220 protein-coding genes and 1 riboswitch (1 of these 221 only partly in view) are annotated in these 224,079 nt (G+C 69.5%); of the genes, 141 read left to right on the top strand and 79 right to left on the bottom strand.

Features of this window, described 5'->3' with window-relative positions:
* The 3 genes in view from ACIQLK_RS01100 to ACIQLK_RS01090 are tightly spaced (at most 36 nt apart) and all read left to right on the top strand, a layout consistent with a single transcriptional unit that may run on beyond the window.
* Positions 1-1,201, top strand: the 3' portion of a protein-coding gene (locus ACIQLK_RS01100) for a M13 family metallopeptidase (RefSeq protein ID WP_400362200.1). 782 nt of this gene lie to the left of the window's left edge; 1,201 of the gene's 1,983 nt are visible here — the last part of the coding sequence; its start codon lies beyond the left edge, outside the window; it ends in the stop codon at positions 1,199-1,201.
* 5 nt (positions 1,202-1,206) lie between these two features.
* Positions 1,207-1,728, top strand: a complete 522-nt coding sequence (locus tag ACIQLK_RS01095) for a 2'-5' RNA ligase family protein (protein WP_400363835.1) — start codon at positions 1,207-1,209, stop codon at positions 1,726-1,728.
* A 36-nt stretch (positions 1,729-1,764) separates the two neighbouring features.
* The gene (locus tag ACIQLK_RS01090) at positions 1,765-2,568 is read left to right on the top strand and encodes a MerR family transcriptional regulator (RefSeq protein WP_400362198.1); all 804 of its coding nucleotides are present in this window, start codon (positions 1,765-1,767) and stop codon (positions 2,566-2,568) included.
* Between the two features lie 78 nt (positions 2,569-2,646).
* On the opposite strand, the gene ACIQLK_RS01085 is transcribed toward ACIQLK_RS01090, so the two are convergent.
* Complete coding sequence (locus tag ACIQLK_RS01085) at positions 2,647-3,129, bottom strand: MarR family winged helix-turn-helix transcriptional regulator (RefSeq protein WP_400362196.1); 483 nt, start codon at positions 3,127-3,129, stop codon at positions 2,647-2,649.
* Between the two features lie 79 nt (positions 3,130-3,208).
* On the opposite strand from ACIQLK_RS01085, the gene ACIQLK_RS01080 reads away from it, so the two are divergent.
* Positions 3,209-3,988 carry an SDR family NAD(P)-dependent oxidoreductase gene (locus tag ACIQLK_RS01080; RefSeq protein WP_400362195.1) on the top strand — a complete coding sequence of 260 codons (780 nt, stop codon included), beginning with the start codon at positions 3,209-3,211 and terminating at the stop codon, positions 3,986-3,988.
* Positions 3,989-4,159: 171 nt separating this feature from the next.
* On the opposite strand, the gene purU is transcribed toward ACIQLK_RS01080, so the two are convergent.
* The 3 genes from purU to ACIQLK_RS01065 all read right to left on the bottom strand — a co-directional run bounded on the left by purU (position 4,160) and on the right by ACIQLK_RS01065 (position 8,361).
* A complete protein-coding gene (purU, locus tag ACIQLK_RS01075; RefSeq protein ID WP_400362193.1) occupies positions 4,160-5,038 on the bottom strand; it encodes a formyltetrahydrofolate deformylase in 879 nt (292 codons plus the stop codon).
* Between the two features lie 56 nt (positions 5,039-5,094).
* Positions 5,095-6,579 (bottom strand): peptide MFS transporter, encoded by a 1,485-nt coding sequence (locus ACIQLK_RS01070; protein ID WP_400362191.1) that lies wholly within the window; start codon positions 6,577-6,579, stop codon positions 5,095-5,097.
* Positions 6,580-6,645: 66 nt separating this feature from the next.
* Positions 6,646-8,361 (bottom strand): long-chain-fatty-acid--CoA ligase, encoded by a 1,716-nt coding sequence (locus ACIQLK_RS01065; protein ID WP_400362190.1) that lies wholly within the window; start codon positions 8,359-8,361, stop codon positions 6,646-6,648.
* Between the two features lie 106 nt (positions 8,362-8,467).
* Here ACIQLK_RS01065 and ACIQLK_RS01060 point away from each other — a divergent pair, with 106 nt between their 5' ends.
* Both ACIQLK_RS01060 and ACIQLK_RS01055 read left to right on the top strand, forming a co-directional pair.
* Positions 8,468-9,361 (top strand): WcbI family polysaccharide biosynthesis putative acetyltransferase, encoded by an 894-nt coding sequence (locus ACIQLK_RS01060; RefSeq protein ID WP_400362188.1) that lies wholly within the window; start codon positions 8,468-8,470, stop codon positions 9,359-9,361.
* Between the two features lie 18 nt (positions 9,362-9,379).
* Positions 9,380-10,075 (top strand): GNAT family N-acetyltransferase, encoded by a 696-nt coding sequence (locus tag ACIQLK_RS01055; RefSeq protein WP_400362186.1) that lies wholly within the window; start codon positions 9,380-9,382, stop codon positions 10,073-10,075.
* A 39-nt stretch (positions 10,076-10,114) separates the two neighbouring features.
* On the opposite strand, the gene ACIQLK_RS01050 is transcribed toward ACIQLK_RS01055, so the two are convergent.
* Complete coding sequence (locus tag ACIQLK_RS01050) at positions 10,115-11,296, bottom strand: cobalamin-independent methionine synthase II family protein (protein WP_400362185.1); 1,182 nt, start codon at positions 11,294-11,296, stop codon at positions 10,115-10,117.
* Between the two features lie 65 nt (positions 11,297-11,361).
* Between ACIQLK_RS01050 and menC the strand changes: the two genes are divergently transcribed.
* Positions 11,362-12,495, top strand: coding sequence for an o-succinylbenzoate synthase (gene menC / locus ACIQLK_RS01045; protein WP_400362184.1), 1,134 nt, complete (start codon positions 11,362-11,364; stop codon positions 12,493-12,495).
* A gap of 6 nt (positions 12,496-12,501) precedes the next feature.
* Here the strand turns inward: menC and ACIQLK_RS01040 are convergent, their stop codons facing one another.
* The 5 genes from ACIQLK_RS01040 to ACIQLK_RS01020 form a co-directional block, all read right to left on the bottom strand.
* Positions 12,502-12,771, bottom strand: a complete 270-nt coding sequence (locus ACIQLK_RS01040) for a hypothetical protein (RefSeq protein ID WP_400362183.1) — start codon at positions 12,769-12,771, stop codon at positions 12,502-12,504.
* A gap of 73 nt (positions 12,772-12,844) precedes the next feature.
* A complete protein-coding gene (locus ACIQLK_RS01035) occupies positions 12,845-14,245 on the bottom strand; it encodes an MFS transporter (protein ID WP_400362181.1) in 1,401 nt (466 codons plus the stop codon).
* 71 nt (positions 14,246-14,316) lie between these two features.
* Positions 14,317-15,117 carry an SDR family oxidoreductase gene (locus tag ACIQLK_RS01030; RefSeq protein ID WP_400362179.1) on the bottom strand — a complete coding sequence of 267 codons (801 nt, stop codon included), beginning with the start codon at positions 15,115-15,117 and terminating at the stop codon, positions 14,317-14,319.
* 83 nt (positions 15,118-15,200) lie between these two features.
* On the bottom strand, positions 15,201-15,692 hold the full coding sequence (locus ACIQLK_RS01025; protein ID WP_400362177.1) for a hypothetical protein: 492 nt from the start codon (positions 15,690-15,692) through the stop codon (positions 15,201-15,203).
* The gene (locus ACIQLK_RS01020; protein WP_400362175.1) at positions 15,689-17,167 is read right to left on the bottom strand and encodes an SPFH domain-containing protein; all 1,479 of its coding nucleotides are present in this window, start codon (positions 17,165-17,167) and stop codon (positions 15,689-15,691) included. Before ACIQLK_RS01020 ends, ACIQLK_RS01025 begins: the two co-directional genes overlap by 4 nt.
* 123 nt (positions 17,168-17,290) lie before the next feature.
* Here ACIQLK_RS01020 and ACIQLK_RS01015 point away from each other — a divergent pair, with 123 nt between their 5' ends.
* From ACIQLK_RS01015 to ACIQLK_RS01005, 3 genes are all read left to right on the top strand, one after another.
* Positions 17,291-17,659, top strand: coding sequence for a DUF4870 domain-containing protein (locus ACIQLK_RS01015; RefSeq protein ID WP_400362174.1), 369 nt, complete (start codon positions 17,291-17,293; stop codon positions 17,657-17,659).
* Between the two features lie 116 nt (positions 17,660-17,775).
* The gene (locus tag ACIQLK_RS01010) at positions 17,776-19,164 is read left to right on the top strand and encodes a glycine--tRNA ligase (RefSeq protein WP_400363834.1); all 1,389 of its coding nucleotides are present in this window, start codon (positions 17,776-17,778) and stop codon (positions 19,162-19,164) included.
* 4 nt (positions 19,165-19,168) lie between these two features.
* On the top strand, positions 19,169-19,465 hold the full coding sequence (locus ACIQLK_RS01005) for a hypothetical protein (protein WP_400362172.1): 297 nt from the start codon (positions 19,169-19,171) through the stop codon (positions 19,463-19,465).
* An 8-nt stretch (positions 19,466-19,473) separates the two neighbouring features.
* Here the strand turns inward: ACIQLK_RS01005 and ACIQLK_RS01000 are convergent, their stop codons facing one another.
* Positions 19,474-20,049 carry an HhH-GPD-type base excision DNA repair protein gene (locus ACIQLK_RS01000; protein ID WP_400362170.1) on the bottom strand — a complete coding sequence of 192 codons (576 nt, stop codon included), beginning with the start codon at positions 20,047-20,049 and terminating at the stop codon, positions 19,474-19,476.
* Positions 20,050-20,099: 50 nt separating this feature from the next.
* Between ACIQLK_RS01000 and hemG the strand changes: the two genes are divergently transcribed.
* The 8 genes from hemG to ACIQLK_RS00960 all read left to right on the top strand — a co-directional run bounded on the left by hemG (position 20,100) and on the right by ACIQLK_RS00960 (position 26,284).
* Complete coding sequence (hemG, locus tag ACIQLK_RS00995; protein WP_400362169.1) at positions 20,100-21,521, top strand: protoporphyrinogen oxidase; 1,422 nt, start codon at positions 20,100-20,102, stop codon at positions 21,519-21,521.
* 88 nt (positions 21,522-21,609) lie between these two features.
* The gene (locus tag ACIQLK_RS00990) at positions 21,610-22,035 is read left to right on the top strand and encodes a hypothetical protein (protein WP_400362167.1); all 426 of its coding nucleotides are present in this window, start codon (positions 21,610-21,612) and stop codon (positions 22,033-22,035) included.
* The gene (locus ACIQLK_RS00985; RefSeq protein ID WP_400362165.1) at positions 22,032-22,442 is read left to right on the top strand and encodes a phage holin family protein; all 411 of its coding nucleotides are present in this window, start codon (positions 22,032-22,034) and stop codon (positions 22,440-22,442) included. Before ACIQLK_RS00990 ends, ACIQLK_RS00985 begins: the two co-directional genes overlap by 4 nt.
* The gene (locus ACIQLK_RS00980; RefSeq protein ID WP_400362163.1) at positions 22,432-22,698 is read left to right on the top strand and encodes a hypothetical protein; all 267 of its coding nucleotides are present in this window, start codon (positions 22,432-22,434) and stop codon (positions 22,696-22,698) included. Before ACIQLK_RS00985 ends, ACIQLK_RS00980 begins: the two co-directional genes overlap by 11 nt.
* A gap of 167 nt (positions 22,699-22,865) precedes the next feature.
* Positions 22,866-23,693, top strand: coding sequence for a uroporphyrinogen-III synthase (locus ACIQLK_RS00975; protein ID WP_400362161.1), 828 nt, complete (start codon positions 22,866-22,868; stop codon positions 23,691-23,693).
* Positions 23,694-23,765: 72 nt separating this feature from the next.
* Complete coding sequence (locus tag ACIQLK_RS00970; RefSeq protein ID WP_400362159.1) at positions 23,766-24,242, top strand: hypothetical protein; 477 nt, start codon at positions 23,766-23,768, stop codon at positions 24,240-24,242.
* Positions 24,243-24,288: 46 nt separating this feature from the next.
* On the top strand, positions 24,289-25,350 hold the full coding sequence (locus tag ACIQLK_RS00965; protein WP_400362157.1) for an enoyl-CoA hydratase/isomerase family protein: 1,062 nt from the start codon (positions 24,289-24,291) through the stop codon (positions 25,348-25,350).
* Position 25,351: 1 nt separating this feature from the next.
* On the top strand, positions 25,352-26,284 hold the full coding sequence (locus tag ACIQLK_RS00960; RefSeq protein WP_400362155.1) for a DnaJ domain-containing protein: 933 nt from the start codon (positions 25,352-25,354) through the stop codon (positions 26,282-26,284).
* A gap of 24 nt (positions 26,285-26,308) precedes the next feature.
* On the opposite strand, the gene ACIQLK_RS00955 is transcribed toward ACIQLK_RS00960, so the two are convergent.
* Positions 26,309-27,664 (bottom strand): D-alanyl-D-alanine carboxypeptidase family protein, encoded by a 1,356-nt coding sequence (locus ACIQLK_RS00955; RefSeq protein ID WP_400362153.1) that lies wholly within the window; start codon positions 27,662-27,664, stop codon positions 26,309-26,311.
* 38 nt (positions 27,665-27,702) lie between these two features.
* Positions 27,703-27,812, top strand: a riboswitch (TPP riboswitch).
* On the opposite strand from ACIQLK_RS00955, the gene ACIQLK_RS00950 reads away from it, so the two are divergent.
* From ACIQLK_RS00950 to ACIQLK_RS00940, 3 genes are all read left to right on the top strand, one after another.
* The gene (locus ACIQLK_RS00950; protein ID WP_400362151.1) at positions 27,805-28,443 is read left to right on the top strand and encodes an ECF transporter S component; all 639 of its coding nucleotides are present in this window, start codon (positions 27,805-27,807) and stop codon (positions 28,441-28,443) included. It overlaps the preceding riboswitch by 8 nt.
* A 3-nt stretch (positions 28,444-28,446) precedes the next feature.
* Positions 28,447-29,901: an ABC transporter ATP-binding protein gene (locus ACIQLK_RS00945; protein WP_400362150.1), complete on the top strand. Its 1,455-nt coding sequence runs from the start codon at positions 28,447-28,449 to the stop codon at positions 29,899-29,901.
* Positions 29,898-30,686 carry an energy-coupling factor transporter transmembrane component T family protein gene (locus ACIQLK_RS00940; RefSeq protein WP_400362148.1) on the top strand — a complete coding sequence of 263 codons (789 nt, stop codon included), beginning with the start codon at positions 29,898-29,900 and terminating at the stop codon, positions 30,684-30,686. The genes ACIQLK_RS00945 and ACIQLK_RS00940 overlap by 4 nt, the downstream gene beginning before the upstream one ends.
* Before the next feature lie 15 nt (positions 30,687-30,701).
* On the opposite strand, the gene ACIQLK_RS00935 is transcribed toward ACIQLK_RS00940, so the two are convergent.
* Together ACIQLK_RS00935 and ACIQLK_RS00930 are read right to left on the bottom strand one after the other, a co-directional pair.
* Positions 30,702-31,205 (bottom strand): GNAT family N-acetyltransferase, encoded by a 504-nt coding sequence (locus ACIQLK_RS00935; RefSeq protein WP_400362147.1) that lies wholly within the window; start codon positions 31,203-31,205, stop codon positions 30,702-30,704.
* A 9-nt stretch (positions 31,206-31,214) separates the two neighbouring features.
* On the bottom strand, positions 31,215-31,619 hold the full coding sequence (locus tag ACIQLK_RS00930) for an MmcQ/YjbR family DNA-binding protein (RefSeq protein WP_400362146.1): 405 nt from the start codon (positions 31,617-31,619) through the stop codon (positions 31,215-31,217).
* Positions 31,620-31,672: 53 nt separating this feature from the next.
* Between ACIQLK_RS00930 and ACIQLK_RS00925 the strand changes: the two genes are divergently transcribed.
* Positions 31,673-32,020 (top strand): hypothetical protein, encoded by a 348-nt coding sequence (locus ACIQLK_RS00925; RefSeq protein ID WP_400362144.1) that lies wholly within the window; start codon positions 31,673-31,675, stop codon positions 32,018-32,020.
* Between the two features lie 9 nt (positions 32,021-32,029).
* Here ACIQLK_RS00925 and ACIQLK_RS00920 read toward each other — a convergent pair whose 3' ends face one another.
* On the bottom strand, positions 32,030-32,755 hold the full coding sequence (locus ACIQLK_RS00920; protein WP_400362142.1) for a phosphotransferase: 726 nt from the start codon (positions 32,753-32,755) through the stop codon (positions 32,030-32,032).
* A gap of 128 nt (positions 32,756-32,883) precedes the next feature.
* On the opposite strand from ACIQLK_RS00920, the gene ACIQLK_RS00915 reads away from it, so the two are divergent.
* From ACIQLK_RS00915 to ACIQLK_RS00905, 3 genes are read left to right on the top strand one after another with little or no spacing between them, the layout of a single operon-like run.
* On the top strand, positions 32,884-33,645 hold the full coding sequence (locus ACIQLK_RS00915; protein WP_400362140.1) for an SDR family NAD(P)-dependent oxidoreductase: 762 nt from the start codon (positions 32,884-32,886) through the stop codon (positions 33,643-33,645).
* 11 nt (positions 33,646-33,656) lie between these two features.
* Positions 33,657-34,427, top strand: coding sequence for an enoyl-CoA hydratase/isomerase family protein (locus ACIQLK_RS00910; RefSeq protein WP_400362138.1), 771 nt, complete (start codon positions 33,657-33,659; stop codon positions 34,425-34,427).
* Positions 34,428-34,442: 15 nt separating this feature from the next.
* Positions 34,443-35,273: an SDR family oxidoreductase gene (locus ACIQLK_RS00905; protein ID WP_400362136.1), complete on the top strand. Its 831-nt coding sequence runs from the start codon at positions 34,443-34,445 to the stop codon at positions 35,271-35,273.
* A gap of 161 nt (positions 35,274-35,434) precedes the next feature.
* Here the strand turns inward: ACIQLK_RS00905 and ACIQLK_RS00900 are convergent, their stop codons facing one another.
* Together ACIQLK_RS00900 and ACIQLK_RS00895 are read right to left on the bottom strand one after the other, a co-directional pair.
* A complete protein-coding gene (locus ACIQLK_RS00900; protein ID WP_400362135.1) occupies positions 35,435-36,283 on the bottom strand; it encodes a Cof-type HAD-IIB family hydrolase in 849 nt (282 codons plus the stop codon).
* A gap of 35 nt (positions 36,284-36,318) precedes the next feature.
* Entirely contained in the window at positions 36,319-36,786 is a 468-nt protein-coding gene (locus ACIQLK_RS00895; protein WP_400362134.1) for a GNAT family N-acetyltransferase, read from the bottom strand.
* A gap of 56 nt (positions 36,787-36,842) precedes the next feature.
* Between ACIQLK_RS00895 and mmuM the strand changes: the two genes are divergently transcribed.
* Positions 36,843-37,760, top strand: a complete 918-nt coding sequence (mmuM, locus tag ACIQLK_RS00890) for a homocysteine S-methyltransferase (RefSeq protein ID WP_400362132.1) — start codon at positions 36,843-36,845, stop codon at positions 37,758-37,760.
* A 29-nt stretch (positions 37,761-37,789) separates the two neighbouring features.
* Complete coding sequence (gene rlmN / locus ACIQLK_RS00885; protein WP_400363832.1) at positions 37,790-39,013, top strand: 23S rRNA (adenine(2503)-C(2))-methyltransferase RlmN; 1,224 nt, start codon at positions 37,790-37,792, stop codon at positions 39,011-39,013.
* 35 nt (positions 39,014-39,048) lie between these two features.
* Here rlmN and ACIQLK_RS00880 read toward each other — a convergent pair whose 3' ends face one another.
* The 3 genes from ACIQLK_RS00880 to ACIQLK_RS00870 are packed head-to-tail and all read right to left on the bottom strand — an operon-like array spanning position 39,049 to position 41,899.
* Positions 39,049-39,810, bottom strand: coding sequence for an ABC transporter ATP-binding protein (locus ACIQLK_RS00880; RefSeq protein WP_400362130.1), 762 nt, complete (start codon positions 39,808-39,810; stop codon positions 39,049-39,051).
* A complete protein-coding gene (locus ACIQLK_RS00875) occupies positions 39,807-40,883 on the bottom strand; it encodes a FecCD family ABC transporter permease (RefSeq protein ID WP_400363830.1) in 1,077 nt (358 codons plus the stop codon). Before ACIQLK_RS00875 ends, ACIQLK_RS00880 begins: the two co-directional genes overlap by 4 nt.
* The gene (locus ACIQLK_RS00870; RefSeq protein ID WP_400362129.1) at positions 40,856-41,899 is read right to left on the bottom strand and encodes an ABC transporter substrate-binding protein; all 1,044 of its coding nucleotides are present in this window, start codon (positions 41,897-41,899) and stop codon (positions 40,856-40,858) included. The genes ACIQLK_RS00875 and ACIQLK_RS00870 overlap by 28 nt, the downstream gene beginning before the upstream one ends.
* A gap of 159 nt (positions 41,900-42,058) precedes the next feature.
* Here ACIQLK_RS00870 and ACIQLK_RS00865 point away from each other — a divergent pair, with 159 nt between their 5' ends.
* Both ACIQLK_RS00865 and ACIQLK_RS00860 read left to right on the top strand, forming a co-directional pair.
* Positions 42,059-43,072, top strand: coding sequence for an aldo/keto reductase family protein (locus ACIQLK_RS00865; RefSeq protein ID WP_400362128.1), 1,014 nt, complete (start codon positions 42,059-42,061; stop codon positions 43,070-43,072).
* Positions 43,073-43,088: 16 nt separating this feature from the next.
* A complete protein-coding gene (locus tag ACIQLK_RS00860) occupies positions 43,089-43,565 on the top strand; it encodes an NUDIX domain-containing protein (protein WP_400362127.1) in 477 nt (158 codons plus the stop codon).
* 1 nt (position 43,566) lies between these two features.
* On the opposite strand, the gene ACIQLK_RS00855 is transcribed toward ACIQLK_RS00860, so the two are convergent.
* The 3 genes from ACIQLK_RS00855 to ACIQLK_RS00845 all read right to left on the bottom strand — a co-directional run bounded on the left by ACIQLK_RS00855 (position 43,567) and on the right by ACIQLK_RS00845 (position 45,649).
* The gene (locus ACIQLK_RS00855; RefSeq protein WP_400362125.1) at positions 43,567-44,100 is read right to left on the bottom strand and encodes a ribonuclease H; all 534 of its coding nucleotides are present in this window, start codon (positions 44,098-44,100) and stop codon (positions 43,567-43,569) included.
* A gap of 95 nt (positions 44,101-44,195) precedes the next feature.
* Entirely contained in the window at positions 44,196-44,426 is a 231-nt protein-coding gene (locus ACIQLK_RS00850; RefSeq protein WP_400362123.1) for a hypothetical protein, read from the bottom strand.
* 245 nt (positions 44,427-44,671) lie between these two features.
* Positions 44,672-45,649, bottom strand: a complete 978-nt coding sequence (locus ACIQLK_RS00845) for a zinc-binding dehydrogenase (RefSeq protein WP_400362122.1) — start codon at positions 45,647-45,649, stop codon at positions 44,672-44,674.
* A gap of 66 nt (positions 45,650-45,715) precedes the next feature.
* Between ACIQLK_RS00845 and ACIQLK_RS00840 the strand changes: the two genes are divergently transcribed.
* The 11 genes from ACIQLK_RS00840 (at position 45,716) to ACIQLK_RS00790 (ending at position 56,897) form a co-directional block, all read left to right on the top strand.
* A complete protein-coding gene (locus ACIQLK_RS00840) occupies positions 45,716-46,324 on the top strand; it encodes a TetR/AcrR family transcriptional regulator (RefSeq protein ID WP_400362120.1) in 609 nt (202 codons plus the stop codon).
* A gap of 57 nt (positions 46,325-46,381) precedes the next feature.
* The gene (locus ACIQLK_RS00835; protein ID WP_400362118.1) at positions 46,382-47,053 is read left to right on the top strand and encodes a GntR family transcriptional regulator; all 672 of its coding nucleotides are present in this window, start codon (positions 46,382-46,384) and stop codon (positions 47,051-47,053) included.
* A complete protein-coding gene (locus ACIQLK_RS00830) occupies positions 47,050-48,576 on the top strand; it encodes an MmgE/PrpD family protein (protein WP_400362116.1) in 1,527 nt (508 codons plus the stop codon). Before ACIQLK_RS00835 ends, ACIQLK_RS00830 begins: the two co-directional genes overlap by 4 nt.
* 160 nt (positions 48,577-48,736) lie before the next feature.
* Complete coding sequence (prpB, locus tag ACIQLK_RS00825; RefSeq protein ID WP_400362114.1) at positions 48,737-49,636, top strand: methylisocitrate lyase; 900 nt, start codon at positions 48,737-48,739, stop codon at positions 49,634-49,636.
* Positions 49,637-49,658: 22 nt separating this feature from the next.
* Positions 49,659-50,849: a bifunctional 2-methylcitrate synthase/citrate synthase gene (locus ACIQLK_RS00820; protein WP_400362112.1), complete on the top strand. Its 1,191-nt coding sequence runs from the start codon at positions 49,659-49,661 to the stop codon at positions 50,847-50,849.
* Complete coding sequence (locus ACIQLK_RS00815; protein ID WP_400362111.1) at positions 50,846-52,033, top strand: thiolase family protein; 1,188 nt, start codon at positions 50,846-50,848, stop codon at positions 52,031-52,033. The genes ACIQLK_RS00820 and ACIQLK_RS00815 overlap by 4 nt, the downstream gene beginning before the upstream one ends.
* A 29-nt stretch (positions 52,034-52,062) precedes the next feature.
* Entirely contained in the window at positions 52,063-52,839 is a 777-nt protein-coding gene (locus tag ACIQLK_RS00810) for an enoyl-CoA hydratase-related protein (RefSeq protein ID WP_400362110.1), read from the top strand.
* Positions 52,836-53,240 carry a RidA family protein gene (locus ACIQLK_RS00805; protein ID WP_400362109.1) on the top strand — a complete coding sequence of 135 codons (405 nt, stop codon included), beginning with the start codon at positions 52,836-52,838 and terminating at the stop codon, positions 53,238-53,240. The genes ACIQLK_RS00810 and ACIQLK_RS00805 overlap by 4 nt, the downstream gene beginning before the upstream one ends.
* Positions 53,241-53,315: 75 nt before the next feature.
* Entirely contained in the window at positions 53,316-54,092 is a 777-nt protein-coding gene (locus ACIQLK_RS00800; protein ID WP_400362107.1) for an electron transfer flavoprotein subunit beta/FixA family protein, read from the top strand.
* Positions 54,093-54,110: 18 nt separating this feature from the next.
* Positions 54,111-55,100 (top strand): electron transfer flavoprotein subunit alpha/FixB family protein, encoded by a 990-nt coding sequence (locus ACIQLK_RS00795; protein ID WP_400362105.1) that lies wholly within the window; start codon positions 54,111-54,113, stop codon positions 55,098-55,100.
* A 6-nt stretch (positions 55,101-55,106) separates the two neighbouring features.
* A complete protein-coding gene (locus tag ACIQLK_RS00790; RefSeq protein WP_400362103.1) occupies positions 55,107-56,897 on the top strand; it encodes a cytochrome b/b6 domain-containing protein in 1,791 nt (596 codons plus the stop codon).
* Between the two features lie 206 nt (positions 56,898-57,103).
* Here the strand turns inward: ACIQLK_RS00790 and ACIQLK_RS00785 are convergent, their stop codons facing one another.
* Positions 57,104-57,613: a GNAT family N-acetyltransferase gene (locus ACIQLK_RS00785; protein WP_400362101.1), complete on the bottom strand. Its 510-nt coding sequence runs from the start codon at positions 57,611-57,613 to the stop codon at positions 57,104-57,106.
* A gap of 132 nt (positions 57,614-57,745) precedes the next feature.
* Here ACIQLK_RS00785 and ACIQLK_RS00780 point away from each other — a divergent pair, with 132 nt between their 5' ends.
* Positions 57,746-58,306 (top strand): acyl-CoA thioesterase, encoded by a 561-nt coding sequence (locus ACIQLK_RS00780; RefSeq protein WP_400362099.1) that lies wholly within the window; start codon positions 57,746-57,748, stop codon positions 58,304-58,306.
* Positions 58,307-58,363: 57 nt separating this feature from the next.
* The gene (locus ACIQLK_RS00775) at positions 58,364-62,086 is read left to right on the top strand and encodes a proline dehydrogenase family protein (RefSeq protein WP_400362097.1); all 3,723 of its coding nucleotides are present in this window, start codon (positions 58,364-58,366) and stop codon (positions 62,084-62,086) included.
* Positions 62,087-62,275: 189 nt separating this feature from the next.
* Here the strand turns inward: ACIQLK_RS00775 and ACIQLK_RS00770 are convergent, their stop codons facing one another.
* Complete coding sequence (locus ACIQLK_RS00770) at positions 62,276-63,025, bottom strand: hypothetical protein (protein ID WP_400362095.1); 750 nt, start codon at positions 63,023-63,025, stop codon at positions 62,276-62,278.
* A gap of 163 nt (positions 63,026-63,188) precedes the next feature.
* Between ACIQLK_RS00770 and ddaH the strand changes: the two genes are divergently transcribed.
* From ddaH to ACIQLK_RS00745, 5 genes are read left to right on the top strand one after another with little or no spacing between them, the layout of a single operon-like run.
* Positions 63,189-64,052, top strand: coding sequence for a dimethylargininase (ddaH, locus tag ACIQLK_RS00765; RefSeq protein ID WP_400362094.1), 864 nt, complete (start codon positions 63,189-63,191; stop codon positions 64,050-64,052).
* Complete coding sequence (rocD, locus tag ACIQLK_RS00760; protein ID WP_400362092.1) at positions 64,049-65,266, top strand: ornithine--oxo-acid transaminase; 1,218 nt, start codon at positions 64,049-64,051, stop codon at positions 65,264-65,266. The genes ddaH and rocD overlap by 4 nt, the downstream gene beginning before the upstream one ends.
* Positions 65,267-65,314: 48 nt before the next feature.
* Positions 65,315-67,000 (top strand): circularly permuted type 2 ATP-grasp protein, encoded by a 1,686-nt coding sequence (locus ACIQLK_RS00755; protein WP_400362090.1) that lies wholly within the window; start codon positions 65,315-65,317, stop codon positions 66,998-67,000.
* Entirely contained in the window at positions 66,994-67,926 is a 933-nt protein-coding gene (locus ACIQLK_RS00750) for an alpha-E domain-containing protein (RefSeq protein ID WP_091356892.1), read from the top strand. The genes ACIQLK_RS00755 and ACIQLK_RS00750 overlap by 7 nt, the downstream gene beginning before the upstream one ends.
* A complete protein-coding gene (locus ACIQLK_RS00745; protein WP_091356888.1) occupies positions 67,923-68,768 on the top strand; it encodes a transglutaminase family protein in 846 nt (281 codons plus the stop codon). Before ACIQLK_RS00750 ends, ACIQLK_RS00745 begins: the two co-directional genes overlap by 4 nt.
* Positions 68,769-68,777: 9 nt before the next feature.
* On the opposite strand, the gene ACIQLK_RS00740 is transcribed toward ACIQLK_RS00745, so the two are convergent.
* The 8 genes from ACIQLK_RS00740 to ACIQLK_RS00705 all read right to left on the bottom strand — a co-directional run bounded on the left by ACIQLK_RS00740 (position 68,778) and on the right by ACIQLK_RS00705 (position 76,117).
* Positions 68,778-68,915 (bottom strand): hypothetical protein, encoded by a 138-nt coding sequence (locus ACIQLK_RS00740; protein ID WP_400362088.1) that lies wholly within the window; start codon positions 68,913-68,915, stop codon positions 68,778-68,780.
* A gap of 77 nt (positions 68,916-68,992) precedes the next feature.
* On the bottom strand, positions 68,993-70,708 hold the full coding sequence (locus ACIQLK_RS00735; protein ID WP_400362086.1) for a hypothetical protein: 1,716 nt from the start codon (positions 70,706-70,708) through the stop codon (positions 68,993-68,995).
* 1 nt (position 70,709) lies between these two features.
* On the bottom strand, positions 70,710-71,465 hold the full coding sequence (locus ACIQLK_RS00730) for an SDR family NAD(P)-dependent oxidoreductase (protein WP_400362085.1): 756 nt from the start codon (positions 71,463-71,465) through the stop codon (positions 70,710-70,712).
* Positions 71,466-71,481: 16 nt separating this feature from the next.
* Complete coding sequence (locus ACIQLK_RS00725) at positions 71,482-72,330, bottom strand: phosphogluconate dehydrogenase C-terminal domain-containing protein (RefSeq protein ID WP_400362083.1); 849 nt, start codon at positions 72,328-72,330, stop codon at positions 71,482-71,484.
* Complete coding sequence (locus ACIQLK_RS00720) at positions 72,327-73,121, bottom strand: sugar phosphate isomerase/epimerase family protein (protein WP_400362081.1); 795 nt, start codon at positions 73,119-73,121, stop codon at positions 72,327-72,329. Before ACIQLK_RS00720 ends, ACIQLK_RS00725 begins: the two co-directional genes overlap by 4 nt.
* A complete protein-coding gene (locus ACIQLK_RS00715) occupies positions 73,118-73,888 on the bottom strand; it encodes a triose-phosphate isomerase family protein (RefSeq protein ID WP_400362079.1) in 771 nt (256 codons plus the stop codon). The genes ACIQLK_RS00720 and ACIQLK_RS00715 overlap by 4 nt, the downstream gene beginning before the upstream one ends.
* Entirely contained in the window at positions 73,888-74,358 is a 471-nt protein-coding gene (locus ACIQLK_RS00710) for a ribose-5-phosphate isomerase (protein ID WP_091356869.1), read from the bottom strand. The genes ACIQLK_RS00715 and ACIQLK_RS00710 overlap by 1 nt, the downstream gene beginning before the upstream one ends.
* A gap of 1 nt (position 74,359) precedes the next feature.
* The gene (locus ACIQLK_RS00705) at positions 74,360-76,117 is read right to left on the bottom strand and encodes a dihydroxyacetone kinase family protein (protein ID WP_400362077.1); all 1,758 of its coding nucleotides are present in this window, start codon (positions 76,115-76,117) and stop codon (positions 74,360-74,362) included.
* A gap of 120 nt (positions 76,118-76,237) precedes the next feature.
* Here ACIQLK_RS00705 and ACIQLK_RS00700 point away from each other — a divergent pair, with 120 nt between their 5' ends.
* The 3 genes from ACIQLK_RS00700 to ACIQLK_RS00690 all read left to right on the top strand — a co-directional run bounded on the left by ACIQLK_RS00700 (position 76,238) and on the right by ACIQLK_RS00690 (position 79,680).
* Positions 76,238-76,975 (top strand): FadR/GntR family transcriptional regulator, encoded by a 738-nt coding sequence (locus tag ACIQLK_RS00700; RefSeq protein ID WP_400362075.1) that lies wholly within the window; start codon positions 76,238-76,240, stop codon positions 76,973-76,975.
* 262 nt (positions 76,976-77,237) lie between these two features.
* The gene (locus ACIQLK_RS00695; protein WP_400362073.1) at positions 77,238-79,103 is read left to right on the top strand and encodes a glycoside hydrolase family 3 protein; all 1,866 of its coding nucleotides are present in this window, start codon (positions 77,238-77,240) and stop codon (positions 79,101-79,103) included.
* A complete protein-coding gene (locus ACIQLK_RS00690; RefSeq protein ID WP_091356853.1) occupies positions 79,096-79,680 on the top strand; it encodes a TetR/AcrR family transcriptional regulator in 585 nt (194 codons plus the stop codon). The genes ACIQLK_RS00695 and ACIQLK_RS00690 overlap by 8 nt, the downstream gene beginning before the upstream one ends.
* A gap of 1 nt (position 79,681) precedes the next feature.
* Here ACIQLK_RS00690 and ACIQLK_RS00685 read toward each other — a convergent pair whose 3' ends face one another.
* The 9 genes from ACIQLK_RS00685 to ACIQLK_RS00645 form a co-directional block, all read right to left on the bottom strand.
* A complete protein-coding gene (locus ACIQLK_RS00685; protein WP_157681093.1) occupies positions 79,682-80,050 on the bottom strand; it encodes a nuclear transport factor 2 family protein in 369 nt (122 codons plus the stop codon).
* A gap of 79 nt (positions 80,051-80,129) precedes the next feature.
* Positions 80,130-81,902 carry a DUF5605 domain-containing protein gene (locus ACIQLK_RS00680; RefSeq protein ID WP_400362071.1) on the bottom strand — a complete coding sequence of 591 codons (1,773 nt, stop codon included), beginning with the start codon at positions 81,900-81,902 and terminating at the stop codon, positions 80,130-80,132.
* A 19-nt stretch (positions 81,903-81,921) separates the two neighbouring features.
* Complete coding sequence (locus ACIQLK_RS00675; protein ID WP_400362069.1) at positions 81,922-84,699, bottom strand: family 78 glycoside hydrolase catalytic domain; 2,778 nt, start codon at positions 84,697-84,699, stop codon at positions 81,922-81,924.
* A gap of 15 nt (positions 84,700-84,714) precedes the next feature.
* On the bottom strand, positions 84,715-85,824 hold the full coding sequence (locus ACIQLK_RS00670; protein ID WP_400363829.1) for a serine hydrolase domain-containing protein: 1,110 nt from the start codon (positions 85,822-85,824) through the stop codon (positions 84,715-84,717).
* Positions 85,824-88,232: a beta-glucosidase H gene (locus tag ACIQLK_RS00665; RefSeq protein WP_400362067.1), complete on the bottom strand. Its 2,409-nt coding sequence runs from the start codon at positions 88,230-88,232 to the stop codon at positions 85,824-85,826. The genes ACIQLK_RS00670 and ACIQLK_RS00665 overlap by 1 nt, the downstream gene beginning before the upstream one ends.
* Before the next feature lie 75 nt (positions 88,233-88,307).
* Complete coding sequence (locus tag ACIQLK_RS00660; RefSeq protein ID WP_091356835.1) at positions 88,308-89,165, bottom strand: ATP-binding cassette domain-containing protein; 858 nt, start codon at positions 89,163-89,165, stop codon at positions 88,308-88,310.
* On the bottom strand, positions 89,162-91,045 hold the full coding sequence (locus ACIQLK_RS00655) for a dipeptide/oligopeptide/nickel ABC transporter permease/ATP-binding protein (protein ID WP_307462905.1): 1,884 nt from the start codon (positions 91,043-91,045) through the stop codon (positions 89,162-89,164). Before ACIQLK_RS00655 ends, ACIQLK_RS00660 begins: the two co-directional genes overlap by 4 nt.
* Complete coding sequence (locus tag ACIQLK_RS00650; RefSeq protein ID WP_091359750.1) at positions 91,042-91,983, bottom strand: ABC transporter permease; 942 nt, start codon at positions 91,981-91,983, stop codon at positions 91,042-91,044. The genes ACIQLK_RS00655 and ACIQLK_RS00650 overlap by 4 nt, the downstream gene beginning before the upstream one ends.
* A gap of 60 nt (positions 91,984-92,043) precedes the next feature.
* Positions 92,044-93,576 carry an ABC transporter substrate-binding protein gene (locus ACIQLK_RS00645; RefSeq protein ID WP_400362064.1) on the bottom strand — a complete coding sequence of 511 codons (1,533 nt, stop codon included), beginning with the start codon at positions 93,574-93,576 and terminating at the stop codon, positions 92,044-92,046.
* A gap of 181 nt (positions 93,577-93,757) precedes the next feature.
* On the opposite strand from ACIQLK_RS00645, the gene ACIQLK_RS00640 reads away from it, so the two are divergent.
* Positions 93,758-94,426: a TetR/AcrR family transcriptional regulator gene (locus ACIQLK_RS00640; protein ID WP_400362062.1), complete on the top strand. Its 669-nt coding sequence runs from the start codon at positions 93,758-93,760 to the stop codon at positions 94,424-94,426.
* Positions 94,423-96,834, top strand: coding sequence for a glycoside hydrolase family 2 TIM barrel-domain containing protein (locus ACIQLK_RS00635; RefSeq protein WP_400362060.1), 2,412 nt, complete (start codon positions 94,423-94,425; stop codon positions 96,832-96,834). Before ACIQLK_RS00640 ends, ACIQLK_RS00635 begins: the two co-directional genes overlap by 4 nt.
* Before the next feature lie 184 nt (positions 96,835-97,018).
* Here the strand turns inward: ACIQLK_RS00635 and ACIQLK_RS00630 are convergent, their stop codons facing one another.
* On the bottom strand, positions 97,019-98,383 hold the full coding sequence (locus ACIQLK_RS00630) for an MFS transporter (protein ID WP_091356824.1): 1,365 nt from the start codon (positions 98,381-98,383) through the stop codon (positions 97,019-97,021).
* Entirely contained in the window at positions 98,380-98,826 is a 447-nt protein-coding gene (locus ACIQLK_RS00625) for a MarR family winged helix-turn-helix transcriptional regulator (RefSeq protein WP_400362057.1), read from the bottom strand. Before ACIQLK_RS00625 ends, ACIQLK_RS00630 begins: the two co-directional genes overlap by 4 nt.
* An 83-nt stretch (positions 98,827-98,909) precedes the next feature.
* On the opposite strand from ACIQLK_RS00625, the gene ACIQLK_RS00620 reads away from it, so the two are divergent.
* The 3 genes from ACIQLK_RS00620 to ACIQLK_RS00610 are packed head-to-tail and all read left to right on the top strand — an operon-like array spanning position 98,910 to position 101,795.
* Positions 98,910-99,812, top strand: coding sequence for an alpha/beta fold hydrolase (locus tag ACIQLK_RS00620; protein ID WP_400362055.1), 903 nt, complete (start codon positions 98,910-98,912; stop codon positions 99,810-99,812).
* Positions 99,813-99,816: 4 nt separating this feature from the next.
* Complete coding sequence (locus tag ACIQLK_RS00615; protein WP_091356814.1) at positions 99,817-100,866, top strand: biotin/lipoate A/B protein ligase family protein; 1,050 nt, start codon at positions 99,817-99,819, stop codon at positions 100,864-100,866.
* Positions 100,863-101,795, top strand: coding sequence for a DNA-methyltransferase (locus ACIQLK_RS00610; protein ID WP_400362053.1), 933 nt, complete (start codon positions 100,863-100,865; stop codon positions 101,793-101,795). The genes ACIQLK_RS00615 and ACIQLK_RS00610 overlap by 4 nt, the downstream gene beginning before the upstream one ends.
* Before the next feature lie 94 nt (positions 101,796-101,889).
* Here ACIQLK_RS00610 and ACIQLK_RS00605 read toward each other — a convergent pair whose 3' ends face one another.
* Positions 101,890-102,726, bottom strand: a complete 837-nt coding sequence (locus ACIQLK_RS00605) for an alpha/beta fold hydrolase (RefSeq protein WP_400362051.1) — start codon at positions 102,724-102,726, stop codon at positions 101,890-101,892.
* Positions 102,727-102,856: 130 nt separating this feature from the next.
* Here ACIQLK_RS00605 and ACIQLK_RS00600 point away from each other — a divergent pair, with 130 nt between their 5' ends.
* From ACIQLK_RS00600 to ACIQLK_RS00575, 6 genes are all read left to right on the top strand, one after another.
* Positions 102,857-103,612, top strand: coding sequence for a 5-oxoprolinase subunit PxpA (locus tag ACIQLK_RS00600; RefSeq protein WP_400362049.1), 756 nt, complete (start codon positions 102,857-102,859; stop codon positions 103,610-103,612).
* The gene (locus tag ACIQLK_RS00595) at positions 103,606-105,156 is read left to right on the top strand and encodes a 5-oxoprolinase/urea amidolyase family protein (RefSeq protein ID WP_400362047.1); all 1,551 of its coding nucleotides are present in this window, start codon (positions 103,606-103,608) and stop codon (positions 105,154-105,156) included. Before ACIQLK_RS00600 ends, ACIQLK_RS00595 begins: the two co-directional genes overlap by 7 nt.
* A 26-nt stretch (positions 105,157-105,182) precedes the next feature.
* Entirely contained in the window at positions 105,183-105,770 is a 588-nt protein-coding gene (locus ACIQLK_RS00590) for a hypothetical protein (protein ID WP_400362044.1), read from the top strand.
* A 234-nt stretch (positions 105,771-106,004) separates the two neighbouring features.
* A complete protein-coding gene (locus ACIQLK_RS00585; protein WP_400362042.1) occupies positions 106,005-109,502 on the top strand; it encodes a DNA-directed RNA polymerase subunit beta in 3,498 nt (1,165 codons plus the stop codon).
* Positions 109,503-109,543: 41 nt separating this feature from the next.
* Entirely contained in the window at positions 109,544-113,419 is a 3,876-nt protein-coding gene (gene rpoC / locus ACIQLK_RS00580) for a DNA-directed RNA polymerase subunit beta' (protein ID WP_400362040.1), read from the top strand.
* 182 nt (positions 113,420-113,601) lie between these two features.
* Positions 113,602-114,213 carry a hypothetical protein gene (locus tag ACIQLK_RS00575; RefSeq protein ID WP_400362038.1) on the top strand — a complete coding sequence of 204 codons (612 nt, stop codon included), beginning with the start codon at positions 113,602-113,604 and terminating at the stop codon, positions 114,211-114,213.
* A 4-nt stretch (positions 114,214-114,217) separates the two neighbouring features.
* Here ACIQLK_RS00575 and ACIQLK_RS00570 read toward each other — a convergent pair whose 3' ends face one another.
* Positions 114,218-114,823, bottom strand: a complete 606-nt coding sequence (locus ACIQLK_RS00570) for a hypothetical protein (protein ID WP_400362036.1) — start codon at positions 114,821-114,823, stop codon at positions 114,218-114,220.
* Positions 114,824-114,954: 131 nt separating this feature from the next.
* Between ACIQLK_RS00570 and ACIQLK_RS00565 the strand changes: the two genes are divergently transcribed.
* The 39 genes from ACIQLK_RS00565 (at position 114,955) to rplQ (ending at position 140,335) form a co-directional block, all read left to right on the top strand.
* Positions 114,955-116,013: an ABC transporter gene (locus ACIQLK_RS00565; protein WP_400362034.1), complete on the top strand. Its 1,059-nt coding sequence runs from the start codon at positions 114,955-114,957 to the stop codon at positions 116,011-116,013.
* A gap of 16 nt (positions 116,014-116,029) precedes the next feature.
* Positions 116,030-116,497, top strand: coding sequence for a DUF6121 family protein (locus ACIQLK_RS00560; RefSeq protein ID WP_400362032.1), 468 nt, complete (start codon positions 116,030-116,032; stop codon positions 116,495-116,497).
* 66 nt (positions 116,498-116,563) lie between these two features.
* Entirely contained in the window at positions 116,564-117,223 is a 660-nt protein-coding gene (locus ACIQLK_RS00555; RefSeq protein WP_400362030.1) for a spermidine/putrescine ABC transporter substrate-binding protein, read from the top strand.
* Positions 117,224-117,261: 38 nt separating this feature from the next.
* Entirely contained in the window at positions 117,262-118,569 is a 1,308-nt protein-coding gene (locus ACIQLK_RS00550) for a DUF5684 domain-containing protein (protein WP_400362029.1), read from the top strand.
* A gap of 305 nt (positions 118,570-118,874) precedes the next feature.
* Positions 118,875-119,243 carry a 30S ribosomal protein S12 gene (gene rpsL, locus ACIQLK_RS00545; RefSeq protein ID WP_018171438.1) on the top strand — a complete coding sequence of 123 codons (369 nt, stop codon included), beginning with the start codon at positions 118,875-118,877 and terminating at the stop codon, positions 119,241-119,243.
* A 5-nt stretch (positions 119,244-119,248) separates the two neighbouring features.
* Positions 119,249-119,719, top strand: a complete 471-nt coding sequence (gene rpsG / locus ACIQLK_RS00540; protein WP_018187368.1) for a 30S ribosomal protein S7 — start codon at positions 119,249-119,251, stop codon at positions 119,717-119,719.
* A 77-nt stretch (positions 119,720-119,796) separates the two neighbouring features.
* Positions 119,797-121,911, top strand: a complete 2,115-nt coding sequence (gene fusA / locus ACIQLK_RS00535; RefSeq protein WP_400362027.1) for an elongation factor G — start codon at positions 119,797-119,799, stop codon at positions 121,909-121,911.
* A 147-nt stretch (positions 121,912-122,058) separates the two neighbouring features.
* A complete protein-coding gene (gene tuf, locus ACIQLK_RS00530; RefSeq protein ID WP_184215322.1) occupies positions 122,059-123,249 on the top strand; it encodes an elongation factor Tu in 1,191 nt (396 codons plus the stop codon).
* 142 nt (positions 123,250-123,391) lie between these two features.
* On the top strand, positions 123,392-123,607 hold the full coding sequence (locus ACIQLK_RS00525; RefSeq protein ID WP_400362024.1) for an Rv0909 family putative TA system antitoxin: 216 nt from the start codon (positions 123,392-123,394) through the stop codon (positions 123,605-123,607).
* A 410-nt stretch (positions 123,608-124,017) separates the two neighbouring features.
* Complete coding sequence (gene rpsJ / locus ACIQLK_RS00520) at positions 124,018-124,326, top strand: 30S ribosomal protein S10 (RefSeq protein WP_040162964.1); 309 nt, start codon at positions 124,018-124,020, stop codon at positions 124,324-124,326.
* An 11-nt stretch (positions 124,327-124,337) separates the two neighbouring features.
* Complete coding sequence (gene rplC / locus ACIQLK_RS00515) at positions 124,338-124,997, top strand: 50S ribosomal protein L3 (RefSeq protein WP_065570948.1); 660 nt, start codon at positions 124,338-124,340, stop codon at positions 124,995-124,997.
* A gap of 2 nt (positions 124,998-124,999) precedes the next feature.
* Positions 125,000-125,662, top strand: coding sequence for a 50S ribosomal protein L4 (gene rplD, locus ACIQLK_RS00510; protein WP_064003331.1), 663 nt, complete (start codon positions 125,000-125,002; stop codon positions 125,660-125,662).
* Positions 125,659-125,958 (top strand): 50S ribosomal protein L23, encoded by a 300-nt coding sequence (gene rplW / locus ACIQLK_RS00505; RefSeq protein WP_064003330.1) that lies wholly within the window; start codon positions 125,659-125,661, stop codon positions 125,956-125,958. The genes rplD and rplW overlap by 4 nt, the downstream gene beginning before the upstream one ends.
* 24 nt (positions 125,959-125,982) lie before the next feature.
* Positions 125,983-126,822, top strand: a complete 840-nt coding sequence (gene rplB, locus ACIQLK_RS00500; RefSeq protein WP_036309862.1) for a 50S ribosomal protein L2 — start codon at positions 125,983-125,985, stop codon at positions 126,820-126,822.
* Between the two features lie 12 nt (positions 126,823-126,834).
* A complete protein-coding gene (rpsS, locus tag ACIQLK_RS00495; RefSeq protein WP_018187348.1) occupies positions 126,835-127,116 on the top strand; it encodes a 30S ribosomal protein S19 in 282 nt (93 codons plus the stop codon).
* A gap of 40 nt (positions 127,117-127,156) precedes the next feature.
* Entirely contained in the window at positions 127,157-127,552 is a 396-nt protein-coding gene (gene rplV, locus ACIQLK_RS00490; RefSeq protein ID WP_065570946.1) for a 50S ribosomal protein L22, read from the top strand.
* Positions 127,552-128,307 carry a 30S ribosomal protein S3 gene (gene rpsC, locus ACIQLK_RS00485; RefSeq protein ID WP_018187346.1) on the top strand — a complete coding sequence of 252 codons (756 nt, stop codon included), beginning with the start codon at positions 127,552-127,554 and terminating at the stop codon, positions 128,305-128,307. Before rplV ends, rpsC begins: the two co-directional genes overlap by 1 nt.
* Positions 128,307-128,726: a 50S ribosomal protein L16 gene (gene rplP / locus ACIQLK_RS00480; RefSeq protein ID WP_217528404.1), complete on the top strand. Its 420-nt coding sequence runs from the start codon at positions 128,307-128,309 to the stop codon at positions 128,724-128,726. Before rpsC ends, rplP begins: the two co-directional genes overlap by 1 nt.
* Positions 128,726-129,040 carry a 50S ribosomal protein L29 gene (gene rpmC, locus ACIQLK_RS00475; protein WP_018187344.1) on the top strand — a complete coding sequence of 105 codons (315 nt, stop codon included), beginning with the start codon at positions 128,726-128,728 and terminating at the stop codon, positions 129,038-129,040. The genes rplP and rpmC overlap by 1 nt, the downstream gene beginning before the upstream one ends.
* Positions 129,040-129,372: a 30S ribosomal protein S17 gene (gene rpsQ / locus ACIQLK_RS00470; RefSeq protein ID WP_400362020.1), complete on the top strand. Its 333-nt coding sequence runs from the start codon at positions 129,040-129,042 to the stop codon at positions 129,370-129,372. Before rpmC ends, rpsQ begins: the two co-directional genes overlap by 1 nt.
* A 3-nt stretch (positions 129,373-129,375) precedes the next feature.
* Positions 129,376-129,744, top strand: coding sequence for a 50S ribosomal protein L14 (gene rplN / locus ACIQLK_RS00465; protein ID WP_064003326.1), 369 nt, complete (start codon positions 129,376-129,378; stop codon positions 129,742-129,744).
* Positions 129,745-129,746: 2 nt separating this feature from the next.
* Positions 129,747-130,106 (top strand): 50S ribosomal protein L24, encoded by a 360-nt coding sequence (gene rplX, locus ACIQLK_RS00460; RefSeq protein ID WP_065570944.1) that lies wholly within the window; start codon positions 129,747-129,749, stop codon positions 130,104-130,106.
* A 2-nt stretch (positions 130,107-130,108) separates the two neighbouring features.
* The gene (rplE, locus tag ACIQLK_RS00455; protein WP_400362017.1) at positions 130,109-130,699 is read left to right on the top strand and encodes a 50S ribosomal protein L5; all 591 of its coding nucleotides are present in this window, start codon (positions 130,109-130,111) and stop codon (positions 130,697-130,699) included.
* Positions 130,700-130,833: 134 nt separating this feature from the next.
* Entirely contained in the window at positions 130,834-131,232 is a 399-nt protein-coding gene (gene rpsH / locus ACIQLK_RS00450; RefSeq protein ID WP_018187339.1) for a 30S ribosomal protein S8, read from the top strand.
* A 6-nt stretch (positions 131,233-131,238) separates the two neighbouring features.
* Positions 131,239-131,775 carry a 50S ribosomal protein L6 gene (gene rplF / locus ACIQLK_RS00445; RefSeq protein WP_400362016.1) on the top strand — a complete coding sequence of 179 codons (537 nt, stop codon included), beginning with the start codon at positions 131,239-131,241 and terminating at the stop codon, positions 131,773-131,775.
* 2 nt (positions 131,776-131,777) lie between these two features.
* Positions 131,778-132,137 (top strand): 50S ribosomal protein L18, encoded by a 360-nt coding sequence (gene rplR, locus ACIQLK_RS00440; protein ID WP_065570942.1) that lies wholly within the window; start codon positions 131,778-131,780, stop codon positions 132,135-132,137.
* Complete coding sequence (gene rpsE, locus ACIQLK_RS00435) at positions 132,134-132,820, top strand: 30S ribosomal protein S5 (RefSeq protein ID WP_065570941.1); 687 nt, start codon at positions 132,134-132,136, stop codon at positions 132,818-132,820. Before rplR ends, rpsE begins: the two co-directional genes overlap by 4 nt.
* The gene (gene rpmD, locus ACIQLK_RS00430; protein WP_020098644.1) at positions 132,820-133,005 is read left to right on the top strand and encodes a 50S ribosomal protein L30; all 186 of its coding nucleotides are present in this window, start codon (positions 132,820-132,822) and stop codon (positions 133,003-133,005) included. Before rpsE ends, rpmD begins: the two co-directional genes overlap by 1 nt.
* Positions 133,005-133,565: a 50S ribosomal protein L15 gene (gene rplO, locus ACIQLK_RS00425; protein ID WP_400362013.1), complete on the top strand. Its 561-nt coding sequence runs from the start codon at positions 133,005-133,007 to the stop codon at positions 133,563-133,565. Before rpmD ends, rplO begins: the two co-directional genes overlap by 1 nt.
* 100 nt (positions 133,566-133,665) lie before the next feature.
* Positions 133,666-134,991 carry a preprotein translocase subunit SecY gene (secY, locus tag ACIQLK_RS00420; RefSeq protein WP_065570939.1) on the top strand — a complete coding sequence of 442 codons (1,326 nt, stop codon included), beginning with the start codon at positions 133,666-133,668 and terminating at the stop codon, positions 134,989-134,991.
* Positions 134,988-135,581, top strand: a complete 594-nt coding sequence (locus tag ACIQLK_RS00415) for an adenylate kinase (protein WP_400362011.1) — start codon at positions 134,988-134,990, stop codon at positions 135,579-135,581. The genes secY and ACIQLK_RS00415 overlap by 4 nt, the downstream gene beginning before the upstream one ends.
* Positions 135,581-136,414 (top strand): type I methionyl aminopeptidase, encoded by an 834-nt coding sequence (gene map, locus ACIQLK_RS00410; RefSeq protein WP_400362009.1) that lies wholly within the window; start codon positions 135,581-135,583, stop codon positions 136,412-136,414. The genes ACIQLK_RS00415 and map overlap by 1 nt, the downstream gene beginning before the upstream one ends.
* 12 nt (positions 136,415-136,426) lie before the next feature.
* A complete protein-coding gene (locus tag ACIQLK_RS00405; protein WP_400362008.1) occupies positions 136,427-137,104 on the top strand; it encodes a DsbA family protein in 678 nt (225 codons plus the stop codon).
* A gap of 137 nt (positions 137,105-137,241) precedes the next feature.
* A complete protein-coding gene (infA, locus tag ACIQLK_RS00400; protein ID WP_017201569.1) occupies positions 137,242-137,463 on the top strand; it encodes a translation initiation factor IF-1 in 222 nt (73 codons plus the stop codon).
* Positions 137,464-137,528: 65 nt separating this feature from the next.
* A complete protein-coding gene (gene rpmJ, locus ACIQLK_RS00395) occupies positions 137,529-137,645 on the top strand; it encodes a 50S ribosomal protein L36 (RefSeq protein WP_005050492.1) in 117 nt (38 codons plus the stop codon).
* A gap of 146 nt (positions 137,646-137,791) precedes the next feature.
* The gene (rpsM, locus tag ACIQLK_RS00390; RefSeq protein WP_036309878.1) at positions 137,792-138,166 is read left to right on the top strand and encodes a 30S ribosomal protein S13; all 375 of its coding nucleotides are present in this window, start codon (positions 137,792-137,794) and stop codon (positions 138,164-138,166) included.
* A gap of 34 nt (positions 138,167-138,200) precedes the next feature.
* Positions 138,201-138,599, top strand: coding sequence for a 30S ribosomal protein S11 (rpsK, locus tag ACIQLK_RS00385; protein WP_018171470.1), 399 nt, complete (start codon positions 138,201-138,203; stop codon positions 138,597-138,599).
* A gap of 116 nt (positions 138,600-138,715) precedes the next feature.
* On the top strand, positions 138,716-139,705 hold the full coding sequence (locus tag ACIQLK_RS00380) for a DNA-directed RNA polymerase subunit alpha (protein ID WP_400362006.1): 990 nt from the start codon (positions 138,716-138,718) through the stop codon (positions 139,703-139,705).
* A gap of 57 nt (positions 139,706-139,762) precedes the next feature.
* Positions 139,763-140,335, top strand: coding sequence for a 50S ribosomal protein L17 (gene rplQ / locus ACIQLK_RS00375; RefSeq protein WP_400362004.1), 573 nt, complete (start codon positions 139,763-139,765; stop codon positions 140,333-140,335).
* A gap of 368 nt (positions 140,336-140,703) precedes the next feature.
* On the opposite strand, the gene ACIQLK_RS00370 is transcribed toward rplQ, so the two are convergent.
* Complete coding sequence (locus ACIQLK_RS00370; RefSeq protein ID WP_400362002.1) at positions 140,704-142,644, bottom strand: acyltransferase family protein; 1,941 nt, start codon at positions 142,642-142,644, stop codon at positions 140,704-140,706.
* Between the two features lie 196 nt (positions 142,645-142,840).
* Here ACIQLK_RS00370 and ACIQLK_RS00365 point away from each other — a divergent pair, with 196 nt between their 5' ends.
* The 3 genes from ACIQLK_RS00365 to truA are packed head-to-tail and all read left to right on the top strand — an operon-like array spanning position 142,841 to position 145,484.
* A complete protein-coding gene (locus ACIQLK_RS00365; protein ID WP_400362001.1) occupies positions 142,841-143,683 on the top strand; it encodes a universal stress protein in 843 nt (280 codons plus the stop codon).
* Positions 143,684-143,725: 42 nt separating this feature from the next.
* Positions 143,726-144,631, top strand: coding sequence for a PfkB family carbohydrate kinase (locus tag ACIQLK_RS00360; RefSeq protein WP_400361999.1), 906 nt, complete (start codon positions 143,726-143,728; stop codon positions 144,629-144,631).
* Between the two features lie 22 nt (positions 144,632-144,653).
* Positions 144,654-145,484, top strand: coding sequence for a tRNA pseudouridine(38-40) synthase TruA (gene truA / locus ACIQLK_RS00355; RefSeq protein WP_400361998.1), 831 nt, complete (start codon positions 144,654-144,656; stop codon positions 145,482-145,484).
* A 73-nt stretch (positions 145,485-145,557) separates the two neighbouring features.
* On the opposite strand, the gene ACIQLK_RS00350 is transcribed toward truA, so the two are convergent.
* Positions 145,558-146,118 (bottom strand): hypothetical protein, encoded by a 561-nt coding sequence (locus ACIQLK_RS00350; protein WP_400361996.1) that lies wholly within the window; start codon positions 146,116-146,118, stop codon positions 145,558-145,560.
* A gap of 230 nt (positions 146,119-146,348) precedes the next feature.
* Here ACIQLK_RS00350 and ACIQLK_RS00345 point away from each other — a divergent pair, with 230 nt between their 5' ends.
* From ACIQLK_RS00345 to ACIQLK_RS00335, 3 genes are all read left to right on the top strand, one after another.
* A complete protein-coding gene (locus ACIQLK_RS00345) occupies positions 146,349-146,972 on the top strand; it encodes a hypothetical protein (RefSeq protein ID WP_400361994.1) in 624 nt (207 codons plus the stop codon).
* Between the two features lie 171 nt (positions 146,973-147,143).
* On the top strand, positions 147,144-147,977 hold the full coding sequence (locus tag ACIQLK_RS00340) for a fructose 1,6-bisphosphatase (protein ID WP_400361992.1): 834 nt from the start codon (positions 147,144-147,146) through the stop codon (positions 147,975-147,977).
* A gap of 20 nt (positions 147,978-147,997) precedes the next feature.
* Positions 147,998-149,671, top strand: coding sequence for a glycosyltransferase (locus ACIQLK_RS00335; protein ID WP_400361990.1), 1,674 nt, complete (start codon positions 147,998-148,000; stop codon positions 149,669-149,671).
* Positions 149,672-149,837: 166 nt separating this feature from the next.
* Here ACIQLK_RS00335 and ACIQLK_RS00330 read toward each other — a convergent pair whose 3' ends face one another.
* Both ACIQLK_RS00330 and ACIQLK_RS00325 read right to left on the bottom strand, forming a co-directional pair.
* Entirely contained in the window at positions 149,838-150,926 is a 1,089-nt protein-coding gene (locus ACIQLK_RS00330; RefSeq protein ID WP_400361988.1) for a response regulator, read from the bottom strand.
* A gap of 53 nt (positions 150,927-150,979) precedes the next feature.
* The gene (locus tag ACIQLK_RS00325; RefSeq protein WP_400361986.1) at positions 150,980-151,987 is read right to left on the bottom strand and encodes a glycoside hydrolase family 6 protein; all 1,008 of its coding nucleotides are present in this window, start codon (positions 151,985-151,987) and stop codon (positions 150,980-150,982) included.
* A gap of 31 nt (positions 151,988-152,018) precedes the next feature.
* On the opposite strand from ACIQLK_RS00325, the gene ACIQLK_RS00320 reads away from it, so the two are divergent.
* Positions 152,019-152,714, top strand: coding sequence for an endonuclease/exonuclease/phosphatase family protein (locus tag ACIQLK_RS00320; protein WP_400361984.1), 696 nt, complete (start codon positions 152,019-152,021; stop codon positions 152,712-152,714).
* Between the two features lie 42 nt (positions 152,715-152,756).
* On the opposite strand, the gene ACIQLK_RS00315 is transcribed toward ACIQLK_RS00320, so the two are convergent.
* From ACIQLK_RS00315 to ACIQLK_RS00290, 6 genes are all read right to left on the bottom strand, one after another.
* The gene (locus ACIQLK_RS00315; RefSeq protein ID WP_400361983.1) at positions 152,757-153,314 is read right to left on the bottom strand and encodes a cell wall protein; all 558 of its coding nucleotides are present in this window, start codon (positions 153,312-153,314) and stop codon (positions 152,757-152,759) included.
* Positions 153,315-153,403: 89 nt separating this feature from the next.
* Positions 153,404-155,200: a DUF4012 domain-containing protein gene (locus tag ACIQLK_RS00310; protein ID WP_400361981.1), complete on the bottom strand. Its 1,797-nt coding sequence runs from the start codon at positions 155,198-155,200 to the stop codon at positions 153,404-153,406.
* Positions 155,201-155,248: 48 nt separating this feature from the next.
* Positions 155,249-156,379 (bottom strand): hypothetical protein, encoded by a 1,131-nt coding sequence (locus ACIQLK_RS00305; RefSeq protein WP_400361979.1) that lies wholly within the window; start codon positions 156,377-156,379, stop codon positions 155,249-155,251.
* Positions 156,379-158,046 (bottom strand): ATP-binding protein, encoded by a 1,668-nt coding sequence (locus ACIQLK_RS00300; RefSeq protein ID WP_400361977.1) that lies wholly within the window; start codon positions 158,044-158,046, stop codon positions 156,379-156,381. The genes ACIQLK_RS00305 and ACIQLK_RS00300 overlap by 1 nt, the downstream gene beginning before the upstream one ends.
* Before the next feature lie 40 nt (positions 158,047-158,086).
* Positions 158,087-159,595, bottom strand: a complete 1,509-nt coding sequence (locus ACIQLK_RS00295) for a sugar transferase (RefSeq protein ID WP_400361975.1) — start codon at positions 159,593-159,595, stop codon at positions 158,087-158,089.
* Positions 159,596-159,677: 82 nt separating this feature from the next.
* Positions 159,678-161,321, bottom strand: a complete 1,644-nt coding sequence (locus ACIQLK_RS00290; RefSeq protein ID WP_400361974.1) for an ATP-binding protein — start codon at positions 161,319-161,321, stop codon at positions 159,678-159,680.
* An 89-nt stretch (positions 161,322-161,410) separates the two neighbouring features.
* Between ACIQLK_RS00290 and ACIQLK_RS00285 the strand changes: the two genes are divergently transcribed.
* Positions 161,411-161,779, top strand: coding sequence for a response regulator transcription factor (locus tag ACIQLK_RS00285; protein ID WP_400361972.1), 369 nt, complete (start codon positions 161,411-161,413; stop codon positions 161,777-161,779).
* 1 nt (position 161,780) lies between these two features.
* Here ACIQLK_RS00285 and ACIQLK_RS00280 read toward each other — a convergent pair whose 3' ends face one another.
* From ACIQLK_RS00280 to ACIQLK_RS00235, 10 genes are all read right to left on the bottom strand, one after another.
* Positions 161,781-163,481 carry a hypothetical protein gene (locus ACIQLK_RS00280; RefSeq protein WP_400363828.1) on the bottom strand — a complete coding sequence of 567 codons (1,701 nt, stop codon included), beginning with the start codon at positions 163,479-163,481 and terminating at the stop codon, positions 161,781-161,783.
* Positions 163,481-164,353, bottom strand: a complete 873-nt coding sequence (locus tag ACIQLK_RS00275; RefSeq protein WP_400361970.1) for a hypothetical protein — start codon at positions 164,351-164,353, stop codon at positions 163,481-163,483. The genes ACIQLK_RS00280 and ACIQLK_RS00275 overlap by 1 nt, the downstream gene beginning before the upstream one ends.
* Before the next feature lie 3 nt (positions 164,354-164,356).
* Complete coding sequence (locus tag ACIQLK_RS00270) at positions 164,357-165,856, bottom strand: polysaccharide biosynthesis tyrosine autokinase (RefSeq protein ID WP_400361968.1); 1,500 nt, start codon at positions 165,854-165,856, stop codon at positions 164,357-164,359.
* A 115-nt stretch (positions 165,857-165,971) separates the two neighbouring features.
* Complete coding sequence (locus ACIQLK_RS00265; protein ID WP_400361966.1) at positions 165,972-167,120, bottom strand: O-antigen ligase family protein; 1,149 nt, start codon at positions 167,118-167,120, stop codon at positions 165,972-165,974.
* 155 nt (positions 167,121-167,275) lie between these two features.
* Complete coding sequence (locus tag ACIQLK_RS00260) at positions 167,276-168,559, bottom strand: oligosaccharide flippase family protein (RefSeq protein ID WP_400361964.1); 1,284 nt, start codon at positions 168,557-168,559, stop codon at positions 167,276-167,278.
* Positions 168,556-168,915, bottom strand: coding sequence for a DapH/DapD/GlmU-related protein (locus ACIQLK_RS00255; protein ID WP_400361962.1), 360 nt, complete (start codon positions 168,913-168,915; stop codon positions 168,556-168,558). The genes ACIQLK_RS00260 and ACIQLK_RS00255 overlap by 4 nt, the downstream gene beginning before the upstream one ends.
* A gap of 88 nt (positions 168,916-169,003) precedes the next feature.
* Entirely contained in the window at positions 169,004-170,092 is a 1,089-nt protein-coding gene (locus ACIQLK_RS00250; RefSeq protein ID WP_400361960.1) for a glycosyltransferase family 4 protein, read from the bottom strand.
* On the bottom strand, positions 170,089-171,027 hold the full coding sequence (locus ACIQLK_RS00245; RefSeq protein WP_400361958.1) for a hypothetical protein: 939 nt from the start codon (positions 171,025-171,027) through the stop codon (positions 170,089-170,091). Before ACIQLK_RS00245 ends, ACIQLK_RS00250 begins: the two co-directional genes overlap by 4 nt.
* Before the next feature lie 98 nt (positions 171,028-171,125).
* The gene (locus tag ACIQLK_RS00240; protein WP_400361956.1) at positions 171,126-172,103 is read right to left on the bottom strand and encodes a glycosyltransferase family 4 protein; all 978 of its coding nucleotides are present in this window, start codon (positions 172,101-172,103) and stop codon (positions 171,126-171,128) included.
* A complete protein-coding gene (locus tag ACIQLK_RS00235; RefSeq protein ID WP_400361954.1) occupies positions 172,067-173,188 on the bottom strand; it encodes a glycosyltransferase in 1,122 nt (373 codons plus the stop codon). Before ACIQLK_RS00235 ends, ACIQLK_RS00240 begins: the two co-directional genes overlap by 37 nt.
* A 164-nt stretch (positions 173,189-173,352) precedes the next feature.
* On the opposite strand from ACIQLK_RS00235, the gene ACIQLK_RS00230 reads away from it, so the two are divergent.
* From ACIQLK_RS00230 to ACIQLK_RS00195, 8 genes are all read left to right on the top strand, one after another.
* Positions 173,353-174,423: an acyltransferase family protein gene (locus tag ACIQLK_RS00230; protein WP_400361952.1), complete on the top strand. Its 1,071-nt coding sequence runs from the start codon at positions 173,353-173,355 to the stop codon at positions 174,421-174,423.
* Between the two features lie 165 nt (positions 174,424-174,588).
* Positions 174,589-175,035, top strand: a complete 447-nt coding sequence (gene rplM, locus ACIQLK_RS00225; RefSeq protein WP_064003290.1) for a 50S ribosomal protein L13 — start codon at positions 174,589-174,591, stop codon at positions 175,033-175,035.
* A 29-nt stretch (positions 175,036-175,064) separates the two neighbouring features.
* Positions 175,065-175,550, top strand: coding sequence for a 30S ribosomal protein S9 (gene rpsI / locus ACIQLK_RS00220; protein WP_020098671.1), 486 nt, complete (start codon positions 175,065-175,067; stop codon positions 175,548-175,550).
* Between the two features lie 7 nt (positions 175,551-175,557).
* The gene (gene glmM / locus ACIQLK_RS00215) at positions 175,558-176,901 is read left to right on the top strand and encodes a phosphoglucosamine mutase (RefSeq protein ID WP_400361949.1); all 1,344 of its coding nucleotides are present in this window, start codon (positions 175,558-175,560) and stop codon (positions 176,899-176,901) included.
* Between the two features lie 143 nt (positions 176,902-177,044).
* A complete protein-coding gene (rfbA, locus tag ACIQLK_RS00210; RefSeq protein ID WP_400363827.1) occupies positions 177,045-177,914 on the top strand; it encodes a glucose-1-phosphate thymidylyltransferase RfbA in 870 nt (289 codons plus the stop codon).
* Complete coding sequence (gene rfbB, locus ACIQLK_RS00205; RefSeq protein WP_400361947.1) at positions 177,914-178,912, top strand: dTDP-glucose 4,6-dehydratase; 999 nt, start codon at positions 177,914-177,916, stop codon at positions 178,910-178,912. Before rfbA ends, rfbB begins: the two co-directional genes overlap by 1 nt.
* 2 nt (positions 178,913-178,914) lie before the next feature.
* Positions 178,915-180,312, top strand: a complete 1,398-nt coding sequence (gene rfbD / locus ACIQLK_RS00200; protein ID WP_400363826.1) for a dTDP-4-dehydrorhamnose reductase — start codon at positions 178,915-178,917, stop codon at positions 180,310-180,312.
* Between the two features lie 125 nt (positions 180,313-180,437).
* Positions 180,438-180,608: a CsbD family protein gene (locus ACIQLK_RS00195; RefSeq protein WP_065570902.1), complete on the top strand. Its 171-nt coding sequence runs from the start codon at positions 180,438-180,440 to the stop codon at positions 180,606-180,608.
* 63 nt (positions 180,609-180,671) lie between these two features.
* Here the strand turns inward: ACIQLK_RS00195 and ACIQLK_RS00190 are convergent, their stop codons facing one another.
* Together ACIQLK_RS00190 and ACIQLK_RS00185 are read right to left on the bottom strand one after the other, a co-directional pair.
* Positions 180,672-182,135 carry a glutamate--cysteine ligase gene (locus tag ACIQLK_RS00190; protein ID WP_400361944.1) on the bottom strand — a complete coding sequence of 488 codons (1,464 nt, stop codon included), beginning with the start codon at positions 182,133-182,135 and terminating at the stop codon, positions 180,672-180,674.
* Positions 182,136-182,213: 78 nt separating this feature from the next.
* Positions 182,214-182,963, bottom strand: coding sequence for a GntR family transcriptional regulator (locus ACIQLK_RS00185; protein WP_400361942.1), 750 nt, complete (start codon positions 182,961-182,963; stop codon positions 182,214-182,216).
* Between the two features lie 184 nt (positions 182,964-183,147).
* Between ACIQLK_RS00185 and ACIQLK_RS00180 the strand changes: the two genes are divergently transcribed.
* From ACIQLK_RS00180 to ACIQLK_RS00140, 9 genes are all read left to right on the top strand, one after another.
* On the top strand, positions 183,148-184,230 hold the full coding sequence (locus ACIQLK_RS00180; protein WP_400361940.1) for a substrate-binding domain-containing protein: 1,083 nt from the start codon (positions 183,148-183,150) through the stop codon (positions 184,228-184,230).
* A 33-nt stretch (positions 184,231-184,263) separates the two neighbouring features.
* Positions 184,264-185,751, top strand: a complete 1,488-nt coding sequence (locus ACIQLK_RS00175) for a sugar ABC transporter ATP-binding protein (protein ID WP_400361939.1) — start codon at positions 184,264-184,266, stop codon at positions 185,749-185,751.
* Entirely contained in the window at positions 185,751-186,737 is a 987-nt protein-coding gene (locus ACIQLK_RS00170; protein ID WP_400363825.1) for an ABC transporter permease, read from the top strand. Before ACIQLK_RS00175 ends, ACIQLK_RS00170 begins: the two co-directional genes overlap by 1 nt.
* Positions 186,734-187,789: an ABC transporter permease gene (locus tag ACIQLK_RS00165; RefSeq protein ID WP_400361938.1), complete on the top strand. Its 1,056-nt coding sequence runs from the start codon at positions 186,734-186,736 to the stop codon at positions 187,787-187,789. Before ACIQLK_RS00170 ends, ACIQLK_RS00165 begins: the two co-directional genes overlap by 4 nt.
* On the top strand, positions 187,782-188,654 hold the full coding sequence (gene lsrF, locus ACIQLK_RS00160) for a 3-hydroxy-5-phosphonooxypentane-2,4-dione thiolase (RefSeq protein WP_400361936.1): 873 nt from the start codon (positions 187,782-187,784) through the stop codon (positions 188,652-188,654). Before ACIQLK_RS00165 ends, lsrF begins: the two co-directional genes overlap by 8 nt.
* 67 nt (positions 188,655-188,721) lie before the next feature.
* A complete protein-coding gene (locus ACIQLK_RS00155) occupies positions 188,722-190,386 on the top strand; it encodes an FAD-dependent oxidoreductase (protein WP_400361935.1) in 1,665 nt (554 codons plus the stop codon).
* Between the two features lie 31 nt (positions 190,387-190,417).
* Positions 190,418-191,896, top strand: a complete 1,479-nt coding sequence (locus tag ACIQLK_RS00150) for an FGGY-family carbohydrate kinase (protein ID WP_400361933.1) — start codon at positions 190,418-190,420, stop codon at positions 191,894-191,896.
* The gene (locus ACIQLK_RS00145) at positions 191,893-193,821 is read left to right on the top strand and encodes an SDR family oxidoreductase (protein ID WP_400361931.1); all 1,929 of its coding nucleotides are present in this window, start codon (positions 191,893-191,895) and stop codon (positions 193,819-193,821) included. Before ACIQLK_RS00150 ends, ACIQLK_RS00145 begins: the two co-directional genes overlap by 4 nt.
* A 95-nt stretch (positions 193,822-193,916) precedes the next feature.
* A complete protein-coding gene (locus ACIQLK_RS00140; RefSeq protein WP_400361929.1) occupies positions 193,917-195,752 on the top strand; it encodes a hypothetical protein in 1,836 nt (611 codons plus the stop codon).
* A gap of 37 nt (positions 195,753-195,789) precedes the next feature.
* Here ACIQLK_RS00140 and ACIQLK_RS00135 read toward each other — a convergent pair whose 3' ends face one another.
* A complete protein-coding gene (locus ACIQLK_RS00135; protein WP_400361927.1) occupies positions 195,790-197,340 on the bottom strand; it encodes a GMC family oxidoreductase in 1,551 nt (516 codons plus the stop codon).
* Positions 197,341-197,357: 17 nt separating this feature from the next.
* A complete protein-coding gene (locus tag ACIQLK_RS00130; protein ID WP_400361926.1) occupies positions 197,358-198,734 on the bottom strand; it encodes an alpha/beta fold hydrolase in 1,377 nt (458 codons plus the stop codon).
* A 144-nt stretch (positions 198,735-198,878) separates the two neighbouring features.
* Here ACIQLK_RS00130 and ACIQLK_RS00125 point away from each other — a divergent pair, with 144 nt between their 5' ends.
* On the top strand, positions 198,879-199,772 hold the full coding sequence (locus ACIQLK_RS00125; RefSeq protein ID WP_400361924.1) for an SDR family oxidoreductase: 894 nt from the start codon (positions 198,879-198,881) through the stop codon (positions 199,770-199,772).
* A gap of 3 nt (positions 199,773-199,775) precedes the next feature.
* Here ACIQLK_RS00125 and ACIQLK_RS00120 read toward each other — a convergent pair whose 3' ends face one another.
* Positions 199,776-201,347 carry a cellulase family glycosylhydrolase gene (locus ACIQLK_RS00120; protein WP_400361922.1) on the bottom strand — a complete coding sequence of 524 codons (1,572 nt, stop codon included), beginning with the start codon at positions 201,345-201,347 and terminating at the stop codon, positions 199,776-199,778.
* Positions 201,348-201,482: 135 nt separating this feature from the next.
* On the opposite strand from ACIQLK_RS00120, the gene coaA reads away from it, so the two are divergent.
* A complete protein-coding gene (gene coaA / locus ACIQLK_RS00115; RefSeq protein ID WP_400361920.1) occupies positions 201,483-202,430 on the top strand; it encodes a type I pantothenate kinase in 948 nt (315 codons plus the stop codon).
* Between the two features lie 22 nt (positions 202,431-202,452).
* Here coaA and ACIQLK_RS00110 read toward each other — a convergent pair whose 3' ends face one another.
* Both ACIQLK_RS00110 and ACIQLK_RS00105 read right to left on the bottom strand, forming a co-directional pair.
* Positions 202,453-202,917, bottom strand: coding sequence for a VanZ family protein (locus ACIQLK_RS00110; RefSeq protein WP_400361919.1), 465 nt, complete (start codon positions 202,915-202,917; stop codon positions 202,453-202,455).
* 73 nt (positions 202,918-202,990) lie between these two features.
* Complete coding sequence (locus tag ACIQLK_RS00105; RefSeq protein WP_400361917.1) at positions 202,991-203,488, bottom strand: CAP domain-containing protein; 498 nt, start codon at positions 203,486-203,488, stop codon at positions 202,991-202,993.
* 154 nt (positions 203,489-203,642) lie between these two features.
* Here ACIQLK_RS00105 and glmS point away from each other — a divergent pair, with 154 nt between their 5' ends.
* Positions 203,643-205,493, top strand: a complete 1,851-nt coding sequence (gene glmS, locus ACIQLK_RS00100; RefSeq protein WP_400361915.1) for a glutamine--fructose-6-phosphate transaminase (isomerizing) — start codon at positions 203,643-203,645, stop codon at positions 205,491-205,493.
* A 145-nt stretch (positions 205,494-205,638) separates the two neighbouring features.
* On the top strand, positions 205,639-206,949 hold the full coding sequence (locus tag ACIQLK_RS00095) for a UDP-glucose dehydrogenase family protein (RefSeq protein WP_400361913.1): 1,311 nt from the start codon (positions 205,639-205,641) through the stop codon (positions 206,947-206,949).
* 39 nt (positions 206,950-206,988) lie between these two features.
* On the opposite strand, the gene ACIQLK_RS00090 is transcribed toward ACIQLK_RS00095, so the two are convergent.
* The gene (locus ACIQLK_RS00090) at positions 206,989-207,780 is read right to left on the bottom strand and encodes a lysostaphin resistance A-like protein (RefSeq protein ID WP_400361912.1); all 792 of its coding nucleotides are present in this window, start codon (positions 207,778-207,780) and stop codon (positions 206,989-206,991) included.
* A gap of 16 nt (positions 207,781-207,796) precedes the next feature.
* Here ACIQLK_RS00090 and ACIQLK_RS00085 point away from each other — a divergent pair, with 16 nt between their 5' ends.
* The 8 genes from ACIQLK_RS00085 (at position 207,797) to ACIQLK_RS00050 (ending at position 213,384) form a co-directional block, all read left to right on the top strand.
* The gene (locus ACIQLK_RS00085) at positions 207,797-208,486 is read left to right on the top strand and encodes a low molecular weight phosphatase family protein (RefSeq protein WP_400361910.1); all 690 of its coding nucleotides are present in this window, start codon (positions 207,797-207,799) and stop codon (positions 208,484-208,486) included.
* Between the two features lie 53 nt (positions 208,487-208,539).
* A complete protein-coding gene (locus ACIQLK_RS00080) occupies positions 208,540-208,896 on the top strand; it encodes a holo-ACP synthase (protein WP_400361908.1) in 357 nt (118 codons plus the stop codon).
* An 83-nt stretch (positions 208,897-208,979) separates the two neighbouring features.
* Positions 208,980-210,095, top strand: a complete 1,116-nt coding sequence (gene alr, locus ACIQLK_RS00075) for an alanine racemase (RefSeq protein ID WP_400363824.1) — start codon at positions 208,980-208,982, stop codon at positions 210,093-210,095.
* Positions 210,092-210,595 carry a tRNA (adenosine(37)-N6)-threonylcarbamoyltransferase complex ATPase subunit type 1 TsaE gene (gene tsaE, locus ACIQLK_RS00070; protein WP_400361907.1) on the top strand — a complete coding sequence of 168 codons (504 nt, stop codon included), beginning with the start codon at positions 210,092-210,094 and terminating at the stop codon, positions 210,593-210,595. The genes alr and tsaE overlap by 4 nt, the downstream gene beginning before the upstream one ends.
* A 39-nt stretch (positions 210,596-210,634) precedes the next feature.
* Entirely contained in the window at positions 210,635-211,303 is a 669-nt protein-coding gene (gene tsaB, locus ACIQLK_RS00065; protein WP_400361906.1) for a tRNA (adenosine(37)-N6)-threonylcarbamoyltransferase complex dimerization subunit type 1 TsaB, read from the top strand.
* On the top strand, positions 211,300-211,797 hold the full coding sequence (rimI, locus tag ACIQLK_RS00060; RefSeq protein WP_400361904.1) for a ribosomal protein S18-alanine N-acetyltransferase: 498 nt from the start codon (positions 211,300-211,302) through the stop codon (positions 211,795-211,797). Before tsaB ends, rimI begins: the two co-directional genes overlap by 4 nt.
* A gap of 1 nt (position 211,798) precedes the next feature.
* A complete protein-coding gene (gene tsaD, locus ACIQLK_RS00055) occupies positions 211,799-212,872 on the top strand; it encodes a tRNA (adenosine(37)-N6)-threonylcarbamoyltransferase complex transferase subunit TsaD (protein WP_400361902.1) in 1,074 nt (357 codons plus the stop codon).
* Positions 212,869-213,384 (top strand): hypothetical protein, encoded by a 516-nt coding sequence (locus ACIQLK_RS00050; RefSeq protein ID WP_400361900.1) that lies wholly within the window; start codon positions 212,869-212,871, stop codon positions 213,382-213,384. The genes tsaD and ACIQLK_RS00050 overlap by 4 nt, the downstream gene beginning before the upstream one ends.
* A gap of 1 nt (position 213,385) precedes the next feature.
* On the opposite strand, the gene ACIQLK_RS00045 is transcribed toward ACIQLK_RS00050, so the two are convergent.
* The gene (locus tag ACIQLK_RS00045) at positions 213,386-214,585 is read right to left on the bottom strand and encodes an SAM-dependent methyltransferase (protein ID WP_400361899.1); all 1,200 of its coding nucleotides are present in this window, start codon (positions 214,583-214,585) and stop codon (positions 213,386-213,388) included.
* 151 nt (positions 214,586-214,736) lie between these two features.
* On the opposite strand from ACIQLK_RS00045, the gene groES reads away from it, so the two are divergent.
* The 3 genes from groES to ACIQLK_RS00030 all read left to right on the top strand — a co-directional run bounded on the left by groES (position 214,737) and on the right by ACIQLK_RS00030 (position 217,636).
* A complete protein-coding gene (gene groES / locus ACIQLK_RS00040; RefSeq protein WP_017203655.1) occupies positions 214,737-215,033 on the top strand; it encodes a co-chaperone GroES in 297 nt (98 codons plus the stop codon).
* Between the two features lie 147 nt (positions 215,034-215,180).
* The gene (rarD, locus tag ACIQLK_RS00035) at positions 215,181-216,119 is read left to right on the top strand and encodes an EamA family transporter RarD (protein ID WP_400361897.1); all 939 of its coding nucleotides are present in this window, start codon (positions 215,181-215,183) and stop codon (positions 216,117-216,119) included.
* A gap of 155 nt (positions 216,120-216,274) precedes the next feature.
* Positions 216,275-217,636 carry an ABC transporter substrate-binding protein gene (locus tag ACIQLK_RS00030; protein WP_400361895.1) on the top strand — a complete coding sequence of 454 codons (1,362 nt, stop codon included), beginning with the start codon at positions 216,275-216,277 and terminating at the stop codon, positions 217,634-217,636.
* Between the two features lie 152 nt (positions 217,637-217,788).
* Here the strand turns inward: ACIQLK_RS00030 and ACIQLK_RS00025 are convergent, their stop codons facing one another.
* The 4 genes from ACIQLK_RS00025 to ACIQLK_RS00010 are packed head-to-tail and all read right to left on the bottom strand — an operon-like array spanning position 217,789 to position 221,856.
* Positions 217,789-218,553, bottom strand: a complete 765-nt coding sequence (locus ACIQLK_RS00025) for an ABC transporter ATP-binding protein (protein ID WP_400361893.1) — start codon at positions 218,551-218,553, stop codon at positions 217,789-217,791.
* Positions 218,550-219,611 (bottom strand): ABC transporter ATP-binding protein, encoded by a 1,062-nt coding sequence (locus ACIQLK_RS00020; protein WP_400361891.1) that lies wholly within the window; start codon positions 219,609-219,611, stop codon positions 218,550-218,552. Before ACIQLK_RS00020 ends, ACIQLK_RS00025 begins: the two co-directional genes overlap by 4 nt.
* Entirely contained in the window at positions 219,601-220,581 is a 981-nt protein-coding gene (locus ACIQLK_RS00015; RefSeq protein WP_400361890.1) for a branched-chain amino acid ABC transporter permease, read from the bottom strand. Before ACIQLK_RS00015 ends, ACIQLK_RS00020 begins: the two co-directional genes overlap by 11 nt.
* Positions 220,582-220,587: 6 nt before the next feature.
* Positions 220,588-221,856 (bottom strand): branched-chain amino acid ABC transporter permease, encoded by a 1,269-nt coding sequence (locus ACIQLK_RS00010; protein WP_400361888.1) that lies wholly within the window; start codon positions 221,854-221,856, stop codon positions 220,588-220,590.
* Between the two features lie 323 nt (positions 221,857-222,179).
* On the opposite strand from ACIQLK_RS00010, the gene guaB reads away from it, so the two are divergent.
* The gene (gene guaB, locus ACIQLK_RS00005) at positions 222,180-223,682 is read left to right on the top strand and encodes an IMP dehydrogenase (protein ID WP_400361886.1); all 1,503 of its coding nucleotides are present in this window, start codon (positions 222,180-222,182) and stop codon (positions 223,680-223,682) included.
* Positions 223,683-224,079: the final 397 nt, after the last annotated feature.

Raw genomic sequence — 224,079 nt, 5'->3', positions numbered from 1 at the left:
GAGTTTCTTCGAGGGCCTCGGGACGCTCCTCGTCGAGGACCGGCTCGAGGACTGGAAGGCGTGGCTGCGCCTGCAGGTGATCCGTTCGTCCGCCCCGTTCCTCTCGCAGGCGTTCGTCGACGCGAACTTCGCGTTCTACGGGACCGAGATGACCGGCGTGCCGGTGAACCGTGAGCGCTGGAAGCGCGGCGTCTCGCTCGTCGAGGCCGCTCTCGGCGAGGCGGTCGGCAAGGTCTACGTCGAGCGTCACTTCCCGCCCCGTGCGAAGGAGGAGATGGACGTCCTCGTCGACAACCTCATCGAAGCGTACCGGCAGTCGATCTCGTCGCTCGAATGGATGACGCCCGCCACGCGCGAGCGCGCGCTCGAGAAGCTCGAAGCGTTCACCCCCAAGGTCGGCTACCCGGTGACGTGGAAGGACTACTCGGACCTCGAGATCGAGGCATCCGACCTCATCGGCAACGTCCGCCGCTCGAACGCGTGGCAGCACGATCAGCAGATCGCCAAGCTCGGCGCGCCGATCGACCGCGACGAGTGGTTCATGACGCCGCAGACGGTCAACGCGTACTACAACCCGCTCATGAACGAGATCGTGTTCCCCGCCGCGATCCTGCAGCACCCGTTCTTCGACATGGAGCGCGACCCGGCCGCGAACTACGGCGGCATCGGGGCGGTCATCGGGCACGAGATCGGCCACGGCTTCGACGATCAGGGGAGTGCCTTCGACGGCACCGGTGCGCTCAACGACTGGTGGACCGACGAGGACCGCGCCGCCTTCACCGAGCGCACGAAGACGCTCATCGAGCAGTACAGCGCGCTCGTTCCGCAGGGCCTGTCGTCGGATCACACGGTCAACGGCGCGCTGACGATCGGCGAGAACATCGGAGACCTGGGCGGCCTCGGCATCGCGATCAAGGCGTACCGGCTGCACCTGAAGGCCTCGGGCTCGATGGACGTCGACGGGCCCGTCATCGACGGGCTCACCGGCATCCAGCGTCTGCTGCTGAGCTGGGGTCAGATCTGGCAGCAGAAGGGGCGGGATGCCGAGACGATCCGTCTGCTGACGATCGACCCGCACTCGCCGAACGAGTTCCGCTGCAACCAGATCGTCCGAAACATCGACGAGTTCTACGCCGCGTTCGATGTGACCGAGGCCGACGCGCTCTGGCTCGACGAGGACAAGCGCGTCACGATCTGGTGACCGCGATGCGCGGTGCGCCGGTCGTCAGCATCGAGCTCGAGTTGGATGCGGCGACCGAGCGCGCCGTGCGCGCGGAGTGGCAGGCGCTCGCCGACGCCGGGCTGTCGAGCCTCGCCGCGCATGTAGCGCCGTCGAACGCGCCGCACGTGACGCTGCTGGTGCGTTCGTCGGTTTCGCTGGCGTCGGTGCCGCTGCCCGCGGCGTTCCCGGTCACGCTGGGCGCCGTAGTGCTGTTCGGGGCAGGGGATCGGCGGGTGCTGGCCCGCTCGGTCGTCCCGTCGCCCGAGCTCCTCGGCCTGCACGACGCCGTGCACGAGGCCGCCGGCGCCGGTGACGATGCTCCGCACACCGCGCGGGGCGAGTGGATGCCGCACGTCACCCTCGCGCGGCGGCTCAAGGTCTCGGACCTCGAGCGCGCACTGCCGCTCCTGGGTCAGCCGATCGTCGGTGTCGCCCGCGGGCTGCGGCGGTGGGATGCGGCATCCGCCACCGTCACCCAGCTGGGGGAGTTCGGGGGCGGGGCTTGACCCTCACACGGTGTCAGACTGTGGCCTGGGATCACCATGTTGAGTATCGGAGAGTTCGCCCGCCTCGCCGGCGTCTCGGTGCGGATGCTGCGTCACTACGACCAGCTCGGTCTGCTGCGCCCGCAGCGGGTCGATCCCTTCTCGGGATACCGCTCCTACGCCGCGTCGCAGTTGGACCGCGCCAATCGGCTGGTCGCGCTGAAGGACCTCGGCTTCACGCTGGAGCAGGTCGGCGTCATGCTCGACGACGGTATGTCGTCGGATGCCGTCGCCCGCCTCCTCCGCGAGCGTCGAGGCGAGCTCGCGGCCCAGATCGACGCGGACCGGCAGCGACTCCGCGAGGTCGACACGAGGCTCCGATCGATCGCGAAGGAGAATCCCATGTCCGAGTACACCGAAGGTGCCCTGCCTGAGCTGACGATCGTGCAGCTGTCGGCGAAGGTCGACGAGATGTCGCAGATCGAGGAGGAGATCGGCGGCATGTTCGCGCGCGTCGGTGCTCTGATCGAGGCGGCCGGCGCGAGCCGCGTCGGTCCCGGCGTCGCCGTCTACACGACTGTCGAGGACGGCATGATCGCCGCTGCTGCCGAGCAGATCGGCCATGCGCCCGTGCCCGACGGTCTCGAGCGCGCGGTCGTGCCGCCGCATCCGCGTGCCGTCTCGACCCGCCTCGATGCCGATGATCTCAGCGGAATCCAGGCCGCGTGGCAGGCGCTCGTCGCCGAAATCGAGCGCCGCGGGCTGCGATTCGACGGCCCCTCGCGTGAGATCTACGAGCAGACACCCTACGACGGTCCCGGCTCGCGCTGGATCGTCGACCTGCAGCAGCCCGTCGCCTGACGAGCCGCTTCCCGGGACGCGATCTGCCGCCTGGCACCGCGCGCAGCGACCGTTCGCGTCCCCAGAACGCGCGCGGTGTCAGGCCTTCGCGGGGTTCCATCCCGGTTCGTCGCCGATGGCGGTGAGGATGCGGCCGGTGATCACGCCCAACTGACGCTGCTGCGCGACCGTCAGACGTTCGAGCACGAGTCGGTTCACGAGCTCGACATGACCTGGTCCGGCGGCTCGTCGCGCCACCGCGCCCTCGTCGGTCAGGATCGCCACGGTGTAGCGGCCGTCCTCCGGGTCCGTTTCGCGGCGAAGGTAGCCGCGCGCCTCGAGCCGAGTCGCCGCGCGCGACAGTCTCGACAGCGAACTGTGCGCATACCCGGCGAGCTTGCTCATGCGCAGGCGTCCATCGTCGGCATGGGACAGCGCGTAGAGGATGCCGTACTCAAAGTGCGTGAGACCGGCATCCCGCTGCAGCTGGGCGTCGAGGGCGGCGGGCAACCACTCGAGCAGCGTCGCCAGCGAAGACCACGTCGCGAGGGCATCGGGAGGGAGGTCGTCTGCAGCAGCCATCAATGCACCCTACCCGATGACTTGCTCAATCAAGTAAACGGGCGTACCTTCACTTGCTCAGTCAAGTGAAAGGACGATCATGGACCTGCAGCTGCGAGGCAAGCGCGCGCTCATCACCGGTTCGACCCAGGGCATCGGCTTCGCAATCGCCGAGGCGCTCGCCGCCGAGGGCGCCGCCGTCATCCTCAACGGAAGGTATGCCGACCGCACCCACGCCGCGGGTGAGCGACTCCGCGAGCAGGTGCCCGGAGCCGACGTCACGACGCTTCCCGGCGACGTCGCCGACCCTGCGGCGTTCAACGACCTGCCGGAGGTCGACATCCTCGTGAACAACGCCGGGGCGTTCGGGCTCAGTGACTTCGCCGCGACCGGCGACGACGAGTGGCAGCGGTACCTCGACGTGAATCTGGGCGCCGGTGTGCGGCTGTCCCGCCGCCTGCTGCCGGGCATGCTCGAGCGCGGGTGGGGACGCATCCTGTTCATCGCGAGCGAGTCGGGAGTCAACGTCCCGGCCGACATGATCCCGTACGGAGTGTCGAAGGCGGCGACGATCGCGCTCGCCAACGGCCTCGCGAAGCTCACGCGCGGCACCGAGGTGACGGTCAACAGCGTCCTGGGCGGGCCGACCTATTCGGACGGTGTCGCGACCGTGATCGAGTCGATCGCGGCGGCGCAGGGCGTGCCGGCCGACGCGGTCGCGGCATCCATCATCGGGTCCCTTCAGACGACGCTGCTCGAACGCTTCATCCGTCCCGACGAGATCGCGACGTTGGTCGCCTACCTCGCGAGCCCTCACGCGTCAGCGATCAACGGCGCCGCGGTGCGCGCAGATGGCGGCGTGCTGACCGGCATCCTCTGACCCGGCGCCGGCGAGAGCTTCGGGGGGCGCAACTGGTCGCTCGGGTGCTCGTCGAGCGACGATTCGCGTCCCCGGAGCCCGGCCTCGTCGCGCTCCGGGGACGCGATGTGTCTTCCGAGCCCGACGCGGGCGACGATTCGCGTCCCTTGAACCCGGCCGCGCCCGGCCGTGTCAGAAGACGATCGTGTGGTTCCCGTGGCGGATGACGCGGTCCTCGGCGTGCCAGCGCACTGCGCGCGAGAGCACCTGGCGCTCGACGTCGGCGCCGCGGCGGACGAGCTCGGCGGTGGTGTCGGCGTGGGTCACGCGGATCGTGTCCTGCTCGATGATCGGACCCTCGTCGAGGTCGCCGGTGACGTAGTGGCTCGTCGCGCCGATGAGCTTCACGCCGCGCTCCTTCGCCTTGCGGTACGGCTCGGCGCCGATGAAGGCGGGCAGGAACGAGTGGTGGATGTTGATGACCGGCACGCCGAGCTCCTCGAGGAACTCGGGGGACAGGATCTGCATGTACCGGGCGAGCACGACGAAGTCGACGTTGCCCTTCAGCAGCTCGAGGATCTTCGCCTCGGATGCGGACTTGTCGGGACCCGGTGTCGACGGCACGTGGAAGAACGGCACCCCGAAGGAGCGCACGTCGTCCGCCGAGGTCGTGTGGTTCGAGACCACCATCGGCACCGTGATGGGCAGCTCGCCCCGGCGGTTGCGCCACAGCAGGTCGAGCAGGCAGTGGTCCTGCTTCGACGACAGGATCGCCATGCGCTTGGGCACCGACTGATCCGTGAGCGACCACTCCAGGTCGAACGGGGCGAGCGTGTCGGCGATCTCGGTCTCGATCGCGGGGCGCTGCCCGGCGAAGCCGGGGCGGTGGAACACGACGCGCTGGAAGTAGGCGCCCCCGCGCGGGTCGTCCGAGTACTGGTCGAACTGGACGATGTTGCCACCGATCCGCGTGATCATCGCCGAGACCGCGGCGATGATGCCGGGGCTGTCCTTGCCGTGCACGATGAGGCAGGCGTGGTCGGGGTGGAGCTGCGACACGGACGAAGTCATCCCTCGATTCTGCCCTGTGCGCCGACGGATCCCGACCGCGTGACGTGCGGCATCCCTCAGCGCACGCCCTTCATGAGCGACAGCACCGGCTTCACGCACACGAGCAGAAGCACGCCCATCGCGATCGAGATCCCGCCGAGGGTCGCGAAGTACGGCACCTCGTTCGCGGGGTCGTACAGCGTCGCGAGCTGCCCGGCTATGGCGGTGCCGAGCGAGACCGACAGGAAGAACAGTGCGACCATCTGCGTCTGGAACCGCTCCGGCGCGAGCTTCGTCGCCGCCGACAGGCCGACCGGCGAGAGCATCAGCTCAGCGATGGTGAACACGAGGAGGATGCCGACGATCGCCAGCAGCGGCGTCGAATTCGCCCCGCCGCCCGCGAACGGCAGGAACAGCAGGAACGCGACGCCCATGACAGCGACTCCGAGCGCGAACTTCACCGGCGTCGAGGGCTGCCGCGAGCCGAGCTTCGACCAGACAGCCGTGAACACGCCCGCCAGCAGGATGATGAACACCGGGTTGATCGACTGCACCCACGGGATCGGCATCTCCCAGCCGAACAGGTTGCGGTCGAGGCGTTCGGCCGAGTACAGCGTCACGACCGTGAACTGCTGCTGGTAGAGCGACCAGAACACGACCGACGTGAGGAACAGGGGCAGGAAGCCCCACACGCGGCTGCGCTCCTGCGAGGTGATCTGGCGGCTGAGCAGGATGACGGCGAAGTACGCGATGGCCGCGAGGATCACCGCACCGATCACGATCAGCGCGAGGTTGTCGGCGCGGATGACGCCGGTCAGCACCAGGACGACGATGACCACCACGGCGGCCACGCCGATGCCCGCGAACAGCGGGTAGCGCCCGCGCGGCAGCGGGTTGGGAACGATGCGCGCCTCGGCGGGCAGGCTGCGACGTCCGAACGAGTACTGCGTGAGGCCCAGCGCCATCCCGAGGGCGGCGAGCCCGAAGCCCCAGTGGAATCCGAGGTTCGACTGCAGGAGCCCCGTCAGCAGCGGGCCCGCGAACGCGCCGAGGTTGATGCCGAGGTAGAACAGCGAGAAGCCGGCATCCCGTCGGGAGTCGTCGGCTGCGTAGAGAGTGCCGACGACGCTCGTGGCGGTGGCTTTCAGTCCGCCGGATCCGAACGCGACGAGGATGAGGCCGACGGTCACGCCCGCGAAACCGGGCAGGAGCGCCAGGGCGATGTGCCCGGCCATGATGACGATCGCGCTCGCGAAGAGGACGCGCTCCGCGCCGAGGATGCGGTCCGCGATCCACGCGCCGAGGACGGTCGACAGGTACACCGCGCCGCCGTAGGCGCCGACGATGCTCGCGGCGACCGTCTTGTCGACGCCGAGCCCGCCGTCGGCGACCGAGAAGTACAAGTACAGCAGCAGGATGCCCTGCATGCCGTAGAAGCTGAAGCGCTCCCACATCTCGACGCCGAACACGTGCGCGAGCGCGAACGGCTGGCCGAAGAATCGGGTGTCGCGCGCTGCGGTGTCGTCGGAGGACGGGAGGTCGACGGGAGGTACGTTCCGCATTCGTCCCAGGTTAGGCGCGTGTCCTGGACGGGACACCCAGGTTGTGCCGCACCCCGCGCGGGTGTATCAGTCGCCCTCGACGGCGCGGGTCGCGTGACGGTCGGCGATGAGCGTGTCGCGCACGCGCCGGCGGAGCACCTTGCCGATGAGGGACTTCGGCAGCTCTTCCCACACCGCGTAGGTGGTCGGCCGCTTGTACTCCGCGAGACGCTCACGGGCCAGCTCGCGCGCGGCGGGCTCGTCGAACGTCGCACCGTCCTCGAGGACGACGACCGCGGTGACGACCTCGGCGCCGCCGCCGCGGGGGATGCCGACGACCGCCGTCTCGGCGACGCCCGGCGCCGCGGTCACGACCTGCTCGACCTCCGACGGTGCGACGTTGAAGCCGCCCGTGATGATGAGCTCCTTCTTTCGGTCGACGACCGTGACGAAGCCGTCCTCGTCCTGCTGCACGAGGTCGCCGGTGCGCACCCATCCGCCCTCGATGAGCGTCGCCGCGGTCTCCTCGGGACGGTTCCAGTACCCCGCGAACACCTGCGGTCCGTGGATGAGCAGCTCGCCGGTCTCGCCCTGCGCCACCTCGCGGGTCGTCTCCTCCGGATCGATGACCTTGATGTCGGTCGACGGGAACGGGATGCCGATGGCACCGATACGGCGTGAGTCGTCGAACGGGTTCGCCAGGGCGATGGGACTCGTCTCGGTCAGGCCGTAGCCCTCGTTGAGCATGCTGCCGGCGAGCTTCTCCCAGCGCGAGACGACGGCGGGTGTGAGTGTCATCGCCCCCGAGATGGAGTACACGACGCGGCTGAGGTCGAGGTCGCCGTCGCGCGCGACCCGGGCCAGCCGGTCGAACATCGGCGGGACGGCGGGGATGAACGTCGGCGGGAATCGCTTCGCGGCATCCACCACCAGTTCAGGATCGAACGTGGGGAAGAGCACCGCGCGCGACCCGGTCTCGACGGAGTAGATGACCGACAGCAGCAGGCCGAACGAGTGGAACATGGGCAGCAGCCCGTAGATGCTCCCCTCGCCATGGCGGAACTGCGGCATCCACGCGGCGCCCATGCGGGCGTTCGCCCACAGATTGCCGTGCGTGATCATCGCGCCCTTCGGGTCGCCCGTCGTGCCCGAGGTGTACTGCAGGCAGGCGAGGTCGTCGCGGTTCGGCCGAGGGTGGCTCGCCGCCAGGGCGGAGGAGTTCTCGAGCCGGACGAACGGGATCGTGCCGGGCGCTGCGCCCGTGAGTTTGGCGCGCGACTCCCGGGCCTTCGCGACGGGGAGGCGCAGCAGCATCCGCATCTTCACCGGCATCGCTGTCGTCACGTCGACCGAGACGATGTCGCGGATGCCGAGCTCGGCCGGCAGCGAGTGGACGAGCGGCGCGACCTTGTCCCATGCGATCACCGTGCGGGCGCCATGGTCGCGGAACTGCACCTCGAGCTCGTCCCGCGTGTAGAGCGGGTTGTGCTCGACGACGACCGCCCCGAGTCGCAGCACCGCGTAGAACGCGATGACGTGCTGCGGCGCGTTCGGCATGATCAGTGCGACCCGGTCGCCGGCGCGGACGCCGAGCTTCCGCAGTCCCTCGGCGACGCGGACGACACGGGCACCGAGCTCGCCGTAGGTCACCGTCCGGCCGAAGAACGCGATCGCGTCGCGCTCGCCGTACTGGAGCACCCGCTGTTCGAGCAGGTCGACGAGCGACCCCGTGACGGGTTCGATGTCGATCGGCGTGCCGGCGGCGTAGAAGCGGTTCCAGGCGCGGGTCTCGTTCAGCTGCACGGCGACGATCCTAGGTCGCGCGGGTGTCGCGTGGGTGCCCCCTTGCTCGCGACGGGCCGCCGCGCAAGCGTTCGCGACAACGGATGCCGCCTGCGACGCTCGAGCGATGATCGCCGATCCGCATACCGCCCGCCGGGACCACTACGCCGACTTCTTCGGCGACCTGCCCCGCACGGGTTACGGCGTCGTCGTCGGCAACTGTCAGGCCGAATCGGTGCGGCTGGTCCTCGACACGGATGATCTGCCGCTCCTGAGGGTCCCTCCGGTGTACGAACTGGATGCCGCCGACACCGCGCGCCTGCACGAGGTCCTCGCAGGCGCCTCGGCGCTCATCGCGCAGCCGGTGAAGGACGACTACCACGGCCTTCCGCTCGGGACACGGCAGCTCGCGGCATCCCTTCCTCCCGCGGGCCGGGCGGTCACCTTCCCGATCGTGCGGTTCACGGGGCTCTATCCGTTCCAGGCCGCGCTCCACGTGCCGGGGACGGAGGAGGTGCCGCCGATCGTCGCCTACCACGACGTCCGCACCCTTGCCGAGGCGGGTGGCCTCCCCATTCGCGACACGATGGGCGCCGACGCTGTCCGAGCCGAGGCGGCCGACTCGATCGCGGAGCTCGAGCGGCGCGAGCAGCAGCTCGACGTCGGGGTCTCCGACCTGTTCGCCGCACCGGGCTTCGATCTCGTCCGCACCGTGAACCATCCGGGCAATGCCGTGATCCTCGAGATCGGGGGCCGGATCCTGCGCGCGCTCGGGCGACCCGGCGAGGCGACCGATCCCGGCCGGCCCCTGCTCGACGCCGTGCACGCGCCGCGCGAGGACTGGGTCATCGACGCCTGGGGCCTCGACACCGCGCCGCAGCCGATGTGGCGTGTGAACGGCGACGGCGTCGATCCGGGTGAGATCCGTGAGGCGCACCTCGAGTGGTACCGCCGGAACCCCGGCTTCGTCCGAGGCGCCCTGGAGCGGCTGCGCCCGACGTTCGAGCGCTGGCGGCGCTGACCGGCGTAGCGTGGCGTGATGGCTGACGCGCTCGACATCCGCGAACTGCACACGATCGACGAGATGGTCGCCGCGAGCGGCGTCTTCGAGGCGGTGTGGGGGTCCCCCGACGGCGGGATGCCGCCGAACCTCCTGCGGGCGCTGGGGCACTCCGGCAACTACGTCGTCGGCGTGTTCGACGGCGAGCGCATGGTCGCGGCATCCGCCGCCTTCTTCGGTCCCCCGTCATCCCGCAGCATGCACTCGCACGTGACGGGCGTCCTGCCCGACGCGCAGGCGCGGGGGATCGGCCGCGCGCTCAAGGCGCACCAGCGCGAGTGGGCGTTCGCGCACGACGTGGGCACCATCACGTGGACCTTCGACCCGCTCATCGCGCGGAACGCCCACTTCAACCTCGAGGTCCTCGGCGGGCGCGTCACCGATTACCTCGTCGACCATTACGGCGACATGGGCGACGCGATCAACAGCGGCGACGAGAGCGACCGGCTGCACGTGGCGTGGCACCTGGCGTCGCCGGCCCCGACGCCGAACGCCTCCGATGTGGTCGCGACGGTCGCGATCCCGACCGACATCGAGGCGCTCCGGAGGGCCGATCCGGATGCCGCTGCCCGCCTCCGCCGCGAGGTGCGCGACGCGTTCCGGGCGCAGCTCGACGTCGGCCTCGTGGTCGGCGGCTTCCGCACCGGCGAGGGCTACCTGTTCGTCCGGAGCTGAGGCGGGCGGGGCCCGACCGCTCGGGCCGAGGCGTGGCCCTCAGCCCGCCCGGCGCGCCCCCTCGCCGAGCGACTCGAGCTTCGCCCACGCGATGTCGGGGTGGATGCGACCGCCGAGGCCGCAGTCGGTCGAGGCGATGACGCGGTCGGTGCCGACGATGTCGGTGTAGCGACGGATGCGCTGCGCGACCAGGTCGGGGTGCTCGACGACGTTGGTGGCGTGGCTGACGACGCCCGGAACGAGGACGAGATCCTCGGGGATCCGCGCATCGGCCCAGATGGCGAACTCGTGTTCGTGGCGGACATTGCCGGCCTCGAACGAGATCGAGCCGACGTTCGCCTCGAGCACGACGTCGAGGATGTCCTTCAGCTCGACGTCGGTCGTGTGCGGTCCGTGCCACGAGCCCCAACAGAGGTGCAGACGCACCTGTTCCTTCGGGAGTCCGTCGATGGCGCGGTTGATCGCCTCGATCCGGATGCGGGTGAACGCCTGGTAGTCGGCGATCGACGGTTCCGGGTCGATCTGGTCGAAGTTCTCGGCCAGGGAGGGATCGTCGAGTTGCAGGATGAGCCCCGCGTCGGTGATGGCGCGGTACTCCTCGCGAAGGGCGTCGGCCCACGCGTCGATGTGCTCCTGCTCGGTCGCGTAGTAGTCGTTGTGGACGCGGGCGGCGGAGCCCGGGGCGATGGCCGTGAGGAAGCCCTGCTCACCCTCGCGGAGCGCCGCGGTGAGGTTCCGGATGTCGGCGGCCACCGCGTCGTGGCCGCGGTACGACAGCGGACCGGTCGTGGTCGGGAAGGCGGACGCGATGCGCCCCGTCTCGACCGCCTCGGAGTACACGGCGGGGAAGCGCTGTCGGTCGCGGCGGCCGAGGAAGCTCGTGAGACGGATGTCCCCGGGGGTCGAGAGGACCGGCGGCTCGGTGAACGCGTTGATCTCGGTCAGCGACAGTCCCGCCACGCGCTGGAAGGAGTAGCCCCACCACGCGCCGTAGTCGACCGGGTTCGTCATCGCCTTGCCGAACTCCCCGTCGCCGACGAGGGTGATGCCCGCGGCGCGCTGGCGCTCCACCACTTCGGTGACGGCCCGAGCGGTCAACTCCTCCGCTTCGGCGCTCGGCAGCAGGGTGAAGCCGTCGTCGGCGAACGCACGTGCGGCGTTCGCCTCGATGAGTGCGGTCGAGCGGGGCAGGCTTCCGGAGGTGGTGGTCGCGACAGACATGGGCCGAGTCTAGGAATCGACGGATGCCGCTGCACCCGCCCTGCAACGGCCCGTAACCTGACCCCATGCCGCTCGCTCAGCACGCCGCATCCGTCCGCCTCGACGAGATCGAGCTGCGGGTGCTGCAGATTCCGCTCGTCGCCCCGTTCACGACGTCGTTCGGGACCATGACCGACCGCGAGGTCATCGTCGTGCGCGCGAGGACCGACGCGGGCGAGGGGTGGGGCGAGATCGTCACGCAGAGCGCGCCGGTCTACTCGAGCGAGTACACGCACGGCGCGTGGGACGTCACGACCCGCTGGCTCGGTCCGGCTCTGCTGCAGCGCGGGACCCTCGCGCCCGAGGACGTCGCCGGTGTCGTCGATCCCTTCGTCGGTCACCGGATGGCGAAGGCGGGACTCGAGCTCGCGCTGCTCGATGCCGCCCTCCGCGGCGAGGGGCGGTCGTTCGCGTCGTACCTGGGCGGGACGGCGGCGACGATCCCGTCGGGGGTGAGCGTCGGCATCCAGTCCGATCCCGCGACCCTCGTCGAGACCGTCCGCGGCTACCTCGGCGAGGGGTACGTGCGGATCAAGATCAAGATCAAGCCCGGCCGCGACATCGCCGACACGGATGCCGTCCGCACGGCGTTCCCCGACATCCCGCTGCAGGTGGACGCGAACTCGGCCTATACGCTCGCTGACGCCGACACGCTTGCGCAGCTCGACCGCTTCGGGCTGCTGCTGATCGAACAGCCGCTGCAGGAGGACGACCTCGTCGACCACGCCGCGCTCGCGCAGCAGCTGAAGACCCCCGTCTGCCTCGACGAGTCGATCACCTCGGTCAAGGCCGCGCGCGACGCGCTCGCCCTCGGCGCGACGACGGTCATCAACGTCAAGGCGGGCCGCGTCGGCGGGTACCTCGAGGCGCTCCGCATCGCCGACCTGTGCGCGTCGGCCGGGATTCCGGTCTGGTGCGGCGGAATGCTCGAGACCGGGATCGGCCGCGCCGCGAACGCCGCGCTCGCCGCGCATCCCGCGTTCACGCTGCCGGGTGACGTCTCGGCATCCGCTCGGTTCTACGACCGCGACATCGTGACCGAGCCCGTGGTTCTGGAGGACGGACACGTCCGGGTGCCGACCGGTCCGGGGCTCGGCGTCGAGGTAGACCTCGACGCGGTCGAGGCGTTCACCGTCGCGCGCGAGACGCTGCGACGGTGACGCGCATCACCAGATGACGCCGCCGCCGATCGAGATGCCGCCCCACGTGAGCAGCACGAAGATCGCCGCGAAGACGACGGGCGCGATGCCCTTGCCGCTGCGGGCCAGGCCCTTGAACAGCGCGATGACCGCGAGGACCGCGGCGACGAGCGACAGCCCGCCGCCGACGACGAAGCCGATGAACAGCGGGATCGGCATGAGGATGAGGCCTGCGAGACCGACCCAGAAGGCAGCCCAGGCGGTCGGGTTGGAACGGCGTTCGGTGGCGTAGGACATGGGTCCATCCTGGCCGGGGAGGTCGGATGCCGCGACGGGGCTGTCCCGAAGCGCCCCGCGTGGTAGTGCGGCGTCAGCGCGGCATCGACGGTCGCGCCTCGTGCGGGTCGCGGCGCTGCGGAATGAAGAGAGCGACCCCGAGCGCGATCACGGCGGCGCCGAGTCCGAGTGCGAAGGAGAGCTGGAACGCGGCAGGGGTGGGAACGGCCACCCCGCCCCTGTCGACCGAGAGCGCGGCGAGCACCGCGCCGACGACGGCAGCCGCGATCGAGGTGCCGAGCGAACGGAAGAGGGCGTTCAGGCCGTTCGACGCGCCCGTCTCGTGCTGCGGGACCGATCGCATGATGAGCATCGGCATGCCGGCGTAGCCGAACCCGATGCCCACGCCGATGAGGAGGTTCGCCACGAGCAGGTGCCAGACCTCCGACGCCCACAGCAGCGAGTATCCGTAAGCCAGGATGAGCGCGCTCGCTCCCATGATCAGCAGCACCCGCGGTCCGATCGTGCGCGCCAGGCGGCCCGAGAACGGAGACAGCACCATCATCACGAGCCCCGCGGGCATGACGATGAAGCTGGCCTGAACGAGCGTGAGACCGAATCCGCCGACGGATGCCGGCAGCTCGAGCATCTGCGGGTACGACACGTTCGAGGCGAACAGCGAGAAGCCCATCGCCACCGAGGCGAGGTTGGTGAGCAGTACGGCGGGCCGCGCGGCGACCCGCAGGTCGAGGAGCGGTTCGCGGATGCGGAGCTCGAACCATCCCCACACGAGCAGGACGACGAGCCCGCCGAGTCCGAGGGCCAGGGTCGCGGGAGACGTCCAGCCCCACTCGTTGCCGCGCGAGACCGCGAGCAGCACGCCGGTGAGACCGATGGCCAGACCCGCGGCCCCGGCGAAGTCGAAGTGTCCCGCGGTCCGCAACACACTCGCCGGCACGACGAGGGCGACGAGGACGAAGACCACGGCGCCGAGGCCCGCCGCCATCCAGAAGAGCACGTGCCAATCGCTCGTCTCGGTGATGATCGCGCTGACCGGCATGCCGACGGCGCCGCCGACGCCGAGCGTCGCGGACATCAGGGCGATCGCGGCATCCACCCGGTCCTCGTGCAGCACGTCGCGCATGATCGAGATGCCGAGCGGGACGACTCCCGTCACAGCGCCTTGCAGAGCGCGCCCGACGATGATCCCGCCGATCGACAGGGAGAGGGCGGCGATCACGGACCCCGCCACCAGGAGCCCGAGGAGGACCAGGACGATACGCCGCTTGCCGTACATGTCGCCGAGGCGTCCGGCGATGGGCGTTGAGACCGCGGCCGCGAGGAGCGTGGCCGTGACGACCCAGGCGGTGTCCTCACGCGACGCGTTCAGCAGCTCGGGGAGCTTCGACTGGATCGGCACGACCAGGGTGAACATGAACGACGACGCGAGACCCGCGATCGCCAGAACCGCGACGATCGCTCCCTGTCGTGGCATCCGGGTGAGTCTGCGTCTGTCGTCCGAAGCCATCCCTCCAGGTTACCCCCGGGCGGCGGTGCCGGGCGTCGTCACCCGGCGGAGCGCCAGGCGTCCGACTCCATGTGCGAGCCGGCCTGCGGGCCCATCTGGAGCATGCCGCCGTCGACCACCCACGTCGCACCCGTCACGTACGACGACGCGGGGGAGGCGAGGAAGGCGACCACGTCGGCGATCTCCTCCGGCTTGCCGGGGCGGGGGATCGGGATGCCGGGGCGATGCGTGTTCTCGGCGTCCTCGGCCTCCATGTCGTTGATGGGGGTCGCGATCTCGCCCGGCGCGACCGAGTTCACGGTGATGCCCTTCGCCCCGAGCTCCTGCGCCATCGTCTTCACCAGGCCTTCGAGGCCGTGCTTCGAGGCGACGTAGGCAGCGGAACCGACGCGGGGCTGCGAGCCGTGGACGCTCGTGACCGCGATGATGCGACCCTCCTTGCCGGCGTCGGCCATCAGGGTCGCAGCCGTGTGCATACCGACGAACGCACCGTCGAGGTTGAGGCCGACGACCGTACGCCAGGCGTCGATGTCCATCTCCAGGAACGGGCCGCCCGTGCCTCCGCCGGCGTTGTTGACGAAGACGTCGAGGCCGCCGAGCTCGTCGGCGAGGTGTCGGATCGTCCCGGGCACGGACTCGAGGTCGGTCGCATCGAACTGCGCGACGACGGCCTTCCGGCCGCGGCGGCGGATCTCTTCGGCCGTGCCGTTCGCGCCCTCCTCGTCGGAGTGCCAGGTGACGCCGACATCCATCCCGGCGTCAGCCAGCGCGAGCGCCGTGGCCCGCCCGATCCCGGAGTCGGAGGCGGTCACGATGGCGCGGCGAGGAGTGAAGGTCATGGCTCGACGCTACGAATCGGAGCGGCGGACGGGCACCGGGTTGACACCCGCACGGCCCCGGACGTATCGGAGCCGCGCGGGCGTCACCGCGAGCAGACGGCGCGCAGGTGCGCGATATCCGCCTCGGACAGCAGAGCGCGGGGCATCACCGCGACCGGACCCAGACGCGATCCGACCTTGAGGAGGACCGCGTCACCGGCGGCATCCACTCGTCGGAATGCGGTGAACCGGATCTCGCTGGTGCCGAGAGCCGACGTGGCGATCAAGGAGTCGGCGGTCAGTGCTGCGGTCGGCTCCGAGCCGACGGGGTACGCGCGGTGGATCGACGAACGCACGGCGACCCACGATGCGATGACCGCGGCCGTGAGCAGGATCACCATGACGAGTCCGAGCCAGGCCGCCCCGTCGCTCCCGGTCAGGGTGAGCGCGATGCTGAGCGCGACGATCCCGGCAGTGACGGCCAGGAGCACGATCCAGGACGGTCGCGTCAGCTGCCAGCGAAGGAATCCGCGCGCCAGGCGGGGGGACAGTTGCTCGTCGACGACGAGCGACCGGCCTCCGTCCGGAGTGGTCACACGGCGTCCGGCGACGGCGCGTCGGCGGCGGGAGTCGCGGGCTCAGCCGCGGCTGCCGGGTCGGCCGCCCGGCGGCGCAGCGGCGCGGAACCATCGTCGTTCCGCAGACCCTGCGCGTTCTGAAGGCCCTGTTCGTTCTGCAGACCTTGGGCGATTCCGCGGCCGGTGGCCTGGCCCTGGATGATCCCGCGCAGATCGATCCCCGTCGCCGCCTGCACAGCGTCGAAGGTGGCGCGCATGCTCGACGCGCTCTCGCCGGCAATGTGGCTCGACGCGCCCTCGCCGCCGAGGACGGTGATCGAGCCGACCTTGTCGAACCCGCGGGCGAATTCGGTCATCAGCGGCACCAGCGCTTCGATGGCGCGCTGGGCGAGCAGTGCCTCCTGGTTCTGCGCGATGGCGGCCGCCTCGGCCTTGATCGCCTCGGCGCGCGCTTCACCTTCGACGCGGATCGCGTCGGCGTCGGCCTGAGCGCGCAGGCGGGTCGCCTCGGCCTCCTGGGCGGCGATCTGGGCGCGGGCCTCGGCGGCCTTCACCTGCGTGTACGCATCGGCGTCGGCCGAGCGCTGACGCTCGTAGAGCGACGCGTCGGCGACCTTCTTGACGTCGGCGTCGAGCTGGGCCTGACGGTTCTCGGCCTGCTGCAGGAGGACGGCCTGCTCGCGCTCGGCGCGGGCGAGGGCTTCGGCCTGCTCGGCTTCGGCGCGGGCGCGGCCGACCTCGGCGGACGCCTGTGCGGTGTTGCGGTCGTACGCGGTCTGCTCGATGAGGTTCGCCTCGTCGGTCGCGATCTGGCGGGCCTTGACCTCGCGCGCCGCGTTGATGCGGGCGACCTCGGCCTCGCGGCGCACGCGCTCGACCTCGGTGGCGCCGAGAGCGTCGATGTAGCCGTTCTTGTCGGTCACGCCCTGGATCTGGAACGAGTCGAGGATGAGGCCCTGCGCGAGCAGGTCGCTCTTGATGCCCTCGGCGATCTGGTCCGACAGCTTCTGTCGGTCCTTCATAAGCTGCTCGACGGTCAGGGTCGCGACGACGCCTCGCAGAGCACCCTCGAGCTGCTCGGTCGTGAACTGCTCGATCGCACCGTCCTGCGACAGGAAGCGCTCAGCGGCGCGGCGGACGAACTCGGGGTCGGAGCCGATCTTGACCAGTGCGACACCGCTCACGTTGACGGTGACGCCATTGGATGCCTGTGCCGTCGGCTCCATCTTGATCTGACGCGCGCGCAGCGAGATCATCTCGGCGCGCTGCGTCAGCGGGTTGACCAGTGCGCCGCCGCCGGTGATGACGGAGATGCGCGACGAGTCTCCCGAGGCGTTCTTCTGGTTGCGTCCGACGATCACGAGCGCCTGGTCGGCCTTGGCGACCTTGTACCAGGCGCGCAGCACGATCATGAAGATGACGATGAAGATGATGACGGCGACGACGATGACGGCGCCGATCACGAAGGCGCCTCCTGCGATGAGTGCGTCCATGTGTGTTCCCCCTGAGTAACGATGTCTCTTCGCGGCACGGTGCACGTGCCGACTACGAACGTATCGGTTAGTCCAGGCGCGTGACGAGAGTGGGAAACCGCTCCGGCGTTCTACGCTGGCGCCATGACGATGCCGCCTCCGCAGCCGCCCCATCCGGTCGCACCACCCCTGAGTCCGCAGGACGAGAAGCTCTGGGCAACACTGGCCCATCTCGCCGGCATCATCTTCTCCCCGTGGGGGGCGCTGATCATCTACCTGGTCTTCCGCGATCGTGGCCCCTTCGTGCGCGCCCACAGTGCCGCAGCGCTGAACTTCCAGCTGACGATGATCATCGCCTCGATCATCTGCATCCCGCTGATGTTCGTCTTCGTCGGCTTCGTCCTGCTCGCCGCGGTCGGCGTCTTCGCGCTCGTGATCGAGATCCTCGCCGCCGTCAAGGCGAACCAGGGGGAGTGGTACACCCCGCCGCTCACCATCCGCTTCGTCTCCTGACCGGCGCCGTCCGACCACGCCGGATCGGTGGGGACGCCCGGATAGACTGACGGATGCCGCGCTCTGCGGCATCCGCGCTGTCGCGCACCCTCTTCACAACGACCATTGGAGCCACCGTGGCCGAGCAGTCCCGTCTCGACAAAGTCATCGCCCTCGCCCGTCACCGCGGGTTCGTCTTCCAGGCGGGCGAGATCTACGGCGGGTCGCGGTCGGCGTGGGACTACGGTCCTCTCGGGACCGAGCTCAAAGAGAACATCCGGCGGCAGTGGTGGCAGACCTTCGTCCGCGGCCGCGGTGACATGGTGGGCCTCGACTCGTCGATCATCCTCCCCAAGCGCGTGTGGGAGGCCTCGGGTCACGTCGCGACCTTCACCGACCCCCTCGTCGAGTGCCTCCAGTGCCACAAGCGCTTCCGCGAGGACACCCTCATCGAGGACTTCGAAGCGCGCAAGGGGCGCACGGCCGAGAACGGTCTCGGCGACGTGCCCTGCCCGAACTGCGGTACGAAGGGCCAGTACACCGAGCCGAAGTCGTTCTCGGGCCTCGTGAAGACCTATCTCGGCGTCGTCGACGACGAGAGCGGCCTGCACTTCCTGCGTCCCGAGACCGCGCAGGGCATCTTCGTGAACTTCTCGAACGTGCTGACCGCGTCGCGCAAGAAGCCGCCCTTCGGCATCGGCCAGGTCGGCAAGGCGTTCCGCAACGAGATCACACCCGGAAACTTCATCTTCCGCACGCGCGAGTTCGAGCAGATGGAGATCGAGTTCTTCACACCTCCCGCCGAGGCGGGCGAGTGGTTCGACCACTGGGTGGAGGCGTGTTGGAACTGGTTCATCGACCTCGGCATCGACGCCCAGAACATGCGGCAGTTCGATGTGCCGAAGGAGGACCGCGCCCACTATTCGGCCGGCACGATCGACGTCGAATACCGGTTCGGGTTCGCGGGCAAGGAGTGGGGCGAGCTCATGGGCGTCGCCAACCGCACCGACTACGACCTGTCGAGCCACATCGAGGCGTCGGGCCAGAAGCTCGCGTACTTCGACCAGGCATCCGGCGAGACCTACGTCCCCTACGTCATCGAGCCGTCCTTCGGACTGACCCGCGCCATGATGGCGTTCCTCGTCGACGCGTACCGCGAGGAGGAGGTGCCGAACGCCAAGGGCGGCACCGACACCCGCACGGTCCTCGGCCTCGATCCGCGCCTGGCGCCGGTCAAGGTCGCCGTCCTGCCGCTGAGCCGCAACGAGCGTCTGTCGCCGTTGGCTCGCAAGGTGGCCGACGATCTGCGCGCGAACGGGTGGAACGTCGACTTCGACGACGCCGGCGCCATCGGCCGCCGCTACCGTCGCCAGGACGAGATCGGCACGCCGTTCTGCGTGACCGTCGACTTCGACTCGCTCGACGACGACGCCGTCACGATCCGCGACCGCGACTCGATGGCGCAGGAGCGCGTCGCCCTGTCCGAGCTGCACGCGTACCTCGCCCCGCGCCTGCGCGGCGCCTGAGCCGGTGGCGCGAGTCGTCGCGCACCTGATCGCGCTCTTATGCGCGGTCATCGCGATCGTGCTCGCGCTCCTGGTCGGCATCCCGGCCACCGCCGCCGTCGATCAGGATGCCGGTGGCACGCCGCGCGGCCAGGGGATCGCCGCACTCCTCGTCGTGCTCGGGCTCCGCGACGGCGAGGTCGTCGATGGCGGGGCGGCCTGGGTCGCGCGGGGGATGCTCGCGGCCAGCGTGCTGGTGCTCGCCGTGGCGTTGATCGTCGAACGCGCCGCCCGCCCGCGAACAGCCGGTCTTCAACGCTGAAGAAGGCCTCAGCTCTCCGCGGCCTTGGCCGCCGCCTTCGCGGCGCGCTTGTGCTCGCGGACCTTGGTGAGGGATTCCGGCGACACGATGTCGGCGACCGAGCGGAACGAGCCCTCGTCGCCGTAGGCGCCGGCGGCGTCCCGCCATCCGTCACCCGTGTACCCGTACTGCTTGCCGAGGAGGGCGAGAAAGATCCGTGCCTTCTGGTCACCGAAGCCGGGAAGTGCCTTCAGCCGCTTCAGAACGGTGCGGCCGTCGGGGTCGCCGCGAGTCCACAGCGCCGAGGCGTCCCCGCCCCAGTCGTCGACGAGCGCCTGACAGAGCGCCTGCACCCGTCCCGCCATCGACCCGGGGAAGCGGTGTACCGCAGGGGTCTGGCTGAAGGCGGCCGCGAACTCCTCGGGGTCGGCAGCGGCGATCTGTGCGGCATCCAGCCCTCCCGTGCGATCACGGATCTTCAGCGGGCCGGCGAAAGCGGTCTCCATGGCTATCTGCTGGTCGAGCAGCATCCCGATGAGCAGGGCGAGCGGTTCGTCGGTGAGGAGCGCGTCGGCGGCCTCGTCGCCGGTGATGTGAAGGGCCATGCCTCCATGTTCCCACCGTCCGACCCGCGGGCGTGGGGGAGGATGGGGACATGAGCTCCGATGCCGCCACCGACCTCATCTCGCAGGCGCGCAGCGCGCGCGTCGCCGTCGTCGGCGGCGGGATCGCCGGTCTCGTCGCGGCGCTGCAGTGCGCGAGGGTCGGCATCTCGGTGACGCTGTTCGAATCCGCCGACCGGCTCGGCGGTCTCGTCGCGTCGGTGGACCTCGACGGACGGATGACGGACGTCGCCGCCGACGGGTTCCGCGTCGCCCCGGGGGCCCTCTCCGACCTCGTCGACGAACTCGGTCTGCGGGATGCCGTGGTCCCCGCGCGGGATGCCGACACCTGGGTCGCTGGCCCGCACGGCGTCGCCCCTCTGCCGACGGCGTCGATCCTCGGCATCCCGGCCAATCCGTTCGACGCCCGAGCGACCCGGATCATCGGCGCTCGCGGATCCTGGCGGGCCTACGTCGACCGACTGCGGCCGCCGCTGACGATCGGAGCCGAGCGCAACCTCGGCACCCTGGTCCGTACGCGGATGGGGTCCCGGGTCCTCGATCGGATGGTCGCCCCGCTGACCCACGGCATCCACGGCGTTCCGCCCGAGCAGGTCGACGTCGACCGTGCCGCGCGCGGCCTCAATTCGGCGCTCACCCGCACGGGCTCCCTGTCGGGCGCCGTCGCGCAACAGCTCCCCGACCCGGATGCGGCTTCCGGCCCCTCCCGCGCGACGATCGCCGGAGGCATGTCGGTCTTCGTGAACGCGCTCGCCGACCGTCTCGGTGACCTGCAAGTCGACATCCGCACCGGCACCCAGGTGGACGGCCTCGAGCCCGCCGGCGACGGATGGTCGCTGACCTGGACCGCTGGTGACGAGAGCGGGGACCTCGAGGTCGACGCGGTGATCGTCGCGACCCCGGAAGGCGCCGCGCGGCGCCTCCTCGCCCCGCACATGGGCGGCCTCGACGGCGCACCCCTCTCTCCAGAGGACGTCGACGTCGTGACCCTCGTGCTCGATGACCCCGCCCTCGACGCCCGCCCGCGAGGTCACGCGGTCTACGCGGTCCCGGGCGAGGCGGCAGCCCTGGCGGTCGTGCACGCGACGGCGACCTGGCCGCGCGCGGTCGGCGATCCGCACGTCGTCCGAGTGACCCTGCCCGCGAGCGGGCATGCGGATGCCGAGGTGATCGGCTCGGCCACCGCGGCGGCGCGCGAGCTCCTCGGCGTCGTCGCTCCCACCGTCCGCGCCGTCCACCGCGCGCGGTGGCCGCGCGCTCTGCCCTCGTCGGCGCTGTCACCGGCGCGGGACGAGGTGAGACGCGCGATCCGCACGCATGAGCGCCTCGGCGTCACGGGCGCGTGGATCGACGGCACCGGCCTGGCGCGCGTCGCGGCCGACGCGAAGACCGAGGCGGAACGCGTCCGATCCGGTCTGCTGTGGCACGCCGACGGTGAGGGTGCCTCGACCTGAGCGCTCTGTCAAGGGTGGATGCCTCCAACGGAATGCGCCGATACGCTGAGTGCTCGGCACCACATCGCTTCGAACGTGAGGAATCGCCATGAAGGGCAAGATCGGAATCGTCGTCGGACTCACCGCCGGCTACGTCCTCGGGGCCCGCGCGGGCCGCCAGCGCTACGAGCAGATCAAGGACGCCTATCTGCGTGTCTACAACACGCCGGCCGTCCAGAAGCAGGTCGACAAGGTCGCCGAGTTCGGCAAGTCCGCCGCCTTCGCGCTGCCGAGCGTCCTGTGGAACGGTGCCGTCAAGGTCACGCGCGCCGCGACCACCTCGGGTACTCCGGGCCAGAAGCTCGACGCCGCTCTCGATGCGACCGAGGATGCGGCCGAAGACGTGAAGGATGCCGCGAAGACCACCGCTGACGCCGTCTCGAGTTCGGCGAAGAAGTCGACCGGCAGCGGCTCGTCCACCGGTGGCTCCGGCTCCACCGGCGGGTCCCGCAAGAAGTCCTCGTCCGCGTCATGAGCACCCCTCGCGGATTTCGGGATCGGCGAGACGAGAGCCTCCTCGGCCTCGTCGGCGAACTGCCCGAACTCGTCAAGAACCTGATCGTCGCCGAGATCACTGCAGCGAAGACCTGGGCGACGCGCACGGGGAAGGATGCCGGCGTCGTCGCCCTGTGGTTCGTCCTCGCCCTCTTCTTCCTCTTCTGGACGCTTCCGGCGCTCGGCGCGTTCACCGTCATCGGGCTCTCGTCGTGGATGGCGCCGTGGTTGGCATCCCTGATCCTCGTCGTGCTCGGACTGCTGCTCGTCGTGATCGCTGCGCTCCTCGGATTCCTGAGGGTCCGACGCATGAAGAACCGTGAGAACCCCGCGAAGGCCCTGTCGACCGACGCCCGAATCGTGAAGGAAGTGGCCGATGAGTTCTGATCTCCCCCGCACCGCCGTCCCGCTCGGGATCACCGACCCGGTGGAACGTGCCCGTGCCGAGCTCAAAGCGGCCCTGGTCGCCATCGAGGAGAAGGCGAACGTTCCCAAGCGTGCGGCTCGCGCGACGCGCCGTGCCAAGGTGTCGGCTCGCGAGTTCGCGGACCGCAACCCCTCGGGCGCGGCGATCGCAGCCGTGGGCGCAGCCGTGGCGGTCGGCCTCCTCGTCTGGGGCGCGGTCCGGCTGTACACCCGCTGACGCCCTCCGCGTCGACGGCGCCGACGCCGGGGGTATGCTCGGTTCAGGCAGCGGCGATGGCGCGATTGCTGCCGACGACACGGTCCCGAACGTGCGCGATCGCGCTTTTCTGCTGAGCGTCGGCCGTCTCGCGCAGGGGCGGCCACCGCCTACACGAGAGTCGAACCATGAACACATCCGCTGCGACAGCACCGAAGCCCCTCAAGGGGTGGCGTGTGCTGGTTCCGCGCGGAGGTCCGTGGGGCGACAGCGTTGCCGCCGCCCTGCGTGCGCAGGGAGCGACGCCGGTCATCGCGCCGCTCATCAACTTCGCTCCGTCCGAGGACCCCACCGACCTCGAGTCCGCATTGCGAGACCTGGCGGCCGGTGTTTTCGACTGGGTGACGCTCACGAGTTCGACCACCGTCGACGTCCTGCACGCGTACCGTGCTGTGATCCCTCACACGACCCGGGTCGCCGCAGTCGGCGAAACCACTGCTGCGGCTCTCGGTGCCGTCGGGTACCGGGTGGATCTGGTCCCCGACGACGACAACTCCGCCGCCGGCATGGCCGCTCAACTCATCGCGCTCGAGCCGGAGCCGATGCGCGTCCTGACGCTGCGCAGCGAACTGGCGAAGCCGGTGCTCACGCGTCTCCTCGAAGAGGCGGGTCACGACGTGCGCAGCGTCGTCGCGTACCGCACGGTCGGCGTCCCCGTGACCGAGAAGGTCGCGACCGACGTGCGCTCGGGCCGCATCAACGCCATCCTCGTCACCAGCGGTTCGGTCGCCGAACAGGTGCACGAGCAGTTCCCCGAGATCCCCGAGTCGACCGTGATCGCCGCGATCGGACCGCGCACCGCGAAGGATGCGCGTCGCGCGGGACTCGGGGTCAGCGTGACGGCCAAAGAGCAGACGGTCGCCGGTCTCATCTCCGCCGTAGGCCAGTTCCCGCTTCCCCACGCGGTAGACGAGCTCGCTCCTCCGACCGGTTCGTTCCCGCGCGTCCAGGGCTGACTTTCGTGGTCGAGACCGGATCGTTGCGGCCCCGGCATCCGTCTCCTCTGACCTGTTTGGCAGACTGAATCCATGGTGACGCTGCTGCTCGATTCGTCGCGACTGGAGGTCGCGCTCTCCGCCACAGAGCGCACGCTGGCATTCCGGAAGGATGCCGTCCGGGTCGAGCGCGCGCACATCGCCAAGGTTCAGCTCGTCGACGATCCCTGGACCTGGTTGCGGGGCGTCCCGAACCCCGGCACGGTCATCCCACGGACGGTCGCGATGGGGGTGTGGCGCTCGGCCGGCGGCGATGACTTCGTCCTGGTACGCAGACGTCGCCCGTCGGTCGTGATCGACCTCGAGGGTGACCCGGAGTTCCAGCGCCTGGTCCTCACCACGCGCCACGGCCTGGCGCTCGTGCAGGCGCTCCGGCTCGAGGGCGAGGACGAGCCCGTCAACGTCGTCCAGCTCGTCACGACCGAGATCCCGGTCCAGGGCGGGGATGCCGCGACTCCCTCGCCGGCGCGCACATCCCGACGGCGGGCGCCGCGACCGGCTCAGGCCTGATCCGTTCTCGGCCGGTCCTGGGGAGTCGCCCGGTAACGTTGCGCGGGTGAGTGAACCCCCGGCATCCCGTCTGCTCGTCCGCGCGGAGGGGAGCGTGGGTCGGATCACCCTCGATCGGCCCGAAGCGATCAACGCCGTCGACCACGGCATGATCCGGGGCATCGCCGACGCGCTCGACCGCTGGGAGCATCACCCCGACATCCGTCTCGTGCTCCTCGACGGCGCGGGTGATCGTGGGTTCTGCGCGGGGGGCGACGTCCGCACGCTCCGCGAGCAGATCCTGGCGGGGGATGCCGAGGCGGCGATGGGCTTCTTCCGAGACGAGTACGCGCTCAATGCCCGGATCGCCGAGTACCCGAAGCAGATCGTCGTCTTCGCCGACGGGGTCACGATGGGCGGCGGCATCGGACTCGCGGGTCACGCGTCGGTCCGCATCGTCACCGAGCGCTCGCGCCTGGCCATGCCCGAGACGCGGATCGGGTTCACTCCCGACGTCGGCGGCTCGTGGCTCCTCGCGCACGCGCCGGGTCGGATCGGCGAGTTCCTCGCACTGACGGGAGGGACCATGGATGCCGCCGACGCGATCTACGCGGGATTCGCCGATCACGTCGTGCCCGCCGATCGGCTGAACGACGTCCGTCACGCGCTCGTGACCCGCGCCGACCCCGACACCCCGACCGAGATCGCAATGCTGTTCGACGAGACCCCCGAGCCGTCCCGACTCGTCGCCGCACGCGAGTGGATCGACGACGCGTTCGCGGCCGACACCGTGGCGGAGATCATCGCGCGCCTGCGCGGCCGTTCGGAGCCGGATGCCGGTGCCACCGCCGACCTGCTCGAGACCCAGGCGCCGACGGCGCTCACGGTGACCCTTGCGGCCGTCCGATCGGCACGGGGGCTTCCGGACCTTCGTGCGGCACTCGCGCAGGAGTACGCGCTCGTCGAGTGGTTCGGGCGCACGCAGCCCGATCTCGTCGAGGGCATCCGCGCCCAGCTCGTCGACAAGGACCGCTCGCCGCGTTGGCAGCCGTCGACCCTTGCAGACGTCCCCGTCGACACCGCCGAGCGGGCGCTGTCGTTCACCCCTACCGCCCCGCTCTGGAGCTGACGTGTTCGACAGTCCCCTCTCCGCCTCGGCCTACGACGTGCTCGGCGTCTCGACGGATGCCGACGACGACGACCTCCGCAAGGCGTACCGACTGCGGCTCCGCCAGACGCATCCCGACACCGGCGGCGACGCCGCCGAGTTCGTCCGCGTGCAGCGCGCGTGGGAGCTCGTCGGGACGGCGGCCGCGCGAGCCGCATACGACCGCGGGCACGGATTCGCCGAGACGGTGTCGTACGCGCCCGACGAGCAGGCGCCCGAGTGGCGCCCGCGTGCCCGTCAGGCCGACACCCGGCCGCGCGCCAGATCGTTCGGCCAGCCTGGAGGGTGGCGCCGCGAGCGCTATCTCGACCTGATCCGCGAATGGGCGGGCCGAGGCGTCGACCTGCCCGACCCCTACGATCCAGCACTCGTGCGGAGCGCTCCGCACGAGGTGCGGCGTCTGCTTGCGGACGCGCTCGCCGAAGAGGCGACGGCTCGCATCGTCGCCGAGCTCGGCATGGGGTACACCGTATGGCACGACGTCGCCGCCGACCCGCGTGATCCGGACGTCAAGCTGGACCACATCGTGCTCGGACCGAGCGGACTCCACGCTGTGCTGTCCGAGGATTTCGGGGCGCCGGTGCGCACGCGCCGCGGCGAACTCGAGGGTGACGCCGTGGTCGGTTCGCCGGTCGCGCAACTCGTGCTCGCCGCGCGCGGACTCGGGCGCGGTGCGAAGGTGAAGTTCAGCTCGGCGATCGTCGTGCTTCCCGACGACGACGTCGCGACGGCCGTCGAAGAACTGGGCAAAGTCAAGGGCCTCCCCGTCGCAGTCGTCGCTCGCAGTGCGCTCGCCACGGTGCTGCGTCGCGGGGTCAGCGGGGCGCGCGAGATCGGCGGCAACGAGCTGTTCGACGTGCGGACCCGCCTGCAGCAGACCGTCCGCTTCGCCTGACAGCGCCCCGCCCGGCCCGCGTCATCAGTCGCTGAGCCCGGTCAGCTCGAGCGGGTGAGTGAGGCGCCACCAGGCGTCGGGGCCCGGCAGGGCCTTCTCGATCGTGACGGGTACCTCCACGGCGCCGGTCGGACCCGTCACCGTGAGCGTGCCCGCCTTCGACCGAGCCGCAGCCTCGGCGTCGACGTCGAACGACGTCGTGCCCTCCGCCGTGGCGCCGTTCCACAGCAGGAGGGACGCGTCCTCCTCCGTGAGGAGTCGGCTCGTCGCGCCCCAGGCCGTCGAGACCTCGCCGACGAGCGTTCCGGTCGGCAGTGTCGACGGAGTGGCGGCTTCCGCCGCGACGGCGTCGAGCAGGCGCTCCGTCTCGTCGCGGCGGGCGCTGCTGGTGGGCTGACCGGCAACGGCGGCGAAGACCGTCGTAGGGGTGCCGTCCACTTCGACCCGCTTCGCGGCGATCAAGTTGTTGTAGCCCGCGAAGCTCCCGGTCTTCAGTCCGACGATGCCATCGATACCGAGAAGGGCGTTCGTGTTCTCGAACACCCCCGCGCCGGGGAGCTCCGCGGTCTTCGTCGCGACGATCTCGGCGATGACGGGGTTCTCGAGCGCCTTCTCGGCGAGGGCGACCATGGCAGCGGGAGTAGCGACGTTGTCACGGCCGTAGCCGGAGGCATCCGTCACCGTGATGCCGTCGAGACCGTTCTTCGCGAGCCAGGCGTTCGCCGCCGAGGCGTACTCGTCGACGGAGCCGAACGCGTCGGTCGCCAGGCGGTTCGCGTAGTTGCTCGCGGAGGCCATGAGCATGCCCTGGAGCATCTGATACTCCGTCAGCGAGCCGTCGTCGGGAACGTTGAGCGCGGATTGGTTCTGGGAGACGTACCGCCAGTACTCCTGCCGGTCCGCGAACGCGAAGTCGTAGGCGGGGCCCTGCTCGCCCGCGGACAGCGGCTTCTGGTCGAGGATGACGAGGGCGGTGACGAGCTTGGCGGTGCTGGCCATCTGCACCGGGTCCTCCGAGGAGGTCGCCGAGCGGAACCCGTCGATACCGACGGCGGCCTCGCCCTCGGCCGGCCACGAGATCGAGCTGGGGGCGCCGGTGAGCCTCGGTGCGTCGACGGCTTTCGTCGTCACGTCGACGGACGACAGCGGCCACAGCAGCATCGCGCCGGAGTAGCCGCCGGCCAGGGCGAGCACGACGATGACCGAGATCCCGACCGCCCGGCCGCGGATGCGGCGACGCCGCCGCAACGGCGGCAGCAGCTCGTAGGCAGCGGTCGAGGGTGAAGCAGCGACGGTGGATCGACCGTCGGCATCCACCCACCCGAGAGCCACCGGGCCTCCCGTGGCGGGCGTGCGGGCAGCGGCGTCGTCCACGGTCACCGGACCACGGTAGCGCGCCCGGGCTGTGGCTATACTCGAGCCACAACCACGGGAGTCCGGTGAGCCGGGCTGAGAGGAAGCGATCCACGCTTCGACCGTCGAACCTGATCCGGATCATGCCGGCGCAGGGAGGAGAAACAATGCACGCTGTCGCGTCCGAAACCACCTCGACTGAGCGGGCCGCAACCCAGACTGGTCGCTTCCGCTGGCGGGTCATCGACATCGTCGTGGCCTCAGTTCTCGGCGTCGCGTCGGGCCTCATCTTCCTGCTGTGGAACATCGGCTACCTCGGGCCGAAGACGCTTCTCGAGCCGCTGCTCCCGGGCCTCCAGGGCCTCCTCGACGGGCCGTGGCTGTTCGCCGGGGTGCTCGGTGCGCTCATCATCCGCAAGCCGGGCGCCGCCATCTACACCGAGACCCTCGCGGCCGTCGTCTCGGCGCTCGTCGGCAACGCGTGGGGAGGGTTCCTCACGATCGAGGCAGGGCTCGTTCAGGGCCTCGGTGCCGAACTGATCGTGCTGCTCTTCCTCTACCGCCGATTCAGCCTTCCCGTCGCGATCCTCGCGGGTGCGGGAGCGGCGCTCGCCGGCGGCATCAACAACCTCGTCCTCTGGTACGCCGGTGCGGACGCCGCGTTCACCGCGGTCTACCTCGCCTCCACCGTCGTCTCGGGTGCCGTTGTCGCGGGAGCCCTCTCCTGGTTCCTCGCACGAGGGCTCGCGGCCACCGGCGCTCTCGACCGATTCGCCATCGGACGCGAAGCGCGCAGCCGTGTGTGAGGCATGACGCATCCCGCACGGGTCGAGGTCAGAGGTTGGGGCTGGCGTCATGCATCCCGCAGCGCGTGGGCCGTCCGCGGTGTGGACCTCACGATCGCACCGGGGGAACGCGTCCTCCTCCTCGGCGCATCCGGCGCCGGCAAGTCCACGCTCCTCCACGGCCTCGCCGGCGTTCTCGGGGGAGCTGACGAGGGCGAGGTCGAGGGCGAGATTCTGCTCGACGGCATCCGCGCCGCTGATCAGCGCGGCCGCGCCGGTCTCGTCCTGCAGGATCCAGATTCGCAGGTGATCCTCGCGCGGGTCGGCGATGACGTAGCGTTCGGGTGCGAGAACCTCGGCGTTCCGCGCGACCAGATCTGGCCCCGCGTCGAGATGGCGCTGGGCGCCGTGGGACTCGACGTCCCCCGGGATCGCCCGACGAAAGCACTGTCCGGTGGACAGAAGCAGCGGCTCGCTCTCGCGGGCGTGGTCGCGATGCAGCCCGGGCTGGTGCTCCTTGACGAGCCGACGGCCAACCTCGATCCCCGCGGTGTCGGAGAGGTTCGTGACGCGGTCGCGGCGATGCTGCAGGCGCATCCCGCGACCCTCGTCGTGATCGAGCACCGTGTCGACGTGTGGTTGCCGCTGGTGGACCGCGTCATCGTGCTCGGCGGGCACGATGCCGCAGGCGTGGTCGCCGACGGTACGCCGGCGGAAGTTCTCGGATCGCTCGGTGACAGCCTCGCGCAGGCAGGAGTGTGGGTGCCGGGGCATCCGCCTGTCGAGCCGGCTCCGCCCGCCGCCACGCCCGGTGAGACGCTGCTGACCACTCGTGGGCTGGCGGTCCAGCGCGTCGCCGGGCAGCCGGTCGCGACGGGCATCGACCTCGACGTGCGGGCAGGGGAGGTGCTCGCGGTGACCGGCCCGAACGGCGCGGGGAAGTCGACGCTCGGGTTGACGCTCGCCGGGCTCCTGCCGCCCGCTGCGGGTGTGGTCGCTGCCCAGGAGGTCCTCGCCGACGGCGCCGGCCCGCACCCGATCCGGTGGTCGTCCCGAGACCTCCTCACGCGCATCGGCACGGTCTTCCAGGATCCCGAGCATCAGTTCCTCGCTCGGACCGTGCGCGAGGAGCTGGAGATCGGCCCGAAGGCGCTGGGCCTGGCGGAGGAGGAGACGAGATCGATCGTTGACGACCTCCTCGAGAGGATGCGGCTGACGCGACTCGCGGCAGCGAACCCCTACACGTTGTCGGGCGGGGAGAAGCGTCGGCTCACGGTCGCCTCGATGCTGGCGACGGCGCCGCGGGTGCTCATCCTGGACGAGCCGACGTTCGGACAGGATGCGGTGACGTGGTCCCGTCTGATCGGCCTCCTCGCCGGTCTCCGCGACGCGGGGTCGGCGGTCGTCATCGTGACCCACGATCTGGACGCCGTCCGCGCGTTGCATGCCCGCGAGGTCCGGCTGGGCGGTGACCGGTGACCCTTCTCGACGGCCAAGCGAGGACCGGCACGGTCGCCCGCATCAATCCGGTGGCGAAGCTCGCGGCCAGTGGCCTCGTCGCGATCCCGCTCGTGTTCACGCTGGATTGGGTCTCGGCCGCCGTCGCGCTCGTCCTCGAGTGTCTCCTCATCCCGTTCGCCGGCCTGCGCTGGGGGGAGTTCTGGCGGCGGACCTGGCCGGTCTGGCTCGCAGCGCCGCTGACGGCCGTCACGATCGCTCTGTACGGAGAGGCCGGCGGTCGCGTCTACGTCGAGTGGCTGCTCATCCGCGTCAGTGACGGTTCGCTCGAACTCGCCGCCGCGACCCTTCTCCGCGTGCTCGCGGTGGCTCTGCCGTCCGTGGTCCTGTTCATCACCGTGGACCCCACCGACCTCGCCGACGGGCTGGCGCAGATCGTGCGTCTGCCTGCGCGATTCGTCCTCGGCGCCTTGGCCGGTCTCCGGATGATCGGTCTTTTCGTCGATGACTGGCGTTCGCTGGAGCTCGCCCGTCGGGCGCGCGGGGTCGCTGATCGGGGCCGGCTGAGGCGGTTCGCGGGGATGGCCTTCGCCCTCCTGGTGCTGTCGATCCGACGGGGCTCGAAGCTCGCGACGGCCATGGAGGCCCGCGGATTCGGTGCGCCCGGGCGCCGCACGTGGGCGCGCACGTCGACCTTCGGTGCTCGCGAGTGGGTGCTTGTCGGGACCGGTGCAGGCATCGCGGGGGTCGCGATCGTCGCCGCTGTCCTCGCGGGGACCTGGAACTTCATCCTCGGCCCGTCCTGACCGCGCGGGAGTGAATCAGAAGGCGTAGGCGAAGCAGATCGAGCGCGGCATCGTCTCGGCGTACGGCTCGTAGACGGGGATGCGGGTGAACCCCAGCGACTCGTACAGGGCGACCGATTCGGGCTGCGGGATGCCGGTCTGCAGGATGACGCGACCGGCGCCGCCCGTGCGGGCACGGTCCAGGGCGGCGCTCATGAGGGCACGCGCGATGCCGCGGCCCCGGGCCGCGGCGGTCACGACGAGGCGCTTGATCTCCCACTCGTCTCTGAGGCGCCGGAGGATGACGTGGCCGGTGGCAGTGCCGTCGGCATCCACCGCGATGAGGGTCGCGACGATCTCGTCGGGATGCATCGCGAGAGCGCGAGATCGTGCGGTGCGGCGTTCGACCGGTTCGTCGCCGTGGAACCCGTCGTAGCGAGCGCCGAGGTCGGCATCCAGCTCGTCGCGGAGCAGCTTGGCGCGCGGGTCGTCCCACGCGACCTCGAGAAGGCGGAACCCGGTGCTCGTCCGTTCACTCACCGGACGAGCCTAAGCGCCCCCCGGGTCGTCGAGGCGGCGAACGAGGCGCGAAGGCGCCGTCCGCCTATACGAGGCGTCGAGGAGTTCAGCGAGCTCGGTCTCGTCAAGGTCGGCGAGGTCGATCCCGAGCCACCCCGACGGTCCGAGGTACGCCGGGGTCCAGAAGCGCAGGTCCTGGCGCAGGGCCGGTTCGTCAGCGGCATCCGGCAGGACCATCACCGCGGTGTCGTGGCGTTCGAACTCGCCCGGGCCGCGGCGCACGGACCCGCCGAAGTACACGAAGACCTTCGTGGTGAAGAACGCCGGACGTCCGTGACTGACCTTCTCCTGCGCCTCGGGCAAGGCGAGCGCATGTCTGCGGACGACGGCCAGCAGGGGATCGTCGTCGCGGAACATCACCGGGTGCTCAGCCACGGCTTCATCATGGCGCGGAGGTCATGCGCGCCGCGACTGGTAGCGTCCGCCGTATGACCGTCGACGCCACGCCTCCGCGTCCGCGCCGCGTCGGGGCGGGCGCGGTCCTCGCCGTCGGCGTCCTCCAGGTTGTCGCGATCGTTGCGACCACCGTGCTCTGGTTCTTCCAGACCGTCTTCGCCGGCGGTGCCTGCGGGGAGGCATGCGACTGGGCGACGGCGGATGCCGCGGGCATGCTCTTCGTCGCGGTCATCGTCGCGAGCGTCGTCGTCACCGTGTCGGCGGCGATCGTCGCCCGTCGGACAGGCGGGGACCTCGCCTGGGTGCCGCTGGTTTCCACCGCGCTCGTCGTCGCGGGGTACCTGGGCGCGACGGCGCTGTTCGACAGCGCGGTGCGCTAGCCGCCGCCCTCATGTCGCGTTCCACAGGTCGCGATAGAAGGCGAGGCGCTCCTCGTCCGGCTCGACGCCGTACGCCTCGAGCAGCAGACCGTCCCAGCCGGGACCGTAGTTCCAGCCGGTGCTCATCGCCGCGACGGCGATGTCGCCCCAGCGGTCACCGAGGCCGAGCTGGCCCATGTCGACGTGCCCGCTCCATCGGCCGTCGTCGCTGATCAACGTGTTCGGCGCGCACGCGTCGCCGTGGCACACGACGAGCTGGTCCATCGCCGGTCCCTCCCGCAGTTCGGCGGGCACGACCACATCACGCTCCGCGGCGTTCGCCACTCGCGACGGCACGGTCCAGTCGAACGGGCAGGATGCCACGGGCAGGCTCTCGTGCAGGGCTCGCAGGCCCTCGCCGATCGCTCGGACCGCCTGCTCGGGGCGCGCCACCCAGTGGGGGTGCACCGCCGAGAGTCCGGCGATCGCTCTCGTGACGAGCCACTCCGTCTCGCCGTCATCGCCCTGCTCGACGACGGACGGCACGCGAAGGTACGGCGCCACCCACGCCAGCCGTTCCGCTTCGTCGGCCATCGAGGTCTCGAGGTGGACCGGTCCGATCTTGATGAAACGCTCGTCGTCGGTACGCAGCGTCATGCCGCCGAGCTTGTTCGTCCAGACCGGGGTGAGGGTGGCGCCGCGCGCGAGCCGGCGCGCGATCGGTGGCACCGGGGCGTCGTGCAACGGGATGGACATCGCTCCATCCTGCCGTCCGCGGCGCCGGAGTGTCGTGCCCGCGGCGCGGGACGGTTAGCCTGGAGGCATCCCGCCGTGGCACCCAGTCGCGCTACGCGTGGAACCCGATACCGTTCGAAGGAGAGCGCATGGACATCGCCGGAGCATCCGCCGTCGTCACCGGCGGGGCCAGCGGGCTCGGGCTCGCCACCGCCCGCCGCTTGGCCGCGCAGGGCGCCCACGTCGTGATCGTCGACCTGCCCTCGTCCGCCGGAGCCGACGTCGCGGCCGAGCTCGGCGGGACCTTCGCCGCCGCCGATGTGACGGATGCCGCCCAGGTCGAGGCCGCCGTGGTCGCGGCATCCGCCCTCGCCCCACTCCGGGTCGCCGTCAACTGCGCCGGCATCGCCCCTCCCGCCAAGGTCCTCGCGCGGGACGGGTCACCGAACCCCGTCGCCGACTTCGAGCGGATCATCCGCATCAACCTCATCGGCACGTACACCGTCATCGCGCACGCCGCGTCGGCGATGGCCGCGACGCAGCCCACGGCATCCGGAGATCGCGGCGTCATCGTGAACACGGCGTCGGTCGCGGCCTTCGACGGCCAGATCGGCCAGCCCGCCTACTCGGCCAGCAAGGGCGGCGTTCACGCGATGACCCTGCCGATCGCGCGCGAGCTGGCGCGCTCCGGCATCCGCGTCTGCACGATCGCGCCGGGCATCATGGAGACGCCGATGCTCGCCGGGCTCCCCGAGGCGGCGCAGGAGTCGCTCGGCCAGCAGGTGCCGTACCCGGCGCGGCTCGGCAAGCCCGACGAGTACGCCGCCCTCGTCCAGCACATCGTCGAGAACGGCTACCTCAACGGTGAGACGATCCGCCTCGACGGCTCGATCCGCATGGCCCCGAAGTGAGTGGAGACCCGATGAGCGACACGATCCTGCTGCAGCGCGACGGTGCGCTCGCCCGGCTGACCTTCAACCGTCCCGCATCGCTGAACGCGATGGACTTCGAGATGGGGACGCGCTGGCGCGACCTCGCGCACGAGCTCACGAGTGACGACACGGTGGGGGCGATCGTGCTGGATGCCGCGGGCCCCGCGTTCTGCGCGGGTGGAGACGTCGTGCAGATGGCGACCTCGGGTGGCAGCGGCGACACGATCACCGAGATGGCCGGAGTGATCCACGACGGCATCCGGACCTTCGTCGGGTCGTCGATCCCCATGGTCGCCTCGGTGCAGGGCGCCGTCGCCGGCGGCGGACTCGGACTGATGCTGACCGCCGACTACATCGTCGCGTCGGCGCGTGCGGTGTTCGTCAGCAAGTACGCGAACATCGGGCTGACCCCCGACCTCGGGGTCTCGACGCTGCTCCCCGCCGCGATCGGACAGCGGCGCGCACTGCAACTGCTGCTCACCGACACCACGATCGACGCACGAACAGCGCTCGAGTGGGGACTGATCGCCGAGGTCATCGATGAGCCCGGCGACCGTGCCGAGCAGGTCGCGCGCGCCTGGCTCGACGGCGCGACCGGCGCGTTCGGGCAGGCGAAGCGCCTCGTCCGCGCAGGTTTCCACCGCGCGTTCGCCGACAACCTCGACGACGAGGCCCGCACGATCGGCGCCGCATTCGACACCGACGACTCGAAGACCCGCGTCGCCGCGTTCGCCGCGGCATCCCGCTCCCGTCGATCCTGATCCCCTGGAGGACCCATGACCCTCGCCGGAAAGACCATCCTCATGTCGGGCGGCAGCCGCGGCATCGGCCTCGCGATCGCCCTTCGCGCCGCGCGCGACGGCGCGAACATCGCGCTGCTCGCGAAGACCGACACCCCGCATCCCAAGCTCGAGGGCACCGTCCACTCGGCAGCCGAGCAGATCCGAGAGGCCGGGGGTCGGGCGTTGCCGATCGTGGGCGACGTCCGCGACGACGGCGATATCACCGAGGCCGTCATGAAGACGCAGGGCGAGTTCGGAGCCATCGACATCGTCGTCAACAACGCGTCGGTCATCGACCTGTCGGGTTCACTCGAACTGGCAGCCAAGAAGTACGACCTGATGCAGGACGTCAACGTGCGCGGCACGTTCATGCTCTCGCGGGCGGCGCTGCCGATCCTGAAGGATGCCGAGAACCCCCACATCCTCTCGCTCTCGCCGCCGCTCAACCTGTCGCCGAAGTGGCTCGGCGCGCACACCGGGTACACGCTCGCCAAGTACGGCATGACGATGGCGACCCTCGGCATGGCGGCGGAGTTCGCGAAAGACGGCGTCGCCGCGAACACCCTCTGGCCGCAGACGACGATCGCGACAGCCGCCGTGCAGTTCGCCCTCGGCGGCGACCGGATGATGAAGGTCAGCCGCACCCCGGAGGTCTACGCCGACGCTGCCTACGAGGTACTCTGCACGCCCGCCCGGGAGTACACCGGGCAGACGCTCATCGTCGAGGACGTGCTTCGGGATGCCGGTGTCACCGACTTCTCGCGGTACGCCGCGACGCCCGGAACACCCGACCGCGAGCTGTTCCCCGACATCTTCCTCGACTGAGCCGTTCGCCGATGCAGGAGTCTCAACGCGCCACGTCCCGGCATCTGCCCTGTTCGCCGATGCAATAGATCCGAGCCGACACGCCGTTGATCACGAGCGGATGCCGGGGTGTCGCGCCCGATCCATTGCACCCGACACCGCGCACCCGCACGCGCCCCGCGTCAGACGAGGCCGAGCTTCACGAAGGCGTTCCACACGCCGTCGTCGAGCACGTCGGTCGTGACGGTGCCGGCGCGCTCCTTGAGGGCGGGGTCGGCGTTGCCCATCGCGACGGGCGAGCCGACGACGTCGAACATCTCGGCATCGTTCCAGCTGTCACCGATACCGATCGCGTCTGCGGCATCGAGCCCCAGGATGTCGAGCACCCGGAGGATCGCCGACCCCTTGTTGGTGCCGCGCAGGCCGATCTCGCCGTTGGATCCACCGGGGAGCGGGATGCTGCCGGGGATGACGTGGAACCTGTCGCCCAGGTCCGCCTGCGCCTTGTCGACGCTGTCGGAGCGCTTGCTGATGAAGGTGGTCTTCGCGATGGCGTCGAGGTCGGCCTCGCTGATGGGGCGGTAGGTGACGATCGGCTTCGGCTCGACGGCGTCGGGCTGCCCGAGCCGACGAGCGTCTTCGAGGTGGCGCTTGCGGCGCTCGGCGAAGTACTCGTCGAGCATGGCGCCGACGCCCTCGCTCGCGTAGACCGCCTCGTCGGACTGCAGGAAGAAGTCGATGTCCTGATCCTCGAAGTACGAGATCAGCCGGTCGGTGTCCTCGCGGGGCATCGGCTCGGCGAACAGCAGCTCGTCCCCGCGCACCGCGTAGGCGCCGCCGTTCGTGATCGCGCCGTCGTACCCGATCTCGCGGACCTTCTCGTGGATGTCGCCGGCGGCGCGCCCCGTGCAGAGATAGACGAGGTGGCCGTTCTCGCGCGCTTTCCGGATCGCGGTGATCGTCGAGTCGGCGATGGCCGTCCCGTGCTCGAGGATGGTTCCGTCCACGTCCAGGAAAGCGATGCGCGTCATGCCCCCATTCTCTCGGACGGAGGGGGACGGCTGGTTCAGAGCGGCTTGCGCAGGAAGACCTGCTCGGTGCCGTCGTCGCCCGGGACGCGCTCGCTCTCGATGTAGCCCTCGCGCTCGTAAAGACGGATGTTCGCCTCGCTGAGCGACCCGGTGAACAGTTCGGCCGTCGTCGCGCCTGCCTCGCGACCCCGCTCCTCGACGGCGGTGAGCAGGCTCGTGCCGAGACCCGATCCCTGCTGGTCGGGGGCGATCGCGATCCGGCCGATGAGCAGCAGGTCGCCGTCGACACGGGCGCGTACGCAGCCCACCATGCGCTCGCCGTCGAGGGCGACGCAGCCGAGGTTCTCGTCGAGCTCGCCGCGGACCTCGTCGAGGGTCTGCGTGAGCGGCGGCATGTCGACCGCGTCGTAGATGAGCGCCTCCTGCACGAAGGCGGCGCGCTGCAGGGTGAGCACCTCGCCGGCGTCGTCCACGGAGATCGGGCGGATGCGGGGAGTCGTCACATCATTCAGCGTAATGCGGCGGGGGAGAGCGGGGCCGGCGAGCCTAAAGTGACCGCATGCCCGATGTTCGCTCCGCGATCGCCGACCGTCCTCTCGTCCTGGACGGCGGACTCGGCACGATGCTCGAGGCCCGCGGGCACGACCTCTCCGGCGACCTGTGGTCGGCAGGTGTCCTCATCGATGCGCCGGACGACGTTCGCGACGTGCACGCCGAGTTCTCCGCTGCCGGTGCGGAGATCGTCACCACGGCCTCGTACCAGCTCGGCTACGACAACCTCGGTGCGGCCGGCCACGACGCGGCCGTCGTGGACCGGCTGCTGGCGGCATCGGTCGGACTCGCCCGCGAGGCGGCGGACGGGCGGGCGTGGGTCGCGGCATCCGTCGGTCCGTTCGGTGCGGTCCGTGCCGATGGCAGCGAGTACAGGGGCGACTACGGGGTGCCGGTCGCCGACCTCGCGCGGTGGCATCGTCGCCGCATCGATGTGCTCGCCGCCGCCGGCCCCGATCTGCTCGCGATCGAGACCATCGCCTCGCCCGCCGAGGCCGAGGCGATCGCCCTCGCGCTCGAGGGGATCGAGGTGCCCGCATGGATCTCGCTGTCCGCGGCGAGCACGGCGTTCGAGGGCGACGGCCTCGCAGCCGCGCTCGCCACGGCGGCCTCAGCGCCGAACGTCGTCGCGGTCGGCGCGAACTGCTGTCCGCCCGAGTTCATCCCCGCCGTCCTCGCGGCCGTGCCCGCCGGTGTCGCCGCCGTCGTGTACCCGAACAGCGGCGAGACGTGGGACGCGGCATCCCGATCCTGGCGCGGTGAGGCGGGAGCCGCCTTCGCCGAGGCGGAGGCGTGGGTGGATGCCGGTGCCCGCCTCATCGGCGGGTGCTGCCGCACGACGCCCGCCGACATCGCGGCGCTCGCCGCGCGGCTCGCAGGCGCCCGGCATCCGTCCAGCCCGTCGCCGGTAGCCTGGAGGGCATGACCGAGTCCACTTCCGCGCGCCCTGAGGGCATGTCCGCCGTGCGTACGACGACGCCCAAGCAGGTGCGGCCCGCGACCGAAGGGTGGACGCAGGCGAAGGATGCCGAGGGTCGCCCGCTCCTGCAGTTCGCGAGCCCCAAGCGCGGCAAGCCGCCGGTGCACCTCGCCGACCTCGATTACAATGCGCGCGTCGAGAAGCTGAAAGAGCTCGGGATGCCGGGGTTCCGCGCCGGGCAGCTCGAGAAGCACTACTTCCAGCACTACACGTCGAACCCCGCTCACATGACGGATCTGCCGGCGGCGAATCGCGACGAGCTCGTCGGCGGCCTGCTGCCGAACCTCATGACCGAGGTGCGCCGGCTCGAGACCGATGGCGGCGACACGATCAAGTTCCTGTGGCGTCTGCACGACGGCGCTCTCGTCGAGTCGGTGCTCATGCGCTACACCGGCCGCATCACGCTCTGCGTGTCGAGTCAGGCCGGTTGCGGCATGAACTGCCCGTTCTGCGCCACCGGACAGGCGGGGCTCACGCGCAACATGTCGGCGGCGGAGATCGTCGACCAGGTCGTCCGCGCCAACCGGCTGATCGCCGACGGCGGGCTGGGCGATCCCCGCAAGGTCGGCCACAAGGATGAACGCGTCACGAACATCGTCTTCATGGGCATGGGTGAGCCCCTCGCCAACTACGCGCGCGTCATGCAGGCCGTCCGCACGATGGTCGACAAGAAGCACGGGCTCGGCATGAGTGCCCGCGGCATCACGGTCTCGACCGTCGGTCTCGTTCCCGCCATCCGCAAACTGAGCAACGAGGACATCCCGGTCACGTTCGCGCTGTCGCTGCATGCGCCCGACGATCACCTGCGCGACGAGCTGATCCCGGTCAACTCCCGCTGGAAGGTCGACGAGGCCCTCGACGCCGCGCGCGAGTACTTCGAGAAGACCGGCCGTCGGGTCTCGATCGAGTACGCGCTCATCAAGGACATGAACGACCACGCGTGGCGCGCCGACCTGCTCGCCGAGAAGCTCAACCAGCGCGGCCGCGGCTGGGTGCACGTGAACCCCATCCCGCTGAACCCGACGCCCGGGTCGATCTGGACGTCGTCGGACGTCGACGTGCAGAACGAGTTCGTGCGCCGCCTCAACGAGGCCGGCATCCCGACGACCCTCCGCGACACCCGTGGCAAGGAGATCGACGGTGCGTGCGGTCAGCTCGTCGCCACCGAGGACGACCAAGTCGCTGCCGCATCGGTCTGACCCCGGTCAGGCCAGCCGCACCGGTCTGATCCGCCTCACGCGGGCGGAGCGAAGGCGATCGTCGGACGTCCCCCGTCGACCGTGACGCGGCAGCGGACGCCGTAGACCTCCTCGATGAGGCCGTCCGTGAGCACCTCGGCGGGTGGACCGGCCGTGACCGCGCGGCCGGCGGCCATGACGAGTACCTCGTCGCAGAACATCGCCGCGAGGTTGAGATCGTGCAGGGCGACGACGACGGTGACGGGCAGGCTGCGCACGAGGCCCAGCAGCTCGAGCTGATGGCGGATGTCGAGGTGGTTCGTCGGCTCGTCGAGGAGCAGCTCACGCGGCTCCTGCGCGAGGGCGCGGGCGATCTGCGCACGCTGCTGCTCACCGCCCGAGAGCGTGTGCCAGCGATCGTCCGCCTTCGTCGTCAGCCCCGCCTGTGCGAGGGCGGCGTCGACGACCTCGTCGTCACGGACCCGGTCCGGACCCCAGAGCGAGGCATGGGGAGTGCGACCCAGACGCACGACGTCGCGGACGGTCAGATCGACCTCCGTCGTCGCGTGCTGGGTCACGGCGGCGACGCTCCGCGCCACCTCGCGACGTCCGCGGTGCCGGATGTCGGAACCGTCGAGCAGGACGCGTCCCTCGTCGGGCTTCGCGATGCCCTGCAAGAGGCGCAGGAGCGACGACTTGCCCGACCCGTTCGGTCCGAGGAGGCCCACGACGGACCCCGGCGTCGGCGCGAGCGAGACGTCGTCGACCACGAGCGTGCCGCCGCGGCGCCACGACACGTGCTCTGCAGTGAGACTCATGCGCGCCTCCGACGCCGGACGAGGAGGGCGACGAAGACCGGCACCCCGATCAGCGCGGTGCCGACGCCCACGGGGAGCGGTGTCGGAGCGAACGCGACCCGGGACGCGGCATCCACCGCGATCATGAAGATCATGCCGAGCCCGATCGTCACGGGGATCACACGGGCGTGACGCGAGCCGACCAGCAGGCGCGCGGCGTGCGGCAGGACGAGTCCGACGAAGCCGATCGCACCGGCGACGCTGACGAGGGTCGCGGCGATCAGGGCGGTCAGGACGAGCAGCAGCATCCGGGTGCGGGCGACGTGGATGCCGAGGGATGCCGCGACCTCGTCCCCGAACGCGAAGGCGTCGAGCGGGCGCACCGACGCGAAGGCGACGACCGCGCCGACCAGGACGACGGCGGCGCAGAGGATGACGTCGTCCCAGCGGACGCCCTCGAGCGAGCCGAGGAGCCAGAACATCACGCCGCGCGTTTCGTCGGAATCGGCGAAGGCGAAGACCGCGAGCGAGGTGAGCGCGGAGAAGAACTGCGTCGCAGCGATGCCGGCGAGGATGAACGACGCGGTGCCGCCGCCGGTGAAGCGCGAGATGACCAGGACGAGCCCGAACGCGACCAGGGCGCCGAGAAACGCGCCGCCCGAGAGTGTCAGCACGCCGCCACCGATCCCGAAGACGCCGAACAGCACCGCGCCGGTCGAGGCGCCGGATGAGACACCGAGGACGAACGGATCCGCCAGAGGGTTGCGCAGGAGCGACTGCAGGATGACGCCGCAGAGGCCGAGCCCGGCACCGCTCGCGGCGGCGACCAGCGCCCGAGGGAGGCGCTCCTGCCAGACGATCGCGTCGGCGGCGACGCGCACGGGGATGTCGGTCAGACCGAGGTGGTTCGTCACGACGTCGCGGACGTTGACGAGCGAGACGTTCGCCGGTCCCAGCGTCAGCGCGACGGCGATCGTCAGGACGACGAGGCCCACCGACAGCGCGGTGGCGACGACGACCAGCGGGATGCGGCGGGCCCGACGCCGGGGCAGTGCCGCGGTGACGATCAGCGCCCCGCCTCGTTCTCGTCCCACCACGTGCGGATCTTCTCGAGACCGTCGACGAAGCGGATCGACGGGTTCATCTCGGCGCCGTGCAGCGCGATGAAACGCTCGTTCTTCACTGCATCGAGCGAGCGAGTGACGGGGTCGCTTTCGAGGAAGGCGATCTTGTCCTTCAGGCGATCGCCGGGGAAGCGGTCGCGCTGCAGGTCGCCGAGGACGATGACGTCGGGGTCGGCCTCGACGATCGCCTCCCACGAGGTGGCGGGCCAGTCATCCGTCTGATCGGGGAAGGCCCCGACCATGCCGGTCTCGCGTGCGAGGATCGCCGGGGCGCCGCGTCCTCCGGCGACGTACGGAGTGCGGGTGTCGGCGAACCAGAAGAGAACCTTCTCCCCGCCGAAATCGACACCCTCCACGGCGGCTGCGGCGCGCTTCTTCAGCGACGCGATGAGCGCGTCCCCGCGGGAGGGGACGTCGAAGATCTGGGAGAGTTCGCGGATCTCCCGGTACAGGTCGTCGATCGTGAGCGGTGTGGTTCGGGTACCGCCCCCGTTGACGCTCCGATCGTCGGAGCAGTCGGTGGGGGAGAGGTAGGACCCGATCCCGGTCTCGTCGAGCCGGTCGCGGGTGACGACACCGCCCTCGGCGTAGTGGCGACCGAACGAGGCGGTCACGAAGTCGGGATCCGCGCCGAGCACGACCTCGTAGGTCGGGGCGTTGTCTGCCAGCCGGGGGACCTTCACATTCGCCTCGGCGAGCGAAGGGAGCACAGGGTCCGTCCACGACGCGGTGCCGACGATACGGTCGGCGAGGCCGAGGGAGAGGAGGATCTCGGTCGAGTTCTGATCGAGCGAGACCACCCGCTGCGGGGCCTCGTCGATCTCGACGGAGCGACCGCAGTTCTCGATGGTGAGCGGGTACCGGGTCGATTCCTCGCCGGACGCGACGGCTTTCTGCGTCACGACTTCCGAGGCACCGCACCCGGACAGAGCGAGGGCGGCGGCGGTCAGTGTTGCCACCAGGGCGAAGCGGCGGGGGAAGGGCATCGATGGTCTCTCGTCGGGGGCCGGGGACGTCGATGATCGATCGTAGCAAGGTAAGCCTTACCTTCTCGAACCCGCCAACGGGTCTCCCGCATTCCGCTGTCGGCGTGACCGTGTCAAGGCCTCCGAGATCCGAACGGCGGCGGGAGTAGCGTCGAACGCATGGTCAACTATCGATTCCTGGGCAACAGCGGCCTCAAGATCACCGAACTCACTTACGGCAACTGGCTCACCCATGGGTCCCAGGTCGAGAACGACGCCGCGATCGCGACGGTCCACAAGGCCCTCGACCTCGGCATCAGCTCGTTCGACACCGCCGATGCGTACGCGAACACCGCGGCCGAGTCCGTCCTCGCCGAGGCGCTGAAGGGCCAGCGTCGCGAATCCCTCGAGATCTTCACGAAGGTCTACTGGCCGACCGGTCCCAAGGGGCCGAACGACCACGGTCTGTCCCGCAAGCACCTGCTCGAGGGCATCGACGGCTCGCTCAAGCGGCTGAACACCGACTACGTCGACCTCTACCAGGCGCACCGCTACGACTACGAGACCCCGCTCGAAGAGACGATGCAGGCGTTCGCCGACATCGTCCGCCAGGGCAAGGCCCTCTACATCGGCGTCAGCGAGTGGACCGCAGAGCAGCTCCGCGCCGGACACGCGCTCTCGAAGGAGCTGGGCTTCCAGCTCATCTCGAACCAGCCGCAGTACTCCGCGCTGTGGCGGGTCATCGAGGGCAAGGTCGTCCCGACCTCGGAGGAGCTCGGCATCTCGCAGATCGTCTGGTCGCCGCTCGCGCAGGGTGTTCTGACCGGCAAGTACAAGCCGGGTCAGCCGCTTCCCGAGGGGTCGCGCGCGACGGACGAGAAGGGTGGATCCGACATGATCAAGCGCTTCATGAAGGACGAGACCCTCACCGCCGTGCAGAAGCTGCAGCCGATCGCCGAAGGTGCGGGCATCACGATGCCGCAGCTCGCCCTCGCGTGGGTGCTGCACAACCCGAACATCGCTGCGGCGATCATCGGCGCGTCACGTCCGGAGCAGCTCGAGGACACCGTGAAGGCGTCGGGCATCGAGCTCGACGACGACACGTACGCCGCGATCAATGAGGCGCTCGCGCCGGTCGCGGTCACCGACCCCGAGGAGACGTACTCCGTCTCGCCGAAGTCCCGTCTGATCTGACGAGCGTCGCCCGTCCGTGGCCACGCACAGCGCCGGCATTCTGCTCTACCGTCTCGACGGTCGGGGCGGGGTGTCGGCGTTCGTCGCTCACATGGGCGGGCCCTACTGGGCGAACAAGGACCAGGGCGCCTGGTCGATCCCCAAGGGCGAGCTCGAGGACGGCGAGGATGCCCTGGATGCCGCGAAGCGGGAGTTCCGAGAAGAGCTCGGCATCGTGCCGCCCGAGGTCGACTACGCCGAGCTCGGCACGTTCGCGTATTCGTCGGGCAAGCGGGTGACGGTGTTCGTCGCCGACGGCGCGGGCTTCGACGCGAACGAGTTCACGTTCGGGGAGTTCGAGATGGAGTGGCCGCCGCGATCCGGGAAGACCGCATCCTTCCCCGAGGTCGACCGCGCCGAATGGATGCCGCTGGCCCGGGCTCGCGAACGCGTCGTGAAGGGGCAGCGGGCGGTGCTGGACCGGCTTGCGGAGCTGGTGGCTCGGGCGACCTGAATCAGCGCTTCTTCTTGGGTGCCTCGGTCACGTCGAGCTTCTCGTGCTTGCCGCCGAGCGACGACCATGCCGATTCCTTGCCGGATGCCGCGTGTTCGGCTCCGCGCACGGCGCGCTCATCGGCCCATTCGTTGAGGACGTGACCGCGGTGTCCGCGTACGTGCTCGAGCACGACGTCGGGAAGACCCGCAGCCCGACGAGCGTCGCGCGCCACGATCAGCTGCTCGAGCAGATCGACGTTCTTCGTCGGCGCACCGGTCGACGTCTTCCACCCGCGGCGGCGGTGACCGTCCATCCACTTCTCGTACGTGTCGATCGCATACTTCGAATCGGCCTGCACGACGAGTTCGCGGACGCCCGCGTGATCCTCGATCGCCTTCAGGAGTCCCAGCAGCTCGCCGACGTTGTTCGTGCCCTGGATGACGGAGCCGGCCGCCCAGTGGCCGTCCTCGCCGACCCAGGCCCAGCCCGTCGGTCCGGGATTGCCTTTGCAGGCGCCGTCGGTGGCCACGACATAGCGGGAGGTTTCGGTCACCGCTCCACGGTACCCGCGCAGCCGGCCCGCCCGATGCCCACTGGACTCTGCGGGCTCTTGCGGGAGATGCGGCTGCCGCTTTCGAGCCCGAGGGACTACGAGTACGTCAGGCCGAAGAAGGTGGACCCCAGCATGAGCGCCACCACGGCGACGACCGCGCTGGCGGCCCTCGTTCCGGTGGGACCGCGCCGGATAGCGACGACACCGGAGGCCAGAGCCGCGATCATCGTTGCGAAGCTCGCGTAGCGAATCGTCGTGGCTGGCGATCCCCACACCGTCGACAAAGCCGCGAAGATCAGCAGCGCCACGGCGAGTCCAGCAACCACGAAACGACTGGCGGAGCCCCGCCGCCTCGACGCGACAACTGCGTAGTCTCCCGAAGTGCTCATCACATCCCCCTGACGTCGCCCGAAACCGTCGAAGCCAGATTCGCACCTCGACAATGCCGCCGCAACGATTCGCGGGTTTCGTCGGGGATGCATCGAAGTTCAGGCTGGAAAGCGGCTCTCGGGAGGCGCGACGGAGGGGTGGGAGCGCTGAGCGCCACCACCCCTCCGTCGATGCCCGTCGCTTACGGGCGGAGGAGGACCTTGCCGACGCGGCCGGCGGTCAGGCTCGCTCGAGCGGCGTCGCGCGCCTGCTCGAGCGGGAAGGTCGCCGACACCGGCAGGGTCAGGACGCCGGACGAGAGGTGCTGAGCGAGTTCACCGAACAGCTGGCCGCGCTTGGCGGCATCCATCTCGGTGCTCACCTTGCTGCCCCAGAAGCCCTTGATCGTGATGTGGCGGAAGATGACCGGGCCCGAGGCGAGCTCCATGACCGGGGCGTCCATCGCACCGAAGACGACGAGGGTCGCGTTCTCGCCGAGGAGCGAGAGGACGTGGCCGCTCGACTCGCCGCCCACGGAGTCGACGCCGGCGATGACCGAGGCGCCGCCGGTGATCTCAGCGACCTTGTCGCGCCAGTCGTCGGTGTCGACGGCGACGATGCGGTCGATGCCCTGCTCGGCGAGCTCGGCGACGGCGGCGCTGCGGCGCACGAGGCCGACGACGTTCAGGCCGCGGGCGCGACCCATCTGGGCGACCATGCGGCCGACGGCGCCGTTGGCGGCGTTCTGGACGATCCAGTCGCCGGGCTTCAGGTCGAGGAAGTCGATGAGGCTGATGGCGCTGAAGGGCATGGAGACCAGCTGCGCCGCCTGCTCGTCGGGAAGGCCCTCGGGGACGGGGATGAGGCCTGCTGCGCGGGCGACGAACTGCTCGGCCCACACGCCGAAGGTGCCACCGGTGGCGACGCGCTGCCCGACCTGGAGGTTCTCGACGCCCTCGCCGAGCTCCTCGATGACTCCGACGGCCTCGGTGCCGGCGCGGGCGGGCAGTTCCGGCTTGAAGCCGTAGGTGCCGCGGATGGTCCACAGGTCGTGGTTGTGGATGGGGGAGGCGAGGAGGCGGACGCGGACCTCACCGGCGCCGGGCGTCGGGTCGGGGGTCTCGGTGGTCTCGAGAACGTCGGCCGGTTCGCCGAAAACGGGGTGGGTGACTGCGCGCATGCTTTCTCCAAGCGTCATTGTGTAACGATCGGTACAATATACTACGAGTGACCGAGAGGATCCACCATGGGCCGCACCAGCGCATTCGACCGTGACGACGTCATCCGCGCCGCGCGCGACGTCTTCTGGGCGCGCGGTTACGCCGAGACCGGTGTCGCGGAACTCGAAGAGGCGACCGGCCTCAAGCGCTCGAGCATCTACCACGCGTTCGGCAGCAAGAAGGGCCTCTTCGAGGCGGTCGTCGCGCGGTACCTGGACGAGGTCGTGCGCTCCCGCATCGGGCGCCTGCAGCAGCCGGATGCCGGCCCCGAGGCCCTCGAGCTTTACATCGCCGAGATGCGGGCCGCGATCGCGAGCGGCACCCCGCGGGCGCAGGCAGGGTGCCTGCTGCTGAACGCCGCATGCGCGCCCGTCGTCGACGACGACCCCGACGTGCGTACGCTCGTCACGGCGTACACCGATGAGCTCCGCGCCGCGATCGCCGCGGGTGTGGATTCCGCGCGGCCGGAGATCCCCTCAACCTCGCGCGCCGCACTCTCAGAGGTCTGCGCGTCGCTGGTGATCGCCGCGCTCGCGGTGGCGAGGGTGGATCCGGGTGCCGCCGATCGCAGCCTGGGGGCCGTCCTCACCGCGATCGCGTCGTGGGATGTCGGCGCAACGCCTGTGTATACATAATCTCGCCCCCTGCTCCTTTTCGCCCGCTTCGAAGCGTCTTGTGCATACACTGAGGGCATGACCGATGCTCCCGCGCGGTACGCCGGCATACGCGCGTACGAGACGCTGTTGCGCGAGATCCAGGACGGGGCGCTTCCTCCGGGGTCCGTGCTGGCCGAGGTCGAGCAGGCGGCACGACTCGGCGTGAGCCGGACGCCGCTCCGCGAGGCGCTCCGCCGCCTCGCGGCCGACGGGCTCGTCGAGCAGGCCTCGCCGCGCGTGACCGTCGTCACTCGGATCGACGCATCCGACATCCAGGCCCTGTTCGCCGTGCGCCGCGCCCTCGAAGAGACCGCCGCTCGGCTCGCGGCCCAGGCGGAAGACCGCTCCGTCTTCGATGCGCTGGCGACGGATTTCGCGGCGACGCAGACATCGGGCGGACCGGCATCCGATGCCGACGCGTACTACGCGCTCATCGCCCGCTTCGATGCAGAGCTCGACGCCGCCGTCGACAACGACTATCTGACGTCGGCGCTGCGCACCGTCCGTACTCACCTCGTACGCGTCCGTCGCCTCGCCCGCGACAATCCCGGGCGGCTTGCGGCATCCGTTGCGGAGCACCGCCTCATCGCGCGTGCCATCGCCGGCGGCGACGTCGACCTCGCGGCGCACGCGACGCACGTGCACCTGCACAACGCCCTGACCTCGATCCTCGACTCCCTATCCGACACACCGGAGGAAACGACATGACCGTCACCCATCACGTCCGCGTCTACCGCAGCGACGAGCCGCTGCCCCGCGAGGACCAGCTCGCCTACAAGATCGCGCAGGTCGCCGTCGATCCGGTCGCCGTCGAGGACGACGTCGTCGACATGATCGTCAACCGCATCATCGACAACGCGGCGGTGGCCGCCGCATCCCTCACCCGTCGTCCCGTCAGCGCGGCGCGCTCGCAGGCCCTCTCGCACCCGGTGTCGGCGAACGGCTCCGGCGGGACGGTGTTCGGCGTGCCGAACGAGACGCGTACGAGCCCCGAGTGGGCCGCATGGGCGAACGGTGTCGCCGTCCGCGAACTCGACTACCACGACACCTTCCTCGCGGCGGAGTACTCGCACCCGGGCGACAACATTCCTGCCATCCTCGCCGTCGCTCAGCACATCGGCGCCGACGGCGCCGCGCTCGTCCGCGGACTCGCGACCGGCTACGAGATCCAGGTCGACCTCGTCCGGGCCATCAGCTTGCACAAGCACAAGATCGACCACGTCGCGCACCTCGGCCCGTCTGCGGCTGCCGGTATCGGTACCCTGCTCGGGCTCGATGTGGACACGATCTACCAGGCCGTCGGCCAGGCGCTTCACACCACCACCGCGACGCGTCAGTCGCGCAAGGGCGAGATCTCGACGTGGAAGGCGCACGCCCCCGCCTTCGCCGGGAAGATGGCCGTCGAGGCGGTCGACCGGGCGATGCGCGGCGAGACCTCGCCGTCCCCCATCTACGAGGGGGAGGACGGCGTGATCGCCTGGCTCCTCGACGGCAAGGACGCCGCGTACGACGTGCCGCTGCCCGCAGCCGGCGAGCCGAAGCGCGGCATCCTCGACACGTACACGAAGGAGCACTCGGCCGAGTACCAGGCGCAGGCGTGGATCGACCTGGCCCGCAAGCTCGGCACCGAGCGGCCCGAGCTGCGCGACCCGGCGAACGTCGCGTCGGTCGTCCTGCACACGAGCCACCACACGCACTACGTGATCGGCTCGGGTGCCGGGGATCCGCAGAAATACGACCCCACGGCATCCCGCGAGACTCTCGACCACTCGATTCCGTACATCTTCGCGGTCGCACTGCAGGACGGCGGCTGGCACCACGTCGATTCGTACACGCCCGAGCGCGCCGGTCGGCCCGACACCGTCGAGCTGTGGCACAAGGTGACGACCGCCGAGGATGCCGAGTGGACGCGGCGCTACCACTCCGAGGACCCCGACGAGAAGGCGTTCGGCGGTCGCGTGGAGATCACGCTGACGGACGGCACGACCGTCGTCGACGAGATCGCCGTCGCCGACGCGCACCCCCTCGGCGCCCGCCCGTTCGCGCGCGCGGACTACGTCCGCAAGTTCCGACTGCTCGCCGAGCCCGTGCTCGAGCCCGCCGAGATCGAACGCTTCCTCGCGCTCGCGGAGCGACTGCCAGAGCTGACGGCGGATGAGGTGCGGCAGCTCGACATCGTCGCCGCGCCGGGCGTGCTCGAGGCGGCGCCGGGCCCGAGGGGGCTGTTCTGATGACTGGGCTGATGGGGCGGGCGTTCGGTATTCAGTCTCTGCGGTCGGACGTGCGGCGCGGAGGCGGTCTCCCACGGCGCGGTTCAGGGGCGCGTGTCGACGGCGGCCATACGTCAGGACTGAATACGGAACGCGCCGCAGGCGAAAGGGAGGCGCGCTGATGCTGTATGCGCAGACCCCGGCGCATGAGAAGCGCCGTCTGTTCCGCGAGCGGCTCGCGACGGGGGAGCTGCTGCGCTTCCCCGGCGCATTCAACCCGCTGTCGGCCCGGCTCGTCGAGCGCAAGGGCTTCGAGGGCGTCTACATCTCGGGCGCCGTCCTGTCCGCCGACCTCGGGCTCCCCGACATCGGGCTGACGACGCTGACCGAGATCGCCGCCCGCGGCCAGCAGATCGCGCGCACGACGGAGCTCCCCGCGATCATCGACGCAGACACGGGCTTCGGCGAGCCCATGAACGTGGCGCGGACGATCCAGACCCTCGAGGACGCCGGCATCGCAGGCGCCCACATCGAGGACCAGGTGAACCCGAAGCGCTGCGGCCACCTCGACGGCAAGGCGGTCGTCGACGAGGACACGGCACTCAAGCGGATCCGCGCCGCGGTCGACGCACGTCGCGATCCGAACTTCCTCGTGATGGCGCGCACCGACATCCGAGCCGTCGAGGGACTGGATGCCGCGACCGACCGTGCGCGCAAACTGGTCGACGCCGGGGCCGATGCGATCTTCCCCGAGGCGATGCGGACGCTCGAAGAGTTCGCCGCGGTGCGGGCGGCGGTGGACGTGCCGATCCTCGCGAACATGACCGAGTTCGGGAAGAGCGATCTGTTCACCGTCGACCAACTGCGGGACGTCGGGGTGAACATCGTGATCTGGCCGGTATCGCTCCTGAGGATCGCCATGGGCGCGGCCGAGCGCGCGCTCGATACGCTGATCGACGAGGGGCACCTCACGTCCCGCCTCGGCGAGATGCAGCACCGCGCCGACCTGTACGACCTCATCGACTACGAGTCCTACAACCACTTCGACACGAACGTCTTCACCTTCCGGATCGACCGATGACGGTCGAGGAACAGGAGCGAGCATGACCGACCCCGACATCAAGAAGGGCCTCGCCGGCGTCTACGCCGACACGACGGCGATCAGCAAGGTCAACCCCGACACGAACTCGCTGCTGTACCGCGGGTACCCCGTGCAGGAGCTGGCGGCGACGCAGCCGTTCGAGGCCGTCGCCCACCTGCTGTGGCACGGCGAACTTCCCACGGCCGACCAGCTCGCCGAGCTGCAGGCGGTCGAGCGCGCGAACCGTGCGCTGCCTGACGACATCCGCTCCTTCATCGACGCGATGCCGACCTCGGCGCACCCGATGGACGAGGCGCGGACGGTCGTGAGTCTGGTGGGCGCGTTCGAGACCGCGGGCATCGCGAACGTCTTGGATGCCGCGGGCACCCCGGCGGAGAACCTGGACCGGAGCATCAGGCTGTTCGCGATCCTCCCCGCCGTCGTCGCGTACGGTCAGCGCCGTCGCCGAGGCGAGCAGATCGTCGAGCCGCGTGAGGACCTCGGCTACGCCGCGAACTTCCTCTGGATGACCTTCGGCGAGGAACCCGATGAGGCCGTCGTCGATGCGTTCAACCGCTCGATGGTCCTCTACGGCGAGCACTCGTTCAACGCGTCGACGTTCACCGCTCGCGTGATCGCGTCGACGCTGAGCGACCTCTACTCATCGGTCGTCGGCGCGATCGGCGCGCTGAAGGGACCGCTCCACGGTGGCGCGAACGAGGCCGTCATGCACATCTTCGACGAGATCGGCTCGGCCGACGCCGTCGTCCCGTGGCTCGATGAGGCCCTCGCTGCGAAACGCAAGATCATGGGCTTCGGGCACCGCGTCTACAAGCGCGGTGACTCGCGCGTGCCGACCATGAAGGCGGCCCTCGACACCCTCGTCGCGCACTACGACCGGCCCGACGTCGCCGAGTTGTACGAGACGCTCGAGACGGAGTTCGTCTCCCGCAAGGGCATCTACCCGAACCTGGACTACCCGTCGGGTCCGGCGTACAGCCTGATGGGCTTCGACACGCTGACGTTCACGCCGCTGTTCATCGCCGCGCGCATCACCGGGTGGACGGCGCACATCATGGAGCAGCAGGCATCCAATGCCCTGATCCGGCCCCTCTCTGCGTACGGCGGCGAGGACGAGCGGCACATCGAGGGCTACGTTCCGGATGCCGCCGAGGTCGAGGCGCTGGAGCGGCCGGAGGAGGCCGCGGGATGACCTCCGCCGAGCGCATCGCCATCGTCGCCGGTGCGCGCACGCCCGTCGGCCGGTTCGACGGAGCGTTCCGCGGCACGCCGGCTCACGAGCTCGGCGCGCAGGCGGTGTCGGCGGCGCTCGAACGGTCGTCGGTCGATACCGCGCGGGTCGGCGAAGTCGTCATCGGGACGATCGGCCAGGTCGCCGGCGACGCGTACATCGCCCGCCGCATCGCTCTCGCCGCAGGCCTCGCCGATGACACCCCCGCGTTCACCGTGAACCGCCTGTGCGGGTCGGGATTGCAGTCGATCTGGTCGGCCGCGCAGGAGCTCCGATGGGGCGGCATCGATGTCGCGGTGGCGGGCGGCGCAGAGAACATGACGCGCATGCCGTTCTACGACATGGACGCCCGCTCGGGCGCGACGCTCGGGCACCGGCAGCTGCTCGACGGGACGCTCGCGATGCTCACCGATCCGTTCAGCGGGCGGCACATGGGGACGACGGCCGAGACCGTCGCCGAGCGGTTCGGCGTGACGCGCGCCGAGCAGGACGCCTACGCGCTCGAGTCGCAGCGACGGGCGTCGACGGATGCCGCCCGCGCGGCGTTCGCCGAAGAGATCGCCGTCACGACGACCACCGATCGGCGGCCCGTCGACGTGACGCTCGACGAGCACCCGCGTCCCGACACGACCCTCGAGGCACTCGGTGGCCTGCGGCCCGCCTTCACTCCCGACGGGACCGTGACGGCGGGGAACGCCTCGGGAATCAACGACGGTGCGGCCGCGACCGTACTGATGCGGGAATCCGACGTTCGCGCCGAGGGGCTGCCCGCGCTGGCGACGATCGAGGCGGTCACGACGGCGGCTCTGGACCCCGCCATCATGGGGTACGCGCCGACGATCGCCCTGCACAAGCTCTTCGCGCAGACCGGTCTCACGCCCGCGGATGTGTCGACGGTCGAGCTCAACGAGGCGTTCGCGTCGCAGGTGATCGCGGTCATGCGCGACGCGGGCCTCGACCCGGAGAAGACGAACCCTTACGGCGGGGCGATCGCGCTCGGTCATCCGGTCGGCGCCACCGGCACGATCCTGACCGTCCGTGCGGCGCTGACGCTGCAGCGCACCGGCGGCGAGTTCGCGATCGTGACGATGTGCATCGGCGGAGGCCAGGCGCTTGCCGCGCTGCTGCGGCGCTGGGACGCCTGACCCCGGCATCCGTCTGCGAGCATGAGGGCATGACGGATTACGCAACCATCCTCACCGAGACGCGGGGGCGCGTGGGGTGGATCACCCTCAACCGGCCGGAGGCGCTGAACGCGCTGAACGCGCAGGTCATGCACGACGTCGTGGCTGCCGCGGAGGCCTTCGATGCCGATGCCGGGATCGGCGCCATCGTCGTGACGGGGAGCGAGCGGGCGTTCGCGGCGGGGGCGGACATCAAGGAGATGGAGGCCCTCAGCGGCAGCGAGATGCTGCTCGCGAACCATTTCGGCGCGTGGTCGCGGTTCGCCGCGGTGCGGACGCCGACGATCGCGGCGGTGGCGGGCTACGCGCTGGGCGGTGGGTGCGAGCTCGCGATGATGTGCGACATCATCCTTGCGGCGGATTCGGCGCGATTCGGGCAGCCCGAGATCGGGCTCGGCGTGATCCCGGGGCTCGGCGGGACGCAGCGGCTGGTGCGCGCGGTCGGCTCGTTCAAGGCGGCGGAGCTCGTGCTCACCGGGCGGCAGATGACGGCGGACGAGGCGGAGCGCGCCGGGCTGGTCTCGCGCGTCGTGCCCGCCGCGGAGCTGCTGGACGACGCCCAGCGCACGGCCGAGGCGATCGCGTCGAAGCCGTTGCCGGCGCTCTACGCGGCGACCGCGGCGCTCGACGTCGCCGTGGAGTCCACGCTCGCCGAGGGGCTGCGCTTCGAGCGGCAGGCGTTCGCCGGCCTGTTCGACACCGCGGATCAGAAGGAGGGCATGGCCGCCTTCCGCGAGAAACGGGCGCCGGAGTTCCGTCACCGATGAGCGCCGTGCGTCTGGTGCGCTCCGACGGGCTCGCCGCGGCGCCCTACGCCTACGCGTCGCGGGTCGAGGCGGGCGCCGAGCTGATCTTCCTCGCCGGAGCGTGCCCGCTGGCCGACGACGGCTCGACGGTCGCGGTCGGCGACGTCGCGGGGCAGGCGCGACGGTGCCTCGAGACGATGCTGGTCGCATTGGATGCCGCCGGTGCCGCGCTCGCCGATGTCGCCTCGACGCGAGTGCTGGTGGCCTCCTCGGACCGGCGGGACCTCGTCGCGGCCTGGGACGTCGTGCACGCCGCCTTCGGCGACCACGACGTGCCGAGCACGCTGATCGGCGTGGCAGCACTCGGGTACCCGGACCAGCTCGTGGAGATCGAGGCCGTCGCGGCGGTGCGCCGCGGGTAGCGGAGGCTGCGCCCGTCCCAGACAGCGACACCCTCGTGCGACCGTAGACTCTGAGGCGATGCCGAGGAGGAGTCAATGAAGATCGTCGTCCTGCTGAAAGAAGTGCCGGACACCTGGGGTGATCGCACGCTCGATCTCGAGACGGGGCTCGCCGCACGCGACGCGTCCGATCGCGTGCTCGACGAGATCGGCGAGCGCGCGCTCGAAGCGGCCCTCACATACTCCGAGGCGAACGACGGAACCGAGGTCGTCGTGATGACGATGGCGTCGGATGCCGCGACCGCGTCCCTCCGCAAGGGACTCGCGATGGGGGCCCACTCCGCTGTCCAGATCACCGACGACGCCCTCCGCGGCGCGGATCTCGGAGTCACGGCCCGTGTCATCGCCGCGGCGCTGCGCCGCACCGGCTTCGATCTGGTCATCGCCGGCAACCTCTCGACCGACGGTGCAGGCGGCGTGCTGCCGGCGATGCTCGCCGAGCACCTCGGCGTGCCGCAGGCCACCGCTTTGACCGCGGTCGAGATCGCGCCGGATTCGGTGAGCGGCACGCGAGCGACGGATTTCGGCACCGCGTCGGTCACCGCTGCGCTCCCGGCCGTCATCTCCATCACCGAAGCGCTCCCCGACGCCCGCTTCGCCAACTTCAAAGGCATCATGGCGGCGAAGAAGAAGCCGCTCGAGGTGCTGTCGCTCGGCGATCTCGACGTCGACGTCGACCCGGCATCCGCCCCGCAGTCGATCATGACCGCGGTTGGGCAGAAGCCGCCGCGTCACGCGGGAACCAAGATCGTCGATGAGGGGGATGCCGGTGAGAAGCTCGCGGCCTTCCTGCTCGAGAACCGGCTGGCGTGAGAGACCGAGGAGAACATCGTGACCGACTTCGCCCCTGACGCCGTCCTCGTCTGGCTCGACGTGACCCCCGCCGGCGATCTCGCCGCATCGGCCGCGGGCCTCATCGGTGCCGCCGCCTCGATCGGCACTCCCGTCGTGCTCGTGGTCGCCGACGAGTCCCGGCACGCGGAGCTCACGGCGGCCGCGGGAGCCCTCGGCGCCGCGACCGTCCTGACGGCGGGCCTCGGTGGCGCCGGCTCGGCTCTGACGGTGCCCATCGTCGATGCGGTGGCCGCGGCATCCGCTCTCGTGGAGCCCGATGCCGTGCTCTTCTCGAATTCGATCGAGGGGCGGGATGCCGCGGGTCGATTCGCGGCCCGCACCTCGGCCGCGCTGTGCGTCGACGCCGTCGGCGTCTCCCGCGACGACGACGGTGTGCTCGCGCAGCACTCCGTCTACGGCGGCGCGTACAACGTCACCGCGGGTGCGACCTTCGGTCCGCTCGTGGTCACGGTCCGCCAGGGGTCGATCGACGCGCGCGCCGCCGCCGTCGAGACACCGGATGTCGTGGCGCTGCAGGTCGAGGCATTCGGAGCGCCGGCTGCGACGATCACGGGCTTCGACGAGGCGGTCGCCGTCTCGAGCAGGCCCGAGCTGCGCGGCGCCGCCAAGGTCGTCTCGGGCGGACGCGGACTCGGCTCCGCCGATCAGTTCGCGCTCGTCGAGCAGCTCGCCGACGCACTGGGCGCCGCGGTCGGCGCCTCTCGCGCTGCGGTGGATGCCGGTTACGTGCCCTACTCGTACCAGGTCGGTCAGACCGGCGTCTCCGTGTCGCCGCAGCTGTATGTCGCTCTCGGCATCTCGGGTGCCATCCAGCACAAGGCGGGCATGCAGACGGCGAAGACCATCGTCGCGGTGAACAAAGATGGAGACGCACCGATCTTCGACATCGCCGATTTCGGTGTCGTCGGGGACCTGTTCACCGTCGTGCCGCAATTGATCGCGGCGCTCGAGGCGGGGAAGAAGTAGGGACGGATGGCGACATACGCGCGTTCGGTGCGTCGCGGGCTTCCGCGCGCCTCCGGCGGCGACCCCTGGCCGCCCGCAGGATCGGCGCCGGTCCCGGAAGCAGCCGCGGTGCCGGAGGCGGCTGCGGCTGCGGCGCCGCTCGCGGATGCAGTCGCGGTTCCGGGGACGCACGATGTCGCTCCCGACTTCGTCGCAGGGCACGACGCGTCCCCTGAGGCCGAGGCGCCGCCGGCCGCTGCCGTTCCAGGGACGCCTGCCGTCGTGGACGGTCCCTCGGTCCGGCAGGTCGCGCCCCCGGAACAGGCGGTGCTCCAGCGGCGTGGGCTTCCCCGCACCCCCGGCGGCGAGCCCTGGCCCCCCGCATCCTCCCGCCCGGTACCGGCCGGGAGTGCGGCATCCGCGGAGCATCGCACGGCTCCCGCGGCGTCGGCGTCCGCGGCGCCTCCCGCATCCGCGGCAGCTCCCGCGTCCGCGGCGACTCCCGCAACCGCGGCGACTCCCGCAACCGCGGCGACTCCCGCAACCGCGGACGACCCGGGGGCGGCGACCGCGGACGTCGCGTCCGTCGCCGCATCCATCCCCGCGCCCGGCGCGGTCCGCCGGGGCCTCCCGCGCGCCCCGGGCGGTGATGCCTGGCCCCCCGCCGAGACCACGCCCGCCCCGCGCGCCCCGCTTTCCCCGACCCTCGCCGCGCCCGCGTCCGCCACCCCGGCCCCCGCGCCCTCGACAACCGCCTCGGAGCCCGCTGCGCCCGCGCCCGCCACCCCCGCCACCCCCGCCGGGGAGCCCGCCGCCCTGCGCGCGCCGCTCGCCGAGCGCCCGCTCGCGCACGCGGGCGTCGCCCGTCGCCCAGCGGCGAAGCCGGAACCTGCGCGCCTCGGCCCGTTCACGAAGATCCAGTGGGCCGGGGTCGTCGTCCTCGGCGGCGCCGCGGTCCTCTATGTCGCCGCAATGGCGGTCCTCGCCGTCCGCTGGATCCTCAGCCTCGAGCCGTTCCAGGACTTCCTCGCGACGTACCCGGGCGAGTACCACCTGCCGGAGGGCGCTCCCGTGGGGTTCCCCGCATGGCTGAACTGGTCGCACTTCCTCAACGCGTTCTTCATGGTGCTGGTCATCCGGACGGGACTGCAGGTCCGATCCGAGAAGCGCCCGGCGGCCATGTGGATCTCGAAGAAGGACCGCAAGCGCCGCATGAGCCTGACCCTCTGGCTGCACCAGGCCCTCGACATCCTGTGGCTCGCGAACGGCCTGATCTTCGTCGTCCTGCTGTTCGCGACGGGCCAGTGGATGCGGGTGATCCCGACCTCATGGGAGGTGTTCCCGAACGCGCTGTCGGCGGCCCTGCAGTACGTCTCGCTCGATTGGCCGACCGAGAACGGGTGGGTGAATTACAACGCGCTGCAGCAGCTCGCCTACTTCGCCACGATCTTCGTCGCGGCTCCGGTCGCAGCGATCACCGGATACCGGATGAGCGCCATGTGGCCGAAGCAGGCGACGACACTGAACCGGCTCTACCCCGTCGAGTGGGCCCGCAAGCTGCACTTCCCGACGATGCTCTACTTCGTCCTGTTCATCGTGGTCCACGTCGCGCTCGTTCTCTCGACCGGGGCGCTCCGGAACCTCGGACACATGTATGCGGCGACCGGGTCGACCGACCCTCAGGCTTACGCCGACAACTGGACCGGGTTCTGGCTCTTCGCCCTGTCGATGGCGGTCACCGTGGCGGCCTACGTCGCGATGCGGCCACTCGTGGTCGCCCCGATCGCGCGCCTGTTCGGCGAGGTCAAGAGCCGCTGACGCACCGCCGCGGCCCGTCGGTCCGATGGCATCCGCACGGGCGGCGGTGCGGGTGTCGCCGCCGGGCGGCGCGCAGGCGGCATCCACTTCGCCAGTCGTGCATCCGTCACAGCACCGGCGTCCACGCCACAACGGTCCACGTTACAAAGTCCGACGGCGCGGCATCCGAAACGGGATGCCGCGCCGTCGAGTCTCGCGCTCGTGCGTCAGCGCACGAAGCGGACTTCCGTCAGCGTCTCGCCGAGGAAGGGTTCGGTGTGGCTCGCCCCGTCGAGGGTGAAGCCGTTGCGGGTGTAGAACCGGTGGGCACGGGGGTTGTCCTCGGCGACCCACAGGTACAACTCGCTGTCGGCTTCGGGAACCGCGGCGTCGAACAGGCGCTGACCGATTCCGGTGCCGTGCCACGCGTCGAGCAGGTAGATGAAGTACAGCTCGCGGTTGCGGGGAGCGTCGCGGTCTCGGGCGGGCCCGGAGCCGGCGAAGCCGACGATCTCGCCGTTCACGAGGGCCGCGACCATGGTGAAGTCCGGACCCTGCTGAGCCCAGTGCGTCCAGAGCTCGGCCAGCCGACGGGCCGAGACGTTCTCGAGCGCGGCCTTGCTGATGAGGTGGTCGTAGGTCTCGTGCCAGCACGTCGCGTGCACTCGGCCGAGGGCCTCGGCATCCACATCGCGAACGGGACGGACGACGGTGTCGGTCTGCAGTTCGGGCTCCATGGGCAGACTCTACGCACGGCCGGTCGGATCGTGAAATCGACAGCGATCGAGCCCCGCATGCCGCGTCACGACTGTCGACAAGCGACAACGGATGCCGCGCTGTGCGCGTGTACATGGCTAGGCTCGCCGCTCGTGAACGTATGGTGGCGGACCCTGTTGACCCTGATGCGCGCCCGCGTGATGTACCGACGGCGCGGACCGATCCCGCCCGACGCGGTCGGCCGTATCCGGCTCCGGACCCTGCCCACCGACATCGACCTCCTCGGCCACATGAACAACGGCCGGTACGCGTCGCTGTTCGATCTCGGCCGGTTCGACCTGCTCACGCGCACGGGCATCTGGCAGACGATGAACGAGCGCGGCTGGTACGGCGTCGTCGCCAGTGAGACGGTCACCTTCCGCAAGTCGCTCCAGCTGTGGCAGCGGTTCACCGTCGAGAGCCGGATCATCGGCCACGACGACAAGGCGGTCTACCAGATGCACCGCGCGGTCGTGGGCGGCGAGGTCTACGCCGAGATGATCCTCCGGGTCCGATTCCTGCGCCGCACGGGCGGGATCGTGCCGCTCGACGAGCTCTTCGACGCCCTGCACCGCCCCGACACCCTGCCGCCCATCCCGCAGTGGATCCAGGACTGGGCCGCGGCATCCGCTCTGCCGTCGACCCGTGCGAAGGCGCCGAGCATCTGGCCCTGACCCCGGGTCCTCGCGTGTCCCGCCGTGCGCGCCCGAGGCGCGCTTAGGCTGAGCCTCATGTCGGACACGTCTGTCGCGCCACAAGCGCCCACCTCCGACCTCGCCGAGCGGGCCATCGCCCTCGCGGAGCGCTGGGTCGCCGAATCCGCCGAGGTCGCCGTCGACCCCGCTGCCGAGCGTCTCGCGGGGGTGTTGAAGGACCCGAACGGCCTGCCCTTCACCCTCGGCTTCGTCGATGGGGTCATGCGGCCGGAGTCCCTGACCGCCGCGGCATCCAATCTGCAGCGCGTTGCGCCGCTCGCCCCCTCATTCCTGCCCTGGTATCTGCGCGCCGCGGTCCACGCCGGCGGCGCCGTCGCGCCGTTGCTGCCGTCCCCGGTCGTGCCCATCGCGCGGCGTGTGCTGCGCGAGATGGTCGGCCACCTCATCGTCGACGCTCGGCCCGACAAGCTCGGCCCGGCGTTGCAGACGCTCCGCGAATCGGGTGCCCGCCTCAACCTGAACCTGCTCGGCGAGGCAGTGCTCGGCGAGTCCGAGGCCCTCCGCCGGCTCGAGGGCATCCACGAGCTCGTCCGCCGCGACGACGTGGACTACGTCTCGGTGAAGGTCTCCGCGATCGCGAGCCACCTCTCGATGTGGGCGTTCGACGAGATCGTCGAACGCGTCGTCGAGCGGCTGCGCCCCCTCTACCTGTCGGCGGCCGAGGACGGCACGTTCCTCAACCTCGACATGGAGGAGTACCGCGACCTCGACCTGACGATGGCCGTTTTTACGCGCGTCCTCGACGACCCGCGACTGCGCGACCTCGAAGCAGGAATCGTGCTGCAGGCGTATCTGCCCGACGCCCTCCCCGCGCTGCGCACCCTGACCTCCTGGGCGCGCGAGCGTGTCGCGGCCGGTGGCGCGCGCATCAAGATCCGCCTCGTCAAGGGTGCGAACCTCGCGATGGAGCACGTCGACGCCGTCATGCACGACTGGCCGAGCGCTCCCTACGAGACGAAGCTCGACACCGACGCGAACTACGTCCGCTGTCTGGACGAGGCTCTTCGGGCCGAGAACACCGAGGCGGTGCGCATCGGTGTCGCCGGCCACAATCTCTTCCACATCGCCTACGCCTGGCTGCTCGCCGGTGAACGCGGGGTGCAGCGCGATGTCGAGGTGGAGATGCTCCTCGGCATGGCCCAGGGTCAGGTGCAAGCCGTCGCGCGCGAGATCGGGCACGTCCTGCTGTACGTCCCGGTGGTCCGCCCCGACGAGTTCGACGTCGCGATCAGCTACCTGGTCCGCCGTCTCGAAGAGAACGCGTCGAACGAGAACTTCCTCTCGGCCGCATTCGATCTCGCGTTCGACCGCGCCATGTTCGTCCGCGAACGGGACCGGTTCACGGCCTCGGTCGCCCGCGCGGCGGACCGGATGCTCACCACCGGCCCCCGTCGCCATCAGGATCGCGCCGCGACGCCCGACGAGGCAGATCCCGCGACGACGACGGATGCCGCGCCCGCGGCCCACCTCGACGACGCGGCGCTCACCCAGGTCGTCCTCGGCATCGCCGGCCGAGGCGCCGCCGCAGCAGACCCGGACGAGACGCGTCCGGCCGAGCTGCCCGGCCCCCCGTCGCTGTTCGGCGGTGACGCGTTCGTAGAGACCGCGGTCTTCTCCTCGCGCGAGACGGTCGTCTCGCAGGGTGCGCCCGGCTTCCGCAACACGGCCGACACCGACCCCGCCCTCCCCGCCAACCGCGCGTGGGCGCGATCGATCCTGGGCCGCGTCGCCACGTCGACGGCGGGGGATGCCGCGATCGCCGCCGCCCGCATCGGCAGCGAGCCCGAGCTCGAGGATGTCGTCGGCCGGGTCGCCTCGGCCGCCGACGCGTGGGGCTCGATGCCCGCCGCGGACCGTGCAGACGTGCTGCTCCGCGCAGCGCGCGCTCTCGAGGCCCGCCGCGGCGAGCTCATCGAGGTGGCGGCATCCGAGACCGGCAAGACCCTGGCCGAAGCGGACGTCGAGGTGAGCGAGGCCGTCGACTTCGCCCGCTACTACGCGGCTACCGCACGCGAGCTCGACAGCGTCAGCGGAGCGGTCTTCGTGCCCTCCCGCGTGACGGTCGTCACCCCGCCGTGGAACTTCCCCGTCGCGATCCCGGCCGGCGGCGCCCTGGCCGCACTCGCGGCCGGCTCGGGCGTCGTGTTCAAGCCGGCGCCGCAGGCCCGCCGTTGCGCCGCCGTCGTCGCCGAGGCGATCTGGGAGGCGCTCGAAGAGGCCGGCATCGGCCGAGGTGTCCTCGCCCTCGTCGACCTCGACGAAGGCGGACTCGGGAAGCAGCTGATCACCCACCCGTCGGTCGACCGCGTGATCCTCACCGGCTCGTTCGAGACCGCGGCCCTCTTCCGCTCCTGGCGCCCCGACCTCGCACTGCAGGCCGAGACGAGCGGCAAGAACGCGATGATCGTGATGCCGTCGGCGGACCTCGACCTCGCGGCATCCGATCTCGTCCGCTCGGCCTTCGGCCACGCGGGTCAGAAGTGCTCCGCCGCATCGCTCGCGATCCTCGTCGGGCCCGTCGCCCGGTCCCAGCGTTTCTCGAGGCAGCTGGTGGATGCCGCGACCTCGCTCCGCGTAGGATCGCCGGACGACCCGCTGACCGAGATCGGCCCGCTCGTCGAGGCCCCGTCGGGCAAGCTCGAATGGGCGCTCACGACGCTCGACGAGGACGAGGCGTGGCTCGTGGAGCCGCGAGAGCTGGCTGACGAGCGCTACCCCGGGCGGCTCTGGACCCCCGGCATCCGCACCGGCGTGAAGCCGGGTTCGCGCGTCCACCTCGAGGAGTTCTTCGGTCCGGTGCTCGGCGTCATGCACGCGCGCTCGCTGGAGCACGCGATCGAACTTCAGAACGCCGTCGACTACGGCCTGACCGCCGGGCTCTACACCCAGAATCCCGACGACCTGGCGGTCTGGCTCGATCGCGTCGAAGCGGGCAACCTCTACGTCAACCGCGGGACGACCGGTGCCATCGTCCAGCGTCAGCCGTTCGGCGGGTGGAAGCGCTCGTCGGTCGGCGGGGGAGCGAAGGCCGGCGGACCGAACCACCTCATCGGCCTCGGGTCGTGGCGTCCCACCGCCGGTGCCGCGACGTCGTCGACGCTGCACCTCAAGGGACTCGACTCCTCGATCACGGACGTCATCGAAGCCGCGCAGCCCGCGCTCGGGTACGAGGCGTTCGAGTGGCTGCGCCGCGGCGCGCTGTCGGATGCCGTCGCATGGAACCGCATCTTCGGCAAGGTCGTGGACGTCTCGCACCTGGGTGTCGAGCGGAACCTCTTCCGGTACCGGCCGTCGACCGCCGAGATCCGGTCGACGACGGATGCGCCGCCGCAGGCGCTCGTCCGTGCGATCATCGCGGCTGTCCGTGCGGGGTCGGCGTTCACCGTCAGCACGCCGGCGGGCCTTCCCGCGACGGTGCGCTCCGCGCTGACCGCGCTCGACGTCCCCGTCTTCGTCGAATCCGACGAGCAGTGGTTCGCGCGCATGGCGGGCCCGGCGGCGGAGGATGCGCCCGCCCGCGCCGACCGGGTGCGTCTGGTGGGTTCCCCCGTGCAGGTGGAGGAGGTCCGGACCGCCTTGGTGTCAGCGATCGACGGCGACCCCGATCTCGCCGTCTACGCCGACGAGGTGACGCAGGCGGGTCGCATCGAACTGCTTCCCTTCCTGCGAGAACAGGCGATCTCGATCACGGCCCACCGCTTCGGCAACCCAGATCACTGGAGCGAATCCGTCATCTGATCCGTCCGCGGGGGCGATACGGCTGCATTAATCGATCCGCCGAAGAAAACAACTTATCTTTCTGGCGGTGAGGGACATCGGCTTGTTTGAATAGTCGAGCGCTTCTGGGGAGCGCGCACGAAAACACTTCGGGGGGAGTGTCGCCCCGGGCTCACGGACCATCGGTTCGAGCCCGGGGCATTCGTGTTCTCAGGCGTAGCGCGGAAGCCGAACCCAGGCACCCGGGTCCGCGTCTTCGCGCGGGATCATGAACGAATCCACGAGGGCGCGGACGGTGAGGCCCAGCAGGGTCCATTCACCCGTCGGCGTGCCGTCCGCCCCCGTCATCCGGAAGGTCGGGTGGGGAAGGCGCTCGAGCGACTGGATTGCGAAGCCTTCGGCCATCGCGGCCATCGCCTCCGCGAAGTCCTGGATCGTCAGCCCGTCCCGCATGCGCATGCCGTAGGCGTCGATGACGTACTGGTACAGCTCCGCGAAGGCGTTGATCGATTCCCGGTGCCGAGCGTGGCTCGCCTCCGTCAGCTCGGGCCACGTGTCGGCCGTGGTCCGCAGCGCCAGGGCGACACGGAAGGACTGCGCGTCGAGCGCCTCGGTCGGGTCCTCGGTGGTGAGCTCCGCAGCCTGCACGTGAGCGAGCGCCGCTTCGCGCACGATCTCCTCGCCGGACGCACCGGCGGCGATCATCTCGTCCACGCGGGCGCGCATCCCGTCGGCGGGTCCTGTGATCCGCATCCGCACCATCGAGACGGCGAGGTCGCGGTGGTAGTCGGCCTGATCGGCCCATAGCCGGTAGGCGGCCCCGGTGGTCAGTCCCGTCCGCCGCAGCACGTCCTGCAGGCGGATGTGATGTACACCGGCACTGACCCCGCGTTCGAGGAGCATCTGCATGCCGGCGCGCAACAGGAGGGCTCTGGTCTGTTCACCCGTGCGTCTGGCCATGATCTGCATCCTGTCATTCCCAGGCAACCCCGCGTGGCATGCATCCACCGGATTACTGCACCCGACCTGCCATGATGGGATCCGGCGTGCCCGATCCGTCGGCTCTCCAGAGCTCCGTCGGGCCTCAGGACAGCGTCCGCCGCCCCGGAGACGAGGAGCGAGAATGACGACGCCGACCGAGAAGCCGACCCGCATCGCCCAGCACCGCCGATACCTGATGTGCCGCCCCGAGCACTTCACGGTGTCGTACAGCATCAATCCGTGGATGGAACCGTCGCGTCCCACCGACACCGCCAAGGCGGTCCGCCAGTGGCAGGCGCTCCACGACGCGTACATCGAGCTCGGCCACGAGGTCGAACTCATCGACCCGGTGCCGGGTCTGCCCGACATGGTCTACACCGCGAACGGGGGGTTCATCGTGGACGGCCGTGCGCTCGGCGTCCGGTTCCGCGTCGACGAGCGTCGCGGCGAGGAGCGTCCTTTCATGGACTGGTTCGCCGCGCACGGGTTCGAGGTCGTCGAGCCGACCGAGGTGCAGGAGGGTGAGGGCGACTTCCTGCTCGTCGGCGACACGATCCTCGCCGGCACCGGCTTCCGCTCCGTCGGCGACAGTCATCGCGAGCTGGGGCGGGTCTTCGAGCGCGAGGTCGTCTCGCTGCGGCTGGTCGATCCGCGGTACTACCACCTCGACACCGCGATCACGGTCCTCGACCCCGTCCAGGGCCCCGGCGGCGTGGAGCGGGCGAACATCGCCTATCTGCCCTCCGCCTTCGACGAGGACTCGCGTCGTGAGCTCGCCGAACGCTACCCCGACGCGATCCAGGTGTCGGATGCCGACGGTGCCGTCTTCGGGCTGAACGCGGCCAGTGACGGACTCCACGTCTTCGTCTCGCCGCGCGCGACCGACTTCGCCGCGCAGCTCGAGGAGCGCGGCTACATTCCCGTCCCCATCGACCTGTCCGAGCTGCTGCTCGGCGGCGGCGGCATCAAGTGCTGCACGCTCGAACTGCGCGGAGGTGCGCGATGACCGACCCCGATCTGCCCGCGTCGGACGCCGTGATCTCGGCCGAAGAGGCCCACGTCGCCCACAATTACCACCCGCTCCCGGTCGTCGTCGCCGAGGGTGAGGGTTCCTGGGTCACCGACGTCGAGGGCAAGCGGTACCTCGACCTGCTTTCGGCCTACTCGGCGTTGAACTTCGGGCACCGGCATCCCGCCCTCGTCGCGGCGGCCACCGAGCAGCTCGGCCGGCTGACGCTGACGAGCCGGGCCTTCCACAACGACCGGCTCGGCGACTTCGCGGCTGCGCTCGCCGAGTTGGCCGGCAAGGACATGGTCCTGCCGATGAACACCGGCGCCGAAGCGGTCGAGACCGGCATCAAGGTCGCGCGCGCGTGGGCGTACCGGGTCAAGGGCGTGCCCGAGGGGCGCGCGCAGATCCTCGTCGCGTCGGGCAACTTCCACGGCCGGACGACGACGATCGTCGGCTTCAGTGACGACCCGCAGGCGCGCGACGGCTTCGGCCCGTTCGCCCCCGGATTCGAGATCGTCCCCTACGGGGATGCCGCGGCCCTCGCGGCGGCGATCGACGAGAACACGGCCGCGGTGCTCATCGAGCCCATCCAGGGCGAGGCCGGCGTCGTGATCCCGCCGGACGGGTATCTCCGCGCGGTACGCGAGGCGTGCACGGCGGCGAACGTGCTGTTCATCGCCGACGAGATCCAGTCCGGCCTCGGCCGGGTCGGAACGACGTTCGCGTGCGAGCGCGAAGGCGTTGTGCCGGACTTGTACCTGCTCGGCAAAGCGCTGGGCGGCGGCATCCTCCCGGTCTCCGCCGTCGTCGGGAACCGCGACGTCCTCGGTGTCATCCACCCGGGGGAGCACGGCTCGACCTTCGGCGGCAATCCGCTGGCCGCGGCCGTGGGCCTCGCCGTCGTCGACCTTCTCGCGACCGGCGACCTGCAGCAGCGCGCCCTTGCCCTCGGCGACCACTTGCGCTCCCGCCTCGAGCCCCTGATCGGCGCGGGAGTGACCGCGATCCGCGTCGCGGGCCTCTGGGCGGGTGTCGACATCGATCCGGCGAAGGGGACCGGACGCGAGGTCGCCGAGCGGCTTTTGGCGCGCGGTGTCCTGGTCAAGGACACGCACGGCCAGACGATCCGCATGGCACCTCCGCTGATCATCCGCGCCACCGAGATCGATTGGGCCGTGGAGCAGCTGCGACTCGCCCTCGCGGACTGACCGCACGGCGAAACACTCCGGCAACACCGCCCGGATTAGGCTCGTCGCATGGGTGACCTCTTCGACGGCTACGGTTCCACGCTGGCACCGCGCAAGACCCCCTCCGGCGTCCCGGCGTTCGACGAGATGTTCGCCGAGATCGCGCACCCGGGCGAGGCCGCGCGCTCCCGGTCGGCGTACCGGGAGCTGTACCAGGCGCTCGCTCAGATGACGCAGGAGGAGCTCCGCGGACGCACCGAATCGCTCGCCAGTTCGTACCTCGCGCAGGGCGTGACGTTCGACTTCGCAGGCGAGGAGCGTCCGTTCCCGCTGGATGCCGTGCCCCGGGTCATCGCCTACGACGAGTGGTCGCGCATCGAGAAAGGCGTGCAGCAACGCGTCCGTGCGCTCGAGGCCTTCCTCGACGATGCGTACGGGCACCAGCACGTCGTGCGCGACGGCGTCCTGCCGGCGAAGCTCATCGCGTCGTCGCAGTACTTCTACCGTCAGGCCGCCGGCATCCGCTCGGCCAACGGTGTCCGCATCCAGGTCGCCGGGATCGACCTCATCCGCGACGAGCACGGCGAGATGCGCGTCCTCGAGGACAACGTCCGCGTGCCGTCGGGTGTCAGCTACGTCATCTCGAACCGACGCGTGATGGCCCAGACGCTGCCCGAGCTCTTCGTCTCGATGCGCGTGCGTCCCGTCGGCGACTACCCCAACAAGCTCCTCCAGGCGCTGCGGAACTCCGCGCCTCCGGGCGTCGACGACCCGAACGTCGTCGTGCTGACGCCGGGCGTCTACAACTCCGCCTACTTCGAGCACACGCTGCTCGCCCGGCTCATGGGCGTCGAGCTCGTCGAGGGGCGGGACCTCGTCTGCCAGGGCGGCAAGGTCTTCATGCGGACCACCCGCGGTCCGCGCCGCGTCGACGTCATCTACCGCCGGGTCGACGACGACTTCCTCGACCCGCTGCAGTTCCGCGCCGACTCGATGCTCGGGGCCCCCGGGCTCATGCTCGCGGCGCGCCTGGGCAACGTGACGATCGCGAACGCCGTTGGCAACGGCGTCGCCGACGACAAGCTGCTCTACACCTACGTGCCCGACCTCATCCGGTACTACCTCGCCGAGGAGCCCATCCTCAAGAACGTCGACACATGGCGCCTCGAAGACCCGGGCGCCCTCGAAGAGGTGCTCGACCGGCTCGACGAGCTCGTCGTGAAGCCGGTCGACGGCTCCGGCGGCAAGGGCCTCGTCGTCGGGCCCGACGCCAGCCCCGCCGAGCTCGACGCGCTGCGCACGAAGCTCCGCGCCGACCCGCGCGGCTGGATCGCGCAGCCCGTCGTCATGCTCTCGACGATCCCCACCCTCGTCGACGACGGGATGCGGCCCCGCCACGCCGACCTCCGCCCCTTCGCCGTCAACAACGGCGACGAGGTGTGGGTGCTCCCCGGTGGGCTCACCCGCGTCGCCCTCCCCGAGGGGCAGCTCGTGGTCAACTCGAGCCAGGGCGGCGGTTCGAAGGACACCTGGATCGTCGGTGGCGAGGCACCGGGCCGAGGCGAGTACGGGCAGTCGCAGTCGCTCGCGGGACTCGTCGCCGAGCAGGCCACCGCGACCTCGGCCATCCCGATCATCTACGACGCACAGGACGAGCCGGCGCACTCGCCGCAGGACCGGCCGCGCACGACCGCGGAGCAGCAGGAACAGCAGCAGCAGGGGCGCGACGCCGACGGGGGTGAGGACGCATGCTGAGCCGGATCGCCGAGAGCCTGTTCTGGATCGGGCGCTACATCGAGCGCTCGGACGGCACCGCCCGCATCCTCGACGTGCACCTGCAACTGCTGCTCGAGGACCCGTGGATCGACGAGGACACGGCGTGCCGCTCGCTCATGGGCGTCATGGGCACCCCCGCGCCGGAGGGCGGCCGCGCCGTCACCCGCGCCGACGTCCTGACGCACCTCGCGGTGGACCGGACGAACCCCTCGTCCATCGCGTACTCGCTGCAGGCCGCCCGCGAGAACGCCCGTCGGGCGCGCGAGATCGTGTCGACCGAGCTCTGGGAGACGCTCAACACGACGTACTCGCGCATGCCGCGGCGTCTCAACGACGAGAAGACGCACGAGTTCTTCCAGTGGGTCCGCGAGCGCGCAGCGCTCGCCGTCGGCGTCACGGACAACTCGACGAGTCACGACGAGGCCTGGCAGTTCTTCACGCTCGGGCGGGCCATCGAGCGCACCGACATGACCGCGCGAATGCTCGCGACGAGGTCGCTGACCGAGGCATCCGGTCCGTCCTGGACGACCATCCTGCGCTCGTGCGGCGCGTACGAGGCGTACCTGCGGACCTACCGAGGGATGCCGAGCTCGCAGAACGCGGCGGAGTTCCTGCTGCTCGACCGGCTGTTCCCGCGGTCGATCATCCACTCCATCCGCACCGCCGAGCAGTGCATGAGTGCGATCGACCCCGTCGCCGACCGCGTCGGGCACTCCAACTCGGTGCTGCGCGCCCTCGGGCGGATGCGCAACGAACTCGAGTACCGGCCGATCGACGAGGTGCTCACTGAGCTCCCCGCCCACATGCAGAGCGTGCAGTCGGTGACGCGCGAGGCGTCCGAGGCCATCCGGGCGCGGTTCTTCCCGACCCAGGCCGAACCCAGCTGGATCGGAGAGACCTCATGAAGCGGCTGCGCATCGAGCACACGACGGGCTTCGACTACCCCGGCGAGGTGGGGGCGTCGTACAACGAGGCTCGGATGCTGCCGACGACGAGCGACAGCCAGTTCGTCCTGAGCTCGCAGCTCGACATCGACCCGTCGACGACCGTGAACTACTTCGTCGACTACTTCGGCACGCGGGTGGCGGCCTTCGACGTGCTCGCGAAGCACTCCGCCCTCCAGATCACGGCGCGCTCCCTCGTCGAGGTGCGGGCGCGGCCGCTCACCCACCCCGACATGTCGTGGGAGGCGCTGACGCGCGACGCGCAGCGGGCGATCGGCACGGTCGAGATGCTGTCGCAGACACGGCGCACCGAGCCCCACCCCGAGGTCGCGGACCTCGCCGCGGGCATCGCCGCACAGCACGAGAACCCCTCGCACGCCGCCCTCGCGATCGCGACGGCGATCGGTCAGGCCGTCGAGTACGTGCCGGGCGCGACCGAGGTGCAGTCGACCGGTGCCGAGGCGTGGGCGGAGCGGAAGGGGGTGTGCCAGGACATGGCGCACATCGCCCTCGGTGCGTTGCGGTCGGTCGGGATTCCGGCGCGGTACGTGTCGGGCTACCTGCACCCGAACCCCACCGCCGAGGTCGGCGTGCCCGTCGTCGGCGAGTCGCACGCCTGGATCGAGTGGTACGCGGGTTCCTGGCACGGGTTCGACCCGACGAACGACGCCGAGATTGGCGACCGTCACGTCACCGTCGGCCGCGGGCGCGACTACAACGACGTCCCGCCGCTGCGCGGCGTCTACGCCGGGCCGTTCAAGAGCCGCCTCGAGGTGAAGGTCCTCATCACGCGCGAGGCGTGAGTCGGCCGCTCAGGCGGGCGAGTCGTCGGGGTCGAGGGTCTTGAGGGTGTCCTCCTCGACGGCGTTGTCGGCGTCGAGCTGATTCTCCGTGATCTCGTCGCCGCCGGTGGGATCGTCCTGGTCGGGGGTCGTTGATGCGTCGCTCATGGCGGCACGCTACGCGCGGTGGGGGCCGGCATCCGCCCCCTTGACAGGTCGGAGCCCTGCCTCGGACGGCGGGCGGCTCAGCGCTCGATCGTGCGGAAGGTTCCGGGGGCGAGGTCGATGCCGTCCTCCACGCCGTCGACGGATAAGAAGAGCGAGCGCGCCGCGCGGTCGAGGTTCGCGACGAGCAGCGTCGTGCGACGGCCCCGTCGATGACCGATCGCCCAGACCAGGCCGTCGGGGCTGTCACCCCAGAGCAGCGCGCCGCCCGAGCCGGCGGCGAGCTCGCGCAGCGCGGATGCCACGGGCAGGTCGGTCCCGTCGGAGGCGCGGATGCCTCGCGGTCCCCACTCCTCGAAGAACGCCAGTGAGGCGACCCCGGGAACGGCGAGCGCTGCAGCGCTCGCGACCGTCCACGCGGCGAGTTCCGGCGCGGACTGACGCGTGTCCGTCGCGCCGGTGAACTCCGCTCCGTATCCCTCCGACAGATTCCCGCGGGTGGGCGCCGGCTGCGGGCCGGTCGCGACGTTGTTGAAGCGCGGTCGCAGCGAGACGGGCCCGATGTGCACCGGTGTGCCGTCGGCGTACCCGACCGCCTGCGTCGCGACGAGCCGCTGCACGGCGACGGACTCGACGAGCTGCTCGGTGCCGGTCGCGTGGAACAGGGGGGTGACCGTCGTGAGGATGCCGTCGAGGTCGTCCGGCAGCCGGTGCCGTTCGCGATTCAGCTCGGTGAAGTGAGACCTCGAGCCGCCGGCCACGGGCGGACGGATGCCGGCGTGGTCCAGCGCCGTGCGGAGAGCGGCCGTCGCGGGAGCGTCGGAGACGTGGCGCGCGTCGCCGCCCGGCTGGAAGGCGGCGACCCGCAGCACGTCGAGCCCTCGAAGCGCTTCGGCCGCGGCATCCAGGGCGTCGGCGTCGTCACCGAGGACGACGCGCACATCCAGGGGCACGGCGGATGCCGCGGCCCGGGCCAATGCGGCGGGCCAGGTCGGGGTGCCGAGGTCGAGCTCGACGACGAGGCCGTCGCCCACGGGCGCCACCGTGGGGGCCGGATCCGGCGCGGTCCCCGCGCCCAGCAGGATCTGCGGAAAGCGTCCGCCGTCGCGAAGCGTGAGCACGGCGCCGTCGTCCGTCCCTGCTGCGGCGGGCTCGCCCGCCACCTCGATCGCCACCGACTGGCGCACGCGCTCGCCGGCCTCGACGCGGTAGGGAAACGGCAGGTCGAGCGGGCGACTGTAGGTCTTGTACGAGGCGTCGGTCCAGTTGCGCTGGTCCTCCATCTCGAAGACGTCGCCGTCGAACGCGACGTCGACGGTCGCGCCCGGTACCTCCCACCTGAGCCCCGCGATGTCCCGCATCGGCTGGTGCGGGCTGATCGCGCGCGGGAAGGCGGTGCGCTCGCCGGTGCCGTCGGGATGCCGCACCTCGGCGGGCCTGCCGGCCAGGGACGGCGGGTGCAGAACGACCAGGCCCGTGCGGTTCGTGTCGAACGCGGCACCCGCTTCGAGGTCGAGCAGGACCCGGAGCCCCGCCGGTCGGGCTTCGACGCGGACGACGCCCGAGAACGAGGACCCGAGCCCCTCCGAGCGCACATGCAGCGTCAGCGTGACATCGGTGCTCCGCACGCCGTCCACGACGAGGTCCGCGGTGTTCCAGTCGGCGTCGCGGACGACGGCGCGGATGCTGCGCAGCACCACCCGGCCGTAGGCGGCGATGTCGGCCAGCTCGTCGCCCCGCAGCTCGAGCGACCAGGGGCCGCTCCGCCACGACGGATGCTCGGTGTGCCAGACCATGTCAGAGCGAGGTCATCCCACCGTCGACCTGGAACGTCGCCCCGGTCGCGAACGATCCGTCGTCGCTCGCGAGGTAGACCATGATCCCGGCGACGTCGTCCGGCGTCCCTGCGCGGCCGATCGGGATGCGGCTGACGATCGCGGCACGGGACTCGGGGTCCTCGCTGATCGCGGCGACGAGCGGCGTCTCGGTGTAGGCGGGCTGCACCGTGTTGACCCGGATGCCGCGGTCGGCGTACGCCGCCGCGACCGTGCGGGAGAGCCCGTGCATCCCCGCCTTCGAGGCGCTGTAGGCGGTGAAGTCCCTGCCCTCGCCGTTGACGGCGGTGGGACTGCCGGTGAGGATGATCGACCCGCCGCCGAGGGCGAGCATCGTGCGGACGGCGTACTTCACGGTCAGGAAGGCGCCGGTCAGATTGACGTCGATCGTGCGGCGCCAAACGTCGAGGTCGAGGTCGGCCGCCGGCGCATCCTGACCGAACAGTTGGATGCCGGCGTTGGCCACCACCACGTTCGGCGCCCATCCGGCATCCGTCGCCGCCGCGAACCCGGCCTCGACCGACGCCTCGTCGGAGATGTCCATCGTCACCGCCATCGCGGCCTCGCCGATGCGCGCGGCCGCGGCTGCCGCGCCGTCGCTGTCGCGATCGGCGAGGATCACGCGGGCGCCTTCGCGGGCGAAGCGCTCGGCCACCGCCGCGCCGATGCCGAGGGCGGCGCCGGTGACGAGGGCGGTCCTGCCGTGCAGTCGTGCCATGTCGCTCATCTCCGGGTCAGCGCTCGATGTGGTCGAGGTGCAGCATGCGCGCGAGGTTCGCATCGAGCTCGTCGTCGCGGAAGATCTTCTTCCAGTCCTCCTTGATGATGCTCTCGCGACCGTAGTCCATCGCGATCAGGCACGCGTCGCTGAACGGGTTGTCACCGCGCAGGCCGTTGGCGAGCGCCACCTGGGTGTGCCCGTAGAGGATGCTGCGCGCTGCCGCCTCGGGGACGCCCATCGTGTGGATCGCCTCGTCGAGCGCCTCGTTCAGGAGCGAGCCGATCATGCAGGCGACGGTCTCGACGAGCGTCGGCTCGAGCTGGGCGAGCTGCTTCACGGTGACGAAGTGGACGTCGATGACGGGCGCGTAGATGGCGCGGACGGTCTCCTCGACGATGCGCGCGTGCTCGGGATCGTCGGACTCGACGGCGGCGATGGCGTCCTGCGGCGCGGCGATGCCGCCGAAGGTGTCGGCCCATTCCTCCCTCGTCGTGCGCTCGAGGAACACCGACGGGTGGCACGGGTGCGCGACGGCCTGGATGACGTCGTCGCGGGTCGTGAGGAGCCCGGCGTACGCGGCGGCGGGGTCGAGCGTCAGCACGATCGCGCCGGCCTTCAGCTGCGGGACGAGCTCGGCCGTGACGGCGCCGAGGGCGAGGTCGGGGACGGCCAGGACGACCATGTCGGCGTCCGCGACGGCGACGGATGCCTCGGTCAGCTCGCGTCCTGCGTCGAGGGTGCGTTCGCGTCCGCCGGGGGAGTTCTCGACGTAGTGGACGGTGTGGTCGGTCTTCACGAGGTTGTTGGACACGCGCATGCCCATCTTCCCTCCGGCGCCGATGACGGCGATGGTGTGGCTCATTCGAAGCTCCTCAGGTGGTCGAGGGTGGCGCGGGTCCATTCCCGCTCCGTGCGGATGGTGGTCTCGGGGTCGCCCTGCCAGGGCAACCAGTGCTCGACGATCTCGTTGATCCCGCGCTCCCGCGGGCGGACCGTGTCGAGCAGGTGTCGGTAGTCGTGCTGGCCCGTGCCCATGCGAGCTCCCGAGTAGGTGAAGCCGACCCAGCCGGGCTGCCGGTCGAACGCGAAGTCCTTCGCGTGCACGTTCACCACCGCAGCGGCGGTCTGCTCGACGCACGTGCGCGGGGATTCGAGCCGTGCGACGACGTTGGCGGGATCGAGGCAGATGCCGAGGTTCGTGCTGTCGGCGTCGCGCACGAGGCCGAGCAGGTCGTCGGTCGCGACCTGCTCGTAGGTCTCGAGCGCGAGCGTGACCCCGGCCGACTCGTACGAGGGGAGGATGCTGCGCAGCAGCGCGCCGGCCTCGGTGAGCGTCGGCCGGGAGTCCGGCCCGAACATCATGCTGCGCACGAGGCGGGCATCGAACGCCTCCGCGAGCGCGAGGAACCGTTCGAGGTGATCGTGCCCGAGACCCTTCGTCCCGAGTTCGATGCGCAGCCCCAGCTCGCGCGCCGCGCGAGCGGCATCCTCGACCTCCCGGTCCGACATCTCGGTCAGGGGGTCGTAGTCGCAGATCTGGAACAGCTCGACGCCGAGCTCGCGCGTGCGCTCGAATGCGCCGACGAGCGAGAGCGGGTCGGGGGAGCGGTCGGAGTGCTCCCAGAAGAAGGCATACGTCCCGAGCCCGATCACGGCGCGCTCCGGCGGAGCGCGAGGGCGTGCGCGTCATCGAGGACCGCCGCGAACGCCGACGGGTCGTGTGCGAACCGGCCGAGGAAGAGTCCGTCGACGGCGTCGCCGAGTTCGCCGAGCAGGCCGGGCCCCGCCGAGCCTCCGTAGATGACGCGCGAGCCCGCGCGGTCCGGGTCCGCGTAGAGCGCTGCGCGGAGCGCGCGGGTCACCGCCGAGATGTGGGGGACGGGCGCGGGCGAGGGGGCGCCGATCGCCCAGACCGGCTCGTACGCGACGACGATCGGTCCGGCCGGGGCGCCGGCGAGGTCGCGCGCGAGCTGGGCGACCGTGGCCGTCGCGGCGGACGCGGCATCCTGCTGCTCGTCCTCGCCGATGCACAGCACGGGCGTCACGCCGTGGCGGAGCGCCGCGGCGGTCTTCGCGGCCACGACCTCGTCCGACTCACCGAACAGCCGGCGTCGCTCGGCGTGGCCGACCTCGGCATACGCGACGCCGGATTCGGCCACTTCCGCGGCGGTCACCTCGCCCGTGAACGGACCCGGCTCGTGCGCCGAGACGTCCTGCACGCCCAGGCGCACGGGGGTTCCCGCGAACGCGCCGGCGGCGTCGTCGATCTGCAGGTAGGTGGGGATGACGAAGACCTCGACGGCGCCGCTGCGGACGCCCTCGTGGGCGCGCAGCGCGACGGATGCCTGCGCGAACCACGCGCGCGCCTGACGCCGCCCGAAGTACGCCTTCAGGCTGACCCCCACCGTGACGGGCGCCATCAGCAGGATCCGGTGCTCTCGTACTCCCCGATGACCGCGACCTTCGACGCCGAGGCGGAGGACGGGTCGAATCGGTAGGTCAGCCACTCGCGCACGAGCCGGCGGGCGAGCTCGATGCCGACGACCCGCTGTCCCATCGTGAGCACCTGCGCGTCGTTGGAGAGCACACCGCGCTCGACCGAGAACGAGTCGTGCGCGGTGACGGCGCGGATGCCCGCCACCTTGTTCGCTGCGATCGCGACGCCCAGCCCGGTGCCGCAGATGAGCAGCGCCCGGTCGGCCTCGCCGCGGGCGACGCGCTCGGCGGCCTCGATCGCGACCTTCGGGTACGGCGTGTGGCCGTCGGCGCCGACGCCCACGTCGACGACCGACGCGACGCCCTCGCTCTGCTCCAGGTCGTGCTTGAGGATCTCCTTGTAGTCGAAGCCGGCGTCGTCGCTGCCGACGACGATGCGCAGGGGCTCGGTCATGTCAGTTCCTCTCGGGGGTGTCGGCCGATGCGGACCGACTGATGACGGGGGCCGCGGCGAGGGTCTCGCCGACGGCGGTGACGATCAGGGCGAAGGAGTGGGCGCCGGCGTCGACCGTGCCCACGGCGTGCTCGCCGTGTGTGCGGGCCCGACCCTTGCGAGGGAGCAGGTCGGCCGTCGCGGCGGCAGCGGCGGTCGCCGCCACGGCCGCGGTGCGCCAGGCATCCGCGAGACGCGTACCCGCCGCAACGTCGCCCGTGAGGGCCTCGGTGAAGGGGAGCAGCGCGTCGACCATGGTCTTGTCGCCGCGTTCCGCCTTGCCGTGCGAGACGACGGCACCGACGCCCGCGGCGACGCCGTCGGCGATGCACGTCGCGTCGGGCCGGCCGGCGTCGCCGAGACGGGCGGCGATTTCGGCGAGCAGCAGACCCCACAGGGCACCCGAGGTCCCGCCGGCGCGGTCCGACCACGCGTCTGCCGCGCGGGCGAGCGTCGTCGCCGCACCGGCACCCGCGTCGGCGGCCTGCCGCGCGGCGCGGACGGCGGCGCGCGACCCGCGCTGCATCCCGATCCCGTGGTCGCCGTCGCCCGCGACCGCGTCGATGCGTCCGAGCTCGTCGACGTGCTCGTCGATCGTCCTCGCGACGGTGTCGAGTGCGGCCACGACGGTCGCTGCGAGCAGGACGGATGCCGCGTCGCCGGCGACCTCGTCGGATGCGACCGCCGAGGCGATGCGCCCGGCATCCCGCTGCTCCGTCGTCGGGACCGCGCCGCGCCGGTACGCGGGGGTGTCGACGGGGGTCTCCCACAGGTCGGCGAGCTCATCGTCGAGCCAGAAGAGGGTCAGTGACGTCCCCGCCATGTCGAAGCTGGTGCAGTACTCGCCCACGTGCGGGTCGACGATCTCGAGCCCCGCCTCGTCGAGGAGCGCGGCGACCCGGCGGTAGACGACGAACAGCTCCTCGTACTTCAGTGAGCCGAGTCCGTTGAGCAGCGGGACCACGCGGCCGTCGGCACCGTCGGGGCGTTCGGCGAGCAGCCGCGCCACGAGCATCTCGGCGAGGCCGTCGGCGGTCGGGATGTCGGCCTCGTCGATGCCGGGTTCGCCGTGGATGCCGAGGCCCACCGCCATGCGACCGTCGGGCACCGAGAACAGCGGAGCGTTCGCGCCGGGGAGGGTGCACCCCGTGAAGGCGACGCCGAAGGAGCGGGTGCGGTCGTTCGCGAGGCGCGCCACGCGTGCCACGCCCGCGAGGTCGTACCCGGCGGCGGCGGCGCCGGCCGCGGCGCGGAACACGGTGAGGTCGCCCGCGATCCCGCGGCGACGGTCGCGCTCGGCGGGGCCGGCGCTCGCGATGTCGTCGGTGACGACGACGGTCTCGCAGGCGATGCCCTCCGCGCGCAGGCGTTCCTGGGCCGCGTCGAAGTTGAGCACGTCGCCGGCGTAGTTGCCGTAGCTCAGAAGCACCCCGCCGCCGGCGTTCGCGGCCGAGGCGACCGCGTGGACCTGCTGCGTCGAGGGGGAGGCGAAGAGGTTCCCCATGGCCGCACCGTGCGCGAGGCCCGGCCCGACGAGGCCGCCGAACGCCGGGTAGTGCCCGGACCCGCCGCCGATGACGACGGCGACCTGGCCATCGGGCACGCGGGTGCTGCGGACGACGCCGCCCGTGACGCGCTCGACGTAGCGACCGTTCGCGGCGACGAAACCGTCGATCATCTCGTCGGCGAAGTCCGCCGGATCGTTCCACAGGCGCGTCATCGCGTGCTGCTCCTCGGGTCGGGGGTGCGGGTGTCCCGCATCGCCATTGTGCACAACCGGTTGACCAATTGCAAGCGCGTTGGCACCGCGCTTCCGGGCTCTCTCCCGTATCTTGATCCCGTGCCCGCTTATCCGTCCGACCGCTCCGCCGACATCACGGCGTCCCTCGGGGTGCTGCCCTCCGGCACGCCGGTCTCGGAAGTCGCGCGCCGGCTCATGGACCTCTTCACGAGCGGAGACCTCGAGCCCGGCACGCGCCTGCCTCCCGAGCGCCAGCTCTCGGTCACGCTCGGCGTCGGCCGCTCGGCGGTGCGCGAGGCACTCGCGGCCCTCGAGATCCTCGGCATCGTCGACGTCCGACCCGGCTCGGGCACCTACCTCCGCGGGACGGCGAGTGATCTGCTGCCGCAGACCCTGCGCTGGGGGCTGCTGATCGGGCGGCGCAGCACCGATGACCTGCTCGACGTGCGCTCGGGCCTCGAGATCTACAGCGCCCGCCTCGCCGCCTCGCGGGCCGATTCCGACGACATCTCGCGCCTGGCCGATTCGCTCGCCCGCATGAGGGCCGCCGATGCGGACCTCGCCGCCTTCGCACGTGCGGATGCCGCCTTCCACGACGCGCTCGCCCGCGCCGCAGGCAACGACGCCCTCGTCGACCTACTGCACGTGGTGCGCTCGCTCCTGCAGGTCTATGCCGACCGGGCCGTGCACGACGCCGACGCCGCACGTCTGGCGATCGCCGAGCACGACGCGGTGTTCCGGGCGGTCGAGGCGAAGGACGAGGATGCCGCGGCCTCCGCGATGGCGGTCCACATGGCGACCGCGGCGGCGCGGCTCGCGGGAGCGTCGCACGACTGACCCCGCCCGGCGCCGCGTTCGAGGAGCGCATCCCGTCGCTTCGCGCGACCGCACGCGACCCGTTGCGTCCCCGGAACGGACGGGCGCCGCGTTCGAGGGACGCGTCCCGTCGCTTCGCGCGGCGCGGCGCGGCATCCTGCGTCCCCGGAGCGGTGCTCGCCGGACGTCGGTCGTGCGCTTGCGCAGACCACTGAACGTTATTTAGTCTTTTGTCGCCGGGCGATGCCGCCCGCCCGCCACGACGACGTCGCAGGAGACCGCAGTGACCGCATCCTTTTCCACCGCCCCCGACGGCACGCGCTACCGCGACCTGAACCGCAACGGCGTGATGGACCCGTACGAGGACCCGCGCCTGCCCGTCGCCGAGCGGGTCGCCGACCTCGTGTCGCGCCTCTCGCTCGAGGAGAAAGCGGGGCTGATGATCCAGACGATCGTCCCGACGACGACCGACGGCGAGGTCGACGGGCCGTCCACGATGCCCGGGCGCACCGCGGCGCGCGAGTTCATCGAGGGCCTGCACGTCACGCACCTGAACATCCACCAGATCCCCGATCCGCGCGCCATGGCCCGGTGGGTGAACGGGCTGCAGCGCGTCGCAGCTGCGTCGGGCCACGGCATCCCGGTCACCATCTCGACCGACCCGCGTCACTCCTTCACCGAGAACGTGGGGGCGTCGTTCACCGCCGGTCACCTCTCGGCGTGGCCGGAACCCCTGGGTCTCGGCGCGCTCGCCGACCCGGGCTTCGTGCGTGAGTTCGCGGACATCGCCCGGCGCGAGTACCTGGCCGTCGGCATCCGCTCGGCCCTTCATCCGATGCTCGACGTCGCGACCGAACCGCGCTGGCCGCGTCAGTACGGCACCTTCGGTCAGGATGCCGAACTCGTCGGACGCCTGGGGGTCGCCTACGTCGACGGATTCGAAGGCGACCGGCTGACGGCGGCGAGCGTCGCGTGCATGGCCAAGCACTTCCCGGGCGGCGGGCCGGAGAAGGACGGTGAGGACCCGCACTTCCCGTACGGCACCGACCAGGTGTACCCCGGCGGCATGTTCGAGTACCACCTCGAACCGTTCCGCCGTGTGATCGACCGCGGGGTCTCGGCGATCATGCCGTCCTACGGGATCCCCCGCGGGGTCGTCCTCGACGGAGAGGCCGTCGAGGAGGTCGCCTTCGGATTCAACCACCAGATCATCACAGGCCTCCTGCGCGAGAAGCTCGGCTTCACCGGCGTCGTCTGCACCGACTGGGGTCTCATCACCGAGTCGCGCCTCATGGGCAAGGTTCTGCCGCCGCGCTCGTGGGGTGTCGAGCACCTCAGCGAGATCGAGCGCGTCCGCAAGGCCCTCGACGCGGGCGTCGACCAGTTCGGCGGCGAGGACGACCCGGCGCTCGTGCTCGAGCTCGTCCGCTCGGGCGCCGTTGCGGAGTCCCGCCTCGACGTCTCGGTCGCGCGCCTGCTGACGGTCAAGTTCGAGCTCGGGCTCTTCGATGACCCGTTCGTCGACGAGGATGCCGCGGGCGAGATCGTCGGCAGCGCCGAGTTCCGTGCGGCGGGAGACCGGGCCCAGTCGCGCTCGGCCGTGATCCTCCCGGGGGGTGGTGGGGACGCAGCATCCGTCCTTCCCCTTCGTCCGGGCACGGCGGTGCACGCCCCCGAGGTGTCCGACGACGCGATCCGCGAAGCGGGATTGGTGCCGACGGCGGATGCCGCCCGCGCCGACGTCAGCCTCATGCGGCTGCAGCCGCCGTTCGAGCCGCGCGACGAGTACATGCTCGAGGCGCATTTCCACGCCGGGTCGCTCGCGTTCGACGACGCCGTCTTGGCGGACGTCGCGGAGGTCGCTGCGGTGACGCCGACCGTCGTGACCGTGCACCTCGAGCGACCCGCGCTCCTCGCCCCCGTGGTCGCGCACGCGCACGCCGTCGTGGCGACGTTCGGCGCCTCGGAGGAGGCGCTGCTCGACGTGCTCACCGGGCGGGTGCCGGCGGCAGGCAGACTGCCCTTCGAGATCCCCCGCGACGAGGCGGCCGTCCTCGCCGGGCACTCCGACGTCCCCGGTGGCACGGTCGACCCGGTCTACGAAGCCGGTACCCCGTCACTCGAGGTGACGGCGTCCGCGGATGCGTGAACGGCGGAACTCCGCGCAGGGCCGGGAGAGCCGCGAGCTGATCCTCGAGACGGCGCTCGAGGTCATCGGTCGGCGCGGCTACGGGGCGACCTCGCTCCGCGACATCGCGGGCGAGGTCGGCATGACGCAGGCCGGCATGCTGCACCACTTCGGCACGAAGGAGAACCTGCTCGTCGAGGTGCTGCGGGAGCGGGATGCCGCGACCCGCGAAGCCCTCGCCGAGCAGGCCGGCGCCGAACCGCCGTCGGTGCGGGTCGCGCGGCGCAACGCCGAGTCGCCCGCGCTCGTGCACCTGTACACGAACCTGCAGGTCGCGGCATCCTCCCCCGATCACCCCGCCCGCGCCTTCTTCGAAGAGCGTCAGCAGAGCGTGCACGCCGTCGTCGCAGCGGACGTGCGAGCGCGGCAGGACGCCGGTGAGATGCCCGCGGGGATCGACGCCGACATGGCCGCGACCGTGCTGCTCGCCCTCTCGGACGGCCTGCAGCTGCAGCAGGGCGTCGACCCGACGATCGACATCGCCGCGGTGCTCGGATGGACGTGGGAGCGGTTGACGGAGGCGGGCCGGCCGGGCTGAGTCACGCAGGCCGGGTGCCGGGCGTCGGAGTAGCGGACACGTCCGTCCACACTTCCGTCATCTGCTCGATCAGTCCGTCTCGGACGCTGATGAACGTCGCGCAAGCGAACTCCGTGATGCCGCGGTCGTCGCGGGCCGTGACGACGGATCGACATGCGGCCCGCACCTGGTCGCCGACGATGTCCTCGACGTGCAGACCCTCGAACCCGGGATAGGCGGCGTTGAGTTCGATCCACGAAGCCCGGTCGAAGATCTCCTCCGTGTGGACATACCGGCAGGAGAAGTCCGGGTGCAGGTAGCGCTCCAGGTCCTGCCAGCGGTGATCATCGAGTGCCGTCATGAGTTCGGAGAGAAGGGAGACAGCCTGCATCATCGAATCGTAGAGGGACGTCATCTGGTCAAGAAGCTCCGCCGCCGTTTCAGGGCCGCGCCGGGGGCTGAGGCCGTCTCTACTCCTCGCGCGTCACCCGGATGGCCATGAACTGCCGTCCCGGCAGGTCGACGCGTACCTGACCGTGGTAGGTGCCGGGCAGCTCCTCGACGGACATCCCCCACGTATCGATGACCTCGACGCGCCACTCGCCCTCGTCGAGGATGACGTTCCGGAACCGCGGCCGGTTGAAGCCGAAGTAGGCCACCTTCACGCGTCCCGCGACGCCGCCCCACGGCACGTCCCAGTCACTCGGCAGCGGATCCCACACGCCGCCCGGCGCCTGGGACTGCAGCAGCTCGAGGAACCCGATCCGTGCCGGCGACGAGCCGTGCAGCGCCCCGCCCTTCGACCACCAGAGCACCTCGTCGTCATCGCCGACGGATGCCGCGCCTCCGAGCGCGGGCGGGTAGTAGGTCTCGCCGTGACCGACGTAGCCGCCGCGGACGGCTCCCTCCCAGAACCGGCGGGTCATCTCCTCGCCGGTGATGTTGCCCCAGCCCTGGTCGATGTCGCCCTCGTACGCGCACTCGTCGATGACGACGGGCTTGCCCCACTCCTCGCGCCACTGGTCGGTGTTCTCCGCGGTGCGGTACACGTCGACCCGCTGGATGCTGACGTGCGTGATCCACGGCTTCGCGTAGTCGTAGACGGGGCGGCAGTTGTGGATCGAGTTGAGGTGACCGAAGGCATCCTCCTCTCCCACGACGGCGGCGAGCCGCTCCCAGTCGTCGAGGTCCTTCGACCACAGCAGGTCGTACTCGTTCGCCATCGACCACCAGACGTTCGCGAATCCCGACAGGCGTCGCACGACGTACCGGAGGTAGCGCTCGTCGACGGCTGGACCCAGGTCGGCGAAGCCCCACCGGTCGTAAGCGTGGAAGAGGATGAGGTCCGCTTGGATGCCGAGGGCCGCCAGGTCCGCGATGCGCTGCTCCAGGCGTCGGAAGTGCGCGGGGTCGAACCGGGTGTGGTCGAAACCGCCCTCGAGGGTGCCGACGAACGGGAAGTCGGCGGGTTCGTTGGCGTTGTACAGGTACGACTTCGGGAAGACGCACATGCGCAGCTTCACGAAGGGGGCCTCGGCGAGGGTCGCGAGCGTCTTCTGCTGGAGTTCCTCGGGCTGGTGGGTCCACGCGTAGGCGGTCGTGCCGACCGGGCGGTGCCGGGTGCCGTCGGCGTGCTGGAAATGCAGTCCGTCGACGCGCACCGGTCCGTGCGAGCCCTCGCGCGCGGCGACCACCTCGACCGTTCCGGTGAGGCCGTCGAGCGACCGCGCGGTCGAACGGGTCTCGAAGGTCCAGGTGCCGGTCGTGTCGGCGAGGGCGCGGACGACGTAGACGCCGTCGCCGTCGTAGAAGCCGCCGACCCGGATCTCCTCACCGCCCCGGCGGAAGACGGCGTCGAGTTCGACGTCGACGAACGGGTTGCCGTGCGCGGGGCCGGCGATGCGGACCTCGAGCGGGTCCCAGAGCGGCGTCGGCGACGGGAGGGTGACCTCCGCCGAGGCGCGGGGGACGTCGTCGCCCTCGTAGGCGGGGTCGGGATCGATCGCGGGTGCGTACGGGGGACGACCACCCCCGGACCCCACCTCTGCGAGCGCGGCGAAGAACCTCTCCCGCTCCTCGAGGTCCTCGAGGGCGGGGACGATGGCGACGAGCTGCCCGAGGCGGCCGTTCCGGAACTGCGTCGCCATGGGGGAGGCGGCCACGCCCGGCAGGTACCGTTCGAGGATCGCGCGGGCGTCGGGGTCGTCGAGAGCCTCGCCGAAGGTGCTGGCGCGGTCGAACATGGTGTCTCCTCGGGGTGGATCAGGCGGATGCCGTCGCGCGCCGGATCGCGTCGTCGACGGACGCGAGCAGGTCGGGCGGGGTGAACATGAGCGCGGTCGTGACGGGGCGCCCGGCGCCCCAGCGGGTCTCGGCCCGCACCGCCTCTGCCCGGTCGGGATCGGCGGCGGCGACCGTGTCGACGAGCGCGGCGTAGGCGCGGGGGTCGTCGATGACGTCGGCGAGCGACGCGTGCAACCCGTCCAGTGCGGGGCGCGGGGGAGTTGCCGGGGCGGCGAAGCGCCATTCGTGACGACCCGATCCGACCTCGTCCGGTGCGCCCGGCACGGCGACGTCGGCGGACGTATTCGCCGGCACGACCGCGGTCACCACGATCTGGTCGCGGTCGCGACGCCACGAGACCGACGCCTCGCCGTACGGGGTCAGGTGGCGGGCCGATGCGGACGACAGCGTCTCGAGAGGCTGCGGCGCGATGCGCAGCCGCCGGTAGCCCGGAGCGGCAGGCGCGAGGCCGGCGACCGTCCGGTGCAGCCAGTCGGCGACCGCACCCAGCGCGTAGTGGTTGAACGAGGTCATCTCGCCCGGATTCACGGTGCCGTCGGGCAGGAGCGAGTCCCATCGCTCCCAGACCGTGGTCGCGCCCTGCGTCACGGGGTAGAGCCACGACGGGCACTCCGTCTGCGTCAGCAGGCGCTCTGCCGCGGCGAGGTGGCCGCCGCGGGTCAGCGCGTCGGCCACCAGCGGGGTGCCGACGAAGCCGGTGCCGATGCGGTACCCGCCCTCGCGGACGAGGGCCGCGAGACGGTCCGCCAGTGCGGCACGCACCTCGGGATCGGTCACGAGGTCGAACTCGAGCGCGAGAGCGTACGCGGTGGGCGCGTCGCTCATCATGCGCCCGGCCGGGGTTACGTACTCGGCGGTGAAGGCGCGGCGGCTGCGCTCGGCGAGCGTGCTGTAGTGCGCGGCATCCGTCTCGAAACCGAGCAGTCGCGCGGCATCGGCGACCTGTCGGAGGGAGCGGGCGTAGTAGGCGGACGCGACGATGTCGCTGTCGACCTTCGCGTGCCCGGGCTTGTCCGGCGGCGCGGCGGGGTCGAGCCAGTCGCCGAGCTGCATGCGACCCGCCCACAGACCGCCCTCGCCCGCGTCGCGGCCGACGGCATCCACCCATGTCCGCATGCTCTCGTACTGCGCGGCGACGATGTCGCGATCGCCGAAGCGCTCGTGCAGGACGGTGGGGACGACGGTCGCGGCATCGCCCCAGGCCGCGGGCGACGCACCGCCGGCGAACCCCGTGAGGGCCGAGGGGACGACGACGGGAACCGACCCGTCGTCGCGCGCCTGCTCGTGCGCGAGATCACGCAGCCACGAGGTGAGGAACCCGGCGCAGTCGTAGAGGAATGACGCCGTCGGAGTGAACACCTGAATGTCGCCCGTCCAGCCCAGCCGCTCATCGCGCTGCGGGCAGTCGGTCGGGATCGACAGGAAGTTGCCGCGCATGCCCCACACGACGTTCTCGTGCAGGCGCTCGATGAGCGGATCGGATGCCGAGAACCACCCGGTCCGCGTCATGTCGGTGTGGAGCACCACCGCCTCGACGTCGGCGGGGTCGACGTCGGCGCCGGTGATCTCGGCATAGCGGAAGCCGTAGAAGCTGAAGCGCGACTCGAGGACGTCGTCGCCCCCGGAGAGATCGAAGGTCGCCGTCGCGGCGGCGTTGCGGAGGGGGCGGAGGGAGAGCTCACCGTCCTCGAGAACCTCCGCGTGCCGGATCGCCACTCGGGCGCCCGCGTCGCCGCGGAGCCGCACCCGCAGCCTGCCCACGAGGTTCTGCCCGAAGTCGAGGATCGTGCCGCCCGAAGGGGTCGCCAGCACGTCCGCGACGGGGAGGGTCTCGATCCGCCGGACGGGCGGAGCGATCCGGGCCTCGGGGACGGGGACCGTCTCGTACCCCGGGAGGGCGGCCGCCCCGACCCGGACGGGACGGAAGTTCGCGGCCGTGAGTCGGAGGTCCTGGTGCTCGCCCGCGTAGATGCCGCTGTCGACGACAGAGCACTCCGCGGCGGCCTCCCACCCGTCGCCGGTCGCGGCGACGGTGGTGGTCGTGCCGTCGTCGAACGTGACGCGCAGCTGCGCGAGGAAGGACGGCTGCGTGCCGTAGAGCCGGGCGGCGAACGCGAAGAAGCCGTATTTCTCCGTGTACCAGGCGCCGGCGAGGGTCGCGGACAGCTCGTTCTCTCCCTCGCGGACGAGCGCGGTCACGTCGACGGTCTCGTGGACGAGACGGTCGCGGTAAGCGGTCCAACCGGGAGAGAGGACGTCCTCCGACACCGGCGTCCCGTTCACCTCGGGTTCGGCGACGCCGAGAGCGGTCCAGAAGAGGAGGGCGCGGGTGACCGGGCGGCCGAGCCGGAACCGCGTCTTCACGACGGTGGGCATCGCCTCGCGGGCGGGGTCTGCGAGCCCGACGGGCTGCGCGACCCACTCGCCGGCAGCCAGGAAGCCCGCCGCGAGTTCGCAGCCGTCGGACCAGTCGGTCCAAGTGCCGGATGCCGCCTGTGCCCGCACGCGGACGGTGCGGCGGTCGCCGGGTTCCAGCGGCGCGAACGGCCACGCGACGAGTGCGCTGTCGTCGCCGTCGAGCACGACGGTCTCGATGCCGTCCGTGACTTCGGCGCGGGTTTGGAGCCAGTTCGCTTCGTCGGTCGCGACGATCCAGCTCAGGCGCGGCTCGGCCGTCGCGACGAACGGGCTGTCGCTGCGGAGCTCGACGCGCAGACTGTCGATGCGGGCGTTCACAGGAGTCCTCCGAGGTCAGTTCAGCAGGCGGCCGATGTCGGCCGCCAGGGCGACGGCGCGCGGATCGGCGCCACCGGGCCAGGGGCCGCGGGCGATGGTCCAGGCGAAGGAGACCCCGGAGTCGGGGTCGACGCAGGCGAGGGCACCCGCTGCGCCGTCGTGGCCGAAGGAGCGGGGCCCGCCGAACGAGAGCTGCTGCGACGGCTTCTGGAACACGATCGCGTGGGCGCGGTCGTGCTGATGGAGGACCTCGTCGTACCCGCGGATCTGCTGCTGCCCGATCTGCTCGACGGTGTCGGCGGAGAGGAACGGCTGCCCGCCGTCGACACCCGTCACCGCGGCGGCCATCAGACGAGCGAGCCCTCGGGCGCTGCCGGCGCCGTTGCCGGCCGGGTGGCCGTACCGCCAGCTCCGCGGCGAGTTGCCGAGGTCGACGTCGCCCGCCATCGAGCCGAACACGAGCGGGCCGAGAGCCGAGTACGACCGGACGAGGGTGTCCGAGACGGGCTGGATCATCGGCAGCACGTCCGCGCGGCGATCCTCGTGCTCCGGGGGCAGCCCGAGGTAGAAATCCACCTCGTGCGGTGCGCGGATCTCCTGCTCGTAGAACTCGTGCAGAGTGCGTCCGGTGACCCGGAAGACGAGCTCGTCCCCGAGGGAACCGATGGTGATCGCGTGGTACCCGAACGCACTGCCCGGGTGCCAGAAGGGGCGGGATGCCGCGAGCCGATCGGCGGCGGCGTGATGGTCGAGCAGCTCGTCCCACGTGAGGACCGTGTCGGCCTGGGGGAGGCCCGCCTGGTGCGAGAGCAGCTGACGGACCGTGACGGCGCCCTTGCCCTTCGCGGCGAACTCCGGCCAGTAGGTCGCGACGCGCTCGTCGAGGTCGAGCTCGCCGCGTTCGATCAACAGGCCCACGGCGAGGCCGATCGTGTTCTTCGTCACCGAGTACGGCACGATGACGGAGTCCCGGCCGAGGTGCGGCCCGCCCCAGGCATCCAGGACGACCTCGCCCCGGTGACGTGCGGCGACCTGGAACGAGAGGTCGGGGTCGGCCGCGAGCCAGCTGTCGAGTCGCTCTGCGATGCCGGTGAGGCGGTCGTCGACGGTCCCCTCGAGAAGCATCACGCGCCGACCTCCCAGTCGGCGGCGAGCGGAAGATCGGCGACCGATGCGCCGACGCGCAGCGTGAACGTGCCCGGCTCGATCTGCCAGCCGTCCGCCCAGTACGCGAAGCGGCGCTGCGGCAGGGCGATCGAGGCGGTCGCGGTGGCCCCGGCATCCGCTCTGACGACGGCGTGACCCACGAGCCAGCGAACCGGCCGGTCGACCTCGGAGCCGGCACGCTCGGCGTAGACCTGGATGACCTGCTTGCCGGCGCGCTCGCCGGTGTTGCGGAGCGTGACCTCTATCCGCTCGCCGTCGCGGGTCGCGGCATCCCACTCCCACGAGGTGTAGCCGAGGCCGTGTCCGAACGGGAAGGCGGGTTCGGCGGCTGAGCGCAGCCAGGCGCGGTAGCCGACGTGGATGCCCTCGTCGTACGTCAGCACGCCGTCTTCCGGGGTCACCTGGGTGACGGGCACGTCGGCGAGTGCGGCCGGCCACGTGGTGGGGAGGCGCCCGCCGGGCTCGGCGGCGCCGGTGAGAACGTCGGCGATGGCGTCACCGAACTCCTGTCCGCCGAAGTAGCCCTGCACGATGGCTCCGACCTCGTCCGCCCACGGCAGGACGACGGGCGAGCCCGCGTTGACGACGACGATCACGGGCGTCCCGGTCGCGGCGACCGCGCGCACCAGGTCGTCCTGGCGGCCCGGCAGGTCGAGGTCGGTGCGGTCGTAGCCCTCGGACTCGACCTTCGCGTTGGTACCGACCACGACGATCGCGACCTCCGCGGCGCGAGCGGCATCGGCGGCTCGCGCGATGAGCTCGGCGGGGTCGGTCCGCTCGGGGGCGATGCCGATCGTCGCCGACATGGCGCCCGCGAGCGCCCCTGCGTCGGCGGGGACGAACTCGACGCGGACGTCGATCGGGATGCCGCTCCGCACGGCGACCGCCGCGGTGAGGGACGGCGGGTTGAGGAAGGCGGCGCCGAGGTCGGTGCCCTCGACGACGGGGGAGTCGTCGAGGAGCAGCTCGCCCCCGACGTAGAGGCGGGCCGGGTTCGCGCCGGCGAAGCCGAGCTCGACCGTGCCCGTCGCCTCCGGCGTGTAACGGGTCTCGAAGACGACCGTTCGGCTCGCGGCGATCGGGGCATCGCCGCCGAACCACACGAGTGCACTGGCCCGCCGATCCTCGGTGAACAGCTCCTCGCCGTCCTCGCCGAGGAAGGTCACGCGCAGCCCGGGTTCGCCCGTGACGGGGTTCGTCATGCGGTCGAGGGCGAGCTCGGCGACGCCCTCCTGCACGACCGCGCCGATCTCGTAGACGACGTCGGCGTGGAGCAGTGCCTCACGGATGCCGTCGAGCGGCGACACCGTGCGTTCGGGCAGCACCGTGGCCGACCCGCCGCCCTGCGTCCGGGCGTCGCGGGCGTTCTGGCCGATCACCGCGACGCGGCGCAGGCCACCGGCATCCAGCGGCAGCACCTTCTCGTTCTTCAGGAGCACCGTGCCTTCGACGGCGGCCTCGCGGACGAAGGCGACGCCGTCGACCGGCGCGGGCTCGAGCGGACTCGTCCCTTCGAGGGCGCCGACGCGTTCGGCGAGCAGCAGCATACGGAGCACCTTGCGGTCGAGGTCTCCCTCGGCGACGCGACCGTCCCGGACGGCGGCGACGAGGTCGGCCCAGGCGGGAGCCGGTCCCGGCATGGCGAGGTCTTGAGCCGCGGCGACCGCATCGAGCGAACGGACCGCGGTCCAGTCGCTGACGACGACTCCGTCGAAGCCCCACTCGCTGTTCAGGGGCGTCTCGAGCAGGTCGTTCTCGGTCATCGTCACGCCGTCGACGGAGTTGTAGGAGCTCATGATGCTCCACGTCCCGGCGGCGACGGTCGCCTCGAACGGGGCGAGGTAGAGCTCGCGGAGAGCGCGTTCGTCGACTTTCACGTCGACCGTGAAACGGTCGGTCTCGGAGTCGTTGGCGACGTAGTGCTTGGGGGTCGCCGCGACGCCGTTGTCCTGCAGGCCGCGGACGTACGCCGCACCGAGCGCCGAGGTGAGGTGCGGGTCCTCCGAGAAGCATTCGAAGTGCCGGCCGCCGAGCGGCGATCGGTGCAGGTTGATGGTCGGTCCGAGGACGACGTCGACGCCCTTGCGTCGGGCTTCGCTCGCGGCGGCGGCGCCGTAGCGGTGCGCGAGTCCCGGATCCCACGACGCGGCCAGCGCCGACCCCGAGGGCATGTTCAGCGACGGGTCGCGCTCGTCCCAGCGGGGACCGCGGACGCCCGCGGGACCGTCGGAGAGCGTCATGGCCCGCAGCCCGATCTCGGGGAGCGGGACCGTCGTCCAGAAGTCCGCGCCCTGCACGAGGGCCGCCTTCTGCTCGAGGGTCAGCTTCTCGAGAAGGGGACGGAGGTGGTCGGTGGACGCGGTCATGCGATCTCCTGTGATCGGAGGATGAGAAGAGGGATGGTGGATGCCGGCGCGCGATGTCCGCGCACCGGCATCCGGTCAGGCGGCGCCCGGAACCGACGCGCCGGCCTCGGACGCGAGGAACGCGCGACGCGCGGCGCGGCGCTCCTCCTGCTTGTCGGGGTCCGGCACGGGAGCGGCCATGAAGAGCCGCTGGGTGTAGGGGTGCTCCGGGGCGGAGGTGACCCGGTCGCCGTCGCCGTACTCGACGATCTCGCCCCGGTACATCACGGCGACGCGGTGACTCACGTGGCGAACGACGGCCAGATCGTGCGTCACGAACAGGTACGCGACGCCGGTGCGCTCCTGGATCTCGACGAACAGGTCGAGGACGCGCGCCTGCGTCGACAGGTCGAGCGCCGACACCGGCTCGTCGCACACGATCAGCCGCGGCTCGAGCGCGAGGGCCCGGGCGATCGCGACGCGCTGCCGCTGGCCGCCCGAGAACTCGCGGGGCAGCCGGCTGCGTGCGTCGGAGGGAAGGCCGACCTGGTCGAGCAGATCCCGCACCCGCGTGCGTGCGGTGGCCTTGGCGACCCCCGCCGCCGTGAGCGGCTCGATCAGGATCTCCTCGATCGTCATCGACGGGTTCAGCGACGAGTACGGATCCTGGAAGACGACCTGGATCTCGGAGGTCAGCGACCGGCGCTGGCGCCGGCTCAAGTGCGAGATGTCGCGACCGTCGTAGGTGATCGTGCCGCCGCTGACGGGCGCGAGTCCGAGGGCGGCGCGGCCGAGGGTCGTCTTCCCCGATCCCGATTCGCCGACCAGGCCCACCGTCTCGCCCGGGAGGATGTCGAGCGAGACGCCCTTCAGTGCGCGGAACGGTTCGGCACGGAACCCCTTGCCCGGGTATTCGACGACGAGATCTTTCACCTCGAGCAGCGGAGCGGTCATGCCCGTGCTCCCTTCAGGACGAGCGGACCGCGGGCGGGACCCTCGTCGAGGATCGCGTCCAGCAGTGCCTGGGTGTACGGGTGACGGGCCTGGTGGAAGATGCTCCGCACCGGTCCCTGCTCGACGAACAGACCGTTCTGCATGACGGTGACCCGGTCGCAGAGGTCGGCGACGACGCCGAAGTTGTGCGTGACGAGGAGCATGGCCATGTGGCGCTCGGCCTGCAGGTCGCGCAGCAGGTCGAGGACCTCCGCCTGCACGGTGACGTCGAGCGCCGTGGTCGGCTCGTCCGCGATGATGAGGTCCGGGTCGGTCGAGACCGCCCCGGCGATCAGCACGCGCTGAGCCATGCCGCCCGACACCTCGAACGGGTACGCGTCGAATGTCCGCTTCGGCTGGGGGATGCCGACGCGGGCGAGGAGGTCGAGGGAGCGCTCCGTCGCCTCCTTCTTCGACAGCCCGAGGTGCGCGCGCAGCGGCTCGACCAGCTGGCTGCCGATCGTGAACGACGGGTCGAGGTTGCTCATCGGCTCCTGCGGGATGTACCCGATGCGCTTGCCGCGGATGCCGGCGTAGGTGCGCTCGGACGCGTCGGCCAGCTCGGTCCCCTCGTAGAGGATCGATCCGCCCGTGACGTGACCGCCGCGGGGGAGCAGGCCCAGCACGCCGAAGGCGGTCTGGGTCTTCCCCGAGCCGGATTCGCCGATGAGACCGTGCACCTCGCCCTTGCGGATGTCGAACGAGACACCGTGGACGACCTCGATGTGGGAGCCGTCGGGCTGGTCGTACCCGACCCGCAGGTCGCGGACCTCGAGCACCTTCTCCGTCGCCTTGCTGCGGGCGTCCTCGCTGTGACGGATCACGCCCTGGTTCTCGATGACCGGGAGTTCGTCGAGGTCTTCGATCGGCTCACCGCCGCTCATCGAGATCGAGGTGGTCACGGCCGCGACCGAACCGGTCGCGGTCGTGACGGCGCGACGGCGCTTGCGACGCACCGAGACGGTGCGCTCGAGCTCGTCGCGCATGACGTTGGCGAGCAGCGTGAGGGCGATGCAGGTGAGAGCGATCGCGAGCGACGGCCAGATGAGCAGGAGCGGCGTGCGAGCGATGTTCTTGAAGCCGTCGTTGAGCATCGAGCCCCACGTGGGGACCTTGACGTCGCCGAGGCCGAGGAACTCGAGCCCGGACTGGATCGCGAGGGCGATGCCCGCGATGATCGCGGCCTGGATGATGATCGGTGCCCGGACGACCGAGAGGACGTGGCGGCCGATGATCCGCGCGTCGCTGAGGCCCGAGACGCGGGCCGCGTCGACGTACAGCTCGCCGCGCACGGCGGTGACCGCGGCGTAGACGAGTCGGAAGAACGACGGCGCGAGCAGGATGCCGAAGATGAACATCGAGATCCAGACCGAGGGGCCGAGGACGGCGCGCGCCGCGAGCAGGATGACGATGCCCGGGAGTGCCATGTTCAGTTCGGTGACCCATGTGGCCACCGCGTTGAACCAGCCCTGGTAGTAGCCGGCGATGAGACCGCTGATGACACCGATCACGATGGCGACGACGACGGCCAGCAGTGCGGCCAGGACACTCGTCTGAGTGGCGACGAGCAGGCGCGACCAGACGTCGCGGCCGCTGCTGTCCGTGCCGAGGAGGTTCGCGCCGCCCGGGGATGCGAGGACGTTCCGGATGTCGGCGTAGTTCGGGTCGAGGGGGGCGATCGCACTGCCGATGACGGCGATGACGGCGATGAGCAGCAGGAACAGCGCGGCTCCGACACCGACGGGGCGCTTGAGGAGTCGTCGCGCGAGGTGCATGCGCACGGGCGCGGCGTTCGCCGGGGCGAGGGGGAGAGCCGGGTTGATGGGAGATGCTTCGCTCACGAGAGCCTCACCTTCGGGTTCAGAGCGGCCTGGGCGAGGTCGATCAGCAGGTTGACGATGACGACGAGGATCGCGAAGGCGATCACGAGCCCCATCACCACGGGGATGTCGCCGAGGGTGGTCGAGCGGACACTGAGCTGTCCCATGCCCGGGATGGAGAAGATCTGCTCGACGACGACCGCACCGCCGAGGAGTCCCACGAACTGCAGGGCGAGGACCGCGAGCGCGGGGCCGCCGGCGTTGCGCAGGACGTGCTTGTAGATGACGGAGCGTTCGCTGAGGCCGCGAGCGCGGAGGGTTCGGACGTAATCGCGGGAGGTCGCGTCGATGACCGATCCGCGCACCTGGACTGCGACCGACGCGATCGCGCCGATGGAGAGGGCGATGATCGGCAGTGTGACGGAGGAGACCCAGCCGCTGAACGACGTCGCGATCGGCACGTACCCGGTCGCCTTGAACCAGTGCAGGTTGACCGCGAAGATCAGCACGAGGATGAGAGCGATGAGGAAGCCCGGTACGGCGAAACCGACGAGCGAGAGGATCTGGATCGTCCCGTCCACCGCGCCGCCCCGGCGCGCTGCCCAGACCCCGATGACGATCGCGATGACCGCGGAGATGAGGGTGGCCCCGATGACGAGCGAGAGGGTGACGGCGAGGCGGTTGGTCACGCTCACGCTGACCAGCTCGCCGGTGAACCAGCTGCGCCCCAGGTTGCCTGTGAACGCGGACGCGAGCCAGTCGGTGTACTGGGTGAGGAGCGGGCGGTTGAGCCCCAGTTCCTCGGTCTTCTTGGCGACCGTCTCGGCGGTGGCGTTCTCACCGAGGATGCGGCGGGCGATGTCGCCGCCGCCGGCGTAGAGGAGGAGGAACGCGACGGCGGAGATCACCGCGACGAGGACGACGCCGGAGACGACGCGTCTGATGATGAATGACAGCATGATGCCTTCCCGGAGGTGGTCGGCGGGTGACGGGCCGGAGCCCGCCACCCGCCGGATCGGTCAGTTCTTCGGCGAGAAGTCGAAGATCGACGGGTAGGCGTTGGTCGGCCAGAACTCCAGGTTCGTGTTCGCGTCCGTCGCGAACGACCCCTGGACGCGGTAGAACGGTGCGAACCAGGCCTGGTCGACGATGTACTTGTTGAGCTCCTTGGCGGCGGCCGCAGCCTCGTCCTCGGTCCCGCGCTGGATCGTCTCGATGTAGCCGTCGACCGTGTCGTCCTGGTACTTGAACGGGTTGAACGTCGCGTTCGGCGCGATCATGAAGTTGATCAGCTGCCAGTCGGGGTTCTGCTCCAGTGCCATCCACGTCGCGGGGTACTTCGGGGCGAGCATGTCGGTGATGAAGTTGCCCGTTCCCGGGTCGGTGTAGTTGACGGTGACGCCGATGTCCGACAGCTGCTGGGCCACGAGGTCGAACGTCGTCTGGAAGGCGGGCGTCGACATCATGTTCAGCGTGAAGCCGTTCGGGTACCCGGCCTCGGCGAGGAGGGCCTTCGCCGCATCCGGGTCGTACGGGTAGGTGCTGTCGAGCGCCTCGTCGTAGGCCGCGGACGTGGCGGGGAAGACCTGCTCGGTCACGGTGCCGTATCCGCTCTGCAGGGACTGCAGCAGCGCCTCGCGGTCGAACGCCATGTTGAGTGCCTGTCGCACCTTCACATCGGCGAGCTCGGGCGCCATGGTGCCGGCGCGGTCGAGCAGGAGCAGGCCCTGGAAGTCGAGCTCGTTCGACTCGATGGTCCAGCCGGCGCCCTCGACCTCGGAGATCGTGTTGTTGTCGGCGATCTTGGCGCCGTTGGCCTCGCCCGCCTTGATGGCGTTGAGGATCGCGGTGGTGTCCTCCATCACGTTGATGGTGAGGTTCTCGTATTTGACCGCGTCGGCGTTCCAGTAGTCGGGATTCGCCGTGTAGTTGTAGGTGGTGCCGGTGACGCTCGATGCGGAATCGAGGATGTAGGGACCCGACCCGACGGGCGTGGTGGCCGAGTTCTCGTCGTCGAAGCTCGACGGCGCCTGCACGAGGCCGGGCGCGATCGAGAGGAGGTTCTCGAGCGACGGGTCGGGAGCGTCTTGCGTGATCGTGACGGTGGTCGCGTCGGGGGCGGCGAACTCCTTGCCCGCAAGGGTGGCGGCCTGTGGGGAGGTTCCGTCGCGGAAGCGCTCGAGGCTGCCCACGACGGCGTCGGCGTCCACCGCCGTGCCGTCGGTGAACTTTGCATTGTCGCGCAGGGTGAGGGTCAGGACGGTCTTGTCCTCGTTGTACTCCCACGCCGTGGCGAGGTTCGCCTGGATCTCGCCGGAGGAGTCCTTGCGGAGGAGCGTGTCGAAAACGGCCTCGAAGAACTCGCTGCGGTTGCCCCATTCGGCACCGGCGCCGATGTCGTAGCTCGTCGGTGCGGCGATCGAGATCAGGGTCAGCCGGTCGGCCTTCCCTCCTTCACCGGTGCTGCTCGTCGTGTCTCCACCGGCGCAACCGGTCAGTGCGAGAGCGGCGACGACGGCGACGGCTGCTGTGGCCTTCCATCGGAACATCATTGTCCTCATTTCGGGTGGCGATACCCCTGCGGATCGCTCTGCCGACGGACGCTAGCAGCAATTTCTAGTGGGCACTAGGTTTTCGCGACGAAAATCTAGCCATCGCTAGGTTTTCGTTACCAAACCGTGCAGACTGGCCCCGATGACGGCTCACGGGAGCGGTCTCAGAGAATCGATGGTGATGACGAACACGCAGACGGTCGAGCCCGCGAAGGCGCGACGACGAGGCACCTACGCCAAGACCGAGGCGACGCGACAGGCGATCCTGGACGCCGCTCTGGAGGTCTTCTCGGGGTCCGGGTACCGGGCCGGGTCGCTGCGCGAGATCGCGGTCCGCGTCGGCATGAGCGAGGCGGGACTGCTCCATCATTTCCGCAACAAGAGCGCCCTTCTCGAGGCGGTTCTCGCGGAGAAGGACGACCGCGCGCGCGCCATCGTCCCCACACAGTCCGAGGACGGTGCCGCCGTCCTCCGGGGGCTCGTGGAGCTCGCCGAGTACAACGCGTCGATTCCTGGGGTCGTGGAGCTGTTCGCCACGCTCTCCGCAGAGGCCACCGCGCCCGACCATCCCGCTCACGAGTACTTCGTGGGTCGCTACAACTTCACCAGGTCCACGATCGAGCGCGCTCTGGTGAACCTCGAGCGCGACGGACGCCTCCGTCACGGGATGACGCCCCGCCGAGCGGCCATCACGATCATCGCGATGATGGACGGTCTGCAGGTGCAGTGGCTGCTCGACCGCAGCGTCCTCGACATGGCGGAGGAACTGCGCGCCCTGTTCCGTACCTTCGCCGACATCGACTGGTCGGATCCGGCGCCGGAAGTCACCGCCTATGAGGTCGCCCCGTGACGCGCGAGTCGCTGCACGACGGCTGGACCGTGGGGCCGAAACTGGGCCCGTTCGAGGCGCCCGCCGACGGAGCCGGCCCTCGCCTCGTGGTCCTCCCGCACGACGCGCTCCGCGACCTGCCCCGCTCCGCCGACGAGGTCCAGGGGGTCCACTCCGGGTACACGCCGGGCGGCGCGTTCGAATACTCCCGCGACCTGAACGTCCCGCCGTCGTGGCGGGAGAGGACCGTTCGCCTCGAGTTCGAAGGCGTGTACCGCGACGCCGTCGTGTTCCTCAACGGCGAGGTCGTCGTCCATGAATCCAACGGGTACGCCGGCTTCTCCGCCGTCCTCGACCCCTACCTGCGCTTCGGTGAGGTCAACCGCCTCACCGTCGAGGCGCGCGCGCATCGGGACAGTCGCTGGTACAGCGGGGCGGGCATCTACCGGCCCGTCCATCTCGTGGTCACCGACCCGGTCCACATCCCCGTGCACGGCGTGACCGTGACCACCCCCGACATCGACGAAGAGCGTGCCGTCGTGGCCGTCGCGGCCACCGTCCGCAACTCCACGCGTCACACGCGCGAGACACGAGTCGCGTGGACGGTGACGGGACCCACCGGCGAGATCGTGGCATCCGGCGGCTCTCCGGTCACGGTGCTGCCGGGAACGGATGCCGTCGCCCGAGCCCGGCTCATCGTCGACGAGCCGCTCCGGTGGCATCCCGACCATCCGCACCTCTACGCGTTGCAGACGACGGTGACGGATGCCGCAGGTGCCGCGCTCGACGAGGACTCGACGACCTTCGGCATCCGGACCCTTCAGGTGGATGCGCGGAACGGGCTGCGCATCGACGGACGCCCCCTGAAGCTGCGCGGCGCCTGCGTGCATCATGACAACGGACCGCTCGGTGCCGCGACGTTCGACGACGCGGAGGATCGCCGGGTCCGACTCCTCAAGGAGGCGGGGTTCAACGCCCTGCGCAGCGCTCACAACCCGATGTCGCGGGCCATGCTCGATGCGTGCGACCGTCACGGCCTCGTCGTCATGGACGAGCTCGCCGACGCCTGGACGCGGTCGAAGGCGCCGCACGATGCGACCATCACCTTCCCTGAGCGGTGGGAGCGCGACGTGGCCGGCCTCGTCGCGAAGGACCGCAATCATCCGAGCGTGATCATGTATTCGATCGGCAACGAGATCCTCGAGCTCGGCACGCCGATCGGGTCGACCTGGAGTCGCCGGCTCGCCGAACGCGTGCGCGACCTCGACCACACCCGGTTCGTGACCAACGGGATCAACGGCATCATCGCGAACCTGCCCCGCATGGCGGAAGCCCGCGAACAGGTCGAGGATGCGAACACGATGATGGCGAACATGGGCGATCAGATGGGGTTGATGAATGCGTCGCCGCTCGTGAGCGCGTCGATCGAGGAGTCGGCCGCCGTCCTCGACGTCGTCGGGTTCAACTACGCCGACTCCCGATACCGGCAGGATGCCGTCGACCACCCGGATCGCGTCATCGTCGGCTCCGAGACGTTCCCCGCGCGCATCGATGTCATGTGGGAGCTCGTTCAGGAGCTGCCCCACGTTATCGGCGATTTCACCTGGACCGGCTGGGACTACCTCGGAGAAGCGGGGATCGGTCGCGTCGACTACACCGACGAGCCCGGGTATGAGCCCACCGGGACGGCCGGTCCCTACCCCTACCGGCTGGCCGAGTCCGGTGACCTCGACATCACCGGGTATCGACGGACGATCTCGTACTACCGCGAGATCGTCTACGGACTGCGTGCCGAACCCTACATCGCCGTGCACCGCCCCCAGCATCACGGTCGGCCGACCGCGACGACGCCGTGGTCCTGGACCGACACCGTGTCGACGTGGAGCTGGGATGCCGCGCACGGCGCCCCGGTGACGGTCGACGTGTACGCGGATGCGGACGAGGTCGAGCTGCTCCTCGACGGGGAGAGTCTCGGCGTGGCCCCCGTCGGCGCCGAGAAGGCTTTCCTCGCGCGGTTCGAGACCGAATTCCACCCGGGCGAGCTCATCGCCGTCGCGCGGCGGGCAGGTCACGAGACCGGACGGCACGTCGTCCGCACCGCCGGCACCCCTCGCCTGCAGGCGCACGCCGAACGCGACGAGGTCGCGGTCGGCGGGCTCGCCTTCGTCGCGATCACCCTCGCGGACGACGCCGGCATCACCGTCGCCGACCGCGACGTGCGGGTCGAGGTCCAGGTCTCGGGTCTCGGGGTACTGGCTGGTTTGGGCTCCGGCCGCGCGAGGACCGAGGAATCGTTCGGGGCGTCCGCGTACACGACCTACGACGGCCGGCTGCTGGCCGTGATCCGGGTCGACGGCCCGGGCGAGGTGGTCGTCACGGCGTCGGCCGACGGTTATGAGATCGCGCGGACAGCGGTGCGCGGAATCTGACGCCGGTCAGCCTCGGCGAGCCGCGGCATCCATCGTCCCCGCCCCGGGGCGCCAATGGTCGCCCCGATCCGCTGTGCGCGGCACGTGAGGTCGCTCGAACACGACGGTCACCGCTGCGGGGACGCGACTCGTCGCTCGAACGGATCCCGCGCGGCCGATCGCGTCCCCGACGGAGCCGGCCCGGTCAGCCTCGGCGAGCCGCGGCATCCCTCTCGGCCGCGGCGGTCGCCTCGGGGAGCCGGATCGGCGTCGTCGCGGCGACCTCGTCGCTGAACTCCTCGGGAGCGACGACGCTGATCGGGCGGGTCTCGTCGATCGTCATCGCGAACCGGCGGGTCTCGTGACGGTGGAGGCGGCCCGAGAAGAGCAGCCACCCGCCGCCGACGCAGAACGCGATGAGCGCCGCCGCCGCACCGAGCAGGATCGCGGCGCGGGGACCGAACGCGTCGGCGGCCCAGCCCACGATCGGGGCACCGAAGGGCGTCCCGCCCATGAGGATCGCCATGTAGAGGGCGAGGACGCGTCCGCGGAGGGCGGGTTCGGTCGTCGTCTGCACGTATCCGTTCGCCGTCGTGAGCGTCGTGACGGTCGCGAAGCCGATGAGCATGAGGGTCGCGGCGTAGGCGATGTACACGGGCATCGCGGCCGAAAGGACCGACGCGACCGCGAACAGGCCGAGCCCGCCGATCACGAGCCGCAGGCGCGCACGGTCGCGCCGGGCCGCCAGGAGGGCGCCCGCGAGCGACCCGATCGCGAGGATCGAGCTCAGCACGCCGTACCCGTCGGCGTTCTGCCCGAACTCGAGGGCCATGGTCGAGGCGAGGATGGGGAAGTTCATGCCGAAAGCGCCCAAGAGGAACACCATCACGAACGTCACGATGAGGTCGGGCCTGCCCCCCACGTAGCGCAGGCCGTCGGCCATGCGCGCCGCGCTCCGGAGCTTCGGGCGCGGGACGAGCTCGGCGGAGCGGATGAGGCTCAGCGCGATGAGCATCGCGAGGAACGTCAGTGCGTTGACGAGGAACACCCAGCCGGTGCCGACCGCGACGATGACGAGACCCGCGACGGCGGGTCCGATCATGCGGGCGGTGTTGAAGGATGCCGCGTTCAGGGCGACCGCGTTCGAGGCGTTCTCGCGGGCGACGAGGTCGGACACGAACGCCTGCCGGGTCGGGTTGTCGAAGGCGGCGACGATCCCGAGCGCGAACGCGAAGGCGTACATCGTCCAGAGGTTCATGCTGCCGGTGAGCAGCAGGACGCCGATGATGAGGCCGAGCAGCATGAGCGAGCCCTGGGTGAAGAACAGGAGCTTGCGGCGATCGAAGCGGTCTGCCACCAGGCCGGTGACGCCCACGAGGAGCAGCGGCGGCGCGAACTGCAGCGCCATCGTGACGCCCATGGCGGTGGCGTCGTTGTCGGTGAGCTGCGTCAGGACGACCCAGCTGAGGGCGGTCGCCTGCATCCACGCGCCCACGTTCGAGACGAGCGCGCCGATGAACCAGACCCGGTAGTTGAACACCGAGAACGAGCGGAACATGGCGGAGCTCATCGGCCGGCCACCTCCTGCATGATCGCGGCGGCGTCGGCGAGCGTCGCGCGCTGGGCGGGGCTCAGTTCCTCGAAGGCGTGCTCGAGCCAGGAGTCGCGGCGACGGACCGTCTCGACGACGACGTCGCGGCCGGATTCGGTGAGGTCGATGACGACTTTTCGGCGATCGTTCTCGTCGGGGGTGCGGCTGAGGTAGCCGAGCTCTTCGAGGCAGTTCACCGTGCGATTCATCGACGGGGCGGAGACGCGCTCACGCTCGGCGAGCTCGCCGAGCGTGTGGGGTCCGTGCACCTTCAGGCCGGCCAGGACGGCGAACTGCCCGTCGCTCATGGTGTCGACGGCGCGCTGCGACCGGAGGCGACGCGCGAGGCGGAAGGTCGCCATGCGGAAGTCGGATGCCGCGAGCGCGAGGTCCGTGATCGTGGTCTCGGGTGCGCTGCTCATTTTCATTAGCCTAACTCATTAGTCTGGCTAACGGCTTGGAGTCGGGCATCCGTCACCCCCGTCGTCGTCCTAGGATTCGAGCCATGCCCGAGTTCATCGATGCACACGGCATCGCGATCGTCTACGACGTCCACCCGGCGCAGGGTGACCCGCGCGGCGTCGTTCAACTCCTCCACGGCGTCGGCGAGCACGCCGGCCGCTACGGCGGGGTGATCACCGCCCTGACCGCCGACGGCTTCACCGTCTACGCCGACGACCACCGCGGCCATGGCCGCACGGGCCTGCGTCAGCACGGCGGCGACCACTCCCGCCTCGGACGCCTCGGCCCCGGCGGCCTGCGCGCCACCGTCGCCGGGCTGAAGCAGTTCACGCGGATCATCCGCGACGAGAACCCCGGCCTGCCGCTCGTGCTCCTCGGTCATTCGTGGGGCTCGTTCCTCGCGCAGAAGCTGCTGAACGCCGATCCACGCGCCTACGACGCCGTCATCCTCTCGGGGTCGTCCCTCCTGTGGCCCGGCGACCTCAACGCGGCGCCCCTCAACAAACGGTGGGCGGCGGCGGACGCCACAGGGGTCGAATGGCTGTCGACGGATGCCGCGGTCGGCCGCGCGTTCCTCGACGACCCGCTGACGACCATCGTCCCCCTCCCGAAGCTCTTCGGTCCGCTCGATACCCTGCGGCTGATCGGCAAGCCCGCCCGCGACCTCGGCGTCGATGTGCCGGTGCTCCTCATGGTCGGCCGAGACGATCCGGTGGGCGGTCCCCGGAGCGTCCATCGCCTCGCCGACGCGTACCGCACGAGGTCGGGTCTCACCGACGTGACGACCCTCGTCTATCCCGACGCGCGACACGAGATCTTCAACGAGCAATGCGCCCCGGAGGCGCGCGCCGACCTGCTCGCCTGGCTGGGCGCCCGCATCGCGCGGCGGGATGCGGCATCCGTGTCCGACAGTGCAGCCGCATCGTCCGCGGACACGGGAGAATAGGACCATGCACGGCGAGTACAAGGTCCCTGGCGGCAAGCTGGTCGTCGTCGACCTCGAGGTGGAGGACGGCCGCATTGCGGACTTCCACCTCGCGGGCGACTTCTTCCTCGAACCCGACGACGCGCTCGCCGACATCGACGCGGCGGTGACCGGGCTCCCGACCGAGGCCGACGTCGCGACGATCGCCGCCGCCGTCCGCGGGGCGCTCCCCGAGGGCGCGCAGCTGCTCGGGTTCACGCCAGAGGCCGTCGGGACCGCGGTCCGTCGCGCGCTCATCGTCGCGCCCGGGTGGGCGGAGTTCGAGTGGGAGGTCGTCCACGAGAAGGCCGTCTCGCCCGCGATGAACCTCGCCCTCGACGAGGTGCTGACCACCCGCGTCGGCGACGGGCGACGCAACCCGACCCTGCGCATCTGGGAGTGGAACGAGTCCGCCGTCGTCATCGGCTCGTTCCAGTCCTACCGCAACGAGGTCGACCCCGAGGGTGCCGCGAAGCACGGGTTCCAGGTCGTCCGGCGGATCTCGGGCGGCGGCGCGATGATGATGGCCGCGAACTCGATCGTCACCTATTCGCTGTACGTGCCGGCATCCCTCGTCTCGGGCATGACGTTCGCGGACTCCTACGCCTTCCTCGACGACTGGGTGCTGCATGCGCTGCGCTCGCTCGGCATCGACGCGACCTACCAGCCGCTCAACGACATCGCCTCGTCGAAGGGCAAGATCGGCGGCGCCGCGCAGAAGCGACTCGCCAACGGGGGAGTGCTGCACCACGCGACGCTCAGCTACGACATGGACGGCCAGGTGCTGACCGAGGTCCTGCGCATCGGACGAGAGAAGCTCTCCGACAAGGGCACGGCGTCTGCCGCGAAGCGCGTTGATCCGCTCCGCAGCCAGACCGGAATGGCCCGCGCCGACATCATCGAACGCTTCATCGAGACGTTCACCTCGCTCTACGGCGCGAAGGCGGGATCGATCTCGGAGGAGGAGTACGCCGAGGCCGAGGCGCTCGTCGAGTCGAAGTTTTCGACGGACGCCTGGCTGCGCCGCGTCCCGTGACCGTCGAGATCCATCTCGGCGACAACCTCGAGGTCGCCCGGCGCCTGCCGGACGCCTCGTTCGCGCTCGTCTACCTCGACCCGCCGTTCAACACCGGCCGGACGCAGGAGCGGGCGATCGAGTCCGCGGTCCGTATTCAGTCCGCAGCGGGTGCCGCACCGCGCCGCCGCCCTCCCGTCCCGGCGCCTGCAGCGGCGGGACTGAATACGGGGCACCTCGTGACCGACCCCGACGCACCGACGCCGGCCGGCCCCGTCAAGGGCGGCTTCCGCGGCACGGACTACGCGCGCACGCGCGGCTCACTCAAGCTCTACGACGACCGGTTCGACGACTACTGGGGCTTCCTCGAGCCGCGGCTGCGCGAAGCCTGGCGTCTGCTGGCGGACGACGGCACGCTCTACCTGCACCTCGACTACCGCGAAGCGCATTACGCGAAGGTCATGCTCGACGCCGTCTTCGGTCGGGACTGCTTCCTCAACGAGCTGATCTGGGCGTACGACTACGGCGCGAAGTCGCGCAAGCGCTGGCCGAGCAAGCACGACACGATCCTCGTCTACGTGAAGGATCCGTCGGCGTACTTCTTCGACTCGGACGCCGTCGACCGGGAGCCGTACATGGCTCCGGGACTCGTGACCCCCGAGAAGGCGGCGCGGGGCAAGCTCCCGACGGACGTCTGGTGGCACACGATCGTCCCCACCTCAGGTCGGGAGAAGACCGGCTACCCGACGCAGAAGCCCGAGGGCATCCTGCGCCGCATCGTGCAGGCGTCGAGCCGGCCGGGGGACCGGGTCCTCGACCTGTTCGCCGGCTCGGGGACGACCGGCGCGGTCGCCGATGCGCTCGGACGCGACGCCGTCCTCGTCGACCACAGTCGCGATGCGCTCGCCGTCATGCGCGCCAGGATCCCCGAGGCGGTCGTCGTCGGCTGAGCCCCGGCATCCGGCGCAGCAGAACGGCGTCCGACCGGGGACACACGGACGGATGCCGTGCGCTCCGGCGCGGACGCCGTTCCGAGCGTGCGCCTCAGCTCTGCAGGAAGCCCAACAGCGCCTCGTTGACCTCGCCGCCGTGCGTCCACAGCAGGCCGTGCGGAGCGCCCTCGATCTCGACGTAGGTCGCCTCGGGGAGGAGTTCCCGGAACCGCCGGGCGGTCGCGTCGATCGGCAGGATGTTGTCGGCCGTGCCGTGCACGATGAGCGCCGGTACGGTGACGGCGGGGATGTCGGCGCGGAAGTCGGTCGGCCACGTCAGCGGAGCCGCGGCGATCGCGGCGTTGCCGGCCTGGTTCGCGACGGCGATCGAGGCGTCGAGGGCCTCCTGCGAGATGCGGTTGCCGAGGTAGTCGTCGAGGTTGTAGAAGTCCGTGAAGAATCCGGTCAGGAAGGCGTACCGGTCTTCGGCGACCGCAGCTGCGGTGCCGTCGAAGAACGCCTGATCGCCGGCGCCGTCGGGGTTCTCATCGGTCTTCAGCAGCCACGGCTCGAGCGAGCCGAGGAAGGCGACCTTCGCGATCCGGTCGGCGCCGTAGCGGGACAGGTACCGGGCGATCTCGCCCGTGCCCATCGAGAACCCGACGAGGACGGCGTCGGTCAGCTCCAGCTCCTCGACGAGCGCGTGGAGATCGGCGGCGAACGTGTCGTAGTCCGAGCCCGACGCGGTCTTGGTGGATGCCCCGAAACCCCGCCGGTCGTAGGCGATGACCCGATAGCCGGCCTCGAGCAGGGCTGCCTGCTGCTTGCCCCAGGACTCCCCGTTCAGCGGGAACCCGTGGATCAGCACGACGGGCTGGCCCGATCCCTGATCGGTGTAGAAGATGTCGACGTCGGCCGAGTTCTCGGTCCCCACGGTGATGTACGCCACAGCGGCTCTCCTTCCGGCCGGACCGGTCGTCCGGCGACATCCCCGACGCTACGGTTCCGACCGGGTACCGACCACGGGTTGACGGATCCTTCGCCCACCGTTCACCTGGTCCCGCCGGTACCGTGGCCTCATGGCGTCGATCGACCTGAACGCGGACCTCGGCGAGACGGTCGACGGCGTGCCGACCGCCGATGACGCGGCCATGTTCGCGATGATCTCCAGCGCGTCGATCGCGTGCGGGGGACATGCCGGTGACGCCGCCTCGATGGCGGATGCCGTCCGCCGAGCGACGGCGAGAGGCGTCGCCGTCGGGGCGCACCCCTCCTTCGTCGACCGCGCCGGGTTCGGCCGTGTCGCGCTCGCCGTCGCGCCCGCGCTCCTGAGCGAGCAGATCCGGGACCAGATCGCCGCACTCGTCCGGGCGGGCGCCGACCTGCGCTACGTCAAGCCGCACGGCGCCCTCTACCACGCGGTATCGGTCGATCCGCAGATCGCGATCGCGGTCGCAGACGCCGTCGCGGATGCGTCCGAGGATCTCGGCAGGCCGCTTCCGCTGCTCGGGATGCCGGGCGCCATCACCGAGGTCGCGGCGACCCGCGGCATCCCGTTCCTCGTCGAGGCCTTCCTCGACCGCGCCTACCTCCCGGCGGGTGGCCTCGTCCCGCGCTCCGAGCCCGGCGCCCTGCTGCACGATCCCGGCGTCGTCGCGGCACGTGCCGTCACGCTGGTCCGCGACGGGCGGGTCGAGGCCGTCGACGGCTCGACGGTGGCGGTGACGGCGGCGTCCCTCTGCCTGCACGGCGACACGGCGGGGTCGGTCGCGATGGCCCGGGAGGTGCGCGCGGCGCTCGACGCGGCGGGGATCATCGTGCGCGCGCCGTGGTGATCCGGCCCTTCGGCGACAGTGCGCTGCTCGTCGAGGTCGAGACGCTCGCAGACGTCCTGGCCCTTCACGCCCGCCTCGCGCAGACGCGTCCCGAGGGCGTTCTCGACCTCGTCCCCGCGGCCCGCACCGTGCTGGTGCACGTCGAACCCGCCGTCCTGCCTCTCGCGACGGCCCGCGCCTGGGTCTCGAGGACGGATACGGCGCCCGCGGAGTCCCTCGAAGCGGCGGACCCAGGGGAGCCGGACGAGATCGAGCTGCCGATCAGCTACGACGGGCAGGACCTCGTCGAGACGGCATCCATTCTCGGCGTCTCGGTGGACGCGCTCATCGACCGCCACCTGGCCGCGCGCTGGGCGGTGGCATTCACGGGCTTCGCGCCGGGGTTCGGCTACCTCGTGAGCGAGGACTGGGATCTCGACGTGCCCCGTCGCGCGACTCCCCGCACCCGCGTCCCCGAGGGCGCGGTGGCCCTCGCCGGTCGGTTCTCCGGCGCGTACCCGCGGGAGACCTCCGGCGGCTGGCAGCTCATCGGGACGACGGACGCGACCCTCTTCGACCCGCGCGCGCCGGAACCCGTCCTGCTGCGGCCTGGGGCGCGCGTGCGATTCCGTCGCTCCGCGACGACGACGCCCGCCCGCCGCCTCGAACCCGCCGTACCCGCCGGCACCGCCGCGTTCACGGTCGCCGATCCCGGTCCGCTCACGACGGTGCAGGATGCCGGACGTCCGGGACGTCTCGCCGAGGGCGTCGCCCGTTCGGGCGTCGCGGACCGGCCCGCGTTCGCCGCCGCCAACCGCCTCGTGGGAAACCTGCCGGGGGCGGCGGTCCTCGAGATCACCCTCGGCGGGTTCCGCGCGACGGCGCACCGGGACCTCTGGGTCGCCGCGACCGGTGCGTGGGCGCCGATCCGCGTCGCGGGGCGCGAGGTCGATCCGTACCGTGCCGTCCACTGGCCGGCGGGCGCGGAGCTCCGCGTCGGCGCGGCGCGCGCCGGCATCCGTGTCGTACTCGCCCTGAGAGGGGGTGTGGCTGCGGCCGGCGCCCTCGGGTCCGTGGCCTCCGACACGCTCGCAGGCATCGGTCCAACGCCGCTGCGCGCGGGTGATGAGGTCGCGACGGCGGATGCCGCCCGGCATCCCGTCCCGGTGGTGGACTCCTGGCCGTGGACGCCGCCGCCGGCAGCGCTCGTCGTCGACGTCGCCGCCGGGCCGCGCGCCGACTGGTTCACGCCCGCCGCCCGGCGGGCGTTCCTCGAGACGCGGTGGGTGGTCGATGCCAGAGCGGATCGCGTCGGCATCCGGCTCGACGGCCCTCCGCTGCAGCGGACAGCGGATGCCGCGGCCCGCGAGCTCCCGAGCGAGGGGATGCTGCCGGGCGCCGTCCAGGTCCCGCCCGACGGTCGTCCCGTGGTCCTCGGCCCCGACGGCCCTGTGACGGGCGGGTACCCCGTCGTCGGCGTCGTGACGGCCGTGGGTCGGGCCGCCCTCGCGCAGGCGCGGCCGGGCTCGCATCTTCTGATCCGGAGCGCAAGCCCCCGCCTCTGAGACGCCGCTGCGCGTAGGTTGGCCGCATGTCCCTTCGTCGCGCGTCCGCCGTCCTCATGCTGGCGTCAGGGCTGGCTCTCGCCGGGTGCGCGGCGCCGACCGAGTCCCCCGACTCGTCACGCGTCGAGACACCGGCCCCCGACGCCGATGCCGAGTTCAGTCCCGCCGCCGGCGACACCATCACGGCGGAGCAGTACTCGCTCACCCTGCCCGAGGGATGGGGCTTCCCCGACGGAGCCCCGGAAGGCTTCGACGAGACGACCTTCGCCGCGGACCTGCGCATCGAGGACGGGTACCGCGACAACCTCAACATCCTCGTCTCGCCCGGGGGCGAAGTCACCTCCGAGCAGGTCGAGGAGACCGCGGTCGCCCAGCTCGAAGAGGCGGGGGCCTCGGACGTGCGAGCCCTGGAGCGGGTCACGGCCGCGGGGTCGGAGTCGGCGCACCTGACAGCACGCGTCGGCCAGGGGGAGACCTCTTACGCGATCGACCAGTTCTACCTCGTGGACGCCGGGCAGACCTACATCGTCACGTTCGCGGCCGACGTCGACAAGCCTCAGGCGGAGCGGGACGCACTCGCGCTCTCGGTCCTCGCGACCTGGCAGTGGAACTGAGCGGGCCCGAGTTATACCGCAGCCTGCCGAAGTCGTCAACGATTCGACTGGACACGGCGCGTCGCGCGTCCTATAGTGGGTAGTTGCGCTCCCCTCTACTTGCCCTCATATGGTGGTCGGCTTGTGCCTGCGCCCCCGACGGTCTCCGTCGGCGCGCGCCGCAGGTGTGGACGGGAGTACTCCACCTGACGACAAGGAAAACCAGCCCTCCCCGGGCTCACGGAGGTAATTCCCTTGGCTGCTGCGCGCAACGCAACTTCCACCACCACCACCAAGAACGGCCGCGGAGCATCCCGCCTCTCGTTCGCCAAGATCTCCGACACGCTGACGGTCCCTGACCTTCTCGCGTTGCAGACCGAGTCGTTCGACTGGCTCGTCGGCAACGAGGCGTGGAAGGCGCGCGTCGCCGAGGCGCAGGCCGACGGCCGCACCGACGTCCCGGAGATCAGCGGCCTCGAGGAGATCTTCGAGGAGATCTCGCCGATCGAGGACCTGGGCGAGACGATGCAGCTCTCGTTCACGAACCCGTACCTCGAGCCCGAGAAGTACTCCATCGAGGAGTGCAAGGAGCGCGGCAAGACCTACGCCGCCCCCCTCTACGTTGAGGCCGAGTTCATGAACCACCTCACGGGTGAGATCAAGACGCAGACGGTCTTCATGGGCGACTTCCCGCTCCAGACCGCCAAGGGCACGTTCATCATCAACGGCACCGAGCGCGTGGTCGTCTCGCAGCTGGTGCGTTCGCCCGGTGTCTACTTCGACAAGACCCCCGACAAGACGTCCGACAAGGACATCGTCTCGGCTCGCGTCATCCCCAGCCGCGGCGCCTGGCTCGAGTTCGAGATCGACAAGCGCGACCAGGTGGGCGTGCGCATCGACCGCAAGCGCAAGCAGTCGGTCACCGTCTTCCTCAAGGCGCTCGGCCTGACGACCGAAGACATCATGCAGGAGTTCGCGGGCTTCACCTCGATCGAGGAGACCCTCGAGAAGGACACGATCCTCACCAAGGAGGACGCGCTCCGCGACATCTACCGCAAGCTCCGTCCGGGCGAGCAGGTCGCCGCCGAGGCCGCCCGCGCGCTGCTGGACAACTTCTACTTCAACCCGAAGCGCTACGACCTGGCCAAGGTCGGTCGGTACAAGATCAACCAGAAGCTCGGCATCGACAAGCAGCTGACCGACTCGGTCCTGACCGTCGAGGACATCGTCGCGACGATCAAGTACCTCGTCCGTCTGCACCGCGGCGACGTCAGCTACGACGGTGTCCGCGGTGGCAAGGCCGCCGAGATCCGCCTGGACGTCGACGACATCGACAACTTCGGCAACCGCCGCATCCGCGCCGTCGGCGAGCTCATCCAGAACCAGGTCCGCACCGGTCTGTCCCGCATGGAGCGCGTCGTCCGCGAGCGTATGACCACGCAGGACATCGAGGCGATCACGCCGCAGACCCTGATCAACGTCCGCCCCGTCGTGGCCGCGATCAAGGAGTTCTTCGGAACCTCGCAGCTGTCGCAGTTCATGGACCAGAACAACCCGCTCGCGGGTCTGACCCACAAGCGCCGCCTCTCCGCGCTCGGCCCCGGTGGCCTCTCGCGTGAGCGTGCCGGCGTCGAGGTCCGTGACGTCCACCCCTCGCACTACGGCCGCATGTGCCCGATCGAGACGCCGGAAGGCCCGAACATCGGCCTCATCGGTTCGCTCGCATCGTTCGCGCGGATCAACGCCTTCGGCTTCATCGAGACGCCGTACCGCCGTGTCGTGGGCAACAAGGTCACCGACCAGATCGACTACCTGACGGCGGCCGAGGAGGCCGACTACGTCGTGGCGCAGGCCGGTGTCGAGCTCAACGCCGACGGCACGTTCGTCAACGACCGCATCCTGGCCCGCCGCGGCCAGGGCGGCGAGGTCGACCTGTTCCCGGTCGACGAGATCGGCTACATGGATGTCTCGCCGCGCCAGATGGTGTCGGTCGCGACCTCACTCATCCCCTTCCTCGAGCACGACGACGCGAACCGCGCCCTCATGGGTGCGAACATGCAGCGTCAGGCCGTCCCGCTGCTGCGCAGCGAGTCGCCGATCGTCGGTACCGGTATGGAGGGTTACGCCGCCATCGACGCCGGTGACGTGATCACCGCGCAGAAGGCCGGTGTCGTCTCCGAGGTCTCGGCCGACGTCGTGACCGTCCAGCTCGACGAGGGCGGCACGCAGGACTACTTCCTCCGGAAGTTCGACCGCTCCAACCAGGGCACGTCGTACAACCAGCGCGTCGTGGTCTCGGCCGGTGAGCGCGTCGAGGTCGGCGAGGTCATCGCCGACGGCCCCGCCACCGAGGACGGCGAGCTCGCGCTCGGCAAGAACCTCCTCGTCGCGTTCATGACGTGGGAGGGTCACAACTTCGAGGACGCCATCATCCTCAGCCAGGAGCTCGTCAAGAACGACACCCTCTCCTCGATCCACATCGAGGAGTACGAGGTCGACGCTCGCGACACCAAGCTGGGCAAGGAGGAGATCACCCGTGACCTCCCCAACGTCAGCCCCGACCTGCTGAAGGACCTCGACGAGCGCGGCATCATCCGCATCGGCGCCGAGGTCCGCCCCGGCGACATCCTCGTCGGCAAGGTCACGCCGAAGGGCGAGACCGAGCTCTCGGCCGAGGAGCGCCTGCTCCGCGCGATCTTCAACGAGAAGAGCCGCGAAGTCCGTGACACCTCGCTGAAGGTGCCCCACGGTGAGCAGGGCACGATCATCGCCGTCAAGGAGTTCAACGCCGAGGACGGGGACGACGAGCTCGGCTCCGGCGTCAACCGCCGCGTCGTGGTCTACATCGCCCAGAAGCGCAAGATCACCGCGGGTGACAAGCTCGCCGGCCGCCACGGCAACAAGGGTGTCATCGCGAAGATCCTGCCCGTCGAGGACATGCCTTTCCTCGCGGACGGCACCCCGGTCGACGTCGTGCTGAACCCGCTCGGCATCCCCGGTCGAATGAACTTCGGCCAGGTCCTCGAGACCCACCTCGGATGGGTCGCGAAGCAGGGCTGGAAGGTCGAAGGATCCCCGGAGTGGGCTGCCAAGCTCCCCGAGCAGGCTCGCGAGGCCGCTCCCGGCACGAAGGTCGCCACCCCGGTGTTCGACGGCGCGTTCGAGGAGGAGATCGCAGGTCTGCTCGACTCGACGAACCTGACCCGCGACGGAGACCGTCTCATCGACAGCTCCGGCAAGGCGAAGCTGTTCGACGGCCGTTCCGGTGAGCCGTTCCCGGCTCCGATCTCGGTCGGCTACATGTACATCCTGAAGCTGCACCACCTTGTCGACGACAAGATCCACGCACGCTCGACGGGTCCCTACTCGATGATCACCCAGCAGCCGCTCGGCGGTAAGGCCCAGTTCGGTGGCCAGCGCTTCGGTGAGATGGAGGTCTGGGCGCTCGAGGCCTACGGCGCCGCATACGCGCTGCAGGAGCTGCTGACGATCAAGTCCGACGACATCGTGGGTCGCGTCAAGGTCTACGAAGCCATCGTCAAGGGCGAGAACATCCAGGAGCCCGGCATCCCGGAGTCGTTCAAGGTCCTCATGAAGGAGATGCAGTCCCTCTGCCTGAACGTCGAGGTCCTCTCGGCCGACGGCACCGAGGTGAACCTGCGTGACAGTGACGACGAGGCCTTCCGCGCAGCGGAAGAGCTCGGCATCAACATCTCCACCCGGTTCGAGTCGACGTCGATCGACGAGATCTGACCCGCACCGGCAACGAACAGAATTCCGACACAGGAGAATCAGTGCTCGAGTCACACACCTTCGATCAGCTTCGCATCGGTCTCGCCACCGCCGACGACATCCGTCGTTGGTCCTTCGGTGAGGTCAAGAAGCCCGAGACCATCAACTACCGCACGCTGAAGCCCGAGAAGGACGGTCTCTTCGGAGAGCAGATCTTCGGGCCCTCGCGCGACTGGGAGTGCGCCTGCGGCAAGTACAAGCGTGTCCGCTTCAAGGGCATCGTCTGCGAGCGCTGCGGCGTCGAGGTCACCAAGTCCTCCGTCCGTCGTGAGCGCATGGGCCACATCGAGCTCGCCGCCCCCGTCACCCACATCTGGTACTTCAAGGGCGTCCCCTCGCGCCTCGGATACCTGCTGGACATGGCGCCGAAGGACCTCGAGAAGGTCATCTACTTCGCCGCCTACATGGTGATCTCGGTCGACGAGGATGCGCGTCACCGCGACCTCCCGACCCACGAGGCGAACCTCCGCCTCGAGATCAAGAACATCGCCGACCGTCGTGACGCTCGCGTCGCCGACCGCCTGCAGAAGCTGGAAGACGAGCTCGCCGCCCTCGAGGCGGAGGGTGCCAAGGCCGACCAGAAGAAGAAGGCCAAGGACGCCGCCGAGAAGGAGATGACCACCATCCGCAAGCGCGGCGACGAGCAGGTCGCCAAGCTCGAGCGGATGTGGGACGAGTTCCGGGGCCTCGAGGTCGGCCAGCTCAAGCAGGAAGACGACATCTTCCAGGAGCTGCAGGACCGCTTCGGACAGTACTTCGAGGCCTACATGGGCGCCGAGTCCATCAAGCGTCGCCTCGAGTCGTTCGACCTGGCCGCCGAGGCGGACTCGCTGCACCTGCAGATCTCCGAGGGCAAGGGCCAGCGCAAGATCCGCGCGATCAAGCGCCTCAAGGTCGTCAACTCGTTCCTGTCGACGGGCATGAGCCCCGCGTCGATGGTCCTGGACGTCGTCCCGGTCATCCCGCCGGAGCTGCGTCCCATGGTCCAGCTCGACGGCGGCCGTTTCGCCACGTCCGACCTGAACGACCTGTACCGCCGCGTCATCAACCGCAACAACCGTCTCCGTCGCCTGATCGACCTCGGTGCCCCCGAGATCATCGTCAACAACGAGAAGCGGATGCTGCAGGAGGCCGTCGACGCCCTGTTCGACAACGGCCGCCGCGGTCGCCCCGTCACCGGTACCGGCAACCGCGCCCTGAAGTCCCTCAGCGACATGCTGAAGGGTAAGCAGGGTCGTTTCCGCCAGAACCTGCTCGGCAAGCGCGTCGACTACTCGGGCCGTTCGGTCATCATCGTCGGCCCGCAGCTGAAGCTGCACCAGTGCGGTCTGCCCAAGCAGATGGCTCTGGAGCTCTTCAAGCCGTTCGTCATCAAGCGCCTGATCGACCTCGGTCACTCGCAGAACATCAAGGCCGCCAAGCGCGCCGTCGAGCGCACCCGTCCCGAGGTCTGGGACGTGCTCGAGGAGATCATCCGCGAGCGTCCGGTCCTCCTGAACCGTGCGCCCACGCTGCACCGCCTCGGCATCCAGGCGTTCGAGCCGCAGCTCGTCGAGGGCAAGGCCATCCAGCTCCACCCGCTCGTCTGCGCCGCCTTCAACGCGGACTTCGACGGTGACCAGATGGCCGTTCACCTGCCGCTGTCGGTCGAGGCGCAGGCCGAGGCCCGCGTGCTGATGCTCGCCTCGAACAACATCCTGAAGCCGTCGGACGGACGCCCGGTCACCCTGCCCTCGCAGGACATGATCATCGGTCTGCACCACCTGACAACCCTCAAGGAGGGCGCTGCCGGTGAGGGTCGCGTGTTCGGCTCCGTCGGCGAGGCGATCCTGGCCAAGGACGAGGGCACCCTCGACCTGCAGGCCAAGGTTCGCATCCGCGTCCCGGGCCTGACCTTCCTCGAGGGTGAGGCTCCCGAGGGTTACGAGCGCCACGGTCTCGTGGATGCCTCGCTCGGCCAGGCGATCTTCAACGACACGCTCCCCAAGGGCTACCCGTTCGTCCGCGAGCAGGCCGACAAGGGCAAGCTGTCGCAGATCGTCAACAAGCTGGCCGAGGAGTACCCGAAGACCGAGGTCGCGGCATCCCTCGACCGGATCAAGGACGCCGGCTTCTACTGGGCCACCCGTTCGGGTGTGACCGTCGCCCTCAGCGACGTCCTCACGCCGCCGAACAAGAAGGAGATCGTCGCCGCCTACGAGAAGCAGGCAGCGAAGGTCCAGGGCCAGTTCGAGAAGGGCCTCACGACCGACGCGGAGCGTCGCCAGGAGCTCATCAAGATCTGGACCGAGGCGACCGACGAGGTCCAGAAGGCGATGCGGGACAACTTCCCGTCCGACAACACCATCAACCGCATGGTGAGCTCGGGTGCCCGTGGTAACTGGCTGCAGATCCGCAACATCGCGGGTATGCGAGGTCTGGTGAACAACCCCAAGGGTGAGATCATCCCCCGTCCGATCATCTCCTCGTACCGCGAGGGTCTGTCGGTGGCGGAGTACTTCATCGCGACGCACGGTGCCCGTAAGGGTCTGGCCGACACGGCCCTCCGTACGGCCGACTCGGGGTACCTCACGCGTCGTCTCGTGGACGTCTCGCAGGATGTCATCATCCGCGAGGAGGACTGCGGCACGACCAAGGGTCTCGAGTTCACCATCGCCGCTCCCGGCGCCGACGGCGAGCTCGTCCGCGACGCGAACGTCGAGAACTCGGTGTTCGCCCGTACCCTCGCGGCCGCCGTCGTCGACGCTCAGGGCACCGTCCTGGCCGAGGCCGGCGACGATGTGGGCGACGTCCTCATCGACAAGCTGGTCGCCGGTGGCATCGAGAGCATCAAGGTCCGCTCGGTCCTGACCTGCGACTCGGCCGTCGGTGTCTGCGCGAAGTGCTACGGCCGCTCGCTGGCCAGCGGCAAGCTCGTCGACATCGGCGAGGCCGTCGGCATCATCGCCGCCCAGTCGATCGGTGAGCCCGGTACCCAGCTGACGATGCGTACGTTCCACACCGGTGGTTCGGCATCGGCGGACGACATCACGCAGGGTCTGCCCCGTGTTCAGGAGCTGTTCGAGGCCCGCACCCCCAAGGGTGCGTCCCCGATCGCCGAGGCCGACGGTGTCATCAAGATCGATGAGACCGACAAGGCCAAGAAGCTCATCCTGACCCCGGACAACGGCGACGAGCCGCACGTCTACCCGGTCCTGAAGCGCGCCACCCTCCTCGTCGAGGACGGCCAGCGCGTCGTGGTCGGTCAGCCGCTGCAGGTCGGAACGCTCGACCCCAAGGAGGTCATGCGCGTGCAGGGTGCCCGCGAGGTGCAGAAGTACCTCGTCGGCGGCGTGCAGGGCGTGTACCGCTCGCAGGGTGTGCCGATCCACGACAAGCACATCGAGGTCATCGTGCGCCAGATGCTGCGCAAGGTCACGGTCGTCGACCACGGCGAGACGGACCTGCTGCCCGGCGAGCTGGTGGACTTCAAGCGCTACCAGCAGATGAACCGCGAGGCGGTCGCCGCCGGCAAGCGCCCCGCGTCGGGTCGTCCCGAGCTGATGGGTATCACGAAGGCGTCGCTCGCGACGGAGTCGTGGCTCTCGGCCGCATCGTTCCAGGAGACCACCCGCGTCCTCACGCAGGCGGCCATGGAGGGCAAGAGCGACCCGCTCGTCGGCCTCAAGGAGAACGTCATCATCGGAAAGCTCATCCCCGCCGGCACCGGCCTTGCGAAGTACCGCAACGTCGTGGTCGAGGCGACGGAGGAGGCCAAGAGCGAGCGGTACCCCAACCGCATCTTCGCCTCGGACGGTGCGTACAGCGACGCCGACCTGAGCTACGTCGATTTCGACAGCTTCTCGACCGACGACTTCACCCCCGGCAGCTACAACTGATTGAGGTGAGAGACGAGCGGGCTTGCTCGCTCGGCCGAACCGATTGAAGTTGTCGAACGACGAAGTCGTGAGAACAACTGATCGAGGTGTGACCGTCTGACCGAAGGCCCCTGGGACCCGTTCCCAGGGGCCTTCGGCGTTGCCGCGCGGGTGACTGGTGCGCCGGCAGTACCGTGGGAGCCATGGCACGGATCGCAGGGCGGAACTCCGTTTTCGCGTGGTTCATCGGTCTGGTGAGTGCCGCGGTCGTCGTCACGCTGATCGTCCTGGCGTTCCCGCTGTTCCCCGCGGCGACGCAGTGGATCGCGCAGGGCGGCGGCAGCACGAAGCCGGCGGGTGCGGGGGCACCGGACGCGTCCCCCGAAGCCGCGGACGGTCCGCGCACCTGCCGCGATCTCTACAACGAGGCATCCTGGGCAGGGCTGCGATGGACCGACGGAGCCGAGGTCGCGCAATCCACCGACGCGCCGGAGTCCACGGCGGAAGACGTCGTCGCAGCTCTGGCACCGACGATCGTCTTCACCTGCCGGTGGACGTCCGACGAGGGCGAGATCTCCACGACGGTCGCGACCGTGCCGACGGATGCCGGTGCCGTCGCCGCGGCCGCGCTGCCGACGAGGAAGTTCGCGTGCGGAGACGCCGAGGGGCGTGTGCGGTGCACGCGGACCGACGGCGATCTTATCGAGACGATCGAGGCCGGTGGGGGCCGGTGGGTGTCGACATCCCAGCGGGCCTGGCACCCCGCCGGCTATGCCGACGGCGTCGCTGAGGCGGTGTGGCCACCGGCGGGCTGAGCCGTCAGCCCCAGATCGCCTTCACGATCCCGTCGGTGTATCCCTGCGGCGCGAGGTTGCGGTACTGCGTGTCGATCGCGACGCCGTCGCGCCAGAACACGGTGCGCCCCTCCGAGAGTCCGAGCGCATCCTTGCCGCTCTTCTCGCATCGCAGCCCCTCATCGGGCTCGTAGCAGAGGTAGCCGTCGTCGACGCCGAGCAGGTAGAGAGCGTCGCGGGCGGCACGCTCGGGGGAGTAGCCGACGACCGTCACGAGGCTCGTGCGGCTCGCCCCCGGATCCGCCCACACGCAGACGCGGCTGCTGTCGGGGCGGATGCCGCCACCCATGCCCGGCGCGTTCAGCGGGATGCCCTCCAGCGAGGCGCGGATGTCGGGGGTGAGGATGCTCTCGCAGTCCGACGGGAGCGGTGTCGTGGACGTCGACGGTCCGAATGGGAAATCGGCGATGTCGATCGGCATCGCCGTCGGGCTGGGAGCGGCGGATGCCGCACCCGTGGGCGTCGGCGGTGCGGCATCGGGTTCGGGCGCACACGCCGCGACGGAGAAGGCCAGCAGGGCGGCGGCGACCGTGCCGAGAGCCCGTCCGATCATCACCTGTCGCCTCGCCATGTCTCCACGATACGCACCGCCGACCGCGCCGCCTCCGAGACACGTCGGGGCGCCTCCGCGGCGCCTGTGAGGCGCGGGGATACGCTCGCTTCAGCGGCGGCGCACGCCCCTGCGTGAGGAGTGACACGGCAATGAGCGACCCCCAGTTCGGCGAGCGCAACGACAAGAGGACCGAGCCTGCTTTCGGCGAGCCCGTGGAGGAGCCCACCTCCGCTGACGGATCGCGGGGCGTGGACGACGTCGTCGGCAGCGCGAACACCAGTCTGGCCGACGCCGAAGCCGCGTCGCGGACGGCGGACGACCGCCCGCGCGGTGACCGCTCCTTCGACGTGACCGACCGCGGGTCGGACCTGTCCGTCGACTACAGCAAGTACAGCGAGCCCGACGCTCCCGTGACTGCGAGTGCTGTCAGCAGCGAACCGCTCTACCGCCCCGGTGCCGCCGAGGATGAGTCCGCTCCCGCGGATTCCGCCGCGCAGACGCGGTCGAACGAGTCCGTGAAGACGGATGCCGCGGCCCCCGCCGTCGCCACCGAGGCGTACACGCGCCCCGACCAGACCCCGACGACCGTGACCGCGAGCGAGCCGGCCGCGTCCGCCGCTCCGACCGCGGTGTACTCCCAGCAGCCGATCTTCGTCCAGGCGCCCGAGGCTCCCCGGCCGCGCGGCAACCGGGGCGCGGCGGGTGCGATCGGGCTCCTCGCCGCTCTCCTGTTCGCGGTGCTCTACCTGGCGGCGGCACTCGGTCTGAAGGCTCTCGAGGACGGCCTCGCCGTGGACGCGATCGGCCAGAGCGTCGTCGACATCGTGACGACCTGGAGTTTCTGGGTGCCCGTCGTGGTCTTCTTCCTCGGGTTCTGGATCCTCGGCGCCTTCATCAACCGCGGCCGGTGGGGCCGATGGGTCGTGTTCGGTCTTCTCGTCGGCGCCGTGGCGTACGGCGGGCACCTGCTCGGGCAGCTGTTCCAGGCACCGTTCTGGTCGATCGCCCCGTCCCAGGCGGCCCAGATCGTCGGCGACCAGCTGCTGGCGCCGCTGGCGGTCATCGCGTTCGTCCTCGGTCGCGAGATCACGATCTGGTTCGGTGCCTGGGTCGCCGCCCGCGGGCGCCGCGTGACCGAGCTCAACGAAGAGGCGCAGCGCGAGTACGAGCGCACCCTCGAAGCGGGTCCGCAGCTGCACCAGTACTGACGTACGCTCGGGGCTGATGGACCAGCCCGTCGGTGTCGCAGCCCCCATCGCCGCGTTCTTCGCGACGGTGGGGTTCGCGGCGCTCGCGATCTGCGGGTTCGGGTTCACGAGCCTGCTGACCGACACCGACGTCCTCTCGGCTCCCGGACTGGGCCAGGGGTCGGGCATCGCCGCGATGATCCTGTGCGCGGCCGTCTTCGCCGGAACGGAATACGGTGCTGTGCGCCGCCGCCGGTATCCGGCTGCCGCGTGGGTGATGATCGCGACTCTCGCCGCCTACCTCGTGGGCGTCTTCGTCGGGGGTGCGGTGACCGGCGTGGATGCCGCGTCAGCGGCCGCCGTCGCGGGGGAGTTCGCGCTGTCCTGGTACGCGCTCGTCCTCGCCCTCACATCCGTGGCGGCCGCCTGGGCGGGCATCGCGCTCCACCGCACCCGCGCCCGTCGACCCGAGTGGCCCTGGGAGCACGACGAGGACGACGAGTGACGGGCCGCGGCATCCCGCGGCGCTGAAATACCCCCGATCGGGCCGGGTCTCCGCGACAATGGACGCGTGGAGCGCTCGCTCGAGACGCAGGTCAGCCAGGCCGTGGAGGCCTGGCTGCGCTGGTTGCCGCGCTGGGAGCCCGCGACCCACCGGGGCCGCGTGGCACCCTGTCGCCGGTGCCTGGGTTCGCCGGTCCTGTCCGCGGCGGGTCTCGGGTCGGATGTCCCGCACGGCGTCCAGCACGGGCTTTCCACCCGCATCAAGACGATCGTCGACAACGCCGTGGCTCTCTACACGACGCGGAACCTGCCCATGTTGCAGGCCGAGCTCGACCAGCAGGCCGACCGCAACCGCTCGCGGTCCTACCGGCCGTCGGAGGGGCTCGAGCCGGAGTTCGACGGTCTGCCGATGGATCCCGACCCGGTGCCCGGTGCCCCCTTCCTCTTCACCATCGCCGGGATGGCGGACGAAGCGGATGCCGCTGTCCCCGCGCTCCCGCCGCTGTCCGACGATGCGAAGGCGGCGCTCCGGCAGGAGGTGCGCCTCGCGGACGAGTACGCGAGCATGGTGGGGCGCGAAGTGTGCACGCTCCTGCTCCGGCACCGGCTGCGGATCCAGACGGCGATCGCGCAGTACGTGGAACCCCAGGTCGCCGCGATGCTCGACGAGCTGACCCGCTCGCTCGACGCACCCTTCGACACGGGGGAGGGGCTCCCGGGCGTCTGATCCCCGCCCGCGGAGAAGCGCGCGCATAGGGTGGAGGGATGAACGGAGTCGACATCGGTGCGGCGATCGTCCTGAGTCTGCTGGCCGCCATCCTCGGCGTGGCGGTCTACGTCTGGGTCGCGCTGGCGCTCGCGGCGGCGTTCCGCAAGATGGGCGAAGACGCCTGGCGGGCCTGGGTGCCCATCCTCAACATCGCCGTCCTGCTCCGCTGGGGCGGATTCTCGCCGTGGCTGGCCCTTCTGGCCCTCATCCCCGGTCTCGGGACGCTCGCGGTCTGGATCCTGCTCGTCATCACGGTGCACCGGCTGAACCCGGGTTTCGGATACGGCCCCGGGATGACCGTCGTCGGCGCCCTGCTGTTCCCGGTATGGGCCACGATCGTCGGTTTCGGTCCGGCGGAGTGGCGGGGCCCGCGCCTGGCGCGTGTGCGACCCGTGGTGCAGCCCGACGCGTCCTACCCGCCGATCGGGACGCCGATGCCCGACTTCGGCGCCCCGCTCCCGCCGCCCCCTTTCCCCGCGCCGTCCGATCCCGCACCGCCGACCCCGCGCGCCGGCGTGCCGGCGATGCTGCCCGAATCCCCGGCATCGGTCGCTCCCCAGCCGTGGTCGCCGGAGGTGGAAGCGGCGCCCGCGTCCACTGCACCGTCGGGCGAGTCCGTCGCGGCTCCCGAGGCACCCGACCCGACGGCTCCGACCCCGACGGTCCGGTCCGAGGTCAGCCCGCCGGTCCGGGCGAGCGGTCCCGAGATCATCTCCTCGGTGCCGGGGCGTGACGACGCGCCGGTCACGCGTCTCCGTCGCGCTGCGGTGAGCCCGGACCGCGACGAGCGCGATGTCTTCCCCGAGCTCACGGGGGAGGTCTCCGCGGTCTCCGGCTCGCCGGCCGCCGGAGCTCCGGTCTCGGCCGCCTCGTCCGTCTCCGCCCAGGAGCGCCGTCGGGACGAGGCCGCCGGACCGTCCTTCGACGAGGCGCTCGAGCGCACCGTCGTCGTGCAGCGGGGTCGTACCCGCTGGGAGCTCGTCCTCCCCGACGCGTCCACCGTCCCCCTCGCCTCCGACGTGGTGGTGCTCGGCCGCAACCCGGTACCCGACGCATCTCATCCCCGCGCGCAGGTGATCGCCGTCGTCGACGCGACCCGGACCGTGTCGAAGACGCACGCACGGCTCGAACGCCGCGGCGACACGTGGCGGATCACGGATCTCGGGTCGACCAACGGCATCCTGCTCCCGAGTCCGCTCGGGGCCGACGTCGAGCTGAAGCCGGGGGAGGAAGTCGAGGTCACGGGTAGATTCCTGCTCGGCGACGCCGCCCTCCGGCTGAACCGAATGGATGCCGGTTCCTGACCGGCCTCGATGGTCACCTGAGCAGTCGCGGTGAACACCGTCCTCGTTTGACCAGGGTTCTCGATCCCGCGTATCATTGAGCGGGTGTGCGCACGCGCGCGCCATGCGACGTGCCTCGGTGCGGAGCAGGCGAGGCGGACGCACACAGGGACAGGGCCTGCGAACAGGCCACCCCCACGGCATATCCATCATCCCGTTCGTCGCAATCGCGGCAAGCCGATGGATCTGTGGTGAAACCACGAACGCTGTCACCGTGCAGCACCTGTGCGAGGCGAGAGCCGCGCGCAGATCGACAAGGAGAGAACGTGCCAACCATTCAGCAGTTGGTTCGCAAGGGTCGCTCGCCCAAGGTCTCGAAGACCAAGGCGCCCGCCCTGAAGGCGAACCCGCAGCAGGCGGGTGTCTGCACCCGCGTGTACACGACCACGCCCAAGAAGCCGAACTCGGCCATGCGCAAGGTCGCCCGTGTGAAGCTCCGCAACGGGACCGAGGTCACGGCCTACATCCCCGGTGAGGGTCACAACCTGCAGGAGCACTCGCTGGTGCTCGTCCGCGGTGGTCGTGTGAAGGACCTCCCCGGTGTGCGTTACAAGATCGTCCGCGGCGCCCTGGACACCCAGGCCGTCAAGAACCGTAAGCAGGCTCGCAGCCGCTACGGCGCCAAGAAGGGTTGAGTTAGATGCCTCGCAAGGGACCCGCACCCCGCCGCGTCGTCGTCAACGACCCGGTCTACGGTGCTCCGATCGTCACCCAGCTGGTGAACAAGATCCTCGTCGATGGCAAGAAGTCCATCGCCGAGGCCATCGTCTACAACGCCCTCAAGGGCGTCGAGGCGAAGAACGGCCAGGACGCCGTCGCAACGCTCAAGAAGGCGCTCGACAACGTCCGCCCCACCCTTGAGGTCAAGAGCCGCCGCGTCGGTGGCTCGACCTACCAGGTTCCCGTCGAGGTCAAGCCGCACCGTGCGAACACTCTCGCGCTGCGCTGGCTCGTCTCGTACGCGAAGGGTCGCCGTGAGAAGACCATGACCGAGCGCCTCCAGAACGAGATCCTGGATGCCTCGAACGGCCTCGGTGCCGCGGTGAAGCGCCGCGAAGACACCCACAAGATGGCCGAGTCGAACCGCGCCTTCGCGCACTACCGCTGGTAATCAGCACCTCGGTGACCGGCCGGGCAACCCCCGGCCGGTCACCCCGCGACATCCGTCACTACACGTAAGGACACCCCGTGGCACAAGAAGTGCTCACCGACCTCAACAAGGTCCGCAACATCGGCATCATGGCGCACATCGATGCCGGCAAGACGACGACGACCGAGCGCATCCTCTTCTACACGGGTGTCAACCACAAGCTGGGCGAGACCCACGACGGCGCCTCGACCACCGACTGGATGGAGCAGGAGAAGGAGCGCGGCATCACGATCACGTCCGCCGCCGTGACCTGCTTCTGGAACAAGAACCAGATCAACATCATCGACACCCCCGGTCACGTCGACTTCACCGTCGAGGTGGAGCGCTCGCTCCGCGTCCTCGACGGCGCCGTCGCCGTCTTCGACGGCAAGGAGGGCGTCGAGCCCCAGTCCGAGACCGTCTGGCGTCAGGCCGACAAGTACGACGTCCCCCGCATCTGCTTCGTCAACAAGATGGACAAGCTGGGCGCTGACTTCTACTTCACCGTCGACACCATCGTGAAGCGCCTCGGCGCCAAGCCGCTCGTGCTCCAGCTCCCCATCGGTGCCGAGAACGACTTCATCGGCGTCATCGACCTCGTCGAGATGCGTGCACTGGTCTGGCCCGGCGATGCCAAGGGTGACGTGACCATGGGCGCCAAGTACGAGGTCCAGGAGATTCCCGCGGACCTCAAGGACCGTGCCGAGGAGTACCGCCAGCAGCTGCTGGAGACCGTCGCCGAGAGCGACGAGGAACTCCTCGAGAAGTTCTTCGGCGGTGAGGAGCTCTCCATCGCCGAGATCAAGGGCGCCATCCGCAAGATGACCGTCGCCGGTGAGCTCTACCCCGTGCTCTGCGGCTCGGCGTTCAAGAACCGCGGCGTTCAGCCCATGCTCGACGCGGTCGTCGACTACCTCCCCTCGCCCCTCGACGTGCCCGCCATCGAGGCGCACGACCCGAAGGACGAGGAGAAGGTCATCGAGCGTCACCCCGACGCAGGCGACCCGTTCGCCGCGCTGGCCTTCAAAGTCGCCGTCCACCCCTTCTTCGGTCGTCTGACCTACATCCGCGTCTACTCGGGTCAGCTCGACTCGGGTGCGCAGGTCATCAACTCGACCAAGGGCAAGAAGGAGCGCATCGGGAAGATCTTCCAGATGCACGCCAACAAGGAGAACCCGGTCGACGCCGTCACCGCGGGCAACATCTACGCCGTCATCGGCCTGAAGGACACCACCACCGGTGACACCCTCGCCGACCCGGCCGAGCCCGTCGTGCTCGAGTCGATGACGTTCCCCGAGCCCGTCATCGAGGTCGCCATCGAGCCGAAGACCAAGGCCGACCAGGAGAAGCTGGGCATCGCGATCCAGAAGCTGGCCGAAGAGGACCCGACGTTCCGCACCGAGCTCAACCCCGAGACCGGCCAGACCGTCATCAAGGGCATGGGCGAGCTGCACCTCGACATCCTCGTGGACCGCATGAAGCGCGAGTTCCGCGTCGAGGCCAACGTGGGCAAGCCGCAGGTCGCGTACCGCGAGACGATCAAGAAGACCGTCGAGCGTCACGACTACACGCACAAGAAGCAGACCGGTGGTTCGGGTCAGTTCGCGAAGATCCAGTTCGCCCTCGAGCCCCTCGAGGTCACCCCGGACAAGATCTACGAGTTCGAGAACAAGGTCACCGGTGGCCGCATCCCGCGCGAGTACATCGAGCCCACCAACCAGGGCTTCCAGGACGCCATGCAGGTCGGTGTGCTCGCCGGCTTCCCCATGGTCGGTGTGAAGGCGGTTCTGCTCGACGGTGCCTCGCACGACGTCGACTCGTCCGAGATGGCGTTCAAGATCGCCGGCTCGATGGGCTTCAAGGAGGCCGTCCGCAAGGCGAGCCCCGTGCTGCTCGAGCCGCTCATGGCCGTCGAGGTCCGTACTCCCGAGGAGTACATGGGCGACGTCATCGGCGACCTGAACTCCCGCCGTGGTCAGATCCAGTCCATGGAGGACGGTGCCGGCATCAAGATCGTCCGCGCCCTCGTCCCCCTGTCGGAGATGTTCGGCTACATCGGCGACCTGCGCTCGAAGACCTCGGGTCGCGCGGTCTACGCGATGGAGTTCGACAGCTACTCCGAGGTCCCGCGCGCGGTGGCCGACGAGATCGTCCAGAAGACCAAGGGCGAGTAACACCCGCTCTTCGGATGCCGGGGGCCCGGCCCCCGGCATCCGCCCAAACTGAATATCGTCACGTCAACTACACTGACAACATCCCCGTAGAAATCCGGTCGCAATCCAGCGCCCGGACGACTACACGACAGTCCTGAGGAGGACCCAGTGGCCAAGGCCAAGTTCGAGCGGACCAAGCCGCACGTCAACATCGGAACGATCGGTCACGTCGACCACGGCAAGACCACGCTCACCGCTGCCATCTCGAAGGTGCTCGCCGACAAGTTCCCGTCGGCCACCAACGTGCAGCGTGACTTCGCGTCGATCGACTCGGCTCCCGAAGAGCGTCAGCGTGGTATCACGATCAACATCTCGCACGTCGAGTACGAGACCCCGAAGCGTCACTACGCACACGTCGACGCCCCGGGTCACGCTGACTACATCAAGAACATGATCACCGGTGCCGCCCAGATGGACGGCGCGATCCTCGTGGTCGCCGCCACCGACGGCCCGATGGCGCAGACGCGCGAGCACGTGCTGCTCGCCAAGCAGGTCGGCGTGCCGTACCTGATGGTCGCGCTCAACAAGGCCGACATGGTCGAGGACGAGGAGATCCTGGAGCTCGTCGAGCTCGAGGTCTCGGAGCTCCTCGCATCGCAGGGCTTCGCCGAGGACGCTCCGGTCGTCCGCGTTTCGGGCCTCAAGGCGCTCGAGGGCGACGAGAAGTGGGTCCAGTCGATCCTCGACCTCATGGACGCCGCGGACGAGAACATCCCCGACCCCGTGCGTGACAAGGACAAGCCCTTCCTCATGCCGATCGAGGACGTCTTCACGATCACCGGTCGTGGAACGGTCGTCACCGGTCGCGCCGAGCGTGGCACCCTCGCCATCAACTCCGAGGTCGAGATCGTCGGCATCCGCCCGACGCAGAAGACCACGGTCACGGGTATCGAGATGTTCCACAAGCAGCTCGACGAGGCCTGGGCCGGCGAGAACTGTGGTCTGCTCCTCCGTGGTCTCAAGCGCGACGACGTCGAGCGTGGCCAGGTCGTCGTGAAGCCGGGTTCGGTTACGCCGCACACCAACTTCGAGGGCACTGCCTACATCCTCTCGAAGGAGGAGGGTGGCCGTCACAACCCCTTCTACACGAACTACCGTCCGCAGTTCTACTTCCGTACCACGGATGTGACCGGCGTCATCTCGCTGCCCGAGGGCACCGAGATGGTCATGCCCGGCGACACCACGGACATGACGGTGGAGCTCATTCAGCCCATCGCCATGGAAGACGGACTCGGCTTCGCGATCCGTGAGGGTGGCCGCACCGTTGGCGCCGGCACGGTGACCAAGATCATCAAGTAAGTCCTTCGGACTCACCGACAGGGGTCGGGCCTTCGGGCCCGGCCCTTCGTCGTTTCCGCAAGGGGTGCCGCGCAGGTCCCGACGACTTTAGACTGACGGCGCCGCGGCACCCGCGCGGGCATCGACGGAGATGAGGAAGAGCATGGGAATCGACGACATCGTGGGCAAGGGGAAGCAGTTCCTCGAGCAGCACAAGGACGAGATCGAGAAGAACCTGAAGTCGGACAAGGCCGAGGACGTCAGCGACAGGGTCCTCGATGCGGCGGCCGACTTCGTCAAGAAGGTCGCCCCCGACTCCGTCGACGCGAAGGTGGACGAGGTCCGCGACAACGTGGATCGGCGCATCGGCAACGAGTGATCTCAGCCTCTGAAAGGGTCGGATGCCGCGGCATCCGACCCTTTCTCGTGCGTGGCGAGGAGCGTACCCGGATGCGCGACACGCCCGGGTTTGCGACACGCCCGAACGGCACGTAGACTGTACAGGTTCCACATTCCTGCGCTCTGCGCGGGATCACTGCCAGGGCAGTGCATAGGCGAGAAGCCTAGGCCGCGGGCAGCAGAACACCACATCCCCACACTCCGCTCCGGAAACGGATTCGTTCGCATGCGTGCGCGGGGGAACGGGATGCCGCAGGTCGCCCTGCGGAATGACATCAGAACAGCGGTGCCGATCACCTCGCCTCCGGGCGGGGAGAAGTGCCCGGCGCGTAAGCGCCCCGTGCGTCCAATGCCCTCGAGGTACGACGCGAGAAAGAGAGTGAGCAGACAATGGCGGGACAGAAGATCCGCATTCGCCTGAAGTCGTATGACCACGAGGTCATCGACTCGTCGGCACGCAAAATCGTCGACACCGTGACCCGTGCGGGCGCGACGGTCGTGGGCCCGGTGCCCCTTCCGACCGAGAAGAACGTGGTCGCTGTGATCCGTTCGCCGCACAAGTACAAGGACAGCCGCGAGCACTTCGAGATGCGCACCCACAAGCGCCTCATCGACATCATCGACCCGACGCCCAAGGCCGTCGACTCGCTGATGCGCCTCGACCTCCCGGCCGACGTCAACATCGAGATCAAGCTCTGAGGTCGATCATCATGGCTGACATCAACTCCAAGGTTTCCAAGGGCCTGCTGGGCACCAAGCTCGGCATGACCCAGGTCTGGGACGAGAACGGCAAGGTCGTTCCCGTCACCGTCATCGAAGTCGCCCCCAACGTGGTGACCCAGGTGCGCACGCCCGAGCGCGACGGCTACAACGCCGTTCAGATCGCTTACGGCCAGATCGACCCCCGCAAGGTCAACAAGCCCCAGTCGGCTCACTTCGAGGCTGCTGGTGTGACCCCGCGTCGTCACCTCACCGAGGTGCGCACGGCGGATGCGTCTGACTACTCACTCGGTCAGGAGCTCACCGTCGACGCCACCTTCGAGGCCGGCCAGCTGGTCGACGTCGTCGGCACCAGCAAGGGCAAGGGCTTCGCCGGTGTCATGAAGCGTCACAACTTCAAGGGCGTCTCGGCTTCGCACGGTGCGCACCGCAACCACCGCAAGCCCGGTTCGATCGGCGCATCGTCGACCCCGAGCCGCGTCTTCAAGGGCATGCGCATGGCCGGCCGTATGGGTGGCGAGCGCGTGACCGTCCTCAACCTCACGGTGCACGCCGTCGACGCCGAGAAGGGTCTGCTGCTCGTCAAGGGCGCCGTCCCCGGTGCTCGTGGCCGCATCGTCTACGTCCGCAACGCAGTGAAGGGTGCCTGATCATGGCTGACTCGACTCTCGCGCTCGACGTCGTGAAGGCAGACGGCAAGAAGGCCGGCTCCGTGGAGCTGCCCGCCGCACTGTTCGACGTCAAGACGAACATCCCCCTCATCCACCAGGTCGTCGTCGCGCAGCTCGCGGCGGCTCGCCAGGGCACCCACTCGACCAAGCGTCGCGGTGAGGTCTCCGGCGCCGGCCGCAAGCCCTTCAAGCAGAAGGGCACGGGTAACGCCCGTCAGGGCTCGATCCGCGCGCCGCACATGACCGGTGGTGGCATCGTCCACGGACCGAAGCCGCGCAACTACTCGCAGCGCACCCCCAAGAAGATGGTCGCCGCCGCCCTCCTGGGTGCGCTCAGCGACCGTGCTCGCGGCGGCCGTCTGCACGTCATCGACTCGTTCGGCATCGAGGGCGCGCCCTCGACGAAGGCTGCTGCCGCGGTTCTGGCTCAGCTCGCGCCGACCAAGAACGTCATGGTCGTCATCACCCGTGATGACGAGCTGAGCGTCAAGAGCGTCCGCAACCTCGCGTACGTCCACGTGCTCACGTTCGACCAGCTCAACGCCTACGACGTGCTCGTCTCCGACGACATCGTCTTCACCAAGGCCGCCTACGACGCGTTCGTCGCTGCGAAGGCCGGCTCCACCGAGGAGGTCTCGGCATGACCGCCGTCAACAAGGACCCGCGCGACATCATCCTGAAGCCGGTCGTCTCCGAGAAGAGCTACGGGCTCATCGACGAGGGCAAGTACACGTTCCTCGTGGACCCGCGCGCCACCAAGACCGAGATCAAGCTCGCCATCGAGAAGATCTTCGGCGTCAAGGTCGCGTCGGTGAACACGCTCAACCGCCCGGGCAAGTCCCGCCGCACCCGTTTCGGCACCGGTAAGCGCAAGGACACCAAGCGCGCCATCGTGAGCCTGAAGTCGGGCACCATCGACATCTTCACGGCCGTCGGCTGACAGCTGGGATAGAGGACTAGAGACATGGCTATTCGCAAGTACAAGCCCACGACCCCCGGTCGTCGCGGTTCGTCGGTCGCCGACTTCGCTGAGATCACGCGGTCGACGCCCGAGAAGTCGCTCCTTCGCCCGCTGGCGAAGACCGGTGGTCGCAACAACCAGGGCCGCATCACGACCCGTCACATCGGTGGTGGCCACAAGCGCCAGTACCGCGTCATCGACTTCCGTCGTAACGACAAGGACGGCATCAACGCCAAGGTCGCTCACATCGAGTACGACCCCAACCGGACCGCGCGTATCGCGCTGCTGCACTACTTCGACGGTGAGAAGCGGTACATCCTCGCCCCGAACAAGCTGTCGCAGGGTGACATCGTCGAGTCGGGTGCCGGCGCTGACATCAAGCCCGGCAACAACCTGCCGCTGCGCAACATCCCCACCGGTACCGTGATCCACGCCATCGAGCTCCGCCCCGGCGGCGGCGCGAAGATGGCGCGCTCGGCCGGTGCGTCCGTCCGCCTCGTGGCGAAGGACGGCCCGTACGCGCAGCTCCGTCTGCCCTCGGGCGAGATCCGCAACGTCGACGCGCGCTGCCGCGCGACGATCGGCGAGGTCGGCAACGCCGAGCAGTCCAACATCAACTGGGGTAAGGCCGGCCGCAACCGCTGGAAGGGCATCCGCCCGACCGTGCGTGGTGTCGCCATGAACCCGGTCGACCACCCGCACGGTGGTGGTGAGGGTAAGACCTCCGGTGGACGTCACCCCGTCACTCCTTGGGGCCAGGCCGAGGGTCGTACCCGGCACCCCAACAAGGAAAGCGACAAGTTGATCGTTCGCCGTCGCAACGCCGGCAAGAAGCGGAAGTAGGAGTAGAGGAAGATGCCTCGCAGCCTTAAGAAGGGCCCCTTCGTCGACGAGCACCTGCTTCGCAAGGTCGTCTCGCAGAACGAAGCCGGTACCAAGAACGTCATCAAGACCTGGTCGCGCCGTTCGATGATCATCCCCGCCATGCTGGGACACACCATCGCCGTGCACGACGGACGCAAGCACATCCCCGTGTTCGTGTCCGAGACCATGGTCGGTCACAAGCTGGGCGAGTTCGCGCCCACCCGCACCTTCCGCGGCCACGAGAAGGACGACAAGAAGGGTCGTCGCCGCTAAGGCGGTGGCGCTCTCAGAGAGAGGAAGAGGAGGAGTAGTAATGGTGGAATCCATCGCACGCGTGAAGCACATCCGCGTGACCCCTCAGAAGGCTCGTCGTGTCGTCGCGCTCATCAAGGGCAAGCAGGCTCAGGAGGCTCTCGCCATCCTGAAGTTCGCTCCCCAGGGTGCCAGCGAGCCCATCTACAAGCTCGTGGCCTCCGCGGTCGCGAATGCTCGTGTGAAGGCCGACAAGGACAACGAGTTCCTGGACGACCAGGATCTGTACGTGAAGAACGCCTACGTGGACGAGGGCACGACGCTCAAGCGTTTCCAGCCCCGCGCCCAGGGTCGCGCGTTCCAGATCAAGAAGCGCACCAGCCACATCACCGTGGTGCTCTCGACCCCCGAGGTCGCGGACACTGCAGCGGCTGACACCAAGAAGGCGAGCAAGTAATGGGACAGAAGGTCAACCCGTACGGCTTCCGCCTCGGCATCACCACCGACCACGTGTCGCGCTGGTTCTCGGACTCCACCAAGCCCGGACAGCGTTACGCCGACTACGTGGCCGAGGACGTCAAGATCCGTCGTCTCCTGACGACGTCGCTCGACCGTGCCGGCGTGAGCAACATCGAGATCGAGCGCACGCGTGACCGCGTCCGCGTCGACATCCACACCGCCCGTCCGGGCATCGTGATCGGCCGCCGCGGCGCCGAGGCCGAGCGCATCCGCGCGGACCTCGAGAAGCTCACGGGCAAGCAGATCCAGCTGAACATCCTCGAGGTCAAGAACCCCGAGGCCGACGCTCAGCTGGTCGCCCAGGGCATCGCCGAGCAGCTCTCCGCCCGTGTGGCTTTCCGCCGCGCGATGCGCAAGGGTCTCCAGGGCGCTCAGCGCGCCGGTGCCAAGGGTGTCCGCATCCAGGTCTCCGGCCGTCTCGGCGGCGCTGAGATGAGCCGGTCGGAGTTCTACCGCGAAGGCCGTGTGCCCCTGCACACGCTGCGCGCGAACATCGACTACGGCTTCTACGAGGCCAAGACCACCTTCGGCCGCATCGGCGTGAAGGTCTGGATCTACAAGGGCGACCTCACCAACAAGGAGCTCGCTCGCGAGCAGGCCAACGCGCCGAAGTCACGTCGTGACGACCGCGGTGGCGACCGCCGTCGTGGCCCCCGCAACGAGGCCCCCGTCGCAGAAGGAGCGTCTGCCTGATGCTTATTCCCCGCAAGGTCAAGTACCGCAAGCAGCACCACCCCAAGCGTGACGGCGCCGCCACCGGCGGCACCACGGTCAGCTTCGGTGAGTTCGGCATCCAGGCGCTGACCCCCGCGTACGTGACGAACCGTCAGATCGAGTCCGCTCGTATCGCCATGACGCGTCACATCAAGCGTGGTGGAAAGGTGTGGATCAACATCTACCCCGACCGTCCGCTCACCAAGAAGCCGGCCGAAACCCGCATGGGTTCCGGTAAGGGTTCGCCCGAGTGGTGGGTCGCCAACGTCAAGCCGGGTCGCGTCCTCTTCGAGGTCGCGGGCGTCAACGAGCAGCTCGCTCGCGAGGCCCTGACCCGTGCCATTCACAAGCTGCCGCTCAAGGCACGCATCATCAAGCGCGAGGAGGGCGACGCGTAATGGCTGTCGGCACCAAGACGCTCGCCCCGAGCGAGCTGGACACGTTCGAAGACCAGCGCCTCGTGGAGGAGCTGCGCAAGGCCAAGGAAGAGCTGTTCAACCTGCGCTTCCAGTCGGCCACCGGCCAGCTCGAGAGCCACGGCCGCATCCGTGCGGTCAAGCGCGACATCGCGCGGCTCTACACCGTCATCCGTGAGCGGGAGCTCGGCATCCGTGCCACCCCCGCCCCGGTCGAGACGGCCACCAAGGCGAAGAAGAGCAAGGCCAAGAAGGCGGACGAGTCCGCTGAGGCCGCGAAGGAAGAGGCCGAGTGATGGCTGAGAAGAAGGATGCCGCCGAGGCGACCGTGACCGCTGGTCACGAGTCGTCCGAGCACGACGTCCGCGACGTCAACGCCCGTGGGTACCGCAAGGCCCGCCGTGGCTACGTCGTCAGCGACAAGATGGACAAGACGATCGTCGTCGAGGTCGAGGACCGCGTGAAGCACCCCCTCTACGGCAAGGTCATCCGTCGTACGTCCAAGGTGAAGGCTCACGACGAGCAGAACACCGCGGGCATCGGCGACCTCGTCCTCATCAACGAGACCCGTCCGCTCAGCGCCACGAAGCGCTGGCGCCTGGTCGAGATTCTCGAGAAGGCGAAGTAAGCAATGATCCAGAACGAGTCTCGCCTCAAGGTCGCCGACAACACCGGCGCCAAGGAACTCCTCACGATCCGCGTCCTCGGTGGCTCCAACCGCCGTTACGCGGGTGTGGGTGACGTCATCGTGGCGACCGTCAAGGACGCGATCCCCGGCGGCAACGTCAAGAAGGGCGATGTGGTCAAGGCCGTCATCGTCCGCACCGTCAAGTCGACCCGTCGTCCCGACGGTTCGTACATCAAGTTCGACGAGAACGCCGCCGTCATCCTGAAGAACGACGGGGAGCCCCGCGGCACCCGCATCTTCGGCCCGGTCGGCCGTGAGCTTCGCGACAAGAAGTTCATGAAGATCGTCTCGCTGGCACCGGAGGTCATCTGATCATGGCGCACATCAAGAAGGGTGACCTGGTTCAGGTCATCAGCGGCCGCAAGCAGGACAAGGGTGGCGACCGCGGCAAGCAGGGCGAGGTCCTCGAGGTCCTCGTCGAGCAGAACCGCGTCGTCGTGCAGGGCGTGAACTACGTCACGAAGCACACCCGCGTCGGACAGTCGCAGCGCGGCACCAAGACGGGCGGCATCGAGACGATGGAAGCCCCGATCCACATCTCCAACGTGGCGCTGGTCGACCCCTCGACCAAGAAGCCGACCCGTGTCGGTCACCGCGTCGAGGAGCGGACCAAGGACGGCGTCAAGCGCACCGTCCGCGTCCGTTACGCCAAGAAGAGCGGCAAGGACCTCTGAACATGAGCAACGCAACTGCCGCGGCGGCTGGCAAGATCCAGCCCCGCCTGAAGCAGAAGTACCAGAGCGAGATCAAGAAGGCTCTGCAGGAAGAGTTCGGCTACTCGAACGTCATGCAGATCCCCGGTCTCGTCAAGGTCGTCGTCAACACCGGTGTCGGTGAGGCTGCGCGCGACAGCAAGGTGATCGATGGTGCGGTCGACGACCTCACCAAGATCACCGGCCAGAAGCCGGTCGTCACCAAGGCTCGCAAGTCGATCGCGCAGTTCAAGCTGCGCGAGGGACAGCCCATCGGCGCCCACGTCACCCTTCGCGGTGACCGCGCGTGGGAGTTCGTCGACCGCCTCGTCAACCTGGCGCTGCCCCGCATCCGCGACTTCCGCGGACTTTCGGCCGCCCAGTTCGACGGCAACGGCAACTACACCTTCGGTCTCCAGGAGCAGTCCGTGTTCCACGAGATCAACCAGGACAAGATCGACCGTGTCCGCGGTTTCGACATCACGATCGTGACGACGGCGAAGACGGACGACGAGGGTCGGGCGCTGCTGAAGCACCTCGGCTTCCCGTTCAAGTCGGCCGACGCTCAGGCGTGATCCGATAAGATCGATCGTTCGGCCTCGGGGCGTGCTCCGGGGCCGAACGACTGCACAACTGAATATCGCTCATTCATAGAAGGTCGCCTGTCGTGTAACGGCAGTCGAAACCTCATGACTAAAGGAACACACTTATGACGATGACAGACCCGGTCGCAGACATGCTGACCCGTCTGCGCAACGCGAACTCCGCGCACCACGACTCCGTCGCGCTGCCGAGCTCGAAGCTCAAGACGCACATCGCCGAGATCCTCCAGCAGGAGGGCTACATCTCCGGCTGGGAGGTCTCCGACGCTCGTGTCGGCCAGACCCTCACCCTCACCCTCAAGTACGGCCCGAACCGCGAGCGGTCGATCGCCGGAATCAAGCGCGTCTCGAAGCCCGGCCTCCGTGTCTACGCGAAGTCGAACGAGCTTCCCAAGGTCCTCGGTGGCCTCGGTGTCGCGATCCTGTCCACCTCCTCTGGCCTCCTCACGGACCGCCAGGCCGAGCAGAAGGGCGTCGGCGGGGAAGTCCTCGCCTACGTGTGGTGATCTGACATGTCGCGTATTGGACGTCTTCCCATCGACATCCCCGCCGGCGTGACCGTTTCGGTCTCCGGCCAGGACGTCGCCGTCAAGGGCCCCAAGGGTGAACTGAACCTCACCGTGGCACGGCCCATCGAGGTCAAGGTCGAGGAGAACCAGGTTCTGGTCTCCCGTCCCGACGACGAGCGCGAGTCGCGTGCTCTCCACGGGCTGACCCGCACCCTCATCAACAACAACATCATCGGCGTGACCCAGGGCTACACCAAGGGCCTCGAGGTCGTCGGCACCGGTTACCGCGTCGCTCAGAAGGGCACGGCGGTCGAGTTCGCTCTCGGCTTCTCGCACCCCGTTCTGGTCGAGGCTCCGGAGGGCATCACGCTCACCGTCGAGGGCAACAACAAGCTCACCGTCGCCGGTATCTCGAAGCAGGCCGTCGGCGAGGCAGCTGCCAACATCCGCAAGATCCGCAAGCCCGAGCCGTACAAGGGCAAGGGTGTGCGGTACGCGGGCGAGGTCGTTCGCCGCAAGGCCGGAAAGAGTGGTAAGTAACCATGGCTCTCAAGTCGAAGTCCGACGCACGTTCGCGTCGTCACGCCCGTCTTCGCAAGAAGATCGTGGGCACCGAGGTGCGTCCGCGTCTCGTTGTGACCCGCTCCGCCCGCCACGTCTTCGTTCAGCTCGTCGACGACAGCAAGGGCACCACGCTGGCTTCCGCCTCGACCCTCGAGTCGGGCCTGCGCACGTTCGAGGGTGACAAGACCGCCAAGGCCCGCAAGGTCGGCGAGCTCGTCGCTGAGCGTGCCAAGGCAGCCGGCATCGAGACGGTCGTGTTCGACCGCGGCGGTAACCGCTACGCGGGCCGCGTCGCTGCGATCGCCGATGGCGCTCGCGAAGGAGGTCTGAACCTGTGACCGAGAACAAGGAGAACGAAGTGACCGCGACCGAGCAGCCGGCTGCGGCTGCGGCTACGGCCGAGGCGCCCGCCGAGCGTGAGCGCGAGCCGCGCCGCGGTGGCCGCGAGCGCAGCCAGACCCGCGACCGCAACTCGCGCGACCGCGGCGACAACCAGTTCCTGGAGCGCGTCGTCACGATCAACCGCGTGTCGAAGGTCGTCAAGGGCGGTCGTCGCTTCAGCTTCACGGCGCTCGTCGTCGTGGGTGACGGCAACGGTCTCGTCGGCGTCGGCTACGGCAAGGCGCGTGAGGTCCCCCTCGCCATCTCGAAGGGTGTCGAAGAGGCCAAGCGCAACTTCTTCCGCGTCCCCCGCGTCGGCTCGAGCATCCCGCACCCCGTCCAGGGTGAGGCTGCTGCCGGTGTCGTGCTGCTCCGTCCGGCCGCTGCCGGTACCGGTGTCATCGCCGGTGGTCCGGTCCGCGCCGTCCTCGAGTGCGCCGGCATCCACGACGTCCTGTCGAAGTCGCTGGGCTCGTCGAACACGATCAACATCGTGCACGCGACCGTCGCGGCGCTGAAGTCGCTCGAGGAGCCGCGCGCCGTCGCCGCTCGTCGTGGTCTCGACTTCGACCAGGTCGCGCCCGCGCGTCTGGTCCGTGCCGAGGCTGACGCTGCCAAGGCTGCAAAGGTGGGTGCATGATGGCTGCTCGTCTGAAGGTGACCCAGGTCAAGTCCAAGGTGAGCGAAAAGCAGAACCAGCGTGACACGCTGCGTTCGCTCGGTCTGAAGCGGATCAACGACTCGGTCGTTCGTCCGGATGACGCGCAGACGCGCGGTTACATCAAGACCGTCGCGCACCTCGTGAAGGTTGAGGAGATCGACTGATGGCTGAGAAGAAGGACGAGACGGTCGAGGCCGTCGAGCCCAAGGCCAAGAAGCCGGCAACCCGGAAGGCTGCGGCCAAGCCCGCCGCCGACAAGGCTGCCCCGAAGAAGGATGCGGCGCGCCCCGGCGTGCTGAAGGTCCACCACCTGCGTCCGGTCCCCGGTGCCAACGTCGCGAAGACCCGTGTTGGTCGCGGTGAGGGCTCGAAGGGTAAGACGTCGGGCCGCGGTACCAAGGGTACGAAGGCTCGTTACCAGGTCAAGGTGGGCTTCGAGGGTGGGCAGATGCCCCTCCACATGCGTACGCCGAAGCTGCGCGGGTTCAAGAACCCGTTCCGCGTCGAGTACCAGGTGGTCAACCTCGACAAGCTCGCGGAGCTGTACCCCAATGGTGGCGACGTCACCATCACGGATCTGGTCGCCAAGGGCGCCGTCCGCAAGAACGAGAAGGTCAAGGTGCTCGGCACCGGCGACATCTCGGTCGCGCTGACGGTCTCCGTCGACAAGGTCTCGGGATCGGCCGAGCAGAAGATCGTCGCCGCTGGCGGTTCGATCAAGTAATCACGTGCCAGGGGCCGGAGGGTAACCTCCGGCCCCTGTTGCCGTATGTTGGAATGCGGCGCGCCCCGACGCGCCCGGCATCCCACTGGAGGAAATCCCTTTGTTCAGCGCTATCGCGCGGGTCTTCCGCACTCCGGATCTGCGTCGGAAGATCGGCTTCACGCTCGGCATCATCGCCATCTATCGATTCGGCGCGCACATCCCGGCTCCGTTCGTCGACTTCCCGAACGTGAAGACCTGTCTGGACCAGTCCGGGTCCACCGAGGGGCTCCTCTCGCTCGTCAACCTGTTCTCGGGTGGCGCGCTGCTGCAGCTGTCGATCTTCGCCCTGGGCGTCATGCCCTACATCACGGGCACGATCATCGTCCAGCTCCTGCGCGTCGTGATCCCTCACTTCGAGACGCTGTACAAGGAAGGCCAGGCCGGTCAGGCCAAGCTGACCCAGTACACCCGCTACCTCACGATCGCGCTGGCGCTGCTGCAGTCGACCACGCTCGTCACCGTCGCCCGCTCGGGTCAGCTCTTCGGCATCACCGGCGTCCCCGAGTGCCAGCAGCTCCTCACCGATGAGGCCTGGTGGGCGCAGCTGCTCATGATCGTGACGCTGACCGCCGGTACCGGCCTCATCATGTGGATGGCCGAGCTCGTCACCGAGCGCGGCATCGGCAACGGCATGTCGCTCCTGATCTTCACCTCGATCGCCGCGACCTTCCCCTCCGCGCTGTGGAGCATCGCCGTCGCCCGCAGCTTCGAGATCTTCCTCCTCGTGCTCGCCGTCGGCGTCGCGACCGTCGCCCTCGTCGTCTTCGTCGAGCAGTCGCAGCGGCGCGTGCCGGTCCAGTACGCCAAGCGCATGGTCGGCCGTCGCACCCTCGGCGGCAGCAACACGTACATCCCGATCAAGGTGAACATGGCCGGTGTCGTGCCCGTCATCTTCGCGTCGTCGCTGCTGTACATCCCGGCCCTCATCGCGCAGTTCAACGCGAACCCGTCGGCCGACGGCAGCGTCCCCGGTTGGGTCTCGTGGATCCAGGCGAACTTCGTCAACGGCGACCACCCGCTCTACATGGCGGTGTACTTCCTGCTGATCATCGGGTTCACCTACTTCTACGTCGCGATCACGTTCAACCCGGTCGAGGTCGCCGACAACATGAAGAAGTACGGCGGGTTCATCCCGGGCATCCGTGCAGGTCGTCCCACCGCCGAGTACCTCGACTACGTCCTGACCCGCATCACCCTGCCGGGTTCCATCTACCTGGGTCTCATCGCCCTGCTCCCGCTCATCGCCCTGGCGACGGTCGGTGCCAACCAGAACTTCCCGTTCGGCGGCGCGTCGATCCTCATCATCGTCGGTGTCGGTCTCGAGACCGTGAAGCAGATCGACGCCCAGCTCCAGCAGCGCCACTACGAAGGACTCCTCCGATGACGCAGACCCCCGCCCGCCTCCTGATCATCGGCCCGCAAGGCTCGGGCAAGGGGACGCAGGGGGCCCGGATCGCCGACCTGCTCGGCATCCCGACCATCTCCACCGGCGACGTCTTCCGCGCGAACGTGAAGGACGGCACCGAGCTGGGGCTCAAGGTCAAGGCGCTCATCGACGCCGGCGACCTCGTTCCCGATGAGCTGACCAGCGAGATCGTCCGCGACCGGCTGTCGCAGGAGGATGCCGCGCACGGCTTCCTGCTGGACGGGTATCCGCGCAACCTGGGCCAGGTCGGAGACCTCGACGCGTTCCTCGACGGTCGCGGCGAACCGCTCACCGCGGTCATCGAGCTGTCCGTTCCCCGCGATGAGTCGATCGCCCGCCTCTCGCGCCGGGCCGCCGAGCAGGGCCGCGCCGACGACAACGAGGAATCGATCGCGAAGCGCCTGTCGATCTACGAGTCGGAGACCGCGCCGATCCTCGATGTGTACCGCGACCGCGGCATCGTCGACGAGGTCGACGGCGTGGGCTCGCTCGACGAGATCACCGCGCGGATCACCGCGGCACTGGCCGCGCGCGGCATCAGCGCCTGATGGTCTTCCGCCGCTCGATCTACAAGACCCCCGCGCAGCTGCGCGCGATGGTGGAGCCGGGGCTGATCACGGCCGCGGCGCTCGACGCCGTGCGTCCTGCCGTCCGCGCCGGAGTGACGACGGCCGAGCTCGACGCGATCGCGGAGAAGGCGATCCTCGCCCGGGGAGCGGAGTCGAACTTCCAGCTCGTCCGCGGCTACCGCCACACCACGTGCATCTCCGTGAACCAGGAGGTCGTCCACGGCATCCCCGGTGAACGCGTCCTGCAGCCCGGTGACATCGTCTCGATCGACTGCGGTGCGCAGTTCGAGGGGTGGAACGGCGACTCGGCGATCACCATCGTCATCCCGGACCCGGATCGTCCTGAACTCGTCGAGCGGCGTCAGCGCCTGTCGGACGTGACCGAGGGGTCGCTCTGGGCGGGCATCGCCGCCCTCGCCGCTGCGTCGCGTGTCGGTGAGATCGGTGACGCCGTGCAGACCTACGTCGAGTCGTCGGGGGAGGGCTACGGCATCCTCCGCGACTACGTCGGTCACGGAATCGGCCGCAAGATGCACGAGGGTCCGACGGTCTTCAACTACCGTGTCGCCGACCTCGGACCGGACGTGCGTCCGGGACTCTGCGTCGCGATCGAGCCGATGATCGTCGCCGGCGACGAGGCGACCCTGGTCGAGGACGATGACTGGACCGTCAGTACCGTCGACGGCGAGGACGGCTCCCATTGGGAACATAGCGTCGCGGTGCACGATGGAGGCATCTGGGTGCTCACGGCGCCCGACGGGGGCGCCTCGGGTCTCGCCCGATTCGGCGTCACCCCGACCCCCATTTCTTGAGAGGACACGCACATGGCGACGGCCACGCGCAAAACGAACTGGTTCGCGATCTGGGTCAGTGCGGGGGTGGTCGCGGTTCTCATCGCCGTCATCGCCGTCGTCGCCGTCCTGAACACGCGCGCAACCGACCCCGGCCCGGTGCCGTCCTCGAGCGGAATCAACAAGGAGACCGGCGCGGTCACCTTCGGTAAGGGACCCGACACCGTCTCGACCTACGTCGACTTCATGTGCCCCTACTGCGGACAGTTCGAAGAGGCCGAGGGCAAGACGATCGCCGGGCTGGTCGACGACGGCAGCATCACGCTCGAGGTGCACCCGGTGACGATCCTCGACCGTCTGTCGCAGGGCACGGAGTACTCGAGCCGTGCGGCATCCGCCTTCTACGCCGTCGCCGAGGCCGATCCCGACAACGCCTACGCGTTCTTCCGGGCGCTCTACGAAAAGCAGCCCAAGGAGCAGACGCCGGGCCTCACCGACGACGAGCTGGTCCAGCTGGCCAAGGACTCCGGCGTGAAGATGACCGCCACGCTCGAGAAGGCGATCAAGGACGGCGAGTACAAGTCGTTCGCTCAGTCCCAGCAGCTTCCCGAGGGAGCGACCGGTACGCCCACGCTGATGGTCAACGGCCAGGTCGTCCCCGTCACGTACGACGCCGAGAAGGACATCGTCGCGAACCTGACCTCGCGTTGACGGACGCGACGCGCCCGAGTGGCGGGGTGCTCCGTTATCACGTACACTAAATCTTTGGTGCGTTGCGCCTGCTTCGGCGTGTCACCACAAACCCCACCCACCGCAGACCGACCGGTCTGCCAACTGTAAGCGAGCGTATGGCCAAGAAAGACGGTGTCATCGAGATCGAGGGCGTGATCTCCGAGGCTTTGCCGAACGCGATGTTCCGCGTCGAGCTCAGCAACGGTCACAAGGTCCTGGCCACGATCTCCGGAAAGATGCGGCAGAACTACATCCGCATCATCCCCGAGGACCGTGTGGTCGTGGAGCTGTCGCCCTACGACCTGACGCGCGGCCGCATCGTCTACCGCTACCGCTAGACCGGTCGAGAAGTAACGCCCCGCTCCCTCCGGAGCGTCGGCGAAGACAGCGAATCAGGAACATCATGAAGGTCAACCCCTCCGTCAAGCCCATCTGCGACCACTGCAAGGTCATCCGCCGCCACGGTCGCGTCATGGTCATCTGCAAGTCGAACCCGCGTCACAAGCAGCGCCAGGGCTGATGGGATGCCGCGCCCCGGTGCGGCCCCAGGCTCACAACTGAACACATCTCGGCAGGATCAGAACCCGCTCAGCGGGGGACACCTCGGGTCGGAGGCCCGGGCACCGGTCCTGCTCCACACCTCCACTTACTCCTAGGAGATATCGCATGGCACGTCTTGCCGGCGTTGACATCCCGCGCGACAAGCGCGTGGTGATCGCCCTCACCTACATCTACGGCATCGGCCGTACCCGCTCCGTCGAGATCCTCAGCTCGACCGGCATCGACGAGTCGATCCGCGTCAAGGACCTCAGCGACGAGCAGCTGGTCGCCCTCCGCGACCACATCGAAGGCACCTACAAGGTGGAGGGTGACCTCCGCCGCGAGGTCGCCGCTGACATCCGCCGCAAGGTCGAGATCGGCTCGTACGAGGGCATCCGCCACCGTCGCGGCCTGCCTGTGCGCGGCCAGCGCACGAAGACCAACGCGCGTACCCGCAAGGGTCCCAAGCGCACCGTCGCCGGCAAGAAGAAGGCGCGCTAAAGCGCCGCCGCCACAGGTTTAGGAGAACACTCACATGGCACAGGCCAAGTCCGCTGCGCGCAAGCCGCGCCGCAAGGAGAAGAAGAACATCGCGCTGGGCCAGGCCCACATCAAGTCGACGTTCAACAACACGATCGTCTCGATCACCGACCCCTCGGGCGCGGTCATCAGCTGGGCCTCCTCGGGTGGCGTCGGCTTCAAGGGCTCGCGCAAGTCGACCCCCTACGCCGCCGGCATGGCCGCCGAGTCCGCTGCGCGTCAGGCGCAGGAGCACGGCGTCAAGAAGGTCGACGTCTTCGTCAAGGGCCCCGGCTCGGGCCGCGAGACCGCGATCCGTTCGCTGACCGCCGCCGGCCTCGAGGTCGGTTCGATCCAGGACGTCACGCCCCAGGCCCACAACGGCTGCCGTCCGCCGAAGCGCCGCCGCGTCTGATCCTCGACGGATGCCGGGGGCTGCGACGCACGTCGCGCCCCGGCATCCCGACACAACTCAACACTTCACCAATTGCACGTGTCATATAGCGGTCACGTGATTGAAAGGAACACATAGTGCTCATTGCACAGCGTCCCACTCTGACCGAGGAGAAGGTCGGCGACTTCCGTAGCCGATTCGTCATCGAGCCCCTGGAGCCCGGCTTCGGATACACGATCGGCAACGCGCTGCGTCGCAGCCTGCTGTCGTCGATCCCCGGCGCGGCGGTCACCAGCATCCGCATCGACGGCGTGCTGCACGAGTTCAGCACGGTCCCGGGTGTGAAGGAGGATGTCACCGAGATCATCCTGAACATCAAGCAGCTCGTGGTGTCGAGCGAGCGCGACGAGCCCATCACCGCGTACCTGCGCAAGACGGGTGCCGGCGAGGTCACGGCCGCAGACATCTCCGCTCCCGCGGGTGTCGAGATCCACAACCCCGAGCTGGTCATCGCGACGCTCAACGACTCGGCGAAGTTCGAGCTCGAGCTGACGATCGAGCGCGGCCGCGGCTACGTCTCGGCCACGCAGAACCGCAACGAGTACGCCGAGGCGGGCCAGATCCCGATCGACTCGATCTACTCGCCGGTCCTCAAGGTGAGCTACCGCGTCGACGCCACCCGTGCCGGTGAGCGCACCGACTTCGACAAGCTGGTCCTGGACGTCGAGACCAAGTCGTCGATCAGCGCCCGCGACGCCGTCGCCTCGGCCGGTCGCACGCTCGTCGAGCTGTTCGGTCTCGCCCGCGAGCTGAACGTCGAGGCCGAGGGCATCGAGATCGGCCCCGCGCCGGTCGCCGAGGTCATGACCAACGAGCTCTCGATGCCGATCGAGGACCTCGACCTGTCGGTCCGGTCGTACAACTGCCTCAAGCGCGAGGGCATCAACACGGTGTCCGAGCTCGTCGCCCTTTCGGAGACGCAGCTCATGAACATCCGCAACTTCGGTCAGAAGTCGGTCGACGAGGTCAAGGACAAGCTTGTCTCGCTCGGTCTGTCGCTGAAGGACTCGGTCCCCGGGTTCGACGGTTCGCACTTCTACGGCGGCTACGACGACGAGACCGTCTGATCGGATCCCGGCCCGCCGGATCCTTTTGACTGACTTTCATTCCCAGGAGTAATTGACATGCCCAAGCCCACGAAGGGTGCCCGCCTCGGAGGCGGCCCCGCACACGAGCGTCTGATGCTGGCGAACCTCGCCGCTTCGCTGTTCACGCACAAGTCGATCACGACGACCGAGACCAAGGCCAAGCGCCTGCGTCCGTTCGCTGAGCGTCTGGTGACCTTCGCCAAGCGCGGCGACCTGCACGCCCGCCGCCGCGTCCTCTCGGTCATCGGCGACAAGAGCGTCGTGCACGAGCTGTTCGCCGAGATCGCCCCGCTGGTCGCCGAGCGTGAGGGTGGCTACACCCGCATCACGAAGGTCGGCAACCGCAAGGGCGACAACGCCCCCATGGCCGTGATCGAGCTCGTTCTCGAGCCCGTCACCCCGAAGGCGAAGTCCACCAAGAAGGCTGCTCCGGCCGCTGCCGCTCCGGCTGCCGCCGAGGAGCCCGCGGTCGAGGAGACCGAGGTCGAGACGCCCGCTGAGGACGTCACCGACGCCGGTGCCGAGTCGCCCGAGGAGGGCGCCGCTGCCGAAGCCACCGCCGAGGACGCCGTCGCGTCCGAGGACGAGAAGGCCGACGAGGCCAAGTAAGGCTCCCTCCCCGGAGGGAATCCGAGGGCCCGCCCCCGTTTCGGGGCGGGCCCTTTCTCCTTCCCCGACGCCGCGTCCCCGCCGCTGCAGCGTCGCCGCGCGCGCCCGCCCGCCCGCCCACCTCGTCGCCGCCCGCCCTCGTTGCCGCGTCGGGCCCTCGCGCTCAGCGCCCGCGCGCGCCCGCCCACCTCGTCCGGATCATGTGCTCTGGTCGAGATCACATGTCCCGAACTGTGCGCAGGGTGTGTCCTCGTCGGGAGCACATGATGTGGATCGGCGGGGAGGGACCGGCCGGGAGTGGACCGGCGGGGGTGGACCGGCCGGGAGTGGACCGGCGGAGTGGACCGGCGGGGGTGGACCGGGCGGGGTCAGCGGGCGGGGGTGAAGGCGTCGGCGACGGCCCACTGGGCGAGCTCGACGCGATACTCGAGCTCGGCGCGACTGTTCTCGACCTCGTCGATCGCGTCGCCGACGGCCTCGGCATAGAGCCGCCCGCCGCTGGCACCGGGATGGATGCCGTCGCCCGCCAGCAGGTCTTCGTGACCCGATATCGCGCTCGACCAGTCGGCGATCGTCACGCCGGGCGCCCGGTCGGCGAAGTCTCGGAGCTCATCGTTCACGCCGGGAATCCAGTCGCGGGGTGCGTGAGCAGTCACGAGCACCAGCGTGCGCGTCGGTCCGACATCCTTCTTCAGCTGCGCGAGATCGTCCGGATCGACCGGCCCGTTGGTACCGAGACCGACGACGACGTAGTCGCGCAACTCGCCTCGCGCGGCCAGGGCGTCGACGATCTTCACCCCCGCGCTCATCGAGCGGGATACCTTCGCATCGATGTCGACGCCCGGCATCCGATCGATCAGTCCGCCGGCGGAGGCGAGCATGACGGAGTCGCCCACAGCGGTCACACGGGCGCCCGCGACGCGCGCCGGTGCCGGGGGAGCGGGGCGTCCGTCCGGAGCCGTGCACAGGCCGGCGTCGTCGGCGAGGTTGGCCGTCGGGCACTCGGGCTGCAGCAGCGGGACATCGCCGCGGAGGGCGGCGCCGGGGAGGGTCGCGTGGTCGGACCGGCGGGTGCCGCCGTCGAGGGCCGCCGCGCCGTTCTGGACCACGGTTTCGCTCGAGGCGACGCTGGGCGCGTCGGCGACGGCGGCGGTGGTCCCGGCCACGACGAGGGCGCCCGTGGCGAGCGCGGCGGTCGCAGCGAGTCGGCGCGCGGGGCCACCGCGGAAGGCTCGCACGACCGTGCGCACCGAAGCGCGGAGCCCCCGCCGCCGGACCGGCTGCTCGACGAAGCGGTACGAGATCTCCGCGGCCAGCAGGGTCAGGACCAGCGCGGCCGCCGCGACCTCGACGGGAACGGCGACGTCGGGCGAGACTCCCGTCGTCGTGACGGTGAGCAGCACGACGAGCGGCCAGTGCCACAGGTAGATGCCGAACGACCGCTCGCCCACCCAGCGCAGCGGGGCGGCGTCGAGCGCCCGTCCGAGCCGCGAGCCGGGACGCACCGCCGCCGCGATGGCGGTGACGGCGAGGGCGGATGCCGCGAGCAGCAGACCCGGGAACGTCTCCGCTCCTCGTCCCGGCGTGACGAAGGCCAGCGCGACGATCGCCGCGAGGGCGAATGCGCCGATCGTCACCGGGACGCCTCGCGACCGCTCGGCAGGGCGGATGAAGGCAAGCGCGACGCCCAGCAGCAGGCCGAACGCATGGGTGTCGGTGCCGTAGTAGACGCGCGTGGGGTCCGCGCCGACGAGGAGAGCGGCGATGACAGCGGATGCCGCGGCCAGCGCGACGACGACGATGACGCGCCCGCGCCGCAGCCGCAGCACCAGGGGCAGCAGGAGCGGCCAGAGCAGGTAGAACTGCTCCTCGACGGCGAGGGACCAGAGGTTACGCAGGAGTTCCGGCGCGGACGAGTCGAGTCCACCGAAGTAGGACGATCCGGCGGCGACGGCGACCCAGTTGTATGCGAACGTCGCGGCCCCGGCCAGTTGAGATCCGAGCCCCACCAGGACGTCGCCGCCGACCATCCATGCGAGCGACGCGCTCACCAGGACCACCGCGGCGATCGCCGGCAGCAGACGGCGTGCGCGCCGTCGCCAGAATTCGAGCAGACGGATCCGACCGTTTTCCTCGTGCTCCCGCATCAGCAGTGTCGTGATGAGGAACCCGGAGATCACGAAGAACACGTCGACGCCGAGGAACCCCGCCGGGAGGGCGGGGAAGAGGTGGTAGACGACGACGAGCAGGACGGCGACGGCGCGGAGTCCGTCGAGTCCTGGCAGGCGCGCGGGAGCGATTCGAGGCATGTCAGGGGCAGTCGTCGAGGGGGGATCGAGGGCTGGCGGGCGAAAGTCGGCACCCAGTCTACGAAGCCATCCTGAGCACCGTCCGTCTCTTCCGACCCGTGCGGAGGCGGGATAGGTTGGCAGTACCGAGACACGGACGAGCGCCGCAGACGTCACCGCGATCGGGTCGGCGTGTCGTCCAGGAAGGGCGGGCATCATGGCGGGCACCATCATCGTGGGAGTCACCGGGGCGCGGGTGTCGACGCGGGCCGTCGACTGGGCGATCGACCGTGCGACGACACGACGACAGGCGATCGAACTGGTGTCGGTCGTGGGCGGAGCCGTCGGGGCGGTCGGCGAGGCTGAGGTCCTCGGGGCGGCGCAGACCGCGACCCAGCAGCTGCTCGACGGCGAGGCGAAGCGGGTGTCGGATGCCGGTGTCCCGGTGTCCACGCGGGTGGAGTCAGGCAACCCCGTCACGAAGCTCGTGGAGGCCTCGGAGAATGCGGCCATGCTCGTGCTCGGCAGCGACTATCGCGGCCCCGGCACGGGGCCCGCACGCGGAGTGCACGGCATCCGGATCGCGGCCGGCGCGACCTGCCCGGTCGTCGTCATCCCCGACCGTGACCTGGGCGAGGGGATGGGCGTCGTCGTCGGCATCGACGGCTCGGAGGTGTCGGAGCACGCGATAGAGTTCGCGGCGTCCGAAGCCGATCGCCTCGGCGAACCGCTCATCGCCGTCAGTGTCTGGACTCCGGTGCACACGCCCCGGAACGCGATGGAGGTCTACCCCGACCTCTACCTGGCGAACATGCAGGCGACGACGGAGGAGATCCTGGCGCTGTCCCTCGCCGGCTTGTCGGCGCGGTACCCAGACCTCCGGGTCGTCCGGCGCGTGGAGCGGGGTCACCCCTCGCACGTGCTCGCCGAGATCGCCGGGGATGCCCGCATGGTCGTCGTCGGGACGCACGGTCGCGGCGCGCTCGCGCGATTCCTGCTCGGATCGATCAGCCAGGAGCTCCTGTCGCACCTTCCGACCGTCACTGCCGTCGTCCGCTGACTTCGATGTGCGCGGCACCGTCCGTCGTGCGAAAGTGAGGGCATGACCCACACGGACACCGTCCTCGTCGTCGGCGAGGCGCTGATCGACATCGTCGAGCGCGACGGCACGGACGCCGAGCACGTCGGCGGGAGCCCCGCGAACGTCGCCGTCGGCATCGCCCGGCAAGGGGTGTCCGCCACGCTCCTCACGCGGCTGGGCCGGGACGACCGCGGCCGCCGCATCGCCGATCAGGTGACGGCGTCGGGCGCCGAGGTCGACGAGTCGTCGTGGACGGATGCCGCGACCTCCACCGCCCGCGCGCGGCTGCGCGGCGACGGCTCGGCCGAGTACGACTTCGACATCGTGTGGGCGCTCGACGCCGCGGCGGCCGGGGCTGCCGCAGACGCGGCATCCGTCGTCCACTCCGGATCGATCGCGCTGTTCCTGCAGCCCGGGGGAGAGGTCGCGCTCACGACTCTCGAGCGTGCCCGCGAGGCGGGGCGCATCGTCACGGTCGACCCCAACGTGCGCCCGGCCCTCGTCGGCGACGACCCGCGACCGGTGGCCGAGCGGGCCTTCGGTGCCGCGTCCCTGGTCAAGCTGAGCGATGAGGATGCCGAGGCGCTCTACCCCGGAATGTCCGCCGAGCAGGTGCTCGAGACCATCGCGGCGTTCGGCCCGCGGATCGTCGTCATGACGCGGGGCGGCGAGGGGGCGCTCGCTGTGGGAGCGGCTGGCACGGTCGAGGTCGCGCCCCTACGCGTCGACGTCGCCGACACGATCGGTGCCGGTGACGCGTTCATGGCGAGCCTCATCACGAGCATCGTCGACGACGCGGACCTCCTGGCCGGTGACGCGGACGCGCTGCAGCGCGCACTCCGCCGCGCCGTCGTGATGGCGGGCATCACGGTCTCGCGTCCCGGCGCGAACCCTCCCACGCGCGCCGAGGTCGACGCGGCACTCTGACGCCCGCGGATAGGCTGGAATCGTGCGCCTGCGGATCGACCTCGCCTATGACGGCACCGACTTCCGAGGGTGGGCGCGGCAGCCGAACCTCCGGACCGTGCAGGGCACGCTCGAAGCGGCGATCGCCCGCATCCTCGGCGGAGATCCTCGGCTGGTGGTCGCCGGGCGGACGGATGCCGGTGTGCACGCGTCCGCGCAGGTCGCCCACCTCGACCTCACCGAGGGGCAGGAGCGTCGCCTGCTGTCGGGCCGCCGTCCCGAGCCCGAGGCGCTCGCCGCCCGTCTGAACGGCGTGCTCGGGCCGTACCCCGACGTGTTCGTCCATCGTGTCGCCGTCGCGCCCGCCGGCTTCGACGCACGCTTCTCGGCGGTCTGGCGGCGCTACGCCTACCGCGTCGCGGACAGGACGACGGGCTACGACCCGCTCGAGCGCGGCAGGACGACCTGGGTGCCGGCATCCCTCGACGTCGCAGCGATGGATGCCGCGGCTCGCAGCCTGCGCGGCCTCCACGACTTCGCGGCGTACTGCAAGCCGCGCGAAGAGGCGACGACGATACGCACCCTGCTGGAGTACGGGTGGCACCGCGACGACTCCGGTGCGCTCATCGCATCGGTGAAGGCCGATGCCTTCTGCCACAGCATGGTGCGGGCGCTCGTGGGTGCGTGCGTCGCCGTGGGCGAGGGGCGCATCGAGGTGAGCAGGGTCGCCGAGATCCGCGACGAGCTCACCCGCACGAACGAGATCAAGGTGCTCGCGGCGCGCGGATTGACCCTGACCGAGGTCGGGTACCCCGCGGACGAGCTGCTCGCGACGCGCGCCGAGCAGACGCGCGCACGACGCGAGCTCGACTGACCACCCGAACGCAAAAGGAACTCCCCCGGGCCGTGGCCCGGGGGAGTTCCTTTTGCGATGGTTCGCGAGTGCCTTATGCCCGACGTGCGCGGCGCACCGAGGTCGCAACCGCGATGCTCGCACCGGCGAGGACGAGGACGCCGCCGCCGACCCAGAGGCCGAGGAGTGCGTCACCGTCGAAGCCGGCGTTCGGCAGTGCGGTGCCGGGGTCGGTGCCGCCGTCGCCGGGGCCCGTTGCGGCGACCGCAATGGTCGTGGATGCCGACTCGCCGCTGTCCTGACCGACGGCCGCGAGCGTGTAGCTGCCGCGGGCGTTGGAGGGGAGCGTCACCGAAACGGATGCCTCGCCCTGGGCGTTGGCTTCCTTGGTGATGGACTGCGAGTCCTGAGCGGAGAACGCGACGAGAGCCAGGGTGGCGCCCGAGGCGTTGAAGCCGGTCAGGGTGAACTGGACGCTCTCGCCGGCGGCGAAGTCGTCGAACGACACGGTTCCGGACTCGCCGGGAGCGAGCGAGCTGGGTGCGTCGACGACATCGGGGTCTGCGGGGTAGGCGCTCGCGACGGCCGGCGCCGCGAAGACCGCCGCGATGGCGACGGCGAGAGCCGCCGTAGCCTTGCTGATCTTGTGCTTCATGGTGACTGCTTTCGGTCGTCGTGAGGTCGAGGCGTGGACGGCAACGAAAAATCCAACCGACCGCCCCTCGTTGGTTGGACATAGCCAGTATTCAGGAATCGCTCAGTATCGGCAACTAATTAGGGTTTCGATCAGGTAAACAACGACTCACTCCGACACATCCCCGGCGGACGGCCCCCGCCATCCGCCCTTGTAGACTGACGGCACCGCGGGGAGGGGTCATGATGCGGATGAGAACGATGCGTCTGGCCGCGGCCGCCGCCGTGATGAGTGCCGCCGTCGTCCTGTCGGGTTGCGGTCCCGCGCCCTGGGCGACCACGCCGTCGCCGACCTCGTCGGCACCCGCTCCGTCGTCGCCGCCGCCCGTCGTCGCACCCCCGGTCGAGAACGACCTCTCGAGCGGGTCGACGCAGCGCGACCTGACCGCCGGCGCGGTGAGCGTGGCGGTCAATTACTGGTCCGAGCTGCGCATGGACCGGTGGACCCCGACCGCCGTGAAGCCGGTGAGTCTGTCGCTCGTGACGACCGTGAAGCCCAACGACGGCCAGAAGGTGTACCTGCAGAAGGCGACGATGCTGGCCGTGCCCGCCAACGCCGAGGAGACCTTCCCGGCGCTGGACCCGCAGGTCGATCAGGCGAGCGTGAAGAACGGCTACCTGGTCCTCAAGCCGTACAGCTATTCGCAGACCTTCAACGTCGGTCAGGTGCCCGAGGATGCGACGTACGTGACGCTGCAGTTCACCTACGACTTCCTCGTACAGACCAAGCCCAAGGCCGACGAGTACGCCAAGCAGACCGCCACCGACACGGTGACCGTCGCGATCGCGCAGCAGGCGGCATCCGGGTCGGAGTGACGCTCCGAAACCTCAAGAACCTCAAGATCCGGTAAAGGCCGCCGCGAGGGTTCCCGAACTCCGGTGGATCGGTTCGGCCGCGCCCCTAACGTGAAGGACGTGGCACCGGCGGCGGCGACCCGAACCCCGCCGCCGGTGCCCTCCATCCCTTCGATCGAACGAGGTTCGCGCATGTCCATCCGTCCCCTGGCCCGCCGTCGGCTGGCCGTCGTCGCGTTGGCAGTCGCGGCCGCCGTCTCGCTGTCGGGCTGCTCACAGATCGTCGAGGCGTTCAACGGCATCTCGGGCTCGAACGACCAGGCCGAGGCGGTGCCGGCACCCGACGCGACTCCTGCCGCGGGCACCGCCGAGATGCCGTTCGACTCCCAGTTCACGTACGACGGCTCTGTTCAGATGACCTACGAGATCGCCGACGGTCTGCAGATCATCCTCGACTTCTGGGCGGTGGACTCGAAGCGCACGCGTGAGTGGCACCCCGACAACCCGAAGACCTTCGGCTTCGCGGTCAACGTCAAGGACACCCGCGTCGACGAGAAGGCCGTCCTCAAGCAGAAGCGCCGCGTCTTCCTCTCGAACGTGAGCATCAGCTCGCAGACCGCGCAGACCTCGAACCAGGTCAGCTCGCCGTTCCAGTTCAGCGCCGACCCGCGCACGCTCGTGCCGACCGACACGATCCGCTCGAACCGCGGCCTGCTGATCAACAGCTACCAGGGCGGTCTGCTCGTCCCCGAGACGACGATCAATCAGCTGCCGCAGGACACCTACGGCATCACGCTGCAGTTCGCGCTCGACATCTGGGTCGAGGGAACCGCGGACGACGACAAGTCGTTCGCGCAGCAGACGGTCTACCCGGTCATCCCGATTGCCATCTATCCTCGGGATACAGAGACCGACAAGTCCACGGGGGGAACGACCGGCGGCACGTCGGGAGGCGACTCCCAGGGCGCCACGGGAACTGACGGTTGGACCTCGACCGGCGGTACCGGCGGCCCCACCACCCCGTGAATCCAGTTCGAGGAACCGACGTGACAACTCCGTACATCCCGGGCCCGCAGGGCTGGCAGCCGGCGCAGCCCCAGGCCGGGGCGTGGCAGGATCCGAACGCGGCGCAGTGGCAGCAGCCCGGATGGCCCGTGGCCCCGCAGGCCGCGGCTCAGCAGCCCGCCCAGCCGCAGCCCGTCCCGCAGTGGCAGGACCCTGCCGGGGCATGGGCTCAGCCGACCGGCTCGTGGCAGGATGCCGCGCCGCAGGGCTCGTGGCAGGGTGCGCCCGCGCAGGGCGGACCGGGCGACATCGTTCCCGTGGACGAGTTCGCCGACGACTTCGCGTCCGTGCTCGAGAACTCCTCGGTGCACCGCTCCACGATCGGGTGCATCGTCCCGGCGTACAACGAGGCCGAGTCGATCGCCGACGTCATCCGGTCCCTGCTCGAGCAGAGCCGCGTGCCCGACGTCATCCACATCGTCGTGAACAACACGTCGGATGACACGGTGAAGATCGCGTCCGAGTTCTCCGGTCCGCACGAGGTCGAGACCGAGCTCGGACTGCAGTTCACCGAGGTGTTCGTCCACGACATCGGCAAGAATCCCGACAAGAAGGTCGGTGCCCTCAACTACGGCTACGCGCTCGTCGAGGGCTACGACTACCTGCTGGGCGTCGACGGCGACACCACCGCCGACCGTCGCGCCGTCGAGTACCTCGAGAACGAGGCCGTCTCCGACTCCCGCATCGGCGGCATCTCCGCGATCTACACGATCGACGACCGACCCATCAAGGGGTTCATCGCCAAGTGGCTGATCGCCGGTCAGCGCACCCAGTTCGCGGCGTTCAACATGCAGAACCTGCTCCGCGGGCGCAACATGGCCGTGCTGGGCGGGCAGTTCTCGATCTTCTCGACGACCGCCCTGCGCGACATCATGAAGGAGAACCACCAGAGCTCGCCGTGGGTCAAGGACTCCGAGGTCGAGGACTCGCTCCTGTCGCTGCAGATCAAGTCGGCCGGCTACCTCACCAAGATCAGCCCGTTCGCGCGTGCGGACGTCGGCGGCATGACCACGCTGAAGGGCTATGACGCCCAGCAGGTCAAGTGGACCTACGGCGCCATCGAGCTCATGTGGCCCGGCCAGCGCGGCGACACGAAGGGGCAGCCCTTCCACCCGAACCTGCGACTGCGCTGGTTCGAGCAGTTCTCGATGCTCACGAACTTCTTCGTCCGCGTCGCGTTCATCACGCTGCTCATCGCCTCGCTGTCGATCAACGCGTTCGTCTTCTCACCGTGGTGGCTGATCCCGCCGCTGGTGGCTGCGGGCCTGAACTTCCGCATGGCCCGCGCGATGGAGAAGTCCAACGGACGCGACATCGCCTTCGCAGTGCTGCTGTTCCCCGCCGAGATCTTCATGTGGATCCGCATCAGTCACTTCATCCGATCGTGGACCCGCTTCCTCTCGAAGAAGAAGGTCGACAACTGGGCGCTGCAGGCGAGGGCCGAGAAGGGCGGCGTCAGCTTCGGCCACTGGACGCCCTTCATCATCCTCGCCATCGTCGCGATCGCGATCGCCGTCATCTGGAACCTTCTCGACCCCGTGACCCAGTCCGCCATCCTGTGGGTCGGCTGGCCCATCGTCGGCGTCGTCACGGTGCTGCAGACCCTCACGATGGCCATCAAGCTGTTCCAGCGCCACCAGGGCTACAAGGTCTGACCCCACGCGGGCGCACGCCGATGCAGTAGTTCGGCCGCGACACGCCGCAGGCGGGGAGGCGGATGCCGGGTGTCGGCCGGCATCTCTTGCATCCGCTGACGCCAGCCGTGACGCGGGCAGGCTCGCACGAAGCCCACGCACGTGACGCGGGCCGGAGCGACCCGGGTCAGGCGCTGGCGACGGTCTCGGAGGTGAGGCGGTAGCCGACGCCGCGGACGGTCTCGATGTACCGCGGGTTGTTGGGGTTGTCGCCGAGCTTGCGGCGCAGGTTCGTCATGTGCGCCTCGATGGCACGCTTGTCGGCCTCACCGACGAAGTAGCTCGTGACGTACGACTCCCCGCGCAGCACGAGCGTCAGGTCGGCCTTGCTGCGGACGCGGCGCTTGGACTCCATGAGCGTCGACAGCAGGTCGAACTCGGTGCGGGTGAGCGTCAACTCGCGCCCGGCGACGAGAACGACGCGGTGCTCGGCGTGCACGGCCAGGTCGCGGTGAACGGTCCATCCCGGCCCGCCGACGGGCGGGGTCGCGGATGCCGGGGCCACAGCGTTGCCCGGGTGCGCGCCGTGCGCCACGAGCCCCTGGCCCGGAGCGCCCTGCGGCGGCATCCCCTGTCCGGGCGCGGCCTGCCCGGGCGCACCCTGTCCGGGCGCACCGCCCGGAGCACCCTGCGGCGGAACGCCCCACTGTCCGGGCTGCACGATGACCGCGCCGCCCTGCTGCGGGTCGGGGTAAACGGGCGTCATGATGCGTTCGTCGAAGACGGGGCTGGTGGGTGCGGTGTCGTACTGCGGCTGCGCGGCGGGGCGGGCTCCGGGGAACGACGGGCCGGCGGCATCCTGTCGCGGTGCGGTCGCCACGGACGTGCCCGTCGCGCGCGGACGACGCAGCAGCGACTCGACGCGGGCGCGCAGCTCGCGGGGACGGAAGGGCTTCACGACGTACTCGTCGGCGCCGGCGCCGAGGCCGAGCACGACGTCGGCCTCTTCTTCGAGACCGGTGATCATGATGATGTAGGTGTCGCTCTGTGCGCGGATGCGGCGTGCCGCCTCGAACCCGTCGATGCCGGGCATGTTCACGTCGAGCGTCGTGATGAGCGGCTGGTACGACAGCACGGCGCGCACGCCGTCGATGCCGTTGCCGACGGAGACGGTCGAGAATCCGGCCGCTTCGAGCACTTCGACGATGAGGTGACGGATGTCCGGATCGTCCTCGACGATGACCGCTGTCTTGTTCATCGACATCGAATCACTCATCGCCGATTGCCCCCGATCGCAGTAGAAAAGTCGGTCATCATGCTACACACGCCTCAGCGGACGCCCTGCGTCAGGTCGACTCCGGCCTGGGGCCAGTAGACGCCTGCCGCCGGTCCGCCGTTGCAGGTTCCGTCGCTCTCACCGGGGGGCTTGATCCACAGGTTCGTGTCGACGACGTCGTCGTGGAACGTGCCGCCGGGCTCGCCGACCCTCTGGCCGGAAGGATTGCACCATTCGCCGCCGGAGGTCGCGGTGCCGTTGCGCGATGTGTCGACGATCGCGTGCGCGCCGCCGAGCAGCTGCGAGAGCGAGGCGGCGTAGGCGAACTCGTCGGAGGATGCCTGATAGTTCGAGACGTTCGTCGCGAAGCCGCGGACGCGGTCGATGACCCCGGTCTGCCGGATGAGGTCGGCCATCTTCTCGGCCGGCAGCCAGTTGCTGTGTCCGCCGTCGATGTAGATCCAGGTGTTCGCGCTCGCGAGCTCGTCGACCGCGGTGCTCAGCTGTCGCGCGCGCTCGCCGATGTTCCCGCACTCCTCCGAGAGGGCGATGCTGTCGGGCTCGAGGATGAGGATCTTCTGCACCTCGGGCGCGGTGTCGAGGGCGGTGCCGATCTCGCGGAGCCAGACGGGGTAGTCCTGCTCGGACAGGCCGCCCGCGGAGTGGTTGCCGCAGTCGCGGCCGGGCAGGCCGTAGACGACGAACGCGGCCGAACGTCCCTGATCGCGCGCTTGCGAGATGAGATCGAGGACAGTGCCGCCGGCTGTGCCGATGGAGTCCTGCTCGGGGGTGAGCCAATACGCGGTGGGCTGCTCGGCGAGGTAGGTGGCGGCATCCTTCTGCTCACCGGACAGGTCTCGGGATGCCGCGGCCGCCTTCGCCTGCTCCGGTGCCACGATCGTCGTCCCGACGTGCGGGGGCTGCGCGGCGAGTGCGAAGAAGCCGCGGGTCACGGCGCTGCCGATGACGCCGACGAGCACGAGGACGAGCACGAGCGCCGCGATGATCGCCACGGGGACGAGTAGGCGGGCCGAAGGCATCCGCAGCTTCCTGGGAGCCACTCTTGAACTCTAGCCATAGGCTTGATGCTCGATGATCACCGTCGTCTCGTACAACCTGCGCAAGCACGCCGCAGCGGGTGAACTCACCGAACTGGTGGGCCGCTACGACGTGGACGTGCTGTGCCTGCAAGAGGTCGACACCACCGACATGCCCGATCGCATCGGCGGTCTCGTGCTCGCCGACGCGACGCGCTCGAACCGGCTGGGCCTCGCGATCTACTACCGCGAGAACGGGTTCCGCGCCGGCGCGAGCAAGACGTTCTCGCTGAAGAAGTCGCTGCACGACATCGTGTTGAAGCCGGCGGACGAACGGATGCTGGGGCTCAGCCTCACCGACATCGATTCGGGCATCGACTTCATCGTCTCGTCGTTCCACGCGGCTCCGCTCACGGCGTTGAACTCGCTGCGTCGGCACCAGATCCGTGCCGCCCTGCGGGAGCTGTCGACGCTCGGCAAGGGGGCGCCGATCCTGATGGTCGGCGACTTCAACTACCCCGTCTTCAAGGAGAACCTCGGACAGGTGATCCGCGAGAGCGGCTACGAACTGAGTCTCAGCGACGCGCGCACGTACACGCGGTACAAGTTCTTCAAGGGGTACTACGACTTCGCGACGTCGAGCGGGTTCGAGATCGAACAGGTCAAGACGCTTCCGCAGGGAGCGAGCGACCACCTGCCGATCCTGGTGACGGCGAAGCCGATCCAGCGCAAGTCGTCGAGCGTCGCCTGACCCCGGCGGGCGCCACCCTCCGCCTGAGTCCGACGGGCCGGCTCAGTCGTCGGTGCGGTCGCGGCGGCGCCGCACGGCCGACGCGATCACGATGACGGCACCGGCCGCGAGGAGCGCACCGGCCCCGATCCACAGACCCATCAGCTGGTTGCCGTCGAACCCGGCGCGCACGAGCGGATCGCTGCTCTTGGACGAGTCGATGACGGCGCTGGAGGTGCCGCCGGTCGAGGTCGCCGAGATGGCGGCGATGTTGTAGACGCCGCGGGCGTCCGACGGAAGGACGATGCGGATCGCCGGGAGGGCGCCCGACGCGTCGGACTCGAAGACGGCGCTCGCCGTCGAGATCGCCATGCGGACCATGGCGAAACGTGCCCCGGCGCCGTTCTCACCGGTGACGGTGACGGTGACGGTCTCGTTGGGCGCGAAGGTGCGGGGGTCGCACGAGAAGCTGATGGTGTCGCCCGGACCGGCACCCGCGGCATCCGATGAACACGCGTCGACCGGCGGGTAGATCGTGGATGCGCTCGCGACCGCGGGCGCGCCGAACGTCAGCGCGGAGAGGAGAAGGATCGTGACGAGGGCGCGGGGGGAGCGGCGCATGGATGCTGCTTTCAGGCGGGGTACTCACCTGAGTGTAACCGGAGGCTCCCCGACCGGGGATTTCCTGCAGGTGACGGTTGCGCAACGCCTCAGTCGAGCGAGAGACCGGTGCCCGCGGGCGCGCACGACGCCCGGACGATCGGCGACAGCGAGGCATCCGCGGTGGGGGTGACCCACGCTTCGGCGTCGCGGATGTCGGTGTCCGCACTGACCTCGACCGACACCGTGGCGGTCTCGCCGGGCTTCAGGTCGGCGGAGTAGGACAGCACCTGCCGGCCGTCGACGTTCGCGCCGCCGAAGGCGCGGTCGGTCGGTGGTGCGGCCGTGCGGATCGTGAAGCCCTTCGGCAGGTAGATCTCGCCGACCGTCCGGGCGGTCCCGGGCGGCACGCCGTAGACGCCGCCGCCGGTGATGTACTCGGGGAGCGAGGCGGCATCCGGGGGCGCATCGTTGGTCAGGCGGACGGTCAGCGACAGCGTGCGGGGCGTCGTGCCGTTGCCGCACCCCGACCAGCCGAGCTCGACGGCGGGCGTCATGTAGTAATCCATCTTCGACCCCGTGCCGTCGTTGAAGAACACGCCGAAGCGGGCGGTGTCGGCGTCCGTCGTGGGCGGAGCGCCCGCGAGCGTCGTCCCCGCGAGGACCTTCTCGTCGTCCGCGTCCGCGCTCCAGATGAACAGGCGGTGTTCGGCGCCGGCGCGACCGAGCGCGCTGACGAGCTTTCCGGGGTCGACCTGTCCGCTCGTCATCGCGGTGAACACCGCCCCGGCGGCCGAGGCGAAGAACGCATCCTGCTGCCGCGGGTCCTCGTACCGCAGATAGACCTCGTTCAAGAGGAGCTGGACGGCGTTGTCGCTCGTCAGCTCGTCGCCGCTGGGCAGCCGAACCGGTCCGGTCGCCTCGAGCAGGTACGACAGGGCCACCGGGTCGATCGACATGACGCTGCTGACGTCGCGCCCCTCGCGCTTCGCGAACTCCTGCGCCAGCCGGGCGGTCAGCGAGAAGTCCGGCACCTGCGTGACGTTCTGCATGTAGCGCCCGGGCTTCGCCCCGTAGAGCGAGTCGTACTCGCCGAGGTCGAGCACCGAGTCGTCGTACCGGTCGTAGTCCGCGGACGACAGCTGCCCGTCGAGCGCGATGGCGCCGTCGTCGGTGCGCAGGAACGTCGAGGCGCCGACGATGCCGCCCAGCGTCCGCCACTCGGCGTTGTTCTGCACGAGCAGCAGGTGGTCTCGCGGACCGTCGGCGCCGAGCATCGACGGGAGCAGCAGGCTCGCGCGCGAGAGCGCGTCGGTTCCCGACGAGACCTGCGAGAGCAGGCCGTCGAGCGTGTCGATCGCGTCGGCGAGGGGAGCGATGAGGGGACCGCGGTCGATGGCCTCGATCTCGTCACGAGCGGATGCCGCGGCCCGAGCGCCCTTCTGTGCGGGACCCGCGAGCGCCGCGAAGACGGAGGTGTCGATGCGCCCGTCGACGGGGACGAACGCTTCGACGCCGAAGCCGTCGGCCACGGCGGCGATGGGCTTCGCCGTCCGGGTGACGACGTCGTCGACCGCGGCTGCGGCATCCGCGACGGCCGCCAACTGCGGGCCGACCCACGGCACGCCCTCGGCGCCCTGCCAGAGGGGGTCGGAGGTCAGGTCGCGGGCGGCTGACGTGTGGCCGGCCACCTCGTCGAGCGCGGCGCTCGCCGCCGAGAGGTCGCCGATGTTCTGCGCGATCGCGGGCGCCTGTTTCTGGGCCGAGGCGAGGTGGTCGTACGCGAGGTAGCCGCGGACGGCGATCCACCCGACGACGAACAGCACGAAGAGCACGGCGAGTCCGAGAACCCACACGACGATGCGGCCCACGGTGCGGGCGGCGGGGGACAGGAACGTCTCGGACATCGGCACGATCCTACGGGGGCGCCGTCTCGGTGATGAGCCGGCGATGCGTCAGGGCGCGAAGACCGCTCGCTCCCACCGATCGCCGCCCGAGACCTGGGCGTGCGCGGCGGCCTCGCTCGCCGCCTCGCGGAGGCGATCGAGGTCGTAGTCGGCCAGGGGTGCGGCGGCGACGCCGATGCTCGCCGACAGGCGGATCGGCACGGCGGGCTGGTCGGTCAGCGTGCCGATGCGGTCGAGCAAGCGCGACAGCAGCCCGCGCACGGCCGTGTCGGGGCGCGGGAGCAGAATCAGGACCTGCGTCGGCGAGACTGCGTAGATGTCGGCCTCGGGGGGCATGACGGTGCGGATGTCTTCGGCGAACCGTGCCGTGATGCGCTGGAACGCGCGACCGCTCGAGGCGTCGAGAAGCTCGCCCGCGTCGTCGAGGCGAACATCGATCAGCGACCACCAGCGGTCGCCGGCGTCCTTCGCCCGAGCCAGTCGATCACGGGCCACGCCGAAGAACTCATCGGTCTGTCGCTGATCGGAGGACTGTGCACCACGGCGTACGAGGTAGAGCAGGGTCACGAGGGCGCAGATCAGGTACAGCAGTGCCACGACCTCGTTGAGGTTGTACAGGTTTTCGAGGTCGGACTCGGTCTCGCCGATCGTGCCGTCGGCGACGCGGACGAGGCCGTCGATCGCGACGAGGAGCGCGAGCCCGACGAAGCCGCACGAGACCACGATGACCGGCAACGACATCTCGCGCTCGGGTTTGCGCAGGCGCAGGAGCTCCCACGCGGCGAGCCCCCCGGTGACGGCGGCGAGCAGGAACGACACGCGGAACACGGCGCCGTACGCGAGGGTCTCGGCGGTGAGGCCGAGGGCGATGGTGGACGCGCTGAAGACCACGATGGTCGGGATCAGCATGATCGGCTCCCGACCGCGGCGGGCGCGCAGGCCGATCCACACGAAGCCCACGGCGCACAGGATGGGGCCGTGCGCTGCTCCTCGCAGCGGTTCGGAGCCGATCTGGTCAGCCGCGACCAGCAGATAGCAGCTCAGCATCGCGAGGGCGAAGCCCGAGGACCAGATGGATGCCGCCCGCCCGGGATAGGGCAGGAACCCGAGGCCGATCATGATGATCGTGCATGTCGTCGCGACCGCGACGAGCACGATCGTCACGTCGATGTGCTGCATCAGTACGCCCCCTCGCTGCGGCCTGCGGCGGGCAGACGAACCGTGACGGTCGTCCCGCGTCCGAGAGCGCTTTCCACGGCGATGCTACCCCCGTGGCTCTCGACGATGTCACGCGCGATCCCCATGCCGAGGCCCGTCCCCGGCACGCCGCCTTCCTGGGCGGTCTGCGCGCGGAAGTACGGCGTGAAGACCCGCTCGACGTCGTCGGCGGACATGCCGATCCCCTCGTCGGCGATGGATACGGCGACCCAGCCGTCGTCGTCGACGGCGGCCGCGACGCGGAGCGTCCCGCGATCGCTGTACTTGATCGCGTTGCTGAGGACGTTGTCGATCACCTGGCGCAGGCGGAACTCGTCGCCCTCGACGTCGAGGGGGCCCGCGACGACGGGGTCGATCGTGAGCTCGGAGGCGGATGCGGCGGGCTCGAACGCCTCGATCGACGAGGTGACGAGGGCGGCGACATCGAAGCGTGCGCGCTGTTCGTCGGCATCCGTCGTCGGAGCGAGGATCCCCTGGATGAGGGTGAGCATGCGCTCGCTCGCCGACTCGATGACGTTCACGTGGTCCCGCTGGGCCGGGGTGAGCGGAGCGCCTTCGAGGAGCAGGTCCGCGTGGCCGAGGATCGCGGTCAGGGGATTGCGCAGTTCGTGGGCGATCACGCGCGAGACCTGGGGCCGTTCCTGCTGCGCTTCGGCGACGGCGGTGAGGTCTTCGAGTTCGACGACGAAGGTGTCCTCGCCGACCGAGTTGGCACCGGCTGGGCGGATCGAGAGCCCGAGGGCACGCCAGGCTCCGCTGCGGTCGAAGAGCCACAGCCTCTCGCGTTCGACGGTCTCACCCCGGCCGGCGCGAGCCAGCGCTGTCTCGGACGGGGCCAGGGCGCGGCCGCGGTAGTCGGAGTACTCGACCGCGCCGCCGACGGGGAAGCGGAGGTCTTGCGCATCGAGCGAGTAGAGCTTGCGATAGGCGGCGTTCGCCGAGACGATCTCGCCGCCGCGCGCCACCCTGGCGAGGGCGACGGTGATCGAGTCGAAGACCGTGTTGACGCGCTGCTCCGCCGACTGCACGCGTTCCAACGTGCTCGTGAGTCGTCGTGCCTGATTGCGGGCGAGGTAGCGGAAGGCTCGGATGCGGTGGGAACCCACCGAGATGGTGATGGCGAGGAAGGCGAGCGCCAGCAGGACGATGAGCAGCTCGACGATCACGCCGGGCGAGAAGTCCCAGTGCTGGGGGTCGGCCAGGTTCATCAGCGCGACGGCTGCCAAAGACGTCACGATCTCGATGTTGCCGTAGTACGTAGCGATCCACGCGATGGGGAAGACCCATAAGAAACCGAGGCTCGGCTGACTGAGAGTCAGGAACCCGATCGCGACGATGTCGACGAGGGGCAGGACGAATGCCGCATGCTTGGGAATCCGCGCCCAGGGCGTGACAAGTGTCGCGATCGACGCGATCACGATGACGAGGTTTCCGAACAGGAAGCCGGGGGTGGCGAGCAGGCCGACGTCGAGAACGCCGACGGCGACGGTGATCGCCACGACGCTGAACGTGAAGATCAGCTGCCACTGCCACACCGACCGGACACGGGTGCCGATCAGTTGGCTGTCCGCCCAGCGGCTTTCGACCGCGCGGTTCTGTAGCGCGTCGGTGTCGGTTGTCGGCTTCACATTGCTCCGTCGCCAGTGTGGCACGGATCGAGAATCGGAGTCAGTGCGCGGACGCCCCGGGGAGCAGGACCGCGCGGACCGTCTTGATGAGGATGAGGATGTCGTTCGTCAGCGACCAGTTCTCGACGTAGTAGAGGTCGAGGCGCACCGCATCCTCCCACTCCATCGTCGAGCGGCCGCTGACCTGCCACAGCCCCGTGATCCCGGGTCGCGCGAGCAGGCGGCGTCTCGCCGCGTCGGTGTAGAGGGCGACCTCGGCGGCGATCTGCGGACGCGGGCCGACGATGCTCATGGAGCCGGCCAGCACGTTGAACAGCTGAGGCAGCTCGTCGAGCGAGTACTTGCGGATGAAGCGGCCGGTCGGCGTGATGCGGGGGTCGTTCTGGATCTTGAAGAGCGGCTTCTCGCTCGTTCCCTGAGCTTCGAGGAGCGCCTTCAGCTCCTGGTCGGCGCCGACGCGCATCGAGCGGAACTTGAGCATCTCGAACGGAGCCCCCGAGAGTCCGATGCGCTGCTGTCGGTAGAGCAGGGGGCCGGGCGAGGACATCTTCACGGCCAGGGCGACGGCGGCCAGCACGGGAGACGCCACCACGATGAGGGCGATCGAGCAGACGATGTCGAACGTCCGCTTCAGGAATCGCTGCCCCTTTCCGAACTTCGGCGTCTCGACGTGGATGAGGGGCAGGCCCGAGACAGGGCGGGTGTGGATGCGGGGACCGGCGATGTCGGCGATGCCGGGAGCCAGGACGAGATGCTGACGGCCCGTCTCGAGCCCCCACGAGATCTCCTTCACCTTGTCGACGGGCAGCTCATCGGTGCTCGTGACGACGACGGTGTCCGCGTCGCACACCACCATCGCGTCGGCGACGGACGCGATCGACCCCATGATCGGGATGTCGGTGCCGGGGATCGTCTCGGCGACGGCGCCGCTCGGCACGCATGCGCCGACGAGGTGGTAGCCGGCGGTGGGGGTGCGCAGGAGCTCGTGCGCGGTCTCGAGGACGGAGCGCCGGGATCCGACCAGGAGCACCCGCGCCGAGAATGCCCCCGAAGCTCGCTGGGCGACGAGCCACTGACGCCACAGCCACCGTTCGAACAGCAGCAGAAGGATGCCGAGCGGCAGGCTGATGAGCAGGAACCCTCGCGCGACCTCGGTCTGGGTGAGGAAGGCGACGATCGCGATGACACCGAAGAGGGTCACGCTCGCCCGCGTGAGCCTTGCGTACTCCGTCGTGCCGCCGCCGATGACCCGGTGGTCGCGGGTGTCGGCGAGGCTGAGGGTCAGCATCCACACGAGGATCAGGGCCGTCGAGAACCCCCAGTACGAGATCTCGCCGGCGACGCGACCCGTCTCGATGGCGAGGTCCGCGGCGCCGAGTCCGAACCATGCGATCTGCGTGCCGTAGACGACCCAGACGAGAACGAGGAGGTCGCTGAGCCATAGGCGCCGCGCGTAGGTGCGTCGCCAGTTGCGCGCGGGGGCGTCACGACGGACGCGGACGACCGTAGGATTGTCGCCCTCCGCTCGCGTCGTCATGGTGTCTGCCATGGTGTCGCCACTCCCCCCGGAATGTCCATTCCTTCGGCGCACGTTAGCAGGGTGGTGTGACGCTCGTGTGACGACGAAGACGTCATGCGTCGGCGTCGGTGAGGGCGGGCAGGCGCAGGACGGCCGAGACACCGTGCCCGGCGACCGAGGTCACGGTGACGTCGCCGCCGTTGCGGCGGGCCAGATCGCGCGCGCTGCCCAGGCCGAGGCCGACCCCCGACGACCCCCGGCCCTCGGCTTCGGGCCCCCGGTAGAACCGGTCGAAGGCGTGCTGCAGGGTGGTGGCCGACATGCCGGGGCCGTCGTCGGTCACCGAGATGAGCACGTCGTCGGTGACGCGGGTCGCCTCGAGCGTGACGGTGCCGTTCTCGGCGAATGTGATGGCGTTCGACACGAGGTTCGACAGCGCGCGCTCGGCGTCGCCGTCGCTGGCCCGCACGACCAGGCCGCTGGGCTTCGTGACGATCGACGATCGCCGGCTGGCGGCCTCTGCCGCGTACGCGGTCTGGACGCGGGTGAGGAGGGAGTCGACGGCGACCGCGTCGCAGGTCTGCGACTCGCGGGCATCGATCATCGTGTCGATGAGTCCCCGCAGTCGTTCCGCGCCGCGCCGCGCCGCGCCGAGCCAGGACCGCTGCTGGTCATCGAGCCGGGAGTCGAGCAGCAGATCGGTGTACCCGAGCATGTTCGTCAGGGGAGTGCGCAGCTCGTGACTGGTGGCGACCGCGAAGTCCTCGCGCTGACGCTGCAGTTCGAGCTGCGCGGCGAGGGCGGCGACGCGAGCGCGTTCGGCGCGGGCGACCTCTTCGGCGGCTGAGAGGGCGACGGCGGCATCGCGGCGTCCCTCGTACCGTGCCGCCGAGACGAGGATGCTGAAGACCCCGACGGTGCTCATGAACACGACCAGGACCACGGGCGACGTGCGCGACGCCGCCAGGTCGAAGCCGAACGAGCCCCCGGCGGTCAGCGTCAGCAGCAGCGCGGCGACGCAGGTGAGGAGCGTCAGAGCCAGGGCGACCCGGATCGGGAACCGCAGGCATGCGGCGGCGAGCACCGCGAACACCAGGAAGGTCACGTGCGTGGCGCCGCCAGGGCCGAAGGTGAGGAAGAGCGTCGCCGCCGCGACGAGCAGATAGACCGCCACCTCGATCGGATGGGCGCCCTTCGTCTCGGGCGGCGGCAGGGCGGCCAGTGCGCCGATCAGCATCACCGCGCTGCTGTGCGATGCGAACGCGACGATCGCGACCGAGAAGAACGAGCCACCTGCCAGGAGCGCCCCGGCGGCCGCGATCGTGACACCCAGCACGACCGCGCCCAGGAGGGCGGCGCCGACGAAGCGGACGGCGTTCACGAGGGAGTCGAGACGGAAGGCATCGCGCTGTCGGCCGAGAGCTGCGACGAAGACCACGATCTCGAGCGTGTTGCACAGACCGTAGAGCAGGCCCAGGTACCAGGGGCGGCCGACCAGGATGTTCGTCGTGATGGTGGCGAGGGGGATCGTCAGAATCAGCCACGCGCGGTCGGCTCGGGGAACGCGCAGAACGAACCAGGCGGCGGCGCCCGCCGCGGGCCACCACCATGCGATGGGAAGGCCCGGCGACTGCAGGGTGAGACCGGCGAGGCTCGTCACCACGATGCAGGCCAGGGCGGCGAACCAGTAGCCCCAGCGATGCCCGCGCGACCACGGCTCGGAAGGCGCCTTCCCTGCGGCGGTGGCGGTCGTCACGCGTACACCGTACAGCGCTACCGTCTCGCGTGTATTCTCATGCCATCGCCGGTGTCTCGATCGGCTAGCGAAATCCGAGGTGGGCCGCCATGGCATCTGTCCTGGTCGTCGAAGACGACATCGACGTGGCCTCCCTGCTCAGCCACGTGCTCGAAAGCGTGGGCCACGACGTCGAGGTCGCGCACGACGGCGGGGAAGGGCTCGAGCGGGCGTTCCAGCGGCATCCCGACATGGTCATCCTCGACTGGATGATGCCGATCAAGACGGGCATCGAGGTGTGCTCGACGCTGCGTGCCGATCCGGACTTCTCGTCGACGCGCATCCTCATGCTGACGGCGCGCTCCTCGCCGCAGGACGTCGCTCAGGCGCACGCTGCGGGGATCGACGATTACGTCGTCAAGCCGTTCACGCCGCGTCAGCTGCGCGAACGCGTCGCAGCGCTGCTCGAGACCGCCTGAGTCAGGCCGGGGGCGCCGCAGGCTGCAACGGGAAGAGCCCTTCGAGGACGACGCGGTCGCCCACCTGGTGCAACGTCGTGAAGGCCCCGCGCGTGCCGATGCCGGTGATGCCTTCGCCGGTCGCGGAATCCGCCACGAGCAGCATGCCGGGGCTCGAGATGCGGACGGCGATGGCCGCTCCTTCGAGGTGGACCTCGACGTCGGCCCACCGCGCGCCGGAGTGCTTGACGGCGTTGACGAACCCCTCGTTGACGAGGCCGCGGATGCTCTCGGCGATCGCGGGCGAGTCGAGGCCTTCGCGTGCGTCGTCATGCACGGTGAGGCTCACGCCCATCACGACCGACCAGGCGCGCACGAGGTCGTCGATCTCCTCGACGTCGCCCGCCGGCGGCGCGTCGCCGGAGCGGACCTCGTCGAGGATGGCGTCGGTCTGCTCTCGGAAGACCGCGAGAGTGCGGGCATCGGCGACGTTCTCGTCGACGTGGGCGGCGAGGATCACGCACCGGCCCTGCAGGCGGCCGTGGAGCACCTCGATCGCCCGCTGCAGCGGAGCATCGGTCGTGTCGACCTCGGCGGCGAGGCGGCGGGCCGATTCGAGCAGCACCGTCGTGGCGCGTTTCTCCTCGGCCTGGGCCCGGCGGTAGGCGTCGACCGAGAGGCTGATGACGATCGCGATGAGCGGCACGCCCACGAGCGGGACGAGCCCGAGCGAGCCGACGTCGGGGATGAGGGTGAAGGTGAGCGCCAGGACGCCGACTCCGGCTGCGGTCCAGACGAGCAGGAACAGGATGCCGCGCAGCCGCGGTCGCAGCCGGAGGGTGGCGCGCAGGATGCCGCCGGCGACGAGGTCGATCGCGGCGCATGCCAGGATCGCGACGCCGGCGACGGACGGCCCGCCGTGGGCGAGGCCGAAGGGCAGGGTCGCGGCCACGTACGTGAGCCCGACGGTGAGCGGCGGGGTCCTGCCCAGTCGCCCGAGCACGGGGATGCGTCGGCTCTCGCCGACGGCGACGGACTCGGGGGAGGCGGGTGCGGGCGCGGTGGGGAGGGCGTCGAGGTGGTGGGATGCCGCACGCACGCGGTTCGAGTAGTCGCGCACCCGGTCGTAGGTCACCTCTGCGGCGAGCAGCTCGTCGCGTGAGGCTCGCAGTTCATCGACGAGGCGCAGTCGTGCCGCGGTGGCCTCGTCGCGCAGGCGGCGGGCTTCGGCGATGCCGGAGCGCATCTGCACCCCGGCGAGCTGCAGGCGCTCGGTCGTGGCGCGGAGCCGGCGGTGATAGGTGATCGCGACGGCGCAGACGGTGAACAGCGCGACGCATGTGATGAGATTCGTGGTGATGCGCGTCGCCCAGTTCCCCCCGGTCGACGTCGCGAACACGAGTGTGCTGATCGCGTCGTTGACGAAGGGACGGATGCCCGAGACCGCGACGATCGCGGCGACGACGACGGCCGCGCGCGCAGCGTGGTTCGTGAGGCGTCTCTCGGCCCAGGCCGCGTAGCCACCGATCGCGATCAGGACGGGGGACCCCATCGCGGCGACGGCCACGCCGCGAAGATAACCGTCGAAGGACGGCGAGCCGACACTCGGGACGCTGAGGAGCACCCCCACGGCGAGTGCGAGGAACAGCGACCACCGGGTGAAGTAGGCACCCCCGACGAACGTCGATGCCAGAGTCCGCCAGACGCGGTCGAGCCGGCGCATCACCGGGCCATGCTGACGAGGTCGTCCCCCGCCCACACTCGGATGGAGTCGGCGGTGACAGCGAGCGCGACGGGGCCGTCGGCATCCACGTCGAGGCAGTCGAGCGCAGGGGCGTCGGGGGTGAGCGGTGCGACCTGCAACCCGTCGCAGTCGGGGCGCAGGAGGGCGCCGATGACCTGCCCGTCGCGGACGCCGAGCGCGGCGACACCGGTGCCGATCTCGGTCGCGGTGTCGTCGGCGATCGCATAGGCGGTGCCGTCGCAGATGACCGCGGTGGTGTCGCCCGAGGCGCGGAGCCCCCACGGGCGCTCGCAGGGTGCGTCGACGCGGGTGCCGTCGATGACGACGGTCGCTCCGTCGAGGTAGGTGGACTGCGGCAGGAGGTCTTCGTAGGGAGACCAGAACCGGCCCTTCGTGAAGGTGCGCAGGGCTTGCGTCTCGCAGTCGGCGCCCATGTCGGCGACGAGGTCGGCTTCGGTCTCGGCGAAGGGCGTCAGGTCGCGCACCTGGGCGATGTCGCGATACGTGGGGGTGACGTCGGTCCAGGTGTCGCCGTCGTCATCGGATCGCTCGATCACGGGGGCGTCGCCGTCGCAGGCGCCTGCCGTCGCCCGCCACATCGCGCCGTCGCCCACGGCGAGGAAGCGCTCAGCGGCACCGGGCTCCGCAGGTTTCGTGGCGGTCGCGGTCGGAGAGGGCGTCGGCGTCGATTCCGGCTCGAGCGAGGGCGTCGGCTGTGCCGCGGTGTCGGTGCCGCGACCGCGGTCGAGCGCGAGGACCACGAGACCGCCGACGGCGACGGTGAGGGCGACCACGAGGACTGCGACGACGACCGAGGGCAGGCCGCGGCGGGCCGGCGACCGGCGTGCCATGCGTCAGCGCGCGCCGGCGTCGCCCGCGCTGCGCGCGTCGCGTCGCGAGTCGAAGCCGGTGTCGCCGATCATCGGCGCCGTGTCGGGAACGACGGCGACGGGAGTCTTGCGTTTGCGTCCCCGGGCTGCCTTGGGCTGCTCCTGCATGTAGCCGTAGCCATATCCGTACCCGTAGGCGTTGTAGTAGGAGTCGGGTCCGCGGGTGGGGACCATCGACATGACGAATCCGGCGACCTTGGCACCGACCGTGTGGAGGGCCTCGACTGCGCCCTCGAGCTGGTGGCGGGTGACGCGGCCGGCCGAGGCGACCAGGATCGCCCCGCTCGTGCCGCGCGAGAGGATGGCGGCGTCGGTGACGGGGAGCAGCGGGGGAGCGTCGCAGAGCACGACGTCGAAGTCGCGCTCGAGCACCTCGAGGAGGGTGGCCATCTGCTTGGAGCCGAGCAGCTCGCTCGGGTTGGGCGGGATCTTGCCGGCGGGCAGGACGAACAGGCTGCGACCGCCCCACGGGAGCATGACGTCGCCGACGCGCACCCGCCCGATGAGCACGTCGGTCAGGCCGACGCCGCCTTCGATGCCGAGGTATTCGGCGACCTTGGGCTTGCGCAGATCGGTGTCGAGCAGCGCGACCTTCTTGCCCGCGTCGGCGAGAGCGATCGCGAGGTTGATCGTCGTGGTCGACTTGCCCTCGCTGGGCACCGAGCTCGTGACGACGAAGCTGGACCGACCGCCCATGTCGAGGAACTGCAAGTTGGTGCGCAGGGCTCGGAACGACTCGGCGCGGGGGCTGAGCGGGTCGGCGTGCACGATGAGGGGGCGTTCCTTCGCCTTCGCGTCGTAGGCGATCGCACCCAGCGAGGGGGCGGACGTTATGGCCTCGGCGTCGCGCGGCGTGCGCACCTTGTTGTCGAGGACGGTCCGGAGGACGGCGACGCCGATGCCGAGAGCCAGCCCGACGAGCGCGCCCAGTGCCAGGTTGAGCGGCACATTCGGGCTCGCAGGAGCGAGGGCGGGCTGCGCGTCACTTACGCGAGTGAGGCGCACGGGGCTGCCGCCCTCTGCGATCTCGGGCTCGATCTCGGGGACGACCTTAGACAGGCTTGCCGCGATCTGGTTCGCGAGGTTGGCCGCGACGACCGGATCGGGGTCGGTTGCGGTGATCGTGATGATCGTCGTGTTCAGCGCGGACGATGCTGTGATCTGCTTCCCGAGGGTGTCGGCGGTCACGCCAAGGTCGAGGTCGGCGATGACCGGGTTGAGCACGATCGGCGTCGTCACCAGTCCGACGTATGTGTTGATGCGCGTCTGGGCGAAGTTGGCACCCTGCTGGATGTCGGATGCCGTACCGCCGGTCTGCGTCGAGACGGCGACGCTGCTCGACGACTCGTACACGGGGGTCCGGGTCAGGGAGTATGCCGCTGCCGCGCCGAGGCCGACCAGCGTCAGCACGACGATGATGAGCCAGTTCTTGCGGAGGACGCGGATGTAGTCGCTGAGCTCCATGGTGCCTCTCGTGCTGAAGCCCTGCGGTCGCAGGGGCAATGCGGCTCAGTCTGCCACAGGGGTGTGTCGGGCTTGTGAATGGCTGGCGTTCGGTAGATCGGGTGGACCAGCGCTTCTACGAACGATCGACTGGATCTGCGCGCGAAGCCATGCCCATTACTGCCCAGAAGAGGAAAGCTGAAAGGTGCCACCAGAGTGCGTCATAGCTGAGGAAGAAGACGGCGAAGACCGCGATCGCGGGTCTGAGGTATTGATCCCCACTTAGTAGTCCCCTGGCGAGGACCGCTATTAGCGTCGCCAGTGCCACTACGCCCGACGCGATGAATATCGTCAGATACGCATTATCGATTGCCCATGTCGAGCTCGCGCCGATGTACCCGTCTCGGAATGCTGCCTCATGGGAGTTGAGCCCGGAACCGAATAGGACCTCACTCCACGGCCGCTCGAGCAGAGCTCCAAAGCTTTGCACGACTCCAAAACGGTGTTCGAAGGAGAAATCACCGCTTGAGGACGCGGAGGTCAGGAAGGAGGTCACTGCGACCGCGGCGATAGCGGTTCCGACGAGGGCCCAGACGCGCGCCAGTCCACGCATGTACAACCAGCCGCCCACAACGCAGGCGATCGCAATTGCGATCAGCCCGGACCGGGTGCCCGTCATCAGTACGCCTCCGGCAAACAAGGCCGCACCTACGACCCTAGTTGTTGGTCGAATTCGAGGCACGAACAAAACGAGTGCAAAACAGAGAGCCATGAGGTTCCCGGCGGCGATCGGGTAGCCCAAGGTTCCCTGAGCGCGGTTTGTCCAGTCTCCCAGAATCAAGTTCGAGCGGATGAGATAGCCCTCGCTTGAGGTTGCCGCAATCGCATTCCGGACCCCTGCAATGGGTATGAGCGATTCGAACACCATTATGGGCAGCTGAATAAGTCCAAACCAAATAACCATTTTCAAGAACGTTCGCGAGCTACGCCGGGATAGGTTCGCGCAGACCACGAACGCGAAGATCCAGAGCAAACCGATGCCGATCGACTTGATCCAATCGACCGAATTCCCACGCGCGGCAGTACTGCAAATCAGCAGGAATGAAACAGCAACCACCGGCAAAGCGCTGGCGCCAACCCGAAGACTGCGGGCGGAGGGCATAGCCGTCGCGGCGATGAGCGCTAGGGCAATCAATGGCGTGGCGAATGCGAGCGCTTCGGGAACGAGCGCGGATCTGGCAATTCCCAGGAACGTGAGCGCAAGTCCTAGCCCGGCGAGGGTCAACCTGCCCCATCTGCAGCTCGGGTCACGCACGGAGTCCGACCCCGATGAGAGTCCTGCGGAGCCGCTGGCTGACCAGGGGATCGGACGCGTAGCCATCAGCCTCGCCCTCCAATTGATATCGCGCTTCTGCCCGCTGCAACCCAACTTAGTGCTGGCTAGCGTCTGAAAACCTTGATCATCTCTGTCAGGTCGCCCCTCCGTAGCCCGAAGAAAGGTCCGACCTTCACGTTGTGCCACCGCTTCAGATAGAACAAGTTGAAGAAAGTGTTGGTAGATAGGCCGATCACGGTGGCGACCGCTGCGCCGATGGCTCCGAGGCCCGGTGCCAACAGTAGTAGGGCCGCGACGTTCGCGAGGCATGCAAACGCGATCGCATTGCTCCGCCCGTGCGGGGTGCCACGCGCCGACAAACCCGCACCGGCAACTGAGCCGGGAGCTTGAATCAGAACCGCGAGGAGGAGGATCGCGGCTACGGGCATAGCGCTGATAAATTCATCGCCGAAGAGAGGTGTGAGCCAGAGCGGCATCGAGAGGGTGAGCGCTGAGCCCGCAAGAAATACGAGAAGGCTCGTCGCGCGGCTGGTCAGGGCAAGGCGAGCGTCATTTCGGGACTTAGCGTCCGCCGTCAACATCAGACCAACGAATGTTGCGACGATGATGAGCGGCACATCGCCGATATTGACCGCTACCGCGTAGAGGCCCAATTGCTTGGTGCCTGCCATCGGAGCCAGAAGTATCTGGTCGACTCGGGATAGCAATACTCCCGCAACCGCGCCTAGCCAGACCTTCGATGCATACCCGGTGAGCTCTCGGAAGCTCGTCTGGTCATGACCGCCGTCCTTTTCTTTCGCGAGCAAAAGGAGGTAGGGGACACCCGCCGCCGTGAGGGAGAGCACGAGGACCATTGAGGCGGAGCCCGCCGTCATCGTTCCAGTAGCAAGCAGAAATGCGATCCCGCCCACGCGGACAAGTGCGGTGGTTCCCTTCTCCGCCGCTATCAGCCCCCATTGATTTCGGCCGGCAGCAAATCCGCGAACAACAGACACGATAACGGCCGGGAAGACCAGCCAAGACGTCAGGCGAATCAGGTCCTCGATCACCACCGAGCCGGCAGCGAGCGCAGGCGCGCTGAGGTAAGCAAGGGCGATGGAGATAATGGCGGTTGCTGAGCAGATCAGAAGGGTTGATCGGCCGAGGAATCCAAATGTCGAAAGCCGCCGTGCAACGAAGTATGTGACGGCATCAGCGAGGCCGGCAGAAGTGAGCATGACGAGAAGGGTGTAGGCGGACACGACAGCTGCGACTTCACCCCGTGCCGCTGCCCCTAGGCCTTGGGCAAGCAGCGGGGCGGTGATCAGGGCTGAGAGCGGAAGCGCCACGTTGCCGCCAAAGGCGAGGAGTCCCGCCCGATAGGGGGGCTTCGGGGAGGTGTCGCTCATTGGCTATTGGCCGGCTTTCGTCTGCCGACAAGACGGGCTGGGTTCCCTGCCCAAACCTCGTCTTCACCGGTACCCGACAACAAGACCGAGCCTGCGCCGATGACTGTCCGGTCGCGCAGTTCGATCGTCTGACCGGACCGGAACAGAACGACCGCGTTCGCGCCAATAACTACGTCGTCCCCGATGACCACCCGACCGCCTCCTGCCGAATCGGTGTCGTGTACGTCCGCGCGGCCAATAGTGACCCCCTGGTAGAGCTTGACCCTGTCACCGATCACTGTGTCCTGATGGACAACCAGTCCGACCGCTCCATGCGGGAGTTCCAGTCCGACACCGATCATGACCGTCGAAGGCACATTTACCCCAGCGATCCGCAAGATTGCTGAGCTGGCGACCCGAAGGAGAGGACGCTTCTGGAGACGGATTAGCGTTGTCAGCATCGCATTAGCCCTGCCGATTTCGCTCTGATTCCACGGACAAAAATACGGCTCGGTAGCTCCTGAGCCATGCCTCGTAGGAATGCGCGTCGAGCCAGCGTCGGCGTCGTCGCGCCTCGGAAGAGGACTCGTCCGTAGCGATTCGCTGCGCGATATCGTCGGCGACGGGGTGGGCCAACCTTCCGCCGGATTCGATCACCATCGTCTCGAAGTTGGTCCCGGTGACGCCCACAGTTCGAGTTCCCGCTCTCGCCGCTTCCAAGAGGACGGTGGGGAACCCCTCCCCGTCCCCATCTGAGGTCCACAAGTGCACATCTGCGGCGGCGAATAGATCTCTGGTGGATGGGACCTGGCCGAGAAACACGACCAACGGGTTGGATGAATACGCCCGGGAGAGGTCCGCGAAGAGAGGCCCCTCTCCCGCAACCAAAATCGTGGCCCTGGCAGCAATAGCAGCATCGATAGCAAGTTGCGGTCGTTTTTTGGATGTGAGTCGACCCGCAAAAACACAGACTCTGGAGTCGTGCGAGACGCCAAGCCGGGCGCGGGCCTCACTTCGATCCACCGGAGCTTGATCGTCGACGGCCGATTCGATAACAACCACTTTGCTGGGGTCCGCAACGTGCTGAATGATGCTCTGCCGCACTACGTCGGACACGCAAACTATCTGCGCGGCATGCCTCGACGCGCGTCTATAGAGCGGACCGATCAGCGACCCGAACGGACCGGAGGGAAACGTTCCGTGTTCAGTCCAAACGACGCGAGCGTGCTTAGAAAGCTCCCTCGTGAATGCCACCTGTTCGCGTTTGAAGTGAAGGCTGAAGGCGTTGTGACGTTTGCTGACGCGGCTGCGGAGCGTGGCGAGATCTCGGCCGAAGTGGAGAACACTCAGCGGCAGTGTCCGCAATGACCACTTCGGACCGTGGTCGAGCTCGACGCTGGGCAACGAGTACGGAGGAATCGAGCCATAGAGAACAACTTCGGCGCCACCCCCAACCAGGCCACGAGCGAGTCGATCGATGTAGATCTCTGCCCCGCCAGAGAACGCAGTTGTCGCAACGACTGCTACGGAAAGTTTAGGCTTCGGGCCGGTCATCGGACTCCTAGGTCGCGCACGAAATCAACGAGTCGCGTTGAGCGATCACGCCACGAGTAGTCCTGCGCGATCAAACTGCCGGCGAAGTTTGCGTCCTCTGCGATCGTTGCTCGATCGAATGATTGGACTGCCTCCGTGGCATTGCGATAGGTGAACAGACCGCACTCCTCGTTCGGTTTGATGGCCGGGGTTTGTCTTGAGACGACTCGCAATCCAGACGCAAGGTATTCGTAGAGCTTCATCGGGCTGCGACCCTCGTTGAGCGTGTCCGAGGAGAGCGGTAGCAGCCCGATCCGAGCGCGACCAAGGACCTCGGGCAGTTCCCGGTACGGAATCGACGGGGCATTTTCGATGTTCTGCCTACCCTCGGGGGAGAAGTACCCCCCGGCGACTAAGAACTGCCAATCCGGCTTGGAATCGGCTAACGCATACACCAGACCGTGATCGAACCGTTTGTCTATCGCTCCCACGTATACGGCCTGCTTGGACCGAGTTAAATTTCGATCTCGGAAATGATCGACGTCCACGCCGTTTTCGAGAACCAGGGCGGGAACCCTCACCCTGCCAAGGCTCGAAAGGACGGGCGTGGAAGTCGCGACGACGGCATCGGCCTCACGAAGTATTTGCGCCTGCAGGAGTGCTTTCAATCCGGACGGATATTGATCGGTTGGACGGTAAACGATCACTCGCGCAACGTGTTTGAGGCTGGCGCTCCACAGAAGGGGTTGATCAATGAAGGCGACGTCAAATCGCTGACGCCGTCCCAACCCGAGCAGTCGTGGCGGCAGTCCTGCGGGCAGAACGGTTCGCGGGATGACGTGCCTGACGCCTGCCGAGTCGAGCACTGGGGAGATTTCCGAAGCTGCACTACGCAAAGTGTCCATCCGCCCGGCAATGCGGTGCGCGAGCGATTCTGGGGTAGAGATATGAGTCACATGCCAACCACTCTCGGCGAGCTCCCGAGACAGGTGGTGGCTTCCTACCCTGAAATGACCAAAGGCGTGAGTGTGACTGAGGAAAAGGGCGGACGGCATTACTTCACCAGCTGCTGTCGCACTGCCTGCGCAACCGACTCCCAGGAGTAGCTGTGGGTCGCCTCGATAGGATTAAATTCCATGTTCCGTTCGCGAGCTTCTGACATGGTCCAAGCCCAGGCTTCTGGGGACCTCAGGTCCTGTACTTCCCACCCGTTCCCATCGACGATTTCCGCGATGCTCTCGCACCCCTTCCAGTAGATGACGGGACTGCCCATCCCGATGCTCTCCAAAGCTGGGAGACCGAAACCCTCGATTTCCGAAGGCAAGACGGTCGCGCGCGCTGATCGGTACAGAGCCGCCATCTCCCTGTCATCGAGACCGCTCAGTGCTCGCACCCGTCCCCCTACTTCGGCCGAACGGGCGATTGAGCTAACGAGGCTAGGAGTTGGCGTAACGGCGATCAGTTCGAGGGTCTTATCTATCCTCAGCGCCTCCATGAGCACATGGAAATTCTTATGGGGTTTGAGGTTCCCGACATACAAAAGGTGGTCTCCCCTCTCGGAGGGAGCAGCCTGTGTTGAGGCACGGAAGGTCTCCGACAGGCCGTTTCCGCAGTCGACGACTTCAATCCGGTCGCTGTCGAGCCACTCAACAATTTTTCGCTGCGAAGTCTTGGACACCGTGATGACGCGTCCGGCACGGCGTATCGCACGCTTGAGAACCGTCTCATAGTAGGCGCGGTGCTGTGGACCGGCTGATTGCAGGTGAATCAGGTCGTGCACGGTGACGAGCTGTTGGCAGTTGCTTGGAGAGGCGTTGTAACCGGGTGAATAGATTAGGGAATTCCGCCGCAGGATTCTCGGTCGCAGGAGGTCCAACGGGGACCCGGGCCTTCCCGTGAGTCGTAGCGGTTCCACGATGTCCGACAATCGTCCGAGCACCTCTGTGGCGTACCTGCCTATGCCATGAGTGCCTGCCCATCGTTCATCTCCGAAGATCATTTGCGTTCCGGCGCTGTGTGCAGGTGAACCCATGACGCTATTTCTTGTCTGAATCGGCTGACGGAGAACATTTCGGTGGCGTCGGTGAAGCGATGCCTGTCCAGCAGAGATGACTGTTCGACCGCCTTTTTGAGAGATGAATGGGACTCGTCCTCGAAAGAAACGCCGCCATTCGTTAGACGGGCACCTTCTGCGGCACCACCGACAGCAGGCACAACTACTGGGGCTCCGGCGGCCATCGCTTCGATAGGCATAATCCCGAAGTCCTCGATTGCGGGAAAGATGAAGGCCCTGCACGCTTGATAAAGCGCACGCAGCAACTCGTCAGAAGGTGACACGACTATGTGGACCGGCACGCGAGCGTTCGCGGCAAGCTCGCGAAGTCGGCCCTCCTCTGGGCCTCTGCCGGCGATAACGACCGGAGAGCCCGACGCTTCGCCTGCCTTAATCACCAGGTCCAGACGCTTGTACGGGACGAACCGGGACGCGCCCAGGAGAAACTCTTCCGGTAAAGAATCCACGACCCGGAGATCCTCGCCGTGGAGGACTGATCTCCACGACACCTCCGCGCGAATAGCGGCGACGTCAACCGGCGGGTAAATGACCGTCGCTTCCCGCCTCCAGGCTGCGCGCACGCGATCAGCAGTAAATTGGCTGTTTGCGGCGACCGCAACAGCTTCGTCTGCCCGGCGTCGGTCGAGCTTTCGTAGCGGGATCGAGGCGGCGCGCGCGACTAGGGATGCGCCTCGCCGGTCCAGCTCGGGCGCCCAGATGTATCGGGCTGGGGTATGGGTGTACACAAGCTTCTTGAGGTCGCGCTGAGTCGCCACCTTCGCGTGATGCGCGAATAGATGACTACTCACCAGCATCCAGTCGTAAAGCCCGGAGGATCTCAAGTTTCTCCAGACTGCTGGCATCAAGGGCAGCGCGAGTGCCTTGTGGTTGCGCAACCGCGTTCGCGCTAACCATGTTTCGCGAACGTGCTCACCAAAGCGTCCAGGGGCATCGTCCCACAGCACTTGAACGTGCGCTTCGGGGAAGGTGGCGAGGAATTCTTCGACCACCAGCTCCGACCCTCCCGACTTCTCCACCCACTCGTGCACCAGCAACCCAGTCATGTGCCCCCTTCGCAACGCTGGGGCGCGCCCAGACTCTCTGGCGCAACTTACCAGGGCCATGTGTCCTCATCATTTCAGCCGCGGCAGGCTCCGAGATGCATGTCGGAAACTCGCGTTAACCTCTCCGCCACGGGGCCACCGGCGTTGGAGCATAGGGTGCACACGTGCACATCCGTGGGTTGGACGTTCTTCGTGGGCTAGCTATTGGGCTCGTCATCCTTCGGCATGCGTGGCCCGGACTTTTTGGGAGCGCTGGGATCGTGGGGGTTGTCACGTTCTTCACGCTCAGTGGGTACTTGATCACCGGTCTGTTGATGAGAGATGTCGAGCGTCGCGGCAGGGTTGACTACCGGCGTTTCTATCGGAATCGGCTCCTGCGTTTGGTGCCCGCTCTGATCTTCTTCCTTCTGGGCGTGTTGTTGGTCACCCTATGGTGGGACCCGACTGCGCAAAGAGCGTCCCTGTGGCGATCCATTCTCATCGGTCTCACCTACACGGCGAATCTTCCAATTGACGTAGGGAACGACGCCATCACACACCTCTGGACGCTCGCCACGGAGGAGCAGTTCTATTTGGTTTGGCCTTTTATTTTGACGCTCGGGATCCGTCGACACTCGCTGCGTCGGTGGGTGTTCGCGTCTGCTGGGCTGATCGTCGTCGCGATGATCGTCTGTCTCCTCGTGCTGTCTCCCAACCTGGAGCGGATGTATTCATTGCCAACATCTTGGGCGTTGGCCATGGTCATCGGCGCTGCGGCGCGAATCTGGTCGCAGCGGGTGGAGCGGGTGCTGCCTTCGACGGTGAGGTGGCGTGCCGGGATCGGCTTGGCTTCGCTGGTCGGGTTGATCGCTTTGTCGTTCGTCCCCGATGCGAAGGATTCGCCGTATTCATACCTGCTGCTCGGGCCGTTAGTGGCTCTAATCAGCGTTGCGTTAATAACCATCTGGTCCGATTGGGTGAGTCTTCCGACCCGCGCCTTGTTGCCGCTCGTCTGGCTGGGAAAGATCTCGTATGCGGCGTACCTTTGGAATTACGCCATCGCTGTCTGGCTCCATGCAGCAGTGGACGAGTGGTGGGTCCCGCTAGGGGGCGTGATCAGCACGATTGTTATGGCAACCGTGAGCTGGTGGGCTATCGAGAAGCCGATCTCGCAGTGGCGAAGGCGGCTCGACCGCCGCAACACCATGGCGGTGCCACGCTCCCGAAGCGAAGGGCGTGCTCCACGTGTGTTCTGATTCTGAGCAGCTGGTGTATCGTTGCCTATTGGTGCCTGCGCCCCTGCTGGCCTCGCACCACGAACGTGAGCCCTCCACTGGCGTGTTCGTCCGGCATCCCGAGCGAACCACCCCGGAGTGGGATTCACGAACCTCTCCGTTCGAATCTATGAAAGCAGCACTACTGTGACGCGCACGTACACCCCCAAGGCCGGTGAGATCACCCGTGAGTGGGTGGTCATCGACGCATCCGATGTCGTCCTCGGCCGCCTCGCCTCGCACGCTGCCACGCTCTTGCGCGGCAAGCACAAGCCCACCTTCGCGAACCACGTCGACACCGGCGACTTCGTGATCATCATCAACGCCGACAAGGTGGCCCTCACCGGCCAGAAGCTCGAGCAGAAGAAGGCCTACCGTCACTCGGGTTACCCGGGCGGCCTCAAGTCGGTCACCTACTCCGAGCTCCTTGAGAAGAACCCGGTTCGCGCCGTTGAGAAGGCCGTGCGCGGCATGCTCCCCAAGAACAGCCTGGGTCGCCAGCAGCTGTCCAAGCTGAAGGTCTACGCCGGTGCCGAGCACCCGCACGCGGCCCAGCAGCCCACCACGTACACCTTCGACCAGGTCGCCCAGTAAGCGCCGCAGAGAAGAACAAGGATTATCTGATGGCGAAGATCGCTGACTCCCTCGACCAGACCCCTGAGAACTACTCGACCGAGACCCCGGCTGCCGCTGAGGCTGCTCCGGTTCGTCCCGTGCTCTCCGTCCCCGGTGCCGCTGTCGGCCGCCGCAAGCAGGCCATCGCCCGCGTGCGTCTGGTCCCCGGCTCGGGCACCATCACGGTGAACGGCCGCACGATCGAGGACTACTTCCCCAACAAGCTGCACCAGCAGCTCATCAACGACCCGTTCACGGTCCTCGGCCTCGCCGGTGGCTACGACGTGATCGCCCGCATCTCGGGTGGTGGCCCCTCGGGCCAGGCCGGCGCCCTGCGCCTCGGCATCGCACGGTCGCTGAACCAGATCGACGAAGAGAACAACCGCCCGACCCTCAAGAAGGCCGGCTTCCTCTCCCGCGACGCTCGCGTCAAGGAGCGCAAGAAGGCTGGTCTCAAGAAGGCGCGTAAGGCTCCTCAGTACTCGAAGCGTTAATCCTTCGATGGCACTGTTCGGGACAGACGGTGTGCGCGGCCTGGCAAACGGCCCGCTCACCGCAGATCTCGCGCTGACCCTGGCCCAGGCGACTGCTGTCGTCCTGGGCCAGGGCCGTATCGCCGAGGCGCGAAAGGCGACAGGCAAGCGCCTGACCGCTGTTGTCGCCCGCGATCCGCGCGTATCAGGGCACTTCCTCAGCGCCGCCGTGGCCGCAGGGCTCGCTTCATCCGGCGTCGACGTGCTCGACGCCGGCGTGCTGCCGACACCGGCCGCGGCGTTCCTCGTGGGCGACATCGACGCCGACTTCGGCGTCATGATCTCGGCCTCGCACAACCCGGCGCCCGACAACGGCATCAAGATCTTCGCGCGCGGCGGCGTCAAGTTGCCCGACGAGGTGGAACAGCGCATCGAAGAAGCCATGGCCGGCCCGAAGCTGCTCCCCACCGGGGGAGCCGTCGGCCGCATCAGCCGTTTCGCCGATGCCGAAGACCGTTACGTCGTGCACCTGCTCGCGTCGATGCACACGCCTCTTCGCGGCCTGCACGTCGTTCTCGACTGCGCCCACGGCGCGGCCTCCGGCGTCTCGCCCGAGACGTTCCGAGACGCGGGCGCGAAGGTGACCGTCATCGGTGCTGATCCCGACGGCATCAACATCAACGACGGTGTCGGGTCGACCCACACCGACGTCCTCGTCGCCGAGGTGCTGCGCACCGGCGCCGACCTCGGCATCGCCCACGACGGTGACGCCGACCGCTGCCTTGCCGTCGACGCCGATGGTCGCGTCATCGACGGCGACCAGATCATGGCGATCCTCGCCGTCTCGCTGAGAGAGCGCGGTCTGCTGCACCAGGACACCCTGGTCGCCACCGTGATGAGCAACCTCGGGCTCCACCGCGCGATGGAGGCCAACGGCATCCGCCTCGAAACGACCGGCGTCGGCGACCGCTACGTGCTCGAGCGGATGAATGAGGGCAAGTTCTCGCTCGGAGGCGAGCAGAGCGGCCACGTGATCATGAGCGAATACGCCACCACCGGCGACGGGCTCCTCACCGGCCTGCACCTCGCAGCCGAGGTCGTTCGTCAGCGCAAGCCGCTGTCGGAGCTCGCGAAGGTCATGACGGTGTTCCCGCAGGTGCTCTTGAACGTGAAGGGTGTGGAACGTTCGCGCGCCACTGCCCCGGACGTTCTCGAAGCCGTCGCGGCTGCGGAGGCGGAGCTCGGCGACGCAGGCCGTGTCCTGCTGCGCCCCTCGGGCACGGAGCCGCTCGTCCGCGTCATGGTCGAGGCGGCGTCGGAGAACACCGCCTACAAAGTCGCGGAGCGTCTCGCGGAGGTCGTGAGGCGCTGAGGCGCAACGCAGCGCTACCCCCGACGGCACCGTTGGGGGTAGGCTGTGACCGCCTCAGAAATGGGGCGAGCCCGCATTCTGGCCATTTGGGGTGGTCGAACGGGCTGGATTCCGCTTTGGGGGCGGAAATGGTTGGGGGAACCATGAAGGGGATCATTCTCGCGGGCGGGTCGGGAACTCGGCTGCATCCGTTGACGCTTGGTGTGTCCAAACAACTCATCCCGGTGTACGACAAGCCGATGATCTACTACCCGTTGTCGACGCTGATGCTCGCCGGCATCCGCGACATCCTGATCATCACGACGCCGCATGACGCGCCCTTCTTCGAGCGCCTACTGGGCGACGGCTCGCAGTTCGGCATCAGCCTGAGCTTCGCCGTTCAGCCCTCGCCGGACGGACTCGCGCAGGCCTTCACGATCGGCGCCGAGTTCATCGGCAACGACAAGGTCGCACTCGTGCTCGGCGACAACCTGCTCTACGGGCCCGGTCTCGGGCGGCAGCTCAAGCGGTTCAGCGACGTCGACGGCGGCGCTGTCTTCGCCTACTGGGTGCGCTCGCCGGAGGCATACGGTGTCGTCGAGTTCGACGACACCGGGCGCGCAATCTCCCTCGAGGAGAAGCCGATCGCGCCACGCAGTAACTACGCCGTGCCCGGTCTCTACTTCTACGACAACGACGTGGTTGAGATCGCCAAGAGCCTCTCGCCGTCTCCGCGTGGGGAGTACGAGATCACTGATGTGAACCGCGCTTATCTCGCGGCAGGAAAGCTGCAGGTCGAGGTGCTGCCCCGCGGTACCGCCTGGCTCGACACGGGGACCTTCGACGACATGACTGATGCTGCCGACTACGTCCGCACACTGCAGCGACGGACAGGGATGTCCATCGGCAACCCCGAGGAGATCGCCTGGCGTGAGGGCTTCCTCTCACGCGACGAGCTCTGCGGCCGCGCTGAAAAGCTCACAAAGTCGGGATACGGCACGTACCTGCTCGACATGCTGAGCCGTTCCGCCTGATGGTGCACCTCCTCGTCACCGGCGGCGCCGGCTTCATCGGCTCGAACTTCGTCCACCACGTCGTCGCGCACACCGACCACACCGTTACCGTGCTCGACAAGATGACCTACGCGGGCAACCAGGCATCCCTCGCCGATCTGCCCGAGAACCGCGTCGACCTCGTCGTCGGCGACATCGCCGACGCCGAACTCGTCGACGGCCTGTTCGCGAAGGCGGATGCCGTCGTCCACTACGCGGCGGAGTCGCACAACGACAACTCGCTGCACGACCCGCGGCCGTTCCTCGACACCAACATCATCGGCACCTACACGCTGCTCGAAGCCGCCCGCCGCCACGACACCCGGCTGCACCACATCTCCACCGACGAGGTGTACGGCGACCTCGAGCTCGACGATCCCGCCCGGTTCACCGAGGACACGCCCTACAACCCGTCGTCGCCGTACTCGTCGACGAAGGCCGGCAGCGACCTGCTCGTGCGCGCCTGGGTCCGCTCGTTCGGCGTCCGCGCGACGATCAGCAACTGCTCCAACAACTACGGGCCCTACCAGCACGTCGAGAAGTTCATCCCGCGGCAGATCACGAACGTGATCCGCGGCATCCGTCCCAAGCTCTACGGCAAGGGCGAGAACGTGCGCGACTGGATCCACGCCGACGACCACTCCTCGGCCGTTCTCACGATCCTCGACAAGGGACGGATGGGCGAGACCTACCTCATCGGCGCCGACGGCGAGAAGGACAACAGGACCGTCGTCGAACTCATCCTCGAACTCATGGGCGAGCCTCGTGACGCCTATGATCACGTCACCGACCGCGCCGGCCACGACCTGCGCTATGCCATCGACTCCACCAAGCTCCGTACCGAGCTCGGCTGGACGCCCTCGTACCGCGACTTCGAGGCGGGACTCGCCGCCACCATCGAGTGGTACCGCGAGAACGAGAGCTGGTGGGCACCGGCCAAAGACGGCGTCGAAGCCTTCTACGCCAGCAAGGGCCAGTGATCATGACGGAGTTCGGCAAGGCGCTCACGCCCACCGACACCGGCATCCCGGGACTCGTCGTCTGGGACCTGCCCGTCCACGGTGACAGCCGGGGCTGGTTCAAGGAGAACTGGCAACGCGAGAAGATGACCGCCGCGGGACTCGCCGACTTCGGCCCCGTGCAGAACAACATCTCGTTCAACGACGCCGTCGGGACGACCCGCGGCATCCACGCCGAACCCTGGGACAAGTGGGTCTCCGTCGCCACCGGCCGCATCTTCGGCGCCTGGGTCGACCTGCGCGAAGGCCCCAGCTTCGGCACCGTCTTCACTACCGAGCTCGACCCGTCGCGGGCGATCTTCGTGCCCCGCGGCGTCGGCAACTCGTACCAGACCCTCGAACCCGACACCGCGTACACCTACCTCGTCAACGACCACTGGTCGCCCGACGCGTCGTACTCGTTCCTGAACCTGGCAGACGAGACCGCCGCCATCGCGTGGCCCATCCCGCTCGCCGACGTCGAGATCTCGCCCAAAGACCTCGCCCACCCGCGCCTCGCCGACGTCGTACCGATCCCGCCGAAGAAGACGCTCGTCGTGGGCGCGAACGGACAGCTCGGCCGCGCACTGCGCGAGGCCTACAAGGACTCCGTCGGGGTCGAGTTCGCCGGTCGCGAGGACCTCGACCTCACCGCGGACCTCACCGGAGCACGCCGCTGGCGGGACTACGGAACCATCGTCAACGCGGCCGCCTACACGGCGGTGGACGCCGCCGAGACCGACCGCGCGGGAGCATGGGCCGGCAACGTGACCGCAGTCGCGCAGCTCGCCCGCATCGCGACGGAGCACGGCATCACGCTCGTGCACGTGTCGAGCGACTACGTGTTCGACGGCACCGCCGACGTCCCCTACGGCGAGGACCAGCCGGTGGCGCCGCTCGGCGTCTACGGGCAGACGAAGGCCGCCGCCGACGCGATCGTCGCCACCGTTCCCCGCCATTACATCGTCCGCACCTCATGGGTGATCGGCGAGGGCAGGAACTTCGTCCGCACGATGGCCTCCCTCGCCGACCGCGGAGTCTCGCCGTCGGTCGTCGACGACCAGATCGGACGCCTCACCTTCACCGGCGACCTGGCCCGCGGCATCCGTCATCTGCTCGATGTCGACGCTCCGGCCGGGGTCTACAACCTCACCGGTGGGGGAGACGCGGCTTCGTGGGCGCAGATCGCCGCCGAGGTCTACGCGCAGACCGGCCACGACCGGGCCCAGGTGTCAGGGGTGTCGACCGAGGAGTACTTCGCTTCGGCATCCGGCTCCGTCGCACCGCGACCCCGCTGGTCGGTGCTCGACCTGGCGAAGATCGAGGCGACGGGGTTCTCGCCGCGCGACTGGCGCGACTCTCTCCGCGACTACCTCGGCTGACGCGCCTCGAGGGCACTAACTCATCATCCTGCGGAACGCCAGGGGGTCGCTGGGATCGGCGGTCGTGCCTAGCGTTGGTGGTCCCGGAACGAACTGCTTCGGGTCATCGACGAAAGGACCACACCATGGGACTCGACGACAAGATCAAGAACGCCGCTCAGGACCTCACCGGCAAGGGCAAGGAAGCCGCAGGCAAGGCCTCGGACAATGAGCGCCTCGAAGCCGAAGGTCACAAGGACCAGACCGCGGCCAACGTGAAGCAGGCCGGCGAGAACGTCAAGGACGCCTTCAAGTAAGCCGTCCCCCGAACGCCCCGACCCTCAGTGGGTCGGGGCGTTCTGCGTGTGCCCGTGGCGCGTTCAGGTCCAGGTGTGCACGGGCTCGTTCGTGTGCATCGCCTCGCGGTACTCGAGCAGCGTGGCGCGCAGCGCATCGGCACGCTCCATGCCCGAGCGTGCCTGCATCCGCGTCGCGAACCACTCGGCGCCGTTCGTCTTCGCGACGCAGCGGCCCTCGATGATCCCCAGGTAGCGGTCGCGCTCGGCGGGGGACACGTCCCAGGCGTCGAGACCCTCGGCCGCGAGCGGCAGGAGGGTGTCGAGGATGAGCTCCGTGGCCGGCACCTGGCCGATGCCGGGCCACGACAGCCGAGCGTCGATGCCCACCCGCGCGGCGGACTGGAAGTTCTCGCGCGCCGTTGCGAACGGCATGCGCGACCAGACCGGGCGCTCATCCTCTGCCAGCGATCGCACCAGGCCGAAGTAGAACGCGGCGTTCGCGACCGTGTCCGCCACGGTCGGCCCGGCCGCGAGGATGCGGTTCTCCACGCGCAGATGCGGCATGCCGTCGGCGACGTCGTACACCGGTCGGTTCCATCGGTAGACCGTGCCGTTGTGCAGCTTCAGTTCCGCCAGCGACGGCACGCCGCCCGACTCGAGCACCTCGAGCGGATCCTCGTCGTCGATGATCGGCAGCAGCGCCGGGAAGTACCGGACGTTCTCCTCGAACAGGTCGAACACCGAGGTGATCCAGCGCTCGCCGAACCAGACCCGCGGGCGCACACCCTGGGCCTTCAGCTCTTCGCTGCGCGTGTCGGTCGCCTGCTCGAACAGCGGAATCCGCGACTCGCGCCACAGCTCACGCCCGAGCAGATAGGGCGAGTTCGCCGCGACCGCGAGCTGCGCCCCCGCGATCGCCTGCGACGCGTTCCAGTACGCCGCGAACTGCGCCGGCGAGGTCTGCACGTGGAACTGCGTGCTGGTGCACGCCGCTTCGGGCACGATCGAATCGGCCGTCGTCTCGAGCCGCTCGCGACCGGCGATCGAGATCACGATGTCCTCGCCGCGCGCGTCGAGCACCTGCTCGTTCAGCAGGTCGTACCGCGAGTCGGCGCTCAGCGTGCTGCGGCTCAGGTGCGGCTCCGCAAGCGTGGGCAGGATGCCGATCATCACCAGATGGGCGCCGAGTTCCTCACTCCGCGCCTCGGCCTCGTTGAGCTTCTGCCGCATCCCCTCTTCGAACGCCGTCAGCCCGCCCTCGCGGAGCTTCGCCGGCGGCACGTTGATCTCGACGTTGAAGCGACCGAGCTCCGAGACGAAGGCGGGGTCCGCGATCGCCCGCAGCACCTGCTCGTTCCGCATCGCCGGGTCGCCGACGGCGTCGACGAGGTTGAGTTCGAGTTCGAGCCCCGTCATCGGGTCATCGGTATCGAACCGGGCTTCGCGCAGCATCCGCTCGAAGACGTCGAGGTTCCGACGGATCTTCGCGCGATGAAGGGTGCGGTCGGCGCCCGTGATCTCCTGCTTCTCGACTTCTTCTCCCACCCCGCCACGATAGGCGGGGGGCCTCGCGAGCGACGGGGGCGTTGACAAGCGCCGCGGTCGTCGGGCGGGCGCCGCGACTCAGCGGATGCCGACGTAGAAGCGCGACTCCTCGCTGCGGTGAAGGGCGTGGTACAGCTCGAACGGCACGCCGTCGGCATCCCACGCGACCGACTCGATGGCCAGAACCGGCTTGCCGGCCGCCAACTCGAGCAGCTCGGCGTCCTCGCGGTCGGGGATCACGGCGCTGATCCACCGGTCCGCGCCGCTCGGTTCGACGCCGAAGCGGCGGCGGAGGAGCGCGTACAGCGATGCGTTCTCGAGCTGGGTCGGTGACAGTGTCGGAAACCGCTCGGCGGGAAGGACCGTCTGGACGAGCAGCCACGGCGTCTCATCGACGCTGCGCAGTCGGCGCACGCGGACGACCGGAGCGCCGACCCCGATCTTCAGGTGCTCCGCCTCGAGCGCGTCGGCCTCGCCTGTCGAGAAGTCGAGGACCCGGGTCGAGATGGTGCGTCCGGTGGGTGCGAGATCGTCGGACGATCCGGTGACCGCGCCGACGAACTTCAACTCCGGCCGTTGCGGTGCCACGAAGGACCCCCGTGCGCGGACCTTGTAGATGAGCCCGTTCCGGACGAGCTCACTGAGAGCCTCCCGCACCACGGTGCGAGAGACGCCGTACCGGTCTATCAGCTCGGATTCGGAGGGCAGTGCCTGGTCGGGGCGCAGAACGCCGTCCTCGATCTCGGTTCGCAGCCGCCGTGCGAGCTGCTGCCACAGCGGTACGTCGGCGTCGCGATCGAGCGTGCTGTTCGTCGCACGTGTCGGCATTTGTACTCCTTCGCCCTGCGGCTCGGCGTCGAGCGTATCAACCTCGCAATTGACATCCCGGGTCCGCTGTCCCTACCTTAGTCATCACCAACTTGTAATGACAGGTTGGTACGGACATGTTCTGATCCGCGCACTCAACGAGCGAGTGCCCGACTCGCGAAGACGCGAACAGTGGAGGCAACAGATGAAGTTCCCGAAGATGCGGCGCGCGCTGACCGCCGCAGCGGCCACCGCAGCCGCAGCAGTGATCCTCGCCGGCTGTGCAACCTCGGCCGAGCCCGCCGGCGCCGGCGGGGAGCCCAAGGGGCTGAAGATCGCCCTATCGAACGGGTTCGTGAACGGGTGGCGTCTCACCCTGATCGACAAGTTCGAAACCGAGGCTGACAAGCTGAAGTCGGACGGCGTCGTCTCTGACTACTCGGTCGTCAACGCCCCGGGGGAGAACAGCGCGACGGAGCAGGCATCGCAGATCCGCAGCCTCATGCTCCAGAACCCCGACGTGCTGATGGTCATCCCCGCCTCGTCCAGCGCGCTCAAGCCGGTGATCGAAGAGGCCTGCACCGCCGGCATCAACGTCATCATCCTCGACGCCGACATGGACACCAGCTGTGGCACCGTCGTGCGCAACGACTACGGGCAGTGGGGTGCCGACTCCATCCAGCCGGCCCTCGATGCGATCGACGGCAAGGGCGACATCATCATCAACCGCGGCGTCGTCGGCTCACAGCCCGAAGAGGCGTTCCACGCGCGGCAGATGGAGATCCTGAAGGACTACCCCGACGTGAAGGTCGCGGCCGAGGTCAACGGCTTCTGCGACTCCGCGACCGCCCAGAAGGAGATCGTGAGCGTCCTCGGCTCCCTGCCCGAGATCGCGGCCGTGCCCGGATGCATCGGAGGCATGGGCGTCGTGCAGGCGTTCGAGTCGTCAGGGCGTGACGCGCCGGTCGTCGTCTTCGACACCGACGGCAAGTCGCTGAAGTTCTGGCAGGAGAGCGGGCTCGACAACGGCTCGTTCGCTGCGCTGACGGACCCCGGCCAGGTCGTGGCCGCCGTGTACGTCGCCCTCGCCAAGGAGCGCGGTGAGGACGTCCCGAATGAGGTCGTGCTGCCGCTCGTGCAGGTCGCACAGGCCGACCTCGACTACTGGGTCGACACGCTCGGCACCGACGAGTACGCCGCCAATGCGTGGGACGAGGCATCCATCACGGCTGCTCTCACGGCGATCGCCGCAGGCGAGCCCGTCGAAGCCCCCGCGCTCAAGAAGTAACCCGTCCGGCCGACCGGTTCGAAGGAACACTCCATGACCTCTGCGATGCACACGCCCGGGCACAGCGCCGTCGCGCCGCCGCTGCTGACCGCCACCAACGTGTCGAAGCGATATGGCAAGACAGCCGCATTGACGGGCATCGACATCGCCGTCGGCGCGGGGGAGATCCTCGGACTGGTCGGCCACAACGGCGCCGGAAAGAGCACGCTCATGCGCGTGCTCGCCGGACGCGAAGCCCCCGACGGCGGATCGGTGACGTGGCGCACCCCCGGTCCGTGGAATCAGCGCACAGCCGCCGCGGCAGGTGTGCGCATGATCTACCAGGAGCTGGCCCTCTGCCCCGACCTCACGGTCGCCGAGAACATCGCGCTGTCGGATGCCGCGGCGCGAGGCTGGGGGTGGCGGCGCACGGCCGAGCGTCGAGTCGCGCAGACGCTCGACGAGGTCTTTCCCGGGCACGGCATCGACATCGTCCGCCGGGTCGTCGACCTCAGCATGGCGCAGCGGCAGATGCTCGAGATCGCGCGTGCCCTGTGCACGGACGGACTCTCGATGCTGATCCTGGACGAACCGACCGAGTCGCTGAGCGTGGACGCGACCCGCCAGCTCTATACCCACCTCCGCGCGCTGACCGCACAGGGCGTGAGCATGGTGCTCATCTCGCACCGGATGCAGGAGGTCCTCGCCAACGCGGACCGGATCGCCGTCATGAAGGACGGTCGCATCGTCGAGGTGACCGGCGCGGCCTCGACGAGCGAGGACGCCCTGCTGGCGACCATGGGCGGCGACGTCCACGCCGACACCAGCACGGTCCGCCGGGTGACCAGCACGCCCCGGCCCGACGTGCGCGCCGAGGGCACACTCGCCCGGCTCGACGATCTGGGCGTAGAACTCCACGTCGGCCCCGGCGAAGTCGTGGGCCTCGCGGGGCTGGCCGGCCACGGGCAGGATGTCGTGCTGCGCCGGCTGTGGTCGAACAGCCGGGGCGCGATGGTGGCCAAGCGCCGTGCCTACGTCCCCGGCGATCGACAGACGAGCGGGATCTTCCCGCTCTGGACCGTCGCCGAGAACCTCACCGTGGCATCCGCTCGGCAACTCTCCACCGCGGGTGTCGTGCGTTCCGGTCGCAAGAGCGCCCTCGCGGGGGAGTGGGTGCAGCGCCTGAGCATCAAGGGCGGTGCGCGCTCACCGATCACCGCCCTGTCGGGCGGTAACCAGCAGAAGGTCCTCGTCGCCCGGGCTTTCGCCACGGATGCCGCCCTCGTGCTGCTCGACGACCCGTTCCGGGGCGTCGACGTGACGACCAAGAACGAGCTCTACGCCCTCATGCGGGTGGAGGCGTCCCGAGGGCGATCCGTCATCTGGTACTCGACCGAGAACAGCGAGATGGCCCACTGCGACCGCGTGTACGTGTTCCGATCCGGCCGCATCGTCAGCGAGCTGCGCGGTGACGAGATCACCGAGGACCGCATCATCGCCGACTCGTTCGGCACCGACGACCGCATCGAGGAGATCGCGTGATGACCACAGCAGCGGCAGGACGACGGTCCGCCTCGTTCCCGACGACGACCACCCGGCTGCGGGGGAGCGCGATCAACGGCTCGCCCGCACTGCTCGCACTCGTCACGCTCGCCGTGATCTTTGCGATCACCGCGAGCCTGCAGCCCGGCATTCTCAGCATTCCCGGGCTCACCCTCATGCTGATGTCGTCGGTACCTCTCGTGCTCGCCGCGCAGGCGCAGATGATCATCATGAGCGTCGGCGACATCGACCTCAGCGTGGGGTACCTGGTCGGCCTCATCACCGTCATCGCCGCGACGCTGTTCATCGACGCGCCCCTGCTCGCGGTCGCTGCGATCGCCGGCATCGTCGTCGTCTACGGCCTGCTGGCTCTCGTCGTTCAGCGCCGCGGAGTGCCGTCGATCATCGTGACGCTCGGCATGTCATTCGTCTGGCTCGGCATCGGGCTGCAGATCCGCCCCACGCCGGGCGGCCAGACGCCGGACTGGCTGTCGGTCATCTCGACCTGGCGTCCGACCTGGTTCCCCGCACCGGTCATCTTCATCATCCTCGCGACGCTGGCCGGCTGGTACATCACCCGTCGCTCCCGTGCCGGCGCGCAGATGCGCGCGCTCGGGTCGCAGGCCGCAACGCTCGAGAAGGCCGGTGTCTCGCTGACGCGCACACGCGTCACGGCTTATGCGCTCGCCGCCGTCCTCATGGTCGCGGCCGGTCTCCTGCTCGCCTCGCAGACGTGGTCGGGCGATGTGAACGCCGCGAGCGAGTACACGCTCATGACCATCGCCGCGGTCATCCTCGGGGGCGGCACGTTCTCGGGCGGGCGTGCTCTGCCCATCGGGACGACGCTCGGCGCCGTCACCCTCGGGCTCATCACCGTTCTACTGAGCCTCATCAATCTCCCGTCCGCCCTGCAGTCGGCGGCGCAGGGCCTCATCGTCATCGCGGTGCTGGCCGGTCGCATCATCACCGAGAGGTTCGTCCGATGACCGCAGTCGACACCCGCACCCTCCCCGCGGCTCCCGCCGAGCGACGGTTCAGCTGGCCGGCATGGGGCTGGTCGCTGATCGGCGTACTCGGTGTCTGGGCCGTCATCATCGCCGTCCGACCCGGGTCGCCGTTCGACCCGATCACGCAGGCACTCTCGCTCGCGCCGTTCCTGGTGCTCGTCGCCCTCGGTCAGATGCTCGTCATCACCCTGGGGCCGGGGAACATCGACGTCTCGGTGGGAACGGTCATCTCGATGACCTCGTACGTGTCCGTCGCCGTCGGTGCGACGCACGGTCCTGTGATCGGGCTCCTCGCCGCAGTGGCCGCCGGAGCCCTGGCGGGGGCCGTGTCGGTCGCCGCGATCCTGGTGCTCCGTGTGCCGCCCATCATCGCGACCCTCGCGACCAGCCTCATCGTCACGAGCGCGACGCTGCTGCTCGCAGACGCGGCCCGCGGCGGTGCCGACCCGGCGCTGCGCGCGTTCGTCAACGCGAAGGTCGTCGGCATCCCGGTCATCGCCATCATCGTCGCGGCCGTCACCGTGCTCGCCTGGTTCGTCCTTCGGCACACGCAGCTCGGGCTGTCGATCATCGCCGTCGGGCAGAGTGCTCGAGCCGCGGAGCGCGCAGGCATCAAGGTCGCCCTCGTCACCGCCACGGCCTATCTCATCAGCGCCGGGTTCGCGGGTCTCGTCGGCGGCCTGCTGGCGGCGTACATCTCGCCGAGCACCGTTCTCGGAACGAGCTACATGCTCGACTCCATCGCCGTCGTCGTCATCGGCGGCACCCTCATCTCGGGAGGCCGCCCCGTGCCCGCGGGCGCATGGACGGGCGCCCTCTTCTTCGTGCTGCTGTCCGGCCTGCTCAATCTCGTCGGCTGGTCGGTCGGGGCGCAGAACGTCCTCAAGGGCGTCCTCGTCGTGCTCGTCGTGATCGTCGCGTCGGCGGCGACGGGGACCGGCCGCTCCAGCATCCACCGGCTGCGCGACAGCATGCGCACTCGGACCTCGACCCCCTCCACCCCCTCACAGAAGGAGCCCATCCATGGCTGACCTCGACGACCTCCGCGACGGCACCGATTTCGGTGGAAGAGCCGCGCCCGCAGGCGGATTCCACCTCAAGGGCCAGGCCGGCCAGGACTGGGGCCTGCGCGCCCGTCTGTCGCGCGTCTTCGACCCCACCGACGGCAAGACCGTCATGCTCGCCTTCGACCACGGCTACTTCCAGGGTCCGACGTCGGGCCTGGAGCGACTCGACCGTTCGATCCTGCCGCTGGTCCCGCAGGCGGACGCCCTGATGTGCACCCGCGGCGCGCTGCGTACCACCATCCCGCCCGAGAACGGCAAGGGCATCGTCCTGCGGGCCTCCGGCGGGCCCAGCGTCCTCAAGGAACTGTCCGACGAAGAACTCGCGGTGTCCATCGACGACGCCGTGCGGCTGGATGCCGCGGCCCTCGCCGTGCAGGTGTTCGTCGGCGGCGAGAACGAGACCAAGTCGATCAGGAACCTCACCACGCTCGTCGACCAGGGTCAGGGCGCGGGGATCCCGGTGCTGGCGGTGACGGCGGTCGGGCGGGACATGGTGCGCGACGCCCGATACTTCCGCCTCGCCACCCGCATCAGCGCAGAGCTGGGCGCGGCGTTCGTCAAGACGTACTACGTCGAGGACGGCTTCGAGACGGTCACAAGCGCCTGCCCCGTGCCGATCGTCATCGCGGGCGGCAAGAAGGTCGAAGAGCGCGAGGCGCTCCGCGTGGCCTACCAGGCGATCCAGGAGGGCGCCGCGGGCGTGGACATGGGGCGCAACGTCTTCCAGTCCGAGCACCCCGCCGCGATGCTCGCCGCCGTCCGCGGTGTCGTGCACGACGGCCTCACCCCGGCCGACGCGTTCGACCTCTTCCAGACCCTGTCGCACTGACCCCGATGCGGGCGCCGACGTGGCGCCCGCATCCCTGCTCGGGCACCTGCGCCCGGTGAGGACACCCATGCCCACTCTGCACACCCACAGCACTCCGTCGAACGCCGACGTCGTCGTGATCGGCGCCGGCATCAACGGCCTGGCGATCACGCGGGAGCTCGCCGCCCGAGGGCTCGAGGTCGTGATGATCGATCAGGACGACATCGCGGCCCGCACCTCGGCGATCTCGACGCGCCTCATCCACGGCGGGCTCAAGTACCTCCCGCGGTTCGAGATCCCTCTCGTGCTCGAGTCGATCCGAGAACGCGACATCCTGCTGCAGAGTGCGCCGCACCTGGTGCGGCCTTACCCGATGCTGATCCCTTTCGCGAAGTGGAACAAGACCCCCGGGTGGCTGATGTCATGCGGGCTCATCGTCCACGACGTCCTCGCCCTCGGCAAGAAGCTGCCCCTGAACCGGATCGTATTCTCGGGTCGTCTCAAGCGGGAATGGCCCTCCGTCGCCAAGGCGGGCGTCAAGTGGGGCGGTCTGTTCCAGGACGCGCACGTGCCCGTGACGGAGCGGTTCGCGGTCGAGATCGCCATCGATGCGAGCGCCCGAGGTGCCACGATTCTCACGCACACCCCCGTGACGGGGCTGCTGCGCGACGCGAGGAGGGTCGTCGGCGTCACCTACCGGGACCGGCTCACGCGCGAGACTCGCGAATTGCGCGCACCCCTCGTCATCAACTCCGCCGGGCCGTGGGTGGATGCCGTCCTCGACCTGGCGGGGGAGCACCCGCGCAAGATAGGGCCGACGAAGGGCAGTCATCTCGTCGTGGAGGCCTTCCCCGGGGCTCCCGACACCTGCATCTTCTTCGACTCGCCTGAGGACGGGCGTCCGATGTTCGTGCTGCCGTGGTGGGACGGCCGCTTCATGATCGGCACCACCGACCTCCCTTACGACGGCTCCATCGACGAGATCGCCATCGATGCGGCCGAGGTGGATTACCTGCTCCGCTCGGCGAACACGATCATCCCCGACGCGTCCCTGACCCCGGACGACGTCCTCTGGTCCTACTCCGGCGTCAGGCCCCTGCCCTACGTCGCCGACCTCACCGACCCGTCCTCGGTCTCACGCGACAGCGACATCATCGAGCACAAGGGCGACGAGCGCGGACTCTTCACGATCATCGGCGGCAAGTACACGACCCACCGCGCACTCGGCGAACAGACCCTTCGGAAGGTGGAGGACGCCCTGGGCTTGCAGCATCAGCCGTCACCCACCCGGACCTCGCGCTTCCCCGGTGCGCCCGCCGCGGACATCGCGGCGTTCACGCAGGCGTTCGCCGAAAGGAGCAACCTCCCGGCCGCCGTGGCCACGAGGCTCGCATCGGTGTACGGGGCACTGGCACGGCCCATCGCCGAGCTGGCCGCATCCGATCCTGCCCTCGCGGAGGTGATCGACCCCGAGACCGGCGCGATCGCGGCCGAAGTGCTCTACGCCGTCCGAGAGGAGGGCGCGTTCACCCTGGAGGACGTGCTGGTGCGACGCACCGTCATCGCTTTCGGGAGCGACGTCGGCATCGCGGCTTCGCGGGCGGCCGCCGCTGTGCTGGTGGCATATGCAGGCTGGACCGAGGCGCACGCCGATGCGGAGGTGGCGCGCTACCGTGAAGCAGCTCGGCGTTTCATGCCGCGGGCCCTGCGAGGCGACGAAGCCGCAGACCAGGTCCCCGCCGGAACGCTCTGAACCCGGGAGAACGAGCAAGATGAAAAGCTGCGTGATCGGCATCGACGTCGGTCTCACCTCTGCCAAGGCGGCCGCATTCGACCTGCAGGGCAACGAGATCAGGACGGTATCGTCGCCCAACCCGCGCGTCGCTGTCTCGAGGGAGCGCCAGGAGATCGACATGGACGCGCTCTGGGGCGTCGTGGCCGACGTCCTGGGGGATCTCACCGAGTATCTGCGGGGCGAGGGGTGGCACATCAGCGGTGTCGGCGCGACGGGCCACGGCAACGGGCTCTATCTCGTGGACGAGGATCTGAGGCCCGTGCGTTCCGCCATCGCGTCGACCGACAGCAGAGCGGAACAGATCATCGCCGAGCTTCCGCCCGCGGAGGTCGAGCGTGTGCGCCTGCTGACCGGGTCGATTCCGTGGGCGGCACAGCCCGCCGTCCTCCTCCGCTGGCTGCAGGACAACGAGCCGGAGACGGTGGCGCGGGCGCGATGGGCGCTGACCTGCAAGGACTGGCTGACCCTGTGCCTGACCGGCACGCCGAGCGCCGATCTCTCGGATGCATCGGGCTGCGGACTCGTGAATCTGCGGTCGCGCCGATACGAGTCGGCCGCCGTCGAGATGCTGGGTCTGTCCCGCAGCATCCTCCGTCTCTTCCCGACGCTGCGCTCCTCCGATGCCGTCGTCGGCGCCGTGACCGCCGAGGCGTCATCGGCGACGGGGTTACCGGAGGGGCTGTCCGTGGTGGCGGGCTGCATGGACTGCGTCGCGAGTCCGCTGGGCGCGGGCTCGGCACGAGAGGGTGATGTCACCGTCATCGTCGGTACCTGGGCGATCAACAGCGTCGTCGTGCCGGCCGACACCGTTCCGCCCCGTGTGACGATCAACGCGCTGCTGCCGGACGGCGAGCTCATGCTTGCCATGGAGGTCGCCCCGACCTCGGCGGCGAGCATCGAGTGGGCCTCGAGCATCCTCGGTTCGCGTGCGACGATCCCGGTCACCCCGCGGGATCTCCTCGAGGCCTGCCCCGATGCGCCGCCCCTGGCCGACGGACTCATCTTCCTGCCGTTCATCCATGGAGCCCCGGAGCACCTCGGGGCCTCGGGCACGTTCCTCGGGATCAAGGGGAGTCACACGTTCGCGCACGTGGCCCGCGCGGTCGCCGAAGGCGTCACGCAGTATCACCGCGTGCAGATCGAGAAGGTCACCGCGTGCGGCGCGGGCCTGACGAGCGGACCGTGGACGCTGGCGGGCGGGGGTGCGAAGAATGCGCAGTGGGCGCAGATGTTCGCGGACATCCTCGATCACCCGATGCGGCGGCAGTTGGGCACCGAGCTCGGCGCCCGTGGCGTCGCGTCGCTCGCCGCTCGGGGAGTCGGCGTGGACACGTCGCCGTGGCAGGTCGCACCCGATCCCGCTCTGGTCGTCTCGCCGGGCACGTCACGCGACGCCTACCGGGATCAGGCCGCCCGGTTCGATCGAGTGCTGTCGGCGATGGGCTCCGTGTGGGAGGTCTCCGCATGAACGCGATCCCTCCCGGCCACCGTCGTGACCTGGATGCCATCGTCCGCGTGAGCCGCGAGCTCGGCGCGGACCCGTCCTTCGTGCTCCACGGCGGCGGCAACACCTCGATCAAGACGATCGGGCGCGATGTCACCGGCGCCGATGTCGACCTCATCCTCGTCAAGGGCAGTGGGTGGGACCTCCGGACCATCGAGGCGGAGGGCTTCGCGCCGCTCAGACGTACCCGGCTGGCGGAGCTTCTCCACGTCGACGAGCTCGATGACATGACGATGGTGAACGAGCTGCGGCAAGCCTCGCTCGACGCGGCTGCGCCCACAGCCTCGATCGAGGCGCTGCTGCACGCCTACCTGCCCGGAAAGGCCGTGCTGCATTCGCACGCCGATGCGATCGTCGCGCTGACCAACCGAGGTGTCGACGACAGCGAGATCGCCGAGGTCCTGGGTGACGGGGTGCTCGTGCTCCCGTACGTGATGCCGGGCTTCCCGCTAGCGAGGCGCATCGCGTCCACAGATGTCTCGGGTGTCGACGCGGTGGTCCTCCGCAACCACGGGTTGTTCACCTTCGCCGATGATCCGGATGCCGCCCTGGGCCGTCACCGCGAGCTCGTCGCCCGTGCGGCGTCGCTGACCGGGGTGACGCAGTGGGGTGACCCCGGCGAGGCTGCCGAGCGCTCCGGCGATGTCGAGGAACTGGCGGACCTTCGCCGCGCGGTGTCGGTTGCCGCCGGGCGGCCGATGCTGTTGCGCCAGTCCAGCAGCTCGCGAGCCGAAGAGGTCGCCGCGCGGCCCGGGCTCGACCGGGCCACCACGCGCGGAACGGCGACACCGGAACACGTCATCTACACCAAGCGCTCACCGATGCTGGGGCGCGATGTCGAACTGTTCGCGGCCCGCTACCGGGATTACGTCGACCGCCACCGGGACCGGATCGACGACATGACCGAGCTGGACCCCGCGCCGCGGGTCGTGCTCGACCCGGAGTGGGGGATGCTCGTCGCCGGCGAGACCGTGCGAGACCTCCGTGTCGTTCACGACGTGGCGCTGCACACCTTCGACGTCATGGACGCCGCCGATCGGATGGGTGGATATCAGTCGCTGAGCGAAGAGCTCACCTTCGACATCGAATACTGGTCACTCGAACAGGCCAAGCTCGCCGGCAAGAAGCGGTCCCCGCTCACGGGCGAGGTCGCGCTCGTCACCGGTGCCGCATCCGGCATCGGGCGCGCTGTCGTGGAGCACCTGCTGCGAAGCGGCGCCGCCGTCGTCGGCGTCGATCTCAGCCCGCAGGTGGTGGACGCCTTCGACGGCGAGGCGTGGCGAGGCATCGTCGGCGACGTCAGCGACCCGTTCGTCATCGACGCCGCCATCGACACGGCGGCGCGAGACTTCGGCGGCCTCGACATGGTCGTACCCGCGGCGGGGATCTTTCCGTCGAGTGCCCCGGTGGCGAACCTGCAGGACGAGGAGTGGGATCGCGCCCTGCGCGTCAACGTCACCGCGGTGGCCCGTGTCGCCCGGGCCGCCCATCCGTTGCTGGCGCGGTCGCCCCGAGGCGGGCGGTTCGTCCTCGTGTCCACGAAGAACGTGGCGGCGCCCGGTCCTGGTGTCGCGGCGTACTCCGCGAGCAAGGCGGCCGCGGCGCAACTCGCCCGGGTGCTGGCACTCGAGTGGGCGCCCGACGGCATCCGCGTCAACCAGGTGGAGCCCGACGCGGTTTTCGACACCGGCATCTGGACGCCGGAGCTGCTCGCCCAGCGCGCCGCGGAGTACGGCGTGACCGTCGCGGAGTACCGGACGCGCAACCTGCTCGGTGCAGAGGTCACGAGCGCCGCCGTCGCAGAGGCGGTCGGGGTGTTCTGCGAGATGCTGCCCGTCACCACCGGGGCCCACCTCAGCGTCGACGGGGGCAACGACCGCGTGATCTGACCAGGCGCATTTCCCCCGGTCCCATCTCCCCTCGGGGGCGGGCGCCGCTAGACTGACGCCGGGCCGACAGGCCTCTTTCTGGGGAAAGACGAAGAATGGCTGGGCGAGCACCCGATCTCGCTGCGCAGCGGCGAGTCATTCTCGGCGTTCACGTGTGGTGGGATGCCGTTACCAGCCGCGCCTTCTTCACCCGCTCTGCGCTCTGGATCAGCCTCATCGTCTCGGTCTCGGTGATGGCTCCGTTCCAGCACTTCTCCGGGCCGGCGGGCTACCTGCACGTCGTCGTCGTCGCGGTGGTCGGGTGGGCCGTTCTGGCCGCGGCGTTGCTGCCGGCGGCCGTCGCGGAGCGGCGGATCGAGCGGGCGGTGCCCCGCGGCATCCTCATCCTCGCGTCCGTCATCATCGCCGCCACCCTTCGCCCGTTCGTCAACGAAGGCGTGTACGCGCTGCTCTACTCGGGTGCGCCCGACCTCAGCGGAATGGCCGCCCGCATCGTCTCGAACATCGTCGTCTGGGTGGCGGGGCTCTCGATCATCGCGATGACGGTCCAGTCGATCGAACTCACCCATGGCAGCCGCGCGCGGCTCTCCGTCGCCATCGCCGCGCTCACCGATGGGCGTCGCCGCCTGGCACGCTTCGAATCCGAGAACCGCGAACTGCTCGGCGCGCTCGTCTCGCGCCTGCGTCGTCGGCGCGAGGAGATGCTCTCCGGGATGATCGACTTCGCCGCGGTGCGCGACTACTCCGAAGAAGTCCGCACCGCCAGCCACGAGCTCGAAGCGCGCTCCGGGCTCGACCTGCGGGTCATCGCCTCGGTCGCAGCGGAGCGCGACCTCCCCGCGCCGCGGTCCGTGCTCACGATGCTGCGCCCGACACCGTACCTGCTGACCGGCTTCGTCTTCCTCCTCGGCGCCGTCCCCTACGTGCACCACCTCTCCGGTCCCTGGGCCGCCGCGGGGGCGATCCTCCTCGCCGCGCCGGTGACCGGTCTTGCCGACCTGATCATCCGGCGCCTCGCGCGCGACGCGTCCGCTGCTCGTCGCGGACGTGTCATCGTCGGCGTCTGGATCGCGGCCGGCGTCGTCATGTCGCTCATCACGCACGTCTTCGTCGGGCCCGAGAACCCCACGCGGTTCGTCCCGCTCATCTCCGTTCCGCTCGTCGCCGTCGCGCTGGCCGCTTGCACCGACGCGATCGCGCGCGCCTCGGACAGTGCCCACCGTCTCGAGGCCGTCCTCGCTCTCGTCGCGCGCACGCTGACCGCGAAGACCGCGTCGGCGCGTCGGCCTCTCCGCAACGCCGCCCACGTGTTGCACGGACGGGTGCAGGGGCGTTGCGTCCTGCTCGCCGCGACCGCAGACGAGTGGGAGCTCACGCCGGACGACATCACGACGTTCCGCCGAGAGACCGACGCCGCCTTCGATTCGATCGTCGCCTTCATCGCCGAGGTCGACTCGGCCGCCCTCGAAGGCTCGGTGCAGAGCGCGCACGAGGACCTCTTCGAGCTCGTCGCCACGTGGCGTTCCGTCGTCGGCGTCGAGAGCACCATCTCGAACGCCGCGGCCAACGCGCTCGCCGACCCCGTCCTCTCGCGACGCGTCGCCACCATCGTCAACGAGGGCTTCGTCAACGCGATCAAGCACTCCGTCGCCAAGGAGGTGTGGGTCGACATCGACGTCACAGGCGACGCGCTTCTCGTGCGGACCTGGTCGACCGGCGTCCTCGACCACGCACCCGTCGTCGGGCCTCAGCTGCGCGGGATCAGCGTTCTCGGGGCGGGTGCCCGCATCTACCAGCGCGACGACGCGGTCGTGCTCGAGGTCCCGGTGCCGCTGAGTCCCGTGCGCGAGACCGGCCCGACGCCCATCGCCGTGCCGCCGCGACGCGTGCGATGGCCGCGCCGCGCCGCACGGCCCACCCGGGTCGGCTGAGCCGGCGACACCCGACCGCGACGCCCGGCGCCGACGCTCAGCGGCCGGCGAGCATCAGGTCGGCGGTCCGCAGGGCCAGCGCCATCTGCGTCAGAGCGGGGTTCGCCGTCAGCGCGCTCGGGAACGTCGAATTGTCGCAGATCCAGAGGTTCTCGACCTCGTGAGAACGACCCGATGCGTCCACGACGCTGTCGGCGGGATCGTCGCCCATCCGCGCCGTGCCGAGCGTATGGCACGAGCGCTGCAGCACGCGCGTGCTGCGCGCGCCCGCGGCGCGGAGGATCCGCTCCATCACCCCGACGCCGTGCCGATCGATCGCCCGCTCGTTGTCGCCCTGCGAGAAGGTGACCTCGGCCCGCGGCATCCCGTCTTCGGCGAGCTCGTCGCTCAGCGTCAGGGCATTGCGGTCGTCGGGAAGGCACTCGCCGTTCATGCCGACGCCGGCACTGAAGGGGTAGTCGCTGATCGCCGACATGAGGTCGTCGCCCCACAGGCCAGCCCCGCGGACGAGCTGCGTGCCGAAGTTCAGCGGCATGACGCCGAGACTCTGCAGCAGGTAGCCGCCGATGAAGTCGGCGTCGTCGGGGCGCACGAAGTCCTCGCTGATGATCGATGACGGGTAGCCGCGGTAGCCGCGGATCGGCTCATCGAACGTGCCCCACACCTGCACGCCGCCGTGCGCCATGAACCCGCGGCCGACGACACCGTTCGCGTTCCCGACGCCCGTGTGCAGCAGCAGACGCGGCGTCTCGACTCCGCCCGCCGCGAGCACGAGTGCGGCGCAACGCTGCCGGTGGTCGGTGCCGCCGGAGCGGTACACGACAGCGGTGACCTTGCCCGCGGCATCCCGTTCGATCCCGTGGACGAACGCGTCGGGCCGGACCTCGGCGCCGGCTGCCACCGCGGCGGGCAGGTACGTGTTCGCCGTCGTCGCCTTCGCGCCGAAGCGGTCGCCCTGATGGATGTCGCCGTTGTCGAGCGTCGCCGGGCGCAGGCCGTAGTGCGGCTGGTCGCGGTCACGCGTGAGAATTGCGGCGGGACCGTCGGTCGCGGTGATCCCGAGCGCCTCGCACCCGCGGATCATCACGTCCGACGAACCGTTCCGGCGCACGGGCGGGTAGGCGTAGGAGCGCGCGGGATCCCACGGGTAGTGCTCTGGACCGCTGACGCCGATGTCGGACTCGACGCGCTCGATGTAGCGGATGAGCTCGGCGTGATCGATCGGCCAGTCGCGACCCTGACCCGTGTCGGTGCGCAGGCGCAGGTCGCGGGCGTCGGGACGCGGCGTGAACGCGCCCCAGTGCAGCGTGCTGCCGCCGACGCCGTAGCCGCTGTTGTTCGGGCCGAACGCGGTCGGGTCGTCGCCGCCGCTGAGACGCTCCGACATCCAGTTGATCTTCGTGGACTCGAGCTCGTCGGGGGTGAACTCGCTGGGCGAGAAGTCCGGACCCGCCTCGAGCGCCACCACCCGGAGCCCCGCCGCGGCGAGCCGCGCGAGCAGGGGAGCACCACCGGCGCCCGTCCCCACCACGACGACGTCGACGACCTCGTCCAGATCGAACCTCTGCATGCCCGGGTGATCAGTCACCCGGCGATGATCGCCGGTCACGCGGCATCCTCCACCACTGTCTGGCCGAGCTCGCTCGGCTCCCATGTCTCCCGTTCGCCGGCAGCGATGGTCGCCCATCCCTCCGGCCGTTTTCCCGTGCCGCCGACGGCGAATCCGTCGAACCCGATGCGCGCGAGCGACGCCGGGTGGGCGAGCCACATGCGCAGCAGATCGTTGCGGGCGTCTTCGAACCACGCGCGGATGCCGTCGGCACCGAGTCCGTCCGCGTCGATGCCGTCGGTGATCAGCGTCACGATCAGGCTGCGCTGCTCGGCGACCTCCGTCGGCCACACCGCCGCGATCGCATCCAGGCCGCGCGCATACGCGATCGGGTCGGCGGGGGAGCCCAGCGGACGCCAGCCGTCGGTGCCGCCGTCGGCGAGCATGTCGTCGATGCGGGTCGCGAGGTCGATCGTCCCACCCTCGCCCTGCGGCACGAGCACCGCCGCGAGCGCACGGAGCGTCTCGACCTGCGCGCGGTTCAGCGAGCGCGGAGCGCGGTCGCGGTCGTCCGCGATCGCGCGGTGCGCGAGCGTCCGCCGCACAGCGACGTCGACGCGCGACGACGCGATGACGCGACCCCACTCCGCCGGCACCACCGGAGCCGCCGCGCGGATCGCGTCCCACGTGTCGGCGAGCACGGCCGCGACCCGCTCGGGGGCCTCGTAGGGCAGCAGGTGGCCGACGCCCGGCATCCGTTCGACGCGGGCCCGGGGGTAGACATCGGCGATCAGCTCGGGTTGCGCGGCGGCACCGAGCGCCTCGTCGGCGTCGCCCGCCAGCACCACGACGGGCAGGTCGAGAACGCCCACGAGCGAGGTCGCGTCCTCGAGGCTGCCCGCGGTGAGCCAGTCGCGCCACGCGGATGCCGGCTGTCGCACGACGGCATCGATCGCCGCCTCGTTCACCTCGGCGGGCAGGGGAGTGGCGACGTTCGCCGACACGAAGGCCGCGGCATCCTCCTGCGACAGGTGCTCGCCGTGCGCGGTCGCGAGCATCTCGGCGCGCTTGTCGTCCGGCATCGGCTCGGGCGTCGGGGGAGAGGGCGCGAGGAGGACGGCGCCCGCGAGCCCGAAGACCCGCTCGGTTCCGGCCAGCACGCGCGACATGACACGCGCGGCGACCTTGCCGCCGAGGCTGTGGCCGCAGACGAGGAACGGGCCGCCGTCGGCCTCGGCGGCGATCCGTTCGAGCGCGGTGTCGGCGAGGTCGTCGACGGATGCCGCGCGCCCCCGGTCGAGCAGGTCGATGCCCACGACGCGCAGTCGCGGATCCGCTGCCGCGGCGATGGCGCCGGCAGATGCGGCATCCAGCCCCAATCCCGGCAGGAAGAAGACGGTGCACTCATGAGGGTGGTTCGCAGCGCTCGGCACGGGACCACCCTAGGAACGCGGCCGACCTTCCTCGCATACTTGCGCACCCGCCGAGGAGGTGCGATCATCCCGCGCCCCTGCCTCGCCGCGCACGCGGACGCAAGGGGGTGATTCGCGCTCCGGCACCGACCTACCGTGGCGAGCATGACCGACCAGTACACGTTCGACAACCCCGTCACCCGTTACGCCCGCGTCGAGCCGCCCGTGCAGCACCAGCCCGAGCCCGGCGTGCAGGCGCGTATGACGCCCGTCCCCGACCTGGGCGAGCACACGTACCGGGGTTCCGACCGGCTGCGGGGACGCAAAGCGCTCATCACCGGCGGCGACTCGGGCATCGGTGCGGCGGCTGCCATCGCCTTCGCACGCGAGGGAGCGGACGTCGTCATCGTGCACCTGCCCGACGAGAAGGAGGATGCCGACCACGTCCTGCAGGTCATCGCCGACGCCGGGGTGCGCGGCCACGCGATCGCCGCCGACATCACCGACCCCGACCGCTGCCGCGACCTCGTCGCCGAGGCGGCCGAGTTCCTGGGGAGCATCGACATCCTCGTCAGCAACGCCGGCAAGCAGGTCGCCGTCGATCGCGTCGAGAACCTGTCCGACGACCAGTTCCGCGCCACCTTCGAAACCAACGTCTTCGCGTTCTTCTGGATCGTGAAGGCCGCGCTGGTCTACATGCCGGCCGGGGCATCCATCATCAGCACGGCCTCGCTCGAGGCGTACAAGCCGGCACCCGACCGCCTCGACTACGCCGCGACCAAGGCTGCGGTGAACAACTTGTCGAAGGGGCTCGCGCAGCAGCTCGCGCCCCGCGGCATCCGGGTCAACGTCGTCGCCCCCGGCCCGGTGTGGTCGGCGCTGCAGGTCAGCGACGGCGTCTCGGACGAGCAGATGCAGGCGTTCGACGAGGAGAACGAGTACAAGCGCGCTGGGCAGCCGGCCGAGATCGCACCCGCGTTCGTGTTCCTCGCTTCGGCGGAGTCGAGCTACGTCTCGGGCGAGACCCTGAACGTCAACGGCGGGATGGTCACGCCGTAGCGGTCAGCGCGTCACCGAGAGCGACAGGGCGGGGGATGCCGGTGCCTTCGGCGCGGTGAGGATCGCCCCGACGTCGACGCGGGACCCCTGCGTCAGATTGGCGAGTCCCCACTCGACCCCCGAGCAGCTGATGCGGGCACCCGCGGTGCCGGGGCTCGCGACGCGGCACGACATTCCCCACGCGCTGTCGACGGCGGTCGCACCCGGCGACGCCCACGAGGCCGTCCACGACCGCACCTTCACGCCCGACGACGCCGTGAGGGCCAGGGCGATCTGGTATTTCGACGGCCATGAACTCGTCACCGTCAGCGTCGCCGAGACGCCGTTCGACGACGCGCTCGTGGATTTCCCGACGGCGGGGTCGGGCTTCGTGCCGGGGGACGAGGGCTGCGGGGACGGCTGGGGTGCGGGTGTCGGCGCCGGCGCGGCCGGGTAGCGCACGTTCTTCGGAGTGAGGATCGGCTTCAGCGCCGCGAGCTTCGCCTTCTCGCGCGTGAACCAGTCGTCCTTCAGCAGCCCGCCGGTGTCACCGCTGTTCGGGTTGAAGGACCAGTAGCCCCAGCTGATGCGGCGGTCCTTCAGGTAGCCGACGAACTTCGACAGCCACTTCTTGTCGGACGAGGTCTGCAGCTTCGTGCCGAATTCGCCGACGAACACCGGCGCGATGTTCTTGGTGACGATGTAGCCCCACTGCTTGTCCCACACCGCGCGGAGGTTCTCCGGGTATCGCTTGTCGTGGAACCAGGGCTGATCGAACACCGACGAGGGGTACTCGTGGGGCGAGTAGACGACGCGGTTCTTGACCTTGAGCACCACCGGCTTCGACTTCACGCCGGTCAGGTTGCCACCCCACCAGGTGCCCTTGCCGTCGGCGCCGTACTGCACGCCCTCGACGATGATCAGCAGCTTCGAGTTGACGGTGTGGATGGCGTCGCCCGCCCGCGTCGCCGCCGCGCGCCAGTCGCGCGCCTTCACGCCGCAGCCCCAGCACGCCGAACCCTGCGGCTCGTTGTGGAGGTCGAAGCCGATGACCGTCGGCTGGTTCTTGTAGCGCTTCGCGAGCATCTTCCAATCCGAGATCCAGCGGGACTCGGAGTACTTCTTCGTGTACCAGAGCTCGGACTGGGCATCGGTACCCGGCCGGTGCCGGTCGAGGATCACGCGCAGGTTGTACTTGTGCGCGCTCGCGACGACGGCATCCATCACCGTCAGCGTCGAGGCCTTCGCGAGCTTCGGGTTCAGTGCGGTGTTCACGGAGCCGACCGATTTCTTGGTCAGGCACTCGTTCGAGAACGGCAGGCGCACGGTGTTGAAGCCCATGCCCGAGATCTGGGCCATGCCCTGATCGAGCGTGATCGACCACAGGCCGTGCGGCGCGCACGTGTCGGTCTCCATCCCGAACCACGAGGTGGCCTTCACGGTCACGGTCCTGCCGGTCGAGGCGTCCTGGATCTTGGATCCGTGCGTCTTCAGCCAGGGGATCGTGGCGGCCTCGGCCGTCGCGGGAGCGGAGGCCACGCCCAAGGATGCCGTCAACACGACAGCGGCGAGGACCGCCAGAACGCGTCGCAGCATCGGAAAAACCCCCGTCGAGAGCGGCAGAACGGCCGCGATGGAACACCCGATGCCAAGAGTACGCGACACACCCCCTCTCGCGCGCGTACGTCCCGCGCGCGAGAGGGCGCTCGACCGCGGGCTAGAGTTGCGGCAATGTCCACCGATGAGACGCTGACGACCATCGACTCGCTGTACCGCGAGATCCCCCGCGCCGAGTGGGCGCGCATGGCCGCCGGCATGGAGCAGCCCCTCACCGAGACCGAGATCGTGCAGCTGCGCGGCATCGGCGACCGCCTCGACATCACCGAGGTGCGCGAGGTGTACCTGCCGTTGAGCAGGCTGCTCTCGCTCTATGCGTCGGCCACCAAGCGCCTCGGCGCCGACACGGCCGGGTTCGTCGGCGAGCAGGATGCCACGACGCCCTTCATCGTCGCTGTCGCCGGCTCGGTCGCCGTCGGCAAGTCGACAGCCGCCCGTCTGCTGCGCGAGCTCATGAGCCGGTGGCCGGGCACACCGCGGGTGGAGCTCATCACCACCGACGGCTTCCTCTACCCCAACGCCGAGCTCGAACGTCGCGGGATCATGGACCGCAAGGGCTTCCCGGAGTCGTACGACCGACGCGCGCTCGTCGACTTCCTCGTCGCCGTGAAGTCCGGTGAGCCCGAGGTGCGGGCACCGTACTACTCGCACATGCGGTACGACATCATCCCCGACGCCCAGGTCACCGTCCGGCGTCCCGACGTCATCATCGTCGAGGGCCTGAACGTCCTCGCGTCGGCGCCCAACCCGCACGACATCGCGGTGAGCGAGCTCTTCGACTTCTCGATCTACGTCGACGCCGACGTCGATCACATCGCGCAGTGGTACGTCGACCGGTTCCTCGCGCTCCGCGAAGCTGCCTTCTCCAACCCGAACTCGTTCTTCCGTGTCTTCGCCGACATCTCCGACGACGAGGCGGTCGCTCGGGCTCTCGGCTATTGGAACGACATCAACCTGCCGAACCTCCGCGAGAATGTCGAGCCGACCCGTCACCGGGCGAAGCTCGTGCTGCGCAAGGCCGCCGACCACACGGTCGAGACGGTCCGTCTGCGCAAACTCTGAAGCCGCGGCTCCGAGGCGTGGCTCAGCGGCGTCGGACCATCCGCCACAGCTCGAGGCCCAGCATCCCGACACAGGCCCCCGCCGTGTTCGCGATGATGTCGAGCACGCTCGGGAAGCGCTCGGTCAGGAAGGCGGCCTGCCCGCACTCGATCGTCACCGTCGCGACGATCGCGATGGGCAGGACGAGGTCGCGTGAGCGCAGCATCATCGGCAGCAGCACGCCGAACGGTACGAACAGCGCGACGTTCGCGGCGAACTCCACCCGGTGGTAGCTGAGCGCGGGCAGCCGTCGCGAGAGGGCTTCGAGCAGCGGTGCGACGCCCGCGTCCACCGGGGTCGGCCAGAACGCGATCGCCGCCAGCGCGACGATGTAGCCGCCGAGCACCAGGAGCGGCACGGATGCCGGTCGCCGTCGCGCGGTCGACGAGGCGGGCAGCGGCGGCCTCGGCGGGATCTCCTGCGGGGCAGGCGGCGGGACGTTCGGCATCGGTCCTCCTCGGGCGGGGCGCGACGCTGCGGCGAAGATCGCCGAGTCTACGCCCCGCCCGGGGCGGGGCCGACTAGCGCGCAGGGTACGAGCCGAACACCTGCGTGTAGAACGGCAGACCCTGCTTCGAGCACGCGACGCCGATGCCGATGCGGTTGTACGACCCGAGGATGTTGGCGCGGTGCCCGGCCGATTTCATCCACGCCGGGGTGACCTTGGCCGGGGTGTACCCGAACGCGACGTTCTCGGCGGCGCGGGTCCAGCCCTTGGGGATCTGCGATGAGTACCGGGGGTTGTGACTCATCCGGTTGGCAGAGGCCTGCGTGGTCGACCAGGCGATCGCGACCTTGGACATCGACGCGTTGAGGGTCAGGGGCTTCTTGCCCTTGGCCTTGCGCGCCGCGTTCACGTCGGCGAGGACGCGCTTCTGGACGGCGGCCTGCGTGGTACCGGTGCACGAGGTCGACGTCGCCGCCGAGGCGGCCGCGGCCGGAGCCACCGAGAGCGAGAGGGCGAGGACGGCGGTGAGCGCGAGTGCGGATCGCCGTCGGAAACGAGGGGATGCGGACATGGGGGACTCCGTCGTGTGGGGGCACGACCGTGCGGGGGACACGGTCATCCATGGCTACCAAACGGATGCCGCTCGCCGCCACCCCTTGTATGCGCGACGCGCCTGAGCGCGGGCAGGGGCGTTGTCTCAGCCCGCCCCACTTAGAATCGGACGCATGTGTGGAATCGTCGGATACGTGGGGCCTCGTGACAGCCAGGCCATTCTGCTCTCGGGCTTGGCTCGGCTCGAGTATCGGGGGTACGACTCCGCGGGGATCGCCGTCATCGACGGCGAGGGAGACCTCGAGATGCGCAAGCGCGCGGGCAAGCTCCAGGTGCTGCGTGACGACCTGACCGCGCACCCCATGGCCGACGGCACCACCGGCATCGGTCACACCCGCTGGGCGACCCACGGCGGGCCCACCGACGCGAACGCGCACCCGCACCTCGCCGACGACGACAAGCTCGCCGTCATCCACAACGGCATCATCGAGAACTTCGCCGAGCTGAAGGACGAGCTCCTCGCCGACGGCTTCACCTTCCGCAGCGAGACCGACACCGAGGTCGCCGCCGTCCTGCTCGGCCGCGAGTACGCGGCATCCCGTGACCTGGTCGCCGCCTTCCGCACGGTCGCGGCCCGTCTCGAGGGAGCCTTCACCCTCCTCGCGATGCACCAGGACCAGCCCGGCCTCGTCGTGGGCGCTCGCCGCAACTCGCCCCTGGTGATCGGCCTGGGCGAGGGGGAGAACTTCCTCGGCTCCGACGTGGCCGCCTTCGTCGAGCACACCCGCAACGCCCTCGCCATCGGCCAGGATCAGATCGTCGCCATCACGCCGCAGGGCGTCGAGGTCACCGACTTCGACGGTCAGACCGTCGAGGTCGAGCCGTTCGAGGTCGTCTGGGATGCGTCGGCCGCCGAGAAGGGCGGCTGGTCGTCGTTCATGGCCAAGGAGGTCTCGGAAGAGCCCGAGGCCGTCGCCAACACCATCCGCGGCCGCTTCTCGGACGGCGCCGTCACGATCCCCGAGCTCGACGGTCTCGACGAGCTGTTCATCGGCATCAACCGCGTCATCGTCATCGCGTGCGGCACCGCCGCCTACGCGGGCATGGTCGGCAAGTACGCCCTCGAGCAGTGGACGCGCGTCCCCGTCGACGTCGAGCTCGCGCACGAGTTCCGCTACCGCGACCCGGTCATCGGCCCCGACACGCTCGTCGTCTCGATCTCGCAGTCCGGCGAGACCATGGACACGCTCATGGCCGTCAAGTACGCCCGCGAGCAAGGCGCCAAGACGCTCTCGATCTGCAACACGCAGGGCGCGACGATCCCGCGCGAGTCCGACGCGATCGTCTACACGCACGCCGGCCCCGAGGTCGCCGTCGCCTCGACGAAGGCATTCGTCGCGCAGATCACCGCCCTCTACCTGCTGGCCCTCCACGTCGGTCGCGTACGGGGTGTCCTCTCGCACGAGGACTCGGCTCAGGCCGTCCGCGAGCTCGAGGCGATCCCCGCGAAGATCGCGCGCGTCCTCGAGACCGAGCAGGAGCACATCGAGCAGTTCGCCGGCTGGATGGCCGACACGAACTCGGTCCTGTTCCTCGGCCGCCACGTCGGATACCCGATCGCGCTCGAGGGTGCCCTCAAGCTCAAGGAGATCTCCTACATCCACGCCGAGGGCTTCGCCGCCGGCGAGCTCAAGCACGGCCCCATCGCGCTCATCGAGCCCGGTCAGGCGGTCTTCGTGATCGTCCCGTCGCCCCGTGGCGCGGCCGAGCTGCAGAAGAAGGTCGTCTCCAACATCCAGGAGATCCGCGCCCGCGGTGCCCGCGTCATCGCGGTCGCCGAGGAGGGCGACGTCTCGGTGCTGCCGTTCGCCGACGAGGTCCTGCGGATCCCGCTGGCCGCGCCCCTGTTCGAGCCGCTCCTGGCGGTCGTGCCGCTGCACATCTTCGCGATGGGCCTCGCCACGGCGAAGGGTCTCGACGTCGATCAGCCGCGCAACCTCGCGAAGTCCGTCACGGTCGAGTGAGTCGGGCCGGGCCGGTGCCCGGTCCGGCGCTCGCGCCCCTCGACACCTCCCGGACACGCCGCCGAGAAGAGGTCGTCACGGGACTCTGATAGAAACGACCGGGGTTCGATGGCTCGTGCCCGTCAAACATGGGGGGACTGACACGATGCGACTTTCGGTCATCGGATGCGGATACCTGGGTGCCGTCCACGCCGCCGCGATGGCGTCGATCGGCCACGACGTGGTCGGCATCGACGTCGACGAGCAGAAGATCGCCATGCTCTCGGCCGGCGAAGCGCCGTTCTTCGAGCCCGGACTCACCGACATCCTCGCGGAGGGCATCGCCTCGGGGCGCCTGTCGTTCACGACCGACTTCGCCGCGGCAGCCGGTGCGGCCGTCCACTTCGTCGGAGTCGGAACCCCCCAGGTGAAGGGCGGGTACGCAGCCGACCTCACCTACGTGAACGCGGCCATCGATGCGCTCCTGCCGCATCTGTCCGAGGGCGACCTCGTCGCCGGCAAGTCGACCGTTCCGGTCGGCACCGCGGCATCCCTCGCCCCTCGCATCAGTGACACGGGCGCGACCCTGGTGTGGAACCCCGAGTTCCTGCGCGAAGGCTTCGCCGTCCAGGACACGGTGGACCCCGACCGCCTCGTCGCCGGCGTCCCCGCCGGTGAGGAGGGTGAGCGGGCCGCGCAGATCCTGCGCGAGGTCTATCACCCGTCGATCGCCAAGGGCACGCCTTTCATCGTGACCGATTACGCGACGGCGGAGCTCGTCAAGGTGTCGGCGAACGCCTTCCTCGCCACCAAGATCAGCTTCATCAACGCCATGGCCGAGATCGCCGAGGTCGCCGGTGCCGACGTCACGATGCTCGCCGATGCGATAGGTCACGACGCGCGCATCGGCCGCCGCTTCCTCGGAGCCGGCATCGGCTTCGGCGGCGGGTGCCTCCCGAAGGACATCCGCGCGTTCTCGGCCCGCGCCGAGGAGCTCGGTCGGGGTGAATCGGTCGCCTTCCTGCGCGAGGTCGACGAGATCAACATGCGCCGTCGCGAACGAGCGGTGGAGCTGGTGGTCCAGGGTCTCGGCGGCCAGGTCTTCGAGAAGAGCGTCACGGTCCTCGGCGCCGCGTTCAAGCCCTACTCCGACGACATCCGCGACTCGCCCGGACTCGACGTCGCCGTGCGCCTGCACGGCCTCGGCGCCAAGGTCACCGTCACCGACCCCGAGGCGATCCCGAACGCTCGGCGGCAGCACCCGCAGCTCACCTACGTCGCCGATCGCGACGAGGCACTCGCAGGAGCGGACGCCGTCGTCCTCGTCACCGAGTGGGACGAGTACCGGCGCGAGCTGAGCCCCGAGCACGCCAACACCCTCACCGACGGACGCATCATCGTCGACGGCCGCAACGGGCTCGATCCGGCGGCCTGGCGCGCCGCAGGATGGACCTACCTCGGGATGGGGCGACCCTGACCGATCACGGCTGAGCCGAGGGCGCTCCGGACCGCCGGGTCACAGCCCGGTGGAGAGGATGCCGCCTGCCGCGAGAAGCAGCAGCATCGACGCGTTGTAGACGACGTGCACGAGCACCGCGCCCCAGATCCGCCCGGTGAGGACGACGAGGGTCGCGCACACGAGGCCGACCGCGCCGACGGAGATCGACTCGAACAGCGGCAGCGACCCGTCCACCACGTGGATGAGGATGAACGTCGCCGCCGACACGAGGATCGCAGCGACCGCCGCAGCGAGCCGCCCCGCGGGGCGGCGGAGCAGCGAGTAGACCGCCACCAGGATCACGGCACGGAAGAAGAACTCTTCCACCAGCGGGCCGACGACCCCCGCCGGGATCGCCTCGGTCAGCAGCCAGGACGGCGTCGGGTCCGACGCGGGGAAGGGGCGCGACGCGGCATCCGCCACCCATCCGTCGAACAGACGCAGCCCGAGCCCCAGGGCGAGCGCGTAGACGAGGTCCGCCGCGCGGAACCGCAGCAGGCCGGCAGGTCGACCGGCGCGGAACGCCAGAATCACGGGGACGAGCATGCCGACCCAGAGGATCGCGGTCGACGCGAGGGGCGCCCACGGGTTCGTCCACAGCAGCTGGAGGAGCGACCCGACGAAGATCGCCGCGCCGAGGCTCAGGACGGCCACGACCAGCAGTCGGCCGTTCCACGCGCGGACCGCGGTGCCGCCCACGCGCCAGTCGGTGCGTCGGTTCCGCCGGCCCCGGCGGCGCGAGGCGTCGACCGCGGCCTCCTCCGATACCGGGTCGGCGGTCGTGTGGCCGTCGCTAAGCTGATCCTGCACGGGCCTACCGTATCGGGTGCCCGTCCGCGTCCCGCCGCAGCGCCGTCGTTCCGCCGAGCACCGAGGTGGGGACGCCGGTGAGGGGCGAGCCGCGGCATCCGTTCCGAAAGGACACCGCGTGATCCACATCCTCACCGTCTGCACGGGCAACATCTGCCGTTCGCCGCTGGCAGCGCTCGTCCTGCAGGAGCGCCTCGGCGATGTGGGCGTGGTCGCGACGAGTGCCGGCGTCCGCGCCCGAGCCGGAGATCGGATGCCGGTCGAAGCCGTCGAGCTCGCGGTCGGGCACGGCGTGCCCGCCGACCGGATCGAGGCGCACGCCGCGCGGTACCTGACCGAGGGGCTGCTGCGGGAGCCCGACCTGGTGCTCGCGATGGACCGCGCCCACCGCCGCGCGATCGTCGAGCTCGCGCCCTCGAAGCTGCGGACGGCCTTCACGATCCGCGAGTTCGAGCGGCTCTCGGCAGCGACCTCCGGCGAGGCGATCCGCGCGGGCGCTGCCGGCGACGATCCGCGTGACCGCCTCCGCGGAGCTCTCGCCGTCCTCGCCGGGCAGCGGGGACTCGTCCTGCCGCCCGCCGATCCCGCCGACGACGACGTCGTCGACCCGTACGGCCGATCCCGGGAGACCTACGCCCGCTCGAACGCGCAGCTCGCGCCGGGACTGGCCGCCGTCGAACGCGTCGTGCGCCTCGCCGTCGCCTGAGCCGCGCCGGATATCCTGATCTGATGCCGTAGAGCACGGCGACAGGAGGCGGGATGATCATCGGAATCGGTGTCGACCTCGTCGACATCCCGCGGTTCGAGCGCTCGATCGAGCGCACGCCGAAGCTCATGGAGCGGCTTTTCACGGCATCCGAGCAGACCCTCAAGCCGCACTCGCTCGCCGCTCGATACGCCGCGAAGGAAGCGCTCATCAAGGCGCTCGGCGGATCCGAAGGGGTGCACTGGACCGACATCGAGGTGGCCTCCGAGCCCTCGGGGCGTCCGGTCTTCGCGCTGTCCGGCGAGACGGCGGCGACCGTGGCGGGACGCGGCATCGGCACCGTGCACCTCTCGCTCTCGCACGACGCCGGTCTGGCGACCGCCTATGTGATCGCGGAGTCCGCAGCATGACCCGCGATCGCATGCCCCCGCCCGATCGCATGCCCCCGCCCGATCGCATGCCCCTGCCCGATCGCATGCCCCTGCCCGATCGGATGCCGGAGGGCGTCGCCCGTGAAGCGGTCATCGACGTCGGCGCCATCGAGCACAACGTCCGCCACCTCGCTCGGCTCACCGAGTCGGAGGTCATCGCCGTGGTCAAGGCCGACGGCTACGGCCACGGTGCCGTGCGGTCGGGGCGCGCGGCGCTCGCCGGGGGAGCGGCCCGCCTCGCGGTCGCGGACGTCCCCGAGGCGCTGCAGCTGCGGGATGCCGGAATCGACGCGCCCGTGCTCGCGTGGCTCCACGCGCCGGGCGCCGACTTCACCGCAGCCGCCGCCGCGCACATCGAGCTCGGCGTCTCGAGTCTCGAGCAGCTGCGTGCGGCGGCTCGGGCCGGGTCAACGGACCGTCCGGTGACCGTGCAGCTCAAGGTCGAGACGGGCCTCGGCCGCAACGGCATCGCCCCCGCCGACTACGGTGCCGTGTTCGCCGCGGCGGCGCAGTACGAGCGCGAGGGTGTCATCCGCGTCCTCGGCATCTTCAGCCATCTCTCCAACACGTCGCCTGACGACGATCGCACCGCCCTGTCTCGCTTCACGGTCGCGCAGGCCGCCGCCGAGGCGACCGGGCTGCGTCCGCGGCTGCGTCACATCGCGGCCTCGCACGCCGCGATCGGGCTGCCCGAGGCGCGATTGGGGTGCGTCCGCCTGGGCGTCGCCATCTACGGGCTGTCGCCGTTCGACGGCCGATCGTCGGCCGACCTCGGCCTCCGCCCCGCCATGACCCTCCGCGCCGCGGTCGCCGCCGTCCGCCGCGTGCCCGCCGGCCAGGGCGTCTCGTACGGCTACCAGCACCGCACCGAGCGCGAGTCGACCCTCGCCCTCATCTCGGTCGGTTACGCCGACGGGGTGCCGCGCGCGGCATCCGGGGCGGGTCCCGTCTCGATCGGCGGGCGGACGTTCCCGGTCGCCGGCCGCATCGCGATGGACCAGTTCGTCGTCAACGTCGGCGACGAGCCCATCGCGGTCGGCGACGAGGCCGTGCTCTTCGGCGACCCGGCGACGGGCGTCCCTTCGGCGACGGACTGGGCCGAGGCGGCGAACACCATCAACTACGAGATCGTCACGCGCATCGGCCCGCGCGTGCCGCGGCGGGAGGTGCGGTCATGACCGGAATCGAGCAGTTCGAGGGGCGTCGCGAGATCGCGTCGCCCGACGACATGGAGGCGCTCGGCCGCGAGCTCGGCGCAGCGCTGACGGCGGGCGACCTGCTCGTCCTGACCGGACCGCTCGGGGCGGGGAAGACGACCCTGACCCGCGGGATCGGCGAGGGCCTCGGCATCCGCGGTCCCGTGCAGAGCCCCACCTTCGTCATCGCGCGCACGCACCCGTCCGAGGTCGGCGGTCCGCCGCTCGTGCACGTCGACGCCTACCGGCTCGGCTCGCCTGCGGAGCTCGACGACCTCGGTCTCGACCCCGACAACGCCGTGACGATCGTCGAGTGGGGCCGCGGCATGGTCGACGGTCTCGTCGACACCTGGTGGGAGCTGGAGATCGAGCGCGGCTGGAGCGGCACCGGCATCGACAACGCCTGCGGCACCACCGGTCACTACGCCGCAGAGCTCGAGGACGCCGCTCCCCGTATCGTCACCATCACCCGGCGTCCCTGACGAGACGTGGCCGCCGCCGGCCCGGATACCCTTGATCCTGTGATCCTCGGCATCGACACCTCCCTCGGCACGGCCGTCGCCGTGATCGACGCCGACGGTGCCGTCCGTGCCGATGCCGCCAGCGCCGACCCCCTCGGGCACGCCGAGATCATCGGCACCCAGCTCGAAACGGTGATGACGGATGCCGCGCGCGGCCCCATCGGCGCGACCGGCACTCCGGAGCCCGTCGCGTTGACCCACGTCGCCGCGGGCATGGGCCCGGGTCCCTTCACGGGGCTTCGGGTCGGGATCGCGGCCGCACGGGCCTTCGCCCTGGGCCGCGGCATCCCCGTCGTCCCCGTCCGGAGCCACGACGCGGCGGCCCTCGCGGTGCTGCTCGCAGACCCGTTCGCCGACGTCCCCCGCTTCGCGGTCGTCACCGACGCGCGCCGCAAGGAGTTCGCCTTCACGGTCTACGACGGGATCGACGACGACGGACTGCCGGCGCGCGTCACCGAGGCGACGCTCGTGAAGCGCGACGACATCGACGCCGCCCTCGCCGAGCACGGCGCCGAGCGGCGTGACACGACCGTGATCCCGGGCGCCATGGTCGCGCTCGTGGCCGCGCGCGCGGTTGCAGCCGGCCGTGTCGAGGACCTCGGCGAACCGCTCTACCTGCGCGCTCCCGACGTCACCATGCCGGGTCCGCGGAAGAAGGTCGGCCAGTGACCCTCCGCACCGCCACCGGCGACGACCTCGACGACATCATGCGCCTCGAACGCGCGTCGTTCCCGACCGACGCCTGGAGTGACGCGCTCATGGCCGGCGAGCTCGCCTCGCCCCACGGCCGCTACGTCGTCGACATCGAGGCCGGTCGCCTCGTCGGCTACGGCGGTGTGCGTGCCGTCGAGGGCGCAGCGGATGCCGACATCCAGACCATCGCCATCGCCGCCGATGCGCGGGGCCGCGGTCGCGGGCGCGCGCTGCTGCGCGAACTGCTGGCCACCGCCCGCAGCCGCGGTGCGCGGGAGATGTTCCTCGAGGTGCGGGCCGACAACCCCGGCGCCACCGCGCTGTATCTGTCGGAGGGCTTCGTCGAGGTCGGTCGCCGCCCCCGGTACTACCAGCCCGACGATGTCGACGCGGTCGTGATGCAGCTGAACCTCGTCGCCTGGGAGGCGCGGACCACGGCCGCCCCGACGGCCGAGAAGGGCTGGTGCTGACATGACGCACGAACCCCTCGCACCCGAACCACTCGTGCTGGGCATCGAGACGAGCTGCGACGAGACCGGGATCGGCATCGTCCGGGGCCGTACCCTGCTCTCGAACACCATCGCGAGCTCCATGGACGAGCACGCCCGCTACGGCGGCGTCGTGCCCGAGGTCGCCGCGCGCGCCCACCTTGAGGCTCTGCAGCCGGCGATCGAGACTGCTCTCGCCGAGGCGCGGGTGACCCTGGCCGACGTCGACGCGGTCGCCGTCACCAGCGGGCCCGGTCTCGCCGGCGCACTGATGGTCGGGGTCGGCGCCGCCAAGGCGCTCGCCGTCAGCCTCGACAAGCCGCTTTACGCCGTCAACCACCTCGTGGGTCACATCGCCGCGGACATCCTCACCGGCGACGAGGTCGAGTACCCGACGGTCGCGCTGCTCGTCAGCGGCGGGCACACGTCGCTCCTGCTCGTCCGCGACCTCGTCTCGGACGTCGAACTCCTCGGCGAGACGATGGACGACGCCGCCGGCGAGGCGTTCGACAAGATCGCCCGCATCCTGGGGCTCCCGTACCCCGGCGGCCCCGAGATCGACCGGGCGGCGGCATCCGGGGATCCGAACGCGATCCGCTTCCCCCGCGGCATGTCCCGCGCATCCGACATGGCCGAGCATCGCTACGACTTCTCGTTCTCGGGGCTCAAGACCGCCGTCGCCCGCTTCGTCGAGCAGCACGAGGCGACGGGTGACCCCTTGGCGGTGCCCGATGTCGCGGCATCCTTCCGCGAAGCGGTCGTCGACGTCCTCGTCACGAAGGCACTCGACGCCTGCGCCCGTCACGGCGTCCCGCGGCTGCTGCTGGGCGGCGGCGTGATCGCGAACAAGCGTCTGCGCGATGTCGCGCTCGAGCGCGCCGAGGCCGCGGGAGTCGCCGTCCGCATCCCGCCGCTGTCCCTCTGCACCGACAACGGCGCGATGATCGCGGCACTCGCCTCCGAGCTGATCATGAGCGGGCGTCCCGCGTCGACCCTCGCCTTCGGCGCCGACTCCACCCTGCCCGTCACGACGATCCAGGTGGCGGCGTCGTCATGACCGACGAGCGGATGCCGCGCCCCGCCTCTCCGACAGCGGGTCCCTCTCCGTCGACCCGGCATCCCGCCCCCGCGACGCAGGGACCCGTCATCGAGCCCGCGTCGGAGGACGTCGCGCCGGCACCGACCGACTCCGCGCTGCCGGGCGTTCACCGCGGCGGGTTCCAACGCGAACTGACGCAGCCGCTGCCCGTCGCCCCGCCGCTCGCCGTGCATCCCGATCCGGACGACCGGGTCTCGCCCGACGTCCGGTGGATCCCGCAGCAGCCCATGCTCCCGCGCAGCGCGGGGTGGTCGCTCCTGTTCGGCGTGCTGGGCCTGGTTCTGGCCTGCTTCGTCGGCTGGGGTTTCCCGGTGGGTCTCATCGGCGTGGCGCTCGCCGTCCTTGCGCTCCGCCGCCCGTGGGAGCGGCGCGAGACCGCCCTGTGGGGACTCGGGCTCAGTGTCGCGTCGCTGATCTACAGCGCCGGATGGCTCTGGTGGGCCGCGTCGCAGGGCGCTCTGTTCGCCTGACTCAGACCCGGTCGGCGAGCACGGCGACGCGTTTCGCCTTCGGTCCCTCGCCCAGGCGCGTGAGGATGAGCGTCGCCGCCGCGTCTCCGCGCAGCGCGAGTTTGCGTCGGAACTGCGCGGGGTCGACATCGACGCCGCGCTTCTTGATCTCGACCGTGCCGATGCTCCGTGCCTGGAGCGCGGCGTTGATCGCCGGCACCTTGACCGGCAGCACCTCGCGGACGCGGAACGACTGCACGAACGGGTTCGTCAACGCGGCATCCGACGTCAGATAGGCGATGCCGTCGGCGAGCATCCCCGCCTCCAGGGTGCGCGCGACCTCGCCGATCAGCCGGGCGCGGATGACCGCGCCCTCGGGCTCGTGCAGGAAGGCGCCGAGCTCGCGCACCGGCTCGTCGGGTGCGTCGGCGGGGGCCGTGAGCTCCGCCGCCGCGCCGCCGCGGATGACGAGCGCCGAGCGTCGCACGCCCTCGCGGCGCAGCGATCCCGACCAGAGCACGAGCTCGACGGTCGAACCGTCGACGCTGATCCACTGCGCTTCGACGTCGGCGGGGATGAGGTCGCGGTCGAGTCCCGGTCCGAGTTTGATGCCCACCGGCATCCGCTCCGCCAGGGAGAAGGCCCAGTCGAGAGACGGCGACCAGTCCTCGGGGCGGGTGCGCGAGGTCTCGGAGTGCCCCGCGGTGCGCCGGGCCGGGTCGAGCCACACGGCATCCCACTCGTCGAGCACGGTGTCTTCAGCGCGGCCGTGTCGCACGGTGACGGCGTCGCCGAACGGCGCGAGGTTGTAGGCCGCAAGGGCGGCGGTGGTCTCGTCCGCGTCGACGGCGAGCACGTCGAGCCCGATGCCCGCCATTCCGAGGGCGTCGCCCCCGATGCCGCAGCCGAGGTCTGCGACGCGGTGCACCCCGGCATCCCGGAACCGTCCCGCGTGGCGGGCGGCGACCTCGAGGCGAGTGGCCTGCTCGAGGCCCGCCCGCGTGAAGAGCATCCGGTCCGCGAAGGGGCCGAACTTCGCGGCGGCGCGTACGCGCAGGTGCGCCTGCCCGACGACCGCCGACACCAGGTCGGGGGAGTGACCCGCCGCGCGCAGGCGCGAGACGGCTGCCGCGACCTCGGTGGTGGATGCCAGGGGTCCGACCTCGTCCACCATGCGCAATCCCTGCGGCGTCAGGAGGGCGGTCAGCTCGGCCTGTTCCATCCGGCCAGCCTAGGCGCACCGGCATCCGGATCACTGTTGGCACTCGCGTTGCATGAGTGCCAACCGCGCTCTAGACTTTCGTTAGCACTCTCGGTAAGCGAGTGCTGATGAGTCTTGAAGCAGGACCCCACCAGCAAGAAAGAGGTAGAACGTGTCGGTTTCCATCAAGCCGCTCGAAGACCGCATCGTCATCAAGCAGGTCGAGGCCGAGCAGACCACCGCGAGTGGCCTGGTCATCCCTGACACCGCCAAGGAGAAGCCCCAGGAGGGCGAGGTCGTGGCCGTGGGCCCCGGCCGCATCGACGACAACGGCAACCGCGTTCCGCTCGACGTCGCCGTCGGCGACCGCGTTCTGTACAGCAAGTACGGCGGCACCGAGGTCAAGTTCGGCGCCGACGAGTTCCTCGTGCTGTCGGCTCGCGACGTCCTCGCGGTCGTCGTCCGCTGACACGCAGCACCCTTCCACAGGGCCCGGATGCTTCGGCATCCGGGCCCTGTGTCTTCGGCCCCGGCCTCTCCGCCATGGCAGGATCCCGACGAACATCGGCAGGCGCCGCGGTACCGCCGCTGTCATGACCGTCGTAGGCTCGTACTCATGACACCCGAGGAAGCCGCCCGCGAGAAGTCCCTCGGCGGTGTCTTCGTCTTCTCGGCGTACGTGCTCTGGGGCTTCCTTCCGCTGTACTTCGTCAGCCTGGCTCCCACAACGCCGTGGGAGGTCGTGGGCTGGCGCATCGTGCTGAGCCTCGTCTTCTGCGTCGCACTGATCGCGATCACCCGCGGCTGGGGACGGATGCGCGTCATCCTCCGCGACCGCCGACTCATGCTGTGGACGCTGGTGGCCGGCCTCCTCATCTACGTCAACTGGCAGGTCTTCCTCATCGGCACCCTGACCGGCCACGTCGTCGAGACGAGCCTCGGCTACTTCATCAACCCGATCGCGACCGTGCTCCTGGGCGTCCTCGTGCTGAAGGAGCGTCTGCGGCCGGCCCAGTGGACCGCGGTCGCCATCGCCGCTGCGGCCGTCGTCGTCATCATCGTCGCGGTCGGGAACGTGCCGTGGATCGCCCTGACCCTCGCCGCCAGCTTCGCGACGTACGGTCTCGTGAAGAAGCGGATCGGACCGTCGGTGGATGCCGTCAGCGGCCTCACGCTCGAGTCCTTCTGGCTCGTGCCCATCGCCGTCATCCAGCTCATCGCGGTCGGGGTGACGTCGGGGCTCACCATGGGGCGCGAAGGAACCGGCCACACGGTCCTCCTCCTGCTCGCCGGTGCCGTCACCGCGATCCCCCTCCTGTTCTTCTCCGCCGGCGCCCGCCGGACGTCGCTGACGGTGGTCGGCATCCTCCAGTTCGTCGCGCCGATCATGCAGTTCCTCACGGGCGTGCTCATCCTGCAGGAGCCCATGCCGTTCGAGCGGTGGATCGGCTTCGGCCTGGTCTGGGTCGCCGTCGCGGTGTTCGCCGTCGACTCGCTGCTGGCCTCGCGTCGCCAGCGCGCTCGCGCGATGACGGCCGTTCCCGACCCCGTGTGACCGGGGCGGATGCCGCCTTCCTCGCCGTTATGGGAGCGTGCCCACCTCGTTACACATCGTTAACGAACGGCAACACTCGCGAGATGACCTCCCCGCTAGGTTGATCACACCGGGCCGGACCCGATCCGACTCGTGTCACCACAGCAAGGAGCACAATGTCCGTCTTCACCCGATCGCGCGTTGCGAAGGCCATGGGCGGCATCGCCCTCGCCAGCGCAACCGCCCTCGTCCTCGCCGGCTGTTCCGGAGCCTCCACGCCCTCGGCGTCCAACTCCGGAGACGCGCAGGGATCCGACTTCACCTTCCCCGTCAACTGCGACACGGCAGCGCCGCCGGACTACACCCCGGAGTTCACCTCGACCTCCAAGGGCCCCGCCACGGACCTCGAGTACACCATCGGTACGGCCCTGCCCGTCACCGGAAACCTCGCGTTCCTCGGCCCGCCCGAGATCGCCGGCACCGAGTACGCCGCCGACGAGGTGAACAAGGCCGACAAGGGTGTGAAGATCAACCTCGTCCAGGGCGACTCGGGCGACACCGACAACAAGGCGTACGAGACCGAGATCCCGCGTCTTCTGAACGCCGGTGCCACCGCGATCATCGGTGCAGCCTCGTCGGGCACGTCCCTCCAGTTCATCGACCAGGTCATCGCCGCCGACGCCATCCAGTTCTCGCCGGCCAACACCTCGGCCCAGTTCACCGGGTACAAGGACAAGGGCCTTTACTGGCGCACTGCTCCCTCCGATGTCCTGCAGGGCAACGTGCTCGGCAACCTGATCGCCGGCGACGGAGCGGAGACCCTCGGTCTCATCGTCCTGAACGACGCGTACGGCACCGGCCTCGCCTGCTTCACGAAGGCCGCCTTCGAGGAGGCCGGCGGCAAGGTCGTCTCGGCTGCGCTCTACAACACGGGTGACACGAACTTCTCGGCCCAGGTGTCCGATGTGCTCGCGGCCGACCCCGACGCCATCGCGCTCATCACCTTCGAAGAGGTCAAGACGATCATCCCCGAGCTGGTGTCGAACGACTTCCCGAAGGACAAGATGTACTTCGTGGACGGCAACCTCACCAACTTCGGCGACGAGTTCGAGGCCGGCACGCTGACCGGCGCCAAGGGAACCTACCCCGCGGTCGACCCGAAGAGCATCGAGTCGTTCCGCACCGACCTGAACTCGTATTGGACCGGTACGGGCAAGCCCGAGCTGAAGGACTACACCTACGGCCCTGAGTCGTACGACGCGGTCATCCTGCTCGCGCTCGCTGCACTCGAGGCAGGGTCGGCGGAAGGCCCTGACGTCGCGGCGCACCTGCAGCAGGTCTCGGGTGGCTCGGGTGACGGTACGAAGTGCACGTCCTACGCCGAGTGCGCGGACATCATCATCGGCGGCGGAGTCGCCGACTACGACGGCGTCTCGGGCCCGATCACGTTCGACAAGGTGGGTGACCCGACGCAGGCGTCCATCGGCATCTTCCAGTACGGCGAGGACAACAACTACTCGTTCCTCAACCTCGGCTGAGCCCAGCTCCGCCGTACACGACGGCCCCGGTCCTCGGATCGGGGCCGTCGTGCGTCTGCGGGGGAGGAGGACGGGCGCCGAGCGTAGGTGTGCGCACACGACGATGCCCCCGGTCACAGGACCGGGGGCATCGTTGCAGGAGTGGCTCGGTGTCAGGTGCCGAGCGTGCCGAGGTACAACCCGATGACCTTGGGGTCGTTCAGAAGCTCACGTCCGGTACCGGTATACGCGTCACGCCCCTGGTCGAGAACGTAACCGCGGTCGCAGATCTGCAGGCACCGCCGCGCGTTCTGTTCGACCATGATCGTGGTCACACCGGCTTTGTTGATCTCGGAGACGCGGAGGAAGGCCTCGTCCTGTCGCGACGGCGACAGACCGGCCGACGGCTCGTCGAGCAGCAGCACATGCGGATCCATCATGAGGGCGCGGCCCATCGCGACCATCTGCCGCTCACCGCCCGACAGAGAACCGGCACGCTGCTGCAGCCGCTTGGCGAGGTCGGGGAACACAGAGGTCACGAAGTCGATCCGCTCCGAGACCACCTTCGGGCGCTGGTAGGCGCCCATCTGCAGGTTCTCGGCGATAGACAGGCTCGGGAAGACGTTGTTCGTCTGCGGGACGAAGCCGACGCCCTTCGCGACCAGCTTGTTCGCGCGGAGGCCGGTGATGTCCTCGCCGTTCAGGACAACGGCACCTTCACGGATCTTGACCTGCCCGAAGATCGCCTTGAGCATGGTCGACTTGCCGGCGCCGTTGGGGCCGATGATGCCGATCAATTCGCCCTTCGCGGCGGTCAGGTTCGCGCCGTTGAGGATGTTCACCCCGGGAAGGTACCCGGCATGCACATCCCGCAGCTCGACGACGTTCTCGACGGCGGTCGCGGACGGCGCCGCCTGCACCGCAGCGGTGTCGCTCACTTGTTCTCCTCCGTCGTTCCCGATGCGGGGTCGGATGCCGCGCGCTCGGCGCTCTCGGCGCGTCGCGTGGTGGGGGGTGCCGACGTCTCGGATGCCGCGGGAGCGGCATCCGCTTCGACGACATCCTGCAGCTCGTGCGCCTGCGCGACGAGTTCGGCTGCCTCGGGGGTCAACTCACCCTCGTAGCGGCCCGTGACGACGCCGAGATCGACGTCCTGGTGCGCGCCGAGGTAGGCGTCGATGACCGCCTGCTCCTTCATGACCGCGTCAGGCGGGCCCTCGGCGACGACCCTGCCCTCCGCCATCACGACGACCCAGTCGGCGATGTGACGGACCATGTGCATGTCGTGCTCGACGAAGAGCACCGTCATGCCGAGGTCCTTGAGATCGAGGATGTGGTCGAGCAGCGACTGCGTGAGGGCCGGGTTCACGCCTGCCATCGGCTCGTCGAGCATGACGAAGGTCGGGTCGCTCATGAGGGCACGGGCCATCTCGAGGAGCTTTCGCTGTCCACCCGAGAGGGACGCGGCGAAGTCCTTCTCCTTGGCGTCCAGCTTGAAGCGGGCGAGGAGGCCGCGGGCCTTGTCCTCGATCTCCGCCTCCTGCTTCTTCCAGAGGAACGGGAAGATGCCCTGCCAGATCTTCTCGCCACCCTGACCGGGTGCGCCGAGCTTCATGTTCTCGAGCACCGTCAGAAGGCCGAGCGACTTCGTGAGCTGGAACGTGCGCACCTGACCCATGCGCGCGGTCTTGAATGCCGGGATGCCTGCGAGGTTGCGACCGTCGAACGACCAGTTGCCCGAGTTCGGCTTGTCGAAGCCCGTCAGCAAGTTGAAGAGCGTGGTCTTGCCGGCCCCATTCGGCCCGATCAACGCGGTGATCGCGTTGCGGGGGATCTCGAGATGCTCGACATCGACCGCGGTGAGGCCGCCGAAGACGCGCTTCACGCCGTCGACGACGATGATCGGATCGACCTTCTCGACACCGGGGCGGATGTCGCCCTTGTGCAATCCGGTCGATTTGGGACGGGGGGTCGGGGCTGCGACGTCAGCGGACAAAGGTCAGCTCCTTCTTGCTTCCGAGGATGCCCTGCGGGCGGAAGATGACCAGCAGCATGAGGGCGACGCCGACGAGGACGAAGACCAGCATCTGGCTCTGCTCAGCGGTGAGGAACGGCAGCCAGCCGATGTTCACGAGTGCGGGGAGCAGGTTCGACAGGAATGCGCGGACCACCCAGAAGAGCACAGCGCCGAGGACGGGACCGAAGATGGTGGCCGCGCCGCCGAGCAGCAGCGCCGTCCATACGTAGAAGGTCTGCGACGTGACGTAGACGTTCGGGTTGACGTTCGTGCCCATGGCGGTGACGATTCCACCGGCCGCGATGATCACACCGCCGACGATGAGCGCCTGCATCTTGAAGGCGAACACGTTCTTGCCGAGCGAACGCACGGCATCCTCGTCTTCACGGATGCCGCGGATCACACGACCCCACGGGCTGCTCATGAGCAGCCACACGAGCAGGACCACGATCGCGATCGTGATGATGCCGACGATGATGACCCACCACTGGTCGGACTGATAGGTCCACGGTCCGATGCCGTATCGACCGGGGGGCAACGGGTTGCTCGCGCGGAACGCCCCCTGGAACCCCGAGAGCCCGTCGGCCGATCCCGTCGTCTCGCGGAACGTCGAGGTCAGGAACAGGAGTCGGACGACCTCGGCGGCCGCGATCGTGACGATCGCGAGGTAGTCGCCGCGCAGGCGGAGCGTCGGGATGCCCATGACCAGCGAGAACAGCACGGCGGCGACGAGGCCGACGAGCGCCGCGACCGGCCAGGGGAGCGCGAAGCTGATCGTCGAGATCGCGAAGCCGTAGGCGCCGATGGCCATGAAACCGGCGACGCCCATGTTCAGCAGGCCGGCGAAGCCGAAGTGCACCGACAGGCCGATGGCGGCGAGGACGAAGCCCAGCGTGGTGGGCGACAGGATCTGTGCCGCGGTGTTGTTGAGGATCTGCAGGAAGTTCATGAGCCGTTATCCGATTCGCTCTCGGCGGCCGAGCAGGCCCTGGGGACGGAACAGCAGGATGACGATCAGCACCACGAGAGCGCCGACGTACTTGAGGTCGGACGGGATCCACAGCGTCGACACCTCGACGAGCAGGCCGACGATGATCGAGCCCACGAGCGCGCCGAACGCCGTTCCCAGTCCGCCGAGCGTGATCGCCGCGAAGATCAGCAGCAGGATTCCGGTTCCCATGTCCCACTTGATGCCGGGGCGGAAGTAGGCCCAGAGCACGCCGGAGAGCCCGGCGAGCGCCGCCGCCATGATCCAGACGATGCGGACGACGGCGTCCACATCGATGCCGCTGGCGGCCGCCAGCGACGGGTTGTCCGACACCGCGCGGGTGGCGCGCCCGATGCGGGTGCGCATCAGCCACCAGGCGAAGGCGACGATCACGACGATCGACACACCCATGCTGACCACGTCGGTCACCGACAGGCTGATGGGCCCGAGCCCGGGGATGTTGGTGGTGGCACCGCCCGGGAGGTTCAAGGTCCCGCCGCCGATGAACATCTGGAAGATGTAGCGGAGGGCGAGGGAGAGGCCGATCGACACGATCATCAGCTGGACGGTGCCGAGTCCCTTGCGTCGGAGTGGTCGCCACAAACCGGCATCCATCCCGAAACCGAACAATCCCGAGACGATCACGGCCAGCGGGATCGCGATCCAGATCGGGACGCTCAGGGTGACGGAGAAGAGGAGGGCGACGAGGGCACCGAAGGTCACCATCTCTCCGTGAGCGAAGTTCGACAGACCCGTCGTACCGAACACGAGCGAGGCGCCGATCGCCGCGAGCGCGAGCATGAGGCCGAAGTTGAGGCCGTTGACCGCGCGAGAGGCGAACTGATCCCAGAACGAGGTCGTCGTGCGCTCCGCCGCGGCGAGGGTGAAGTTGCGGGTCACGGTGCTCGTCGGCCCGAAGGTCACCTCCTGCGTGAAGTCGAACCCCTGCGGTGCTTTCACGCCGTCCGGAAGCGAGTCCTCGACGAGCTCGACCGTGTAGGTCTCGTCCTTGGTGGGGACGGGGAGACGGAAGGAGCCGCGGTCCGTGGTCTCGGCCTCACCGGTGTATGCACCGCCGGTCACCGTGACGGTCGCGCCGACCACGGGTTCGCCCGAGACGCGGACGTTCCCCTGGATCGCGTAAGGGAAGTCCTCGGGGTTGTCGGTCTGCGCGGATGCCGGGTTGGCGATGCCGAGCAGGAGCGCACCGGAGAACAATCCGACGAGCAGAGCCATGAACGCGCGTTTCCATCGCACATGGGCGCGCGAAGAGTGGGTGGTCGTCACCGAACCTCCAGATTGAAGCATGGTCAGCGCGCTGAGGTACGGGTGCCCGCGGCGCCACACGACCGTATCCAGCGATTGTTGCCGGTGTGTTTCCCTCCCGCAACCATCGACACCTCATATACATGCGCGAATCGGTATCGATATGGCATCGGTCCTGCGGCGCCGTCCTTCTCGTACCGCGGCGGTCGCGGGGAATGAATCGAGGCCCTCCCGCCTTAGAATTCGTACAGCCGGAGAGCGAGAGCTCGAGCAGTCGCGACGCAGGAGAGCACATGGAGCACAACGACCCGTTCGGATTCGTGGGACTGACGTATGACGACGTCCTGCTGCTGCCCGGCCACACGGACGTCATCCCGTCCGAGGCCGACACCTCCTCCCGGGTCACGAGGCGCATCACGGTCGCGACCCCGTTGCTGTCCGCGGCGATGGACACGGTCACCGAGGCGCGCCTCGCGATCGCGATCGCGCGCGAGGGCGGCATCGGCATCATCCACCGCAATCTCTCCATCGCCGATCAGGCGAAGATGGTCGACCAGGTCAAGCGCAGCGAGTCGGGGATGATCACCGACCCGATCACGACGACTCCGGACGCGACGATCGAAGAGGTCGACACCCTGTGCGGTCAGTACCGCATCTCGGGACTCCCGGTCGTCGACGACGACGGCAAGCTCGTGGGCATCGTGACCAACCGCGACATGCGGTTCGTGTCCGGCTTCGAGCGACAGACCACGAAGGTGCGCGACGTCATGACCCGCGAGGGGCTCGTCACCGGACACGTGGGTATCGGGGCGAACGAGGTGATCGCCCTCTTCGCCCACCACCGCGTCGAGAAGCTGCCTCTCATCGACGAAGACGGCAAGCTCGCCGGTCTCATCACGATCAAGGACTTCGACAAGAGCGAGAAGTACCCGCTCGCGACGAAGGACGACCAGGGTCGCTTGCGCGTGGGAGCGGCGATCGGCTTCTTCGGCGACGCGTGGGAGCGCGCCGAGGCGTTGCGGGATGCCGGTGTCGACGTCATCGTGGTCGACACGGCCAACGGCCAGTCCGCCGGCGTGATCGACATGGTGAAGCGGATCAAGGCAGACGAGTCCTTCGCCCACATCGACGTGATCGGCGGCAACGTCGCGACCCGTGAGGGTGCGCAGGCGCTCATCGATGCGGGAGTGGATGCCGTGAAAGTCGGCGTCGGCCCGGGTTCGATCTGCACCACACGCGTCGTCGCGGGTGTCGGGGTCCCGCAGGTCACCGCGATCTACGAGGCATCCCTCGCGGCACGTGAAGCCGGCGTCCCGATCATCGCGGACGGCGGGCTGCAGTACTCCGGTGACATCGCGAAGGCGCTCGTCGCCGGCGCTGACACCGTGATGCTCGGCTCGCTCCTCGCAGGGACCGACGAGTCGCCGGGTGAAGTCGTCTTCCAGGGCGGCAAGCAGTTCAAGCTCTACCGGGGGATGGGATCGCTCGGTGCGCTCCAGACCAGGGGCAAGAAGACCTCCTACTCCAAGGACCGCTACTTCCAGGCGGACGTCCCGAGCGACGACAAGCTGATCCCCGAGGGCATCGAGGGGCAGGTCGCGTACCGGGGTCCCGTATCCGCTGTCGCCTATCAGTTGGTGGGTGGGCTGCGTCAGTCGATGTTCTACGTCGGCGCCCGCACCGTCGAAGAGCTGAAGGCGCGCGGGAAGTTCGTGCGCATCACCTCGGCAGGGCTCAAGGAGTCTCACCCGCACGACGTGCAGATCGTCGTCGAGGCGCCGAACTACAAGCGCTGACAGGGATCCGGGGGCTCGACACGCCCGGGATGCGAGGCTGATTTGCCGAGTCCCCGATCCCCGCGTAACTTATTACTTGTTCGCCCCACAGGGAAGAGCGAGAGGCTGAGAAGCCCGCCGCCCCCTCAAGCTGGCGGACCACCCCTTCCAAGAAGAAACAATCGCTCTGCGATTGGGTCTGACCTCAGGTCTAGGACGGGGAATCGGGACGAGCTCTCCGCCGTCATCCGAACCCGACGATCTCTCGAGATCGTCGGCGTGTCGGGTTTGACGGTTTCCGAGCGTCGTCCTAAGGTAGAGAAGTTGCCTCACTACGAAGCCCTTGCGGGGGTGGTGTGGGAGCATCCGATCCTTGAGAACTCAACAGCGTGCACTTGTCAAATGCCAAATAACCTCG

Source organism: Microbacterium sp. NPDC091382, assembly GCF_044757025.1.
Taxonomy (GTDB): Bacteria; Actinomycetota; Actinomycetes; order Actinomycetales; family Microbacteriaceae; genus Microbacterium.
Note: the sequence above shows the minus strand (reverse complement) of the source record. Positions and strands in the feature narration are given on the sequence as shown.

Coding starts and splice junctions, on each gene's coding strand:
- rpsQ (WP_400362020.1), top strand. CDS start 129,040: ATGGCTGAGAAGAAGGATGCCGCCGAGGCGACCGTGACCGCTGGTCAC.
- glmM (WP_400361949.1), top strand. CDS start 175,558: ATGGCACTGTTCGGGACAGACGGTGTGCGCGGCCTGGCAAACGGCCCG.
- ACIQLK_RS01040 (WP_400362183.1), bottom strand. CDS start 12,771: ATGTCCTACGCCACCGAACGCCGTTCCAACCCGACCGCCTGGGCTGCC.
- rplB (WP_036309862.1), top strand. CDS start 125,983: ATGGCTATTCGCAAGTACAAGCCCACGACCCCCGGTCGTCGCGGTTCG.
- ACIQLK_RS00050 (WP_400361900.1), top strand. CDS start 212,869: ATGACCGACGAGCGGATGCCGCGCCCCGCCTCTCCGACAGCGGGTCCC.
- ACIQLK_RS00145 (WP_400361931.1), top strand. CDS start 191,893: ATGAACGCGATCCCTCCCGGCCACCGTCGTGACCTGGATGCCATCGTC.
- ACIQLK_RS00195 (WP_065570902.1), top strand. CDS start 180,438: ATGGGACTCGACGACAAGATCAAGAACGCCGCTCAGGACCTCACCGGC.
- ACIQLK_RS00740 (WP_400362088.1), bottom strand. CDS start 68,915: ATGAGCGACGCATCAACGACCCCCGACCAGGACGATCCCACCGGCGGC.
- ACIQLK_RS00665 (WP_400362067.1), bottom strand. CDS start 88,232: ATGACCGCGTCCACCGACCACCTCCGTCCCCTTCTCGAGAAGCTGACC.
- ACIQLK_RS00575 (WP_400362038.1), top strand. CDS start 113,602: ATGGCACGGATCGCAGGGCGGAACTCCGTTTTCGCGTGGTTCATCGGT.
- ACIQLK_RS00690 (WP_091356853.1), top strand. CDS start 79,096: ATGCGTGAACGGCGGAACTCCGCGCAGGGCCGGGAGAGCCGCGAGCTG.
- ACIQLK_RS00645 (WP_400362064.1), bottom strand. CDS start 93,576: ATGATGTTCCGATGGAAGGCCACAGCAGCCGTCGCCGTCGTCGCCGCT.
- ACIQLK_RS00295 (WP_400361975.1), bottom strand. CDS start 159,595: ATGGCAGACACCATGACGACGCGAGCGGAGGGCGACAATCCTACGGTC.
- ACIQLK_RS00270 (WP_400361968.1), bottom strand. CDS start 165,856: ATGGAGCTCAGCGACTACATCCGCGTCCTCCGCAAGAACTGGCTCATC.
- ACIQLK_RS00155 (WP_400361935.1), top strand. CDS start 188,722: ATGCCCACTCTGCACACCCACAGCACTCCGTCGAACGCCGACGTCGTC.
- rplN (WP_064003326.1), top strand. CDS start 129,376: ATGATCCAGAACGAGTCTCGCCTCAAGGTCGCCGACAACACCGGCGCC.
- ACIQLK_RS00615 (WP_091356814.1), top strand. CDS start 99,817: ATGCACGGCGAGTACAAGGTCCCTGGCGGCAAGCTGGTCGTCGTCGAC.
- rplO (WP_400362013.1), top strand. CDS start 133,005: ATGGCTGAGAAGAAGGACGAGACGGTCGAGGCCGTCGAGCCCAAGGCC.
- ACIQLK_RS00630 (WP_091356824.1), bottom strand. CDS start 98,383: ATGAGCTCCGCCATGTTCCGCTCGTTCTCGGTGTTCAACTACCGGGTC.
- ACIQLK_RS00870 (WP_400362129.1), bottom strand. CDS start 41,899: ATGCCCTTCCCCCGCCGCTTCGCCCTGGTGGCAACACTGACCGCCGCC.
- ACIQLK_RS01055 (WP_400362186.1), top strand. CDS start 9,380: ATGGCTGACGCGCTCGACATCCGCGAACTGCACACGATCGACGAGATG.
- ACIQLK_RS00715 (WP_400362079.1), bottom strand. CDS start 73,888: ATGGCGCCCGTCACGGTGGGGGTCAGCCTGAAGGCGTACTTCGGGCGG.
- ACIQLK_RS00770 (WP_400362095.1), bottom strand. CDS start 63,025: ATGGCCAGACGCACGGGTGAACAGACCAGAGCCCTCCTGTTGCGCGCC.
- ACIQLK_RS00280 (WP_400363828.1), bottom strand. CDS start 163,481: ATGCGCCGGCTCGACCGCGTCTGGCGGACTCTGGCATCGACGTTCGTC.
- ACIQLK_RS00865 (WP_400362128.1), top strand. CDS start 42,059: ATGGTCAACTATCGATTCCTGGGCAACAGCGGCCTCAAGATCACCGAA.
- ACIQLK_RS00970 (WP_400362159.1), top strand. CDS start 23,766: ATGGTGACGCTGCTGCTCGATTCGTCGCGACTGGAGGTCGCGCTCTCC.
- ACIQLK_RS00810 (WP_400362110.1), top strand. CDS start 52,063: ATGACGGATTACGCAACCATCCTCACCGAGACGCGGGGGCGCGTGGGG.
- ACIQLK_RS00240 (WP_400361956.1), bottom strand. CDS start 172,103: ATGGGTTCACCTGCACACAGCGCCGGAACGCAAATGATCTTCGGAGAT.
- ACIQLK_RS00170 (WP_400363825.1), top strand. CDS start 185,751: ATGACCACAGCAGCGGCAGGACGACGGTCCGCCTCGTTCCCGACGACG.
- rlmN (WP_400363832.1), top strand. CDS start 37,790: ATGTCCGCCGTGCGTACGACGACGCCCAAGCAGGTGCGGCCCGCGACC.
- ACIQLK_RS00080 (WP_400361908.1), top strand. CDS start 208,540: ATGATCATCGGAATCGGTGTCGACCTCGTCGACATCCCGCGGTTCGAG.
- ACIQLK_RS00590 (WP_400362044.1), top strand. CDS start 105,183: ATGTCCCTTCGTCGCGCGTCCGCCGTCCTCATGCTGGCGTCAGGGCTG.
- ACIQLK_RS00275 (WP_400361970.1), bottom strand. CDS start 164,353: ATGGCACGCCGGTCGCCGGCCCGCCGCGGCCTGCCCTCGGTCGTCGTC.
- ACIQLK_RS00045 (WP_400361899.1), bottom strand. CDS start 214,585: ATGGAACAGGCCGAGCTGACCGCCCTCCTGACGCCGCAGGGATTGCGC.
- ACIQLK_RS00260 (WP_400361964.1), bottom strand. CDS start 168,559: ATGAGCGACACCTCCCCGAAGCCCCCCTATCGGGCGGGACTCCTCGCC.
- ACIQLK_RS00660 (WP_091356835.1), bottom strand. CDS start 89,165: ATGACCGCTCCGCTGCTCGAGGTGAAAGATCTCGTCGTCGAATACCCG.
- ACIQLK_RS00910 (WP_400362138.1), top strand. CDS start 33,657: ATGAGCGACACGATCCTGCTGCAGCGCGACGGTGCGCTCGCCCGGCTG.
- ACIQLK_RS00415 (WP_400362011.1), top strand. CDS start 134,988: ATGACGCAGACCCCCGCCCGCCTCCTGATCATCGGCCCGCAAGGCTCG.
- menC (WP_400362184.1), top strand. CDS start 11,362: ATGCCGCTCGCTCAGCACGCCGCATCCGTCCGCCTCGACGAGATCGAG.
- ACIQLK_RS00990 (WP_400362167.1), top strand. CDS start 21,610: ATGAAGGGCAAGATCGGAATCGTCGTCGGACTCACCGCCGGCTACGTC.
- rfbD (WP_400363826.1), top strand. CDS start 178,915: ATGACGGAGTTCGGCAAGGCGCTCACGCCCACCGACACCGGCATCCCG.
- rpsG (WP_018187368.1), top strand. CDS start 119,249: ATGCCTCGCAAGGGACCCGCACCCCGCCGCGTCGTCGTCAACGACCCG.
- rpsM (WP_036309878.1), top strand. CDS start 137,792: ATGGCACGTCTTGCCGGCGTTGACATCCCGCGCGACAAGCGCGTGGTG.
- ACIQLK_RS00600 (WP_400362049.1), top strand. CDS start 102,857: ATGGCGTCGATCGACCTGAACGCGGACCTCGGCGAGACGGTCGACGGC.
- ACIQLK_RS00310 (WP_400361981.1), bottom strand. CDS start 155,200: ATGTCCGAGACGTTCCTGTCCCCCGCCGCCCGCACCGTGGGCCGCATC.
- ACIQLK_RS00105 (WP_400361917.1), bottom strand. CDS start 203,488: ATGTCCGCATCCCCTCGTTTCCGACGGCGATCCGCACTCGCGCTCACC.
- ACIQLK_RS01060 (WP_400362188.1), top strand. CDS start 8,468: ATGATCGCCGATCCGCATACCGCCCGCCGGGACCACTACGCCGACTTC.
- ACIQLK_RS00345 (WP_400361994.1), top strand. CDS start 146,349: ATGAGAACGATGCGTCTGGCCGCGGCCGCCGCCGTGATGAGTGCCGCC.
- ACIQLK_RS00110 (WP_400361919.1), bottom strand. CDS start 202,917: ATGCCGAACGTCCCGCCGCCTGCCCCGCAGGAGATCCCGCCGAGGCCG.
- ACIQLK_RS00985 (WP_400362165.1), top strand. CDS start 22,032: ATGAGCACCCCTCGCGGATTTCGGGATCGGCGAGACGAGAGCCTCCTC.
- ACIQLK_RS00830 (WP_400362116.1), top strand. CDS start 47,050: ATGACCGTCACCCATCACGTCCGCGTCTACCGCAGCGACGAGCCGCTG.
- ACIQLK_RS01015 (WP_400362174.1), top strand. CDS start 17,291: ATGACGATGCCGCCTCCGCAGCCGCCCCATCCGGTCGCACCACCCCTG.
- alr (WP_400363824.1), top strand. CDS start 208,980: ATGCCGGAGGGCGTCGCCCGTGAAGCGGTCATCGACGTCGGCGCCATC.
- coaA (WP_400361920.1), top strand. CDS start 201,483: ATGTCCACCGATGAGACGCTGACGACCATCGACTCGCTGTACCGCGAG.
- ACIQLK_RS01000 (WP_400362170.1), bottom strand. CDS start 20,049: ATGGCCCTTCACATCACCGGCGACGAGGCCGCCGACGCGCTCCTCACC.
- ACIQLK_RS00015 (WP_400361890.1), bottom strand. CDS start 220,581: ATGAACTTCCTGCAGATCCTCAACAACACCGCGGCACAGATCCTGTCG.
- ACIQLK_RS00950 (WP_400362151.1), top strand. CDS start 27,805: ATGCACGCTGTCGCGTCCGAAACCACCTCGACTGAGCGGGCCGCAACC.
- ACIQLK_RS00565 (WP_400362034.1), top strand. CDS start 114,955: ATGAGCGACCCCCAGTTCGGCGAGCGCAACGACAAGAGGACCGAGCCT.
- glmS (WP_400361915.1), top strand. CDS start 203,643: ATGTGTGGAATCGTCGGATACGTGGGGCCTCGTGACAGCCAGGCCATT.
- ACIQLK_RS01085 (WP_400362196.1), bottom strand. CDS start 3,129: ATGGCTGCTGCAGACGACCTCCCTCCCGATGCCCTCGCGACGTGGTCT.
- ACIQLK_RS00670 (WP_400363829.1), bottom strand. CDS start 85,824: ATGCTTCTCGAGGGGACCGTCGACGACCGCCTCACCGGCATCGCAGAG.
- ACIQLK_RS00750 (WP_091356892.1), top strand. CDS start 66,994: ATGCTGAGCCGGATCGCCGAGAGCCTGTTCTGGATCGGGCGCTACATC.
- map (WP_400362009.1), top strand. CDS start 135,581: ATGGTCTTCCGCCGCTCGATCTACAAGACCCCCGCGCAGCTGCGCGCG.
- ACIQLK_RS00570 (WP_400362036.1), bottom strand. CDS start 114,823: ATGGCGAGGCGACAGGTGATGATCGGACGGGCTCTCGGCACGGTCGCC.
- infA (WP_017201569.1), top strand. CDS start 137,242: ATGGCCAAGAAAGACGGTGTCATCGAGATCGAGGGCGTGATCTCCGAG.
- ACIQLK_RS00685 (WP_157681093.1), bottom strand. CDS start 80,050: ATGCAGGCTGTCTCCCTTCTCTCCGAACTCATGACGGCACTCGATGAT.
- ACIQLK_RS00755 (WP_400362090.1), top strand. CDS start 65,315: ATGGGTGACCTCTTCGACGGCTACGGTTCCACGCTGGCACCGCGCAAG.
- ACIQLK_RS00620 (WP_400362055.1), top strand. CDS start 98,910: ATGCCCGAGTTCATCGATGCACACGGCATCGCGATCGTCTACGACGTC.
- ACIQLK_RS00405 (WP_400362008.1), top strand. CDS start 136,427: ATGGCGACGGCCACGCGCAAAACGAACTGGTTCGCGATCTGGGTCAGT.
- ACIQLK_RS00820 (WP_400362112.1), top strand. CDS start 49,659: ATGACCGACCCCGACATCAAGAAGGGCCTCGCCGGCGTCTACGCCGAC.
- guaB (WP_400361886.1), top strand. CDS start 222,180: ATGGAGCACAACGACCCGTTCGGATTCGTGGGACTGACGTATGACGAC.
- rpmJ (WP_005050492.1), top strand. CDS start 137,529: ATGAAGGTCAACCCCTCCGTCAAGCCCATCTGCGACCACTGCAAGGTC.
- ACIQLK_RS00625 (WP_400362057.1), bottom strand. CDS start 98,826: ATGAGCAGCGCACCCGAGACCACGATCACGGACCTCGCGCTCGCGGCA.
- ACIQLK_RS00360 (WP_400361999.1), top strand. CDS start 143,726: ATGACCCACACGGACACCGTCCTCGTCGTCGGCGAGGCGCTGATCGAC.
- ACIQLK_RS00980 (WP_400362163.1), top strand. CDS start 22,432: ATGAGTTCTGATCTCCCCCGCACCGCCGTCCCGCTCGGGATCACCGAC.
- ddaH (WP_400362094.1), top strand. CDS start 63,189: ATGACGACGCCGACCGAGAAGCCGACCCGCATCGCCCAGCACCGCCGA.
- ACIQLK_RS00905 (WP_400362136.1), top strand. CDS start 34,443: ATGACCCTCGCCGGAAAGACCATCCTCATGTCGGGCGGCAGCCGCGGC.
- ACIQLK_RS00805 (WP_400362109.1), top strand. CDS start 52,836: ATGAGCGCCGTGCGTCTGGTGCGCTCCGACGGGCTCGCCGCGGCGCCC.
- rplC (WP_065570948.1), top strand. CDS start 124,338: ATGGCTGACATCAACTCCAAGGTTTCCAAGGGCCTGCTGGGCACCAAG.
- ACIQLK_RS00140 (WP_400361929.1), top strand. CDS start 193,917: ATGGCTGGGCGAGCACCCGATCTCGCTGCGCAGCGGCGAGTCATTCTC.
- ACIQLK_RS00120 (WP_400361922.1), bottom strand. CDS start 201,347: ATGCTGCGACGCGTTCTGGCGGTCCTCGCCGCTGTCGTGTTGACGGCA.
- rfbA (WP_400363827.1), top strand. CDS start 177,045: ATGAAGGGGATCATTCTCGCGGGCGGGTCGGGAACTCGGCTGCATCCG.
- ACIQLK_RS01020 (WP_400362175.1), bottom strand. CDS start 17,167: ATGGACGCACTCATCGCAGGAGGCGCCTTCGTGATCGGCGCCGTCATC.
- purU (WP_400362193.1), bottom strand. CDS start 5,038: ATGACTTCGTCCGTGTCGCAGCTCCACCCCGACCACGCCTGCCTCATC.
- ACIQLK_RS00730 (WP_400362085.1), bottom strand. CDS start 71,465: ATGGCACGACTGCACGGCAGGACCGCCCTCGTCACCGGCGCCGCCCTC.
- rplQ (WP_400362004.1), top strand. CDS start 139,763: ATGCCCAAGCCCACGAAGGGTGCCCGCCTCGGAGGCGGCCCCGCACAC.
- ACIQLK_RS00250 (WP_400361960.1), bottom strand. CDS start 170,092: ATGACCGGCCCGAAGCCTAAACTTTCCGTAGCAGTCGTTGCGACAACT.
- ACIQLK_RS00330 (WP_400361988.1), bottom strand. CDS start 150,926: ATGAGTGATTCGATGTCGATGAACAAGACAGCGGTCATCGTCGAGGAC.
- rplP (WP_217528404.1), top strand. CDS start 128,307: ATGCTTATTCCCCGCAAGGTCAAGTACCGCAAGCAGCACCACCCCAAG.
- ACIQLK_RS00235 (WP_400361954.1), bottom strand. CDS start 173,188: ATGACTGGGTTGCTGGTGCACGAGTGGGTGGAGAAGTCGGGAGGGTCG.
- ACIQLK_RS00845 (WP_400362122.1), bottom strand. CDS start 45,649: ATGCGCGCAGTCACCCACCCCGTTTTCGGCGAACCGGCCGACGTTCTC.
- ACIQLK_RS00710 (WP_091356869.1), bottom strand. CDS start 74,358: ATGACCGAGCCCCTGCGCATCGTCGTCGGCAGCGACGACGCCGGCTTC.
- ACIQLK_RS01070 (WP_400362191.1), bottom strand. CDS start 6,579: ATGCGGAACGTACCTCCCGTCGACCTCCCGTCCTCCGACGACACCGCA.
- ACIQLK_RS00550 (WP_400362029.1), top strand. CDS start 117,262: ATGAACGGAGTCGACATCGGTGCGGCGATCGTCCTGAGTCTGCTGGCC.
- rplW (WP_064003330.1), top strand. CDS start 125,659: ATGACCGCCGTCAACAAGGACCCGCGCGACATCATCCTGAAGCCGGTC.
- ACIQLK_RS00010 (WP_400361888.1), bottom strand. CDS start 221,856: ATGGCTCTGCTCGTCGGATTGTTCTCCGGTGCGCTCCTGCTCGGCATC.
- ACIQLK_RS00925 (WP_400362144.1), top strand. CDS start 31,673: ATGACCGTCGACGCCACGCCTCCGCGTCCGCGCCGCGTCGGGGCGGGC.
- ACIQLK_RS00775 (WP_400362097.1), top strand. CDS start 58,364: ATGTCGGACACGTCTGTCGCGCCACAAGCGCCCACCTCCGACCTCGCC.
- rpsC (WP_018187346.1), top strand. CDS start 127,552: ATGGGACAGAAGGTCAACCCGTACGGCTTCCGCCTCGGCATCACCACC.
- ACIQLK_RS00525 (WP_400362024.1), top strand. CDS start 123,392: ATGGGAATCGACGACATCGTGGGCAAGGGGAAGCAGTTCCTCGAGCAG.
- ACIQLK_RS00650 (WP_091359750.1), bottom strand. CDS start 91,983: ATGCTGTCATTCATCATCAGACGCGTCGTCTCCGGCGTCGTCCTCGTC.
- ACIQLK_RS00800 (WP_400362107.1), top strand. CDS start 53,316: ATGAAGATCGTCGTCCTGCTGAAAGAAGTGCCGGACACCTGGGGTGAT.
- ACIQLK_RS00680 (WP_400362071.1), bottom strand. CDS start 81,902: ATGTTCGACCGCGCCAGCACCTTCGGCGAGGCTCTCGACGACCCCGAC.
- hemG (WP_400362169.1), top strand. CDS start 20,100: ATGAGCTCCGATGCCGCCACCGACCTCATCTCGCAGGCGCGCAGCGCG.
- ACIQLK_RS01035 (WP_400362181.1), bottom strand. CDS start 14,245: ATGCCACGACAGGGAGCGATCGTCGCGGTTCTGGCGATCGCGGGTCTC.
- ACIQLK_RS00975 (WP_400362161.1), top strand. CDS start 22,866: ATGAACACATCCGCTGCGACAGCACCGAAGCCCCTCAAGGGGTGGCGT.
- ACIQLK_RS00920 (WP_400362142.1), bottom strand. CDS start 32,755: ATGTCCATCCCGTTGCACGACGCCCCGGTGCCACCGATCGCGCGCCGG.
- rpsH (WP_018187339.1), top strand. CDS start 130,834: ATGACGATGACAGACCCGGTCGCAGACATGCTGACCCGTCTGCGCAAC.
- ACIQLK_RS00725 (WP_400362083.1), bottom strand. CDS start 72,330: ATGAGCCACACCATCGCCGTCATCGGCGCCGGAGGGAAGATGGGCATG.
- rfbB (WP_400361947.1), top strand. CDS start 177,914: ATGGTGCACCTCCTCGTCACCGGCGGCGCCGGCTTCATCGGCTCGAAC.
- ACIQLK_RS00180 (WP_400361940.1), top strand. CDS start 183,148: ATGAAGTTCCCGAAGATGCGGCGCGCGCTGACCGCCGCAGCGGCCACC.
- ACIQLK_RS00125 (WP_400361924.1), top strand. CDS start 198,879: ATGACCGACCAGTACACGTTCGACAACCCCGTCACCCGTTACGCCCGC.
- rplR (WP_065570942.1), top strand. CDS start 131,778: ATGGCTCTCAAGTCGAAGTCCGACGCACGTTCGCGTCGTCACGCCCGT.
- ACIQLK_RS00785 (WP_400362101.1), bottom strand. CDS start 57,613: ATGGAGCCCGAACTGCAGACCGACACCGTCGTCCGTCCCGTTCGCGAT.
- rplF (WP_400362016.1), top strand. CDS start 131,239: ATGTCGCGTATTGGACGTCTTCCCATCGACATCCCCGCCGGCGTGACC.
- mmuM (WP_400362132.1), top strand. CDS start 36,843: ATGCCCGATGTTCGCTCCGCGATCGCCGACCGTCCTCTCGTCCTGGAC.
- rplV (WP_065570946.1), top strand. CDS start 127,157: ATGGTGGAATCCATCGCACGCGTGAAGCACATCCGCGTGACCCCTCAG.
- rpsJ (WP_040162964.1), top strand. CDS start 124,018: ATGGCGGGACAGAAGATCCGCATTCGCCTGAAGTCGTATGACCACGAG.
- ACIQLK_RS00285 (WP_400361972.1), top strand. CDS start 161,411: ATGGCATCTGTCCTGGTCGTCGAAGACGACATCGACGTGGCCTCCCTG.
- ACIQLK_RS00350 (WP_400361996.1), bottom strand. CDS start 146,118: ATGAAGCACAAGATCAGCAAGGCTACGGCGGCTCTCGCCGTCGCCATC.
- ACIQLK_RS01095 (WP_400363835.1), top strand. CDS start 1,207: ATGCGCGGTGCGCCGGTCGTCAGCATCGAGCTCGAGTTGGATGCGGCG.
- rplD (WP_064003331.1), top strand. CDS start 125,000: ATGGCTGACTCGACTCTCGCGCTCGACGTCGTGAAGGCAGACGGCAAG.
- ACIQLK_RS01090 (WP_400362198.1), top strand. CDS start 1,765: ATGTTGAGTATCGGAGAGTTCGCCCGCCTCGCCGGCGTCTCGGTGCGG.
- ACIQLK_RS00640 (WP_400362062.1), top strand. CDS start 93,758: ATGACGAACACGCAGACGGTCGAGCCCGCGAAGGCGCGACGACGAGGC.
- ACIQLK_RS01030 (WP_400362179.1), bottom strand. CDS start 15,117: ATGACCTTCACTCCTCGCCGCGCCATCGTGACCGCCTCCGACTCCGGG.
- rpsI (WP_020098671.1), top strand. CDS start 175,065: ATGGCGAAGATCGCTGACTCCCTCGACCAGACCCCTGAGAACTACTCG.
- rpsS (WP_018187348.1), top strand. CDS start 126,835: ATGCCTCGCAGCCTTAAGAAGGGCCCCTTCGTCGACGAGCACCTGCTT.
- ACIQLK_RS00880 (WP_400362130.1), bottom strand. CDS start 39,810: ATGAGTCTCACTGCAGAGCACGTGTCGTGGCGCCGCGGCGGCACGCTC.
- ACIQLK_RS00735 (WP_400362086.1), bottom strand. CDS start 70,708: ATGGTCTGGCACACCGAGCATCCGTCGTGGCGGAGCGGCCCCTGGTCG.
- ACIQLK_RS00095 (WP_400361913.1), top strand. CDS start 205,639: ATGCGACTTTCGGTCATCGGATGCGGATACCTGGGTGCCGTCCACGCC.
- ACIQLK_RS00705 (WP_400362077.1), bottom strand. CDS start 76,117: ATGACGCGCCTGTGGAACGATCCGGCGGACTTCGCCGACGAGATGATC.
- ACIQLK_RS00560 (WP_400362032.1), top strand. CDS start 116,030: ATGGACCAGCCCGTCGGTGTCGCAGCCCCCATCGCCGCGTTCTTCGCG.
- lsrF (WP_400361936.1), top strand. CDS start 187,782: ATGGCTGACCTCGACGACCTCCGCGACGGCACCGATTTCGGTGGAAGA.
- ACIQLK_RS01050 (WP_400362185.1), bottom strand. CDS start 11,296: ATGTCTGTCGCGACCACCACCTCCGGAAGCCTGCCCCGCTCGACCGCA.
- ACIQLK_RS00185 (WP_400361942.1), bottom strand. CDS start 182,963: ATGCCGACACGTGCGACGAACAGCACGCTCGATCGCGACGCCGACGTA.
- ACIQLK_RS01080 (WP_400362195.1), top strand. CDS start 3,209: ATGGACCTGCAGCTGCGAGGCAAGCGCGCGCTCATCACCGGTTCGACC.
- ACIQLK_RS00945 (WP_400362150.1), top strand. CDS start 28,447: ATGACGCATCCCGCACGGGTCGAGGTCAGAGGTTGGGGCTGGCGTCAT.
- ACIQLK_RS00175 (WP_400361939.1), top strand. CDS start 184,264: ATGACCTCTGCGATGCACACGCCCGGGCACAGCGCCGTCGCGCCGCCG.
- tsaD (WP_400361902.1), top strand. CDS start 211,799: ATGACGCACGAACCCCTCGCACCCGAACCACTCGTGCTGGGCATCGAG.
- rpmD (WP_020098644.1), top strand. CDS start 132,820: ATGGCTGCTCGTCTGAAGGTGACCCAGGTCAAGTCCAAGGTGAGCGAA.
- ACIQLK_RS00840 (WP_400362120.1), top strand. CDS start 45,716: ATGGGCCGCACCAGCGCATTCGACCGTGACGACGTCATCCGCGCCGCG.
- rarD (WP_400361897.1), top strand. CDS start 215,181: ATGACACCCGAGGAAGCCGCCCGCGAGAAGTCCCTCGGCGGTGTCTTC.
- ACIQLK_RS00165 (WP_400361938.1), top strand. CDS start 186,734: ATGACCGCAGTCGACACCCGCACCCTCCCCGCGGCTCCCGCCGAGCGA.
- ACIQLK_RS00315 (WP_400361983.1), bottom strand. CDS start 153,314: ATGCGCCGCTCCCCCCGCGCCCTCGTCACGATCCTTCTCCTCTCCGCG.
- ACIQLK_RS00915 (WP_400362140.1), top strand. CDS start 32,884: ATGGACATCGCCGGAGCATCCGCCGTCGTCACCGGCGGGGCCAGCGGG.
- ACIQLK_RS00305 (WP_400361979.1), bottom strand. CDS start 156,379: ATGCAGCACATCGACGTGACGATCGTGCTCGTCGCGGTCGCGACGACA.
- ACIQLK_RS00030 (WP_400361895.1), top strand. CDS start 216,275: ATGTCCGTCTTCACCCGATCGCGCGTTGCGAAGGCCATGGGCGGCATC.
- ACIQLK_RS00340 (WP_400361992.1), top strand. CDS start 147,144: ATGTCCATCCGTCCCCTGGCCCGCCGTCGGCTGGCCGTCGTCGCGTTG.
- prpB (WP_400362114.1), top strand. CDS start 48,737: ATGCTGTATGCGCAGACCCCGGCGCATGAGAAGCGCCGTCTGTTCCGC.
- ACIQLK_RS00790 (WP_400362103.1), top strand. CDS start 55,107: ATGGCGACATACGCGCGTTCGGTGCGTCGCGGGCTTCCGCGCGCCTCC.
- rplX (WP_065570944.1), top strand. CDS start 129,747: ATGGCGCACATCAAGAAGGGTGACCTGGTTCAGGTCATCAGCGGCCGC.
- ACIQLK_RS00835 (WP_400362118.1), top strand. CDS start 46,382: ATGACCGATGCTCCCGCGCGGTACGCCGGCATACGCGCGTACGAGACG.
- rpmC (WP_018187344.1), top strand. CDS start 128,726: ATGGCTGTCGGCACCAAGACGCTCGCCCCGAGCGAGCTGGACACGTTC.
- ACIQLK_RS00815 (WP_400362111.1), top strand. CDS start 50,846: ATGACCTCCGCCGAGCGCATCGCCATCGTCGCCGGTGCGCGCACGCCC.
- rocD (WP_400362092.1), top strand. CDS start 64,049: ATGACCGACCCCGATCTGCCCGCGTCGGACGCCGTGATCTCGGCCGAA.
- ACIQLK_RS00365 (WP_400362001.1), top strand. CDS start 142,841: ATGGCGGGCACCATCATCGTGGGAGTCACCGGGGCGCGGGTGTCGACG.
- ACIQLK_RS00745 (WP_091356888.1), top strand. CDS start 67,923: ATGAAGCGGCTGCGCATCGAGCACACGACGGGCTTCGACTACCCCGGC.
- rplE (WP_400362017.1), top strand. CDS start 130,109: ATGAGCAACGCAACTGCCGCGGCGGCTGGCAAGATCCAGCCCCGCCTG.
- tsaE (WP_400361907.1), top strand. CDS start 210,092: ATGACCGGAATCGAGCAGTTCGAGGGGCGTCGCGAGATCGCGTCGCCC.
- ACIQLK_RS00900 (WP_400362135.1), bottom strand. CDS start 36,283: ATGACGCGCATCGCTTTCCTGGACGTGGACGGAACCATCCTCGAGCAC.
- ACIQLK_RS00320 (WP_400361984.1), top strand. CDS start 152,019: ATGATCACCGTCGTCTCGTACAACCTGCGCAAGCACGCCGCAGCGGGT.
- rpsK (WP_018171470.1), top strand. CDS start 138,201: ATGGCACAGGCCAAGTCCGCTGCGCGCAAGCCGCGCCGCAAGGAGAAG.
- ACIQLK_RS00370 (WP_400362002.1), bottom strand. CDS start 142,644: ATGCCTCGAATCGCTCCCGCGCGCCTGCCAGGACTCGACGGACTCCGC.